The sequence below is a fragment of the Burkholderia sp. SIMBA_051 genome, from assembly GCF_046534915.1.
GTDB classification, from domain to species: Bacteria; Pseudomonadota; Gammaproteobacteria; order Burkholderiales; family Burkholderiaceae; genus Burkholderia; species Burkholderia ambifaria.
This window is the reverse complement of the sequence record NZ_JAWRXS010000010.1, coordinates 1-228237: the sequence shown is the minus strand read 5'-3', so window position 1 is coordinate 228237 and position 228237 is coordinate 1. Positions and strand designations below refer to the sequence as shown.

At 67.7% G+C, this 228237-nt stretch carries 214 protein-coding genes and 2 tRNA genes (1 of these 216 only partly in view); 110 read left to right on the top strand and 106 right to left on the bottom strand.

The window, feature by feature from the left end; all coding sequences use genetic code 11:
• Window positions 1–577, bottom strand: the 5' portion of a protein-coding gene (locus SB771_RS24800) for an RBBP9/YdeN family alpha/beta hydrolase (RefSeq protein WP_175662557.1). Its footprint begins 47 nt before the window's first position; 577 of the gene's 624 nt are visible here — the first part of the coding sequence; it begins with the start codon at window positions 575–577; its stop codon lies beyond the left edge, outside the window.
• 392 nt (window positions 578–969) lie between these two features.
• Here SB771_RS24800 and SB771_RS24795 point away from each other — a divergent pair, with 392 nt between their 5' ends.
• From SB771_RS24795 to SB771_RS24775, 5 genes are read left to right on the top strand one after another with little or no spacing between them, the layout of a single operon-like run.
• Window positions 970–1407, top strand: a complete 438-nt coding sequence (locus SB771_RS24795) for a VOC family protein (RefSeq protein WP_175662558.1) — start codon at window positions 970–972, stop codon at window positions 1405–1407.
• A gap of 4 nt (window positions 1408–1411) precedes the next feature.
• Window positions 1412–2353 carry a 2-hydroxyacid dehydrogenase gene (locus SB771_RS24790; RefSeq protein ID WP_175662559.1) on the top strand — a complete coding sequence of 314 codons (942 nt, stop codon included), beginning with the start codon at window positions 1412–1414 and terminating at the stop codon, window positions 2351–2353.
• Window positions 2354–2381: 28 nt separating this feature from the next.
• Window positions 2382–3314, top strand: a complete 933-nt coding sequence (locus SB771_RS24785) for a hydroxymethylglutaryl-CoA lyase (RefSeq protein ID WP_105834749.1) — start codon at window positions 2382–2384, stop codon at window positions 3312–3314.
• A 22-nt stretch (window positions 3315–3336) separates the two neighbouring features.
• The gene (locus tag SB771_RS24780) at window positions 3337–3843 is read left to right on the top strand and encodes a YbaK/EbsC family protein (protein WP_006754263.1); all 507 of its coding nucleotides are present in this window, start codon (window positions 3337–3339) and stop codon (window positions 3841–3843) included.
• Window positions 3840–4046, top strand: coding sequence for a DUF1289 domain-containing protein (locus SB771_RS24775; RefSeq protein ID WP_006754262.1), 207 nt, complete (start codon window positions 3840–3842; stop codon window positions 4044–4046). Before SB771_RS24780 ends, SB771_RS24775 begins: the two co-directional genes overlap by 4 nt.
• Before the next feature lie 231 nt (window positions 4047–4277).
• Here the strand turns inward: SB771_RS24775 and SB771_RS24770 are convergent, their stop codons facing one another.
• Window positions 4278–5180, bottom strand: coding sequence for a DMT family transporter (locus SB771_RS24770; protein WP_175662560.1), 903 nt, complete (start codon window positions 5178–5180; stop codon window positions 4278–4280).
• A 113-nt stretch (window positions 5181–5293) separates the two neighbouring features.
• On the opposite strand from SB771_RS24770, the gene SB771_RS24765 reads away from it, so the two are divergent.
• Entirely contained in the window at window positions 5294–5785 is a 492-nt protein-coding gene (locus SB771_RS24765) for an Lrp/AsnC family transcriptional regulator (RefSeq protein WP_006754260.1), read from the top strand.
• 32 nt (window positions 5786–5817) lie between these two features.
• Here SB771_RS24765 and SB771_RS24760 read toward each other — a convergent pair whose 3' ends face one another.
• Window positions 5818–6714, bottom strand: a complete 897-nt coding sequence (locus SB771_RS24760) for an alpha/beta fold hydrolase (protein ID WP_175662561.1) — start codon at window positions 6712–6714, stop codon at window positions 5818–5820.
• A gap of 279 nt (window positions 6715–6993) precedes the next feature.
• On the opposite strand from SB771_RS24760, the gene SB771_RS24755 reads away from it, so the two are divergent.
• Window positions 6994–7953, top strand: coding sequence for an NAD(P)H-dependent flavin oxidoreductase (locus SB771_RS24755; RefSeq protein WP_011658097.1), 960 nt, complete (start codon window positions 6994–6996; stop codon window positions 7951–7953).
• A 119-nt stretch (window positions 7954–8072) separates the two neighbouring features.
• On the opposite strand, the gene SB771_RS24750 is transcribed toward SB771_RS24755, so the two are convergent.
• The 3 genes from SB771_RS24750 to SB771_RS24740 form a co-directional block, all read right to left on the bottom strand.
• Window positions 8073–9035: a LysR family transcriptional regulator gene (locus tag SB771_RS24750; protein WP_175662562.1), complete on the bottom strand. Its 963-nt coding sequence runs from the start codon at window positions 9033–9035 to the stop codon at window positions 8073–8075.
• 171 nt (window positions 9036–9206) lie between these two features.
• On the bottom strand, window positions 9207–10283 hold the full coding sequence (locus tag SB771_RS24745; protein ID WP_175662563.1) for a porin: 1077 nt from the start codon (window positions 10281–10283) through the stop codon (window positions 9207–9209).
• Window positions 10284–10649: 366 nt separating this feature from the next.
• The gene (locus SB771_RS24740; RefSeq protein ID WP_175662564.1) at window positions 10650–11135 is read right to left on the bottom strand and encodes a peptide-binding protein; all 486 of its coding nucleotides are present in this window, start codon (window positions 11133–11135) and stop codon (window positions 10650–10652) included.
• A 332-nt stretch (window positions 11136–11467) separates the two neighbouring features.
• Here SB771_RS24740 and SB771_RS24735 point away from each other — a divergent pair, with 332 nt between their 5' ends.
• From SB771_RS24735 to SB771_RS24710, 6 genes are all read left to right on the top strand, one after another.
• Window positions 11468–12484 carry a bile acid:sodium symporter family protein gene (locus tag SB771_RS24735; RefSeq protein ID WP_175662565.1) on the top strand — a complete coding sequence of 339 codons (1017 nt, stop codon included), beginning with the start codon at window positions 11468–11470 and terminating at the stop codon, window positions 12482–12484.
• A 410-nt stretch (window positions 12485–12894) separates the two neighbouring features.
• Window positions 12895–14733 carry an EAL domain-containing protein gene (locus SB771_RS24730; protein WP_175662566.1) on the top strand — a complete coding sequence of 613 codons (1839 nt, stop codon included), beginning with the start codon at window positions 12895–12897 and terminating at the stop codon, window positions 14731–14733.
• A gap of 177 nt (window positions 14734–14910) precedes the next feature.
• Window positions 14911–15930, top strand: a complete 1020-nt coding sequence (locus SB771_RS24725) for a LacI family DNA-binding transcriptional regulator (protein WP_006754117.1) — start codon at window positions 14911–14913, stop codon at window positions 15928–15930.
• The gene (locus SB771_RS24720) at window positions 15927–17207 is read left to right on the top strand and encodes an AGE family epimerase/isomerase (RefSeq protein WP_126228648.1); all 1281 of its coding nucleotides are present in this window, start codon (window positions 15927–15929) and stop codon (window positions 17205–17207) included. The genes SB771_RS24725 and SB771_RS24720 overlap by 4 nt, the downstream gene beginning before the upstream one ends.
• On the top strand, window positions 17204–18112 hold the full coding sequence (locus SB771_RS24715) for a carbohydrate kinase family protein (protein ID WP_126228649.1): 909 nt from the start codon (window positions 17204–17206) through the stop codon (window positions 18110–18112). The genes SB771_RS24720 and SB771_RS24715 overlap by 4 nt, the downstream gene beginning before the upstream one ends.
• Before the next feature lie 107 nt (window positions 18113–18219).
• Window positions 18220–18441: a hypothetical protein gene (locus SB771_RS24710; RefSeq protein WP_011658106.1), complete on the top strand. Its 222-nt coding sequence runs from the start codon at window positions 18220–18222 to the stop codon at window positions 18439–18441.
• Window positions 18442–18504: 63 nt separating this feature from the next.
• On the opposite strand, the gene SB771_RS24705 is transcribed toward SB771_RS24710, so the two are convergent.
• On the bottom strand, window positions 18505–18699 hold the full coding sequence (locus SB771_RS24705) for a DUF2905 domain-containing protein (protein WP_006754113.1): 195 nt from the start codon (window positions 18697–18699) through the stop codon (window positions 18505–18507).
• A gap of 195 nt (window positions 18700–18894) precedes the next feature.
• Window positions 18895–20085, bottom strand: a complete 1191-nt coding sequence (locus tag SB771_RS24700) for a class I SAM-dependent methyltransferase (protein WP_175662567.1) — start codon at window positions 20083–20085, stop codon at window positions 18895–18897.
• A 13-nt stretch (window positions 20086–20098) separates the two neighbouring features.
• On the opposite strand from SB771_RS24700, the gene SB771_RS24695 reads away from it, so the two are divergent.
• From SB771_RS24695 to SB771_RS24655, 9 genes are all read left to right on the top strand, one after another.
• A complete protein-coding gene (locus SB771_RS24695; RefSeq protein ID WP_175662568.1) occupies window positions 20099–20842 on the top strand; it encodes an SDR family oxidoreductase in 744 nt (247 codons plus the stop codon).
• Window positions 20843–20918: 76 nt separating this feature from the next.
• Entirely contained in the window at window positions 20919–21323 is a 405-nt protein-coding gene (locus SB771_RS24690) for a dihydroneopterin aldolase (RefSeq protein ID WP_011658110.1), read from the top strand.
• Window positions 21320–22324 (top strand): tRNA 2-thiocytidine(32) synthetase TtcA, encoded by a 1005-nt coding sequence (gene ttcA, locus SB771_RS24685; protein ID WP_175662569.1) that lies wholly within the window; start codon window positions 21320–21322, stop codon window positions 22322–22324. The genes SB771_RS24690 and ttcA overlap by 4 nt, the downstream gene beginning before the upstream one ends.
• A 134-nt stretch (window positions 22325–22458) precedes the next feature.
• Window positions 22459–23820 (top strand): bifunctional UDP-N-acetylglucosamine diphosphorylase/glucosamine-1-phosphate N-acetyltransferase GlmU, encoded by a 1362-nt coding sequence (gene glmU / locus SB771_RS24680; protein WP_175662570.1) that lies wholly within the window; start codon window positions 22459–22461, stop codon window positions 23818–23820.
• A gap of 50 nt (window positions 23821–23870) precedes the next feature.
• Window positions 23871–25688 (top strand): glutamine--fructose-6-phosphate transaminase (isomerizing), encoded by a 1818-nt coding sequence (glmS, locus tag SB771_RS24675; protein ID WP_175662571.1) that lies wholly within the window; start codon window positions 23871–23873, stop codon window positions 25686–25688.
• Between the two features lie 140 nt (window positions 25689–25828).
• Window positions 25829–26194 (top strand): type II toxin-antitoxin system RelE/ParE family toxin, encoded by a 366-nt coding sequence (locus SB771_RS24670; RefSeq protein ID WP_011658114.1) that lies wholly within the window; start codon window positions 25829–25831, stop codon window positions 26192–26194.
• Entirely contained in the window at window positions 26187–26507 is a 321-nt protein-coding gene (locus SB771_RS24665; RefSeq protein WP_006760978.1) for a helix-turn-helix domain-containing protein, read from the top strand. Before SB771_RS24670 ends, SB771_RS24665 begins: the two co-directional genes overlap by 8 nt.
• A gap of 83 nt (window positions 26508–26590) precedes the next feature.
• Window positions 26591–27043 carry a hypothetical protein gene (locus tag SB771_RS24660; protein ID WP_175662572.1) on the top strand — a complete coding sequence of 151 codons (453 nt, stop codon included), beginning with the start codon at window positions 26591–26593 and terminating at the stop codon, window positions 27041–27043.
• Window positions 27043–27261 (top strand): hypothetical protein, encoded by a 219-nt coding sequence (locus SB771_RS24655; protein WP_006754617.1) that lies wholly within the window; start codon window positions 27043–27045, stop codon window positions 27259–27261. Before SB771_RS24660 ends, SB771_RS24655 begins: the two co-directional genes overlap by 1 nt.
• A 91-nt stretch (window positions 27262–27352) precedes the next feature.
• On the opposite strand, the gene SB771_RS24650 is transcribed toward SB771_RS24655, so the two are convergent.
• Window positions 27353–28189 (bottom strand): FTR1 family protein, encoded by an 837-nt coding sequence (locus SB771_RS24650; RefSeq protein WP_175662573.1) that lies wholly within the window; start codon window positions 28187–28189, stop codon window positions 27353–27355.
• 12 nt (window positions 28190–28201) lie between these two features.
• The gene (locus SB771_RS24645; RefSeq protein WP_006488047.1) at window positions 28202–28534 is read right to left on the bottom strand and encodes a cupredoxin domain-containing protein; all 333 of its coding nucleotides are present in this window, start codon (window positions 28532–28534) and stop codon (window positions 28202–28204) included.
• Window positions 28535–28865: 331 nt separating this feature from the next.
• Here SB771_RS24645 and SB771_RS24640 point away from each other — a divergent pair, with 331 nt between their 5' ends.
• The gene (locus tag SB771_RS24640; RefSeq protein WP_011658117.1) at window positions 28866–29066 is read left to right on the top strand and encodes a heavy-metal-associated domain-containing protein; all 201 of its coding nucleotides are present in this window, start codon (window positions 28866–28868) and stop codon (window positions 29064–29066) included.
• A gap of 60 nt (window positions 29067–29126) precedes the next feature.
• Here SB771_RS24640 and SB771_RS24635 read toward each other — a convergent pair whose 3' ends face one another.
• Together SB771_RS24635 and SB771_RS24630 are read right to left on the bottom strand one after the other, a co-directional pair.
• Window positions 29127–30617 carry an aldehyde dehydrogenase gene (locus SB771_RS24635; RefSeq protein WP_105834734.1) on the bottom strand — a complete coding sequence of 497 codons (1491 nt, stop codon included), beginning with the start codon at window positions 30615–30617 and terminating at the stop codon, window positions 29127–29129.
• Window positions 30618–30702: 85 nt separating this feature from the next.
• Window positions 30703–31254 (bottom strand): cupin domain-containing protein, encoded by a 552-nt coding sequence (locus SB771_RS24630; RefSeq protein WP_006754613.1) that lies wholly within the window; start codon window positions 31252–31254, stop codon window positions 30703–30705.
• A 458-nt stretch (window positions 31255–31712) separates the two neighbouring features.
• On the opposite strand from SB771_RS24630, the gene SB771_RS24625 reads away from it, so the two are divergent.
• From SB771_RS24625 to SB771_RS24575, 11 genes are all read left to right on the top strand, one after another.
• Entirely contained in the window at window positions 31713–31895 is a 183-nt protein-coding gene (locus tag SB771_RS24625) for a hypothetical protein (protein ID WP_006402789.1), read from the top strand.
• A 285-nt stretch (window positions 31896–32180) separates the two neighbouring features.
• Window positions 32181–32966: a gamma-glutamyl-gamma-aminobutyrate hydrolase family protein gene (locus SB771_RS24620; RefSeq protein ID WP_410721824.1), complete on the top strand. Its 786-nt coding sequence runs from the start codon at window positions 32181–32183 to the stop codon at window positions 32964–32966.
• A gap of 29 nt (window positions 32967–32995) precedes the next feature.
• Window positions 32996–34333, top strand: a complete 1338-nt coding sequence (locus tag SB771_RS24615) for a glutamine synthetase family protein (protein WP_012364877.1) — start codon at window positions 32996–32998, stop codon at window positions 34331–34333.
• Window positions 34334–34370: 37 nt separating this feature from the next.
• Window positions 34371–35804 carry an aspartate aminotransferase family protein gene (locus SB771_RS24610; RefSeq protein WP_175764188.1) on the top strand — a complete coding sequence of 478 codons (1434 nt, stop codon included), beginning with the start codon at window positions 34371–34373 and terminating at the stop codon, window positions 35802–35804.
• A 62-nt stretch (window positions 35805–35866) separates the two neighbouring features.
• On the top strand, window positions 35867–36982 hold the full coding sequence (locus SB771_RS24605) for a polyamine ABC transporter substrate-binding protein (RefSeq protein ID WP_105834731.1): 1116 nt from the start codon (window positions 35867–35869) through the stop codon (window positions 36980–36982).
• Between the two features lie 190 nt (window positions 36983–37172).
• A complete protein-coding gene (locus SB771_RS24600; RefSeq protein WP_011658123.1) occupies window positions 37173–38327 on the top strand; it encodes an ABC transporter ATP-binding protein in 1155 nt (384 codons plus the stop codon).
• A gap of 10 nt (window positions 38328–38337) precedes the next feature.
• Window positions 38338–39324: an ABC transporter permease subunit gene (locus tag SB771_RS24595; protein WP_175662043.1), complete on the top strand. Its 987-nt coding sequence runs from the start codon at window positions 38338–38340 to the stop codon at window positions 39322–39324.
• The gene (locus tag SB771_RS24590) at window positions 39321–40160 is read left to right on the top strand and encodes an ABC transporter permease subunit (protein ID WP_105786537.1); all 840 of its coding nucleotides are present in this window, start codon (window positions 39321–39323) and stop codon (window positions 40158–40160) included. The genes SB771_RS24595 and SB771_RS24590 overlap by 4 nt, the downstream gene beginning before the upstream one ends.
• Before the next feature lie 101 nt (window positions 40161–40261).
• Entirely contained in the window at window positions 40262–41836 is a 1575-nt protein-coding gene (locus SB771_RS24585; protein ID WP_175662040.1) for a DUF3138 family protein, read from the top strand.
• A 112-nt stretch (window positions 41837–41948) separates the two neighbouring features.
• A complete protein-coding gene (locus tag SB771_RS24580; RefSeq protein ID WP_175662039.1) occupies window positions 41949–43253 on the top strand; it encodes an NAD(P)/FAD-dependent oxidoreductase in 1305 nt (434 codons plus the stop codon).
• A 25-nt stretch (window positions 43254–43278) separates the two neighbouring features.
• On the top strand, window positions 43279–44580 hold the full coding sequence (locus tag SB771_RS24575; protein ID WP_175662038.1) for an NAD(P)/FAD-dependent oxidoreductase: 1302 nt from the start codon (window positions 43279–43281) through the stop codon (window positions 44578–44580).
• Window positions 44581–44845: 265 nt separating this feature from the next.
• Here the strand turns inward: SB771_RS24575 and gor are convergent, their stop codons facing one another.
• The 4 genes from gor to SB771_RS24555 all read right to left on the bottom strand — a co-directional run bounded on the left by gor (window position 44846) and on the right by SB771_RS24555 (window position 49272).
• Entirely contained in the window at window positions 44846–46201 is a 1356-nt protein-coding gene (gene gor, locus SB771_RS24570) for a glutathione-disulfide reductase (RefSeq protein ID WP_175662037.1), read from the bottom strand.
• 253 nt (window positions 46202–46454) lie between these two features.
• Complete coding sequence (locus SB771_RS24565; RefSeq protein WP_006753937.1) at window positions 46455–46679, bottom strand: hypothetical protein; 225 nt, start codon at window positions 46677–46679, stop codon at window positions 46455–46457.
• Window positions 46680–47055: 376 nt separating this feature from the next.
• Entirely contained in the window at window positions 47056–48177 is a 1122-nt protein-coding gene (locus tag SB771_RS24560) for a porin (protein WP_126228667.1), read from the bottom strand.
• A gap of 174 nt (window positions 48178–48351) precedes the next feature.
• Window positions 48352–49272, bottom strand: coding sequence for a YoaK family protein (locus SB771_RS24555; protein ID WP_175705130.1), 921 nt, complete (start codon window positions 49270–49272; stop codon window positions 48352–48354).
• 267 nt (window positions 49273–49539) lie between these two features.
• On the opposite strand from SB771_RS24555, the gene SB771_RS24550 reads away from it, so the two are divergent.
• Window positions 49540–49881 (top strand): hypothetical protein, encoded by a 342-nt coding sequence (locus SB771_RS24550; RefSeq protein WP_175662035.1) that lies wholly within the window; start codon window positions 49540–49542, stop codon window positions 49879–49881.
• A 48-nt stretch (window positions 49882–49929) separates the two neighbouring features.
• Here SB771_RS24550 and SB771_RS24545 read toward each other — a convergent pair whose 3' ends face one another.
• Both SB771_RS24545 and SB771_RS24540 read right to left on the bottom strand, forming a co-directional pair.
• On the bottom strand, window positions 49930–50457 hold the full coding sequence (locus tag SB771_RS24545; RefSeq protein WP_175662034.1) for a chromate transporter: 528 nt from the start codon (window positions 50455–50457) through the stop codon (window positions 49930–49932).
• A complete protein-coding gene (locus SB771_RS24540; RefSeq protein ID WP_105831950.1) occupies window positions 50454–51068 on the bottom strand; it encodes a chromate transporter in 615 nt (204 codons plus the stop codon). Before SB771_RS24540 ends, SB771_RS24545 begins: the two co-directional genes overlap by 4 nt.
• Window positions 51069–51163: 95 nt before the next feature.
• On the opposite strand from SB771_RS24540, the gene SB771_RS24535 reads away from it, so the two are divergent.
• Window positions 51164–52048, top strand: coding sequence for a transcriptional regulator GcvA (locus tag SB771_RS24535; RefSeq protein ID WP_011658134.1), 885 nt, complete (start codon window positions 51164–51166; stop codon window positions 52046–52048).
• A gap of 45 nt (window positions 52049–52093) precedes the next feature.
• Here the strand turns inward: SB771_RS24535 and SB771_RS24530 are convergent, their stop codons facing one another.
• From SB771_RS24530 to flgB, 13 genes are all read right to left on the bottom strand, one after another.
• Entirely contained in the window at window positions 52094–53398 is a 1305-nt protein-coding gene (locus SB771_RS24530; protein ID WP_175662033.1) for a solute carrier family 23 protein, read from the bottom strand.
• A 367-nt stretch (window positions 53399–53765) separates the two neighbouring features.
• Window positions 53766–55007: a flagellar hook-associated protein FlgL gene (flgL, locus tag SB771_RS24525; protein WP_011658135.1), complete on the bottom strand. Its 1242-nt coding sequence runs from the start codon at window positions 55005–55007 to the stop codon at window positions 53766–53768.
• Window positions 55008–55029: 22 nt separating this feature from the next.
• Window positions 55030–57027 carry a flagellar hook-associated protein FlgK gene (flgK, locus tag SB771_RS24520; protein ID WP_175662032.1) on the bottom strand — a complete coding sequence of 666 codons (1998 nt, stop codon included), beginning with the start codon at window positions 57025–57027 and terminating at the stop codon, window positions 55030–55032.
• 192 nt (window positions 57028–57219) lie between these two features.
• Window positions 57220–57975 carry a flagellar brake protein gene (locus SB771_RS24515; RefSeq protein ID WP_105831955.1) on the bottom strand — a complete coding sequence of 252 codons (756 nt, stop codon included), beginning with the start codon at window positions 57973–57975 and terminating at the stop codon, window positions 57220–57222.
• 212 nt (window positions 57976–58187) lie between these two features.
• On the bottom strand, window positions 58188–59180 hold the full coding sequence (flgJ, locus tag SB771_RS24510) for a flagellar assembly peptidoglycan hydrolase FlgJ (protein WP_175662031.1): 993 nt from the start codon (window positions 59178–59180) through the stop codon (window positions 58188–58190).
• Window positions 59181–60359 carry a flagellar basal body P-ring protein FlgI gene (locus SB771_RS24505; protein WP_244096806.1) on the bottom strand — a complete coding sequence of 393 codons (1179 nt, stop codon included), beginning with the start codon at window positions 60357–60359 and terminating at the stop codon, window positions 59181–59183.
• 5 nt (window positions 60360–60364) lie between these two features.
• Window positions 60365–61054 (bottom strand): flagellar basal body L-ring protein FlgH, encoded by a 690-nt coding sequence (gene flgH, locus SB771_RS24500; protein WP_105831957.1) that lies wholly within the window; start codon window positions 61052–61054, stop codon window positions 60365–60367.
• A 21-nt stretch (window positions 61055–61075) separates the two neighbouring features.
• Entirely contained in the window at window positions 61076–61864 is a 789-nt protein-coding gene (flgG, locus tag SB771_RS24495) for a flagellar basal-body rod protein FlgG (protein ID WP_006755141.1), read from the bottom strand.
• Between the two features lie 35 nt (window positions 61865–61899).
• A complete protein-coding gene (gene flgF, locus SB771_RS24490) occupies window positions 61900–62658 on the bottom strand; it encodes a flagellar basal-body rod protein FlgF (RefSeq protein ID WP_006755140.1) in 759 nt (252 codons plus the stop codon).
• 20 nt (window positions 62659–62678) lie between these two features.
• Window positions 62679–63920, bottom strand: a complete 1242-nt coding sequence (flgE, locus tag SB771_RS24485) for a flagellar hook protein FlgE (RefSeq protein WP_126228677.1) — start codon at window positions 63918–63920, stop codon at window positions 62679–62681.
• A gap of 28 nt (window positions 63921–63948) precedes the next feature.
• Complete coding sequence (locus SB771_RS24480) at window positions 63949–64695, bottom strand: flagellar hook assembly protein FlgD (protein ID WP_011658142.1); 747 nt, start codon at window positions 64693–64695, stop codon at window positions 63949–63951.
• Window positions 64696–64760: 65 nt separating this feature from the next.
• Entirely contained in the window at window positions 64761–65186 is a 426-nt protein-coding gene (gene flgC, locus SB771_RS24475; protein ID WP_006755137.1) for a flagellar basal body rod protein FlgC, read from the bottom strand.
• Between the two features lie 36 nt (window positions 65187–65222).
• Window positions 65223–65711 carry a flagellar basal body rod protein FlgB gene (gene flgB, locus SB771_RS24470; RefSeq protein ID WP_006755136.1) on the bottom strand — a complete coding sequence of 163 codons (489 nt, stop codon included), beginning with the start codon at window positions 65709–65711 and terminating at the stop codon, window positions 65223–65225.
• 205 nt (window positions 65712–65916) lie between these two features.
• Between flgB and flgA the strand changes: the two genes are divergently transcribed.
• From flgA to SB771_RS24455, 3 genes are all read left to right on the top strand, one after another.
• Window positions 65917–67227, top strand: a complete 1311-nt coding sequence (flgA, locus tag SB771_RS24465) for a flagellar basal body P-ring formation chaperone FlgA (RefSeq protein ID WP_175662030.1) — start codon at window positions 65917–65919, stop codon at window positions 67225–67227.
• A gap of 118 nt (window positions 67228–67345) precedes the next feature.
• On the top strand, window positions 67346–67675 hold the full coding sequence (gene flgM, locus SB771_RS24460; RefSeq protein WP_175662029.1) for a flagellar biosynthesis anti-sigma factor FlgM: 330 nt from the start codon (window positions 67346–67348) through the stop codon (window positions 67673–67675).
• 85 nt (window positions 67676–67760) lie between these two features.
• Window positions 67761–68201: a flagella synthesis protein FlgN gene (locus SB771_RS24455; RefSeq protein ID WP_006755733.1), complete on the top strand. Its 441-nt coding sequence runs from the start codon at window positions 67761–67763 to the stop codon at window positions 68199–68201.
• 109 nt (window positions 68202–68310) lie between these two features.
• On the opposite strand, the gene SB771_RS24450 is transcribed toward SB771_RS24455, so the two are convergent.
• Window positions 68311–70161 (bottom strand): M24 family metallopeptidase, encoded by a 1851-nt coding sequence (locus SB771_RS24450; RefSeq protein ID WP_175662028.1) that lies wholly within the window; start codon window positions 70159–70161, stop codon window positions 68311–68313.
• A 434-nt stretch (window positions 70162–70595) separates the two neighbouring features.
• Between SB771_RS24450 and SB771_RS24445 the strand changes: the two genes are divergently transcribed.
• A complete protein-coding gene (locus tag SB771_RS24445; RefSeq protein WP_175662027.1) occupies window positions 70596–71426 on the top strand; it encodes a helix-turn-helix domain-containing protein in 831 nt (276 codons plus the stop codon).
• 45 nt (window positions 71427–71471) lie between these two features.
• Here SB771_RS24445 and SB771_RS24440 read toward each other — a convergent pair whose 3' ends face one another.
• From SB771_RS24440 to SB771_RS24425, 4 genes are all read right to left on the bottom strand, one after another.
• Window positions 71472–72713 carry a multifunctional CCA addition/repair protein gene (locus SB771_RS24440; protein ID WP_175662026.1) on the bottom strand — a complete coding sequence of 414 codons (1242 nt, stop codon included), beginning with the start codon at window positions 72711–72713 and terminating at the stop codon, window positions 71472–71474.
• A complete protein-coding gene (locus tag SB771_RS24435; protein WP_175662025.1) occupies window positions 72710–73357 on the bottom strand; it encodes a glutathione S-transferase family protein in 648 nt (215 codons plus the stop codon). The genes SB771_RS24440 and SB771_RS24435 overlap by 4 nt, the downstream gene beginning before the upstream one ends.
• 55 nt (window positions 73358–73412) lie before the next feature.
• Entirely contained in the window at window positions 73413–74372 is a 960-nt protein-coding gene (locus tag SB771_RS24430) for a complex I NDUFA9 subunit family protein (protein ID WP_175662024.1), read from the bottom strand.
• A gap of 269 nt (window positions 74373–74641) precedes the next feature.
• Window positions 74642–76594, bottom strand: coding sequence for a lytic transglycosylase domain-containing protein (locus SB771_RS24425; RefSeq protein ID WP_175662023.1), 1953 nt, complete (start codon window positions 76592–76594; stop codon window positions 74642–74644).
• Window positions 76595–76602: 8 nt separating this feature from the next.
• Between SB771_RS24425 and SB771_RS24420 the strand changes: the two genes are divergently transcribed.
• Complete coding sequence (locus SB771_RS24420; protein WP_105831967.1) at window positions 76603–77211, top strand: 5-formyltetrahydrofolate cyclo-ligase; 609 nt, start codon at window positions 76603–76605, stop codon at window positions 77209–77211.
• Between the two features lie 80 nt (window positions 77212–77291).
• Here SB771_RS24420 and SB771_RS24415 read toward each other — a convergent pair whose 3' ends face one another.
• On the bottom strand, window positions 77292–77804 hold the full coding sequence (locus SB771_RS24415; RefSeq protein ID WP_006751934.1) for a winged helix DNA-binding protein: 513 nt from the start codon (window positions 77802–77804) through the stop codon (window positions 77292–77294).
• Between the two features lie 148 nt (window positions 77805–77952).
• Here SB771_RS24415 and pxpB point away from each other — a divergent pair, with 148 nt between their 5' ends.
• The 3 genes from pxpB to pxpA are packed head-to-tail and all read left to right on the top strand — an operon-like array spanning window position 77953 to window position 80496.
• On the top strand, window positions 77953–78609 hold the full coding sequence (pxpB, locus tag SB771_RS24410) for a 5-oxoprolinase subunit PxpB (RefSeq protein WP_175662022.1): 657 nt from the start codon (window positions 77953–77955) through the stop codon (window positions 78607–78609).
• The gene (locus tag SB771_RS24405; protein ID WP_175662021.1) at window positions 78606–79676 is read left to right on the top strand and encodes a biotin-dependent carboxyltransferase family protein; all 1071 of its coding nucleotides are present in this window, start codon (window positions 78606–78608) and stop codon (window positions 79674–79676) included. The genes pxpB and SB771_RS24405 overlap by 4 nt, the downstream gene beginning before the upstream one ends.
• A 55-nt stretch (window positions 79677–79731) precedes the next feature.
• On the top strand, window positions 79732–80496 hold the full coding sequence (pxpA, locus tag SB771_RS24400) for a 5-oxoprolinase subunit PxpA (RefSeq protein WP_011658155.1): 765 nt from the start codon (window positions 79732–79734) through the stop codon (window positions 80494–80496).
• A 557-nt stretch (window positions 80497–81053) separates the two neighbouring features.
• Here pxpA and SB771_RS24395 read toward each other — a convergent pair.
• The 10 genes from SB771_RS24395 to SB771_RS24350 all read right to left on the bottom strand — a co-directional run bounded on the left by SB771_RS24395 (window position 81054) and on the right by SB771_RS24350 (window position 92375).
• Window positions 81054–82199, bottom strand: coding sequence for a TraB/GumN family protein (locus SB771_RS24395; RefSeq protein ID WP_011658156.1), 1146 nt, complete (start codon window positions 82197–82199; stop codon window positions 81054–81056).
• Window positions 82192–83208, bottom strand: coding sequence for a peptide ABC transporter ATP-binding protein (locus tag SB771_RS24390; protein ID WP_175662020.1), 1017 nt, complete (start codon window positions 83206–83208; stop codon window positions 82192–82194). Before SB771_RS24390 ends, SB771_RS24395 begins: the two co-directional genes overlap by 8 nt.
• Entirely contained in the window at window positions 83205–84203 is a 999-nt protein-coding gene (locus SB771_RS24385) for an ABC transporter ATP-binding protein (RefSeq protein WP_105831971.1), read from the bottom strand. The genes SB771_RS24390 and SB771_RS24385 overlap by 4 nt, the downstream gene beginning before the upstream one ends.
• A gap of 2 nt (window positions 84204–84205) precedes the next feature.
• On the bottom strand, window positions 84206–85123 hold the full coding sequence (locus SB771_RS24380; protein ID WP_105831972.1) for an ABC transporter permease subunit: 918 nt from the start codon (window positions 85121–85123) through the stop codon (window positions 84206–84208).
• Between the two features lie 4 nt (window positions 85124–85127).
• Window positions 85128–86138 carry an ABC transporter permease subunit gene (locus tag SB771_RS24375; protein WP_011658160.1) on the bottom strand — a complete coding sequence of 337 codons (1011 nt, stop codon included), beginning with the start codon at window positions 86136–86138 and terminating at the stop codon, window positions 85128–85130.
• A 117-nt stretch (window positions 86139–86255) separates the two neighbouring features.
• Entirely contained in the window at window positions 86256–87884 is a 1629-nt protein-coding gene (locus SB771_RS24370) for an ABC transporter substrate-binding protein (RefSeq protein ID WP_175662019.1), read from the bottom strand.
• A 315-nt stretch (window positions 87885–88199) separates the two neighbouring features.
• Window positions 88200–89507 (bottom strand): MFS transporter, encoded by a 1308-nt coding sequence (locus SB771_RS24365; RefSeq protein WP_105831975.1) that lies wholly within the window; start codon window positions 89505–89507, stop codon window positions 88200–88202.
• A 191-nt stretch (window positions 89508–89698) separates the two neighbouring features.
• Window positions 89699–90010, bottom strand: a complete 312-nt coding sequence (locus SB771_RS24360; protein ID WP_006751923.1) for a high-potential iron-sulfur protein — start codon at window positions 90008–90010, stop codon at window positions 89699–89701.
• A gap of 150 nt (window positions 90011–90160) precedes the next feature.
• Window positions 90161–91270, bottom strand: a complete 1110-nt coding sequence (locus SB771_RS24355) for an NAD(P)/FAD-dependent oxidoreductase (RefSeq protein ID WP_175662018.1) — start codon at window positions 91268–91270, stop codon at window positions 90161–90163.
• A 124-nt stretch (window positions 91271–91394) separates the two neighbouring features.
• Complete coding sequence (locus SB771_RS24350) at window positions 91395–92375, bottom strand: AAA family ATPase (protein ID WP_105831977.1); 981 nt, start codon at window positions 92373–92375, stop codon at window positions 91395–91397.
• Window positions 92376–92792: 417 nt separating this feature from the next.
• Between SB771_RS24350 and SB771_RS24345 the strand changes: the two genes are divergently transcribed.
• From SB771_RS24345 to SB771_RS24310, 8 genes are all read left to right on the top strand, one after another.
• Complete coding sequence (locus SB771_RS24345; RefSeq protein ID WP_175662017.1) at window positions 92793–93281, top strand: hypothetical protein; 489 nt, start codon at window positions 92793–92795, stop codon at window positions 93279–93281.
• Between the two features lie 5 nt (window positions 93282–93286).
• On the top strand, window positions 93287–94102 hold the full coding sequence (locus SB771_RS24340; protein ID WP_011658166.1) for an endonuclease/exonuclease/phosphatase family protein: 816 nt from the start codon (window positions 93287–93289) through the stop codon (window positions 94100–94102).
• Window positions 94103–94209: 107 nt separating this feature from the next.
• Window positions 94210–94857 carry a LysE family translocator gene (locus SB771_RS24335; RefSeq protein WP_175662016.1) on the top strand — a complete coding sequence of 216 codons (648 nt, stop codon included), beginning with the start codon at window positions 94210–94212 and terminating at the stop codon, window positions 94855–94857.
• A gap of 227 nt (window positions 94858–95084) precedes the next feature.
• Entirely contained in the window at window positions 95085–95855 is a 771-nt protein-coding gene (locus SB771_RS24330; protein WP_175662015.1) for a ferredoxin--NADP reductase, read from the top strand.
• Window positions 95856–96271: 416 nt separating this feature from the next.
• The gene (gene rqpS, locus SB771_RS24325; protein WP_175662014.1) at window positions 96272–97087 is read left to right on the top strand and encodes a quorum system sensor histidine kinase RqpS; all 816 of its coding nucleotides are present in this window, start codon (window positions 96272–96274) and stop codon (window positions 97085–97087) included.
• A gap of 7 nt (window positions 97088–97094) precedes the next feature.
• Window positions 97095–97751 carry a response regulator transcription factor RqpR gene (gene rqpR / locus SB771_RS24320; protein ID WP_006751915.1) on the top strand — a complete coding sequence of 219 codons (657 nt, stop codon included), beginning with the start codon at window positions 97095–97097 and terminating at the stop codon, window positions 97749–97751.
• 220 nt (window positions 97752–97971) lie between these two features.
• Window positions 97972–99372 carry an amino acid permease gene (locus SB771_RS24315; protein WP_175662013.1) on the top strand — a complete coding sequence of 467 codons (1401 nt, stop codon included), beginning with the start codon at window positions 97972–97974 and terminating at the stop codon, window positions 99370–99372.
• Between the two features lie 274 nt (window positions 99373–99646).
• Window positions 99647–100672 carry an XdhC family protein gene (locus SB771_RS24310; RefSeq protein WP_006751913.1) on the top strand — a complete coding sequence of 342 codons (1026 nt, stop codon included), beginning with the start codon at window positions 99647–99649 and terminating at the stop codon, window positions 100670–100672.
• 104 nt (window positions 100673–100776) lie between these two features.
• Here the strand turns inward: SB771_RS24310 and SB771_RS24305 are convergent, their stop codons facing one another.
• From SB771_RS24305 to fliE, 6 genes are all read right to left on the bottom strand, one after another.
• Window positions 100777–101511, bottom strand: a complete 735-nt coding sequence (locus SB771_RS24305) for a PepSY-associated TM helix domain-containing protein (protein ID WP_175662012.1) — start codon at window positions 101509–101511, stop codon at window positions 100777–100779.
• 265 nt (window positions 101512–101776) lie between these two features.
• Entirely contained in the window at window positions 101777–102097 is a 321-nt protein-coding gene (locus SB771_RS24300; RefSeq protein WP_165752180.1) for an EscU/YscU/HrcU family type III secretion system export apparatus switch protein, read from the bottom strand.
• Window positions 102094–103455, bottom strand: a complete 1362-nt coding sequence (locus SB771_RS24295; protein ID WP_175662011.1) for a flagellar hook-length control protein FliK — start codon at window positions 103453–103455, stop codon at window positions 102094–102096. Before SB771_RS24295 ends, SB771_RS24300 begins: the two co-directional genes overlap by 4 nt.
• A gap of 73 nt (window positions 103456–103528) precedes the next feature.
• The gene (locus tag SB771_RS24290) at window positions 103529–103861 is read right to left on the bottom strand and encodes a flagellar protein FliT (RefSeq protein WP_175662010.1); all 333 of its coding nucleotides are present in this window, start codon (window positions 103859–103861) and stop codon (window positions 103529–103531) included.
• Window positions 103858–104292 (bottom strand): flagellar export chaperone FliS, encoded by a 435-nt coding sequence (gene fliS / locus SB771_RS24285; protein ID WP_105831985.1) that lies wholly within the window; start codon window positions 104290–104292, stop codon window positions 103858–103860. The genes SB771_RS24290 and fliS overlap by 4 nt, the downstream gene beginning before the upstream one ends.
• Before the next feature lie 148 nt (window positions 104293–104440).
• A complete protein-coding gene (gene fliE / locus SB771_RS24280; RefSeq protein WP_006761724.1) occupies window positions 104441–104785 on the bottom strand; it encodes a flagellar hook-basal body complex protein FliE in 345 nt (114 codons plus the stop codon).
• Window positions 104786–105034: 249 nt separating this feature from the next.
• Here fliE and fliF point away from each other — a divergent pair, with 249 nt between their 5' ends.
• Genes fliF through SB771_RS24250 form a run of 6 tightly spaced genes read left to right on the top strand, consistent with a single transcriptional unit; the run spans window position 105035 to window position 111857 of the window.
• Window positions 105035–106798: a flagellar basal-body MS-ring/collar protein FliF gene (gene fliF, locus SB771_RS24275; protein ID WP_175662009.1), complete on the top strand. Its 1764-nt coding sequence runs from the start codon at window positions 105035–105037 to the stop codon at window positions 106796–106798.
• On the top strand, window positions 106788–107783 hold the full coding sequence (gene fliG / locus SB771_RS24270) for a flagellar motor switch protein FliG (RefSeq protein ID WP_006753019.1): 996 nt from the start codon (window positions 106788–106790) through the stop codon (window positions 107781–107783). The genes fliF and fliG overlap by 11 nt, the downstream gene beginning before the upstream one ends.
• Window positions 107776–108459, top strand: a complete 684-nt coding sequence (fliH, locus tag SB771_RS24265; RefSeq protein WP_006761727.1) for a flagellar assembly protein FliH — start codon at window positions 107776–107778, stop codon at window positions 108457–108459. The genes fliG and fliH overlap by 8 nt, the downstream gene beginning before the upstream one ends.
• Window positions 108453–109994 carry a flagellar protein export ATPase FliI gene (gene fliI, locus SB771_RS24260; protein WP_175662008.1) on the top strand — a complete coding sequence of 514 codons (1542 nt, stop codon included), beginning with the start codon at window positions 108453–108455 and terminating at the stop codon, window positions 109992–109994. The genes fliH and fliI overlap by 7 nt, the downstream gene beginning before the upstream one ends.
• A 5-nt stretch (window positions 109995–109999) precedes the next feature.
• Window positions 110000–110458, top strand: a complete 459-nt coding sequence (fliJ, locus tag SB771_RS24255; RefSeq protein WP_011658179.1) for a flagellar export protein FliJ — start codon at window positions 110000–110002, stop codon at window positions 110456–110458.
• Window positions 110459–110489: 31 nt separating this feature from the next.
• Entirely contained in the window at window positions 110490–111857 is a 1368-nt protein-coding gene (locus SB771_RS24250) for a flagellar hook-length control protein FliK (RefSeq protein ID WP_175662007.1), read from the top strand.
• 33 nt (window positions 111858–111890) lie between these two features.
• Here the strand turns inward: SB771_RS24250 and SB771_RS24245 are convergent, their stop codons facing one another.
• A complete protein-coding gene (locus SB771_RS24245) occupies window positions 111891–113531 on the bottom strand; it encodes a GMC family oxidoreductase (protein ID WP_175662006.1) in 1641 nt (546 codons plus the stop codon).
• Between the two features lie 720 nt (window positions 113532–114251).
• Between SB771_RS24245 and SB771_RS24240 the strand changes: the two genes are divergently transcribed.
• Entirely contained in the window at window positions 114252–115694 is a 1443-nt protein-coding gene (locus SB771_RS24240; protein WP_011658182.1) for a coniferyl aldehyde dehydrogenase, read from the top strand.
• Between the two features lie 73 nt (window positions 115695–115767).
• Here SB771_RS24240 and SB771_RS24235 read toward each other — a convergent pair whose 3' ends face one another.
• Both SB771_RS24235 and SB771_RS24230 read right to left on the bottom strand, forming a co-directional pair.
• Entirely contained in the window at window positions 115768–116790 is a 1023-nt protein-coding gene (locus SB771_RS24235) for a serine/threonine protein kinase (RefSeq protein WP_175662005.1), read from the bottom strand.
• A 58-nt stretch (window positions 116791–116848) separates the two neighbouring features.
• Complete coding sequence (locus SB771_RS24230; protein ID WP_006753011.1) at window positions 116849–117061, bottom strand: hypothetical protein; 213 nt, start codon at window positions 117059–117061, stop codon at window positions 116849–116851.
• Between the two features lie 331 nt (window positions 117062–117392).
• Between SB771_RS24230 and SB771_RS24225 the strand changes: the two genes are divergently transcribed.
• The 3 genes from SB771_RS24225 (at window position 117393) to SB771_RS24215 (ending at window position 119430) form a co-directional block, all read left to right on the top strand.
• On the top strand, window positions 117393–117605 hold the full coding sequence (locus SB771_RS24225) for a hypothetical protein (protein WP_410721232.1): 213 nt from the start codon (window positions 117393–117395) through the stop codon (window positions 117603–117605).
• 459 nt (window positions 117606–118064) lie between these two features.
• Window positions 118065–118946 (top strand): DMT family transporter, encoded by an 882-nt coding sequence (locus tag SB771_RS24220; protein ID WP_175662004.1) that lies wholly within the window; start codon window positions 118065–118067, stop codon window positions 118944–118946.
• Between the two features lie 298 nt (window positions 118947–119244).
• Window positions 119245–119430: a hypothetical protein gene (locus tag SB771_RS24215; protein ID WP_011658187.1), complete on the top strand. Its 186-nt coding sequence runs from the start codon at window positions 119245–119247 to the stop codon at window positions 119428–119430.
• A gap of 117 nt (window positions 119431–119547) precedes the next feature.
• Here the strand turns inward: SB771_RS24215 and mgrA are convergent, their stop codons facing one another.
• Window positions 119548–120591 carry an L-glyceraldehyde 3-phosphate reductase gene (gene mgrA, locus SB771_RS24210; protein ID WP_011658188.1) on the bottom strand — a complete coding sequence of 348 codons (1044 nt, stop codon included), beginning with the start codon at window positions 120589–120591 and terminating at the stop codon, window positions 119548–119550.
• A gap of 184 nt (window positions 120592–120775) precedes the next feature.
• On the opposite strand from mgrA, the gene SB771_RS24205 reads away from it, so the two are divergent.
• A complete protein-coding gene (locus SB771_RS24205) occupies window positions 120776–120982 on the top strand; it encodes a DUF3185 family protein (RefSeq protein WP_006753007.1) in 207 nt (68 codons plus the stop codon).
• 174 nt (window positions 120983–121156) lie between these two features.
• Here SB771_RS24205 and SB771_RS24200 read toward each other — a convergent pair whose 3' ends face one another.
• Window positions 121157–121930, bottom strand: coding sequence for a phytanoyl-CoA dioxygenase family protein (locus SB771_RS24200; protein ID WP_105834783.1), 774 nt, complete (start codon window positions 121928–121930; stop codon window positions 121157–121159).
• A 353-nt stretch (window positions 121931–122283) separates the two neighbouring features.
• On the opposite strand from SB771_RS24200, the gene SB771_RS24195 reads away from it, so the two are divergent.
• On the top strand, window positions 122284–122625 hold the full coding sequence (locus SB771_RS24195; protein ID WP_006753005.1) for a hypothetical protein: 342 nt from the start codon (window positions 122284–122286) through the stop codon (window positions 122623–122625).
• Between the two features lie 110 nt (window positions 122626–122735).
• Here the strand turns inward: SB771_RS24195 and metK are convergent, their stop codons facing one another.
• Complete coding sequence (gene metK, locus SB771_RS24190) at window positions 122736–123923, bottom strand: methionine adenosyltransferase (protein ID WP_006753004.1); 1188 nt, start codon at window positions 123921–123923, stop codon at window positions 122736–122738.
• A gap of 265 nt (window positions 123924–124188) precedes the next feature.
• Here metK and SB771_RS24185 point away from each other — a divergent pair, with 265 nt between their 5' ends.
• The 9 genes from SB771_RS24185 (at window position 124189) to hslU (ending at window position 133465) form a co-directional block, all read left to right on the top strand.
• The gene (locus SB771_RS24185; protein WP_175662003.1) at window positions 124189–125073 is read left to right on the top strand and encodes a lipid A biosynthesis lauroyl acyltransferase; all 885 of its coding nucleotides are present in this window, start codon (window positions 124189–124191) and stop codon (window positions 125071–125073) included.
• Between the two features lie 232 nt (window positions 125074–125305).
• Window positions 125306–126175, top strand: a complete 870-nt coding sequence (dapF, locus tag SB771_RS24180) for a diaminopimelate epimerase (RefSeq protein ID WP_175662002.1) — start codon at window positions 125306–125308, stop codon at window positions 126173–126175.
• 37 nt (window positions 126176–126212) lie between these two features.
• The gene (locus SB771_RS24175) at window positions 126213–126938 is read left to right on the top strand and encodes a DUF484 family protein (protein ID WP_012364946.1); all 726 of its coding nucleotides are present in this window, start codon (window positions 126213–126215) and stop codon (window positions 126936–126938) included.
• Window positions 126939–126951: 13 nt separating this feature from the next.
• Window positions 126952–127872, top strand: a complete 921-nt coding sequence (gene xerC, locus SB771_RS24170; protein WP_175662001.1) for a tyrosine recombinase XerC — start codon at window positions 126952–126954, stop codon at window positions 127870–127872.
• 76 nt (window positions 127873–127948) lie between these two features.
• A complete protein-coding gene (locus SB771_RS24165) occupies window positions 127949–129163 on the top strand; it encodes a class I SAM-dependent rRNA methyltransferase (protein ID WP_175662000.1) in 1215 nt (404 codons plus the stop codon).
• Between the two features lie 192 nt (window positions 129164–129355).
• The gene (locus SB771_RS24160; protein ID WP_410721823.1) at window positions 129356–130432 is read left to right on the top strand and encodes a CobW family GTP-binding protein; all 1077 of its coding nucleotides are present in this window, start codon (window positions 129356–129358) and stop codon (window positions 130430–130432) included.
• A 490-nt stretch (window positions 130433–130922) separates the two neighbouring features.
• Complete coding sequence (gene dksA, locus SB771_RS24155) at window positions 130923–131339, top strand: RNA polymerase-binding protein DksA (RefSeq protein WP_006477498.1); 417 nt, start codon at window positions 130923–130925, stop codon at window positions 131337–131339.
• Window positions 131340–131574: 235 nt separating this feature from the next.
• Entirely contained in the window at window positions 131575–132111 is a 537-nt protein-coding gene (hslV, locus tag SB771_RS24150; protein ID WP_006760749.1) for an ATP-dependent protease subunit HslV, read from the top strand.
• Between the two features lie 10 nt (window positions 132112–132121).
• A complete protein-coding gene (gene hslU, locus SB771_RS24145) occupies window positions 132122–133465 on the top strand; it encodes an ATP-dependent protease ATPase subunit HslU (protein ID WP_175661998.1) in 1344 nt (447 codons plus the stop codon).
• A gap of 79 nt (window positions 133466–133544) precedes the next feature.
• On the opposite strand, the gene SB771_RS24140 is transcribed toward hslU, so the two are convergent.
• The 3 genes from SB771_RS24140 to SB771_RS24130 all read right to left on the bottom strand — a co-directional run bounded on the left by SB771_RS24140 (window position 133545) and on the right by SB771_RS24130 (window position 135880).
• On the bottom strand, window positions 133545–134087 hold the full coding sequence (locus SB771_RS24140) for a response regulator transcription factor (RefSeq protein ID WP_011658200.1): 543 nt from the start codon (window positions 134085–134087) through the stop codon (window positions 133545–133547).
• A gap of 13 nt (window positions 134088–134100) precedes the next feature.
• On the bottom strand, window positions 134101–135507 hold the full coding sequence (locus SB771_RS24135) for an ATP-binding protein (protein ID WP_175661997.1): 1407 nt from the start codon (window positions 135505–135507) through the stop codon (window positions 134101–134103).
• A gap of 148 nt (window positions 135508–135655) precedes the next feature.
• Window positions 135656–135880: a cysteine-rich CWC family protein gene (locus SB771_RS24130; RefSeq protein WP_175661996.1), complete on the bottom strand. Its 225-nt coding sequence runs from the start codon at window positions 135878–135880 to the stop codon at window positions 135656–135658.
• A gap of 296 nt (window positions 135881–136176) precedes the next feature.
• Between SB771_RS24130 and argB the strand changes: the two genes are divergently transcribed.
• From argB to slmA, 3 genes are read left to right on the top strand one after another with little or no spacing between them, the layout of a single operon-like run.
• Window positions 136177–137076: an acetylglutamate kinase gene (argB, locus tag SB771_RS24125; protein ID WP_006754950.1), complete on the top strand. Its 900-nt coding sequence runs from the start codon at window positions 136177–136179 to the stop codon at window positions 137074–137076.
• Window positions 137073–137864, top strand: coding sequence for an HAD-IA family hydrolase (locus tag SB771_RS24120; RefSeq protein WP_175661995.1), 792 nt, complete (start codon window positions 137073–137075; stop codon window positions 137862–137864). The genes argB and SB771_RS24120 overlap by 4 nt, the downstream gene beginning before the upstream one ends.
• A complete protein-coding gene (slmA, locus tag SB771_RS24115) occupies window positions 137831–138496 on the top strand; it encodes a nucleoid occlusion factor SlmA (protein ID WP_105834793.1) in 666 nt (221 codons plus the stop codon). Before SB771_RS24120 ends, slmA begins: the two co-directional genes overlap by 34 nt.
• 30 nt (window positions 138497–138526) lie before the next feature.
• Here slmA and SB771_RS24110 read toward each other — a convergent pair whose 3' ends face one another.
• From SB771_RS24110 to SB771_RS24095, 4 genes are all read right to left on the bottom strand, one after another.
• Window positions 138527–139660: a fimbrial protein gene (locus SB771_RS24110; protein WP_175705129.1), complete on the bottom strand. Its 1134-nt coding sequence runs from the start codon at window positions 139658–139660 to the stop codon at window positions 138527–138529.
• Window positions 139641–142304, bottom strand: coding sequence for a fimbria/pilus outer membrane usher protein (locus SB771_RS24105; RefSeq protein ID WP_175661993.1), 2664 nt, complete (start codon window positions 142302–142304; stop codon window positions 139641–139643). Before SB771_RS24105 ends, SB771_RS24110 begins: the two co-directional genes overlap by 20 nt.
• A 156-nt stretch (window positions 142305–142460) precedes the next feature.
• Complete coding sequence (locus tag SB771_RS24100; protein ID WP_175661992.1) at window positions 142461–143222, bottom strand: molecular chaperone; 762 nt, start codon at window positions 143220–143222, stop codon at window positions 142461–142463.
• 124 nt (window positions 143223–143346) lie between these two features.
• The gene (locus tag SB771_RS24095; RefSeq protein ID WP_410721822.1) at window positions 143347–143880 is read right to left on the bottom strand and encodes a fimbrial protein; all 534 of its coding nucleotides are present in this window, start codon (window positions 143878–143880) and stop codon (window positions 143347–143349) included.
• A gap of 469 nt (window positions 143881–144349) precedes the next feature.
• Between SB771_RS24095 and SB771_RS24090 the strand changes: the two genes are divergently transcribed.
• The 5 genes from SB771_RS24090 to SB771_RS24070 all read left to right on the top strand — a co-directional run bounded on the left by SB771_RS24090 (window position 144350) and on the right by SB771_RS24070 (window position 151836).
• Window positions 144350–147223 carry an autotransporter outer membrane beta-barrel domain-containing protein gene (locus SB771_RS24090; RefSeq protein WP_244096805.1) on the top strand — a complete coding sequence of 958 codons (2874 nt, stop codon included), beginning with the start codon at window positions 144350–144352 and terminating at the stop codon, window positions 147221–147223.
• A 299-nt stretch (window positions 147224–147522) separates the two neighbouring features.
• Entirely contained in the window at window positions 147523–148668 is a 1146-nt protein-coding gene (locus tag SB771_RS24085; protein WP_012364984.1) for a homoserine O-succinyltransferase MetX, read from the top strand.
• Complete coding sequence (gene metW / locus SB771_RS24080; RefSeq protein ID WP_011658215.1) at window positions 148665–149273, top strand: methionine biosynthesis protein MetW; 609 nt, start codon at window positions 148665–148667, stop codon at window positions 149271–149273. The genes SB771_RS24085 and metW overlap by 4 nt, the downstream gene beginning before the upstream one ends.
• Window positions 149274–149390: 117 nt before the next feature.
• Window positions 149391–150812, top strand: coding sequence for an AmpG family muropeptide MFS transporter (locus SB771_RS24075; RefSeq protein WP_011658216.1), 1422 nt, complete (start codon window positions 149391–149393; stop codon window positions 150810–150812).
• The gene (locus SB771_RS24070; protein WP_410721821.1) at window positions 150802–151836 is read left to right on the top strand and encodes a M48 family metallopeptidase; all 1035 of its coding nucleotides are present in this window, start codon (window positions 150802–150804) and stop codon (window positions 151834–151836) included. The genes SB771_RS24075 and SB771_RS24070 overlap by 11 nt, the downstream gene beginning before the upstream one ends.
• A gap of 54 nt (window positions 151837–151890) precedes the next feature.
• On the opposite strand, the gene SB771_RS24065 is transcribed toward SB771_RS24070, so the two are convergent.
• Window positions 151891–152835: an AraC family transcriptional regulator gene (locus tag SB771_RS24065; protein WP_105834799.1), complete on the bottom strand. Its 945-nt coding sequence runs from the start codon at window positions 152833–152835 to the stop codon at window positions 151891–151893.
• Window positions 152836–153063: 228 nt separating this feature from the next.
• Here SB771_RS24065 and SB771_RS24060 point away from each other — a divergent pair, with 228 nt between their 5' ends.
• Window positions 153064–154116 (top strand): NAD(P)-dependent alcohol dehydrogenase, encoded by a 1053-nt coding sequence (locus tag SB771_RS24060; RefSeq protein ID WP_006755229.1) that lies wholly within the window; start codon window positions 153064–153066, stop codon window positions 154114–154116.
• Between the two features lie 111 nt (window positions 154117–154227).
• On the opposite strand, the gene SB771_RS24055 is transcribed toward SB771_RS24060, so the two are convergent.
• The 5 genes from SB771_RS24055 to gatC form a co-directional block, all read right to left on the bottom strand.
• Complete coding sequence (locus SB771_RS24055) at window positions 154228–155001, bottom strand: exodeoxyribonuclease III (protein WP_105784799.1); 774 nt, start codon at window positions 154999–155001, stop codon at window positions 154228–154230.
• Between the two features lie 50 nt (window positions 155002–155051).
• Window positions 155052–155891, bottom strand: a complete 840-nt coding sequence (locus tag SB771_RS24050; protein ID WP_175661989.1) for a polyphosphate kinase 2 family protein — start codon at window positions 155889–155891, stop codon at window positions 155052–155054.
• A 126-nt stretch (window positions 155892–156017) separates the two neighbouring features.
• A complete protein-coding gene (gene gatB / locus SB771_RS24045; protein ID WP_175661988.1) occupies window positions 156018–157493 on the bottom strand; it encodes an Asp-tRNA(Asn)/Glu-tRNA(Gln) amidotransferase subunit GatB in 1476 nt (491 codons plus the stop codon).
• Between the two features lie 4 nt (window positions 157494–157497).
• Window positions 157498–158988, bottom strand: a complete 1491-nt coding sequence (gatA, locus tag SB771_RS24040) for an Asp-tRNA(Asn)/Glu-tRNA(Gln) amidotransferase subunit GatA (protein WP_126228731.1) — start codon at window positions 158986–158988, stop codon at window positions 157498–157500.
• A 66-nt stretch (window positions 158989–159054) separates the two neighbouring features.
• Complete coding sequence (gatC, locus tag SB771_RS24035) at window positions 159055–159354, bottom strand: Asp-tRNA(Asn)/Glu-tRNA(Gln) amidotransferase subunit GatC (RefSeq protein WP_006477478.1); 300 nt, start codon at window positions 159352–159354, stop codon at window positions 159055–159057.
• A 368-nt stretch (window positions 159355–159722) separates the two neighbouring features.
• Between gatC and SB771_RS24030 the strand changes: the two genes are divergently transcribed.
• The 5 genes from SB771_RS24030 to rodA all read left to right on the top strand — a co-directional run bounded on the left by SB771_RS24030 (window position 159723) and on the right by rodA (window position 166025).
• The gene (locus SB771_RS24030; protein ID WP_004189550.1) at window positions 159723–160766 is read left to right on the top strand and encodes a rod shape-determining protein; all 1044 of its coding nucleotides are present in this window, start codon (window positions 159723–159725) and stop codon (window positions 160764–160766) included.
• 139 nt (window positions 160767–160905) lie between these two features.
• The gene (mreC, locus tag SB771_RS24025) at window positions 160906–161967 is read left to right on the top strand and encodes a rod shape-determining protein MreC (RefSeq protein ID WP_175661987.1); all 1062 of its coding nucleotides are present in this window, start codon (window positions 160906–160908) and stop codon (window positions 161965–161967) included.
• Window positions 161964–162476: a rod shape-determining protein MreD gene (gene mreD / locus SB771_RS24020; RefSeq protein ID WP_011658224.1), complete on the top strand. Its 513-nt coding sequence runs from the start codon at window positions 161964–161966 to the stop codon at window positions 162474–162476. Before mreC ends, mreD begins: the two co-directional genes overlap by 4 nt.
• Before the next feature lie 118 nt (window positions 162477–162594).
• Complete coding sequence (gene mrdA / locus SB771_RS24015; protein WP_175661986.1) at window positions 162595–164865, top strand: penicillin-binding protein 2; 2271 nt, start codon at window positions 162595–162597, stop codon at window positions 164863–164865.
• 11 nt (window positions 164866–164876) lie between these two features.
• Window positions 164877–166025, top strand: a complete 1149-nt coding sequence (gene rodA, locus SB771_RS24010) for a rod shape-determining protein RodA (RefSeq protein ID WP_165752228.1) — start codon at window positions 164877–164879, stop codon at window positions 166023–166025.
• A gap of 100 nt (window positions 166026–166125) precedes the next feature.
• Here the strand turns inward: rodA and SB771_RS24005 are convergent, their stop codons facing one another.
• From SB771_RS24005 to def, 14 genes are all read right to left on the bottom strand, one after another.
• A complete protein-coding gene (locus tag SB771_RS24005; protein WP_175661985.1) occupies window positions 166126–166896 on the bottom strand; it encodes a tetratricopeptide repeat protein in 771 nt (256 codons plus the stop codon).
• Window positions 166893–167678 carry an HpcH/HpaI aldolase family protein gene (locus SB771_RS24000; RefSeq protein WP_126228736.1) on the bottom strand — a complete coding sequence of 262 codons (786 nt, stop codon included), beginning with the start codon at window positions 167676–167678 and terminating at the stop codon, window positions 166893–166895. Before SB771_RS24000 ends, SB771_RS24005 begins: the two co-directional genes overlap by 4 nt.
• Before the next feature lie 322 nt (window positions 167679–168000).
• Complete coding sequence (queD, locus tag SB771_RS23995) at window positions 168001–168453, bottom strand: 6-carboxytetrahydropterin synthase QueD (protein ID WP_006755431.1); 453 nt, start codon at window positions 168451–168453, stop codon at window positions 168001–168003.
• Window positions 168454–168471: 18 nt separating this feature from the next.
• A complete protein-coding gene (queE, locus tag SB771_RS23990) occupies window positions 168472–169104 on the bottom strand; it encodes a 7-carboxy-7-deazaguanine synthase (RefSeq protein WP_175661984.1) in 633 nt (210 codons plus the stop codon).
• 74 nt (window positions 169105–169178) lie between these two features.
• Window positions 169179–169913: a 7-cyano-7-deazaguanine synthase QueC gene (queC, locus tag SB771_RS23985; protein WP_011658229.1), complete on the bottom strand. Its 735-nt coding sequence runs from the start codon at window positions 169911–169913 to the stop codon at window positions 169179–169181.
• 350 nt (window positions 169914–170263) lie between these two features.
• Window positions 170264–170339: transfer RNA gene (locus SB771_RS23980), tRNA-Phe, on the bottom strand.
• Window positions 170340–170401: 62 nt separating this feature from the next.
• The gene (gene esaR, locus SB771_RS23975; protein ID WP_011658230.1) at window positions 170402–171103 is read right to left on the bottom strand and encodes a response regulator transcription factor EsaR; all 702 of its coding nucleotides are present in this window, start codon (window positions 171101–171103) and stop codon (window positions 170402–170404) included.
• Window positions 171104–173518 (bottom strand): sensor histidine kinase EsaS, encoded by a 2415-nt coding sequence (gene esaS / locus SB771_RS23970; protein ID WP_041489875.1) that lies wholly within the window; start codon window positions 173516–173518, stop codon window positions 171104–171106.
• Window positions 173508–174101 (bottom strand): DUF4390 domain-containing protein, encoded by a 594-nt coding sequence (locus tag SB771_RS23965; protein ID WP_175661983.1) that lies wholly within the window; start codon window positions 174099–174101, stop codon window positions 173508–173510. The genes esaS and SB771_RS23965 overlap by 11 nt, the downstream gene beginning before the upstream one ends.
• The gene (gene rsmB, locus SB771_RS23960; protein WP_175661982.1) at window positions 174098–175486 is read right to left on the bottom strand and encodes a 16S rRNA (cytosine(967)-C(5))-methyltransferase RsmB; all 1389 of its coding nucleotides are present in this window, start codon (window positions 175484–175486) and stop codon (window positions 174098–174100) included. Before rsmB ends, SB771_RS23965 begins: the two co-directional genes overlap by 4 nt.
• Window positions 175487–175662: 176 nt before the next feature.
• The gene (gene htpX, locus SB771_RS23955) at window positions 175663–176520 is read right to left on the bottom strand and encodes a zinc metalloprotease HtpX (RefSeq protein ID WP_006750073.1); all 858 of its coding nucleotides are present in this window, start codon (window positions 176518–176520) and stop codon (window positions 175663–175665) included.
• A 100-nt stretch (window positions 176521–176620) separates the two neighbouring features.
• The gene (locus SB771_RS23950) at window positions 176621–177262 is read right to left on the bottom strand and encodes a LysE family translocator (RefSeq protein WP_175661981.1); all 642 of its coding nucleotides are present in this window, start codon (window positions 177260–177262) and stop codon (window positions 176621–176623) included.
• A gap of 110 nt (window positions 177263–177372) precedes the next feature.
• Complete coding sequence (fmt, locus tag SB771_RS23945; protein WP_175661980.1) at window positions 177373–178356, bottom strand: methionyl-tRNA formyltransferase; 984 nt, start codon at window positions 178354–178356, stop codon at window positions 177373–177375.
• 34 nt (window positions 178357–178390) lie between these two features.
• Window positions 178391–178894, bottom strand: coding sequence for a peptide deformylase (gene def / locus SB771_RS23940; RefSeq protein ID WP_011658236.1), 504 nt, complete (start codon window positions 178892–178894; stop codon window positions 178391–178393).
• 186 nt (window positions 178895–179080) lie between these two features.
• On the opposite strand from def, the gene dprA reads away from it, so the two are divergent.
• The 3 genes from dprA (at window position 179081) to SB771_RS23925 (ending at window position 183600) form a co-directional block, all read left to right on the top strand.
• Window positions 179081–180394, top strand: a complete 1314-nt coding sequence (gene dprA, locus SB771_RS23935; RefSeq protein WP_175661979.1) for a DNA-processing protein DprA — start codon at window positions 179081–179083, stop codon at window positions 180392–180394.
• A 36-nt stretch (window positions 180395–180430) separates the two neighbouring features.
• On the top strand, window positions 180431–180811 hold the full coding sequence (locus SB771_RS23930) for a thioredoxin family protein (protein WP_138846961.1): 381 nt from the start codon (window positions 180431–180433) through the stop codon (window positions 180809–180811).
• Between the two features lie 191 nt (window positions 180812–181002).
• A complete protein-coding gene (locus SB771_RS23925; protein ID WP_410721820.1) occupies window positions 181003–183600 on the top strand; it encodes a DNA topoisomerase III in 2598 nt (865 codons plus the stop codon).
• Window positions 183601–183729: 129 nt separating this feature from the next.
• On the opposite strand, the gene SB771_RS23920 is transcribed toward SB771_RS23925, so the two are convergent.
• Complete coding sequence (locus SB771_RS23920; RefSeq protein ID WP_011658239.1) at window positions 183730–184779, bottom strand: LysR family transcriptional regulator; 1050 nt, start codon at window positions 184777–184779, stop codon at window positions 183730–183732.
• A 430-nt stretch (window positions 184780–185209) separates the two neighbouring features.
• Here SB771_RS23920 and SB771_RS23915 point away from each other — a divergent pair, with 430 nt between their 5' ends.
• Window positions 185210–186223: a D-2-hydroxyacid dehydrogenase family protein gene (locus SB771_RS23915; RefSeq protein ID WP_175661977.1), complete on the top strand. Its 1014-nt coding sequence runs from the start codon at window positions 185210–185212 to the stop codon at window positions 186221–186223.
• Between the two features lie 48 nt (window positions 186224–186271).
• Here the strand turns inward: SB771_RS23915 and SB771_RS23910 are convergent, their stop codons facing one another.
• On the bottom strand, window positions 186272–187138 hold the full coding sequence (locus SB771_RS23910) for a patatin-like phospholipase family protein (RefSeq protein ID WP_175661976.1): 867 nt from the start codon (window positions 187136–187138) through the stop codon (window positions 186272–186274).
• Between the two features lie 8 nt (window positions 187139–187146).
• A complete protein-coding gene (locus tag SB771_RS23905; RefSeq protein WP_011658242.1) occupies window positions 187147–187551 on the bottom strand; it encodes a PaaI family thioesterase in 405 nt (134 codons plus the stop codon).
• Between the two features lie 191 nt (window positions 187552–187742).
• Between SB771_RS23905 and SB771_RS23900 the strand changes: the two genes are divergently transcribed.
• Window positions 187743–187818: transfer RNA gene (locus SB771_RS23900), tRNA-Lys, on the top strand.
• A 187-nt stretch (window positions 187819–188005) separates the two neighbouring features.
• Complete coding sequence (locus SB771_RS23895; RefSeq protein ID WP_175661975.1) at window positions 188006–189055, top strand: DUF3592 domain-containing protein; 1050 nt, start codon at window positions 188006–188008, stop codon at window positions 189053–189055.
• Window positions 189056–189094: 39 nt separating this feature from the next.
• Here the strand turns inward: SB771_RS23895 and SB771_RS23890 are convergent, their stop codons facing one another.
• Window positions 189095–189709, bottom strand: a complete 615-nt coding sequence (locus tag SB771_RS23890; RefSeq protein ID WP_175661974.1) for a CGNR zinc finger domain-containing protein — start codon at window positions 189707–189709, stop codon at window positions 189095–189097.
• An 81-nt stretch (window positions 189710–189790) separates the two neighbouring features.
• Between SB771_RS23890 and SB771_RS23885 the strand changes: the two genes are divergently transcribed.
• Entirely contained in the window at window positions 189791–190594 is an 804-nt protein-coding gene (locus SB771_RS23885; protein ID WP_175661973.1) for an alpha/beta fold hydrolase, read from the top strand.
• A gap of 33 nt (window positions 190595–190627) precedes the next feature.
• Here the strand turns inward: SB771_RS23885 and phnY are convergent, their stop codons facing one another.
• Entirely contained in the window at window positions 190628–192082 is a 1455-nt protein-coding gene (phnY, locus tag SB771_RS23880) for a phosphonoacetaldehyde dehydrogenase (protein WP_175661972.1), read from the bottom strand.
• A gap of 28 nt (window positions 192083–192110) precedes the next feature.
• Window positions 192111–193349: a phosphonoacetate hydrolase gene (gene phnA, locus SB771_RS23875; RefSeq protein ID WP_175661971.1), complete on the bottom strand. Its 1239-nt coding sequence runs from the start codon at window positions 193347–193349 to the stop codon at window positions 192111–192113.
• Window positions 193350–193578: 229 nt separating this feature from the next.
• On the opposite strand from phnA, the gene SB771_RS23870 reads away from it, so the two are divergent.
• From SB771_RS23870 to SB771_RS23850, 5 genes are all read left to right on the top strand, one after another.
• Window positions 193579–194634, top strand: coding sequence for a putative 2-aminoethylphosphonate ABC transporter substrate-binding protein (locus SB771_RS23870; protein WP_175661970.1), 1056 nt, complete (start codon window positions 193579–193581; stop codon window positions 194632–194634).
• Window positions 194635–194745: 111 nt separating this feature from the next.
• A complete protein-coding gene (locus tag SB771_RS23865; protein WP_175661969.1) occupies window positions 194746–195837 on the top strand; it encodes a putative 2-aminoethylphosphonate ABC transporter ATP-binding protein in 1092 nt (363 codons plus the stop codon).
• Complete coding sequence (locus SB771_RS23860) at window positions 195834–197561, top strand: putative 2-aminoethylphosphonate ABC transporter permease subunit (protein ID WP_175661968.1); 1728 nt, start codon at window positions 195834–195836, stop codon at window positions 197559–197561. The genes SB771_RS23865 and SB771_RS23860 overlap by 4 nt, the downstream gene beginning before the upstream one ends.
• 48 nt (window positions 197562–197609) lie before the next feature.
• Window positions 197610–198740, top strand: a complete 1131-nt coding sequence (locus tag SB771_RS23855) for a 2-aminoethylphosphonate--pyruvate transaminase (RefSeq protein ID WP_175661967.1) — start codon at window positions 197610–197612, stop codon at window positions 198738–198740.
• Between the two features lie 122 nt (window positions 198741–198862).
• Window positions 198863–200251 carry an FAD-dependent oxidoreductase gene (locus SB771_RS23850; RefSeq protein WP_175661966.1) on the top strand — a complete coding sequence of 463 codons (1389 nt, stop codon included), beginning with the start codon at window positions 198863–198865 and terminating at the stop codon, window positions 200249–200251.
• Between the two features lie 107 nt (window positions 200252–200358).
• On the opposite strand, the gene SB771_RS23845 is transcribed toward SB771_RS23850, so the two are convergent.
• Together SB771_RS23845 and SB771_RS23840 are read right to left on the bottom strand one after the other, a co-directional pair.
• A complete protein-coding gene (locus tag SB771_RS23845; RefSeq protein WP_175661965.1) occupies window positions 200359–201087 on the bottom strand; it encodes a phosphonate utilization associated transcriptional regulator in 729 nt (242 codons plus the stop codon).
• A 161-nt stretch (window positions 201088–201248) separates the two neighbouring features.
• Window positions 201249–203420, bottom strand: a complete 2172-nt coding sequence (locus tag SB771_RS23840) for a phosphocholine-specific phospholipase C (protein WP_175661964.1) — start codon at window positions 203418–203420, stop codon at window positions 201249–201251.
• A gap of 228 nt (window positions 203421–203648) precedes the next feature.
• On the opposite strand from SB771_RS23840, the gene SB771_RS23835 reads away from it, so the two are divergent.
• Window positions 203649–204557: a LysR family transcriptional regulator gene (locus tag SB771_RS23835; RefSeq protein WP_175661963.1), complete on the top strand. Its 909-nt coding sequence runs from the start codon at window positions 203649–203651 to the stop codon at window positions 204555–204557.
• Between the two features lie 108 nt (window positions 204558–204665).
• Here the strand turns inward: SB771_RS23835 and SB771_RS23830 are convergent, their stop codons facing one another.
• Entirely contained in the window at window positions 204666–206306 is a 1641-nt protein-coding gene (locus SB771_RS23830) for an L-lactate permease (protein WP_175661962.1), read from the bottom strand.
• Between the two features lie 484 nt (window positions 206307–206790).
• Between SB771_RS23830 and SB771_RS23825 the strand changes: the two genes are divergently transcribed.
• The gene (locus SB771_RS23825; protein WP_175661961.1) at window positions 206791–207108 is read left to right on the top strand and encodes a DUF4148 domain-containing protein; all 318 of its coding nucleotides are present in this window, start codon (window positions 206791–206793) and stop codon (window positions 207106–207108) included.
• A gap of 87 nt (window positions 207109–207195) precedes the next feature.
• Here SB771_RS23825 and gshA read toward each other — a convergent pair whose 3' ends face one another.
• The 3 genes from gshA to ada all read right to left on the bottom strand — a co-directional run bounded on the left by gshA (window position 207196) and on the right by ada (window position 211378).
• On the bottom strand, window positions 207196–208809 hold the full coding sequence (gene gshA, locus SB771_RS23820; RefSeq protein WP_175661960.1) for a glutamate--cysteine ligase: 1614 nt from the start codon (window positions 208807–208809) through the stop codon (window positions 207196–207198).
• Window positions 208810–209315: 506 nt separating this feature from the next.
• A complete protein-coding gene (locus tag SB771_RS23815; RefSeq protein WP_175661959.1) occupies window positions 209316–210290 on the bottom strand; it encodes a DNA-3-methyladenine glycosylase family protein in 975 nt (324 codons plus the stop codon).
• The gene (gene ada, locus SB771_RS23810; RefSeq protein ID WP_041491298.1) at window positions 210287–211378 is read right to left on the bottom strand and encodes a bifunctional DNA-binding transcriptional regulator/O6-methylguanine-DNA methyltransferase Ada; all 1092 of its coding nucleotides are present in this window, start codon (window positions 211376–211378) and stop codon (window positions 210287–210289) included. Before ada ends, SB771_RS23815 begins: the two co-directional genes overlap by 4 nt.
• A gap of 427 nt (window positions 211379–211805) precedes the next feature.
• Here ada and SB771_RS23805 point away from each other — a divergent pair, with 427 nt between their 5' ends.
• Window positions 211806–212219: a VOC family protein gene (locus tag SB771_RS23805; RefSeq protein ID WP_175661958.1), complete on the top strand. Its 414-nt coding sequence runs from the start codon at window positions 211806–211808 to the stop codon at window positions 212217–212219.
• 10 nt (window positions 212220–212229) lie between these two features.
• On the opposite strand, the gene SB771_RS23800 is transcribed toward SB771_RS23805, so the two are convergent.
• The 3 genes from SB771_RS23800 to speG form a co-directional block, all read right to left on the bottom strand.
• Window positions 212230–212784: a YaeQ family protein gene (locus SB771_RS23800; RefSeq protein ID WP_006750100.1), complete on the bottom strand. Its 555-nt coding sequence runs from the start codon at window positions 212782–212784 to the stop codon at window positions 212230–212232.
• A 178-nt stretch (window positions 212785–212962) separates the two neighbouring features.
• Window positions 212963–213310: a surface attachment protein Sap1 gene (gene sap1, locus SB771_RS23795; protein ID WP_175661957.1), complete on the bottom strand. Its 348-nt coding sequence runs from the start codon at window positions 213308–213310 to the stop codon at window positions 212963–212965.
• A gap of 503 nt (window positions 213311–213813) precedes the next feature.
• Window positions 213814–214356: a spermidine N1-acetyltransferase gene (gene speG, locus SB771_RS23790; protein ID WP_006750102.1), complete on the bottom strand. Its 543-nt coding sequence runs from the start codon at window positions 214354–214356 to the stop codon at window positions 213814–213816.
• Between the two features lie 152 nt (window positions 214357–214508).
• Between speG and SB771_RS23785 the strand changes: the two genes are divergently transcribed.
• From SB771_RS23785 to SB771_RS23770, 4 genes are all read left to right on the top strand, one after another.
• Window positions 214509–214679, top strand: a complete 171-nt coding sequence (locus SB771_RS23785; protein WP_006489933.1) for a hypothetical protein — start codon at window positions 214509–214511, stop codon at window positions 214677–214679.
• 101 nt (window positions 214680–214780) lie between these two features.
• Window positions 214781–215029, top strand: coding sequence for a DUF2795 domain-containing protein (locus SB771_RS23780; RefSeq protein ID WP_041491299.1), 249 nt, complete (start codon window positions 214781–214783; stop codon window positions 215027–215029).
• A gap of 110 nt (window positions 215030–215139) precedes the next feature.
• Window positions 215140–216498 carry a sensor domain-containing diguanylate cyclase gene (locus SB771_RS23775; RefSeq protein WP_105834829.1) on the top strand — a complete coding sequence of 453 codons (1359 nt, stop codon included), beginning with the start codon at window positions 215140–215142 and terminating at the stop codon, window positions 216496–216498.
• Between the two features lie 149 nt (window positions 216499–216647).
• Complete coding sequence (locus SB771_RS23770; protein ID WP_006750105.1) at window positions 216648–216773, top strand: hypothetical protein; 126 nt, start codon at window positions 216648–216650, stop codon at window positions 216771–216773.
• A gap of 242 nt (window positions 216774–217015) precedes the next feature.
• Here the strand turns inward: SB771_RS23770 and mnmE are convergent, their stop codons facing one another.
• Window positions 217016–218410: a tRNA uridine-5-carboxymethylaminomethyl(34) synthesis GTPase MnmE gene (gene mnmE, locus SB771_RS23765; RefSeq protein ID WP_175661956.1), complete on the bottom strand. Its 1395-nt coding sequence runs from the start codon at window positions 218408–218410 to the stop codon at window positions 217016–217018.
• 337 nt (window positions 218411–218747) lie between these two features.
• On the opposite strand from mnmE, the gene SB771_RS23760 reads away from it, so the two are divergent.
• A complete protein-coding gene (locus SB771_RS23760) occupies window positions 218748–219185 on the top strand; it encodes a helix-turn-helix domain-containing protein (protein WP_006750108.1) in 438 nt (145 codons plus the stop codon).
• A 144-nt stretch (window positions 219186–219329) separates the two neighbouring features.
• Here the strand turns inward: SB771_RS23760 and yidC are convergent, their stop codons facing one another.
• The 4 genes from yidC to rpmH form a co-directional block, all read right to left on the bottom strand.
• The gene (gene yidC / locus SB771_RS23755; protein WP_175661955.1) at window positions 219330–220994 is read right to left on the bottom strand and encodes a membrane protein insertase YidC; all 1665 of its coding nucleotides are present in this window, start codon (window positions 220992–220994) and stop codon (window positions 219330–219332) included.
• An 8-nt stretch (window positions 220995–221002) separates the two neighbouring features.
• Window positions 221003–221269: a membrane protein insertion efficiency factor YidD gene (gene yidD / locus SB771_RS23750; RefSeq protein ID WP_006750110.1), complete on the bottom strand. Its 267-nt coding sequence runs from the start codon at window positions 221267–221269 to the stop codon at window positions 221003–221005.
• Between the two features lie 75 nt (window positions 221270–221344).
• On the bottom strand, window positions 221345–221806 hold the full coding sequence (gene rnpA / locus SB771_RS23745) for a ribonuclease P protein component (RefSeq protein WP_175661954.1): 462 nt from the start codon (window positions 221804–221806) through the stop codon (window positions 221345–221347).
• Window positions 221807–221821: 15 nt separating this feature from the next.
• A complete protein-coding gene (gene rpmH / locus SB771_RS23740) occupies window positions 221822–221956 on the bottom strand; it encodes a 50S ribosomal protein L34 (RefSeq protein ID WP_004198824.1) in 135 nt (44 codons plus the stop codon).
• A gap of 420 nt (window positions 221957–222376) precedes the next feature.
• On the opposite strand from rpmH, the gene dnaA reads away from it, so the two are divergent.
• From dnaA to gyrB, 3 genes are all read left to right on the top strand, one after another.
• Window positions 222377–223954: a chromosomal replication initiator protein DnaA gene (gene dnaA, locus SB771_RS23735; RefSeq protein WP_011655544.1), complete on the top strand. Its 1578-nt coding sequence runs from the start codon at window positions 222377–222379 to the stop codon at window positions 223952–223954.
• 168 nt (window positions 223955–224122) lie between these two features.
• Window positions 224123–225229 (top strand): DNA polymerase III subunit beta, encoded by a 1107-nt coding sequence (gene dnaN, locus SB771_RS23730; RefSeq protein ID WP_006750113.1) that lies wholly within the window; start codon window positions 224123–224125, stop codon window positions 225227–225229.
• A 205-nt stretch (window positions 225230–225434) separates the two neighbouring features.
• Window positions 225435–227909, top strand: coding sequence for a DNA topoisomerase (ATP-hydrolyzing) subunit B (gene gyrB / locus SB771_RS23725; RefSeq protein ID WP_175661953.1), 2475 nt, complete (start codon window positions 225435–225437; stop codon window positions 227907–227909).
• The last annotated feature ends 328 nt before the right edge of the window (window positions 227910–228237 follow it).

The following is a 228237-nucleotide window of genomic DNA, read 5'->3' as shown; positions in this document are numbered from 1 at the left end:
CGTCGTCCGCGTCGCGAAAGCGCAGCGGCGCCGCGCAATGCACCAGCGTGTCGACGAAATATTTCGCGCGCGGCCATGGGCCGAAGCCGGCCGCGGTGTTGATGTGCCCCGCGTCGCCGAGGTTCACGAATGCGCTGCCGAGCCGCTGTGCGAGCGTGCGCGCATCGGCGAGCGGCATCCACGGATCGGTCTCGCTGCCGATCACGATCGACGGCGCCGCGAGCCGGCGCGCGTCGAACGGCCCGGCGAACGTGAACTTCTTAGGACTGGCCGGTGCGACGAGCAGCACGCCCGCGACGTCGGCCGTCTGCGGCCATTGCGCGAGCGCATGCGCGGCCGCGAGGCAGCCGAAGCTGTGCGCGGCGAGCACGAACGGGCCGCGCTCACGTTCGAGCAGCGCGCGCACCGACTGCGCCCAGCGCCCGAGATCGGGGGCGTCCCAGTCGGCCTGTTCGACCCGCAGCGAACGCGGGAACTGCCGCTCCAGCCAGGTCTGCCAGTGGGCGCCTTCGCTGCCGTGCAGGCCCGGAACGGTCACGAGCCGCGGCGGCCACGCCGATTTGCTGCATGCGCGCATGATTGCCCTCGCTTGCTTTGCTTGGAGACGAGGTTCGATTGTGGCGCGCCGCGCGCGGCGGCCGAACCAATATTTTGTGCTTTGCTTCTGCGCGCGAGGGGCACCCGGGGGCGGCCACCGGCGACGGGCGCCCGGGAACGGCCGCCAGCGATGGGCACCCGGGGACGGCCTCCGGCGACGGGCAACCCGGCGAAGGCCACCGCGGATGGCCACCGGCGACGGGCACCCAAGGACGGCCGCCGTCGGCCACCCATGCGAGCCGCGCCGCGCGCACTGGCGCCCCCTCGGCGGCGCAACCCGCCGCGAAACCGTAGAATGTGGGCTTCCCGCTTGCCATGCATCGGCTCGACCCGCGCGCCGCCGCGCCGGTGCCGATCGACAGGAGACGCCCGATGTCCGCTACGCCCGCCGGCGCGCTGCGCCCGTTCCATCTTGCCTTTCCCGTATCGAGCCTCGCCGACGCCCGCGCGTTCTACGGCGGCCTGCTCGGCTGCCCCGAGGGCCGCAGCTCGGATCACTGGGTCGACTTCGACTTTTTCGGCCACCAGGTCGTCGCGCATCTCGCGCCGGACGAAACCGGCGCGAGCGCGGTGAATCCGGTCGACGGCGACAACGTGCCCGTGCGCCATTTCGGCGTCGTGCTGTCGATGGACGAATGGCATGCGCTCGCCGATAAACTCAAGGCCGCGCACACGCGCTTCGTGATCGAGCCGCACATCCGTTTCAAGGGCGAGGTCGGCGAGCAAGCGACGATGTTCTTCCTCGATCCGTGCGGCAACGCGCTGGAATTCAAGGCGTTCGCCGACATCGGCCAGCTGTTCGCGAAGTAAGCGCATGAAGATCCTGTTCTACTCGCCGCACCAGGAAGCCGACGCATGGCGCGACGCGATCGCGCAGGCGCTGCCCGACGCCGAGCTGCGCGCATGGCAGCCGGGCGACACGGCCGCCGCCGACTACGCGCTCGTGTGGCGCGCGCCGCGCGAGCTGTTCGCGCCGCGCGACGGCCTGCGCGCGATCTTCAATCTCGGCGCGGGCGTCGACGCGCTGCTCGCGCTCGAGCGCGCGCATCCCGGCACGCTACCGCGCGACGTGCCGCTGGTGCGCCTCGAGGATTCGGGCATGGCGCAGCAGATGATCGAATATGTGACACACGCGGTGCTGCGCTACCTGCGCCGCTTCGACGAATACGAAGCGCTACAGCGCGAGCGCCGCTGGCAGGTGCTCGAACCGCATCCGCGCGCGCGCTTCACCGTCGCGGTGCTCGGCCTCGGCGTGCTCGGGGCGCAGGTCGCGCACGCGCTCGCCGCGCTCGGCCTGCCGGTGCGCGGCTACAGCCGCAGCCCGAAGCAGCTCGACGGTATCGACACCTTCGCGGGCGACGACGCGCTCGACGCATGCATCGACGGTGCGAAGGTACTCGTGAACCTGCTGCCGAGCACGCGCGATACCGACGGAATCCTGTCGGCGCGCACCTTCGCCCGGCTCGCGCCCGGTGCGTACCTGGTGAACGTCGCACGCGGCGCGCATCTCGTCGAAGCCGACCTGCTCGACGCGCTCGCGAGCGGCCAGCTCGCCGCGGCGACGCTCGACGTGTTCCAGCACGAGCCGCTGCCGGCCGATCATCCGTTCTGGCACGCGCCGCGCATCACGATCACGCCGCACTGTTCGGCCGAGACGCTGCGCGACGAAGCGGTCGAGCAGATCGCGGGCAAGATCCGCGCGCTCGAGCGCGGCGAGCGCGTCGGCGGCATCGTCGACTACGCGCGCGGCTACTGAATTCCGCCTACACAAACTGGAGACAACCATGACGTTCCCCACCGCCGTCAAGATCGTCGAAGTCGGCCCGCGCGACGGGCTGCAGAACGAAAAGACCTTCGTGCCGACCGACGTGAAGATCGCGCTCGTCGACCGGCTGTCGCGCGCCGGTTTCCGCAACATCGAGGCCGCGTCGTTCGTGTCGCCGAAATGGGTGCCGCAGATGGCCGACGGCGCCGACGTGATGGCCGGCATCGAGCGTCGCGCGGGCACCGTGTACTCGGTGCTCACGCCGAACCTGAAGGGCTTCGAGAACGCGCTCGCCGCACGCGCGGACGAAGTGGTGATCTTCGGCGCGGCGAGCGAGGCGTTCTCGCAGCGGAACATCAACTGCAGCATCGCGGAAAGCATCGCGCGCTTCGAGCCGGTCGCGAAGGCCGCGAAGGATGCCGGCGTGCGGCTGCGCGGCAGCGTGTCGTGCACGCTCGGCTGCCCGTACCAGGGCGAGGTGCCGGTCGCGTCGGTCGTCGACGTCGTCGAGCGCTTCGCCGCGCTCGGCTGCGACGAGATCGACATCGCCGACACGATCGGCGTCGGCACGCCGAAGCGCACGCGCGAAGTGCTGTCGGCCGTCACGCGCGTGTTTCCGCGCGAACGGCTGTCGGGCCACTTCCACGACACCTACGGCCAGGCGCTCGCGAACATCTACGCGGCGCTCTTCGAAGGGATCGAGATCTTCCACGCGTCGGTCGCCGGCCTCGGCGGCTGTCCGTACGCGAAGGGCGCGACCGGCAACGTCGCGACCGAGGACGTGCTGTACCTGATGCAGGGCCTCGGCATCGACACCGGCATCGACCTCGCGCAGGTGGTCGCCGCCGGCGACTTCATCTCGAACGCGATCGGCCGCGCGAACGTGTCGCGCGCCGGCCGCGCGCTGCTCGCCAAGGCGCAGAGCGCGACCGACGCGCCGAGCTGCGCCTGACCCCGCCACTCACGGATTCTCCATGACGACACCCACTTCATTCGACTCCCTCCCCGATTCCGCGCGACGCGTCGCGCTGCTCCTGCGCGAGCGCGGGCATTCGAAAGGCATCGTGATGCTCGCCGAAACCGGCAAGACCTCCGCCGAGGCCGCGGCCGGGCTCGGCTGCTCGGTCGCGCAGATCGCGAAGTCGATCCTGTTTCGGCGCGAATCGGACGGGCTGCCGGTGCTCGTCGTCGCGAGCGGCGTGAACCGCGTCGACGAGAAGAAGGTCGCCGCCCAGGTCGGCCCGGTCGGCCGTGCCGATGCGAAGTTCGTGCGCGACCACACCGGCTACGCGATCGGCGGCGTCTGCCCGATCGGCCATCTCGTCGAGCCGGTCACGCTGATCGACGCCGACCTGCTCGAACTCGACAGCCTGTGGGCGGCCGCCGGCCATCCGCACGCGGTGTTCAACCTGTCGCCGCAGGAGCTCGTCTCGCTGACGGGCGCGCCGGTCGCCGACGTCGCGTTGAGGAACGACGCATGAGCGACGTGCCGGTGGTGGTCGGCACGGTCGCGTCGCCGTGCACCGACGTATGCAGGATCGACCCGCGTACCGACTGGTGCGCGGGGTGCCTGCGCACGCGCGACGAGATCAAGGGATGGCGCGCGTCGGACGACGACGCGAGGCGTGCGCTGCTCGCGCGGCTCGATGCGCGGCGGCGCCTACTCGCGCGGAGCGGCGCATAAAAAAATGCCGTTCGGCCTGTCTGGCGAACGGCATGAGATCGGAATCCTGTGAACGTGATCAACGTCACAGCCGCATCATACGAGCGACGCTGCGGCGTCGCATCGGGTGTTTCCCTACAACTTCCTGCGGCCTTGTTCGCGGGCAATCGGCGTTCCCGGACGCGGCGCCAACAGGCGCGGCAGACAGCCCCGGCGACGAGCCGAAACAGCCCGCCGAAGCGCACGAATATTTCAGTTGCCGAGCGGCGCGCGACGCGCGGGCACGATGCGCCAGCCGAGGTTCACGCCGGCCGCCGCGAGCAGGATCAGCAGCGCGCCGAGCACCTGCGTCCACGCGAGCGTCTGTCCGAACGCGACGCGATCGACGATGATCGCGACGACCGGATAAACGAACGACAGCGCGCCCGTCATCGCGACCGGCAGCTTCTGGATCGCGCCGTACAGCAGCACGTACATCACGCCGGTGTTCACGACGCCGAGCACGACGAGATCGAGCCACTGCGCGGGCGTCGCCGGCAACGTGCCGAAGTGGGCGAACGGCGCGAGCAGCACGATGCCGAGGCCGGCCTGCAGCAGCGCGAGCAGATGCGGCGGCGTGCCCTTCAGGTGCTTCGTGACGATCGACGACACCGCGTACAGGAACGCCGCGCCGAGCGACAACGCGACGCCTTCGAGATATTCGCCGGGTACCGCGAGCACCGCCGGCTCGACCCGCACCACGCACACGAGCCCGACGAAGGCGAGCGCGAGCCACGTGATCGTCGATGCGCTGATCCGCTCGCGGAACACGATCGCGCCGAGCGCGACGAGCATGAACGGCTGCGTGTTGTAGACGGCGGTCGCCATCGAGATCGACGCGCGCGAATACGCGGCGAACAGCAGCAGCCAGTTCGCGACGATCGCGACGCTGCCGAGCGTCGCGAGCGCGAGCATGCGCGGCGAGAACAGCGCGCGGCGCAGGAAGCCGAGCGCCGCGCAGACGATCGCGAGCGTCGCCGCGCCAAACAGGCAGCGGAAGAACACGACGTTGGTGAGCGGTTGCTGCGACGACATCACGAGCCAGCCGATCGTGCCGGACATCATCATCGCGACGACCATCTCGGCGGCGCCGCGGCGGGTTTCGTTCGAGGCCATCAGGGACTCCATTCGACGAGAGAAGATGACTTCGATTCTAGGAACTTGCTTTCCGCGCATCCACGACTAAACTGAAGCGAAACCACCGATTCACCTTCGAAAGCAAAGCGATCATGTCGAAACGCCTTTCCCCGCCCGCCGTCGCGTCACTGGACGCGACCGACCGCGCGATCCTCGCGGCGCTTGCCGAGGATGCGCGCATCGCCACCAGCGAACTGGCGCGGCAGATCGGGCTGTCGGCGCCCGCGACCGCCGACCGCGTGCGGCGGCTCGAAGCGCAGGGCGTGATCGCGGGCTTCACCGTCGAGCTCGACCCACGCGCGCTCGGCTACACGCTGCAGGCGATCGTCCGCGTGAAGCCGCTGCCGGGGCAGCTGCATCTGGTCGAGGAGGTGTTGCGGCGGATTCCCGAATTCGTCGAATGCGACAAGGTGACCGGCGAGGACTGCTTCATCTGCCGGCTCTACCTGCGCACGATCGGGCACCTCGACGACATCCTGTCGAAGGTGACGGAGCGCGCGGAAACGAGCACGGCGATCGTGAAATCGACGCCCGTGCCGCGCCGCCTGCCGCCGCTCGTCGAAGACGACGCCGCACGCCGCTGACCGTCGGCGCGACCCGCCGCGGCCGGCGCCGCTCACGCGGCCGCGTCGCGCGCGTCGAAGAACGCGAGCAGCTCGTCGATCAGCGCGACGGGCGCCTCTTCCGGAATGTAGTGTCCGCAATCAAGCGCGCGGCCGCTGACGTCGCGCGCGACGCGCCGCCATTCGTCGAGCGGATCGAAGCAGCGGCCGACGATCCCGTGCTCGCCCCACAGCACGCGCAGCGGGCACGCGACCTTGTTGCCGCGCTCGAGATCCGCGCGGTCGTGTTCGAGGTCGATCGTCGCCGACGCGCGGTAGTCCTCGCACATCGCATGCACGGCGCCCGGCTGCGCGAGCGCGGCGCGATACGCGGCGAGCGCCTCCGGCGCGAACGGCGCGAGCCCGGCCGAACGGTTGCCCATCACGCGCTCGATATACGCATCGGTGCGGCCTTCGATCAGTGTTTCGGGCAGCGGCGCCGGCTGGATCAGGAAGAACCAGTGGAAATACGCGGTCGCGAACGCACGATCCGTTTTCTCGTACATCGCGAGCGTCGGCGCGATGTCGAGCAGCATCATCCGTTCGACGGCCGCCGGATGATCGAGCGCGAGCCGGTGCGCGACGCGCGCGCCGCGATCGTGCGCGCACACGTGGAATTGCTCGAAGCCGAAATGCCGCATCACGGCGACCTGGTCGGCCGCCATCGCGCGTTTCGAATACGGCGCGTGCCGCGCGTCGCTCGGCGGCCTGCCCGACGCGCCGTAGCCGCGCAGGTCGGTCGCGATCACCGTGAAGTGATTCGCCAGCGTCGCGGCGACGCGATGCCAGATCATGTGGGTCTGCGGATGGCCGTGCAGCAGCAGAAGCGGCGGCCCCGCGCCTCCTTTGACACCGAAGATGTCGGTGTCCTGCATCGTCACGCGAAACGATGCAAACGCGTCAAACGACATGGTTTGTTTCTCGTCGGTTTGTTATGGCGGGTATTGTAGGAGCGCGCGGCAGGCTGCTGCGCGCGGCAGCGGCCCGAATGCGTAGAAAGAGAACACTCACTCGATTGTCGCCACGCCGCGCCGTTTGCTAAGCTCGCGTAGAATCGCACGACCGTTCGTATTAATATGGGCGCAGCGCTACGCCGCTACACTCGAAGCATCGTTCGACCGCCAAGCATGCATGCCGAAGCCGGCGCGATCGCGCCGGGGCCGGCCGCCCCTCGAGACTGGAGACATCACATGGCATTGCCCGCTGTCCTGCAGAACCTGACGCTGCCCGTCATCGCGTCGCCGATGTTCATCGTCAGCTACCCCGAACTCGTGCTCGCGCAATGCAAGGCGGGTATCGTCGGATCCTTCCCCGCGCTCAACGCCCGTCCGGCCGAACTGCTCGACGAATGGCTCACGCAGATCCAGTCCGAGCTCGCCGACCACAAGGCGAAGCACCCGGACGCGGTGATCGGCCCGATCGCGGTCAACCAGATCGTCCATCAGTCGAATGTGCGCCTCGAGCATGACGTGCGCGTGTGCGTCGAGCACAAGGTGCCGATCTTCATCACGAGCCTGCGCGCGCCGGCGCGCGAGATCGTCGACGCGGTGCACAGCTACGGCGGCATCGTGCTGCATGACGTGATCAACCTGCGTCACGCGCAGAAGGCGCTCGAAGCCGGCGTCGACGGGCTGATCCTCGTCGCGGCCGGCGCCGGCGGCCACGCGGGCACGACGTCGCCGTTCGCGCTCGTCGGCGAAGTGCGCCGGATGTTCGACGGCCCGATCGTGCTGTCCGGTTCGATCGCGAACGGCGGCTCGATCCTCGCCGCGCAGGCGATGGGCGCCGACTTCGCGTACATGGGCACGCGCTTCATCGCGACGCAGGAAGCGCACGCGGTCGAGGACTACAAGCATGCGATCCTCAACGCGAAATCGTCCGACATCATCTATACGAACCTCTTCACCGGCGTGCACGGCAACTACATCCGCGAGAGCATCGAGAAGGCCGGCCTCGATCCGGACGCGCTGCCGGAATCGGACAAGACGAAGATGAATTTCGGCGGCGACAAGACGAAGGCGTGGAAGGACATCTGGGGTGCCGGCCAGGGCGTCGGCCTGATGGACGACCTGCCGAGCGTCGGCGAGCTCGTCGAGCGGATGAAGCGCGAGTACGACGACGCGAAGGCACGGCTCGGCATCGCACGCTGACGCACGCGGCGGGTGGCGCCACCGCCGCGCATCCGCGCATCACGTCGGACCAAACGAAAAAGCGCGAACCGCAACGGCTCGCGCTTTTTTCATGTCCGCTCGTGGGCGGGCGGCGCCGGTCAGCCCGCGCGCTTGATCCCCGTGATCGGCAGCACGCGCAGGTGCGATTCGATCGACGGGCACAGCGACTGCCCTTCGAAACGCGCGGCGAGGAAGTCGACGAACGAGCGCACCTTCGCGGACACGTGGCGGCGGCTCGCATACACCGCATAGATCGGCGCCTCGTGCGGCGGCACCGAGTCGAGCAGCACCGGCACGAGCCGGCCGGATTCGATGTCGTCGCCGACCACCTCGGTGCCGAGCAGCGCGATGCCCGCGCCCGCGAGCACGGCCGCGCGCAGCCCTTCGAGATGGTTCACGATCAGGTTGCCGTTCAGGTTCACGCGCGACGCGGCGGCCGCGTCGATCACCAGCGAATCGAGCATCGTCGAATTCGAATCGCGCCGCAGGTAGTTGTGGTGCGCGAGATCGGCGATCGTCTGCGGCGTGCCGTGCTTCTCGAGATACTCGGGCGACGCGACCAGCAGGATGTGCGCGGTCGCGATCTGCCGCGCGACCAGCGACGAGGATTTCAGTCCGTTGGGCGCCGCGCGCACCGCGACGTCATAGCCTTCCTCGATCAGGTCGACCACACGATCGGACAGCGTCATGTCGACGACCACGTCCGGGAACCGGCCCGCATAATCGGTGACGGCCTGCATCACGTGCCGCAATCCGAACGCGGACAGCGACGTCACGCGCAGGCGGCCCTGCGGCACGACGCTCGCGGCGCCGACCGCCTGTCCGGCTTCGTCGAGTTCCGACAGCGCCTGCACGAGGCGCTCATAGTATTCGCGTCCCGCCTCGGTCGGCGCGACGCGTCGTGTCGTGCGATGCAGCAGCCGCGCGCCGAGCTGCTGCTCGAGATGCATCACGTGCTTGCTCGCCATCGCGGCCGACATCTGCATGCGCTCCGCCGCGCCGACGAAGCTGCCCACTTCGACGACGTAGCGAAACACATTCATGCTGACGAGGGTATCCATCGAACTAGCTCGCAATTCCTGGGAATCATGCAATTACGAGATAGGGTAACAAAGGCAAGGAAACCAAAAGGTCAACAATGGCAAAACGGCGCAACAGTAAGCGGCGCCGTTGCGGGGCGGGAAACGGGCGGGCGGCACGCGCGGTGCGGATTCGCGCCCGCCATCGTCTCGTCAGAACTTTGCGCGGATACCTGCGCCGAACGTGTTGCCGTTCGACAGGCCGCTGATGTGGTCGTTCATGTACGCGGCATAGACGTCGGTGCGCTTGGACAGCGGATAGTCGTAGCCGACGGCCCAGGTCTGGCGCGTCTGGTCGAGGCCGCCGCCGTCGCGCGAGTACGCATACGACGCCATCGCGTTGCCGACGCCGAGCGGCACCGACACGCCGCCCTGCGCGGTATTCACGTGCCAGCTGCCGGCGACCTGGTCGTTCTTCGTATACATATACTGGCCGAACAGCTTCACGTACTTCAGGTCGTAGGTCGCGCCGAGCAGCCCGATCCCCTGGCTCTTCATGCCGGTCACGAGCGAGCTCAGGTCCTGCGGGCCGTTGTTGAAGTTCACGTACTGGTAGACGGCGGTCGCGGCGAACGGGCCGTTCGCGTAGTTGAACTGCGCGCTCCACTTCTTCGAGCGGTTGTCGCCGGCCGTGTTGCCGAGCGCGTACATCGCGCCGAAATTCAGGCCGCCGAACGAAGGCGACGTGTACGACAGCGCATTGTTCCAGCCCGAATCCCCCACCGCGCCCTGGTCGCTCGGATAGGTCGGGAACGTGCCGAGGCCGAGGAACACGTGGTACACCATCGGCGAGAAGGTGTACGAGTCGTAGAACGGGTTGAACAGGATCGTCGACAGGAACAGGTGCGTCGTCAGGCGGCCTGCCGTCACCGTGCCGTACGGCGAGCTGACGCCGACGTACGCGTTGCGCGCGAAGAACGTATCGCCCTGGAAGCGCCCGAACTGGCCGTTCTGCGCGCGGAAGAAGCTCTCCAGCGTGAAGATCGCCTTGTAGCCGTTGCCGAGATCCTCCGCACCGTGCAGGCCCCAGTACGAGGTCGACATCCCGCCGCCCGACACGTTCCACGCGCGATCGCCGCCCGGGAACTTGGTTGCGCCGATCCATTCGTCCACCTGACCGTAGAGCGAAACGCTCGACTGCGCGTGGACGGGTGCGGCGGCCGCCACGCAGGTGGCCGCGGCGATCAGCTTGACGGACGTGCGCGACGCACGGCGAGCGAATGCTTTCATGGGATCTCCAGGTTTTGTCGAAGTCGATAAGTGGCGCGAGCGTTGTTTTTTGGAGCCGATTGCTTGCGTCGTATGGGGCGCAGCCATCTTTACGGATCATTTGTCCGGTCAAAATTGCGCGCACTTATTGCGGGTATAGCGGCGGCATTAACTTCGCGGCATCGACACATGGCCGCACGCGTCGCGGCGGGCCCGCGCGGGGCAGGCACGCGACGGGACGGCCGCGGGACGGCGCCCGTGCCGGGCGCGAAAGATAGCGCAATGCGGGGGGAAAATCAGCGGAAATCTGCGCGCGACTGTGGCGAATTCGCATCACAGCCGGCGAGGGACGAGCGCGCGGCGGCGCTCAGCGAACGCGCGGGGCGCTCAGTTTCGGTAGAACGGGGAGAAATACGGCGAGTGGGCGGCGGGTTCTTCCTGCGCGCGCGGCGGCGGCATCGGACGGCCACCGCGCTCCTCGTTGTAGCGCGCGACGTCGGCGCGGATCGAGCCGGCACGCATCGGCACGTTGCCGCCGCCCGGCGGGCGCGGCATCTGGCGGGAGTCGGCGCTGATCGGGCGATACGGGCTTTGCGCGGCGTAATGGCCGTAAGACGGCGTCGGCCGCAGGCCCCAGCGGAAGCCGTTGCCGCTCACGCCGCCGGCACGCGCGCCGCCCGGCGGCAGCGCCCGGCGCCAGACCTGCCCGCTGGCGGCCGACTGGCCGTACGCGCGCATGTCGCCGCCGCCGAAACCGTGGCCGCCGAACGCATGACCGCCGTGCGGCGGTTGCGCGAGCGCGAACGGCATCAGCAGCGTGCCAAGCACGCCTGCCACCCATCGTCCGACCTTCAGTTTCACCCGTTCCGTCATCATTCGTTGCCTGTTACCGCTCGCCGCCGGTGTTTTTCGGCTGACGCAAGCCTTTCAGCAGTAATTTATGAGCGGCCTGAAACGGTGTCGAGCCAAAAAGTGTTAGGTCGCCGGCATCGGTGTAACACCATGTTACTGCTAGGTTTTTTCACTTCCGCGGCCAATCGTGGAAGAACATTCTTCTGCTCATTCGCGCGCCGTCCGGTGGCCCTGTCGCATTCAATGGATTCATCAATCGATTCTCACAATGAATTTGTCTCTTGAATGAGCAGCCGGGACAATATCGGCTTCGCGCGCGCGATGCGCGCCGCCGTTTCCGAATCGAGCTCCCGATGGCCCGTCCCCGTTTCCTTCCCGACAACTTCACGCTCGCGCTCGTCGGCACCGTCGTGCTCGCGAGCCTGTTGCCGTGCCGCGGCCCGGCCGCCCACGCATTCAACTGGGCGACCAACATCGCGGTCGGCCTGCTGTTCTTCCTGCATGGCGCGAAGCTGTCGCGCGAAGCCGTCGTCGCGGGGGCGACCCACTGGCGGCTGCATGCGGTCGTGCTGCTCAGCACGTTCGCGCTGTTCCCGCTGCTCGGCCTCGCGCTGAAACCCGTGCTGCAACCGCTCGTCACGCCGACGCTCTATGCCGGCGTGCTCTTTCTGTGCACGCTGCCGTCGACGGTCCAGTCGTCGATCGCGTTCACATCCATCGCGAAGGGCAACGTGCCGGCCGCCGTGTGCGCGGCGTCCGCATCGAGCCTGCTCGGGATCTTCGTGACGCCGGCGCTCGTCGGGCTGATGATCACGTCGCAGTCGGCCGCGGCCGCGTCGCCGTGGAGTACGGTCGGCAGCATCGTGATGCAGCTGCTCGTGCCGTTCGTCGCCGGCCAACTGCTGCGGCCCGTGATCGGCGGCTGGATCGAGCGCAATCGCGGCGTGCTGCGCTTCGTCGACCAGGGCTCGATCCTGCTCGTCGTGTACGTCGCGTTCAGCGAGGCCGTGAACCAGGGGCTGTGGCACCAGATTCCGGCGCGCGCGCTCGGCGGCCTGCTGGTGGTCAATGTCGTGCTGCTCGTGATCGCGCTGGTGCTGACCACGATCGTCAGCAAGCGGCTCGGCTTCAACCGCGCCGACCAGATCACGATCATCTTCTGCGGGTCGAAGAAGAGCCTCGCGGCCGGCGTGCCGATGGCGAAGGTGATCTTCTCCGCGCAGGCGGTCGGCGCGATCGTGCTGCCGCTGATGCTGTTCCACCAGATCCAGCTGATGGCGTGCGCGGCGCTCGCGCAGCGCTGGGGCGCGCGCGACCTGAGCGGCGAGCGCGATGGCGAGGAGGGCGCGGCCCGCGCGGCGCGCACATAGAGCACGCTGAACGCGGGCAAGCGCTGACGCGGAGGCGGCGCGCGCGGCATGGCGGGCCCAGGATGCCGCGGCGGGCACGGCGGGCACGGCGCGCACGCGGGGCACCCCGAACGCGGGCAAGCGCTGACGCGGAGGCGGCGCGGTCGGCATCGCGGGCCCAGGATGCTGCGGCGGGCACGGCGCGCACGCAGGGCACCCCGAACGCGGGCAAGCGCTTGATGTGGAGGCATCGCCGGCCACGCCCGCGGCACGCACGTTGGCGCTCCCGCGCCGGCCTCCCCCGTCGCGCCCTTTCGGCCCCACGCAACGCATGCACCATCGACGTGCATCGCGTCACGAAATCTTCATTCAATTCTTCGCGCGCGCTGCCGTTAAAGTCGGGCGTCCCGTCGCCTCGGCCGCCCTCCTCCATGCCCGCGCCCCATCCTGACTCGTCCGTTGCTCCCACCACGCGCCTGATCGCGGAGCGCGCGCTCGCCGCCGTGTTCCAGCCTATCGTCGATCTCGGATCGGGCACGGTCGTCGGCTACGAAGGCCTGATCCGCGGCCCGAGCGGCACCGACCTCGAGCCGCCGGCCGCGTTGTTCGCGCAGGCCGCCCGCGACGGCACGACCATCGCGCTCGAGCAGGCGGCCGCGCTCACCTGCCTCGACGCGTTCGCGGCGCTCGGCTGCGACGGCAAGCTGTTCCTCAACTTCAGCGCGGGCACGATCGTGCAACTCGTCCGCGAACGAGAGCGCGTGCGGCAACTGCTCGGCCGGGCGGGCGTCGGCGCCGAGCGCATCGTGATCGAGCTGACCGAGCAGACCGCGATGCCGGACGTCGCGCGCATCGAGCCGGCGGTCGCGTCGCTGCGCGACGCCGGCATCCAGTTCGCGCTCGACGACTACGGCACGGCGAACGCGAGCATGAACCTGTGGTTGCGCCTGCACCCGGATGTCGTGAAGATCGACCGCTTCTTCATCCACGACATCGCGCGCGACCCGCTCAAGTTCGAGGCGGTCAGGGCGATGCAGCACTTCGCGCACGCGAGCGGCGCGCAGCTGATCGCGGAAGGCATCGAGAACGCGAGCGACCTGATCGTCGTGCGCGACATGGGCATCTGCTGCGTGCAGGGCTTCCTGCTCGGCCGGCCGAACGCGCGGCCGTCGCCGGTCGTCGCGCCGGCCGCGCGCGACGCGATCCGCACCCCGCACATCGCGGTGTTCCCCGGCGCGACGCGCACCGCGCGGCCGGCCGGCACGATCGCGGCGAAGATGCTCGTCCCCGCGCCGGCGCTGCCGCGCGAGGCGACCAGCAACGACGTGCTCGACCTGTTCAACCGGATGCCCGGCCTGCACGCGGTCGCGCTCGTCGAACGCGGGCGGCCGGTCGCGCTCGTGAACCGGCGCGGCTTCATCGACCGCTTCACGCTGCCGTACCACCGCGAGGTGTTCGGGAAGAAGCCGTGCCTGCAGTTCGCAAACGACGCGCCGCTGATGATCGACAACGCAACGTCGGTCGAGCAGCTCGCGATGCTGCTCGCGAGCCACGACCAGCGCTATCTCGCGGACGGCTTCGTGATCACCGAGCACGGCCGCTACCTCGGGCTCGGCACCGGCGAAAGCCTCGTGCGCGCGGTGACCGAGATGCGCATCGAGGCCGCGCGTTATGCGAATCCGCTGACCTTCCTGCCCGGCAACATCCCGATCAGCGCGCATATCGACCGCCTGCTGGAGCGCGACGCCGGCTTCCATGCGTGCTACGTCGACCTGAACCAGTTCAAGCCGTTCAACGATCAGTACGGCTACTGGCAAGGCGACGAAGTGCTGAAGTTCGCGGCGACGGTGCTGGCCGGCGTGTGCGATCCGCAGCGGGATTTTCTCGGGCACGTCGGCGGCGACGATTTCCTCGTGCTGTTCCAGCGCGACGACTGGCGCGCGCGGGCAACCGACGCGATCGCGCGCTTCAACGACGGCGCGCAGCGCTTCTACACGCAGGCCGACCGGCTCGCAGGCGGGCTGCGCGGCGAGGACCGCCACGGCAACCCCGCGTTCTTCGGCTTCGTGACGATGGCGATCGGCGCGGTCGGTGTGCCGGCAGGCGCGCACGGCGCGATGCGCTACGGCAGCGACGAGATCGCATCGGTCGCGGCGCTCGCGAAGCGGCGGGCGAAACAGCAGCCGGGCGGGCTCGCGGTCGTCGATCTCGATGCGGGGCGCGCGGCGCTGCGCGAGCGCGGCGAGCCGCCGCTCGCGGCGGCGGGTTGAATGGGAGGCTCACCTTGCCTTTTCCGCGTTTTGTTTAGTATTTTTAGTAACGGCGTTTTCGCAGATTAGCACGTAAAAACCCGCTATTTCCGGGTATTCCCCGGTTATCCGGCCCGAATTTGGCGCCGAGTTTTACTATACAATCGCCGTCACCCTAAACAAACCGGATCCCGAACGATGGGCACCACCATTCGCGACGTAGCGCGGGCGGCAGAGGTCTCGATCGGCACCGTCTCCCGCGCGCTGAAAAACCAGCCGGGCCTGTCCGAAGCCACGCGCGCGCGCATCGTCGAGATCGCGCAGCGGCTCGGTTACGACCCGGCCCAGTTGCGCCCGCGCATCCGCCGGCTCACCTTCCTGCTGCACCGCCAGCACAACCGCTTTCCCGCCAGTCCGTTCTTCTCGCACGTGCTGCACGGCGTCGAGGACGCGTGCCGCGAGCGCGGCATCGTGCCGACGCTGCTCACGGTCGGCCCGAACGACGACGTGCTGCGCCAGATGCGCCCGCACGCGCCGGACGCGATCGCGGTGGCCGGCTTCATCGAGCCCGAGACGATCGAGGCGCTCGCCGCGACCGGCCGCCCGCTCGTGCTGATCGACCTGTGGGCGCCCGGCCTGCGTTCGGTGAACATCGACAACGCGACGGGCGCGGCGCTCGCGATGCGCCACCTGCTCGCCACCGGCCGCTCGCGGATCGCGTTCATCGGCGGCTCCGCCGCGCACTACAGCATCGCGCAGCGCGCGATCGGCTACCGGCGCGCGTTCTTCGAGGCCGGGCGGCTGTTCGATCCCGCGTACGAAGTGACGATCGACGCCGGGCTCGACCCCGACACCGGCGCCGCGCGCGCGATGCAGCAGCTGCTCGACGCGCCGGGCCCGCGCCCCGACGCCGTGTTCGCGTACAACGACGCCGCCGCGCTGGCCGCGCAGCGCGTGTGCATCGCGCGCGGCGTGCGGATTCCGGAAGACATCGCGATCGTCGGCTTCGACGACATCCCCGCCGCCGCGCACGCGAACCCGCCGCTCACGACGCTCGCCGTCGACAAGGAAGCGCTCGGCCGCCGCGGCGTCGAACTGCTGCTTGCCGAAGCGCCCGAGCGCACCGAGATCTCCCTGCCCGTCGAGCTGATCGTGCGGGCCAGCAGCCAGCCCGCCGGCTCACCGGCACTCGATACCGCCACGGTCACCGAATCATGAACATGCCCCCGGTCCAATCCCGCACGGCCACGCCGGCCAACCACGCGCAAGCGGCGCCGTTCGTCGCGAGCTTCCGCGATCCGTCGTTCCTGCTGTCCCACATCGAGGACACGCTGCGCTTCTACGCGACGAACGCGTTCGACCCGACGGGCGGCTTCTACCACTACTTCCGCGACGACGGCAGCGTCTACAACCGCACGTCGCGGCATCTGGTCAGCAGCTGCCGGTTCGTCTTCAACTACGCGATGGCGTACCGGCATTTCGGCGATCCGCGCCATCTCGAGTACGCGCGCCACGGGCTGCGCTTCCTGCGCGACGCGCACTGGGACGACGAACTGCAAGGCTACGACTGGGAACTCGACTGGCGCGACGGCGCGAAGCGCGAGACGCTCGACGCCACGCGCCACTGCTACGGGCTCGCGTTCGTGCTGCTGGCGGCCGCGCACGCGACGATGGCCGGCATCGACGAAGCGCGCGCGCTGATCGCGTCGACCTTCGAGCTCGCCGAGCACCGCTTCTGGGATGCGGCCGCGGGCCTCTATGCGGACGACGCGACGCCGAACTGGAACGTGTCGTCGTACCGCGGCCAGAACGCGAACATGCACATGACGGAGGCGCTGCTCGCGGCCTACGAGGCGACCGGCCACGTCACCTACCTCGACCGCGCGGAGAAGCTCGCGACCCATATCACGCAGCGCCAGGCCGCGCTGTCGGGCGGCCTCGTGTGGGAGCACTACCATGCGGACTGGTCGGTCGACTGGGACTACAACAAGGAAGACAGCTCGAACATCTTCCGTCCGTGGGGCTTCCAGCCCGGGCACCAGACCGAATGGGCGAAGCTGCTGCTGATCCTGGAGCGGCACCGCCCGCTCGACTGGCTCGTGCCGCGCGCCGCCGAGCTGTTCGACGCGGCGCTCACGCACGCGTGGGACGCCGATCACGGCGGCCTCTGCTACGGCTTCGGCCCCGACTTCACGATCTGCGACCACAACAAGTATTTCTGGGTGCAGGCGGAAACCTTCGCGGCGGCCGCGATGCTCGGCGCGCGCACCGGCAGCGAGCGCTTCTGGGACTGGTACGACGAAATCTGGCGCTACAGCTGGGCGCATTTCGTCGACCACCGCTACGGCGCGTGGTACCGGATCCTCACCTGCGACAACCGCAAGTACAGCGACGAGAAGAGCCCGGCCGGCAAGACCGACTATCACACGATGGGCGCGTGCTACGACGTGCTCGCGACCCTCGCGCGCGCGGCGCGCAGCGAGCCGACGCAATGAGCGGCGGCACGTTTCCGGCATTCGTGTCGGCGGGCGACATCCTGACCGACATGGTGCGCGCGGGCGACGCGCAGTGGACCTCGGTGCCGGGCGGCGCCGGCTGGAACGTCGCACGCGCGGTCGCGCGGCTCGGCGTGCCGAGCGCGCTCGCGGGCGCGATCGGCGAGGACTGCTTCTCCGACGTGCTGTGGCGCACCAGCGACGCGGCCGGGCTCGACCTGCGCTTCCTGCAGCGCGTGCCGCGCGCGCCGCTGCTGGCGATCGTTCACGAGACGCGGCCGCCCGCGTACTTCTTCATCGGCGATGCCAGCGCGGATCTCGCATTCGACCCGGCGCGGCTGCCGGCCGGCTGGACCGAACACGTGCAATGGGCGCACTTCGGCTGCATCAGCCTGGTGCGCGAGCCGCTCGCCAGCACGCTCGTCGCGCTCGCGGCCGACCTGCACGCGCGCGGCGTGAAGATCAGCTTCGATCCGAACTACCGGAACCTGATGACGGCCGCGTACCGGCCGACGCTGGAGAAGATGGCTGGCCTGGCCGACCTGATCAAGGTGTCCGACGAGGACCTGCGCCACCTGTTCGGCGGCGACGGCCCCGACGCGGTCGACGCGGTGCGCGCGCTGAATCCGCGCGCGGCCGTGCTCGTCACGCGCGGCGCGCAGGCGGCGACCCTTTACGCGGATGGCGACGTGCTGGAGGCCAGCCCGCCGCGCGTCGAGGTGGTCGACACCGTCGGCGCGGGCGACGCGTCGATCGGCGGCCTGCTGTTCAGCCTGATGGCCGCGCCGCAACGGCCGTGGCGCGAGCATCTCGCGTTCGCGCTCGCGGCGGGCGCGGCCGCGTGCCGGCATACGGGCGCGCACGCGCCGACGCTCGACGAGGTCGTCGCGCTGCTCGAACGGTGACGGCATGGGGTGGCACGGGGCGGCGCGCTGATCGGTCGCCGATTAGCGGCGCTGTACATGCTGCGCCGCAGTGCTACGATGAAGTGTCCTATTGCGGGAGAGGCACGATGGACACGAACACGTTCACCAAAGGCATCTACACGGCCAAGGCGCATACGCAGCACACCGCCAACGGGCAATACCAGGGCTACGTGATCCTCGCGCGGGACGACGGCGACGAGACGGAGAACATGCGCTACGACGTCCACACGACGAGCCCGAGCGAGGAAGAGGCGTTCGACGAAGCGAAGGCGCTCGCGCACCGGATCCTCGGCGAGATTGAACTGTAATGCGCAGGACCATCACGCGCGCGCCGCGGCCGGACCGCGACGCGCCGCCGCATGCGGCGCGGCTCAGAGCAGCCGCGCGACCATCGACACCAGCATCGTCACCACCAGCGTCGACATGAACGGGAACGGGTAGCGCCGCCCGCCGAGCGTCAGCGTGACGTCGCCCGGCATCCGCCCGATGCCGAGCTTGCCGAGCCACGGCCAGCAACGCGTCAGGATCATCACCGCGAAGAACGACGCCATCAGCCAGCGCAGCATGCTAGGGCCTGTTTCCATATGGAACGCGCATGCGTTGCCACGAGAACGGCCGCTCGCGAGGCGCGCGACGCCGCGAATACTGGACGTATTCGCAAGGAGCGCAACACGGCGAGCGGCCGTTCTCGTGGCAACCCCAAATTAAAAAAAACATGTCGCAGGAATGTGCGTTCCATATGGAAACAGGCCCTCGCCCCGTCAGAGCGCGTGCGAGCGGTCGCCGCGCGCGAACGCGTCGAGCGTGCCGTCGATTCCGCGCGAGAAGGCGATCACCTTGAACAGCTCGCCCATCTCGGCTTCCGAGATCAGCTTCTGCACCGCGTTCGCGGCCGGCAGGAACTGGTGGACGTCGGACGGATCGATCGCGGCCAGTGCGTCGGTGATGCCCGCGTTCAACAGGAAGCGCGCCTGCGACGTGTAGCCGAGCAGGTCGGCGCCGGTGCCGACGCCCGCGTCGTAGATGCCGGTGAATTCGACGTGCGCGGTGATGTCCTGCAGCCCCGGGTACAGGAACGCGTCGTCGTGCGCGTGGTGGCGGTAGTGGCACATGAGCGTGCCGCGGTCGCGCTGCGGATGGTAGTACTCGTGCGCCGGAAAGCCGTAGTCGACCAGCAGCACCGCGCCGCGCGCGAGCATCGTGCACACGGTGCGCGTGAACGCGAGCGCGGCTTCGTGCGTCTCGGTCACATAGCCGTCGTCGACGTCGAGCGTCGCCAGCACCGCGGGCAGGCCGGCAGCGCCGGCGGGTCGGTCGTCGAACACGAACGCGTGCTGCGCATCCAGCGCGACGCCGCGCTCGAGCCATGCGCCGCCCGACTTCGCGAACAGCCGCACCGGCATCGCATCGAGCACCTCGTTGCCGACCACGACGCCGTCGAAACGCTCGGGCAGCGCGTCGAGCCAGCGCACCTTGCCGGCAAGCGCCGGCGCGGCGGCCGCGATCGTGTCGCGTTGCCGTTCGCGCAGCTCGCCCGACAGATCGACGATCAGGTATTCGTCGAGCTCGACGTCGAGCGCATCGAGTGCCGCGAGCAGCCCGGCCGCGAGCTTGCCCGTGCCCGCGCCGAACTCCATCACGCGACGCGTGCCGCTCGCCGCGAGCGCGTCCGCGACGGGATTCGCGAGCGTCTGCGCGAACAGCGGCGACAGCTCGGGGGCCGTCACGAAGTCGCTGCCGTCGTCGGCGCGGCGTCCGAACTTGCGCGCGCCGCCGCTGTAATAGCCGAGGCCGGGCGCGTACAGCGCGCGCTCCATGAAGCGGTCGAACGGCAGCCAGCCGCCGGCCGCCGCGATCTCGTCGCGCAGTTGCGCGGCGAGCGTTTCGGACTGCGCGAGCGCGTCAGGGCCGGGAGCAGGTAAACTAGCGGATTCGTGAGCTTTCGGGTTCATCCCGGCATTGTAAATGACCGTTTCAGCCGATACGTCGACCCCGCGCATCGCGCTCGTCGCAGGCGCGCTGGACAGCGCGGCCGACGCCGCGTCGCTCGGTCGTGCGCTCGCGACCGCCTTCGCGCAGCGCGGCTGGGACGTCGCGCTGCAACGCAGCGCCGGCGCGCCGCGCGCGGCCGGCGACGCGCTCGTCGCCGAAGTCGCCGCCCGAGGCCGCCGCGCGGCCGTGCTCGACGCCGATCTGGCCCTGGAAGCCGACGCGGGCGCGCTGGTGGCCGCCTGCGGCACGGCGCTCGGCCGGCCCACGTGTGTGGTGTTCGTGAGCGCGTGCGCCGGCACCGACGACGCGCAGACGGTAGACGCCGCATCGCTCGCCGGCGCGCTTGCCCGCAATGTGACGGCGCCGCTCGCGCTGGCCCGGGCGCTCGCCGATGCGACGCCCGACGCCGCGCGCGACGATGAAACGCTGCGCGCGTGCGTGATCCACGTGCTGGACCAGGCGCTGTTTCACCCGGCGCCGGCCCGGCTGTCGCACGCGCTGATGCAGGCCGCGCTGAACCGCGCGACCGCCGCGCTGGCGCTGGCCCTCGCGCCGAAGGTGCGCGTCGCGGCGCTCGTGCGCGGCCACGCGCCGCACGCGGACGACATCGCGGCGGCGGCCTGCTATCTCGCGACCGCGCCCGGCGTCACGGGCGCGACGCTTACCGTCGACGGCGGCGAGCACCTGGTGCCGCCCGCCGCCGGCCCGAATGAATGAATTGCGCGGACCGCGGCCTGATCGCCGCCGTCCGCGCCGCTTTGCGTGCGCGCACGCCAATTTGACTGGGACGACCATGTTTTCCGCTCTCCTGCACCCCCGCCTCGCGGACTGCCGCAGGCTCTACCTGCGCGACTACGAGGTGCACATGAAGATCGGGGCCTTCGAACACGAGAAGCGCGGCGAGCAGCGCGTCGTCATCAACATCGACCTGTTCGTGCCGCTCGCGCTGTCCACCCCCGTCGACGACCGGCTGCATGAAGTCGTCGACTACGATCTGATGAAACAGAGCGTCGCGCAGTGTCTCGCGCGCGGCCACATCCACCTGCAGGAAACGCTGTGCGACGCGATCGCCGCGAACCTGCTGGCGCACGACATCGTGCGCGCGGTACGTGTCCGTACCGAGAAACCGGACGCCTATCCGGACTGCGACGCCGTCGGCGTCGAAGTCTTTCGCATCAAGGACGAGGAGCGCGCATGAACGCCCCCCACATGCATGACACGGCGGCCGATGGCGCCGCCATCGAAGCCACCGTCGCCGACATCGCCGACACCGGCCGCCGCGCGCTGACGCGCCGCGAGCAGAAGGAAGCGTACGAGAACAACAAGCTGTTCAAGCGGATCGTGCGCCAGGTCGGCCAGGCGATCGGCGACTACAACATGATCGAGCAGGGCGACAAGGTGATGGTGTGCCTGTCGGGCGGCAAGGACAGCTACGCGATGCTCGACGTGCTGCTGCGCCTGCGCGAGCGCGCGCCGATCGACTTCGACATCGTCGCGGTCAACCTCGACCAGAAGCAGCCGGGCTTCCCCGAGCACGTGCTGCCCGAATACCTGACGCAGATCGGCGTGCCGTTCCACATCGAGAACCAGGACACCTACAGCATCGTCAAGCGGCTCGTGCCCGAGGGCAAGACGACCTGCTCGCTGTGCTCGCGGCTGCGCCGCGGGATCCTGTACCGCGTGGCCGGCGAGCTCGGCGCGACCAAGATCGCGCTCGGCCACCACCGCGACGACATCCTGCAAACCCTGCTGCTCAACATGTTCTACGGCGGCAAGCTGAAGGGGATGCCGCCGAAGCTGCAGTCGGACGACGGCAGGAACGTCGTGATCCGCCCGCTCGCGTACGTGAAGGAGACCGATCTCGAGAAATTCGCGGAGCTGCGCGAATTCCCGATCATCCCGTGCAACCTGTGCGGCAGCCAGCCGAACCTGAAGCGCGCGGAAATGAAGGCGCTGATCCGCGACTGGGACAAGCGCTTCCCGGGCCGCGTCGACAACATGTTCAGCGCGCTCGCGAACGTCGTGCCGTCGCACCTGATGGATACGACCCAGTTCCCGTTCGGGTCGCTGCGCGCGACCGGCCAGGCCGACCCGCAGGGCGACATCGCGTTCGACGAGGAGCCGTGCGCGTCCGGTGAGGACACCGCCGCGCGCGACGGCGCCCGACCGATCTCGATCGTGCAGTTCGACGACCTGTAAGCAGGGCCCGAACACCCGCCGGAACCACGGCCCACGGCCGTGTTCCGGCGCTGTCGCCCCGCCGCGACAAGCCCGGAACGCCAGGGGCCGCATGCTAAAATGGTCGGCTTCGAACTCCTCTGACAGCTGGCGCCATGAATATCGTGATTTTGGCGGCAGGCACCGGCAAGCGCATGCGTTCCGCGCTGCCGAAAGTGCTTCATCCCCTGGCCGGCAGGCCGCTCCTCTCCCACGTCATCGCCACCGCGCGCACGCTGCAGCCGTCGCGGCTCGTCGTCGTCGTCGGGCATGGCGCCGAGCAGGTCCAGGCCGCCGTCGCCGCGCCCGACGTCCAGTTCGCGGTGCAGGCCGAGCAGCTCGGCACCGGCCATGCGGTGCGCCAGGCGCTGCCGCTGCTCGATCCCGCGCAACCGACGCTGGTGCTGTACGGCGACGTGCCGCTCACCCGCGCGTCGACGCTGCGGCGTCTGGTCGACGCCGCGCGCGACGGCAGCTACGGGATTCTGACCGTCACGCTCGACGATCCCACCGGCTACGGCCGCATCGTGCGCGACGCGGCCGGCTTCGTCACGCGCATCGTCGAGCAGAAGGATGCGTCGCCCGAACAGCTGAAGATCGCCGAGATCAACACCGGCATCATCATCACGCCCACCGGCCAGCTGGCGATGTGGCTCGGCGCGCTGAAGAACGAGAACGCGCAGGGCGAGTACTACCTGACCGACGTCGTCGAACTCGCGATCGAGGCAGGCTTCGACGTCGTCACGTCGCAGCCCGACGACGAATGGGAAACGCTCGGCGTGAACAGCAAGGCGCAGCTCGCGGAGCTCGAGCGCATCCATCAGCGCAACGTCGCCGATGCGCTGCTCGTCGACGGCGTCACGCTCGCCGATCCGGCGCGCGTCGACGTGCGCGGCACGCTGCGCTGCGGCCGCGACGTGTCGATCGACGTGAACTGCGTGTTCGAAGGCAACGTGATGCTCGCCGACAACGTGACGATCGGCCCGAACTGCGTGATCCGCAACGCGTCGGTCGGCGCCGGCACGCGCATCGACGCCTTCACGCACATCGACGGCGCCGAGCTCGGCGCGAACACCGTGATCGGCCCGTACGCGCGGCTGCGCCCGGGCGCGCAGCTCGCGGACGAAGCGCACGTCGGCAACTTCGTCGAGGTGAAGAACGCGGTGATCGGCCACGGCTCGAAGGCGAACCACCTGACGTACATCGGCGACGCCGACATCGGCGCGCGCGTGAACATCGGCGCGGGCACGATCACCTGCAACTACGACGGTGCGAACAAGTTCCGCACCGTGATCGAGGACGACGTGTTCGTCGGCTCGGACACTCAACTGGTCGCGCCGGTGCGCGTCGGCCGCGGCGTGACGATCGCGGCCGGCACGACGATCTGGAAGGACGTCGCCGAGGGCGTCCTCGCATTGAACGAGAAGACGCAGACCGCGAAGAGCGGCTACGTCCGCCCGGTCAAGAAGAAAAGTTGACATCACGCGGGCGCCCGACGGCGCCCGTTTCCACATAGAGGGTAAGTTTCATGTGCGGCATTGTCGGCGCAGTTGCGCAGCGTAATATCGTTCCGGTGCTGATCGAAGGATTGCGGCGCCTCGAATACCGTGGCTACGATTCGTGCGGTGTCGCCGTGCTCGAGCCGGGCGCACCGAAGCGCGCGCGCAGCGTCGCGCGCGTCGCCGATCTCGACGCGCAGGTCCACGAATCGCACCTCGAAGGCACGACCGGCGTCGCGCACACGCGCTGGGCCACGCACGGCGCGCCCGTCACGCACAATGCGCACCCGATCTTCTCGTCGAACGCGCTCGCACTGGTGCACAACGGCATCATCGAGAACTTCGAGACGCTGCGCGACGCGCTGCGCGCAAAGGGCTACGAATTCGTGTCGCAGACCGACACCGAAGTGATCGCGCACCTCGTGCACAGCCTGTATCGCGGCAACCTGTTCGACGCCGTGCGCGAAGCCGTGCAGCAGCTGCACGGCGCGTATGCGATCGCGGTCACCCACAAGGACGAGCCGCACACGGTCGTCGGTGCGCGCCAGGGTTCGCCGCTCGTCGTCGGTCACGGCGACGGCGAGAACTTCCTCGCGTCCGACGCGCTGGCGCTGGCCGGCAGCACCGACCGCTTCACGTTCCTCGAGGAAGGCGACGTGTGCGAACTGTCGCTCGACGGCGTGAAGATCGTCGACCGCCACGGCGCGCTCGCGCAGCGCGAGATCCGCGTCGTCAGCGCGTACGGCGGCGCGGTCGAGCTCGGCCCGTATCGCCACTTCATGCAGAAGGAAATCTTCGAGCAGCCGCGCGCGATCGGCGACACGGTGCCGCAAACCGACGCGTTCGACGCGACGCTGTTCGGCGACGCGGCCCCCGCCGCGTTCGCTAACGTTGACAGCCTGCTGATCCTCGCGTGCGGCACGAGCTACTACTCGGGCCTCACCGCGAAGTACTGGCTCGAATCGATCGCGAAGATCCCGACCCAGGTCGAGATCGCGAGCGAATACCGCTACCGCGAGTCGGTGCCGAACCCGCGCCAGCTCGTGCTGGTGATCTCGCAATCGGGCGAGACGGCCGACACGCTCGCCGCGCTCAAGCACGCGCAGTCGCTCGGCCACACGCATACGCTCGCGGTGTGCAACGTCGCGACGAGCGCGATGGTGCGCCTCACCGAGATGCAGTTCCTGACGCACGCGGGCACCGAGATCGGCGTCGCGTCGACGAAGGCGTTCACGACCCAGCTCGTCGCGCTGTTCGTGCTGGCCGCGACGCTCGGCAAGCTGCGCGGGCACGTCGACGCCGCGCAGGAAGCGGAATTCCTGAAGCAGCTGCGCCACCTGCCGGCCGCGCTGAACAGCGTGCTCGCGCTCGAGCCGCAGATCATCGCGTGGTCGGAGGAATTCGCACGCAAGGAAAACGCGCTGTTCCTCGGCCGCGGGCTGCACTACCCGATCGCGCTCGAAGGCGCGCTGAAGCTGAAGGAAATCTCGTACATCCACGCGGAGGCCTATCCGGCCGGCGAACTGAAGCACGGGCCGCTCGCGCTCGTCACGGAAGCGATGCCGGTCGTCACGGTCGCGCCGAACGACACGCTGCTCGAGAAGCTGAAGTCGAACATGCAGGAAGTGCGGGCGCGCGGCGGCGAGCTGTACGTGTTCGCGGATGCCGACACGCAGATCGTCAACGACGACGGCCTGCACGTGATCCGGATGCCGGAACACTACGGGCAGCTGTCGCCGATCCTGCACGTCGTGCCGCTGCAGCTGCTCGCGTATCACACCGCGTGCGCGCGCGGCACCGATGTGGACAAGCCGCGCAACCTCGCGAAGTCGGTGACGGTGGAGTAATGCAGGTTCCCCGGACGGGCCGTCGTCGGCCGTCCGGACGCGTATCGGCAGGAAGCAACGCACGAAGCAGGCCGTTCGGCCAGGTCGAAATATGTACCACGTAGTGGTATATAATCCTGTGCTAACTCGACTGGCTCGACATGTCTGCTTCCGTACGACGCGTGTTCAAGACGAAGTGGTTTCACAAGGCAGCAGGAAAAGCGGGAATCGCCGATCGCGACCTGTGCCGAGCGGTTCGGGAGCTGGCGCGGGGCCAGGGCATCGACCTCGGCGGCAACGTCTGGAAGAAGCGCCTGGACGACAATCGCCAGCGAGGCATCGTGCTGGGCAAGGTCGGGCATACGTGGGTGTTCGTGTTCCTGTTCGCGAAACGTGATCGCGACAACATCGATGCACGCGAGTTGCGCGCCTTCAGGAAGCTCGCCGCGGATGTCGGTCGACACACCGACGTCGACATCGCGACGCTGGTCGCACTGAATGAGTGGGTGGAGATTTGCAATGGCTAAGAGTCGATTCAAGAGCGACGCGACGGAGGCGGTCCACAGCGCCGCGTCGGGCCTTTATCGCGCGCAATTGATCGACAAGAAGACGATGCGCGAATACGACGCGCTCTGCATCGAAGCTGCACCGCAGTTCGATCCGGAGGCGATCGCCCGTATCCGCAAGTCGGTCAACGTCAGCCAGAGCGTGTTCGCGCTCTATCTGAACACGACCACATCGACGATCCGCCAGTGGGAACAGGGCGACAAGCGTCCGAGCGGCATCGCCGCGCGTATGCTGCAGATCGTCGAGAAGCACGGGCTCGAGGTGTTCTCCTGAACCGCCTTCCCCGAATGCGCACGGGCGGCCGATCCCGCACCGGATACCGCGACGCGAGCCGCAAGCAAGATGACGGAGAGACCATGGTAAGACTGTTTGGATGCGGATTGCTGGCGCTGACTTTCGCGTCGACGGGCTGGGCGGCCGAGCACTACGTCGAAGTCTGGAACCCGCCCGAGGCGCGGCATCCGGCAGCACGCACATCGGATGCCCGCATGCCGACCGCGCACGCCGGCGGCAAGGCCGTCGAAAAACATGCGAGCGTGCAGCCGAAGGCCGCGGTCAAGCCGCACAATCGCCGCGTCGCGCAAGCCGTGAAGGCCGCCCCGCATCGTCCGCCCGCCGCGACGGTCGAGGCGCCGGTCGCACCGCGCCCGGTCGCGCAGCCCGCGCCGGGCCGGCTCACGGTGATGCAGCCGGCGGCGCCCGACACGCCGCACGCGCTCAATTTCTCCCACATCCCGCGGCAATACACGCCGGACGGCAACGTGCTGCGCGTCGGCACGAACGCCCGTTCCGCGAAGGTGACGCGATAATGGAAGCGCAGAGCTATCACGGCTACCAGATCTGGGGCCACGCCATCCTGCAGCAGGACGAGATCCTGCAGCCCGAACGCTTCGCGGCGAGCGGCACGATCACGCAGAACAATCGGCTCGTCGAAGCGTCGGGCGTGCTCGGCGTGTTCGATACCGAGGACGAAGCGCGCGAAGCGGGGCTCGAATGGGCCCGCGCGTGGATCGACGGACATCGCTGAACGGGCCACGCGCGAACTGCGCGCGAACCGTCAACGCAAAGAACAAGGGGCGTCCACGACGCCCCTTGTTGCATTCAGACCTGCCGCCGGCTCAGGCGACCGGACGCGGCGGCCTCATGGCCGTACGCGGGCGGCCGACGAGCCGCGTGAGCACGACGATCGCGACCAGCGTGACGATGTACGCGACGATCTGGATCCCGGCCGGACGCGCGGTATAGCCAACCAGCGTATGCAGCGCCTTGCCGACGATGCTCGATTCCTTGAGCAGCCACGACGTGTCCCACACCGTATCGCCCCACGACGGCACGAGGCCCGCCGCGAGCAGGAAGCCGGCGCACTGGCTCGCCATCCCGGCCGCGAGCAGCACGATCAGCGCGTTGGTGACGGAGAACAGGCGCTTCAGCGGAATCTGCAGCAGCCCCGCATACATCGCGTAGCCGAGCCCGGCTCCGCCGAGCACGCCGAGCAGCCCGCCGACGATCATCTGCGGCGTCTGTCCCGGATCGCCCGCCGCGATGCCGTACAGGAACAGCACGGCCTCGGAGCCTTCGCGCAACACCGCGACGCCGACCACGATCGCCAGCCCCGTCAGCGGCCGGCTGCCGGCCGCGACGGCCCGCCCCACTTCGCCCATGTGCAGCGCCATCTCGCGGCCGTGGCTACTCATCCAGATGCAGTGCCACGCCAGCATCAGCGTCGCGACGAACATCACGCCCGCGTTGAAGACTTCCTGCCCCATGCCGGACGCCCATTGCGAGATCACGTCGGCAAACGCGGCGATCAGGCCCGCGCCAATCACGCCGCCGACGAGCCCGCCGCCGACCCACCAGCCGCGCTGCGGCACGCCCTTCGTGGCGGCCATCACGATCGAGACCACCAGCGCGGCCTCGAGCACTTCACGAAAGACGATCAGGGCGGTCGACAGCATGGTGATATCCGCTTACTTGACGGTCAGGTGCGTCTTCGACTGCGCTTCGTGATACTCGTCGTGGAACTCGTAGGTGCCGGCCTTCAGCGGCCCGACGAGAATCTCGACCGACTTGCCGGCCGGCACGACCTTCTCCGCCTTGAAATCGTCGCTTTCGAATTCCGCGGGCGTCGCGTCGAGGTTCTTGACGACGAACTTCACCTTCTTGCCGGCCGGGATCGTCACGCCGTCGGGCGAGAACTTGTGGTCCTTGAGCGTCAGGTTGACGACGTCGTCGGCCGCGAAGGCGGACGTTGCCGATGCGCCCAGGAGGGCCAGTGCGAAGCCGATGGCGAAACGAGTCATGGTGGTAATGAAAAGAAATATCGAGGGGAATCGATACTAAGATCGATTCGCATTTTCAACTCGGAGTACCCTTACTCAGATCATGGAGATCGTGCGGCGTCGATTCCGGCATGCGCCTTGCCGCGCAAGGCTTCGCCAGATTTCGCCAACAATGCGCAGTCGTCAATCGGGAGAAGTTCGGGATGACGCGCGCAGCCAAGCCGCCCATTCGTCAGACTTCATGTTTACAAATAGCTGTTGCGTGACCGCGCGTCATGAACGCGCTTGACCTTCCCACCATGGCAAGCTTCATGCTGGACCTACTCGTCAATCGTCAACTCAGGAGAACACGATGGAATTCGAAGTCCAGGACATGACCTGCGGCGGCTGCGCCAATGCGATCACGCGCGCCGTGACGGCGGCGGACCCGGCCGCGAAGCTCGACATCGACGTGGCCGCGAAGCTCGTCAAGGTCGAATCGGCGCAAGGCGCCGAACGTGTGCAGTCGATCATCGAGGCCGCGGGCTTCCACCCGGCACTGCGCTCGGCCTGACGCGGGTGCATCGCACGCGGGCGCAGTGCCGCTCGGCACCGCGCCCGCCTACCGGCCGCGTCAGCGCAGCCGGATCAGCGTCGACTTCAGTTCGGTGTACTTCTCGAGCGCGTGCAGCGACTTGTCGCGGCCATTGCCCGACTGCTTGTAGCCGCCGAACGGAAAGTTCATGTCGCCACCCTCGTCATAGCAGTTCACCCACACCGTGCCCGCGCGCAGCCGGCGCGACACGTCGTGCGCGGTCGTCAGATCCGACGTCCACACGGCCGCCGCGAGCCCGTACTCGGTATCGTTAGCGATCCTGACCGCCTCGTCGACATCGTCGAACACGATCACCGACAGCACGGGACCGAAGATCTCCTCGCGCGCGATCCTCGCATCGGGCTTCACCTCGAACACCGTCGGCTCCACGTAGAAGCCGCCCGATGCCTCGTTCACGCGTGCGCCGCCCGTGACGAGCGTGCCTTCCTTGCGCCCCGCGTCGATGTAGCCGAGCACGCGCTCGAGCTGGACGCCGTCGACGATCGCGCCCATCGATACCGACGGATCGAGCGGGTTGCCCGGCACGTACGCACGCGCGGCCGCGACCAGCTTCTCGATGAACGCATCCTTGATGTCGCGATGCACGAGCAGGCGTGAGCCGGCCGTGCACATCTCGCCCATGTTGTAGAAGATCGCGCCGGCCGCGGCCTGCGCGGCGCGGTCGAGATCCGGACAATCGGGCAGCACGATGTTCGGCGACTTGCCGCCGAGTTCGAGCCACGCACGCTTGAGGTTCGACTGCGCGGCGTACTGCATGATCAGCTTGCCGACCGCGGTGGAGCCGGTGAACGCGATGCAGTCGACGTCGCGATGCAGCGCGAGCAGCTTGCCCGGTTCACCCGCGCCCGGCACGACGTTGAACACGCCGGCCGGGATGCCGGCCTCGAACGCGAGCTGCGCGACGCGGATCGCGGTCAGCGGCGACTTCTCCGACGGTTTCAGCACGACGCTGTTGCCGGCCGCGAGCGCCGGGCCGAACTTCCATGCGGCCATCAGGATCGGGAAGTTCCACGGCACGACGGCCGCCACCACGCCGACCGGCTCGCGCGTGACGAGACCGACGAGATGATGGTCGGCCGGCGCGACTTCGCCGCCGACCTTGTCGATCGCTTCGGCGAACCACTCGACGCAATACGCGGCGCCCGGCACGTCGACCGTCGTCGTATCGCCGATCGGCTTGCCCGCGTCGAGCGTCTCGAGCAGCGACAGTTCGTCGAGATGCTCGCGCATCAGCGCGGCCCAGCGCAACAGCACGGCCTTGCGTGCGCGCGGGTTCAGTCCGGCCCACACGCCGGCGTCGAACGCGCGGCGCGCGGCCGCCACCGCGGCGTTCACGTCGGCTTCGCCGCAATCGGCCACCTTCGCGAGCACGCGGCCGTCGATCGGGCTCACGCAGTCGAACGTCTTGCCGCCGTGCGCGTCGCGCGACGCGCCGTCGATGAATGCGCGCCCTTCGATCTCGAGCGACGCCGCCTTGTCCTGCCAGTCAGCCAAAGTCAACTTGTTCATCAGGATGCCTCAATTGTCGTGGCATTCGCGCAGCAGCGCGCCGCGCAATGGCAACACTGCCGGCGGCGAATGCGGTGATGCGCGGTCAGAAGGTGGCCGGCGAATTGGCCGACACGACCTCGCAGAGCTGTTCCGCGCTGGGATTGCGAAAACGGTGCGGCAAACGGCTTTCGAAGTAGTAGCCGTCTCCGGGGTCGAGCAGCCAGGTCGCGCTGTCGACGGTGAGCTCCAGCCGGCCCGACACGACCACGCCGCCCTCGTGGCCCGCATGCACGAGCATCTCGGGCCCGGTATCGGCCAGCGGCTGGTAGATCTCGCGCATGATGCACATGTTGCGGTCCTTCACGCCCGCACCGACCAGGTGAAACGCGAGCGTGTCGTTGCCGAGGTTCGGCATCTCGTCACGGCGCGACACGACCGAGCGCGACTCGACCAGCTCGAACGTGAAGAATTCCGCGAGACTCATCGGGATGCATTCGAGCAGTTTCTTCAGCGAGCCGACCGACGGGCTCACGCGGCCTTGTTCGATCAGCGAGATCGTGCCGTTGGTCACGCCGGCCCGCTTCGCGAGTTCGCGCTGCGACAGGCCATGCTTGTTGCGCACGAAACGCAGGCGCTCGGCGACTTCGGTAGACATCGATTCGGTTTCGGACACGATAGTAGTGCGGTGAAAAGGTGAAGCGACGCGTGGGGCAGCCGTTGAATATTCTAATCACTTTATGCCGCGCATCAGCGGGGAAAACCCTGAAAGGCGTTCGAAATAATGAACACCCGACACCGCATTCCATTTCCGAATATTTTGTTCGGAGTGCCCCGGGAAAGCCCTGACACGGGACCGTCAAAAAACATTTGACGCCGTTTTTGACTCGTATATGCTGGCTCTCAGGTCAGCGTCATTGACCATTCATCGGCACCGAAACACGTTATCGCAACGTAAAAAACGATGCCGACCGATGCAAATGACGCAGGCCCGACACCTCGATTATTTTAAACGCCCCGCGCGCCGAAACGATCAGGTGTTCAATACTTTCAACAAACCAGTCGAGTGTAATCGTGAGAGTCCGTGGCCCTCTGGTGAGGTGGGATCGAGGCGATGTGCGAAGTTTGCGCAGCGCTGCTCCCGCTTCCGATGGCAGTTGCGGCTGGCATAGTCCTCGCCTGCTGCACCTGTCGATCTACACCATCCTGTCCCGTCGTTCCGTTCGGCGTCACAACGCCGTATCCGCACGTGCATTCGTGGCCGTCGATACCGACGAAGTCGCGTCGCTGCTGCCATAGCGCCTCTCCCCCTTTTCTCGTCGTCCGTTTCAGCTGCCTGTTCGTCTGCCGCCTCTTTCGCGCGGTGACGGAACGCGTTCGCGCATCGATTGCCGCGTCACGCCTCGCAACGAAACGAACGACGGCCTGACCGTCGCGCACAGCGCGGGCCGCCACGCGACCCCGTCGTGCCCATTCATCAGCGGCCTTCGCGCTCTGCGCCAGGCTGCGGGGCTTTGTCGCGCCCGCGTTTTGCCATCTTCGGCGCAACGCACGTGCAAGCCTTATGGACAACTGATTGACGTCATGGAAAGGAAACCCCTCGTCGGCATCACCGCCGACTTCACGCAGCTCGGCGCACACGCGTCGCACACGGTCGGCGACAAGTACGTCGCGGCGATCGTCGACGGCGCGAACGCGTTAGCGATGGTGCTGCCCGCGCTCGGCGATCGCCAGTCGATCGACGACGTGCTCGACACGGTCGACGGCCTGCTGTTTACCGGCAGCTATTCGAACGTCGAGCCGCATCGGTACGGCGGCGAGCCGAGCACACCGGGCACGAGGCACGACCCCGCACGCGATGCGACGACGCTGCCGCTGCTGCGCGCGGCGATCGCGGCGGGCGTGCCGGTGCTCGCCGTATGCCGCGGCTTCCAGGAGCTGAACGTCGTCTGCGGCGGCACGCTGCATCAGCACGTACACGACGTGCCTGGCCTCGCGGATCACCGCGAGGACGACGCCGCGCCGATGGAATCGCAATACGGCCCCGCGCACGTCGTGCACCTGACGCCCGGCGGCAAGCTGCATGCGCTCGCCGGCGGACGCGACGAAGTGCACGTGAACTCGCTGCACAAGCAGGGCATCGCGCAGCTCGGCTCCGGCCTCGCCGTCGAAGCCGTCGCACCGGACGGCCTGATCGAAGCCGTGAGCGTCGTCGACGCACCGGCTTTCGCACTCGCCGTGCAATGGCATCCGGAATGGCGGCATGCGCAGGACCCGCTGTCGAGCGCGATCTTTCGCGCGTTCGGCGACGCCTGCCGCGCCCGCCGCGCCGCCCGCACGCACACCACGGCCGCTGCCGCGCTCGCCTGAGCGCGCCGACCCACACAACGAGAACGGACATGCAAGACATGGAAGACTTTCTGAGACAGCACCGGATCACCGAAGTCGAGGCGATCATCCCCGACATGGCCGGCATCGCACGCGGCAAGATCACGCCGCGCAACAAGTTCACGTCCGGCGAATCGATGCGCCTGCCGCAGGCCGTGATGGTGCAGACCGTCACCGGCGAATATCCGGAAGATGGGTCGCTGACCGGCGTGACCGACCCCGACATGGTGTGCGTGCCCGACACGTCGACGATCCGCCTGATCCCGTGGGCCGTCGATCCGACCGCGCAGGTGATCCACGACTGCGTGCACTTCGACGGCTCGCCGGTCGAGATCTCGCCGCGCTATGTGCTGCGCCGCGTACTCGCGCTGTACAAGGCGAAGGGCTGGAAGCCGGTGGTCGCGCCGGAGCTCGAGTTCTATCTCGTCGACATGAACAAGGATCCCGACCTGCCGCTGCGTCCGCCGGTCGGCCGCACGGGGCGCCCCGAAACGGGCCGCCAGTCGTATTCGATCGAGGCCGTCAACGAGTTTGATCCGCTGTTCGAGGATATCTACGAGTACTGCGAAACGCAGGGTCTCGACATCGACACGCTGATCCACGAAGTCGGCGCCGCGCAGATGGAGATCAACTTCATGCACGGCGACGCGCTGTCGCTGGCCGACCAGGTGTTCCTGTTCAAGCGCACGGTGCGCGAGGCGGCGCTGCGCCACAACATGTACGCGACGTTCATGGCCAAGCCGATGGAAGGCGAGCCGGGCTCCGCGATGCACGTGCACCAGAGCATCGTCGACGAGGAAACGGGCCGCAACCTGTTCACGTCGCCGGAGACGGGCGGTGCGACGTCGCTCTTCTACAACTACCTCGCCGGGCTGCAGAAGTACACGCCGGCGCTGATGCCGATCTTCGCGCCGTACATCAACTCGTATCGCCGGCTGTCGCGCTTCATGGCCGCGCCGATCAACGTGCAGTGGGGCTACGACAACCGCACGGTCGGCTTCCGCATCCCGCACTCGGGCCCGGCCGCGCGCCGCATCGAGAACCGGATCCCGGGCGTCGACTGCAACCCGTACCTCGCGCTCGCGGCGACGCTCGCGGCCGGCTATCTCGGCATGACGCAGCGCCTCGAGCCGACCGAGCCGCTCGTCAGCGACGGCTACGACTTGCCATACCAGCTGCCGCGCAACCTCGAGGAAGGGCTCACGCTGATGGCCGCGTGCGAGCCACTCGGCGAGATTCTCGGCCACAAGTTCCTGAAGGCGTATTTCGCGCTGAAGGAGACCGAATACGAAGCGTTCTTCCGCGTGATCAGCTCGTGGGAACGCCGTCATCTGCTGCTGCACGTGTAAGCGCGCGCACGAACGTACCAACGAATACGGAGGAAACATGACGTACCGCAACGAATCAGCGTGGATCCAGCCGGCCGCACCGGCCGTCGCACCGCGCACGACGCAGGCCCGCTCGACCGCCGAATACCGCGCGCTCGACGCCGCACACCACATTCACCCGTTCTCGGACATGGGCGCGCTCAATCGTGCGGGCAGCCGCGTGATCGTGAAGGCCGACGGCGTCTACCTGTGGGACTCCGACGGCAACAAGGTGATCGACGGGATGGCCGGCCTCTGGTGCGTGAACGTCGGCTACGGCCGCAAGGAGCTCGCCGACGCCGCGTATCGCCAGTTGCAGGAACTGCCGTTCTACAACACGTTCTTCAAGACGACGCACCCGCCGGTGATCGAACTGTCGGCGCTGCTTGCCGAAGTCACGCCCGCGGGCTTCAACCATTTCTTCTATTGCAACAGCGGCTCGGAAGGCAACGACACCGTGCTGCGCGTCGTGCACCAGTACTGGCGCGTGCAGGGCAAGCCGCAGAAGAAGTTCGTGATCTCGCGCAAGAACGGTTACCACGGCTCGACGATCGCGGGCGGCACGCTCGGCGGGATGAGCTACATGCACGAGCAGATGCCGTCGAAGGTCGAGCACATCGTGCACATCGACCAGCCGTATTTCTTCGGCGAAGCGCAAGCCGGCGAGACGCCCGAAGCGTTCGGCCTCGCACGCGCGCAGCAGCTCGAGGCGAAGATTCTCGAACTCGGCGCGGAGAACGTCGCGGCGTTCATCGGCGAGCCGTTCCAGGGCGCCGGCGGCGTGATCTTCCCGCCGTCGACGTACTGGCCGGAAATCCAGCGGATCTGCCGCAAGTACGACATCCTGCTCGTCGCCGACGAAGTGATCGGCGGCTTCGGCCGCACCGGCGAATGGTTCGCGCACCAGCACTTCGGCTTCGAGCCGGACCTGATCACGATGGCCAAGGGCCTGACGTCGGGTTACGTGCCGATGGGCGCGGTGGGCATTCACGAGCGCATCGCGCGCCCAATCATCGACAACGGCGAATTCAATCACGGCCTCACGTACTCGGGCCACCCGGTGGCGGCGGCCGTCGCGGTTGCGAACCTGAAGCTGCTGCGCGACGAAGGAATCGTCGAGCGCGTGAAGAACGACACGGGCCCGTACTTCCAGGCGCTGATGCGCGAGACCTTCGCGCGTCATCCGATCGTCGGCGAGGTGCACGGCCACGGCCTCGTCGCGAGCCTGCAGCTCGCCGAAGCGCCGGCCGAACGTCGGCGCTTCGCGAACGGCGGCGACGTCGGCACGATCTGCCGCGACTTCTGCTTCAACGGCAACCTGATCATGCGCGCGACGGGCGACCGGATGCTGCTGTCGCCGCCGCTCGTGATCTCGCGTCAGGAAATCGATGAACTCGTATCGAAGGCGAAGAAGGCCGTCGATGCGACCGCCCAGCAACTGGGCCTTTCGTAACGACCTTGCCTCCGGGTGTGCGGCGGGCGCCGCACGCCACCATCATCCAGGGGAATTCCACCATGCGTTCCAGCTTTCTTCGTCAAGCCTGTTCCGTTGCCGCCCTCGCCGCCGCGGCCGCGTTCACGTCGGTCGCCAGCCCGTCGGCGCATGCCGACGAGCTGAACATCTACAACTGGTCCGACTACATCGCCCCCGACACGGTCCCGAACTTCCAGAAACAGACGGGCATTCACGTCAAGTACGACAACTACGACAGCGACGACACGCTGCAGGCGAAGCTGCTGGCGGGCAGCTCCGGCTACGACATCGTCGTGCCGACGTCGAACTACATGGCCAAGCAAATTCAGGCCGGCGTGTACCAGAAGCTCGACAAGTCGAAGCTGCCGAACCTCGCGAACCTCGACCCGCTGCTGATGAAGATGATCGCCGATGCCGACCCGGGCAACCAGTACGGCGTGCCCTGGGCCTACGGCACGGACGGCATCGGCTACAACGCACAGGCGGTGAAGAAGGCGCTCGGCGACAAGGCGCCGGTCGACAGCTGGGCGCTGGTGTTCGATCCGGCCAACATGGAAAAGCTGAAGAGTTGCGGCGTGTCGTTCCTCGACCAGGCCGTCGACGTGTTCGCCGCCACGCTGCAATACATGGGCAAGGATCCGAACAGCAAGAATCCCGGCGATTACCAGGCAGCATTCGAAGTCCTGAAGAAAGTCCGCCCGTACATCACCCAGTTCAACTCGTCCGGCTACATCAACGACCTCGCGAACAACGACGTGTGCGTCGCGCTCGGCTGGTCGGGCGACATCGGCATCGCGCACCGCCGCTCGGCGGAGGCGAAGCGCGCGTACGACATCAAGTTCGCGAATCCGAAGGAAGGCGGCCTGCTGTGGTTCGACGTGATGGTGATCCCGAAGGATGCACCGCACCCCGAGGCCGCGATGAAGTGGATCAACTACGTGTCCGACCCGAAGGTCAACGCGGCGATCACCAACACGGTGTTCTACCCGACCGCGAACAAGGCCGCGCATCAGTTCGTCACGCCGGCCGTCGCGCAGGACCCGACCGTCTATCCGCCGGAAGACGTGCTCAAGAAGATGGTGCTGATGAAGCCGATGCCGTCCGACATCCTGCGCCTCGAGAACCGTCTCTGGGCGCAGCTGAAGACGGGCCACTGACCGCGTCCCGTCACGGCGGCGCAGGCATCGGCTGAACGCCTGCCCGCCCGGGATCCGCGAACTCTCCGTCTGCCCGCGCGCACCGCGCGCCCTGTTCCATCCGGCACGAGCCGTTGTCCGCGAGTCGCGTTGCGCGCCTCGCGCGGGGACGCTCGCGCCAGCAATCCGTGAAGAACGAATGGTGACTCCCATGCAATCGATACCCTCTTCCGCTGCCGTACGCCAGACCCAACCGGCCGCCGCGGCCCGTTCGAAGAACGACGCGTTCGTGCGCATCGAAAACGTCGTGAAGAAGTTCGGCGACAGCACCGCCGTCGACAACGTGAACCTGACGATCGCGAAGAACGAGCTGTTCGCGCTGCTCGGCAGCTCGGGCTGCGGCAAGTCCACGCTGTTGCGCATGCTCGCCGGGCTCGAGACGGCCACGTCCGGCAAGATTCTCGTCGACGGTGAAGACCTCGCGTCGCTGCCGCCGTACCGCCGCCCGGTGAACATGATGTTCCAGTCGTACGCGCTGTTCCCGCACATGTCGGTCGAGTCGAACGTCGCGTTCGGGCTGAAGCAGGAAGGCACGCCGAAGAACGAGATCAAGGAACGCGTGGCGGACGCGCTCGCGCTCGTGCAGATGAGCAAGTACGCGAAGCGCAAGCCGCACCAGCTGTCCGGCGGTCAGCAGCAGCGCGTCGCGCTGGCCCGCTCGCTCGTCAAGCGCCCGAAGCTGCTGCTGCTCGACGAGCCGATGTCCGCGCTCGACAAGAAGATCCGCCAGAAAACCCAGCTCGAACTCGTGAACATCATCGAGAAGGTCGACGTGACCTGCGTGATGGTCACGCACGACCAGGAAGAGGCGATGACGATGGCAAGCCGCCTCGCGGTGATGAGCGAAGGCAAGATCGTGCAGATCGGCACGCCCGGCGAAGTGTACGAATACCCGAACAGCCGCTTCTCGGCCGAATTCATCGGCTCGACGAACCTGTTCGAAGGACGCGTGGTCGAGGACGAGCCCGATCACATCTTCGTCGAGAGCGACGACCTCGAGGCGCGCATGTACGTGAGCCACGGTGTGACCGGCCCGCTGGGGATGCCCGTCGGCATCTCGGTGCGGCCCGAGCGCGTGCACGTGTCGCGCGACAAGCCCGGCTCGCATCACAACTGGGCGCGCGGCGTCGTGACCGACATCGCGTACATGGGCAGCTACTCGCTGTATCACGTGCGGCTGCCGAGCGGCAAGACGGTCGTGTCGAACCTGTCGAGCTCGCACCTGCTGCACGACGGTGCGCCATCGTGGAACGACGACGTGTTCGTGTCGTGGTCGCCGGCCAGCGGCGTCGTGCTGACGCAGTGAGGACGACATGATCAGAACTTCCGCTTCCACTCCGTCCGCGCCGGTGTCGACCGCTGCGGCAAGCGCCGGCGCCGGCCGCGCGCGCCGCAGCCGCTTCGCCGTGCTGTCGCGCTTCCTGCCGTCGGGCCGCAACGTCGCGATCGGCGTGCCGTTCCTGTGGCTCACGATCTTCTTCGCGCTGCCGTTCGTGCTGGTGTTCAAGATCAGCTTCGCCGACCAGGTGATGGGGATCCCGCCGTACACGTCCCTCGTGGCGTTCAAGGACGGCGTCGTGCACTTCGCGCTGCAGCTGTCGCACTACGCGTTCCTGCTGCAGGACGACCTGTACATCGCGACCTACCTCAGCTCGCTGAAGATGGCCGCCGTGTCGACGGTGCTGTGCCTGCTGATCGGCTACCCGATGGCGTACTACATCGCCCGTGCCGAACCGGCCCGGCGCAACGTGCTGATGATGGCCGTGATGCTGCCGTTCTGGACGTCGTTCCTGATCCGCGTGTACGCATGGATCGGCATCCTGAAGGACGACGGCCTGCTGAATCACACGCTGATCGCGCTGGGCGTCATCCACTCGCCGCTGCGCCTTTATCACAGCGATGCGGGCGTCTACATCGGGATGGTCTATTCGTACCTGCCGTTCATGATCATGCCGCTCTATGCGCACCTCGTGAAGATGGACCTCACGCTGCTCGAGGCCGCGTACGACCTCGGCGCGAAGCCGTGGGTCGCATTCACGCGCATCACGCTGCCGCTGTCGAAGAACGGGATCATCGCCGGCAGCCTGCTGGTGTTCATTCCGGCGGTGGGCGAGTACGTGATTCCGGAACTGCTCGGCGGCGCCGACACGCTGATGATCGGCCGCGTGATGTGGGATGAGTTCTTCAACAACATGGACTGGCCGATGGCGTCCGCGGTGACGGTCGCGATGGTGCTGCTGTTGCTGGTGCCGATGGCGCTGTTCCAGTACTACCAGGTCAAGGAACTGGAGGACGCGAAATGATCAAGCCGAACAAACCGCTGTCGACGGGCGTTCTCGCCTTCGGCTTCCTGTTTCTGTACATCCCGATCATCAGCCTGGTCGTGTACTCGTTCAACGAGTCGAAGCTCGTGACGGTGTGGTCGGGCTTCTCGCTGAAGTGGTACGCGGCGCTTCTGGAAGACGACGAGCTGCTCACCGCCGCGTGGCTGTCGCTGAAGATCGGCCTGCTGACGGCCACCGCGTCGGTCGTGATCGGCACGTGGGCGGGCTTCGTGCTCGCGCGCTTCGGCCGTTTCAAGGGCTTCACGCTGTACACGGGGATGATCAACGCGCCGCTGGTGATTCCGGAGGTGATCCAGGGAATCTCGCTGCTGTTGCTGTTCGTTGCGCTGGAGCAGATGTTCGGCTGGCCGAAGGGGCGCGGGATGGTGACGATCTGGATCGGTCACGTGATGCTGTGCGTGTCGTACGTGGCGATCATCGTGCAGTCGCGCGTGAAGGAGATGAACAAGTCGCTGGAAGAGGCGGCGCTGGATCTGGGCGCGACGCCGCTGAAGGTGTTCTTCGTGGTGACGCTGCCGCTGATCTCGCAGGCGCTGCTGTCGGGCTGGCTGCTGTCGTTCACGCTGTCGATCGACGATCTGGTGCTGTCGGCGTTCCTGTCGGGGCCGGGCTCGACGACGCTGCCGCTGGTGGTGTTCTCGCGCGTGCGGCTCGGCCTGAATCCCGAGATGAACGCGCTGGCGACGCTGTTCATCACCGCGGTGACGATCGGCGTGATCGTCGTGAACCAGATGATGATCGCGCGCGAACGGCGTCGGGTGGCCGACCTGAAGGCGGCGTTCGCGGCGGCCTGACGCCCCTCCTCCCCATCCATCGATAACAAGACCTGCGCGCCGCGCGTTTGGGGCGCGCACCGAAACGCAGATTGACAGGCACACGACAAGGAGAATCCGCAATGAAGAAGAAACTGATCTGCCTGCTGGTGGCCGGCGCGTTGCCGGGCATCGCGCTGGCCGACTCGACCTCCGCCGAAATCAAGGCATTGCAGGCGCAGGTGGCCGCGTTGCAGAAGCAGATGAAGGCCATGCAGGCGCAGCTCGCCGGGAAGCCGGGCGGCGCACCCGTCGCGCAGGCGGGTGCAACGGGCGCGGCAAGGCCGGTGATCGTGGCCGCCGATCCGGCATCGCCGGACTATGGCCGTGCGCAGGCCGCGCTGACCAACGACGAAGTCAGCGAAATGAAGCAGCAGATCGCCAACCAGCAGCTGAAGGTCGACTCGCTGACGGACGCGGCCAGCACCGGGCCGCTCGCGGGGCTGTCGGTGACGGGCTACATCGATCCGACCTACATCTACAACCGCGCGGCCGGCACGTCGTCGTTCCTGTTCGCGAACCACGAGAACGCGTACAACTATTTCAACAGCACGTTCGGCGACCTGTACCTCGACATCAAGAAGACCTTCGGCGTCGGCCCGATGGCGCCGTCGGCCGAGATCACGCTGATGCCGAACCGCGGCAACGGCATCACGCTGCTGCAGAACTCGCGCGGCTCGATCACCGACAACCTGCTGAACACCGCGGTCATCAACGTGCCGATCACCGCGTCGACCACGCTCGTCGCCGGGCTGATCCCGAGCTTCGGCGGCTACGAGGTGCAGCAGTCGAACCAGATGCTCACGCTCACGCACAACCTGCTGTACGACTTCTCCGATCCGGGCAGCTACGTCGGTGCGGGCGCGAACTACACGAAGGGCAACTGGGCGTGGAAGTTCTTCGTCGGCAACGAGCAGTACCGCACCTACGGCTCGGTAACGCAGACGGGCACCAATGCACTCGGCGATCCGATCACGACCAGCAACAAGGTGCCGACCTTCACCGCGCGCGCCGACTACACGTGGTCGAGCGCGCTCGACATCGGCGGGTCGATCAACATCGGCCGGCAGACGCTGGCGAGCGCGATCGATGCGGACGGCAACGTTCACTACGGCCCGGGCGGCGCCGCGCCGAGCGCATACGGCACGTTCTTCTTCGGCGAAGTCGACGCGACCTACACGCTGGCCGACATCCAGTACAACGCCGAGCTCGACTACGGCCAGCAGCAGCATGCGGCGTACAACGGCGGGCTCGCGCAGTGGTACGGCCTGTCGCTGCTCGCGCACCGCAAGTTCAACGCACCGGTGGTCGGCCGCATGGGCGTGACGCTGCGCTACGATGCGCTCGTGAACCGCAAGAACGGTGGCGGCGGTGGCGGCATCGCGCTGAACGGCCAAGGAATGGATACGTCCAACGGTTTCGGTATCGATGCGGACTGCCTCGCGACGTCGAAGGCGAACGGCGGCCTCGGCTTCGACTGCAAGGGCGCCATCCGCCAGGACGTCGCGCTCGACCTGCTGTTCTATCCGACCCAGCAGATCACCGTGAAGGTCGAATACCGGCACGACTGGGCGAACAACAAGGTGTTCCTGCGCAACGACGGCTCGTACGGCAAGTCCAACGACCTGCTCGCGACGCAGTTCATCTATTCGTTCTGACGCTGGTCGCGCGGAGCGCCGTGCCGCACGCATGGCATCCCGCGCCGTTTCATCCGGCCGGATCGCGGTGCGTCGCGCACCGGCGCCGGCCGTCTTCGAGGGAGTCGGTTTGATGACGCAGTCTTTCACCCGCCGCGCCGATGCGCTCGCGCGCGACTCGTACTACGAAGCAACCGCCACGCGGCCGGTGGTCGACGACCCGGCGCTGGAAGACGCGATCGACGTCGACGTGTGCGTGATCGGCGCGGGCTTCGCGGGCCTGTCGACGGCGCTCGATTGCCGCGCGCGCGGGCTGTCGGTCGCCGTGCTCGACGCGCACCGGCCCGGCTGGGGCGCGTCGGGTCGCAACGGCGGCCAGGCGATCACGGGTTTCGCGAAAGACGAGGTGATCGAGCGGCAGCTCGGCGCGGCCGGCGCACGCGCCGCATGGTCGCTGTCGCTCGACGGCGTCGCGCTGATCGCCGAGCGAATCGCACGCTATGGCATCGACTGCGACTTCACGCGCGGCTACCTGACAGTCGCGACGAAGCCGCGCCGCATCGACGACCTGCGTGCATGGATGAACGCCGCGCGCTCGCGCTGGGGCCATCCGTCGCTGTCGTGGCTCGACACCGGCGAGATCCGCGCGCGCATCGCGTCGTCCCGCTATCTGGCGGGCGTCTACGATCCGCTGTCGGGTCACCTGCATCCGCTCAAGTATTGCCTCGGCCTCGCCGATGCCGCACGACGCGAAGGCGTCGCGCTCCATGCGCACACGCCCACGCTCGAGGTCGTGCGCGGCGCGCGGCCGGTCGTGCGCACGCCGTCGGGCGCGGTGCGCTGCCGCTTCGTCGTGTCGTGCTGCAACGCGGGCCCCGGCGGCATCCTGCCGGCCGCGACCGCCGCGCGCATCGCGCCGATCGCGTCATACATCATCGCGACCGAACCGCTCGGCCGCGCGCGTGCCGACGCGCTGATCGCGCAACGCGAAGCCGTGTGCGACAACAACTTCTTCCTCGACTACTTCCGGCTGTCGGCCGACCACCGGATGCTGTTCGGCGGCCGCGCGAACTCCGCGGGCGCATCGCCCGACACGCTCGCCGAAACGATCCGGCGGCGCATGGTCGGCGTGTTCCCGCAGCTCGCCGACGTGCGCATCGATCACGCGTGGGGCGGCTTCGTCGACGTCACGCGCAACCGCGCGCCGGACTTCGGCGCGCTCGATCCGAACTTCTTCTACGTGCAGGGCTTCAGCGGACACGGCGTCGCGCTGACCGGCATCGCGGGGCGCGCGATCGCCGGCGCGATCGCGGGCGACACGCGCGCGTTCGACCTGTTCGCCCAGCTGCGCCACCGGCGCTTTCCCGGCGGCGACGCGTGGCGGCAGCCCGCGCTCGAACTCGGGATGCTGTACCACCGCGTGCGCGAGCTGTTCTGAGCCCTCTTTCTCCGTTCTCCTGACCATGCAGACATTCGCCAACCAGCCGCACGTCGCGTCGTACTACGCGGCGAGCGCCAACGATACGACCCGCCATGCGCCGCTCGCCGGCGCGACCGACGCCGACGTGTGCGTGATCGGCGCGGGCCTCACCGGTTTGTCCGCCGCGCTCAACCTCGCCGAGCGCGGCCATTCGGTGACCGTGCTCGAGGCGTCGCGGGTCGGATGGGCGGCGAGCGGACGCAACGGCGGCCAGCTGATCGGCGGCTTCGCGTGCGACATCGACACGTTCGGCAACTTCATGCCGGAAGGCGACGTGAAGCGGATCTGGGACATGGGGCTCGAAACGCTGTCGCTCGTGAAGTCGCGCATCGCGCAACACGACATCGACTGCGCGCTCGTGCCCGGCTACCTGACCGCCGCGAACACCGAGCGCGACGCCGATGCGCTGAAGCGCTGGCGCGACGAGGCCGCGAAGCGCTTCGGCTACGATCGCTTCCATTTCGTCGAAGCGGACGAACTCGGCGACTACGTGCAGTCGGCGCGCTATCGCGGCGGCCTGTACGACCCCGACAGCGGCCACCTGCATCCGCTGAACTACACGCTCGGGCTCGCGCGCGCGGCGACCGACGCCGGCGTGCGGATCCACGAGGACAGCTGCGTGACGCACGTGCGCGACGTCGCGGGTGGGCATGTCGTCGAAACGGACCACGGGCACGTGCGTGCACGCTTCGTCGTGCTCGCGTGCAACACCTACGTCGGCACGCTCGCGCCCGCGCTGTCGAAAAAGATCATGCCGGTCGGCACCTACGTGATCGCGACCGAGCCGCTCGGCGAAGCGCGCGCCGCCGCGCTGATGCCCGCGCGCGCGGCGATCTGCGACAGCCGCTTCGTGCTCGACTATTTCCGGCCGGCGCCCGACACGCGGCTCGTGTGGGGCGGCAAGGTCAGCTATTCGACGCGGCCGCCGCGCAATCTAGCCGCCGCGATGCGCGCGGACATGCTGAAGACGTTCCCGCAGCTCGCGGACGTGAAGATCGACTACGCATGGGGCGGCTTCGTCGACATCACGATGAACCGCGCGCCGCACTTCGGGCGCGTCGCGCCGACGATGTATTTCGCCCAGGGCTTCTCGGGGCACGGCGTGAACACGACCGCGCTCGCGGGCAAGCTGATCGCCGAGGCGATCGACGGCCAGGCGAGCCGCTTCGATTTGTTCGGCAGGATCCGGCATCGCGACTTCCCCGGCGGCGCGACGCTGCGCACGCCGGCGCTGGTGCTCGCGATGAGCTGGTATCGGCTGCTCGATGCGCTCGGCGTGCATTGAGCGTCGTTCCGCGGCGATGCGGCGCACGCGTTGAACGCACGCCACACGCCGATGCAAAACGAAAACGGCCGCGCAACGAGCGCGGCCGTTCGATCGGATCGCATCACGTCGGCATGACGGCGGCGCGGCGGGGGAATACGGTGCCCGTGCGCTGCGCGCCGACTTGCTCGGTCCGTCGCGTACTTCAGCGCATGCGGACCGCACGGCAGCGCGTGATACGCGACGCGCAACCGAAGCCGGCGCTGACAACACGCCCCGGTTACCGCTAATCGGCCACCTTCTGCCGCAGCGTCACGAACTCCTCGGCCGCGGTCGGGTGAATGCCGATCGTGTCGTCGAACTGCGCCTTCGTCGCGCCCGCGCGAATCGCGATCGCGATGCCCTGGATGATCTCGCCCGCGTCGCGCCCGACCATGTGCGCGCCGACTACGCGCTGGCTGTCGCGCGCGACCACCAGCTTCATCAGCGTGCGTTCGTCGCGGCCCGACAGCGTGTGGCGCAGCGCCTTGAACGACGTGCGGTAGATGTCGAGCTCGCCGTACACACCGCGCGCGTGCGCCTCGGTAAGGCCAACCGTCGCGACCTCGGGCTGGCTGAACACCGCGGACGGCACCCATTCATGATCGGTCGCCGCGCGGCGCCCGCCGAACAGCGTCGCCGCGAGCAGCGCGCCGTCGCGCGTCGCGACCGGCGTGAGCTGCGGCCGCGACGTCACGTCGCCGATCGCATGGATCGATTCGACCGACGTCGCCGAATATGCATCGACCGCGATCGCGCCGCGCGCGTCGAGCAGCACGCCCGCGCGCTCGAGCCCGAGCCCTTCGACGTTCGGCACGCGGCCGGTTGCATAGAGCACCGCGTCGTACGGCCCGTGCTGCGCATCGCCGACGCGCACGCTCAGCGTGCCGTCGTCCGCGCGCACGATCGATTCGACCACCGCGCGCGCGTGGATCGCGACGCCCTGCTTGGTCATCTCGTCGGTCAGGAAGTGACGCACATCGTCGTCGAAGCCGCGCAGGATCTTCTCGCCGCGATAGAACAGGTCGACATGGCTGCCGAAGCCGTTGAAGATGCCCGCGAACTCGACGGCGATGTAACCGCCGCCGACCACCGCGATGCGCTCGGGCAGCTTCGCGAGCGACAGCGCCTCGCGCGACGTGATCGCATGCTCGATGCCGGGCCGCGGCGGCAGCGACGGGCGCGAGCCGGTCGCGATCGCGATGTGGCGCGCGCGGATCGTGCGATCGCCTATCGCGACGGTATGCGCGTCGACGAGCGTCGCGCGCCCCGCGTGCATCTCGACGCCGGACTGTCGCAGCAGGTTGATGTAGATGTCGCTGAGCCGGTTGATCTCGCGGTCCTTTGCGGCGATCAGCGCGGGCCAGTCGAGCGTGCCGGCGTCGAAGGTCCAGCCGAAGCCCTTCGCGTCCTCGACCTCGTGCGGATAATGCGATGCGTAGACGAGCAGCTTCTTCGGGATGCAGCCGCGCAGCACGCAGGTGCCGCCGATCTGCTCCTCTTCCGCTATCCCGACGCGCGCGCCGTATGACGCCGACATCCGGGCGAGCCTCACGCCACCGGAGCCGGCCCCGATGACGAACAGGTCGTAGTCGAATTCCATCGCAAGCCCTCATCGTTGTTCAGCAGTTCGGATGACGGCACGATAGCAAGATTCGGGCATATTCGTGCGGGACGTGGCGCCGTGGCGCGCGCGCCCCATAAAAAACGGCGAGAGACATCGCCTCTCGCCGGTCAAACCAGCTGCCGGGTGTGCCATGCGTCACCGATCGACCACATGCCCGACCTGCCGGCCGCGCGGCGCCGGTCCGCCCGGGCGCGCGAACGGCGCACCCGCGGCGGCCCCGCCGCCATGCTCAGGCCTGCGACGTGTCGCTGCCGTCCGTCGCCTGCGTATCGTCTGCCTGCTGGGGCTGCTCTTCCTTCTTCTCGAGCATGCCTTCGATCGCCTCGGCGCCCTTGAAGCCGGCGATGGCCGCTGCCGCCTTGGTCAGCAGGCCCGCATCCGGATCGAGCTTCTCCGCTGCCTCGACGGCCGCCACGGCGCCAGCAATTTCGCCCACGGTATTCAGGATACCCATCGTCATCCCCTTTCAAGAAAAAGCGTGAGCGCATCGTCCCACGAAAAAAACCGGCAGACCGTGTTTGTCATCACCGGATACACAAATTACGCACCAGGCCGGCCGCACGCGAAAACGCGCGCCGGAACGACGCCCGCGCGTGCGGCACGGCGCACGGCGGACCCTGCACGCAGCGTAGCGGAAACGCTTCGCGCGCACTGTCAAAGTATGTTCCGGATTCCCGACGGAACCCTTACGGACGAGTCGTTTCCGATGGAGCGATCGCTGAATGATCGTGCGCGCGCGGCGAGTTCGTGTGACGAAAAAAAGAGGCTCCCGCGGGAGCCTCTTCGATGCGCGCCGAGCCGAGGCCCGTGCGTGTGTTTTCCGATTTTCGTCAGAAGATATTGCGCAGGCCGATCGCGATGCCGGTCTGGTTGCTGCGACCCGGCAGCTCGACGTTCGCCGCGCCGTTCGTCTTGTTGAAGTCGACGGTGCCGTAGACTTCCGTGCGCTTGCTCAGCGCGTATTCGGCGATGCCGACGATCGCGTAGCGGTTGCCGCTCGCGAGCGTGCCGTTCGTGGTCATCGCGTTGCGCATGTGGTCGTAGTAGAACGCGCCCGTCAGCGTCAGCGGCGTGCTGACCTGCCAGCTCACGCCCGCGAACGGACCGTCGTCGATCCGGCCCGTGCCCTTCGCGACCGGGATCGACTGCTGCGCGAGCAGGCTGTCGACGAAACCGGTGTCGTCCTTCGAGCGCAGGTAGCCCGCATAGATCTTCGCCTTGCTGAACGCGTACACGACGTTCGCGTGGTAGATCGTCTGCTTGCGCGCGGAGTTGTCGCTGTTCTGCTGCGCGCCGGCCGCGATGCTCAGCGGCCCCGCCACGTACGACAGCGACACGCCCCATGCATTGCCCTTGCCGAGCGAGCCCGGGATCTGGCCGGAGAAACCGCCGGCGCCGGTCGATTCGTAGTTCGTGCCCGTCGAGTACATCGCCTTCGCGGTCAGGCCCGCGAACTTGCCCGTGTACTTGATCTGGTTGTCCGCATACAGGCCGCCACCCAGCGCGACCGGCAGCCACGCGTTTTCGAGGTAGTTGCCGACCGTCAGCGGATCGTAGGTGTCCGCCAGCAGGTCGAACAGCGGGGTCTTCTGGCGGCCGAGGGTCACCGTGCCGTACGGGCTCTGCAGGCCGACGTACGCTGCGCGGTTGAACAGGCGGCCGCTGTCGGCGAATCCGCCATTCTGCAGGTTGACGCCGCTTTCGAGGTTGAACACGGCCTTCAGGCCGCCGCCGAGGTCTTCCGTGCCGTAGATGCCGAAGCGGCTGTTCGTGATCGCGCCGTTGGCCATCGACAGCAGGCCGTCGTTCTTCGCGTTTGCGTTGGTCAGGTAACGGATGCTGGCGTCGGCGACGCCCCACAGCGTGACCGAGCTTTGTGCTGCTGCGTACTGGCTGGCGAAGGCCAGCGCCGCGCCCCCTGCGATGACTGCGAGTCGGGTGGTCTGCTTCATGAGCTTGCCCTTTTTGTAGGTGTCTCCATTCATGGCCGGCCGCGTGCGCGGCCGGGTGGCGATCGCGGAACGCTCATGGCGTGCGCGATGTGGGCTGAATCATAAGACGAGTGCGCGCGCTGAAAGAAATTGAAAAGCGTGGCAGCGCGCGATTTTGTCGCCCGGGCGCAACGTTTAACGCGTGGGGTTTGCGTCGTGTGGTGTGCGGCCGTCGGGATTGCTGCCGGTGCTGCCGGTGCTGCTGTTGCTGCTGTTGCTGCGGGCGCTGCCGTTGCTGCCGTTGCTGCCGTTGCTGCCGTTGCTGCCGTTGCTGCCGTTGCTGCCGTTGCTGCCGTTGCTGCCGTTGCTGTTGCTGTTGCTGCCGTCGCTGTTGCTGTTGCTGCCGTCGCTGTTGCCCTTGCTGCTGGCGCCGCTCTCACCACCGCCCGCGCGCCGCCGCGCCCGCCGTACGATCTCCGCGAACGCGCCGACGAGCAGCAGCACCGCGCCCCACAGCGCGACGTCCGGCACGAGCCGTGTCACGAGGCCGCCGATCACCGCGCCGGCCAGGAAACAGAAGCTGATCGTCGCGAGCAGCGCCGAGTCGTGCAGCGCGAGCACGTCGTAGCGCGGAATCAGCCCGACGAACAGCTTCTGCGCGGCACGCCGCAGGTTGCCGGTCGTCATCACCGACGTGTACGACAGTTCCTCGAGATGGGTGAACGACAGCGTCTGCAGCGTCGCGACGAACGAGATGCCGGGAATCAGCCACGCGCTCGACGCGCCCACGAGCCCGCTCGCGGCGAGGCCGAGAAACGCGATCTCGACGATCAGGCTCACGAACGCGGTGTGGCGCATCCAGCCGCGCTGCGCGGCGAGGCCGAACAGGTGCGCGACGAACACCGCGACCACGAAGCCGCCGAGCGGCGGCACGTGATGCAGCGCCTCCGCCCATTCGCCGGCCGAGACGTTGATGCCGAGCAGCGCGACGTTGCCGGTCATCGTGTTCGCGAACACGTGGCCGTGACCGACGTACGTGTACGCGTCGAGGTAGCCGCCGGACAGCGTGAGCAGCGCGGCGACGGTGAGGTTGCGGCTGGCGCCGTCGAGATCCATCGATCCTCCCGTGTGACGCGCCGCCCGGCCGCACGAGGCGAGGCGGGGCGGCGCCTGATTCATCGGTTCCGGCCGGTGCCGGACGTCGCGGCTCCCACCCGGCCGCGCCAATATAATGGTCGGCGTCGGGCGCGCGCATACCGCCATCGCGAATGTCGGTGCCGGAAAACCGGCCGAGTATACCGGCCGCCTTCGCCGGCTACCTTGCCGCCTCCCGCGCGCCGCTTCACCCCGATCCGCTGCCCTCTCGACACGCCGCCGCATGCCATGACACCCGCGAAGTTCTTCCTGCGCTACACCGTGATCCCGTTCTTCGCGATCGTGCTGGTGGCCGTCTGGGCGTTGAACCGCGAATCGGGCGAAGTCGATGCGCGCCAATATGCGGCGCTGGTGGCGGCCTATCCGTCGTTCACGCCGAAGTTGAAGCGCGAGGTGGCCGATGCGATGCGCGGCCGCGGCAGGCTCGGCAAGGCCGACTACGACGCGATCATGCGCGACGCGCTCGACGCCGGTTACGTGATGGACTGGCCGGCCGCGACGGACGACGTCGGCGGCGAGCGCGGCCGGCTGCTCGGCCTCGTGAACAGTGACCGGCCGGCATCGCCGTAGCGTGCGGTCACGCCCGGCATCGCTCGGCCGCCGCCGATCGGCTCCCGCTCACTGACCGATGCCAGTAAGCCCGATCAGCGCGCCGGCCGCGAGCAGCCACAGCGGATGAATGCGCGTGCGCCACGCGAGCACCGCGCATGCGGCGGTGATGCCCCACTGGATCGCGGTGCGGTTCGACGCTTCCGAGATCAGCACCGCGCTGGCCGCGACGAGCCCGGCCGTGACCGGCATCAGCCCCTGCTGCACGTAGCGGCGCCACGGCCGGTCGCGAAAGCGCTCCCACGCATGCAGCGCGAGCACCGTGACGATCGAGGACGGCCCGAACTTCGCGATCGACGCGACCAGCAGCCCGGCCCAGCCGGCCACGTGCCAGCCGACCAGCGACACGATCATCATGTTCGGCCCCGGAGCGGCCTGCGCGAGCGCGAACAGCGCGGTGAACTCGTGCGCGCTCATCCAGTGACGGACGTCGACCACCTGCCGCTGCATCTCCGGCAGGATCGTGTTGCCGCCGCCGAACGCGAGCAGCGACAGCTGGCTGAAGATCGTCGCGATCGCGATCAGCGTGTCGTTCATGAGCGGCCTCCGTCGCGGGCGGCGCTGCGTTGCGATGCCGGTGTATCGCGGCGCCGCGACGCGAGCCAGATGCTGACGGGCGTCAGCACCAGCATCGTGGTCAGCAGCGGAACGCGCAGCACCGCGATCGCGACGAACGCGAGCGCCGCGATGCCTGCCGCCGTGCGCGGTGCGTGCCGCAGCGGTTTCGCGACCTTCACGGCCATCGCGACGAGCAGGCCCGCGGCCGCGGCGGCGAGCCCGCCGAATAGATGCTGCACGCGCGGATCGCCCTGCGTCTTCGCATACAGCACGCCGAGCGCGACGACGACGAGCGTCGGGCCCGCGATCAGCCCGAGAATGCCGGCGAACGCGCCCGCGACGCCGCGAAAGCGCATGCCGACGGCGACCGACAGGTTGATCACGTTGCCGCCCGGCAGGAACTGGCACAGGCCGAGCAGATCGGTGAATTCGTCGGCGGACAGCCATTTGCGCTCGTCGACGATCGTGCGCCGCGCGAACGGCAACGCGCCGCCGAACGACATCAGGCCGAGCGACAGGAAGCCGGTGAACAGCTCGGCGAGGCCGATGCGGCGCGCGGGCGCCGCGGGCGGCGGGGAAACGGATTGCATGGGGCTCCTCATCAAACGTGCCCCGAGATTACCGCCGTTCGGAATGCCGGCAAAACGATTTTATCGACGCGCCCTTGTGATCTAGAATCACAAGCATGGCACGCGATCTCCCGCCCTTTTCCGCGCTTCGGGCCTTTGAAGCAGCGGCCCGACACGAAAGCTTCAGCGCCGCCGGCGACGAGCTGCATGTGACTCACGGTGCCATCAGCCGGCAGATCGCCGGGTTCGAGGCGTGGCTCGGCAAGCCGGTGTTCCACCGCTACGGCAAGCGCGTGAGGCTCACCGACGAAGGCCGCCGTTATCTGGACACCGTGCGCGCCGCGTTCGACAGCATCGCGCTCGCCACCGAGCAGTTGCGCAACACCGGTGCCGCGCGCGTGCTGCGCATCAATGCGCTGCCGACCTTCGCGATGAAATGGCTGCTGCCGCGCCTGTCGCGGTTCCAGCGCGACGTGCCGAACGTCGAGCTGAAGCTGTCCACGTCGAACGCGCCGCTCGACGCGCTCGATGGCTTCGACGTCGCGATCCGCCGCGGCCCCGGCCACTGGCCGAACTGCACGAGCGGCCACTTCCTCGACGAAAGCGTGATTCCGGTCTGCAGCCCCGCGCTGCTCAAGCGCGCGCCGATTACCCGCGCGGACGATCTCGCCCGGCACGTGCTGCTGCATTCGGATACGCGGCCGGAAGGCTGGCGCGACTGGTTCGCGGCGGCCGGCGTGACGCCGAAGGGGCGCAAGCGGCAGTCGTTCGACCACTTCTACCTCGCGCTGCAGGCGGCCGTCGACGGGCTGGGCGTCGCGCTCGGCCCGCTGCCGCTGATCGATGATGAACTCGCGAGCGGGCGCCTGGTGATGCCGCTCGACGGGCCGCGCATCGCGACGCGCAGCTATTGGTGGATCGCGCCGCGCGCGCCGGCCGACGATCCGCTCGTCGCGCAGTTCTGTGCGTGGCTGCAGGCGCAGTCGAACACCGGCGCGTGAGGACGCACCAGCGGGCGGCATTGCACCGCCCGCACCCAAATCAGATCAAACCACCGGCCCCGGTTCCTTTTCCTTGCGCAAGATCGCGTACAGGATGATCGCGCCGAACGTCGCGGTGCCGATCCCGCCGAGCCCGAAGCCGCCGATCTTCAGCGAGAAGTCGCCGGCGCCGAGCACCAGCGTGACGGCCGCGACGATCAGGTTGCGGTTGTCGGAGAAGTCGACCTTGTTGACGACCCAGATCCGCGCGCCCGTCACCGCGATCAGCCCGAACACGACGATCGACACGCCGCCGAGCACCGGGCCCGGAATCGTCTGGATCACCGCGCCGAACTTCGGCGAGAAGCCCAGTCCGATCGCGATCAGCGCGGCGACCGCGAACACCAGCGTCGAATAGATTCGCGTGACGGCCATCACGCCGATGTTCTCCGCGTAGGTGGTCACGCCCGTGCCGCCGACGCTGCCCGACACGATCGTCGCGAGCCCGTCGCCGATGAACGCGCGGCCGACGTAGCGGTCGAGGTTGTGCCCCGTCATCGCGCTGACGGCCTTGATGTGCCCGAGGTTCTCGGCGACGAGGATCACCGCGACCGGCGCGAGCATCAGCATCGCGTGCGGATCGAACACGGGCGCCCGGAAAGCCGGCACGCCGAACCACGCGGCATGCGCGACGATCGAGAAATCGATCGGCTTGCCGAGGCCCATCGCGTTGGTCGCGATCGCGTACAGCGCGTACGCGATCGCGAGCCCGACGAGGATCAGCAGGCGCTGCATCATCCCGCGCGCGAACACCGCGACGCCGCCCACGCACAGCACCGTGACGAGCGCCATCACCGAGTCGAACGTCGAAGCCGACACGCCCTTGACCGCGATCGGCGCGAGGTTCAGCCCGATCACCGCGACCACCGCGCCGGTGACGACGGGCGGCATCAGCGTCTCGATCCAGCGCGTGCCGATCGCCTGCACCAGCGCGCCGAGCGCGACGTACACGACGCCGCACGCGACGATCCCGCCGAGCGCGACCGCGATGTTCGGGTTGGGGCCGCTGCCGCCGTAGCCCGTCACCGCGATCACGAGGCCGATGAACGCGAAGCTCGAGCCGAGGTAGCTCGGCACGCGGCCGCCGACCAGCACGAAGAACAGCAGCGTACCGATGCCCGACATGAAGATGCACAGGTTCGGGTCGAATCCCATCAGCAGCGGCGCGAGCACGGTCGAGCCGAACATCGCGACGACGTGCTGCACGCCCATCGCGACCATCTGCGGCCACGCGAGGCGTTCGTCGGGGCCGACCACGCGCGCCGCGCCGGGCGATTGCACCCGCCAGCGCGGGAAGTAGGAATCGGACATGGGGAAAAAGGGCTCCTGTCGAACGCCGGCTGCGGACGGTGCGCCGGTCTGGAATCTGGCGCGAGTTTACGGAGCGGAGATGGGGCTGGCAAGCGCGAACCGCCGGAGCGACGGCCGCGCCGGGAGAAGCGGCCAACGGGCCTGGCGCGATCGCACGCGCCGGCCGGCCGCAGCCGTGGGCCGTGGGCCGTGGGCCGTGGGTCGTGGGTCGTGGGTCGTGGGTCGTGAGCCGTGGGCCGTGAGCCGTGAGCCGTGAGCCGTGAGCCGTGAGCCGTGAGCCGTGAGCCGTAAGCCGTGGCCAGCAGCGACCGCCCAGCCCGCCGCACAACGTAAGCGGGCGCTCACATCGCAGCGGGCGCCGCGGACATCACGGATTGATGTACTGGAACAGCGACAGGTTCTGCAGCTGCACGTAGGCCTTCTGCGCGCCGGTCAGCGCATTCTGCACCTGCAGATACTGGCTGATCGTCGTCGTCATGTTGGTGCTGGTCAAGTCGGTCAGGTTGCTGGTGGTCTGCAGCGACGCGGTCTGGTTGACGGCCTGCATCGCCTTGACCTCCTGCTCGCGGCCGCCAACCGACGCCTGGATCGTCGTCACGTTGCGCATCGTGTTGCCGACCTTGATCGAGCCCGTCATCAGCGCGTTCGACAACGCCGCGGCGGCAACGGGGTTGCCGGTCACGGGCGTCTTCAGCGCCGAGATCATCGAGTCGAGCGTCGAGAATATGTCCGCGCCGCCGCTCGCCTGCGGGCCGGGCGTCACGGCGAACGTGTCGCCGGCGGCCGGCGTGCCCGACACCGCCACCGTCATCCCGCCGCCGAGCGCGATCGACGCGCCCGCCGTGTACGCCTGCGCGGGCGTGGTGGTCGGCGGCTTGGCCGAGTTGTCGGTCACCGTGTAGGTCGGCGCGGCGGGCGTGCCGCCGAACGCGATCGAGAACTGATGGCCGTTGGTCGCGGCCGACGGGGTCGTGACCGTCACCGCGGTGATCGTGCCGGTGCCCGTGTTGGCGGCGCCGGCCGACGGCACCGGTGCGCTGCCGAGCGACGGCACCGACATGAACACCGCCGAACCGGTGTCGCCCTGCGCCACGCTGCTCGAATCGCCGATCTGCACCTGGCGCGTGCCCGAGTCGCCGACGTAGCTGACGCTGCCGTTCGGGCTGCTGGTAAACGGCGCCGACGAATTGTTCAGGCCGGCGAACAGGTAGTTGCCGGCCCCGTCGTTCGAGTTCGCGAGCGTCATCAGCTGGTCGCGATAGCCTTGCAGCTGCGTCGCGAGCGCCGAGCGGTCGCTGTCGGCGAGCGAGCCGTCGCCGGCACGCACGACGAGCGTCTGCACGCCGGTCAGCACGCCGCTCACGCTTTGCAGCGCCTGGTCCTCGGCCTGCAGCGACGCGAGCGCCGCGGTCTGGTTGGTCGCGTACTGCGACAGCGTCGCCGACGTCATCGACAGCTGCACGGCCTGCGCCGCGCCGACCGGGTTGTCGGCCGGCGTCTGCAGGCTCACGCCGCTCGCGATCTGCTGGTACAGCTGCGCGAGCTGCGCCTGCTGATCGTTCATCTGGGAAACGTTCAGCTGAAAGAACTGGGCGCTGGAAATTCGCATCGCTTCTATTCCTCGAATCCGGTCAGTTGAACAGGCCGAGCACGGTCTGGAACAGCGTCGCCGCCGTCTGGATCACCTTCGCGTTCGCCTGGTAAAGCTGCTGGTACTGCATCAGGTTCGCCGCTTCCTCGTTCTGGTTCACGCCCGACACCGACTGCTGCGCGGTCGTGATCTGGCCAACCAGCGAGGTCTGCGCGGCGCTCGACGACTTCAGCTGGCTCGCCGTGTTGCCGATCGCGTTCACGTACTTCGCATATGCGCCGGTCAGCGTCGTCGTGCCGCCGCCGAGCGACTTCGCGGTGACGAGCTGCGACAGCGCGAGCGCGTTGGAGCCGTCGCTCGTGCCGCCCGCGTAAGGTCCGATCGTGAAGGAGTCGCCATCCGACGGCGCGCCGGACAGCGTGACGGTCACGCCGTTCATCACGCCCGCCGGCGCCGGCTGCGTGGTGCTCGAGATCGTCAGCTTCGCGCCGGCCGTCGCGTCGTACGGCACGCTGTCGGTCGGGCTCGTGATCGTCACCGAGGTGGGCGGCGTGCCCGCGATCGTCACCGTGGTGCCGGCCTGGAAGCCCGACAGCGACTTCGACGCCGCGTCGTAGGTGAGCTTGGTCGGCGTGGTCGGGACCTGGTAGCCGGCGCTCACCGCGCCCTGCGCGATCTTGCCCGTGCCGAGGTTGGTGCTCGACGCCGCCGCGACCACCGGCGACGCGGCCGCGATCGCCGAACCGCTCGTCGTCGCGAGGCCGAAGCCGTTCAGCGCGCCGCGCGTCGGCAGCACGGTGAACTGGTCGCCGGCATTCATCGAGCCGGACGCGAACGAGAAGGCCAGCCCGCCGATCGACGCCGGCATCGACGTCGACTGGCCGACCACCGACCCGCTCGCGCGGTCGGTCAGCGTGTAGTTGGTGCCGTCGAACGACAGCGTGTAGTCGCTCGTCGTCGGCTGCGCTGCGTTGGCGAACGAGACGGAAAGCGACGCGGTGCCGGTATTGCCCTGGTTCGAATAGACGGCCGGGTTCGCCACCGTGAACAGGTTGCCGCCCGGCTTGCCCGACAGGTCGATGCCGAGCGCGTTCTGCCCGTTGACCTGCGCGGCGAAGCTGGTCGCGAGCGCGCCGAGCTGCGCCTGCGCGGGGTCGAGCGTCTGGCTGCGGAACGCGAGCAGGCCGCCGAGCGTGCCGCCCGACAGCGACGTATCCGGCAGCGCCTGGTTCGGGCCCGGCGGGTTCGCGCCGGCGATGCCCTGCGACACGACGGTCAGCTCGCTCGGATCGGACGGCGACGTGACCGTCGCGAGCTGGTAGCTCTTGTCGGCGACGACGAGCGGCTGGCCGCCCGCGAGGAACACGCTGTAGCCGCTGTCGTTGCGCACGACCTGCACGCCGGCGAGACTCGACAGATTCGACACCGCGAGGTCGCGCTGGTCCATCAGCTGGTTGGGCGGCTGCCCCTGGCTGCTCGCCGCCGCGATCTGCTGGTTCAGTTGCGCGATCTGCGACGTGTACGTGTTGATCTGCGACACGGTGCTGGTGAGCTGCGTGTTCACGCTCTGGCGCAGCGCGTCGTACTGCTGGCCGGCCGCCTTCAGTTGGTCGGCGAGCACCTGCGCGTTGCTGATCGCGGTCTGCCGCACCGACGGATCGGACGCATTGTTCGCGACGTTCTGCAGCCCGGTGAAATAGCCGGTGATCGCGGTCGAGATGCCGGCCGTCGGGCTGCCGACGTAGTTGTTCAGCTGCGCGACGAGCGAATACCACGTCGACAGCGCGCCGCCCTGCGACTGCGCGCTGTTCAGCTGGTCGCTCAGGTACTGGCTGTACTGCCGCTGCACGGTGACGGTGTTCACGCCCTGCGGCATGTAGCCGCTCGACGTGTACTGGCCGCTCGCCTCGGCATAGACGGGGCGCTCGACCGAATAGCCGGGCGTCGCGGCATTGCTGATGTTCTGACCGGTCGTCGTGAGGCCCCAGAGCGCGGCATTGAGGCCGCTGACGCCGAGGTTCATGAGTGTGTTGGACATGCGCGATCCTGATGAGCCGGCCGCGCTGCGGCCGCCGGGTTGCGTGACTCCCGGTATAACGGCCGCGGATCGAAAAAATTGAGGAAAAAATGCACGCGCGGCGCGCACTGGCGCGTCGCCGGTCGGGGGCTGCGGCGCGCGCTGCCGGCGCCGCTGCGAAGGCGGCCCCGAGCGGGGCCGCGAGGCGGTGCGTCAGGCCCGCGCGAGCGAGCGGCGCTTCATCTCGAGCTGCGTGATCAGGCGCTGCAGCGTGTTCTCCGCGCTGCCCGGCAGCGACATGAAGCGAAAGCCGAGCTGATAGCGCCGCGAACCGTTCGGCATCTGCGTCGAACGCTGCGACACGAGGCGCAGTTCCAGCGACAGCTTGCCGTGGCCGGTCAGCTCGAGCTCGACGTCCGGCAGCAGCGTGCCGACCTCGAGCGCCTCGACGCGCTCGTCGGCCGTGCGCAACCCGACGCCGCCGAGCGACAGGTTATGCACCTCGAACACGAAGCTCTCGCCGTCCGGCAGCGTGCCGCGGCAGAGGAACGGATCGACGATCGGCGCATCGACGCGGAAGTACTCGCGGCGCTGGATGCACATCAGCACGTCGGGGAAATCGGCGACGAACGCGGGCAGCCCCTCGTAGCGCGTCTCGCGCGGCGTGTTCGTGGTGAATTCGACGCGCACGCCCTCCGGCGCGGCCGAGAACGTGCAGTGCGACGCGGCGAGGATGCTGGCGTTCTGCTCGGACAGCGCGCCCCAGTCGAACGTGAACGTGCGCGCGCCGACGTCGACCTCGAGCAGGCGCGTGACGAGCTGGCCGCCCGGGTACTGGACGGTCAGGAAGTCGCCGCGATTCACGAGATTGCGCAGCTGCACGCCGATCTCCAGCGGATTGCGGCGGGCGTAGTCAGGCCCGGAATGGCCCGCATCCAGGCTCGGATCGGTCGACGTTTCGATATTCATGGCTAGCCGGTTTTCTTGTCAGGGCGCCCGGACGAACGGTGCGCAGTAAAACCGGGCCAGAACAGGGCCCGGTAGCAGGTCTCACACACTTAGCGGCAGTGCTCCCCGAAAGTTTAGATCGAATTGCCGATATTTTTCGCGCAAACGTTGAAAACCGCGCGCGGCGGGGTGCCGGGCGCGGTCCGAGAGGCGGCGGAACGGGGGCTGCCCCGTCAGCCGATCTGCTGCATGATGGAGATCAGCTTCTTCGCGTAATTCGGGTCGGTCGCGTAGCCGGCCTTCTGCATCCCGTGCGCGAAACCCTCGACGCTGCGGCTCGCGCTCAGCACGCCCGCGTAGCGCGGGTTGTTCTTCAGAAGGTTCGCATAGTCGGTCATCGCATGCTCGTACGAATCGTACGCGCGGAACTTCGCGACGACGCGCCGCGGCGTGCCGTTCACGTACTCCGTCGTCAGCGCCGACACCGTGCGGCCCGTCCAGCCCTTGTTCGCCTTGATGCCGAATACGTTGTAGCTCGTCGAGCCGTCGCTCGCGCGGATCTCGCGCTTGCCCCAGCCCGATTCGAGCGCGGCCTGGCCGACGATGAAGCGCGCCGGAATGCCGGTGCTCGCGCTCGCCGCCTGCGCCGGCGCGGCGAGCCGGTCGACGAACGCGTCGGCGTCCTGCACGCCGCTCGCGCCCTTCAGCGGCGGCGTGAGCGCGCTGCCGGCCGAGTAGCCGCGCGCGCCGGCGAGGCCGCCGTTGTTCGCCGCGTTCGCATACGCCCGCGCCATCGCATTCATCGCGGCGAGGCTGCCTTCGTTGCCCGACGTGCCGGCGCCGGCCGCGCCCAAGCCAGCCGCGCCGAGCCCAGCGGCGCCGGCGTCGGCCGCCGTGCCGCTGCCCTGCCCCGCGTTGCGCATCAGCTGCTTCATCAGCGCGTCGGCGACGCCGATCCCGCGCTTCGACATCTGCTGCGCGAGCTGCTGGTCGAGCATCGACGTGTACATCTTCGACGTGTGCGAATCGAGCAGCCCGCCGTCGGGCGTCGCGTCGCGCATGCTCTTGAGCATCATCTGCGTGAACATCGCGTCGAACTGGCCCGCGACCGCCTTCGCGCCGGCCTGCGGCGACTGCCTCGCCTGCGCGCGCAGCGCATCGAAGCCCTGCACGTCGAGTGCAAAGCGCTGGGTGAGATCGTTCGCGTCGGGAAGGTTGGCTGCCATTTAGATCACCTCCAGGTCGGCGCGCAGCGCGCCCGCCGCCTTCATCGCCTGCAGGATCGACATCAGGTCCGCCGGCGTCGCGCCGAGCGTGTTCAGCGCCTTCACGACGTCGGCGAGGTTCGCGCCGGCCGTCACCATCTTGAGTGCCCCGTTGTCCTGCTTCAACTGGATCTGCGACTGCTGCGCGACCACCGTCTGCCCGTTCGAGAACGGCCCGGGCTGCGACACCACCGGCTGCGTGTTGACGACCACCGACAGGTTGCCGTGCGCGACCGCGCAGCTTTGCAGCGTCACCATCTGGTTCATCACGATCGAGCCGGTGCGCGCGTTCAGGATGACCTTCGCGGCGGCCTTGTCCGGGCTCACGTCGAGGTTCTGCAGGCGCGCCATGAACGCGACCTGCTGCGCGGAATCGGCCGGCGCGGCGAGCTGGATCGTGCGGCCGTCGAGCGCCGTCGCGGTGCCCGGGCCGAAGCTCGAATTGACCGCGGACACGATCCGCTGCGCGGTGCCGTAGTCCATGTCGTTCAGTTGCAGCTGCAGCACGCCGTTCATCTGCGCGATCGCGTTCGGCACCGCGCGCTCGACGATCGCACCGCCGACGATCCGGCCGGCCGCGAGCTGGTTCACCTGGACGCGGCTGCCGTTCGCACTCGCGCCCGCGCCGCCGACCGCCATGTTGCCCTGCGCGAGCGCGTACACCTGCCCGTCCGCGCCTTTGAGCGGCGTGAGCAGCAGCGTGCCGCCGCGCAGGCTCTTCGCGTTGCCGAGCGACGACACGGTCACGTCGAGCGCCTCGCCCGGCCGCGCGAACGGCGGCAGCGTGGCGGTCACCATCACGGCCGCGACGTTCTTCAGCTGCATGTTGCTCAGCGACGACGGGCCACCGTTGGCCGACCCGTTGTTGATCGAGATGCCGAGGTTCGCGAGCATGTTCGCGAGCGTCTGCGTCGTGAACGGCGTCTGCATCGTCTGGTCGCCCGTGCCGTCGAGGCCGACGACGAGGCCATAGCCGATCAGCGGGTTGTCGCGCACGCCCTGGATCTGCGCGAGATCCTTCAGGCGTTCCGCGTGCGCGCCCGGCGCGCCGAACGCGCATGCGGCCAGCACGAGCGCGGCGGCGATCCGCGCGACGGTCTGCGCGCGGGACGACAGTCGATGGAAAAGAGGCTGCGGCATCGTCATCACCACGGTGCGATGTTGAGGAAGAAGCGCTGCAGCCAGCCCATCGTCTCGGCTTCGTTGATATAGCCCTTCGACGAGTATTCGATCTTCGCGTCGGCGACCTGCGTCGAGTAGACCGAGTTCGCGCCCGAGATCGTGTTCGGGTTGACGACCCCCGAGAAGCGCACGAACTCGTTGCCCTGATTGATCAGCATCTGCTTCTCGCCGCTGACGACGAGGTTGCCGTTCGGCAGCACGTTGGTGACGGTCACGGTGATCGTGCCGTTGAACGTGTTCGCAGCACTCGCGCCGCCCGTCGCCGCGAACTTGTTGGCGCCGGCCGCCGACATGTTCGCCTTCGCGAACAGCCCGCCGAGGAAGCCGGCCGTCGGCACGCTGAAGTCGGTGTTGCCCTGCCGGTTGGTGTTCGCCCCCGACGACTTGGTCGCGTTGATGTTCTCCGCGATCATGATCGTCAGGATGTCGCCGATGTTGCGCGGCCGCTGGTCTTCGAACAGCGGCCGGCCCGCGTAGCCCGGGTTGTAGATCGAGCCGGGCGCCTGCATCGACATCGGCATCGGCGGCTGTGCCGTCATCGGCTGCTGGATGATCGGATCGCGCGGAATCTGCGCGCAGCCGGCGAGCGCGGCCACCGCGAGCGCGCACACGGCGCGCACGGGGGCTGACGGGAGGAGGCGAACCTGCTTCATGGCGACGACTGGACTTTCCGGTTAGCTCTTCATCTGCGTGACGGTCTGCAGCATCTGGTCGGACGTCGTCACGGCCTTGCTGTTGATCTCGTACGCACGCTGCGTCTGAATCATGTTGACGAGCTCCTGCACGACGTTCACGTTCGACGCCTCGACGTAGCCCTGGTTGAGCACGCCGGCGCCGTTCAGGCCCGGTTGCGCCACGTTCGGCGCGCCCGACGACGTGGTTTCGGCGAACAGGTTCTCGCCCTTCGCCTCGAGGCCGGCCGGGTTGATGAAGGTCGCGATCTGCAGCGAGCCGATCTGCACCGCGTTGCTCGAGCCCGGCTGCGTGACCGACACGACGCCGTCCTTGCCGATCGTCAGCGACTGCGCGTTCTGCGGCACGGTGATCGCCGGCAGGATCTGGTAGCCGCTCGACGTGACGAGCTGGCCCTGCGCGTTGGTCTGGAACGAGCCGTCGCGCGTGTACGCATTCGTGCCGTCCGGCATCAGCACCTGGAAGAAGCCCGCGCCGTTGATCGCGACGTCCTTCGAGTTGCCGGTCTGCGTGAGGCCGCCCTGCGTGTACAGGCGCTCGGTCGCGACCTGCTGCACGCCGGTGCCGAGCTGCAGGCCCGACGGCAGTTCGGTCTGCTGCGTCGAGTTCGCGCCCGGCTGGCGGATGGTCTGGTACAGCAGATCCTCGAACACCGCGCGCGACGCCTTGAAGCCGTTCGTGCTGGTGTTCGCGAGGTTGTTCGAGATCACGTCCATCTGCGCCTGCTGCGCATTCATGCCGGTGGCGGCAATGTAGAGCGAACGGTTCATGTTGAATCTTCTCCTGGTAGCGAGGGCCGTGCCGCTCAGCTGAAGTTGAGCAGCTGGTTCGCCGACTGCTCGTTCTGGTCGGCCGTCTGGATCAGCTTCGACTGCAGCTGGAACGCCCGTGCGTTGTCGATCATCGCGACCATCGCGGTCACCGGATTCACGTTGCTGCCTTCGAGCGAATTCGGCGTGACGACCACGCTCGGGTCGCTGTCGGCCGGATTGCCGTCGGCGGTGCGGAACAGCCCGTCGTTGCCGCGCGCGAGCGTGGCCGGATCGGGGTTCACGAGCTTCATCTGGTCGACGATCGCGACCGCCGTCGGCGGGTCGCCCGGCATCAGCGCGGACACCGTGCCGTCCTTGCCGATCGTCACTTCCGCGTTCGGCGGCACCGAGATCGGGCCGCCGTTGCCGATCACCGGCAGGTTGCTCGCGTTGACGAGCTGGCCGTTTTCATCGACGTGCAGGTTGCCGGCGCGCGTGTACGCCTCGCTGCCGTCGGCCGTCTGCACCGCCAGCCAGCCGGCGCCCTGCACGGCGACGTCGAGCGGGTTGCCGGTGCGCGTGATCGGACCCGGCGCGTAGTCCGCGCCGGGCGTCGACGCGAGCACGTAGGTGCGCGTCGTCGTCGGGTCGCTCGTGCTGCCGTCGCCGAAATTCATCGGCACCGCGCGGTAGGTCGCGAGCTGCGCGCGAAAACCCGTCGTCGACGCGTTCGCGAGGTTGTTCGCGACGATCGCCTGCTGGTCGAGCGACTGCGACGCGCCCGTCATCGCCGTGTAGATCAGTCGGTCCATGGCTGCCGGTTATCCGCGCGTTACAGGTTGATGAGCGTCTGGTCGACGGTCTGCTGCGTCTTGATCGTCTGCGCGTTCGCCTGGTAGTTGCGCTGCGCGGTGATCAGGTTGACGAGCTGCGACGTCAGGTCGACGTTCGAGTTCTCGAGCGCGCTGCCCTGCAGCGTGCCGTGGTTCGTGCTGCCCGGCGCCGATATCTGCGGCACGCCCGACGCGGCCGTTTCCGCGTACTGGTTGCCGCCGAGGTTGACGAGGCCGTTCGGGTTGTTGAAGTTCGCGATGGCGATCTGCCCGAGCACCGCCGTCTGGCCGTTCGAGTAGTTGCCGGTCAGCTTGCCGTCCGCGCCGATCGAGAAGGTCGTCAGCGTGCCGCTCGCGTAGCCGTTCTGCGCGAGGTTGTTCACGCCGTCCTTGCCGCCGAATTGCGTCGTGCCGGTCAGGTCGAGCGTGAGCGGCTGCGGCGTGGTCGAGCCGTCGGTGGTCGGCACGGTGAACTGGAACTGGCCGACCGACGCGGTCGGCACGGCCGGCGTGCCCGTCGTCGTGCTCTTGATCGCGCCCGACGAATCGAACGTGACCGTGCCGAGGTCGGTCGTGGCGCCGCCCTGCACGCCCGCATACGCTTCCCACGTGCCCGCCGCCGACTTCACGAAGTACATGTTGACCGCCTGCGAGCCGCCGAGCGAGTCGTACACCTGCACCGACGTCGAATAGTTGTACGTCGAGGTGTCGGTCGCGTCGAACGGCGTCTTGGTCGGCACCTTGTCCTGCGAGTTCAGGTTGAACTGGCCGGTGATCTTGGTCGTGGCGGTCGGCGAGATGTTGGTCGTCGGCGCCTGCAGCGGCACGGTCTGCGCGGTGTTCACCACGCCGTTCTTGTCGGCCAGGTAGCCCATCAGGTTCAGGCCCTGCGCGTTGACGATGTAGCCGTTCTTGTCGCGCTGGAACGTGCCGTCGCGCGAATACGTCGTCACGCCGTTGTTCGACATCTGGAAGAAGCCGTTGCCGTTGATCGCGACGTCGAGCGACGAGTTCGTCGTGTTGATCGTGCCCTGGCCGAACTGCTGCTGCACCGACGAGAGCGCCGTGCCGATGCCGATCTGCGTGTTGACCGACGTCGCGATCGAGTTCGCGTACATGTCGGAGAACTGCGCGGTGCTCGACTTGAAGCCGACCGTGTTCGCGTTCGCGATGTTGTTGCCGATCACGTCGAGCGCGTTCGATGCGCCGGCGAGGCCGCTCAGACCCTGTTGATAACCCATTTCGGTCTCCGTTTTCGAGAAAGCTGGATCAGTTGGTGGTGGTGGCGTCGGAGGTCGACGACGATGCGGTGTTCGGGAAGATCGACGCGACCTGGGTGAGCCCCACGGTCGTGCCGTTCGACAGCACGAGCCCCGCCGTGCCGTCCGCCTGCTTGATCACGCTCTGTACCTGCGCGGCCGCGAGCACGGTCGGCGCATACGTCTTGCCGTCGCTGCCCGTGTACTGCGCGCTCACGGTGTACTTGCCGTCCGGCAGCGCGTTGCCCGCTGCATCGGTCGGCGTCCAGTTGAACGGCACCGTGCCGGCCGACTGCTTGCCCGCGTTGATCGTGTTGACGACGGCTCCCGAGCTGTTCTTCACGGTGATCGTCAAGTTCGACACGTCGTTCGCGAGCGACACGCCGAACGGCGACGCCGCGCCACCCTTCACCGCGACGCCGTTGCCCGGCGCGAGCACGTTCGTGCCGATCAGGAGCGCGGCCTGCGTCTGCTGGCCGGCCGCGAGCTGGCTCGACAGCGACGTGAGCGACGTGTTCAGCTGCGCGATGCCGCTCACCGTGTTGATCTGCGCGAGCTGCGAGGTCATCTGCGAACTGTCGACGGGGCTCGTCGGATCCTGGTTCTGCAACTGCGTGACGAGCAGCTTCAGGAACGTCGCCTGCAGGTCGCTCGCCGACGTGCCGGTCGTCGACACGTTGCTGGTGTTCATCGTGTCGGTCGGCAGGTTCGACACGTTGGTGCCGTTGCCGCCGATCGTCGTGCTGGTGGATGTCATCCTGAATGGCCTTGTGTCGGAACTGTCGGGTCTGGGGTCTCGATGTGTCGGTATCGCTGCGCGGCTTACGAGCCGATCGTCAGCGTCTTGAGCATCAGCGTCTTCGCGGTGTTCAGCGTCTCGACGTTGGCCTGGTACGAGCGCGACGCCGAGATCATGTTCACCATCTCCTGCACCGGATCGACGTTCGGCATCTGCACGTAGCCGTTCGCGTCGGCGGACGGGTTCGCCGGGTCGTAGGTCGACTTCATCGGCGACGGATCGTCCATCACCTTCGTCACGCGCACGCCGCCCACGCCCTGGCCGGACGCGGTGCGCGCGCCGCCCATCGGGTCGGTCGCGAACACGACCTGCTTGGCCTTGTACGGCTTGCCGTCGGGGCCGGTCGCGCTGTCGGCGTTCGCGAGGTTCGACGCGGTGACGTTCAGGCGCTGCGATTGCGCGGACAGCGCCGAACCGGCGACGCCGAAGATGTTCATCAACGAGGGCATGAGGGCTCCTTGTTCGGGTACGGAAGCGGCGCGCGCTTACGAGTTCGTCGAGATCGCGGCGATCATCGCCTTGATCTGCTGGGTCATCACGGTCATCCCGGTTTCGTAGTGCAGCGCGTTGTTCGCGAACTGCACGCGCTCGACGTCGAGATCGACCGTGTTGCCGTCGAGCGACGGCTGCAGCGGCATCCGGTACTGCGAGCGACCGTAGTCGTCGGCCGGGCCGCCCGTCGGAATCAGCTTCGCGGCGCCGGCCATGTGGCCCGGCGCCGTCGACACCATCGTCATCCCGCTCGCCACGCCGGCCGGCTGCGCCATCGGCAGCTGCGCGGCGTTGCTCGGCGCGAGGCCGCCGTGGGTCTGCTTCAGCGAGCGCGCGAGGGTCGACGCGAAATCGACGTCGCGGGCCTGGTAGCCCGGCGTGTCGGCGTTCGCGATGTTCGACGACAGCAGTTCCTGCCGATAGGCGCGCACGTCGAGCGCCTGGCGCCCGAACGCGAATTCGGCATCGAGTTTGTCCAGCATGTGTGCGTCTCTCCGTATGAAGCGCTGCACGCCCGTTGCGCCGGATGGCGACCCAAGGGGCTTTTTTCCATGACAGCGATGGTAGGCGTCGCGCGCAACCGGCAATCGGGCGAATAACGCGGCAAAGGCCCCCTCTATTCATCGTTTGCGCGACGGCCCCGCTGCCTAGAATGCGAATCGGATCAACGGTTTCGAGGACACGGCGATGACAGGCAGCGCACTTCGCGGGAACGACGGACGCCGGACGCGCGTGCCGCGTGCGTTCGCGCTCGCCGCGGCGCTGTGGCTCGCGGTGCCGGCGGCGCATGCGGACGACGGGATGATCGTGATCCCCGGACGCGGCGAGACGGCCGAGACGGCGCTCGCGCATGCGAATGCGGCGAGCGGCGGGCAGTTTGGGGGGAATGCGGGGATGGCGTCGGGCGCGGCGATGGGTGCGGCGTCGGGAACGGTGCCGGGAGCGGGAACGGCGTCTGGCGCGGGCATAGCGCCGGGAGCGGGCATGGCGATGGCGACCGGTGCGGGCGGCACTGCCGCGGCTGCCTACGCGGCGCAGCCGGCCGGCTCGATGGTCGTGACGAGCGTTCCTCCGCCGGCTGCCGTGCCGGCGCCCGCACCGCGGCCCGTCTACGCGGCCGCACGCATGAACACCGCCGCACGCATGAACACCGGTTACGGCGCGCCGCGCGCCGCCGATCCGGGCGCCGTCGCGACCGTCGTCGCCGGTACGGCCGAATCCGCGTCGAATCCCGCATCGAATCCGGCGCGAGCGGCGATTGCCCCGCGCGTCGCGGCAGCGCGCCCCCTCCCGGCCGCACCGGCCCCGCGCGCGCCGACGGCGTCAACCACCGCGGCCCAGGCTTCCGCCGCGCCCCAGCCGGCGACGCCGCCCGGCCAGCAGGACCCCGACGCGATCCGGCGCACGGCCCTCGCGTTCCTCCAGCAGCAGATCGCCGGCCTGCCGGGCAAGACCACCGCGACCGTCGCGACGGCGTTTCCGCGCGGGCTCGCCGCGTGCACGACGCTCGAGCCGTTCCTGCCGACCGGCGCGCGCCTGTGGGGCCGCACGACGGTCGGCGTGCGCTGCGCGGGCGAACGGCCGTGGACCGTCTACCTGCAGGCGAAGGTCGCCGTGCAGGCCACCTATTACGTCGCCGCGCGGCAGATCGCGCCCGGCGAGCCGCTCACCGCAGCCGACCTCGTCGCGCGCGACGGCGACCTGACGGTGCTGCCGCTCGCGGTGATCACCGATCCCGCGCAGGCGGTCGGCGCGACCGCGCTGGCCCGGATCTCGGCCGGGCTGCCGCTGCGCCAGGACATGCTGAAGAGCGCCGCGTCGGTGTCGGCCGGCCAGACGGTGCGGGTCGTCGCGGCCGGGCCCGGCTTCACGATCTCGGCCGAGGGCAGCGCGCTAGCGAACGCGGCGCCGGGCCAGTCGATACGGGTCAGGATGGCCGCGGGGCAAATCGTGACGGCGATCGTCAAGGACGCCGGGACCGTGGAAATTCCGCTGTAGGGGCGGATCCCGCCGCAAGATTGCAAAGAATTGTTTATTCGGAGCCTGTCGGGCTCACGATGCTAAAGTTCGGGCCGACCCGGCCGTTATCTGGGTCATACCGTACAGGAAACCCATCGTGAAGATCGATTCCACTCCGAAACCGAGCCCCCTCGCGTCGACCGGCAACGGCGCGACCCGCGCGCAATCCGGCGCGGCTTCGTCGTCCGCGCAGGCGGCCGACGCAGGATCGACCGGCGGCGACACGACCGTGAACCTGTCGGGTCTGTCGGGCCAGCTGCGTTCGCAGTCGGCCTCGGGCAGCGCCGACATCGACACGGCCCTCGTCCAGTCGATCAAGGATGCGCTGAACGACGGCACGCTGACGATCGACGTGAACAAGATCGCCGACGGCGTATTGAATACCGCCCGCGACCTGCTGCAACAGCAGCGCTCGCAGGGCAACTGAGCCGGCCAGGGGCCCGTCACGCCCTGACCGGTCCCCTGGTTTGCCGGCATGCGCCACCGCGTGCCGGCGCGACGAGCATGACGCGATGAGAGAAGAGCTGCTGGCCACGGTCAACGACGAACACGCGACGGTCGAAGCGTTCGCGTCCCTGCTCGCCTACGAGGAAAAGGCGCTCACGACGCCGGAGCCGCTCGACATGCTGCCCGGCATCGTCGAGAAGAAGAGCGTGCTGATCGACCGGCTCGCGCAGCTCGAGCGCACGCGCGACACGCAGCTGTCCGCGCTCGGCTTTCCGGCCGGCAAGAAAGGCATGGACCAGGCCGCCGAGCGCGATGCACGCCTCGCCGGCCGCTGGCAACTGCTGCTGCAGGCCGCCGAACGTGCGCGCCAGGCCAATGCGACCAACGGGATGCTGATCCGGATCCGGATGGACTACAACGAGCGCGCGCTCGCGGTGCTGCGCTCGGCCCCCGCGCCGGCCGGCGTCTACGGGCCCGACGGGCGCGTGTCGGCGTTGATGCGCTGAAGCAGCGACGTACCGATCACGCCGACACTCTGATGTACTGATCAGGTCGACGCTCCGACGTACCGATCATGCCGGCGCTCCGACGCGCCGGCAGCGCGCCCTCCCCGCCTTACAGCAACGGACACGCAGTGACCTGCGTGCCGCGTTCCACGCAAAGCCGTTCGTAGTCGCGCAGGTACGTGCGCTCGTCCTCGTCCAGCAGCTCGACGTCGATCAGATCCCAGTCGTAGCCGACGGTGACGATGTTCTCGAACGAGACGGTGTCCGATGCGTCGTCGTCCGCGCGCACGATCACGATGTTCTCGATCCGCACGCCGCCCTTGCCCGGCACGTAGATGCCCGGCTCGACCGAAATCACCGCATTCGGCACCAGCCCGTACTTCGCGCCCGGCGCGAATCGCACGCCGCCCTCGTGGACGTGGATCCCGACGCCATGCCCGGTGCCGTGGCCGAAATCGTAGCCGTGGTCGCGGCACACCTGCCGTACCGCCGCATCGACGTCGCCGCCCGTGGCCGTCTTCGGGAAATGCGTGACGAGCCCCTTGATGCAGGCCTTCAGCGCGACCGTATAGATCTCGCGCTGCCACGGCTGCGCGACCGTTTCCGGCCGCGTGCGGCGCAGCACCACCCGCGTGCAGTCCGTCGCGAAACCGGCGTCGTAATACGCGCCGCTGTCGAGCAGCACGAGTTCGCCTTCCGTCAACTCGACCTCGGCGCTCGCCGTCGTGTAATGCGCGAACGCGCTGTTCGCGCCGTTCGCCGCGATCGACGGGAACGTCAGCGCGACCGCCGAGCGGGCGCCGTACGCGTCGTTGATCGTGCGGGCCAGATCGTATTCCGTATGGCGCCGCCCCGGCTCGCCGGCCTTCGCCCAGCGCATCGTTTCGGCGATCGCCGCCGAACTGCGCGCGAACGCGTCGCGGAAGCGGTCGAGCACCGCCGGCGTCTTGCTCGCCCGCATCGCCTCGACCGGGTTGAAATCGGCGTGGCGCGCCTGCGGCCACACGCGACGCACCGATTCGACCAGCGCGCAGTTGACCGATTCGAAGCCGTAGCACACGTGGTCGACCGCGCATGACGCGAGGAAGCGCTCGAGTTCGGCGAAGTCGCGCCGGATCACGCGCAGCGCCGGATACGACGTCAGCTCGACCGGGCACCGGTCGCAGCCTTCCGGCAGGAACAGCACGACCTGCGCGCCGACCGCGAACAGGAAGCCCAGGTGCGACGACACGTTCGGGATGTGATAGCCGCGGCTGTTCAGCAGGTACGCGAGATCGTCCGACGCACACGTGAAGAACGCGGTCTTGCCGGGCGCCGCGCCGGTGTGCTCGGCGAGCCGGCGGTTCAGCGCGTCGAGGTTCTGCGCGACGCTCGCGCCGGTCATCGTGTCCGGCAGCTCGAAGATCGGCCGCTCGACCACCCAGCCCGGCAGCGCGATTGCGCGGTCGATCTCGCGCTCGACGAGACTCGTCCAGTCGAGCGACGCGGGCTGCGTCTGCTCGATCAGCCGGTCGCGCTGCGCGACGCTGATCCGCAGCGCGTCGTAGCCGACCCGCGCAAGCCGGCTCGCGTGCACGACGAGCCAGTCGCCCAGCGCCTGCCAGATCGTCACGTTCATCCCGAGCTTCTCGATCCGCACGTGGGCCGGGTCGCACTGCCGTTCGGCCTGCAGGTGATAGCGGCCGTCGACGAACAGCACGAACGGCGGCACGCCGAGCGCCTGCGCGGTCGCCGCGCTCAGGAAGATCCCGCAGCCGGCCGAGCCGTCGAAGCCCGACAGCGCGTAGCGCGGGTTGTTGCTGCGCGGCAGATATTCGGTGATGTATTCGTCCTGCGACGTGACGACCACGGCGTCGAGCCGCAGCGCGTCGAGCACGCGCGACAGGCCGCGCTGCGTATCGGCGACGCACGCGTCATACGGAGGAAGGCCGGAGAAGCTGTATTTCAGTCGATCGATCATCGGATACCCGCTAATGATTGTGGTCGGCAGCCGGCGGTGTCACGCGGCCTCGCGCACGCGTGACGCGGCGCGCCGCCCGGGCGCGGACGACGCAAGGCCCCGCGGGCAGCCGGGCCGCGGCGCCGCAGCGCCGTTTCCGGCGGCCGGTCTCGAGAAAAATTTTTGTCCCACTTAACTTTGTTTGATGCGTCGACAGAATCTAGAGCACGCTCAAATTGAGGTCAAGCCAAAATTTTCGTAGGGCTAAAATTACCGGCACGGCGCGAGGGTGGCCCGGCCAGGCGCGGTGGCGCCGTGCGGGCGCCACCGCGCGGTACAATGCGCCGGCATCGCCGTCCCGACGGCCGTGCGTCGTGCGCTTCGCGGAACGCAACGTCCCGGCGGCTGCACCGCCCTTCCGCTCGCCTCCCGACTCGTTGTCACGAAAGAGATTCATGGATTCAGACCTCATGCGTATCGGCCAGCGCATCCGGCGGCTGCGCCGGGAAGCGAAGAAGACGCTGCTGGAAGTCGCGACCGAGGCGAACCTGTCGATCGGATTCCTGTCGCAGGTCGAGCGCAATCTCACCGGGATCTCGCTGTCGTCGCTCGTCAACGTCGCGACGGCGCTGAACGTGCCGCTCGGCACGCTGATCGAGCAGCCGCGCCAGGCGCAGCCCGACTCGCGCGCGGGCCGCCGCGAACCGTACGCGGTCGATGCCACGTCGCAATGGTACGAGCGGCTGTCGACCACCTTCGACGGCAGCCAGATCCACGCGCTCAAGGTCCGGATGATGGAGGGCTACCGTTCGGAATGGGTCGCGCACGGCGGCGACGAGTTCGTGTACGTGCTGACCGGCCGCGTCTGCTACACGATCGGCAAGAAGGATTACCCGCTGTCGCCCGGCGACTCGCTGCACTTCGACGCGCGCAAGCGCCATCGCGTCGCGAATGTCGGGGACGGGCCGGCCGAACTGATCGCGGTCGGCACGCTGCCGCTCTTCGACGACAGTTGCGCCGAATTCGGATCCGCGACAATGGAAATCAGGCCGCCCGCGCGCGATGCCGGCCCGACGCCGGGCGAGCCGCGCGTGAGCCGCCGCGAACCGGCGCAGAAACGCGAACAAGAGCACGCCGCGAACGCGGCCGCGCCTGCCGACCTGCCGGCCCGCGTGGCGGCCAAGTCGGCGGCCAAGCCCGCTGCCGGCAAGCCGCGCGCGACCACGGGCAAACGCCCGGCCGCCGCCACCCCGGCCCGCCGCGCCACCACCCGCACGAAGCAATGACGGCGGGCGGCCGGACGACGCCCCGCGCCACCCGTTTCTCCCGCGCTATTCGCCGATCGCCAGCGCCTGCTTGACGGCCTCGACCCGTGCGCGATGCACGGCGTCCTTGATCTGCGTCACATCGTCGCCGACACCGCGCGCGATCGCGCCCGCGTCGACGCTGCGCGCCGCCACCAGCGCCACGCGCAGCCGCTCGGCCTGCGGATACGGCTGCGTGTCGAGCCCGAGCCGGCCGCGGGCATCCGATTCGCACGCCTGCAGCATCTCCGCGAAGCGCGCCGGCTTGCGCAACGCGTCGCTGCGCTCGAAGAACCGCACCAGCGCGGCCGCGCCCATTTCCATCACGCGATGCAGGTTGCCGTGCTCGCGCGCGACCACCAGCGCCAGATCGCGGCATTCGTTCGGCACGCGCAGCCGCTCGCACAACGGCTTGATGAGCTCGACGCTGCGGCCTTCGTGGCCGACATGGCGCGGCAGCACGTCGGCAGGCGTCGTCGCCTTGCCGAGATCGTGCGTGAGCGCCGCGAAGCGCACCGGCAGCGAGTAGCCCTGCTTCGCCGCGTAGTCGACGACCATCATCACGTGCACGCCCGTGTCGACTTCCGGGTGGTAGTCGGCGCGCTGCGGCACGCCCCACAGCGCGTCGACCTCGGGCAGGACGCGCGCGAGCGCGCCGCATTCGCGCAGCACCGCGAACATCCGCGACGGCTTCGCCTCCATCAGCCCGCGCGCGATTTCCTGCCACACGCGTTCGGCCACCAGCGCGTCCGCTTCGCCGGCGTCGACCATGCGGCGCATCAGCGCGAGCGTGTCGTCCGCGACCGTGAAATCCGCGAAGCGCGCGGCAAAACGCGCGAGCCGCAGGATCCGCACCGGATCCTCGACGAACGCGTCGCCCACGTGCCGGAACACGCGTGCACGCAGGTCGGCCTGTCCGTCGAACGGATCGATCACCGGCCCGACCAGCGCGCCCTCCGGGCTCACTTCGCGCGCCATCGCGTTGATCGTCAGGTCGCGCCGCGCGAGATCCTCGTCGAGCGTCACGTCCGGCGCGAAGTAGAACTGGAAGCCGTGATAGCCGGCCGCCGTCTTGCGCTCGGTGCGCGCGAGCGCGTATTCCTCCTGCGTGTCCGGATGCAGGAACACCGGGAAATCCTTGCCGACCGGCCGGAAGCCCTGGGCGACCATCTGCTCGGGCGTCGCGCCCACCACCACGTAGTCGCGGTCCTGCACCGGCACGCCGAGCAGTTCGTCGCGGATCGCTCCGCCTACTGCGTAGATGTTCATGGGTTCGGTTCGTATTCGGCAATCACGTTGGTTTCGCGGCGCGCGGCGTCGATCCAGCGCTGCACCGCCGGCAGCGCGGTCACGCGCGCGGCATACCCGGCCGCTTCCGGCGACAGCGCCGGCGCATACGTATTGAAGCGCATCACGACCGGCGCATACATCGCATCCGCGATCCCGAATTCACCGAACAGGAACGGCCCGCCCGATGCCTCGATGCACGCGCTCCACAGCGCGTCGATACGCGCGACGTCGGCCAGCGCATCGGGCGTCGCGCCGCGTCCCGGCATCGACGCGCGCACGTTCATCCCCATCTGCGTGCGCAGCGCGGGGAAGCCCGAGTGCATCTCGGCCGAGATGCAGCGCGCGTGGACGCGCTCCAGCGGATCGGCCGGCCACATCGGGAATTGCGGATAGCGCTCGGCGAGCGTCTCGGCGATTGCGAGCGAATCCCAGATCGCGGTGCCGTGATCGTCGATCAGGCACGGCACCTTGCCGGTCGGCGAATACTCGCGGATACGCGCGGCCGTGTCGTCACGGCGCAGCTCGATCGCGATCTCGTCGAACGGGATCCCGAAATGCGCGAGCAGCAGCCACGGCCGCATCGACCACGACGAGTAATTCTTGTCTCCAATGACGAGTTTCATGGCGGTGTTCCGAAAGGCGCGAAAATGAATGACGGAAAGCGGTTGCCCGCGACGCCTAGCGGCGCGAGCGAAACCAGTCGAAGCGGGAGCGCTGCGCGCCGTCGCCGAGATACGCGGGCGCGATGCTCTCGAGACTCGCGGGCGACAGCCCGAGTTCCGGCGCGAGCGGCCCTGACAGCACATTGGGCACCGACATCGACGCGAGATTGTCGCGCGTGATCATCGGCTCGCCGGGCAGGCATTCGAACACGCGCGCCTGCAGCTGCGCAAGCGCGTCGGGCAGCCGCAGGATGCGTGCCTGCCGGCCGACCAGCGTGCCGCAATAGCGCACCAGCTGCTCGAGCGTATAGACGGTCGGACCGCCGAGCTCGTAGGTTTTGCCGTGCGCGGCCGTGAGATCGAGCGTGTTGACGAACGCGGTTACGACGTCACCGACGAACACCGGCTGGAAGCGCGCGTCGGGCATCGCGAGCGGCAGCACCGGCAGCGTACGCTGCAGGTTCGCGAATGTGTTGAGGAATGTGTCGCCGGGACCGAACACGACCGACGGGCGGAAGATCGTCAGCGCGAGCGAATCGGTCGCCGCGACCGCGTGCAGCGCGGCCTCGCCGTCGCCTTTCGAGCGCTGGTACATGCTCGCGCCGTGCGAGTCGGCGCCGAGCGCGCTCATGTGCAGCACGCGCCGCACGCCGACTTCGACGCATGCGGCGGCCAGCGCGGCCGGCAGCGCGACGTGCGCGCGCTCGAAGCCGGGCCCGTATGGCGTGCCGCGGCCGTCGTGCAGCACGCCGACGAGATTGATGGCCGCGTGCGCGCCGGCGACGAACCGGGCCAGCGTGCGCGTGTCGAGCGCGTCGAGCTCGACGATCTCGACCGGCAGCATCTGCAGGTGGCGAGCATGGTCGCGCCGCCGCGTGCCGATCCTCACGTGCTTGCCGGCGTCGATCAGCGCATTGACGAGCCGGCTGCCGATGAAGCCGGTGCCGCCCAGCAGCGCGACGGTCTGGCGATCCATGGTCGAGTCCTCCAACGGGCGGTTCACGCTGATGACGGGCTTGCGAACGAGCCGTGCCGGCTGTCCGCAGCGGGGCTTCCTTCGGGCGCATGCAAGAAGCGGGGCGCGCCGTCCGGCCGAGCCTGACAAGCGACGCGCGACGCCGCAGTGCGGCCGGCCACGCTTGCGCCCCTGACCAGGAGAATCATAGACGGGGCTGGCCCGTCATGAGCGTGGACAGCCCCTCGAGCATACTGCCGCGTGTCGCGCGGCAGTATGAAGATTGCGGATCAGGGCGAGATCATGCCCAGGCGTTTCTTCAACGACTGCGGTTTGCCCTCGAAGAGCGCCGCGTAGTAGACGGTGTTCGACAGCACGTTCTTCACGTAGTCGCGCGTCTCGTTGAACGGAATCGTCTCCGCGAAAATCGCGCCTTCGACCGGCTGCGTCAGCACCTGGCGCCACTGGCGCGGCCGGCCCGGGCCCGCGTTGTAGCCGGCGGTGGCCAGCACCGGCGAGCTGTCGAAGTTGTTGTAGATGTCCGCCAGATACCAGGTGCCGAGCTGGATGTTGGTGTTGATGTCGTGCATCTGCGCACGCGTGATCGTGCCCATCCCGAGCTTCTTCGCGACGAGCTGCGCGGTGGCCGGCATCAGCTGCATCAGCCCGCCCGCGCCGACCGAAGAACGCGCGTTCGTGATGAAGCGCGACTCCTGGCGGATCAGCCCGTACGCCCATTCGATGTCGAGGCCCGACGACTGCGCGTAGCGCTCGACGATGTCGCGGTACGGCGACGGGTAGCGCAGCGTGAAGTCGTGCTCGGCTTTCGTGCGGTCGGCCGTGTTGACCGTGCGGTCGAGCAGGTCGACGCGCTTGCCGTATTCGGCGGCCGCGAGCAGTTGGCGATCGGTCATCCCGCGCAGCGGCCAGTTCCATTCGCGGTTGCCTTCGAGGCGCAGGTTCAGCCCATAGAAGCGCTGCGCGAGCGCGAAGCCCGGGATCTTGCTCATCGCGCCGATGTCGGCGTCGCTCACCTTCGTGCGCGGCGGAACGCTCGTCCGCTGGCCGAGCTCTTCGCCGGCGAGCTGCCCGTAGAAGTTGTACTGGCCCGCGACCTGCTCGAATTCCTGGTTCGCCTGCAGCGTGTCGCCGCTCTGCTTGAGCGCGCGCGCATGCCAGTAGATCCAGGCCGGATCCTCGCGCAGCGACGGCGGCATCTGCTCGATCGACCAGCGCACCATCGGCCAGTTGCCGGCGAGCAGCGCGGCGCGCGTGCGCCATTCGTAGCCGGGGTTCGACAGCTGCGCGTTCGCGGATTTCGCATACCAGACCGACGCGAGCGGCGAGCGCTTGATCGCGCCCTGGTAGCCGATCGCGCCCCACGCGATCGCCTGCTCCGGCTTAGTGAGCGAGCCGGCGACGGACGTCAGCATCCCCGCCGCCGCGTCCGGATCGTTGCGCGCCATGCGGCCGAGCGCGATCAGCGCGAGCTGGTGCGACGCCGCGTCGGGGCCGACGCCGCGCGCGAGGTACAGCGGCGGCGCGCTGGTCGCCTGGTCGAAGTCGACCGGGCGCGGGCCGAGCGCGTCGACGATCTTGCCGCCGAGCGTCGTGTAGTTCTGCTCGTACGCGAGGCGCGCCTGCTGCCACACGTCGTCGCTCGTGAACTGCTGGTTGACCGTCAGCGCCGTAATCAGGTCGACACAGGCGTCGCCGTAGTATTTCGGCTCGACGAGCAGCGCACGTGCCGCGTCGGCGACGTTCTCGCCGCGCGCCGCGCGCGATTCGAGCGCGTAGCACTTGACCTGCGTGTCGTCGTCGAGCACGAAGCGCTTGTACTGGTCGTCGAAGCTGCGCCAGTCGTGGCGCGCGCCGAGCACGAGCAGGTAGTCGTTGCGCATGCGGTCGGCGATCGCCTGTCCGTCGTAGCGCTGCAGGAACGACTGCACGGGTGCGTCGGGCGCATCGACACGTGCGCGGCCCGTCGAATCGAACAGCTGCGGCTTGATCTGGAAATACTCGACGTAGGACGGGACCGGATAGTTCGGGATCATCGACGCGAGCTGCGCGGCCTTCGCGGCGTCGTTGCGGCGTGCGGCTTCGCGAAGCTGCACGAAGATCTGGTCATCCCCGGCGAGCGTGTCGTCGCCCGGTGCGGCGCACGCGGCCGTGCCCGCGACGAGCGCGGCGGCGGAAAGCGTGAGCGCGACCGCGCGATATACTCGGAAAAGGCTGTTCGACATCGTTTTGAATGGAGCACGAATTGAGCGAAAGCATAGCATGCAACCCTGTGCCGAACCCGAAGGTTGCACTGCGTAAAACGCTGGCCGGCGCGCGTCGCGACGCCGCGTCGCAGCCCGCCGCGAACGCCGCGCTCGACGCGCGGCTGCGCGCGTTGCTCGAGCGCCTCGCGCCGCGCACGGTCGGCTTCTACTGGCCGCTGCCGGGCGAATTCGACGCGCGCGACGCGGTGCTCGCGTGGTCCGCGGCCGGCACCGGCCGCCGTGCCGCGCTGCCGGTGATCGGCGAGCGTCACACGCCGCTCGCGTTCCATGCGTGGGATGCGCACACGCCGATGCGCGAAGGGCATCACCGGATTCCGGAGCCGGCGTCGGGGGTCGTCGTCGTGCCCGACCTGTTGCTGATTCCGTGTGTGGGATTCGATCTGGAGCGCTACCGGCTCGGCTATGGCGGCGGCTACTACGACCGCACGCTCGCGGTGTGGCCGGGCGACACGCTGCCGGTGACGGTCGGCATCGCCTATGAAGCGTGCCGCGTCGATGCGCTGCCGGCCGAGGCGCACGATCTCGCGATGCGCTGGATCGTCACCGACGCCGCGCTTTACCCGGCCGCCGGATGACGCGGCGCGCGACACCGCGCCAGCCGCATGCCGCGCGTCACCGCGTTCCCCGTCCCGTTCGCAATCGTTTACAGCGAGGTTTACAGCGAGGCCGCCGCCCGCGCGGCCGTATCGTAGAGGCCCGATGCGTGGCGCAGCAGCTGCGCCGCGTCGCCGATCTGCGCGTTGGTGAGGCCGCTGTCCTTCAGCGTCTCGATCAGGCAATGTTCGCGCACCTCGCGATACTTCAGGCACAGCTCGCGGCCCGCGTCGGTCGCGAAGAAGAACACCTCCTTGCCGCTCTTCTCGCTCTTCACATAGCCGCGCGCGATCAGTTTTTTCAGCGCATAGGTCGCGACGTGCGTATCCTCGATATTGAGCACGAAGCAGATGTCGGCGAGCTTTTTCTTGCGTTCGCGATGGCTCACGTGATGCAGCAGCGACACCTCGACCGCCGTCATGTCCTTCGCGCCCGCGGCCGACATGCAGCGCACCATCCATCGGTTGAATGCGTTGCCGGCCATGATCAGGCCGTATTCGAGCTCCGACAGCTCGGCGCTCGACTCGGAAACGAGGTGTTCGGATGACACGATCTTGGTCGCAGGACGCTTCATGGAAAGGCGGCGCAAGCCGGATGACAGGGTGTGCCGAGTGTACGACAGAAGCCCCGGCATACGAGCTAGGCGAAAACGCTTATTGGGAAGTTGTCGATATTTTATCGACAATGTGCGCTAACATTGCCGTCCGAACCGTGCCAGTCCGATGACGCAACCCCGCATTTATCCGCTCGGCGATGCCGCCCTCGTCTGCGAGGTGCCGCCGCCCGCCACGCTCGATTGCCAGCGCCGCGTCTGGGCCGTCGCCGAGGTCGCGCGCGCGTGGCCCGACGTGATCGACGTCGTGCCGGGCATGAACAATCTGACGATCGTGTTCGACGCGCTCGCCGCGACGGCCGAGTCGCTCACGCCGGCGCTGCGCGACGCGTGGGAAACCGCCGACGTCGAGCACGCGGAGGGCCGCGAAGTCGAGATTCCCGTTGAATACGGCGGCACCGCCGGCCCCGACCTGCCGGCTGTCGCCGCGCATACGGGGCTGTCGGCCGACGAAGTCGTCGCGCGCCACGCGGCCGGCGCATACGTCGTGTTCTTCGTCGGCTTCCAGCCGGGCTTCGCGTATCTCGGCGGCCTCGATGCGTCGCTGCACACGCCACGGCGCGCGGCGCCGCGCCTCGAAGTGCCGGCCGGCTCGGTCGGCATCGGCGGTGCGCAGACGGGCATCTATCCGGCCACGTCGCCCGGCGGCTGGCAACTGATCGGCCGCACGTCGCACGTGCTGTTCGATCCCACGCGGGCGCAGCCGACGCTGCTGCTGCCCGGCGACCGCGTACGCTTCACCATTGCCGGAGTCGACGCGACATGAGCCAGAACACCGCACCGGGCACGATCGAGGTCGTCCGCGCCGGCCCGCTGTCGACCGTGCAGGATCTCGGCCGCCGCGGCACGCGCCATCTCGGCGTCGCGCAGGGCGGCGCGCTCGACGGCCTCGCGCTCGAGGTCGGCAACCGGCTGGTCGGCAATCGCCCCGACGCGGCGGCCGTCGAAATCACGATCGGCCCGGCCGCGTTCCGCTTCACGCGCGCGACGCGCATCGCGATCACCGGCACCGAATTCGGCGCGACGCTCGACGGCAAGCCCGTGTATTCATGGTGGAGCCTGCCGGTCGAGGCCGGGCAGACGCTCGTGCTGCCGGCCGCGAAGCGCGGGATGCGCGGCTACCTGTGCATCGCGGGCGGCGTCGACGTGCTGCCGATGCTCGGCTCGCGCAGCACCGATCTCGCGTCGCGCTTCGGCGGCCTCGGCGGCCGCGCGCTGCGCGACGGCGATCGGCTCCCGGTCGGCGTGCCGCCGGCCGGCGCCGGCTGCCTCGCGGCCGATGCGCCCGAATTCGGCGTGAAGGCGCCCACGTGGTGCGCGTTCGTGCGCGTCGACGAACCCCCGCGCCGCCACCACCGTCCCGCGCACGCGCCGTGGGCGATGCCCGTGCGCGTGCTGCCGGGCCCCGACTACGCGTCGTTCGCGGCCGATTCGCAGCAGGCGTTCTGGGACGAGGAATGGCTCGTCACCGCGAACAGCAACCGAATGGGCTACCGCCTCGCCGGCGCCGAGCTGGTGCGCGAGCGGCCGGTCGAGCTGCTGTCGCACGCGGTGCTGCCCGGCACGATCCAGGTGCCGCCGAACGGCCAGCCGATCGTGCTGATGCACGATGCGCAGACCACCGGCGGCTATCCGAAGATCGGCACGGTGATCCACGCGGATCTCTGGAAACTCGCGCAGGCGCGCCTGAACCTGCCGATCCGCTTCGTGCGCACGACACGCGAGGCCGCGCGCACCGCCCTGACCGCGGAACGTGCGTATCTGCGGCAGATCGACGTCGCGATCGAGATGCGCGAGGAAACGCGCCGCCGCGAGCAATCGCGCGCGGCGTGACAATGTCGTAAGCAACAAGGAGGACGCGCCACGCCATCCGTGGACGACGAACATCATGGAAATCGATCTGAATGCCGATCTCGGCGAAGGATGCGGATCGGACGAGGCGCTGCTCGACCTCGTCACGTCGGCGAACATCGCGTGCGGCTGGCATGCAGGCGGCGCCAATGCGATGCGCGACTGCGTGCGCTGGGCCGTGCAGAAAGGCGTGTCGATCGGCGCACACCCGAGTTTTCACGACCCGGAGAATTTCGGGCGCAAGGAAATGCAGCTGCCGGCCGGCGACATCTATGCGGGCGTGCTGTACCAGCTCGGCGCGCTGTCGGCGATCGCACAGGCCGAAGGCGGCCGCATCGCGCACGTGAAGCCGCACGGCGCGCTGTACAACCAGGCCGCGCGCGACCCGCTGATCGCCGACGCGGTGGTGTCCGCGATCCACGACTTCGATCCGTCGCTCGCCGTGTTCGGGCTCGCCAACAGCGTGTTCGTCGCGGCCGCGCGCCACGCGGGGCTCGCCGCGGTGGAGGAAGTGTTCGCCGATCGCGGCTACCGTGCGGACGGCTCGCTCGTGCCGCGCAGCCAGCCCGGCGCGCTGATCGACGATGAAAATGCCGTGCTCGCGCGCACGCTCGACATGGTGCGCGAGCGGAAGGTGCGCGCGGTGAGCGGCGAGTGGGTGCCGCTCAATGCGCAGACGGTTTGCCTGCATGGCGACGGCCCGCATGCGCTCGCGTTCGCGAAGCGGATCCGCACGGCGCTCGAAGCGGCCGGTGTCGACGTCGTCGCGCCCGGCGCGCTGCAGGCCGACGAAGACGCTTGAAAAGCGCGCAAGCCCCGCTGCCCTCCGACCAAAACCGCCGCACAAAAGAAAAAAGCGCCCTGGTGGCGCTTTTCTGTTGGCACGATCGCCGCGGACTTCGCCGTCTGTCGATTCGCCCCCCGAAACCGTCTGTCGACGGTGACCGGAAACCTGCTCCGGATTAAAAAACGTCCGCCGCCGCCCGAATACTGCTTCCCCCGGTCGGACGACGGAACGTCGCTTATCCGCAAGTCTGCCGCATGCATTTGTTGTACCGACGATGTTTGGCCCCGCCGTGCATGCAGACACTCCGTGGCCGGCACGCGCATCACGTGCCGGCTACGCTAACCCCGCGCTTTGTTTTCTGCTACCCCGTAGAACTTATCTATTCTTTTCATTTTTTCAACTTGTGGGATGAAGAATAGAGATTCGCAGAACGGGATGTCAATGGTCTTAAACGCTATTTCCTGAGGATTCGAGGGTTTTCCTTATCGGCTCGCGCGGCCGCGCACGCGCTTCGCACCGCGCGCGCGACGTCGATCAAACAGGGGAGGATCGATGCGCGGCACCCGGCGCGATCAGTTCGCGTCGACCCGGTATCCTTGCCGGCGCAACAATTCGAGCACGCCGCGCGGGCCGCCCAGATGCAGCGCGCCGATCGCGACGAATACCGGCCGGTCCGGCGCGGCGATTGCCGTCATTCGTGCAACGAAGCGCCGGTTGCGCTCGTACAGGATCTTGTTGTCGATCGACGCCGACAGCGCCTTCGAACGTGCCAGCCGCTCGCTCTTCGCGACCGCCCACGCGGCGATCGCATCGGCGTCGCCAATTTGCCACAGCCGGTGCAGCGCCTTGATGTCGGCCGCGTTCTGCGCCGGCGTCTGCACCATGTCCTGCGCGAGCATCTCGCGCTGCTCGGCGAGTGTCAGCCCGGTGAACGCACGCATCTGCTCGGCCAGCGTCTCGAGCCCGATCACGCGGCCGCCCTTCTTCTTCAGGAACACGTTCTGCAGCTGCGCCTCGGTGCCGTATTCGGTCTGCAGGCCGGCCGACAGCGAGTCGTAGGTCTCGACGACCAGCGCCGCGAGCCACGGCCGCATCCGGCGGATCTCCACGAGCGCGGCCGGATTGCCGCGCAGGCGCGCGGCGAGCCGCTGCCACAGCGGCTCGGGCAGCAGGCGTTGCAGGCACGGGTAGCGGCACACGCCGTACTTCGACACGTCGTCCTGCGATTCGAGCAGATCGTCCGGCGACAGCTCGAGCGCGAGCGTCGGCGACGCGGCCAGCGCCCCGAGGATGCGCGGCCGGAACGGCTGGGCACTCGGGTAGTCGGACGGGTCGCCCGTATGCAGCGTGCCGAGCACGTACAGCGTGACCCGGCCGCGGGTGGCGACATAGAACGGCATGCGCGCGGGCTGCACGCGCACCGTGCCGCGCGCGACCGTGCCGTTCGACACGGACGGCGCGTGGAAGCCCGGCAGGCTCAGGCCGGGCGGCGGAACCTGCGATGGATGGATCGGCGAGCTCGACGGCGCGCGCCCTTCGGCACGCGCGGCGTCGGCCGGGACCAGCACGCTGGCGGCCACGCACGCGCCGGCCAGCGCCGCGCCCGTGACCGTGCGCACGCTCCAACGCCGTGCGTTGCGGCACGCGCGCATCACGCGCGCGCTGCCAGTCCCCGAACGGCGCACGTCTGACGCGCGCGCCGCCAAACCATCAGGCATTCGCCTCCCCCACCTCCTCGGCGCGATGGCAGGCCACACGGCGTCCGTCGACGTCGCGCAACTGCGGTTCCTCGACACGGCACCGCTCGATCGCGTACGGGCAGCGCTGGTGAAACGCGCAGCCCGACGGCGGATTGAGCGGCGACGGCAGCTCGCCTTGCAGCTTGATCTGCACGCGGCGGTCTTCCTCGAAGATCGCCGGCGTCGCCGACATCAGCGCGCGCGTGTACGGATGCCGCGGCCGCGCGTAGATCGTCGCCTTGTCGCCGAGCTCGGCGACGCTGCCGAAGTACATCACCATCACGTCGTCCGCGACGTGCTCGACCACCGCCAGGTTGTGCGAGATGAACACGTAGCTGGTTTTGAACTGCTCCTGCAGATCCATGAACAGGTTCAGGATCTGCGCCTGGATCGACACGTCGAGCGCGGACACCGGCTCGTCGGCGACGACGATGCGCGGATCGAGGATCATCGCACGCGCGATCGCGACGCGCTGGCGCTGGCCGCCCGAGAACATGTGCGGATAGCGCTTCGCGTGCTCGGGCCGCAGGCCGACCGTGCGCATGATCTGCGCGATGCGCGCCGCGCGTTCGGCGGCCGTCAGGTTCGCGTTGATCTCGAGCGGCTCGCCGAGCGTCTGCTCGACGGTCTTGCGCGGGTTCAGCGACGCGAACGGATTCTGGAACACCATCTGCACGCGCCGGCGCAGGTCGGCGACCGTCTCGCGGTTCGCGCCGGCCACGTTCTTGCCGTCGATCACCAGGCTGCCCGCGGTGGGCGTCTCGATCATCGTGAGCTGGCGCGCGAGCGTCGATTTCCCGCAGCCAGACTCGCCGACGACCGCGAGCGTCTTGCCGCGCTTGAGCGTGAACGACACGCCGTTCAGCGCCTTCACGGTGCCCTGCCCGAACATCCCGCGCTTCACCGAGTAGTGCTTCGCGAGGCCATCCGCGATCAGCACCGCTTCCTCGTCGCCGTGCGACGCACGCGTTTCGTGGACTGCATTCATCGTGCGCCTCCCGTCAGGTCGAGGTTGGAAATATTGAGCGGCTTGATGCAGCGCGCACGCATCGCATCGTTGGCCGGCACCAGCGTGTCGAGCGCCGGACGCGCCTTGCGGCAATCGTCGACGACGTACTTGCAGCGCGGCGCGAACAGACAGCCGGACGGGCGATCATCGCGGCCCGGCACCATGCCCGGCAATGCGGCAAGGCGACGCGCCCCCTTATTGTGCTCGGGAATCGCCGCGAGAAGCGCTTCGGTGTACGGATGATGCGGCGCACGGAAGATGTCCGGCACGCGATTGGTCTCGATCACCTCGCCCGCATACATCACCGCGACGCGCTGCGCGACCTCCGACACCACGGCCAGATCGTGCGAGATCAGCACGAGCGCCATCCCGCGCTCCTTCTGCAGCTTCACGAGAAGATCCATGATCTGCGCCTGGATCGTCACGTCGAGCGCGGTGGTCGGCTCGTCGGCGATCAGCAGCTTCGGGTTGCACGCGACCGCCATCGCGATCATCACGCGCTGGTTCATCCCGCCCGACATCTGGTGCGGGAACGCCGTGATGCGGTTCTTCGCATCGGGAATGCCGACCTGGTCGAGCAGTTCGAGCGCGCGCCGGTGCAGCGCGTCGCCGCGCAGTCCTTCGTGCAGCTTCAGCACCTCCTTGATCTGGTAGCCGACCGTGTAGCTCGGATTCAGGCTCGACAGCGCGTCCTGGAACACCATCGCGATGTCCTTGCCGACGATCTTGCGGCGCGCCTTCGGCGACGCCTTCAGCAGGTCCACGCCGTTGAACGTGACCTCGTCGGCCGTCACCTTGCCCGGCGCGTCGATCAGGCCCATCAGCGCCATCATCGTCACGCTCTTGCCCGAGCCCGATTCGCCGACGACGCCCACCACCTCGCCCGGCGCAACCGACAGGTTGATCCGGTCGACAGCGGGCAGGCCGTTGAAGTTCACCGCGAGATTGCGGATAGTCAAAAGATCTTGGCTCATGGTCAGGCCATCCGCTTCAGTTTGGGATCGAGCGCGTCGCGCAGCCCGTCGCCGAGCAGGTTGATCGCGAGCACCGAAATCAGGATCGACAGGCCGGGCATCGTCACGATCCACCATGCGTTGTCGATGTAGTCGCGCGCGGACGCGAGCATCGCGCCCCACTCGGCGGTCGGCGGCTGCACGCCGAGGCCGAGGAAGCCGAGCGCGGCCGCGTCGAGAATGGCCGACGAGAAGCCGAGCGTCGCCTGCACGATCAGCGGCGCCGTGCAGTTCGGCAGCACCTGCGAGAACATCAGGCGCACCGTGCCGGCACCGGCCACGCGCGACGCCGTCACGTACTCCTTCTGCAGTTCGCCGAGCGCGGACGCGCGCGTGAGACGCACATAGGCCGGCAGCGCGACGATCGCGATCGCGAACATCGTGTTGGTGAGGCCCGGGCCGATGATCGCGACGACCGCGACCGCGAGCAGCAGCGACGGCAGCGCGAGCAGCACGTCCATGATGCGCATCACGGGCGTGTCGGCCCACTTCTGGAAGAACGCGGCGACCAGCCCGAGCACGATGCCGGGGATCAGTGCGAGCACGACCGACACGAAGCCGATCCAGAACGACATCCGCGCGCCGAACATCAGGCGCGAAAGAATGTCGCGGCCCGCTTCGTCGGTGCCGAGGATGAAGTGCCAGTTGCCGCCTTCGAGCCACGCGGGCGGGATCTTCACGTAGTCGCGGTATTGCTCGACCGGGCTGTGCGGCGCGATCAGCGGGGCGAGCAGCGCGACCAGGATCAGCACCAGCACGACGATGCCGGCGCCGACGGCGCCGCGGTTGCGCGAGAAGTTGGCCCAGAACTCGCGCAGCGCGAGCGCACGGCCGCCGGCCGGCGCGGATTCGCTCGGCAGGGTGTTTTGCAGATTGCTCATGGAATTACCTCGTGTGGCGGATGCGCGGATTCAGCACGCCGTACAGCAGGTCGACGACCAGGTTCACGACGATCACGAGCGTCGCGATCAGCAGGATGCCGCCCTGGACGACCGGATAGTCGCGACGGCCGATCGCATCGATCAGCCACTTGCCGACACCGGGCCACGAAAAGAGCGTCTCGGTCAGCACGGCGCCCGCGAGCAGCGTGCCGATCTGCAGGCCGATCACGGTGACGACCGGGATCAGCGCGTTGCGCAGCGCATGCACGACGACCACGCGCGCGGGCGACAGCCCCTTCGCGCGGGCGGTGCGGATGTAGTCCTCGCGCAGCACTTCGAGCATCGACGAGCGCGTCATCCGCGCGATCACCGCGAGCGGGATCGTGCCGAGCACGATCGCGGGCAGGATCAGGTGGCTGACCGCCGACTTGAACGCACCTTCGTCCGGCGCGAACAACGCGTCGATCAGCATGAAGCCCGTCGGGTGCGGGAAGTCGTATTCGACCGCGATGCGCCCCGACACGGGCGTCCAGCCGAGATACGAGGAAAACACCATGATGAGGATCAGCCCCCACCAGAAGATCGGCATCGAGTAGCCGGTGAGCGCGGTTCCCATCACGCCGTGATCGATGGCCGAGCCGCGTCGCAGCGCGGCGATCACGCCGGCCGGCAGGCCGACCGCGAGCGCGAACACGAGCGCGCACAGCGACAGCTCGACGGTCGCCGGGAAGCGTGCGAAGAATTCGCCCGCGACGCTGGTGTTGGTGATGATCGACGTGCCGAGGTCGCCGTGCAGCGCACGGCCGATGTAGTGGATGTACTGCAGCGGCAGCGGCTGGTCGAGGCCGAGCCGTTTCATTGCCTCCGCATGCATCGCGGGATCGACGCCGCGCTCGCCCATCATCACTTCGATGGGGTCGCCCGGTATCAGGTGAATCAGCGCAAACGCCAGGATGGTGATGCCGATGAAGGTCGGGATCACCATGCCCACGCGGCGCAACACGAAAGTGAACATGATGCGTCTCGTATTTTCTTGTGGGAAATGTGCGACCGGCGACGGGAAGCTTTTGGCCTCCCGCCGCCGGATGAATAGTGCCTTCTCGATCGTTGCAGACAGCTTACACGGGTCGTGTTACTTCACGCCGACACCGTCGAAGCGGGCATAGCCGAGCGGCTCGATGCGCATGTCGACCACGTTCTTGCGTACCGGCTGGTAGACCGTCGAGTTCGCGATCGGCGAGAACGGCAGCTGCTGCGCGAAGATCTGCTGAGCCTGCGTGTAGATCTTCGTGCGCGCGTCCTGGCCCGTCGTCGTGCGGCCCTTCTGGACCAGCTCGTCGAACGGCTTGTAGCACCAGTGCGAGAAGTTGTTGCCCTTGATCGCCTCGCAGCCGAGCAGCGTGCCGAGCCAGTTGTCCGGGTCGCCGTTGTCGCCCGTCCAGCCGATCAGCATCGTGTCCTGCTCGCCCGTGTGCGCACGCTTGATGTACTCACCCCACTCGTACGTGACGATCTTCGCCTTCACGCCGATCTTCGCCCAGTCGGCCTGGATCATCTCGGCCATCAGGCGGGCGTTCGGGTTGTACGCGCGCTGCACCGGCATGGCCCACAGCGTGATGTCGAAACCGTTCGGGAAGCCGGCCTTCGCGAGCAGCGCCTTCGCCTTCGCGGTGTCGTACGCGGGCATCTTCAGGTTCTTGTCGTACGACCATTGGGTCGGCGGCACCGGCGCGGTGGCGGCCTGGCCCGCGCCCTGATAGACGGATTCGAGGATCGCCTTCTTGTTGATCGCCATGTCGAGTGCCTGACGCACCTCGAGCTTGTCGACCGGCTTGTGCTCGACGTTGTACGCGAGGTAGCCGAGGTTGAAGCCCGGCTGCGACGGCATGTCGATGCCCGAGTCGGCCTTCAGCGTCGCGATGTCGGCCGGACGCGGATAGCTCATCACCTGGCATTCGTTGCGCTTGATCTTCTGCACGCGCACGCCCGGGTCGGGCGTGATCGAGAAGATCAGCTTCGACAGCTTCACGGCACCCTTCTTCCAATAGTCAGGATTGCCGTCGAAACGGATCGTCGCGTCCTTCGTGTAGCTGCGGAAGATGAACGGGCCCGTGCCGACCGGCTTCTGGTTGATGTCGGCGGCCTTGCCGGCCTTCATCAGCTGGTCGCCGTATTCGGCCGACAGGATCGACGCGAATTCCATCGCCATGTTCTGGATGAACGGTGCGTTCGGTTCGGCCAGCGTGAACTTCACGGTGTACGGATCGACCTTCTCGACCTTCGTGATCAGCTTGTCGAGGCCCATGTCGGTGAAGTACGGGAACGACACGGGGTAGGCCTTGCGGAACGCCTGGTTCGGATCGAGCATGCGCTCGAACGAGAACACGACGTCGTCCGCGTTGAATTCGCGCGTCGGCTTGAAGAAGTCGGTCGTGTGGAACTTCACGCCATGACGCAGGTGGAACGTGTACACCTTGCCGTCGGACGAGACGTCCCACTTCTCCGCGAGGCCCGGCTCGACCTTCGTGCCGCCGCGCTCGAATTCGACGAGCCGGTTGTAGACGGTGAACGTGGCGGCCGTGAAATCGACGCCGGTCGTGAATTGCGCGGAATCAAAACCCGCCGGGCTGCCTTCTGAGCAGTAGACGAGCGTTTTGTTCGGGATCTGTGCGAATGCAGAGCCCGCGACGCCGAGCGATGCCGCTGCCACGCCTGCAATGGCGGTAACACGCAGGGTGTGCAACAGACGGTTGTATTCCATGTTTCCTCCAGGTTTCCAGATCGGAACCGGTCCCCCAGGGGCCGGGTACGCGGATATTACTTGAGCTAGCGATTCTGCAACAAGCTGGAGAAAAAACTCTTCTACACGCATCTCCGCGGGTTTTTGCGGATGTCTGGCACGCGCGAAAAGTGCCTCTGCACGCGCGGACGGCCATTTCGCCGATCCGGCGCGTGTTTCCTTCGTCAACTAAACAATTTGTACGCGCCGATAGCGGCACGTCAGCCCGTTTTCGGGCCAAACCGCGCGCATTGTTGCAGCCTTGGAACCGATGCGGTGCCCGCGCTGCACGCGGGATCAGTCCGGCGCGTCGAGATCCGCGTTGCGCGCGGGCACGAACGCGACCGCGACGATCGACAGCGCGAGCCCCGCCATCACGTAATAGGTGGGCGCGAGCGGCGTGCCCGTCGTCTTGATCAGCCACGTGACGATGAACTGCCCGAACCCGCCGAACAGCATCACCGCGACGTTGTACGCGATCGACAGCCCGGTCGAGCGCACGTTGGCCGGGAACAGCTCGGCGATCATCGCGCCGAACGGCCCGTAGTAGCCTGCGAGCGTCACCGACAGCACGGCCTGCACCGCGATCAGCCGCCCGATGCTCGGCGCCGCGTCGAGCCACGCGAACAGCGGGTACATCAGCGCGAGCGTCAGCACGAGCGACCACAGCGACAGCCCCTTGCGGCCGATGCGGTCCGACCATGCGCCCGCGATCGGCGACAGCACCATCAGCAACAGATTGCCGACGATCACCGCGTAGAACGACTCCGCATACGGCAGCTTCAGCTGCTTCACCGCGAAGGTCGGCAGATAGCTGATCAGCACGTAGATCGTCACCGTCAGCGCGATCACCGAGCCGAGCCCGCACAGCACCTCGCGCGGATAGCGCGTGAACACTTCGCCGAGCGTCGCGCGGCGCGCGCTTTGCTGTGCATGCAGGAATGCTTCGGAATCCGCGAGATGGCGGCGAATATAGAAGCCGATCGGACCGATCACGAGCCCGAGGATGAACGGCACGCGCCAGCCCCAGCTGCGCAGCGCGTCGTGCGACAGCCCGCGCGTGATCGCCGCGCCGACCAGTGCGCCGATCAGCAGCGCGGCCGCCTGGCTCGCCATCTGCCAACTGCCGTAGAAACCGCGTTTCGAGAATGGCGCGGCTTCGATCAGCAGCGCGGTCGCGCTGCCGAATTCGCCGCCGGCCGAGAAACCCTGCAGCAGGCGGCCGAGCACGATCAGCAATGGGCCGCCGATGCCGATCGCCGCATAGGGCGGTGCGATCGCGAGCAGGAAGATGCCGGCCGTCATCAGCAGGATCACGAGCGACAGCGCGGCCTTGCGGCCCGCGCGGTCCGCATAGAGCCCGAACACGATGCCGCCGATCGGGCGCATGAAGAATGCGACGCCGAACGTCGCGGTGGTCAGCAGCAGCGAAGAATATTCACTGGAAGTCGGGAAGAACAGCTCGGCGATCACGACCGTCATGAAGCCGAACACCGTGAAGTCGTACCACTCGAGCGCATTGCCGATCACGGCCGCCACGACCGCGCGCCGGTTCAGCGCACGCTCGGGCCGGGCCGTTTTCGTTGAATTCGCAATCGTCGCCATGCGTGCCTCGTCCTCGTGAATTCGCCGTGTCGGGCGGTGCGGCGCGCGGAGGGCCCGCGGCGCGCTGGTGTGCAGCGAGTGTAGAAAGCGACGGAACCGTTTTCAAGCATAAAAAACGCCCGCCATCTTCCGATGGCGGGCGTTTCGCGGTTTTCGCCACATTGCGGCACCGCACGATGCCGCTGCGCACGTCAACCCATCTTCGAGAATGCGCTGCACCAGCCCTTCGCCGACACCTGCTTGCCGGGGAATGCGCCGCACGGGCCCGAAGCCGAGCCCTTCTTGCCCTGGTACAGCATGCAGGCCGCGCAATCCTGGCCCGCTGCGTATTTCGGATACTTCGTCTTGTCGACCTTCGTGGCATCGGCCTTGTAGCCGAGCGCCACGGCGGTCGGATCGGTTTCCGACAGCATCGGCGCATCGGCCAGCGCTTCGCGCGACAGCGCCAGCGCGGACACGGCGCCAATGCTCGTGATCAGGAAACTCCGACGGGTTGTTTTCATGGGGGACTCGCTCCAACGTTATTGGTTTGAAAGCCGTTCTGTCGACAGCCGTCCGACAGAATACCCGCCATGCGCACAAATGTGCGCGCCGAAATGCTGGAGATAAGGGATTTCACACGGGGGCTCGCACACGGCGCCGCCCCGTGCGCGTCACGCGTTCGACGTCATGTCGCCCACGCGCTGCGCGAGCGCGAGCGACGCGGTCAGCCCCGGCGACTCGATGCCGAACAGGTTCACGAGCCCGCGCACGCCGTGCTGCGCGCCGCCTTGCACGATGAAATCGGCCGGCGGCTCGCCCGGCCCCGCGAGCTTCGGACGAATCCCGGAGTAAGCCGGCTGCAGCGCGTCGTCGGGCAGTTCCGGCCAGTATGCGCGGATCGACGCGTAGAACGCCTGCGCGCGCGCCGGATCGACTTCATAGCGCAGCGCATCGACCCATTCGACGTCCGGGCCGAAGCGCGCCTGCCCGGCCAGGTCGAGCGTCAGGTGAATACCGAGCCCGCCCCGGTCGGGCATCGGATACACGAGGTGCGAGAACGGCGCGCGCCCGGACAGGCTGAAGTAGTTGCCGCGCGCGAGATAGAGCGGCGGCACCCAGTGCGGGTCGAGGCCGCGCGTGCGGCGCGCGAGCGCCTGCGCGCCGAGGCCCGCGCTGTTGATCACGCACGCCGCCTCGATTTCGGTCGGCACGTCGCCACCGGTGCGCACGACGAAGCGGCCGCCGCGCAGCACGTCGATCGATTCGACCGGGGATTTCAGCACGCACGTCGCACCGTTGCGCTGCGCGTCGCCGAGCAGCGCGAGCATCAGCTGGTGGCTGTCGACGATGCCGGTGGATGGCGAGAACACCGCTTCCACGCAGTCGAGCGCGGGCTCGAGCGTCTGCGCCTCGGCGCGCGTGAGCGGCAGCAGGTCGAGCACGCCGTTTTCCGCCGCGCGCGCGGCGAGCGCCTTCAACTGCTTCACCTGCGCGACGCTCGTCGCGACGATCAGCTTGCCGATGCGCCGGTGCGGCACATGATGCGTTTCGCAGAATTCGTACAGCAGTTCGCGCCCGCGCACGCACGACATCGCCTTCAGCGTGCCGCGCGGGTAGTAGAGCCCCGCGTGAATCACCTCGCTGTTGCGCGAACTCGTGCCCGTGCCGATCGCGTCGGCCGCCTCGAGCACGATCGTTTCGCGCCCGCGCGCGGCCAGCTCACGCGCAATCGCAAGACCGACCACACCTGCGCCGATCACCACACAATCCGTCTGCTCCATGGCGTTTCGCGTCGCTCACGCGTCGAGGGGAGAGATAGGAATTGTACGTCCCGGTTCGCCCGCCTGCCGAACCCATCTGTATCGGCATGTGCGCGCGGGCCGCGGCGAACCGCGCGCCGCCGCCTCAGAATCCGATCGGTCGGCGCTTCGCGGCCCCCTCGTCGGCGCGAATGTCGGACGGCGCGATCACGTCGCGGCCGTCGAGCCGTGCGGCGCCGAACGCATGCAGCAGCGCGCGGCGCATCGTGCGCGGCGGCGTCGCGGCGAGCACGTCGAGCGCGTCGTCGTCGAGCGTGTCGGGGAAGCGCTGCCCCCACGCGTGCGACGTGCGGATCTCGTCGTAGATCGTCTGCGCGATCCGCCGCGCGCCGGCCGCATCGGGCGGCGCGATCTCGTACACGTTCATCCGGTTCAGCAGCGGCTCCGGAATCGCCTGCGCTTCGTTCGCGGTCGCGATCCAGATCACGTTGCCCGCATCGATCGGCACTTCGGCGAATTCGTCGACGAACGCGCGCGCCGTGTCGTGCTCGAGCAACGCATACAGCGCGCCGAGCGGATCGTATTGCGCGTCGCTGCCGGCCTTGTCGATCTCGTCGACCGCGATCACCGGGTTCGCGTAGCTACCGTTGACGAGCGCCTCGAACACCTTGCCGGGCTTCGCGTTCTTCCATTGCGACGACGCGCCCGACAGGATCCAGCCGGCCGTCAGCGAACTCATCGGCACGTAGTGGTACGCGGTGCCGAGCAGCTTCGCGAGCGCCTTCGCGAAATGCGTCTTGCCGATGCCGGGCGGCCCGAGCAGCAGGATCGGCATCAGTTCGAGCCGGTCGTCGGTCTCGAGACACAACGCGACCTGCTTGCGCACGTCGTCGAGCGGCTCGGTGAAATTGGGCAGCGCGTCGCCGAGTTCGTCGAACGACGGCATCCGGTTCGGCTTCACGCAAAAGCGCAGATTGCCCGTCTTGAGCATCCGCTCGTAGGTGGCGCGCAGTGCGTCGCTCGCGCTCTCGTTCAAGTCGTTGAGCGCGGTCTCGACCTGCTCGAGGTCGTACACCGTGCTGAAGGATGCCACCGCCAGTTCCTGTTTCACCATCGCCGTCGTCATACCAACCTCGCTCCTGCTGCGATCACACGACCATCAGACACGACCATCAGACCCTTACGATTTCAGTGTAGCGATCCCGCATCGGCGCGCAAGCAAGCAGCCGTCCGACACTGCTGCTAACACCACGCGCGCACTGCAGCGTCGCGCCGCGCGGCGTATCATCGATGATTCACCGGCCATCGCGCCGGTCTGGCTACGATCCGGACACGAGCGAAAACGCCTCGTCATCGAGCCCACGAGCGTCGCCAAGTTCGCGCGCCTTTTCGCTTGAAAACGCGTGACGCGCACCTACCTTTCTATCAGGACCGGATCGTGCTGCGAACCCGCGGCGACGCGTCCTGTCACACGACCGTCCAAATCGATCGGGCGTAAGATGTGCGTCCATTCCCCGCTACCCCGCGTTTCCGGAGAAGTTTCATGCTGAAACACGGCCTGGCCGTCCTGCTCGCGAGCCTCGCGCTCGCGGCCCATGCGCAGAGCCCCGCACCGGCCGCCGTCGCATGGGAGATCCAGGTGGTGCGCGACGGTCAGACGATCGACACGTTCCAGCAGCGCACCACCGTCGGTCAAACCCGCACCGACACCCATCGCTATCCGTCCGCCGTGCCCGTCGGCTGCGGCAATGCCGCGCGCGTCGTGCCGACCGAGCGCTCGCGCTCGGTGACGGTCGCGCCGCTCGCCGTCGACGACGCCGCGCACACGGTGTCGCTCGCGCTCGACGTGCAGGAAACCCTCGACGACGAAAACGCGACGCGCAGCGATCCGTGCGTGCCCGCGTCGCCGCGGCAGATCGTCGCGAGCCATCCGGGGTTGTCGGTCGGCGGCGAGGCCTGGACCGACTGGACGCTCGTCGAGCAGCATCCGCATCTCGTCTATCGCGTGCGCGCGCACGTCGCAAAGGACTGAGCGCCATGTCCGCCGACGCCCTGTCCCTGCCGTTCGCCGAACCGCACGCCGCGCCCGACGAAATCACCGCGGTCAGCTGGAACCTGCACAAGGGCCGCTCGCCGCTCGGCTTCACCGCGTGGAATGCGATGCGCAACTGGATGCAATCGACGCACGCCGACGTGTATTTTCTGCAGGAAGCGATGGCGCGCCGCATGCCGCGCCCGATGCTTGCAACGGGCTTCGGCGCACCGATCGACGACGCGGTCGACGACGTGTGGCACTGCCAGGCCACCGAGATCGCACAGGCGCTCGACTGGCAGATCGCGCTCGGGCCGAACGTGTTCAAGCCGTCGTGGCGGCACGGCAACGCGATCCTGTCGCCGCATCCGCTCGACCTTGGCGGCCGCTGGGACATCTCCGCGCACCGCTTCGAGCGGCGCGGGCTGCTGGTCGCGCGCGCGACGCTCGCCGGCGCGCGACCCGTCACGCTGCTGTGCGCGCACCTCGCGCTCACGCGCGCGGCGCGGCTGCGCCAGATGCACTGGATCGCGCACTGGATCGTGCGCAACGCGGGCGACGACCCGCTCGTGCTCGCCGGCGACTTCAACGACTGGCGCAACGATTCGGTCGCGTTGTTCGGCGAGATCGGAATGTCCGAGGTCGCGACGCTGCTCGGCCAGTCGGGCCGCACGTTCCCCGCGTTCTCGCCGGCGCTCGCGCTCGACAAGATGTTCGTGCGCGGGCTGACGCCGCTCGAATGGCAGGCGCCGTCCGGCGAAACCGCGTGGTTGTCCGACCACCTGCCGTATATCGCGCGGCTGCGGCTCGATCCGCGGTGATGCACTGACGCCCTTGAAGCGCTGACTCCCTTGAAGCCCTGACACCGCAAGCGCGGTTGCACGGCGCGCGCTACAGTAGCGCTTTGCCCGCCTGCCGCCGCGCCACCATGAATTACCTCCCGATCCTGCTGCAAATCGCCGTCGTCTACCTCGTCGCGGCGATCACGCCCGGCCCGAATTTCTTCATGATTTCGCAGCTGTCGCTCGCAGGGCGGCGCAGTCTTGGCGCCGCGTCGGCACTGGGCGTCGGCACCGCATCGATGGCCTGGGCGACGCTCGCGATGCTCGGCCTCGCGGCCGTGCTGCACCAGGTCGAATGGCTGTACGAGACGATCCGGATCGGCGGCGCCGTCTATCTCGTGTATTTCGGCATCAAGCTGCTGCGCTCGGGCGTGCGCCGCGACGCGGCGCCGGCCGACACCGCGGATGTGAGCACACCGCTGGCCGCGCCGCACCTGCGCGACTATCTGCGCGCGTATCGCAGCGGCCTGCTCACTTGCCTGACCAACCCGAAATCGTGCGCGTTCTGGACCAGCGTGTTCGCGGCGATGCTGCCCGCGCACGTGCCGCTGTGGTTCAACGGCGCGGTGCTGGTGACGATCGGCGTGCTGTCGGCCGGCTGGTATTCGTGCGTCGCGTTCCTGTTCGCGAGCCCGCGCGCGCAGCGCGGCTACCGGCGCGTGCGGCGCCCGCTCGACGCGCTGTGCGGCGTCGCGCTCGTCGGTCTCGGCGCGAAGCTCGCGGCCGATCGTTGAAAGCTCGCTGAAATGATTCGTTGCGCCAAATCCGCGCAGCCGGGCGGGTCAAGCCCGCATCTGCCCCAAGCAGGGTAAAATAACCAGTTCCTCAAACGTCTGTCATCGAGAAGGCGCGTGTCCGACGCGCCGGCCGGCCGATCCGCGATCGGGCCGACGCACTCGGTTTTTTTGCCCGTTTTTGGGCCCGTTACACGCGTTCGCTACGCGCGTCCGTTTTCAAAGCCATGAGCAAATACGACACCGCCACCGTCCAATCCGTCCATCACTGGACCGACACGCTGTTCAGCTTCACCTGCACCCGTGAGCCGAGCCTGCGCTTCAACAACGGCGAATTCACGATGGTCGGCCTCGAAGTCGACGGCAAGCCGCTCGCGCGCGCCTACTCGATCGTCAGCCCGAACTACGAAGAGCACCTCGAATTCTTCAGCATCAAGGTCCAGAACGGCCCGCTGACGTCGCGCCTGCAGCACCTGAAGGTGGGCGACTCGGTGCTGATCGGCAAGAAGCCGACCGGCACGCTCGTCGCCGACAACCTGCTGCCCGGCAAGACGCTGTGGATGCTGTCGACCGGCACGGGCCTCGCGCCGTTCATGTCGATCATCCGCGATCCGGACATCTACGACCGCTTCGACAAGGTCATCCTGACGCACACCTGCCGCCTGAAGGGCGAGCTGGCGTACATGGACTACATCAAGCACGACCTGCCCGGCCACGAGTACCTCGGCGACATCATCAAGGAAAAGCTCGTGTACTACCCGACGGTCACGCGCGAAGCGTTCGCCAACGAGGGCCGGATCACCGACCTGATCGCGACGGGCAAGCTGTTCACGGATCTCGGCGTGCCGGCGTTCTCGCCGGAAAACGACCGCGTGATGCTGTGCGGCAGCACCGCGATGCTGAAGGACACGACCGACCTGCTGAAGCAGGCCGGCCTGGTCGAAGGCAAGAACAGCGCACCGGGTCACTACGTGATCGAGCGCGCATTCGTGGACTGATCGATCCCCGAATTTGTGCAGCATCAAGAAACCGGAGCAAAAGCTCCGGTTTTTTTTCGTCCCCACTTGGCGAATTCGTAACAAACTGCGACCATCTAATCTCAAATAGTTACATTTTGATACGGGCGGGCCCGGTGCTTTCGTGTCGGTGTTTTTCCTACAACAGGTTCGTTCCGATTATTCACATTTACCCTTAAATGTCCGCCCGGCATGACTTTTCCAGATTTTTTGAGATATGATTCGGCCGGCGCGGTTGCGGTTCGGATGGTCGTTGAAGGGTCGGAATCAAACGTTACAAGATGTAACTTTTGTTACCTCGGCCCGGGGCGACGCTCTGGCGGCGGCCGCGATCGAAACGGCAGCCAATCCACGCAGCCAGCCGGTGTGTGAATCGCTTTCTGACAGCAGGGAGAGTCATGGATACGTCGCTCAACGCGCCCCCCGGCGCCCACGCCCCGTTCCCGTCGCGGCCGCTCGTGCACAGCCGCGCCGCGGCCGCACCCGTGGCCGAAACCCTCCCCAAGCGCGACGCATCCGCCAGCCGGATCGCGACGCTGTCCACCCAATTGATGGCAGCCGACGAAGCCGCCCGCCGCCATCTGGCCGGCGAGTTGCATGACGGGCTCGGCGCCGAACTCACCGCCGCCCGATTCGCACTCGCAAACGTTCAAACGTGGCTGCCGGCCGATGCGCCCGAAGGCTGCCTGCGCGCGCTCGAACTGGCGCAGCAGGCACTCGACGCCGCGACCGATGCCAACCGCCGCCTGATCGACGAGCGCGACACGCCGGCGCTCGACGGCGGGCTCGTCGGCGCGCTGTCGGCGTGGGTCGACAGCCACGCGGCGCGCACCGGCCTGCGCACGAGCTTCGTCTGCGCAGCCGACGCACGGCTCACGCAGCTGGCCGGCGCGAGTGCGCTCGCGATCTTCCGCGTCGCGCAGGAAGCGCTGTCGAACGTCGCGAAGCATGCGCGCGCGGCGTCCGTCGACGTGCGGATCGACACGGACGGCGCGCATCTGTCCCTGATCGTCACCGATGATGGGACCGGTTTCTCGCGCCGCCGGCGTGTCGGCTACGGCCTCGCCGGCATGCGCGCCCGCTGCGAAGCGTTCGGCGGCAGCTTCGACACGCGCGCGCCGGAATCGGGCCGCGGCACGCGCATCACCGCGCGCTTCGCATGGAACTCGCTGTTCGCGGTGCCGGCCGCCGCGCGCCGCGCGTCGCTTTCGTGAGGTCGCGATGAGCCTGAACATCCTCCTCGTGGACGACCACGCGATCGTCCGGCAAGGGGTCCGCCACCTGCTGATCGACCGCGGCGTCGCGCGCGAAGTGACCGAAGCCGAGACCGGCAGCGATGCGGTGGCCGCCGTCGACCGTCAGACCTTCGACGTAATCCTGCTCGATATCTCGCTGCCGGACACCAACGGCATCGAGTTGCTCAAGCGCATCAAGCGCAAGCTGCCGGGCACGCCGGTGCTGATGTTCTCGATGTACCGCGAGGATCAGTACGCGGTGCGCGCGCTGAAGGCCGGCGCATCCGGCTATCTGTCGAAGACGGTGAATGCCGCGCAGATGATCGGCGCGATCCAGCAGGTCGCGGCCGGCCGCAAGTACGTGAGCCCGGCGATGGCCGAGGCGCTCGCCGAATACGTGTCGTTCGAGAACGAACCGCTGCCGCACGAGAAGCTGTCCGATCGCGAATACCAGACGCTCTGCATGCTGGCATCGGGCAAGCGCCTCACCGATATCGCGAACACGCTGTCGCTGTCGGTGAAGACGGTCAGCGTGTACCGGTCGCGGCTGCTCGAGAAGATGCGGCTGTCGAACAACGCGGAACTGACGTTCTACGTGATGAGCAACCGGCTCGTCGACATGGCGCCCGCGTCGGGCGCCTGATCCCCCGCATTCACCGAAATCGTACGACGCGCGCCGCGCCGGCCTGCCACGGGCCGGCCCCGATCGCCGCACGCTGCGTGCAAGCGCTTGTTTTCTCGGACGATTCCGCCGCGCGCCGCTGCACCGCAGCAGGTCTTGCGCGCCAAATCGGCTAAAATTGCGGGTTTTCCTTCTCTCACTCGGCGCCGCCGCGTTCGCGCGCGCTGGAGACTCATCCGCAATGTCCCTCTTCCGCAAGAAAAACGTCGATCGCATGATCGCCGGCGCGCATGGCGCCGGGCTCAAGAAAGCGCTCGGCGCAATCGACCTCACCTTCCTCGGCATCGGCGCGATCATCGGCACCGGGATCTTCGTGCTGACCGGCACCGGCGCCGTTCAGGCCGGCCCCGCGCTGATGCTGTCGTTCGTGATCGCGGCGATCGCGTGCGGCCTCGCGGCGCTGTCGTACGCCGAATTCGCGTCGACGATTCCGGTCGCGGGCTCGATCTACACGTACTCGTACGCGACGCTCGGCGAGCTCGTCGCATGGATCATCGGCTGGGACCTGATGCTCGAATACGGGCTCGCGGCGTCGGCCGTGTCGGTCGGCTGGTCGGGCTACCTGCAGTCGCTGCTGCAGGGCTTCGGGCTCGCGCTGCCGACCGTGCTGACCGCCGCGCCCGGCGCGATTCCCGACGTCGTCACGTGGTTCAACCTGCCCGCGTTCCTCGTGATGCTGGTGATCACGACGCTGCTGTCGATCGGCATCCGCGAGTCGACCCGCATCAACAACATCATGGTGTTCATCAAGGTGTCGGTGGTGCTGCTCGTGATCGCGGTCGGCCTGTTCCACGTGACGCCCGCGAACTGGAAACCGTTCATGCCGCACGGCTGGAACGGCGTGTTCGGCGCGGCCGCGGTGATGTTCTTCGCGTTCATCGGCTTCGACGCGGTGTCGTCGGCGGCTGAGGAAGTGAAGAATCCGAAGCGCGACCTGCCGATCGGCATCATCGCGTCGCTCGCCGTGTGCGCGGTGCTGTACGTGACGGTCGCGGCGGTCGCGACCGGCATCGTGCCGGCGGCCCAGTACGCGAACGTGTCGCACCCGATCTCGTATGCGCTGCAGATCGCCGGCGAGAAGTGGGTCGCGGGCTTCATCGATCTCGGCGCGGTGCTCGGCATGCTGACCGTGATCCTCGTGATGAGCTACGGCCAGACGCGGATCATCTTCGCGATGTCGCGCGACGGGCTGCTGCCGGCGATGCTGTCGCGCGTGCATCCGCGCTTCGCGACGCCGTTCCTGACGACCTGGCTCGTCGGCCTGTTCTTCGGGCTGATCGCCGCGCTCGTGCCGCTGAACGTGCTCGCCGAGCTGATCAACATCGGCACGCTCGCCGCGTTCTCGATGGTGTCGATCGCGGTGCTGGTGCTGCGCCGCACGCATCCGGAGCTGCCGCGCGCGTTCCGCTGCCCGGGCGTGCCGGTGGTGCCGATCCTCGCGGTCGGCGCGTGCCTGTTCCTGATGCTCAACCTGCAGCCCGTCACGTGGGCCGCGTTCGGCATCTGGCTCGTGATCGGCCTCGTGATCTACTTCCTGTATTCGCGTCACCACTCGAAGCTCGCCCGCGGCCACGCGGACTGACATCCGGCTGCGACGCGCCGCGTCGCTCCGCTGCAACGGCGCACCCGCCTCGCGGGCGCGCCGTTTGCGTTTGTGGGGCGGCGGGCGGCGTGAGCAGGCACCGAGCGCGGGCAGCCTGAGCGGGTGGTCCGCGCCGCCGCCCGAACCGGTCGTCCGAACCGCTCGTCCGAACCGTTCCTCCCCATCGCCGCCACCGCTCGGCCACGCGCCGGCGCACGGCAAGCAAGCCTGCGGCGGGCGCGTCATAATGCGCCCAATCAATGAGGGAACGACGATGGAAAGTGTGGATCTCGACGTGCTGAAGTCGAGCGCGCGCTGGCTCGACGAAGGGCGCCGCGTGCTGCTCGTGACGGTCGTGAAGACGTGGGGCTCGTCGCCCCGCCCCGAAGGCGCGATGCTCGCGGTGCGCGAGGACGGGCTCGTGGTCGGCTCCGTGTCCGGCGGGTGCATCGAGGACGACCTGATCGCCCGCGTGCATGCGAGCGGCATCGCGGCCGATGCGCGCCCGGAAGCGGTCAAGTACGGCGTGACGGCCGAGGAAGCGCACCGCTTCGGGCTGCCCTGCGGCGGCACGATCCAGCTCGTGCTGGAGCCGCTCACGCGCGACAGCGGGATTGCCGCGTTGTGCGCCGAGGTGGAGGCCGGCCGGCTCGTCACGCGCACGATGACGCTGGCGACCGGCCGCGCGTCGCTGTCGCCCGCGCAGGCGACCGACGGGCTCGCGTTCGACGGCGAACGGCTCGTGACGATCCACGGGCCGCGCTATCGGATGCTCGTGATCGGTGCCGGGCAGTTGTCGCGCTATCTGTGCCAGATCGCGGTCGGGCTCGACTACCAGGTGACGGTCTGCGATCCGCGCGAGGAGTACACGGATGCGTGGGACGTGCCGGGCACCCGCGTCGTGCACACGATGCCCGACGACACCGTGCTCGACATGAAGCTCGACGCGCGTTCGGCCGTGATCGCGCTCACCCACGATCCGAAGCTCGACGATCTCGCGCTGATGGAGGCGCTCAAGACACCCGCGTTCTACGTGGGCGCGCTCGGCTCGCGGCGCAACAACGCGGCGCGGCGCGAGCGGCTGCTCGAATTCGACCTGAACGACGCGGAACTGGCGCGGCTGCACGGGCCGGCCGGCATCTACATCGGCAGCCGCACGCCGCCGGAAATCGCGATCTCGATCCTCGCCGAGGTCACGGCCGCGAAGAACAACGTGTCGCTGCCGACGATCCTGCAGGTCGAGGGGGCGAAGGCCGCCCGCGAGATCGCGGCCAACAACGGCGCGACCTGCGGCCTCTGAGGGCGGCCGGCGCGGGCAGCGGCGCAGGGCCGTCGCGCCGGATGCGCGCCCCATGCGCCGGCACCGAGCCGGCGCGTTTCTACCGTTGCGTCAGGCAGGTTGCGTCAGGCAAGGCCGGCGGCGAGCGCCGCGGCGACCGAGCCGACCACCAGCACGACGCCGACCGTGCGGCGCTTGTTCAGCTCCGTCCACAGCAGCACGCCCGTCAGCGACAACAGGATCAGCGAACCCGCGATCGTGTCCATCAGCAGCACCCAGCCGACATTCATGCCGACGCCGCGATGCAGGTTGTTCAGCGTCGTCAGGAACGTGTTGCCGGTGCGCTTCACCGACACGTAGCCGTTGCCGACCCAGTATTCGGCCTGCAGGTTCTGGTGCGGCCCGAACAGCCCCATCTGCCAGTGCTCGGGCTGCATCACGCGCTTGTCGCCCCACGCGACCGGCTGCGCGGGTTCCTTGCGCACACGGCCCGGCCGGCCGTCGAAGTGCAGTTCGTGCTGCAGCCACTTCGTCATCGCCGCGGGCGACTTCGGCACCGGGTCCGGCAACGCGATCTGCATCTGCTCGACCTGCGGTTCGCCGGTCGAGATCTTCAGCGGCGGCGCACGGTGGTTGAGCAGCACGCCCGTCACGCCGAACAGCAGCCCGAGCACCGCGCCCCATAGCCCGACCCAGCCGTGCACCTTGCGCAGCCATTTGATGAAGGTCGCGCGGCGCGAGCGCTGGCGGCGCGCCGCCAGTTCGGCGTCGCTCAGCGGACGTGCGGCCGGATGCGGCACGGTAACGTGCGCGGGAGGCATGCCCGCCTGCGGCGGGGCGATTGTTTCGGGCGCGTTCACGCGAGAAGGTCCATTCGTTCAAAGCAACGGGCGACGCACGGAAAACGCGCGTCGCCCGGATAACATCAAAATGAGAATGGATATCATTACACAAATGACGCGGCGGCTCAATCGGAGCACGCACGGCGGGCGGGCGACAAATTCAGCCGATGAGCGATGAAGCAGGCGGATTGCGCGCCGATCCCCGGCAATGGAACAAAAATACCGACGAAATGATTGCGAAAGACCGCGACAGCCGTTCGCAAGAAACCGCGCGGCCGTGTGTTCAGCGACGCAGCGGCGGCAGCGGAAAGCGCGGCGCGGCGTCGCCCGGCTCGGGCTCGGTGCGATCGAGCGCATACAGCCACGCGAGCAGATCCGCGACGGCCTGGTAAAGCTGCGGCGGAATCCGGTCGTCGAGGTCGACCTGCATCAGCAGCGACACCATCTCCGGCGCGGTATGCACGTACAGCCCCGCATCGCGTGCCCGGGCGACGATCATTTCGGCGACCAGGCCGTATCCCTTCGCGACCACGCGCGGCGCGGCATCGCCGCCTTTCGGATCGTAGACGAGCGCGGCCGCGCGCTTGCGGGATGCCATGCTCATCGCGGCGTCTCGTCGTCGGCACCCGGCGTGCCGCCCGGCGCGCTGCGCGCATACGCGGCGGCAGCCGCGTGCGCGACGAGCGGGTCGAAGCCGTCCGGTTCGTCGCCGACCGCGCGGATCGACAGTCCGCCGAGCCGCAGCCCCGAACCCTCGAACCGCTGCCGCAGCGCGGCCTCGTGGCGCGTGAGCCGGTCGGCGCCCGCCGAATTCGCGCGCAGCCGCGCGACGAGTTGCGCGCCGTTCAACACCAGTTCCGCGTCGACCGTCCCGAGCGACGGCAGCGTCAGCGTCAGCCGCGTGCGCCACGCGATGCCGTCTCCCGCGTCGTCGCCGCCGCGCGACGCGTGGCCGCCGGAATCGTCGGGCTCGATCGTCCAGTCGAGCCGCGCGCCGGGCCACGCCTCGCCTGCCCAGCGGAACTGGTCGGTCGCCAGCGCGTCGAGCTGCTGCCGCACGATCGGCACGGCGGCCGGATGCACGGGAGCAGCCGATGCCTGCGCCTGCGGATCGGCCGACGCGGCCGCCAGTTCGGCGCGCGCGGGCGTCCAGCGTGCATCGGGATGGTCGCCGAGCGGGTCGGTCGTACCGGCCGTGTTCGACGCCATGCCCGGCCGAGCGGCCGCCGGCGCGTTCTGCGCGGGAGCGAGCGAGTGCGCAGCCGCACCGCCCGGCGCGGGCGCGCCCGGCTGCACGGCGGTTCGCGCGGCCGCCGGCAGCGGCAGACGCGGCGCGAGCAGTTCGTCGAGCACATCGGGCGCGTCTTGCTGCACGGCATCCGGGGCCGGCTGCACCGGCTCGGCCGTGAGGCGCGCCTGCGGTTCGCGCATCAGCGCGGCGAGCGGGCGCTGGCCGGCCAGCCACTGCGCGAGATGGGATTCGTAAAAGAGGCCGCTTTCGCTCACGGCCTGCGCGAGCGCCGCGCGCAGCGCGGCGACCGGCGGCGCGTCCGACGCGGCGCGCGCGGCCGCGACGTCGGACGCGGGCAATGCAGCGGAAGAAGAAGCGACAGGCGCAGCAGGACCCGCGGCCGGCTGTCCGTGCGGCGGCACGGCCGCCGCGCTCAGCAGCACGGACGGATCGGCCAGCAGCGGCGTACGCCCGGCGATCACGGGCGTCGCGGCCCCGCCCGAGCGCGAGATCGCGTCGAGCACGAGCGCGACGTCGGACAACGCGGTCTGCGCGGATGCCGGCGGCGCGACGGGCGAGCCGCCCGCCGGCGCCGCGGACGATGCGCCGGCGCCGGGCGTGCCGACCTGCGAGGCCGCCCCGCCGCCGGCCGACGGCGACACGGTGCCGCTCAGCAGGCTGTCGAGGCGGCTCGCCAGCACGGCGGCCGCAACGGAGTCGATACCGGTCATGATCGGAGCCTGCTCACCTCAGCCACATCGTTGCGAAGCCGGGCGCGGCAACCGCCGCCCCGGCAAACGGGCACTAGCCGCGCGCGCGGTAGAGATCGGTCAATACCTTGGTCGAGCGCCGCGCCTCGAACAGCGCGGACAGCCGCGCGACTTCCGGGCTCGCGAGATCGCGGATCGCGGCGTCGTCGGCGAGGATGCGGCGGATCAGCCCGAGCTTGCGGCCGAGGTCCGATTCGTCGAGCGCGACGCCCGGATCGGCCTCCTTCAACCCCTCGACGAGCCGCAGGAATTCGTCCTGCAACTCCGGCAGCGCGCTCCAGTCGGCACCGCGTGCCGCGCTCAGCATGCGGCCCGACACGGCCGCGAGCGCCTCGTAGCGGGCGAAGTATTCGGCCTTGAGATTCATCGCGCCGCGTCCGCCGCCTGTTGCGCGGTCATCCGCGCGACTTCGGGGGCGATGCCCGTCCACGCTTCCTCGAGCGTGGCGAGCAGTCCGTCGACCTCGACCAGCATCGCGTCGCTCGCATGCATGTTGGCTTCCAGCAAACGCCGGACGATATAGGCGTACAGCGCATCCAGGCGCCCGGCGATCTCGCCGCCCGCGTCGCGGTTCAGCGACGCCTGCAGCCCGCTCTCGACGATCCCGATCGCCTTGCCGATCGCTTCGCCGCGTGCGGGCACGTTGCCCTGCTGCAGGTGCATGCGCGCGAGCGCGATGGCCTGCCGCGCGCCCTGGTACAGCATCGCGATCAGCCGGTGCGGGGAGGCGCCCATCACCCCCGTCTCGACGCCGACACGCGCGTACGCACTGGCTCCAGCGTGTCCTGGGGAAAACATGCGCTTCTTCTCCTTGTGATGCGTTGGCTATGCGGAGGCCGCCGCCCTGCGTTGCACGACGCGGCCTTGTACCGGAGTTATCGGAAGGGAATTGAAAAGCTTTAGGCGCGCGGGCCGCCAGCCCGGCCGCCGCGGCGTGACCGGCTCGTCACACCGACATCTGCATGATGTCGTTGTACGCGCTCACGAGCTTGTTGCGGACCTGGAGCCCGAACTGGAAGCCGATGTTGGCCTTCTGCATGTCGACCATCACGTCGTTCAGCGACACGTTGGCCGCACCGACCTCGAACGCCTGCGCCTCGCCGAGCGCGTGCTGCTGGTCACCGCTGATCTTGTCGAGCGACGCCTTCATCGCGCTCGCGAACGTGCCGGCCGTCGCGGCGCCCGAGCCGGCGAGCGCAGCCGTCGGGCTCGCGACGCCGCCGCCCGCCTGCGCGGCCATCGCCTGCATCTGTTGCAACACCGAACCGATTCCGCTGACGTTGGCAGTCATGCTGTCCCCACACATAAGAGAAGAGACCCGGGCCCACCGGGCGTTTGCGCCGGCGCCGCACCATGCGCACCATGCCGGATCGCGAAAAAGGATAGCAGCGCGGCGCCCGCCAAAGCCGCGAAAGTACGGGGGAAACCCCGCTCTTTTCGGTCGATCGGAGTCGCCCCCGGATCCCGATAATCGCAACGTGTCATTGTCCGTCCGCTCGTCCGAGCGGCTCAGTCGTCCCGCTCCGGAGAAACTCCACGCATGGATTCGCAGGCCAACTCGCTGATCAACCCCGACGCCCGCACGGGCCTCGCCAGCCCGGTGCCAGGCGCCACCGCGGCCGCCGCGTTGCCGGGAGCAGGCGGCGCCGGCGCGGACTTCGGGTTCGGCGGTTTCGCGGAACGCATCCCCGGCATCTCGCGGATGAAGGGCAACCCGAAGCTGCCGTTCGTGATCGCCGTCGCGTTCGCGATCGCCGCGATCACCGCGCTCGTGCTGTGGAGCCGCGCGCCCGACTATCGCGTGCTGTACAGCAACCTGTCGGACCGCGACGGCGGCGCGATCATCGCCGCGCTCCAGCAGGCCAACGTTCCGTACAAGTTCGCCGACGCCGGCGGCGCGATCCTCGTGCCGTCGAACCAGGTGCATGAAACGCGCCTGAAGCTCGCCGCACTGGGCCTGCCCAAGGGCGGCTCGGTCGGCTTCGAGCTGATGGACAACCAGAAATTCGGCATCAGCCAGTTCGCCGAGCAGGTGAATTACCAGCGCGCGCTCGAAGGCGAGCTGCAGCGCACGATCGAATCGATCAACGCGGTGCGCGGCGCGCGCGTGCATCTCGCGATCCCGAAGCCGTCGGTGTTCGTGCGCGACAAGGAAGCGCCGAGCGCGTCGGTATTCGTCGACCTCTACCCGGGCCGCGTGCTCGACGAGGGCCAGGTGCAGGCGATCACGCGGATGGTGTCGTCCGGCGTGCCCGACATGCCGGCGAAGAACGTGACGATCGTCGACCAGGACGGCAACCTGCTGACGCAGACCGCGTCGGCCTCCGGCCTCGACGCGAGCCAGCTCAAGTACGTGCAGCAGGTCGAGCGCAATACGCAGAAGCGCATCGATTCGATCCTCGCGCCGATCTTCGGCACCGGCAACGCGCGCTCGCAGGTCAGCGCCGACATCGATTTCTCGAAGCTCGAGCAGACCTCGGAAAGCTACGGCCCGAACGGCACGCCGCAGCAGGCCGCGATCCGCAGCCAGCAAACCAGCAGCGCGACCGAGCTCGCGCAGGGCGGCGCATCGGGCGTGCCGGGCGCGCTGTCGAACACGCCGCCGCAGCCGGCCTCCGCGCCGATCGTCGCCGGCAACGGCCAGAATGGCGCGCAGTCGACGCCCGTCAGCGATCGCAAGGACCAGACCACCAACTACGAGCTCGACAAGACGATCCGCCACGTCGAGCAGCCGATGGGCAACGTGAAGCGGCTGTCGGTCGCCGTCGTCGTCAACTACCAGCCGGTCGCCGACGCGAAGGGCCACGTGACGATGCAGCCGCTGCCGCCCGCGAAGCTCGCGCAGATCGAGCAGCTCGTGAAGGACGCGATGGGCTACGACGAGAAGCGCGGCGATTCGGTGAACGTCGTGAACAGCGCGTTCTCGAGCGTCGGCGATCCGTACGCCGACCTGCCGTGGTGGCGCCAGCCGGACATGATCGCGATGGCGAAGGAAGCCGCGAAGTGGCTCGGCATCGCGGCAGCCGCGGCGGCGCTCTATTTCATGTTCGTGCGCCCGGCGATGCGCCGCGCGTTCCCGCCGCCCGAGCCGGTCGCCCCGGCGCTCGCGGCGCCGGACGATCCGGTCGCGCTCGACGGCCTGCCCGCCCCGGACAGGGCCGACGAGCCCGATCCGCTGCTGCTGGGCTTCGAGAACGAAAAGAACCGCTACGAACGCAACCTCGACTACGCGCGCACGATCGCCCGCCAGGATCCGAAGATCGTCGCCACCGTCGTGAAGAACTGGGTGTCCGATGAACGCTGAAGGCCTGACCAAGAGCGCACTGCTGCTGATGTCGATCGGCGAGGAAGAGGCCGCTGAAGTATTCAAGTTCCTCGCGCCGCGCGAGGTGCAGAAGATCGGCGCCGCGATGGCCGCGCTGAAGAACGTCACGCGCGAGCAGGTCGAGGGCGTGCTGCAGGAATTCGCGAAGGAAGCCGAGCAGCACACCGCGCTGTCGCTCGATTCCAGCGAGTACATCCGCTCGGTGCTGACCAAGGCGCTCGGCGAGGACAAGGCCGGCGTGCTGATCGACCGGATCCTGCAGGGCAGCGACACGAGCGGCATCGAGGGCCTGAAGTGGATGGACTCGGGCGCGGTGGCCGAACTGATCAAGAACGAGCATCCGCAGATCATCGCGACGATCCTCGTGCACCTCGACCGCGACCAGGCGTCCGAGATCGCGTCGTGCTTCACCGAGCGGCTGCGCAACGACGTGCTGCTGCGGATCGCGACGCTCGACGGCATCCAGCCGGCCGCGCTGCGCGAGCTCGACGACGTGCTCACCGGCCTGCTGTCCGGCAGCGACAACCTGAAGCGCAGCCCGATGGGCGGCATCCGCACCGCGGCCGAGATCCTCAACTTCATGACGAGCAATCATGAAGAAGGTGTGCTCGAAAGCGTGCGCCAGTACGACGCCGACCTCGCGCAGAAGATCGTCGACCAGATGTTCGTGTTCGAGAACCTGCTCGACCTCGAGGATCGCGCAATCCAGATGGTGCTGAAGGAAGTCGAGTCGGAAACGCTGATCATCGCGCTGAAGGGCGCGCCGCCCGCGCTGCGCCAGAAGTTCCTCGCGAACATGTCGCAACGCGCGGCCGAACTGCTCGCGGAGGATCTCGACGCACGCGGCCCGGTGCGCGTGTCGGAAGTCGAGACGCAGCAGCGCCGCATCCTGCAGATCGTGCGCAACCTCGCCGAGAGCGGTCAGATCGTGATCGGCGGCAAGGCGGAAGACGCATATGTCTGATTCCGTGCGCGATCGGGCCGCCACCCTCACCGCGTACCAGCGGTGGGAGATGGCGTCGTTCGATCCGCCGCCGCCCCCGCCGCCGCCCGACGACGCGGCCGCGGCCGCCGCCGCGCTCGCCGAGGAACTGCAGCGCGTGCGCGACGCCGCGCATGCCGAAGGCCATGCGGCCGGTCACGTCGAAGGCCAGGCGCTGGGTTACCAGGCCGGTTTCGACCAGGGCCGCGAGCAGGGTTTCGAGGCCGGCCAGGCCGAAGCCCGCGAACAGGCCGCGCAGCTCGCGGCGCTCGCCGCGTCGTTCCGCGAAGCCGTGTCGAGCGTCGAGCACGATCTCGCGTCCGATCTCGCGCAGCTCGCGCTCGACATCGCGCAGCAGGTCGTGCGCCAGCACGTGAAGCACGATCCCGCGGCGCTCGTCGCGGCCGTGCGCGACGTGCTCGCCGCCGAACCGGCGTTGTCCGGCGCGCCGCATCTCGCGGTGAATCCGGCCGACCTGCCCGTCGTCGAAGCCTATCTGCAGGACGATCTCGATACGCTCGGCTGGACCGTGCGCACCGACACGTCGATCGAGCGCGGCGGCTGCCGCGCGCACGCCGCGACGGGCGAGGTCGACGCGACGCTGCCCACCCGCTGGCAGCGCGTCGCCGCCGCGATCGGCAAGGTGAGCGCATGGTGACACCCACGCCCGAATCGATCCTGTACGACGGCATGACGCCGCTCGAGCGCGAACTCGCGCTCGCGTCGTTCGGCCCCGACGGCGCGCACGACTCCGCCCACGGCGCCGATCCGCACGCGGCACCCGCTGCGGACGACGCACCGCGCGCCCCGCACAATCCGCATCTCGCGCACTGGCGCACGCACCTGAACGGGCTCGCGACGCGCAGCCACCGCGCGCTGCCGCTGCGGCCGTGCGGGCGTCTCACGCGCGCTGCGGGCCTCGTGCTCGAGGCGATCGGGCTGCGCCTGTCGGTCGGCGCCGAATGCACGATCGAACTGCCGCCCGGCAGCACGCTGCCGCACGCGGAAGCGGAAGTCGTCGGGTTCTCCGGCGATCGCCTGTTCCTGATGCCGACCACCGATGTCGCCGGCGTGCTGCCCGGCGCGCGCGTGTGGCCGCGGGAAAGCGCCCCCGTCGCCGATCCGCTCGCGGGCGCCAAACGGCTGCCGGTCGGCTGGGAAATGCTCGGGCGTGTGGTCGACGCGTCGGGCCGCCCGCTCGACGGCCTCGGCCCGCTCGCGTCGAAGGTCGACGCAGCGCTGTCGGCGCCGTCGATCAACCCGCTCGATCGCGAGCCGATCCACAGCGTGCTCGACGTCGGCGTGCGCGCGATCAACGCGCTGCTCACCGTCGGCCGCGGGCAGCGGATGGGCCTGTTCGCGGGGTCCGGCGTCGGCAAGTCGGTGCTGCTCGGCACGATGGCGCGCTACACCAGCGCGGAAGTGATCGTGATCGGGCTGATCGGCGAACGCGGCCGCGAAGTGAAGGAATTCATCGAACAGATCCTCGGCGAGGACGGGCTCGCGCGCTCGGTCGTCGTCGCGGCGCCGGCCGACGTGTCGCCGCTGCTGCGGATGCAGGGCGCCGCCTACGCGACGTCGCTCGCCGAGTATTTCCGCGACCAGGGCAAGCACGTGCTGCTGCTGATGGATTCGCTGACGCGCTACGCGATGGCGCAGCGCGAGATCGCACTCGCGATCGGCGAGCCGCCCGCGACCAAGGGCTATCCGCCGTCGGTGTTCGCGAAGCTGCCCGCGCTCGTCGAGCGCACCGGCAACGGGCCCGAAGGCGGCGGCTCGATCACTGCGTTCTACACGGTGCTGACCGAAGGCGACGACCAGCAGGACCCGATCGCCGACTCGGCGCGCGCGATCCTCGACGGCCACATCGTGCTGTCGCGCGCGCTCGCCGAGGCCGGCCACTATCCGGCGATCGACATCGAGGCGTCGATCAGCCGCGCAATGACCGCGCTGATCGACGAAACGCATCTCGACCGCGTGCGGCAGTTCAAGCAGATGCTGTCGCGCTACCAGCGCAATCGCGACCTGATCGCGGTCGGCGCCTATGCACCGGGCCGCGACGCGCAGCTCGACCGCGCGATCGCGCTCTATCCGCGCATCGAATCGTTCCTGCAGCAGGGCTTTCGCGAATGCGCGCCGTTCGCGTCGAGCCTCGCCGGGCTCGATGCGCTGTTCGACGTACACGGAGGCTGATTCCGATGGCACACGGCTTTCCCCTTCAACTGCTGCTCGACCGCGCGCAGGAAGATCTCGACACGGCCACGAAGCAGCTCGGCACCGCGCAGCGCGACCGCACCGCGGCCGCCGAACAGCTCGACGCGCTGCTGCGCTATCGCGACGAATACCACGCGCGCTTTTCGCAGTCCGCGCAGCACGGGATGCCGGCCGGCAACTGGCGCAATTTCCAGGCGTTCATCGATACGCTCGACGCGGCGATCGCGCAGCAGCGCACCGTGCTGGCCGCGGCCGAACTGCGCATCGACGAGGCGCGCCCGAACTGGCAACAGAAGAAACGCACCGTCGGTTCATACGAAACCCTGCAGGCGCGCGGCGTCGCGCAGGAAACGCAGCGTGCCGCGAAGCGCGAACAGCGCGACGCCGACGAACACGCCGCGAAGATTCTGCGCATGCGGGCCGATGCGGCCCGCTCGGCGTAACCGCTCACCGCTTTCGAACGAGAGAATCGCCATGCCTCCCCTGCCCCTGCTCGGCGCGCTGCTCGACACCGCCGGCACCGCCATCAAGGCCGCGCGCGGCGCGGGTTCGTCCGCCGCCGCGACGTCCGCCGGCAACGATGCCGCAACCAGCCCGGCCGCCGTGCCGTTCGCGCAGACGCTGAAGCAAAGCGTCGGCACACGGCACGACGCGGCGAACGCCGGCAAGCCGGATACCGCGACGCAACAGGCGTCGTCGACGTCGCCCGCCGGCGCGAAGCCCGCCGACCGCGTCGACGACAAGTCGACCGACGACGCGAACGCGACGCCCAGCGCCGACGCCGCCGCGCTCGCCGCGGCCGCCGCCGTTCAGGCGCAACTGCAGGCGCGCGTGAACGACGGGGCGCCGGCCGGTGCCGCAGCCGATACCGCCGCCACGGCCGCGCAAACGACGGCCGTGTCCGGCCAACCCGACGCTACGGCCGCGCTGACGAATCATGCAAGCAAGGATGCGGCCGCCGAGCCGGCGTTGCCGGCGTCGGGTCGCGACGCGCTGCAAGCTGCGCTGGCGAAACTGACGGGCGGCGCGGGTGCGATCGCGATGCCCGCGACGGGCACGGCAGCAGCAACGGCCGCGACAGCGCCGGCATCGACGACGTCCGCATCGGCCGCCGCCGCGCCGCTGACGCCGAAAGTCCCGACCTTCGACCGCACGCTCGCCGACGCGAAAGGCGCGCTCGCGACGCAGCCGACGCCCACGCAAGCCACCGCCCAGGCGCTGCAGGCGGGCGCCGCCGGCCAGCCGACCGCGCATGCGCTCGCCGCCACCGAGGAAGCCGCCAGCCCGGCCGCCGACGCATCGGTCGCTGCCGCCGCAACGGCTGCGGCAGCCGCGCAGGCGAATCTGCAGGCATCGCCGGCCGCCAGCTCGGTCGCCGCGGCCAACGCCCACGTGCTGGCCCCGCATGTCGGCACCGCCGACTGGACCGACGCGCTGAGCCAGAAGGTCGTGTTCCTGTCGAATGCGCATCAGCAGAGCGCCGAGCTCACGCTGAACCCGCCGGACCTCGGCCCGCTGCAGGTCGTGCTGCGTGTCGCGGACAATCACGCGCATGCGCTGTTCGTCTCGCAGCACGCGCAGGTGCGCGACGCGGTCGAAGCCGCGCTGCCGAAGCTGCGCGAAGCGATGGAAGCGGGCGGGCTCGGCCTGGGCAGCGCGACCGTCAGCGACGGCGGCTTCGCGCAGCAGCAGCAGAACCCGCAACAGAGCTTCGCCGGCGGCCGGCCGTCGCCGCGCGCACGCGCCGGATCGTCAGCCGTCGATGCACCGGTCGACGCTGCGCAATCCGCAGCGGCCGGCGCGACCGTGAGCCGCGCGGGCCTCGTCGATACGTTCGCCTGAGCATCGCGCCGCTCGCGTGCCGGTGCGCGCCGCTCAGCGGCCGTGCACCGCCGCGGCCGCCTCGCCGCGCGGCACCGCGCCCTTGCGCGTCGCGACGATGAAGTCCGCCGCGCGTTCGCCGATCATCACCGACGGCGCATTCGTGTTCCCGCCGATCAGCGTCGGCATCACCGCCGCGTCCACCACCCGCAGCCCGTCGACACCCCGCACGCGCAGTTGCGGATCCACGACCGCGCGCACATCCGAACCCATCCGGCAGGTGCCGACCGGGTGATAGATCGTGTCGGCGTGCGCGACGATCGTCGCGCGCAGCTCGGCTTCGCTCTGGTCCGCCCGCGTGTACAGCTCGCGCCCGCCCTGCGACGCGAGCGGCGCCTGCGACAAGATCCGGCGCATCGCCTGCGCACCGCGCACGAGCAGGTCGAGATCGCGCGTATCGCTGAAGAAGCGCGGATCGATCAGCGGCGCGTCGCGCGCATCGCCGCTCGCGAGGGCGACCGTGCCACGGCTGAACGGGCGCAGCGCGCACACGTGCAGCGAATAGCCGAAGCCCCAGTGCATCTTGCGGTTGTGGTCATCGACGAGCGCCGTGCAGAAATGCAGTTGCAGGTCCGGTCGGTCGAGCGACGGATCGCTCTTGATGAAGCCGCCGGCCTCCGCGACGTTGCTCGTCATCATCCCCGTGCGGCTCGAGACATAGCGCGCGAGCGCCGGCGTCATCTTCGCGATGCCGCGCAGGCAGATGCCGACCAGCTCCGACGAATTCACGCGCGTGTTGATGATGAAGTCGATATGGTCGATCAGGTTGGCGCCGACGTCCGGCGCGTCCTGCACGATCGCGATCCCGTGCCGCCGGAGCTGCTCCGCCGGACCGATCCCCGAGCACATCAGCAGTTGCGGCGAATTGAACGCGCCGGCCGACAGAATCACCTCCGCCCGCGCGCCGAGCGTCTCGACGCGCCCGTCGCGCGACACCACGACGCCGACCGCGCGCTTGCCGTCGAAGCCGACGCGCAGCACCGTCGCATCGGTGATCACGTGCAGGTTCGGCCGGTTGCGGCCATAGATATACGCACGCGCGACGCTGCAGCGCGAGCCGTCGCGATGCGTGACCTGATAGAAGCCGACGCCTTCCTGCGTCGCGCCGTTGAAATCGTTGTTCAGCGGATAGCCGGCCGCGTGCGCGGCCTGGATGAATCGTTCGGAGAACGGATTGCGAAAGCGCAGATCGGACACCGTCAACGGGCCGTCCGCGCCGTGCCATGCATCGGCGCCGCGCGCGTTGCCTTCCGCGCGGCGGAAATACGGCAACACGTCCTGCCAGCCCCAGCCCGTCGCGCCGAGCTGGGCCCACTCGTCGTAGTCGCCCGGGTGGCCGCGCGTGTAGATCATCGCGTTGATCGCGCTCGAGCCGCCCATCCCGCGTCCGCGCGGTTGGTAGCCGCGCCGGCCGCCGAGGCCCGGCTGCGGCACCGTCTCGTAACCGTAGTTCGTGCCGAGCTTGAACGGCACGAGCGCCGCGATCCCCACCGGCATGTTGACGAGCAGGTTGCGCTCCGTGTGCGGGCCGGCCTCGATCAGCGCGATCGTCGCGTCGGGGCATGCATCGGCGAGGCGGCTGGCGACGCTCGAGCCGCCCGACCCGCCGCCCACGATGATGTAGTCGTATTGCATGTCACGTCTCCTTCGTGTCATGAACGGCGCCCGGCGCGGCCGGCTCCCGCTTGTAATGTTCGGGCATTGTAGGAATGGCCGTCGCGCGCGCGGCACGCCGATTCAAGAGCGATTCCTCTAAACGCCCGCGTGAACTAAATTTAAGATGTATCGATCGATGCGACGCGAGGCAGCGGCCGCCAGAAGCCGCGCCGCCGTGAAAAAAGGGAGACGATGATGCAGCGCGACGTTCTGCAGGCCGCGTGCCGACCGGGTGGTCCGGACGCACCGCGTGCGGCCCGCATTTCATTTCAAACGGACGCCCGAATGGTTGCGACCGGCACCGTGCGCGCGGCCGGTCGAAATCGAACAATGCAACGTATGGCCGACCGTTTGGATGGCTCGTCGAATGAGCGATCCGACCTGCCGGTGCGCGGGTCGCGACGCGCATCGCGCGGCCCCGCTTCGGTGTGCGCGCAAGCACCCGCAGCGTGCGATCGCGCGGCAGCCGGCAATCGCATCGGGCCGCACGCGCGCACCGTACAGCCCCGTTTTCGGACGCGAACACCGTCGCGCGGATACGACGCTTGCCGCACGCCGCACCCTGTTTTCACCCGCGCATCGCATCCGGCCCCGCGCCGCGCGACGCGCGCCACCCTGATCCGCCCCGCCACGCGCGCCGAGCGCTCACGTGCGGCCTGACTGCTGGCCGACGTGCCACGCCCCACTGGAGGAGACGACATGAAGAACGACCTGCCCGAACTGGCCCCGCAAGCGCTGCCGTCGGTCGATGCGCTGACGGCGCTGCTGCGCGACCAGCGCGCGGCCTACCTGCGCGCGCCCTATCCGGAGTGGGACACCCGCGCGCAGCACCTGCGCGCGCTGCGCACCATGCTGCTCGATCACGCGGATGCACTCGCCGACGCGATCAGCGCCGACTTCGGCCACCGCGCGAAGCAGGAAGTGCTGCTGTCGGAAATCTGGATGGCGAAGGAAGAGATCGACGACGCGCTCAAGCACGGCAAGCGCTGGATGAAGCCGATCAGCAAGCCGATGAACAAGTGGCTGCGGCCGGCGCGCGCGAAGGTGCTGCCGCAACCGCTCGGCGTGGTCGGCATCGTCGTGCCGTGGAACTATCCGATCCTGCTCGCGGCCGGGCCGCTGATCTGCGCGCTCGCGGCCGGCAACCGCGCGATCATCAAGATGTCCGAACTGACGCCGCGCACGTCGGCGTTGTTCGAGCAACTGATCGCGAAGACCTTCTCGCGCGACCACGTCGCGGTTGTGAACGGCGATGCCGAGATCGGCGCCGCGTTCAGCGCGCTGCCGTTCGATCATCTGCTGTTCACCGGCTCGACGCATGTCGGCCGCCACGTGATGCGCGCCGCGGCCGACAATCTCACGCCCGTCACGCTCGAACTCGGCGGCAAGTCGCCGGCGATCATCGGCCCGAATGCGCGCTTCGATGCCGCGGTCGACGCGATCATCGGCGGCAAGACGCTGAACGCGGGCCAGACCTGCATCGCGCCCGACTACGTGCTGCTGCCGCGCGGGATGGAAGCCGCGTTCATCGAGCGCGCGCGGGCGCGCTTCGCCAAGCTGTATCCGGACCTGTCGACCAACGGCGACTACACGACGATCGTGTCGCCGCGCCACTACGCGCGGCTGCAGCAGCTTGCGACCGACGCGCAGGCGGCCGGCGCGCAACTGCATCCGCTGTCGGACGCGCAGTCCGATCCCGCGTCGCGCCGCTTCGTGCCGTGCGCGGTCACGCACGTGCCGGCCGCGTCGCAGCTGATGCAGGAGGAAATCTTCGGGCCCTTGCTGCCGCTCGTGCCGTACGAGCGGCTCGACGAGGCGATCGCGTACGTGAATGCGCGCCCGCGCCCGCTTGCGCTGTATCTGTTCGACGAGGATGGCGGCACGGTCGATCGCGTGATGCGCGAAACGATCTCGGGCGGCGTGACCGTCAACGACGCGCTGCTGCACATCGCGTGCGGCAGCTTGCCGTTCGGCGGCGTCGGCGCGAGCGGGATGGGTGCGTATCACGGCTACGACGGCTTCGTGACGTTCTCGAAGATGAAGCCCGTGCTCACGCAGGCGCGCCTGAATACTCGCGGGCTGATCGCACCGCCTTACGGCAGGCGCTTCGCCGCGGTGATCCGGATGATGCTGAAGTTCTGAGCGATGCGGGCCGCGCGCAATGCGTGGCGGCCCGCGCTGAACACGCCGCGCGGCGACGCTGCCGCGCGCGCCGTCACACGGGCCAGAGCGGCCCTTCCTGCATCGCGCCGATCTGCTCGCGCAGCTCGAGTACGCGTGCTTCCCAGTAGCGATGCGTGTTGAACCACGGGAACGCGGCCGGAAACGCCGGATCGTCCCAGCGGCGCGCAAGCCAGGCCGCGTAGTGGATCAACCGCAGCGTGCGCAGCGCTTCGACCAGATGCAGTTCGCGCGGCTCGAATTCGCAGAAGTCCTCATAACCGGCGAGCAGGTCCGCTAGCGCGCGCGATGCGCCTTCGCGATCGCCCGGCAGCAGCAGCCACAGGTCCTGAACCGCCGGCGCCATCCGGCTGTCGTCGAAGTCGACGAAATGCGGCCCCGCGTCGGTCCACAGCACGTTGCTCGGATGGCAATCGCCGTGCGTGCGCAGCAGGCGGATTTCGCCCGCACGCTCGAACGCGGCCTCGACGCCTTCCAGCGCGAGCGTGACCGCCGTCTCGTACGCAGGACGTACATCGTCGGGAATGAAATCGTGCGCGAGCAGGTAGTCGCGCGGCTCGTAGCCGAACGTGCGGATGTCGAGCACCGGACGCGCGACGTAAGGCTGCGTCGCGCCCACCGCGTGAATGCGGCCGATGAAGCGGCCGAGCCATTCGAGCGTGTCGCTGCGGTCGAGATCGGGCGCGCGGCCGCCGCGCCGCTCGAAGATCGAGAAGCGGAAGCCGTCGAACGCGTGCAGCGTGCGGCCGTCGAAGGCGGTCGCGGGCACCACCGGAATCTCGCGCGCGGCAAGTTCGGCGACGAATGCGTGTTCTTCGAGGATCGCGTCGTCCGACCATCGCTCGGGCCGGTAGAACTTCGCGACGACGGGCGGGCCGTCTTCGATGCCGACCTGATAGACGCGGTTCTCGTAGCTGTTGAGGGCGAGCATGCGCCCGTCGGTGCGCAGCCCGGCCGGCATCAGCACGCTGTCGAGCGCGTCGAGCACGCACTCGGGCGTGAGGCCGGCGAACGGCGGGCCGGCGGGAGCAGCGGGGGCGGAAGTGGCGTCTGTCATGCCCCGCATTGTGCCGTCAGCCGCGCCGAAACACGAGCGTCCGATGCGGCGCGCGTGCTCAGTGGATCGCGGCGCCGGCCGGCAGCACGGATTCGCCGGTGTCGATCAGATCCTCGAGAAAGAACGGCTCGGTGTTGAGTTCTTTCGACTCGCCCGGCACGCCCGCGTACCAGGTCACCATGGCCATGTCGCCCAGAAGGCGCTGGACGATGCCGCGCGCGCCCTTGGGCACCGCGATATGGGTAGTGCAGACAATCGACCCGACATGCATGATGGTTCCCCACTCTTGAATCTTGAAACCCGGCCCGCTGACGAGCCGGCAAATGCACGATCCGCGCCGCCCTCGGCGGGGTGTTGCGCATGATCCCATTGTTCACGGTTTATCGAAGCGCGAAAAGAAGAAGAAGCGGGCGAAGTGCCGCGAATTCGTCGAATGTCTCCAATCAACCACTGCGTCGCGCGTGCGCTTGCACGGGCGGATACCCCCATCATACCCTGTCGAATGTGACTGTCCGCCGAATCGCGCCGGGCATGCGATCCACACGCGAATTGCGCGATGCACGTATCGTCTGGCCTTTGCTCCGGCCGTCGTGATATCGCGCGTGACCGCATCCGACGGAACCACGCTCCCGGCCGCGCAGAGCAATGCCTCCCCGCCCTATCTCGAACGCGGCTCGCGCAACGACTCGCGCGCGAGCGTCGCGGTACTGTTTGCGGGCTTCGTGTCGAAAGGTGCGAGCCGCCACTGGTTGATGACGATGTCGCTGGTGCTGTCGTCGCTGCGCACGCTCGTCGCCGCCTTCACGCCGCACTAATGTCAGATGCTCATGCTGCGTGCGCGCGCCGGCGTGCTCGCGGTCGGCATGGCCGCGCCTACGCGAACGCGGCGGCATCACATGACGTTCCCGCACGCAACCGAGTCTTTGCGCAGACAGTTGCGCCGGATGGCCGCGTTGCGGTACCGTTGACGCTCATCCGCGTTCAAGCGCATTTCGACACGATGCATCCGTTCACGTCCGCACTCGCTCAATCCCGGCCGCAGTTCGACTCGCGGCCGCAGGCGTGCGCGCATCCGTCGGTCCTTCCTCCTCCTGTCGCACCGCCGCTCGTCGGCGCCGCGCCGCCCCCGCCGGCGGCACGCGTCGGCTGACCAGCCGGCTTTCGCTTTTTCGTTTTCCATTCGCCCGTGTGCAGCCGTTCGTGCGTCGTCACGCACGGCGCGTTGCCGCGCGCGCGACATGGAACGTATCGATCCGTTCGACAGGTGGATTCACATGGTTTCGTTCAAACGCGCGCTCGCCGCGCATGGCGTGACGTCGCTCTTCGTGCTGCTGTGGAGCAGCGGCGCGATCTTCGCTGAACTCGGTCTGCGTCACGCATCCGCGTTCGTCTTTCTCACCGCACGTTTCGCGCTCGCGTCACTCGTGCTGCTCGTCCTGGCCGTCATGCGCGGCCGCTGGCTGCCGCCGCGCGGCGAGCGGCGCATGGCCGCGCTGACCGGCCTGCTGATGATGGGCGGCTATTCGATCTTCTACCTGCTCGCGCTCGATCAGGGGATCGCACCGGGCGTGCTCGCGACGATCCTCGGCGTGCAGCCGATCGTCACGCTCGCGATGGTCGAGCGACGCTGGCAACCGATGCGCGTCGCGGGGCTCGCGCTGTCGCTCGCCGGCCTCGCGCTCGTCGTGTGCCGCGGCGTGGGCGGCGCCGGCCTGCCGATCATCGGCATCGCCTGCGCGCTCACGGCGCTCGCCGCGCTGACCGTCGGCTCACTGCTGCAAAAGCGCGTGCGCGCCGCGCCCGGCGACGTGCTGCCGCTGCAGAACGCGATCGGCCTCGCGTTGTGCGTGGCGATCCTGCCGTTCCGGCCTATCTCGCTCGATGCGAGCTGGGCGTTCGTCGTGCCGCTGCTGTGGCTGGGCATCGTGATCTCGGTGATCGCGCAGTTGCTGTTCTACCGGTTGATGCAGCGCGGCGATCTCGTCAACGTGACGAGCCTGTTCTATCTCGTGCCCGTCGTCACCACGCTGATGGATGCCGTCTGGCTCGGTAACCGGCCGGCGCCGCTCGCGCTCGCCGGCATGGCGGCGATCGTCGCGGGGCTCGTGCTCGTGTTTCGCACACCGGCCGCTCGCGCGCAACCCGAGCGCGCGTAAGCGGACGGCCGCCGCACCCGCGGGTGCGGCGGCCCGCCTCGAACATGTACGACGTTCGCGCGCAAACGGAAAGGAGCCGGAAAGCCATGCGCAAGGCATTCGTCTGATTCCCCGGGGAAATGCAGAATTCCCGGGGTTTCCGCATACTTTTAATGGTTCGGATAGCGAAAAACGCTGCGCGGTTGCCTATACTCGAACTGCCGGCCCCACTCGCAATCGGTCCGGCACATATTAGAAATGCCCGGCATGGGGCGGGTACAGGCGCGTGCGCCTGCGCCGGCCGACTATGGAGACACGCATGACGACCTATTTCACGATCGGCGACTTCATCCTGTTGATTCCGATGGCGCTGGCCGGCGCGCTATTTCTCGGCGCGGTGCCCTGCGCGACCCAATTCCGCCACAACCTGCTGCGCGTGCTCGGCGTGATGCTCGGCGTCGGCGTTGCGGTGTTGCTCGTCGAAGGCCTTCCCGCACTGCTGTAGCGACGCGTTCGCGCGCCGGTCACATCGCTGCACCGCAGCGACGTGACGGCTTGCTTGCGTGCGCCGCGATAAGGGATGCGATCGTTCGCATTCCGTATCGACTGTCCTCGCTACCGGTCAGATCGCCTGATCGGTGGACGGCTTTTCCCACAGATTGATGCCGCCTTCGGTCGCATGACGGTCGATCTCCGCGAGTTCGTCGGCCGAGAACTCGAGGTTCTTCAGCGCGCCGACGTTTTCACGCACCTGCTCCGCGCGGCTCGCACCGATCAGCGCCGACGTCACGCGACCATTGCGCAGCACCCACGCGAGCGCCATCTGCGCGAGGCTTTGCCCGCGCCGCTGCGCGATGCCGTTGAGCTTGCGCACGTGCTCGAGGTTGTCCGCGCTCAGATGGTCCTGTTTCAGCGAACCGCCGCCCGGCTTGTTCACCCGCGCATCGGCCGGCACGCCGTTCAGGTATTTCGACGTCAGCAACCCCTGCGCGAGCGGCGTGAACGCGATGCTGCCCGTGCCGATCTCGTCGAGCGTCCCGAGCAGATCCTGCTCGATCCAGCGGTTCAGCATGTTGTACGAAGGCTGGTGGATCAGCAGCGGCACCTGGTATTGCGCGAGCAGTTCGGCCATCTCGCGCGTCTTCGCGGCCGAATACGACGAGATGCCGATGTACAGCGCCTTGCCCTGCCGCACGGCCGACGCGAGCGCGCCGGCCGTTTCCTCGAGCGGCGTGTGCGCGTCGAAACGATGCGAATAGAAGATGTCGACGTAGTCGAGGCCCATTCGCTGCAGGCTCTGGTCGAGGCTCGCGAGCACGTACTTGCGCGATCCGCCGCCGCTGCCGTACGGCCCCGGCCACATGTCCCAGCCGGCCTTCGTCGAGATCAGCAGCTCGTCGCGGTACGGCCGGAAATCTTCCTTCAGCAGCCGGCCGAAATTGGTTTCGGCGCTGCCGTACGGCGGCCCGTAGTTGTTCGCCAGGTCGAAGTGATTGATGCCGAGATCGAACGCGGTGCGCAGGATGTCGCGCTGCGTGTCGATCGGCGTCGAGTCGCCGAAGTTGTGCCACAGACCGAGCGACAGCGCGGGCAGTTTGAGCCCGGATTTGCCGCAGGTGCGGTATTGCATGTCGGCATAACGTTCGGAAGCTGCTTCATAGGCCATGGGTCGGTTCCGTCAGGACGTCGGGGGAAGGGACGCGCGCCGCACGCGAGCATCGCGCGCCGGCGGCGAAGGAAACAACGACGGCTATGGTAGCGAACGCGGCGCGAGCCTGCACGGCAATGGACGCGACCGCGCGCGTCGCCTACACTGCGCCGTCTCGAATCACCGTTACAGCGAGGTTGGTATGTCCCGGGTCATCTCGGTTGCACTGCTCGTCGGCGGCGTCGTGCTGCTGTATTTCGGCGGCCAGTCGTTCCATTCGATCAACGACAACATGTCGCGCTTCTTCACCGGCTCGCCCGCCACGAAGACGATCCTGCTGATCGCGGGCGGCGCCGTCGCGTCGCTGATAGGCCTGATCGGCCTCGCGATGCCGGGCAACAAGCGCTGATCTAGCAGCCGCGCGGCGCGCGACGACTCGCGGTGCGCGGCGCGCGAGCGAGCGGTTCAAAACGCAACGGGCGGCCCAGGCCGCCCGTTTCTTCATCCGCCCACGCGGCCCAGCGCCGCAGCGGGCGACCGGCTGCGGGCGACCGGCACGGCTGCATCGCCGTCCGGACCGCTGCTAGAACTGCACTTCCGGCTTCGTTGCCGAACGCGTGCCCGGCACCGGCCGGTTGCTCACCCCGTGATACGTGTAGACGAGCGAGAACTTCACCTGGTCGGAGCGGTTCTGCCCCGCCGAATGCAGCGTGTTGCAGTGAAAGAACACGACGTCGCCCGTCTGGAGCGGCGGGCAGGTTGCCGCATCGATCATCTTGCGGTTCTCCGGCAGGTCGCTGCGGAAGAACTTCGCGTCGTCGAACGCTTCCGGCCCGAATTCGGCCGTGTGCGACCCGGGCACCAGCCAGAGCGCGCCGTTTTCATTCGTTTCCGGCCCGAGCGCGAGCCACACCGACACCATGTCCGCGCGTTCGAACGACCAGTAGCGGAAGTCGCGATGCCAGCCCGTCAGGCTCCCGTACGCGGGGTGCTTCGTCATCATGCAGTTGTGATGCGTGCGCGACAGCACCGGCTGCTCGCCGAAGTACTCGCGCATCCACGCGCCGATTTCGGGCGCGATCGCGCGCTCGGCGAACGCCGGATCGCGCCCATAGGCGTCCAGCAGCCGCCGCACCGTATGACCGCCCGGCGCATGCTTCGACTCGGGCGCGCCCGGGTAGCGCAAATCCGCCTCGAACTCGATCGGCTCCGCCGCTTCCTGCAACTGGCGCTCCGCGATGCGCTTGAGCGCCGCGCACTGCGCTTCGCCGACGAGGCCGCGCGCGACGACGAAACCACGTTCGCGCAATTCCGCGACTTGCGCGCGGATCGATTCCGACTGCAATGAAGACGACATGGGATGCCAGACGTTTATTGTGTGAATTTGACGATTGTAAATCGGCGCCGGATACCGCGAACAGCGCCATTGTCGTGCGCAGGGGCATGCCAATCGCGGATTTGATCGCGATCAAGGGAACTGTACGGCGCGGCGGGAGCCTCAGCGACAGGCGGTATGCGGCGACTCGCTTGCGGCACAAGGGTTTATCGCGACTTTTGCGCGTCACGAAACCCTTGTAGCCTGTCGCGGCCTGTCAATTCTGGCGGGCGCGGCGCGCAACGACTTTCGGTAAGATCCGTTGCGTCATCCGAGGCCGTTCATACCAGTGCGCTCTTCAAGGGCGCCATCCATACAAGCGAAGCATCGTTCACATGCCATTCCGTCTGACTTCCCGTTTCAACCGCGCTGCGAAGCGCGTCGTGCCGTCCGCTCCCGCCCGCTCGCTGCGCCATCACCGCGCCCGCACGCAGGCACTCGCCAGGCACACGCACGCGCACAGCCGGCTGGACGGCATCCGTGCGTGGTTCCACGCATTCTTCTCGATGATGAGCGCGCAGGCGTTCGCACGCCGCGCCGGCCTGCGTTCGCTGCTGCAGAAGCCGTCGTCGCTGCGCGCGCTCGCGCTGCGCCGCACGCTCGGCCCGCAGCGCCGCATCAACCGCCCGCGCCGCCTCGCGGCCAGCAATGGGTGGTTCGGGTTCAGCGCGCGCTGAAACCGCGCCGGCGGGCAATGTCCGCCGCGATCGCCGTCATTTCGCCGGCGCTCGACACGCATAAAAAAACCCCGGCATGCCGGGGTTTTTCGTTTCAGGCGGGACGCCGCTTACGCGACGCGTGCCGTCGGCTCCACGCCGGCCGCTTCGGCCAGCACGAGTGCCTTGTCGGTTGCTTCCCACGAGAATTCCGGCTCTTCGCGGCCGAAGTGGCCGTAAGCTGCCGTCTTCTCGTAGATCGGGCGCAGCAGGTCGAGCATCTTGATGATGCCCTTCGGACGCAGGTCGAAATGCTCGCGCACGAGCTTCGTGATCACCGCATCCGACACGCGGCCCGTGCCGAACGTGTTGACCATCACCGAGGTCGGCTCGGCGACGCCGATCGCGTACGACACCTGGATCAGCGCGCGCGACGCGAGGCCTGCCGCGACGATGTTCTTCGCGACGTAGCGGCCGGCATACGCTGCCGAGCGGTCGACCTTCGACGGATCCTTGCCCGAGAACGCGCCGCCGCCGTGCGGTGCGGCACCGCCGTACGTGTCGACGATGATCTTGCGGCCCGTCAGGCCGCAGTCGCCCTGCGGGCCGCCGATCACGAACCGGCCGGTCGGGTTCACCAGGAACTTGATGTCGCCCTTGATCAGGTCGGCCGGCAGCGTCGGCTTGATGATTTCCTCGATCACGGCTTCGCGCAGCGCCGGCAGTTCGATGTCCGGTGCGTGCTGCGTCGACAGCACGACGGTGTCGATCGAATCCGGGCGGCCGTCGACGTAGCGAACCGTCACCTGCGACTTCGCGTCCGGACGCAGCCACGGCAGGCGGCCGTCGCGGCGCAGGCTGGCCTGGCGCTCGACGAGGCGGTGCGACAGGTAGATCGGCAGCGGCATCAGTTCCGGCGTTTCGTCGCATGCGTAACCGAACATCAGGCCCTGATCGCCCGCGCCTTGATCGAGGTTGTCGTCATGGGCGCGATCGACGCCTTGCGCGATGTCGGGCGACTGCTTGTCGTACGCGACGAGCACCGCGCAACCCTTGTAGTCGATGCCGTAGTCGGTGTTGTCGTAGCCGATGCGCTTGATCGTGTCGCGCGCGATCTGGATGTAATCGATGTTGGCCGTCGTGGTGATTTCACCGGCGAGAACGACGAGACCCGTGTTGCACAGCGTTTCGGCCGCAACGCGGGAATATTTGTCCTGCTCGAGGATGGCGTCGAGAATCGCGTCCGAGATCTGGTCCGCGACTTTGTCCGGATGGCCTTCGGAGACGGATTCGGACGTGAAGAGATAATCGTTTGCCACTTTTTCAGGCTCCTGTGTGGTTACGGTTGGTTTCACGTAGCCAGCTTCGTTGGGCCTGAAGCGGCGACGCTTTAGCGGATTACCAGGACCGGGCAGCGCGCTTCGCGCCAGCCGGCTTCGCCCCGCAAGTTGTCAGTTAACTCGGCGAAGCCCGTATTATAGCGACTTTCGTGAATTGTCACAGAGCGCCGCCCGTGCTGTATCGCCCGCTGTCCTACCCCCCTGTTCGCAACGTGCCGGCCAGCCGGCCCCACGGAGATTCCGCATGCTAGGCCGCCTCGGCACGCATCTCGCCATCGGCTTTCTGAAGCTGCTCGCCCTGCTGCCGTACGGTGTGACCGCGCGCTTCGGCGATGGCCTCGGCTGGCTGCTGTATCAGATTCCCAGCCGGCGAAAGCGCATCGTACATACCAATCTGAAACTCTGCTTCCCCGACTGGAGCGACGAACGGCGCGAGGAAGTGGCCGGCCAGCATTTCCGCCATGCGATCCGCAGCTACGTCGAGCGCAGCTATCAGTGGTTCGCGTCGGAACAGGCCTACCGCAAGCTGTTCACGATCGACAGCGAGATCGACCTGAGCGATCCGGACATGCCGCCCACCCTGCTGCTCGGTCTCCATTTCGTCGGCATCGAGGCCGGCTCGATGGCGCTCAATCTCGCACTCGGCCGTATGTGCGGCTCGCTCTATACGCCGATGAAGAATCCGGAAATCGACGCCGCGGCCAAAGCCGGCCGCAGCCGCTTCGGCGCGGAACTGGCGGGCCGCGCGGACAGCGCGCGCATCGTGCTGCGCTGGCTGCGCGACCGCAAGCCCGTGATGCTCGGTGCCGACATGGACTACGGGCTGCGCAACTCGACGTTCGTGCCCTTCTTCGGCGTGCCCGCCTGCACGCTGACGGCCGTCGGCCGGCTCGCGAAGGCGGGCCACGCGCAGGTCGTGCCGTTCATCGGCGAGGTGCTGCCGAACTACAAGGGCTACCGGCTGAAGGTGTTCAAGCCGTGGGATCACTACCCGACCGGCGACGACGATCTCGACGCGCGGCGGATGAACGAATTCCTCGAGCAACAGATCCCGCTGATGCCGGAGCAGTACTACTGGGTTCACAAGCGCTTCAAGACGCGCCCGCCCGGCGAGCCGAGCCTGTACTGACCCTGCCGGGCGACCGCGAGCGAGCCGTCATGCGCTCGCCGGCCTCGCCAAGCCCCGCTCCGAGACGCAGCGCCATTTCGGGCGCGATGCCGGCATGGCCGTGCAGGACGCCCCTGTCCGCTGCATGTATCATTTGCGGCTGAGATCAGCACGACGAACGACGCCGCCCGGCACACGGCCGCCGGCCTCGCGTCGTGCTGGCCGCCTTGTTCGTCATGGAATTCCGGACCCAGTGAAACTCTCGTTCACCAAGATGCACGGCGCGGGCAACGACTTCGTCGTGCTCGACGGCTATTCGCGTGCGTTGCCGCCGCTCACCGAAGCGCAGGTGCGCGCGCTCGCCAACCGGCACTTCGGCATCGGCGCCGACCAGTTGCTGCTCGTCGAAAAGCCGACTGTCGACGGCGCGGATTTCAAGTACCGGATCTTCAATTGCGACGGCGGCGAAGTCGAACACTGCGGCAACGGCGCACGCTGCTTCGTGAAGTTCGTCAGCGACCGCGGCCTGACCGACAAGCGCAGCGTGCGCGTGCAGGTCATGAAGGGCCTGATCACGCTGACGCTGCAGGACAACGGCGAAGTCGTCGTCGACATGGGGGCGCCCGTGTTCGCGCCGGCGCAGGTGCCGTTTGAAGCGTCGGGCCTCGACGGCCGCACCGAAGGCCGCGACACGCTGTGGCCGCTCGACGTCGGCGGCGCGCCGCGCTGGATTTCGGCGGTGTCGATGGGCAATCCGCATGCGGTGCAGATCGTCGACGACGTCGAAGCGTATCCGGTGCTCGAAGAAGGCCCGCTGATCGAGCGCCATGCGCGCTTCCCGCAGCGCGTGAACGCCGGCTTCATGCAGATCGTGTCGCGCCACGAAGTGAAGCTGCGCGTGTACGAACGCGGCGCGGGCGAGACGCTCGCGTGCGGCACGGGTGCGTGCGCGGCGGTCGCGGCCGGCATCCGGCGCGGCCTGCTCGATTCGCCGGTGACCGTCCATACGCACGGCGGCACGCTGACGATCGGCTGGGACGGCGCGCGCGACGAAGCCGCCGCGCTGATGATGGCCGGGCCTGCCGCGACCGTGTTCGAAGGCGAGATCGACCTCACCGCCTGACCCTGCAACGTCCTTGATAACTGAACGCTCCAGCCACATGAACGATCGCGAAGTCGCCGACTACCTGCTCGCCAATCCCGAATTCTTCGCGCAGCACGCCGAACTGCTCGCGACGATCCGCCTCGCGAACCCGCACGGCAAGGCCGCGATCTCGCTGCAGGAGCGGCAGATGGAGATGCTGCGCGACAAGAACAAGCATCTCGAGCGCCGGCTCGCCGAGCTCGTGCGCTACGGCCACGAGAACGACAGCCTGTCCGCGAAGTTCAGCCGCTGGACCGCGCGCGTGATCGCGGAACGCGACCCGTACGCGCTGCCGCGCACGATCGCCGAAGGCATCGCCGACGTGTTCGACGTGCCGCAGACCGCGCTGCGCGTGTGGGACGTCGCCGACACCTACGCGCAGGCCGATTTCGCGCGCCAGGTCGGCGAGGAAGTGCGCCTGTTCACGAACGGGCTGTCGACGCCGTACTGCGGCGCGAACACCGGTTTCGAGGCTGCCCAGTGGCTCGCGCCCGCGCTCGCGGCACCGGCCGCGAACGCGGCGGAAGGCGCCGAAGCCGCGCCGGCCGGCGACGGCGCGGCCACGTCGGTCGCGCTGCTCGCGCTGCGCGCGCCGCTCGCCGGCACCGATGCGCCCGCGTTCGGCCTGCTCGTGCTCGGCTCGCCCGATCCGCGCCGCTTCCACGACGGGATGGCGACCGACTTCCTCGCGCAGATCGCGACGCTTGCGAGCGCCGCGCTCACGCGCCTGCTGCCGCACTGATGTCGCGCCCGCGATGACCGACGATCCGATCGCCGCCTACCTGTCGAACCTGAAGCACGTCAGGCAGCTGTCGGAACACACGCTGCGCGCGTACACGCACGAACTCGACGAACTGAAGAAGCTCGCCGCCGGTCGCCCGCTCGACACGCTGACGGCCGTCGACATGCGCGGCGCGGTCGCGCGCGCGCATGCGGGCGGGCTGTCGGCGCGCTCGATCTCGCACCGGCTGTCCGCCTGGCGCGCGTTCTACCGCTGGCTCGCGCAGCACATCGAGATGCCCGCGAACCCGGTCGCCGCGGTGCGTGCGCCGAAACGCCCGAAAACCTTGCCGAAAGCGCTGTCGGTCGACGACGCCTCGGCGCTGATGGACGCGCCGCTCGCCGGCACGACCGAAGGCATCCGCGATCACGCGATCCTCGAGCTGTTCTATTCATCGGGGCTGCGCCTCGCCGAATTGGTCGGGCTCGACGTCAGGTACACGCAGGCCGACGGCTACCGCTCGGCCGGCTGGCTCGATCTCGCCGAAGCCGAAGTCACCGTGCGCGGCAAGGGCAACAAGGAACGCAAGGTGCCGGTCGGCCGCAAGGCGATCGATGCGCTGAACGCGTGGCTCTCCGTGCGCGGCGAATTCGTGAAGCACGACCCGCATCCGCTGTTCGTGTCCGTGCGCGGCAACCGGATGGCGCCGGGCGTCGTGCGCGAGCGCGTGAAGCGCGCGGCGCTCGCCGCGGGCATCCCCGCCAATGTCCACCCGCACGTGCTGCGCCATTCGTTCGCGACGCACGTGCTGCAGTCGAGCGGCGACCTGCGCGCGGTGCAGGAACTGCTTGGCCACGCGAGCATCTCCGCGACGCAGGTCTACACGTCGCTCGACTTCCAGCACCTCGCGAAGATTTACGACAGCGCGCATCCGCGCGCGAAGAAGCGCGACTGACGCGCGTCCCGTGTTACCCGCCGCGCGCGGCGGCCGGCCACGGCCGGCGTCGCGCACGGCCCATTTCGATCTCATCATGCAAACCGTCACCCTCAAGCCGTCCAAGGAAAAATCGCTGCTGCGCCGCCATCCGTGGATCTACGCCAATGCGATCGACCGCGTCGACGGCAAGCCTGCGCCCGGCGCGACCGTCATCGTGCGTGCGCACGACGGCCGCTTCCTCGCGCGCGGCGCGTACAGCCCGCAGTCGCAGATCCGCGTGCGCGTGTGGAGCTTCGACGAGAACGAGCCGATCGATCACGCATTCTTCAAGCGCCGCGTGCAGCGCGCGGTCGCGCACCGTACGACGATGGTGTCGGGCACGGGCGCGGTGCGGCTCGTGTTCGGCGAGGCCGACGGGCTGCCGGGGCTGATCGTCGACTACTACGTCGCGGACACGGCCGAAGCCGGCGCCACGCCGCGCGGCCAGCTCGTCTGCCAGTTCATGGCCGCGGGCGTCGAAGCGTGGAAGGACGCGATCGTCGCGGCGCTCACCGGCGCGACCGGCTGCCCGAACGTGTACGAGCGCTCGGACGTGTCGATCCGCGACAAGGAAGGGCTCGAACAGACGACCGGCGTGCTGGCCGGCGATGCGCCGCCCGCGACGCTGATCGCGAACGAAAACGGCGTCCGCTATCACGTCGACGTGCCGAACGGCCACAAGACGGGCTTCTACGTCGACCAGCGCGACAACCGCGCGCTGGTCGCGCAGTACGCGGCCGATCGCGACGTGCTGAACTGCTTCTGCTACACGGGCGGCTTCTCGCTCGCGGCGCTCAAGGGCGGCGCGAAACGCGTCGTGTCGATCGACTCGTCGGGCGATGCGCTCGCGCTCGCGCAGCAGAACGTCGTGGCCAACGGCTTCGACGCCGAACGCGCGACCTGGCTCGACGCCGATGCATTCAAGACGCTGCGCCGCCTCGTCGACGAAGGCGAGCGTTTCGACCTGATCGTGCTCGATCCGCCGAAGTTCGCGCCGACCCGCGACAGCGTCGATCGCGCGGCGCGCGCCTACAAGGACATCAACCTGAGCGGCTTCAAGCTGCTGCGCCCGGGCGGCCTGCTGTTCACGTACTCGTGCTCGGGCGCGATCGACATGGACCTGTTCCAGAAGATCGTCGCGGGCGCGGCGGCCGACGCGAAGGTCGACGCGCGCATCCTGAAGCGGCTCGGCGCGGGCGTCGACCACCCGCTGCTCGCCGCGTTCCCGGAAGGCGAATATCTGAAGGGCCTGCTGTTGCAAATCGTCTGATCGCCCCGATCTTGGCGGACAACCCGGCGCGCCAGCCCGATCTGGCGGGCCAGCGCTTTCGCCTGTCGTCCGGACGACGGGCGGGGGCTTGACAGGTATGTTTCAATGGATGGTTGTGCGCCTCCGCTCGGAGCGGGAGGCGCGACGCACATCCTGGTTTTGACCCCGATTCACGAACCACAGGCGACCGACATGGCCACTCCCGTCACCATCCTCACCGGCTTCCTCGGCAGCGGCAAGACGACGCTGCTCAAGCGCATCCTGAACGAACAGCACGGCATGAAGATCGCCGTGATCGAGAACGAGTTCGGCGAAGAGAACATCGACAACGAGATCCTCGTGCAGGACTCGAACGAGCAGATCATCCAGATGAGCAACGGCTGCATCTGCTGCACGATCCGCGGCGACCTCGCCCGCGCGCTCGGCGATCTGGCCGCGAAGAAGCGCGAAGGCAAGCTCGACTTCGACCGCATCGTGATCGAAACCACCGGCCTCGCGAACCCGGGCCCCGTCGCGCAAACCTTCTTCATCGACAGCGAAATCGCCGACGACTTCCTGCTGGATGCGGTCATCACGCTCGTCGACGCGAAGCACGCGAACGCGCAGCTCGACGAACACGAAGTCGTGCAGCGCCAGGTCGGCTTCGCCGATCGCCTGTTCATCACGAAGTCGGATCTCGTCGACGACCAGACCGTCGCCGGCCTGAAGCACCGCCTGATGCACATGAACCCGAAGGCGACGATCAAGATCGTCAACTTCGGCGAAGCCGACATCAAGGAAATCTTCGACCTGCGCGGCTTCAACCTGAACGCGAAGCTCGAGATCGACCCGGATTTCCTCGCCGAGGACGACCATGCGCACGATCACCACGATCACGGCCATGATCACGATCACGCCGATTGCGACCACGATCACGGCCAATGCGCGCACGATCACGACCACGGCCATCACCACCACTACGCGCACCACGACGACAAGATCAAGTCGTTCGTGTATCGCAACGACCGCCCGTTCGACCCGAACAAGCTGGAAGACTTCCTCGGGGGCATTCTGCAGATCTACGGCGAACGGATGCTGCGCTACAAGGGCGTGCTGTACATGAAGGGCGTCGATCGCAAGGTCGTGTTCCAGGGCGTGCACCAGATGATGGGCAGCGACCTCGCCGCGAAGTGGCTGCCGGTCGAGAAGAAGACCAACAAGATGGTGTTCATCGGCGTCGATCTGCCGCAGGACCTGATCACCGACGGCCTCGACGCCTGCCTCGCCTGAGCGTTCAGGCCCCGGCATCGGGTGCCTTTCACGCGGCCGCCTTCACGGGCGGCCGCGGTGCTTGGCGGGTGCCTTGCGCGGCAAGGGTTTCACCGTCATCGCTTTTTCGCGATTTGCGCGTTATATTTTCTAGATATTGGCGCAGCCGACGGGGATCGACCCGATACGGCGCCCGCTTGCGATTCAGTTACAATACGTGCCCGCTGGAGTACGGCAATAACAGGCCCGGTTCTTGCTGAACCAATACCGGGCGTCGCAACCGCGCCGGATCGCCCATCCGCCACCCGGCCGCGGCCGATGCGATTTGCCGCGCAGCACCGGTTCGCCGCGCGCAAATCAGCGCCAGGCCTGTCCTGGTATTTGAGAACCGGTTTTCCAGAGGCTTTCGGCCCCGCGGCGGCAGATCGCAAATGATTGCAAGCGCGGTTGCGGGTAATCCCAAAGTGCAGGCAATATCTCCTGATTTGCCGCACATTGAAGAAGCAAGCAGATGACGAAGAAACTCTTGACCGAAGCCGAAATCCTGAAGATGAGCGACAAGGATTACATGAATGAGGATCAGCTCGCCTTCTTCAAAAATCGGCTCGAACAGTTGCAGGCGGACATCCTCAAGAATGCCGGCCAGACGACCGAGAATCTGCGCGAGACGGTGATCGTGCCCGACCCCGCCGATCGCGCGACGATCGAGGAAGAGCACGCGCTCGAGCTGCGTACGCGCGACCGCGAACGCAAGCTCCTCAAGAAGGTTCAGCAGTCGCTCGCCCGCATCGATTCCGGCGATTACGGCTGGTGCGAGGAAACCGGCGAACCGATCGGCATCCCGCGCCTGCTCGCGCGTCCGACGGCGACGCTGTCGCTCGAGGCGCAAGAGCGCCGCGAGCTGCGCCAGAAGCTGTTCGGCGACTGATCGAGCGGCGTTCCGCTCTGACACGCTGCTTCCCGGAAGCGCGCGGCCTGCCGCGCGCTTTTTGTTTTTCCGGCACGGTTCCCGGCCGGCCGATTTGCCCCCTCCGCCTCTTGATATCCCGGCGCCCGCCCTAAAATGAATCGGACGCGCGCCGGGCCGCTCCCCGGCGCACTGCGATTCACGCGGCGGCGCCTCGCGCCGCCCGACTCTTCCCCGTTTTTCTCAAGGAACGCAGATGGAGCAATTTCACGGCACGACCATCGTTTCGGTCCGGCGCGGCGACAAGGTCGCGCTCGGCGGCGACGGCCAGGTAACCCTCGGCAACATCGTCATGAAGGGTGGCGCGCGGAAAGTGCGGCGGATCTACAACAACCAGGTTCTGGTCGGATTCGCGGGCGGCACCGCCGATGCGTTCTCGCTGCTCGATCGCTTCGAGGCGAAACTCGAGAAGCATCAGGGCAATCTGACCCGCGCGGCCGTCGAGCTCGCGAAGGACTGGCGCACCGACCGGATGCTGCGCCGCCTCGAGGCGATGCTGATCACGGCCGATGCCACCACCACGCTCGTGATCACCGGCAACGGCGACGTGCTCGACCCGGAAGGCGGCATCTGCGCGATCGGCTCGGGCGGTGCGTACGCGCAGGCCGCGGCTCGCGCGCTCGCGGAGAACACCGAGCTGTCCCCGCGCGAAATCGTCGAGAAGTCGCTCGAGATCGCCGGCGACATGTGCATCTACACGAACCACAACCGCATCATCGAAACGATCGAGTAAGGACCGCACCATGAGCACCATGACCCCTGCCGAGATCGTCTCGGAACTCGACAAGCACATCATCGGTCAGGCCAAGGCGAAGAAGGCCGTCGCGGTCGCGCTGCGCAACCGCTGGCGCCGCCAGCAGGTCGGCGAGCCGCTGCGCCAGGAAATCACGCCGAAGAACATCCTGATGATCGGGCCGACGGGCGTCGGCAAGACCGAAATCGCGCGCCGCCTCGCGAAGCTCGCCGATGCGCCGTTCGTCAAGATCGAAGCCACCAAGTTCACCGAAGTCGGCTACGTCGGCCGTGACGTCGACAGCATCGTGCGCGACCTGATCGAGATCTCGGTCAAGCAGACGCGTGAAGCCGAGATGCGCAAGGTGCGCAGCAAGGCGACCGACCAGGCGGAAGACCGCATCCTCGACGTCCTGCTGCCGCAACCGCGCGCGGTCGGCTTCGGCGGCAACGCCGATCACGCGAACGACGACAACAACGCGACGCGCCAGACCTTCCGCAAGCGCCTGCGCGAAGGCCAGCTCGACGACAAGGAAGTCGAGCTCGACCTCGAGCAGCCGTCGGCGGGCATGGACATCATGGCGCCGCCGGGGATGGAAGAAATGACCGAGCAGATCCGCTCGATGTTCTCGAACCTCGGCAGCGGCAAGAAGCAGCGTCGCAAGGTCAAGATCAAGGAAGCGCTGAAGCTGCTGACCGACGAGGAAGCGGCGAAGATGCTCAACGACGAGGAAGTGAAGACGAAGGCCGTGCAGAACGTTGAGCAGAACGGCATCGTGTTCCTCGACGAAATCGACAAGATCACGTCGCGCAACAACGAAGGCAGCGGCGGCGAAGTGTCGCGCCAGGGCGTGCAGCGCGACCTGCTGCCGCTCGTCGAGGGCACGACCGTCAACACGAAGTACGGGATGGTGAAGACCGATCACATCCTGTTCATCGCGAGCGGCGCGTTCCACCTCGCGAAGCCGAGCGACCTGATCCCCGAACTGCAGGGGCGCTTTCCGATCCGCGTCGAGCTCGACTCGCTGTCGGTGGAGGATTTCGAGGCGATCCTCGACGCGACCGACGCGAGCCTCGTCAAGCAGTACCAGGCGCTGCTCGCCACGGAAGACGTGCAACTCGAGTTCGCTGCGGACGGCATCCGCCGCCTCGCCGAGATCGCGTATGCGGTCAACGAGAAGACCGAGAACATCGGTGCGCGCCGGCTGTACACGGTGATCGAGAAGCTGCTCGAGGAAGTGTCATTCTCGGCCGGCAACCACGCCGGCGAGCGCGTGACGATCGACGCGAAATATGTCGAGAATGCGCTCGGCGAAGTGTCGCAGGACGAAGACCTGTCGCGCTACGTGCTGTAACGCGCGCGGCGTCGAATGCGAAACGGGCGGCCCGGCGGGCCGCCCGTTTTCGTTGGTGCCGTTGGTGCTGCGGCGCCGCTTACTGGCGCACCGGCTTCTTCGCGAGCTTGCGCTGCAGCGTGCGGCGGTGCATGTTCAGCGCGCGCGCGGTGGCCGAGATGTTGTTGTTGTTCTCCGCGAGCACGCGCTGGATGTGCTCCCATTCGAGCCGGTCGACCGACAGCACGACCGGATTCTCGAGCGCCTCGTCGGCCTGCACTTCGCTGGCGTTGGTCTGCAGCGCGGCCAGGATCGACTCGATGTTCGCCGGCTTCGCGAGATAGTTGTCGGCGCCTTCCTTCACGGCCTGCACGGCGGTCGCGATGCTCGCATAGCCGGTCAGCACGAGGATCCGCGCGTCGGGTTGCAGGTCGCACAGCGGCGCGATCAGGCTCAGGCCCGAATCCTCGCCGAGATGCAGGTCGACGGTGATGAACTGGAACTTGCCGCCGGCCGCGAGCCGGAGCGCCGCCTCCTTGTCGTGCGCCTGCTGGACCGCATAGCCGCGGCGCTCGAGGCCGCGCGCGAGCGTGCCCGCGAACACCTCGTTGTCGTCGATCACCAGGAAATTGTTCTCGCTCATGTGGTTTCTCCGTCTACGTGTTGGTTAAGGCGGCCGGCGCCGCGATGCGCGCCACCGGCAGGCGCAGCACCGCGCGCGTGCCGCGGCCCGGCGAGCCGGCCGCGCGGCTGTCCGGCGCGGCTGCCGCCCGTTCGGTCGTGCGCTGGCCTGACGCCGCAGCGGCGTGACCATTCGCGCCGCCGGCGGCGCGCCCGTTGCCGCCCGCCGCGCGCGGCGTGACGTCGGACAGCTCGATCTCGCCGCCCAGGCGCACGGCCGCGCTGAACGCGAGGTACAGGCCGACTCCGTGTCCGCCCTGCGTGCTGTCGACCGGCATCGCGCCGAGCGATTCGCGCAACGCGGCCGGAATGCCCGGGCCGTCGTCGCGTACTTCGAATTCGATCTGGTCGGCCGCCCGCTCGTTGTGCGCGAGCTTCGCGGCCAGCGTCACGCGATGCGGGCTCGCCCGCGCGGCGTTGTCGAGCAGGATCGTCAGGATCTGGCCGGCCGCGACCGTGTCGTCGAGCGCGACACCCGACGGGCGCGCGCCCAGCAGTTCGAACTGCACGTGCGGATGCCGCAGGCGCCAGTGCTCGACGAAGGTATCGAGCCAGTCGTCCACCGGCTGGCGGCTCGCCGGCGCGCTCGCGCGGCTGCGCAGGCGCGCGAGCGCCGACGTGCAGAGCGTCATCTGCTCTTCCAGCACCTTCAGGTCAGCCTCGTAGCGCGCCAGCCCCGGATCGGCGCGCGCCGCGTCGCGCAGTTCCTCCGCGAGCATCGCGATCGTCGACAGCGGCGTGCCCATCTCATGTGCGACGGTGGCGGCCTGCACGCCGAGCGCGACCGCGCGCTCGTCGCGCAGCAGGTGCGCCTGCGCTTCGCCGAGCGCCGAATCGCGCTGGCGCAGCGCGTTCGACATGCGCGCGACGAACCACGCGATCAGCCCGACGCTGACCATGAAGTTCACCCACATCCCGGTGCGGTAGTAGTCGAACAGGTTCGCCGGGTTATCCATGTTGAGCGGCACCGAATCGAAGCCGAGCGCCGCGTAGCACGCGACCGCGAACGCCGCGAGCCAGATCATCAGGTGCCACGGCAGCACGGCCGCCGCGATCGCGAGCGACGGCAGATACAGCGACACAAACGGGTTGGTCGTGCCGCCCGACAGGAACAGCAGCGCCGACAGCGCACCGAGGTCGACCCACAGCTGGCCGAGCAGCTCGAAATCGGTCTCGGGCCGCGCGCGCAGCACGCGCACCCAGGTCAGCGCGTTGAAAACGATTTCGAGCGCGATGACCATCAGCATCGCCGGCAACGGCAGGTGCACGCCGAAATAGGTCTGCACGACGCCGATCGTCACGAGCTGGCCGATGATCGCGAGATTGCGCAGCCAGAACAGGTGACTGAGGTTGACGCGCCCGGTGGTGGTGATTCGTTGCATCCGAGCAGTTTACCCGTTTAGCGCGCGGCGCCTCTACCGGGGGCCGGATCGTGGCGGACGAACGCACGCACGAACGCACGAACGCACGAACGCACGAAGGAACGGCCGGACAAGCCGGCGCCTCGGCCGGTCGCACGAGGCTGCGCCGTCAGCCGGCCGCACTGGCCATGCGCTGGGCGATCTCGTCGGCGAGGCACTCGGGGCACCGGCAGCGCGTGCCGGCCGCCGGCGGCGCGCCGCCGGGCACGACCGGCATCGACGCGCACCAGCAGTCGAACGGCTGGGTACCGGCGCCGCAGTCGAAGCCGCGCCCGCAGTGCGGGCAGCGCGCGCGGCGTGGGGTCGAACGAGTGTCGACGGCGGAATCGGTCATGGCGAAGGCGCGGTAACGGGCATGAACGTCACCCTACGCGACAAGCATAGCGCGGCGGACGGATTTTGCACGTCGGCCGATCGGCCGATGCGTCCCGCAAAACACGTCCGGGCACACGCGCCGCCCGCCCGGCCCGCGGCGCCGTCGCGAGGCCCCGCGCCACGGCCGGCGGGCCGCCGCGTATGGGCCGCGGCCCGCGGCACCCACCGTCCGGCCAGCCCAAAAACCCGATGCTGCGCTGCGCCACTCCTGTACAATTCGCCCTGTTTCAACCGTTCCCAGCCAGAGCTGCCGCCATGTCCGAGCCCATCGACCTCTCGCAGATCGCCCCCACGCTGAAAGCAGAAATCCTCGCGGAAGCGCTGCCGTACATCCGTCGCTACCACGGCAAGACCGTGGTCATCAAATACGGCGGCAATGCGATGACGGAAGAGCGGCTCAAGCAAGGCTTCGCACGCGACGTGATCCTGCTGAAACTGGTCGGCATCAACCCGGTGATCGTCCACGGCGGCGGTCCGCAGATCGATCAGGCACTGAAGAAGATCGGCAAGGCCGGCACCTTCATCCAGGGCATGCGCGTCACCGACGAAGAGACGATGGAAGTCGTCGAATGGGTGCTGGGCGGCGAAGTGCAGCAGGACATCGTGACGCTGATCAACCACTTCGGCGGCCATGCGGTGGGCCTGACGGGCAAGGACGGCGGCCTGATCCACGCGCGCAAGCTGCTGATGCCGGACCGCGACAACCCGGGCCAGTACATCGACATCGGCCAGGTCGGCGAAGTCGAGGCGATCAATCCGGCCGTCGTGAAGGCGCTGCAGGACGACGCGTTCATCCCGGTGATCTCGCCGATCGGCTTCGGTGAGGACGGCCTGTCGTACAACATCAATGCCGACCTCGTCGCCGGCAAGCTCGCGACCGTGCTGAACGCCGAGAAGCTGTTGATGATGACCAACATCCCCGGCGTGATGGACAAGGACGGCAACCTGCTGACCGACCTGTCGGCACGCGAGATCGACGCGCTGTTCGAGGACGGCACGATCTCGGGCGGCATGCTGCCGAAGATCTCGTCGGCGCTCGACGCCGCGAAGAGCGGCGTGAAGTCGGTGCACATCGTCGACGGCCGGATCGAGCACTCGGTCCTGCTGGAAATCCTGACCGAGCAGCCTTTCGGCACGATGATCCGCTCGCATTGAGCGCACGCCGCCTGCCCAAGCGTTCCGACCTGCCGGCGTCGCTGCGACGCCGGCGCATCTCCCGCAGCCGGCCGCGTGCCGGCGCGCCCGTCTGGCTGTTCGATCTCGACAACACGCTGCACCACGCATCGCACGCGATCTTTCCGGAGATCAACCGCGCGATGACGCAGTACATCATCGACACGCTCCACGTCGGGCGTGCCGAGGCCGACCGCCTGCGCACCGGCTACACGCAGCGCTACGGCGCCGCGCTCCTCGGCCTCACGCGCCATCATCCGATCGATCCGAACGACTTCCTGCGGGTCGTCCACACGTTTGCCGACCTGCCCGCGATGCTGCGCGCCGAGCGCGGCCTCGCGCGCATCGTCGCCGCGCTGCCGGGCCGCAAGTTCGTGCTGACCAACGCGCCGGAGAACTACGCACGGGCGGTACTGCGCGAACTGCGCATCGAGCGGCTGTTCGAGCGCGTGATCGCGATCGAGCACATGCGCGACCGGCGCACCTGGCGCGCGAAGCCCGACCACACGATGCTGCGCCGGACCTTGCGTGCCGCGCATGCGCGGCTGGCCGACGCGATCCTCGTCGAAGATACCCGCAGTCATCTGAAACGCTACAAGCGGCTCGGCATCGGTACCGTATGGATCACCGGCCACCTGCCGGGCCATCTGCCGAGCATCGGCCGTCCACATTATGTCGACCAGCGCATTCGTTCGTTAAAATCGCTCCGACTGGGCACACGATCGGGGCGACAGAAATGCAGCCGACTTACCCGCAGGACCAAGCCGTAAAGGAAGACCAGGCCACGCCGTCCCGCCCGCGCCCGAAGCCGGGCGAGCGGCGCGTGATGATCCTGCAGACGCTCGCCGCGATGCTCGAGGTGCCGAAGCCCGAGAAAATCACGACCGCCGCGCTCGCGGCCCGGCTCGACGTGTCGGAAGCCGCGCTCTACCGGCATTTCGCCAGCAAGGCGAAGATGTACGAAGGGCTGATCGAGTTCATCGAGCAGGCGCTGTTCGGACTCGTCAACCAGATCGTTGCCAAGGAGCCGAACGGCGTGCTGCAGGCACGCACGATCGCGCTGACGATGCTCAATTTCACCGCGAAGAACCCGGGGATGACGCGCGTGCTGACCGGCGAGGCCCTGATCGGCGAGGACGAGCGGCTCACCGAACGCGTGAATCAGTTGCTCGACCGGATCGAGGCGACCGTCAAGCAATGCCTGAGGGTCGCGCGCACAGAGGCCAACGCGCCGCAGGACGGCGCCGCACCGTTCACGTTGCCGGCCGACTACGATCCCGCCGCCCGCGCGAGCCTGCTCGTCAGCTACGTGATCGGGCGCTGGCACCGTTTCGCGAAGAGCGGATTCAAGCAGGCGCCGGGTGAACAGGCCGATGCGCATCTGCTGCTGATTCTGCAGTAACGCACGACCCGCCGGATTCGCCGCGAGCCATCATTGATAGCTGATCGTGAATGTCATCCGCCCCTTCGCCGGGCCAGGCGTGACGGTTTGCGATGTCTGCACGTACCGGGCCTGTAGCGGAATCGAAAAGAAGCCGTTGCCGGTGGTACCCGCGTACCACTGATTCTTGTTCCCGACCGCCGCCGAATCCGGGCCGAAGCCGAGTTGCGTCGAATCCTTGAACACCTGAATGCCGACGCCCTTCGCCTCCGAATCCGTCGTCAGCGACAGCGTGTTGGACGTGTTGCTCTGGTTCGTGTTGTCGGTCAACGTGACGTACAGCTTCGCGTCGACATTTTCGTCGCCGCCGGAGCAGATCAGGTTGATGGCGAACGGCTTCAGCTCGGATACTGTCCCGATGCCCGTGAATTTCTTCGCCGGGATGGTGCCGAGGTCGACGTTTTGCGTCTGCGCAGCTGCCGCACACGTCGGCGCCTTGATTTGAAGATCACCGGAAAACAGGTACCGGGCTGCTCTTAAAGAACCGCCCCCGCCTGAGAAGGTCACGGAGCCATACTCCCCTGCCAATCTCCCTCGTCCGGTGATCGGGCCCGTCTTCACGAACTCCAATTTGATGTCCATTGTCGGGTGCGGCATATTGAACCCTGTAATCTGGGTGGGCCCGTAATTGAATTCCATCGGCCACATTTCATACCACGCGCCGCTACCATTTCCGTGCCTTATCTTAACCCCGACACCCTCCACTGGTGTCTGATATATCTTGTTGCCCAAATACGGATAGCTGCCGGTAAATGTCGATCTGGTGATGTAGTAGTTGCATTTGTAATTCAGCGGCGGCCCGGCACTAGGCTGCCCACCGGCAGGGATGACGACCACAGTCGCCAGCGTGGCCCCGATTTCCGCATTCGGATTGATTGGGGGAAGGCTGGTGAGGTTGGCATAGTTCGCAATCGGAAAAACCACGTTAGGGTTGAGCGAACTCTTGCATATCATTTCTGCATGCGACAGCCCGGGGACCAGTGACAACACTGTGATGCCGGCCAGTACTAAATTTCTTTTGAACATGAAGGAATCCTGGAAAAACGAGTCTGGTGTGTGACGCCGGCGGCCCCACGCGACGATGAAGTTGCCGACTGGATCACGATCAACGGACGGCCGCATCATTGGGCGCATCCGGCCCGATACGCGGCGCATAGGAATGCTTGACGGTCGGTGCCGGGGCCGCTGCGGCATCGGGAAGACACTGCGCATCGACACGCTGGTAACCATCCGAATCCGCACGCCCTTCGCGTACCGGCAAGTCGTAGGTGATGCGGCAATGCGCGTCGGGGCCGTCCCCCCAGCCGACCGACAGCACGCCGCTACGCTGCAGGCCGCGGACGAACGTCTTGCTGGCCTGACCGACGATCCCCACGTGGTTCCCCTGCTCGTCGAGTACGTTTGCACCGAACGGGATGGGCTCGCCATTCGCGCGCTTCGCGTAGATCACCGCGGAACGACCCGTCTCGGTTTCATACTTCAGCAGCGGAATCGCACCCGCATGCGGCGCGACCTGCTGGCTCGTCACCTTCAGCTCGACATCGGTCGACAGCCCCTTCGGATCGATATCGACGGAGTTCAGGCTATACGGCGTGAGGTACGGCACGATCGCATAGCCTCGGCCGTCGAGCTTCACACCGGACGAGTTGAGCACGCGAGCGCCGGCGGCCCCCTTCGCCTCGACAATGCCGAACGTATCCGATAGCGGCTGCGACAGCGTGATGCCGCCCGGGTGTGCGACGAGCGCGCCACGAATACCCGCCGAGCCCTGCGAATAACCGCTGCCCGAGCCCACGGTGGCCGAGAGGTCGGCGAGCCTGGAGTGGTACAGCACGTTTGCGCCGCCGGACGTGCTGCTCGCCCCGTTGCCGGACCCGTGGTTCACGTTCACGCCATACGACAGGTTTCGGTCGACGCCCAGCGAGCCGGTCAGCATCGACTGGACTTGCGTGCGGCCGCTCGTGTCGTACGACACGCTCGAGTTGACGGTAATCGGGTAATTGCGGCCGAGCGGAATCGTCACGCTCGCGTAGTACATCGTACTGTTCGTGCCGAACGCGGACTGCTGCCGCGTGGCCTGCACGCTGAAGTTGATATTGCGGATCGAATTGCTGTATCCGACCGAATAATTGACGTCGGAGCCGCTGCGGTTCCAGTAGTTGACCGTGGACGTGGTCAGCGACAGATAGCCGCCGCGACTGCCGAGTGTCTGGCCCAGCGTGATCTGTGCCCGATTGCGCGGGCGCATGACCGTCGAGATACCCGTCTGCAGTCGCTCGACGGCGTCCCGCGCCTGCATCGCCGCGTTGAGATCGAAATAGCCGCCCGTCGAATAGCGATACGCGGCGATCGACACGTTCGTGCCCGTCTCCGGAACGTTCTTCGAATAGCTGACTCGCGCGCTACCGCCGGTCGACGCTCCATACCCGTGCAGCCAGGTGCGCGCTTGCGTATAGTCCGCGCCGATCGCGCCGATTCTCGTATTGAGCACGCCGCCCGCCATCATCGATGCATAGCCTTGCGCGATGGTCGTGCCGACATAACCCGTCAGCGCGTTCGTGAAGCCGCGCTGCCACGTGCCTTGCATGAAAAACGGGTTGCCCGCTGTTTGCGTATCACGGAGCGTGCCCGCCGCGACGCTGAAGCGGCTGATGCCGGGGCGCAGCGACAACGGCACCGCGGCGTACGGCACCTTGAACGAATGCACGCTGCCATCCGCCTCGGTCACCTCGACCGTCAGGTCGCCGCCATAGCCCGTCGCATACAGGTCATTGATCTCGAACGCGCCCGGCGCCACCGTCGTGTCGTAGATCACGGAGCCGCTCTGCTTGATCGTTACCTTCGCGTTGCTGTTCGCCACGCCGCGAACGATCGGCGCATAGCCGCGCAGCGAATCGGGAAGCATGCGATCGTCGGTCGCGAGCCGTACGCCGCGAAACCCGACCGAGTCGAACAGATCGCCCGACGTATACGATTCGCCGATCGTGAGCTGCGCCGACAGGCGCGGAATATCGCGCTGCAGATAGGTATTGAGGCTCTGATATTGAGCGCTGCCCTGGGTGCTCCAGCTGTACGAACCGTTGTGACGAAAATGCCACGCGCCGAGGTTCGCGCCCGCGTTGATCCCGAGATAGCCCTGTGTCTGTGCGCCCTGACCGTAGGTGTTGTACGTATAAACGTTCGCGTCGTAGCCGAGGAACGCGGCATTCACGCCGTTGCTCCAGAATTCCGGGCTCACGTATCCGCGCGGATTGCGGCGCATCGAAATCTGCGGAACGCTCAGGTCGAGCCGCTGCTCGCCGAAATCGAACGACGCCGTCGCGCCGTCGATCGCCCGCTCGATCGGCAAGCAGCCATCCGCCGCGCCGAGGGTTTCGGCCGCGGCGGGGGCGAGCTTCGACAGATCGGCCCCGACGCGCATCAGCAACGTGCGATCGAAGCACGCGCGGGCATTGCCTTCCGATGTACCGAGCGTCTTGAACGGCACGTCCTCGCGCCCCGTCCAGTTGTCGTTGACGTAGATGTCGACGTTGTACACGCCCGGCAACACGGCGTCGCCCTTCTCGAAGCGGGACAGATTGGTGGCCGCGCTGCTGCCCGGCGCAAGAAAATCCTTTTCGAATTCGACCTGCGCGACCATGAGCGGCTTTTCGTTCGCTTCGGCAGCCCATGCCGCCTGACAGGCGGATAGCACCGACAGGACGGCCGCGCACAGCGGCCTGAGGCGCGGCACCGAAGATTGCGCGCCGGGTTTTACGATTTTCGTCATGGTGTCACGCACGTTGTGGCTCGGCATTGCCCGGAAGTCCAGGCGACAAGCTCCGCCGGAAACGCGTGGCGTTTCCGGGCGATGGAGTCGGTATTGGAAAAGGGCCGCGTCGATGCGGCCTGGCAGAGCCGGCCCGGCGAAGGCCGGGCCGGTCTATCAGCGTGCGGCTGGCGCTGCGAGCGCGCGCTTGCCGGTCATGCCCGCGCCGTAGTCGTTGATGGCCAGATAATCGACCTCGGCTGCGGCATCCGGCTGCTGCGTCAGTTTTTCGATCGGGAACGTCTCGGAACCCATCGGCGGAATGAAGCCATTGCCGGCTTCATAGCTGTTGCCACGCGTCTTCACGCTGAGCTCGCCGAAATTGACGAAATAGGGCGTCGGATTCTCCCCTTTGAGCGCATACCCGTGACCGTCCTTGCCGGGCACGACACGCCACGTGACCTGTGCGGGCGCCTCGATCGATTCGCCCGCCAGCCCCTTCGGACGGAACATCACCTTGATCCGCGTACGAAACGCGAGCTGCAGCCGGTTTTCGCCGCTCTCCTCGTCGGTCGCTTTCGGCGGCACTTCGAGCACGTTCAACCAGAAGAGCGTCTCCCGGTCTTGCGCGAGCGGCTCCTTCGTATAGATCATCCGCAGGGTCTGCCCTTTCTTCGGGTCGAGACGGAACATCGTGGGCGTCAGCGTGAACGGCACGTCGATCTTGTCGGGCGATGAATCCGGGTCGCCCTTGTCGATCCACGTCTGAACCAGCGCCGATGCATTGCCCTGGTTCGTCAGCTTGATCGTCACTTCACGCTCGCCGCCGCGGAAAATCACCCGCGTGTTGTCGATGACCACGCTCGCCTGCGCCGATCCGGTCGCGGCAGTCGCGCCCAGCAGAACCGTACATAAGAGGTTCTTCCATGTTTTTTTCATCTGCACTCCTATTCTTTATTTGCCGTATATCGCACCGTTCCTGAGAAGCCGTCTCGCTAGAGACGGCTTGAGAGGCGCGTGCAATGCGGGCAGTCGCGACTTCGACGGCCGCCCGCGCCCGTGCTTACTGGTATACGATGGTGTAGTTCACGCGCGACTTCGCTGCACCGGCCGTAGCACTGCCAAGCGATTCGTACTGTGCGTAGAACTGACGATCAGCCTTGCCGGCGCTGATGTTCACCTTGTCGACGTTCTGCGAACCGATCGCGGCGGCCGCATTGATCTTGTCGTACGTGCCGTTCAGCAGCGCGATTTCGACGTTCGAAGCACCGCCCGCATCGACCTTCAGGTTGCCGGTATCCGGGCTGACCGTCGGGCCCGGCTCGAGGTAAGCGCTCACGATGCCGGTGGACGGCTGGCATTCCGTCAGCGACAGCTTGAATGCCTGGCGGCCTGCCCACGAACCCTTGGTAGCCAGCGTGCTCGTCGAGACGGTCGGCAGCGTGACGGCGAAGTTGGCGCTGCCGCCATTGATCTTGCACGTTGCCGACGTCAGTGCGCCGTTGAACTCGATCAGGCCGTCGGCCGCATGTGCAGCGGGTGCGAATGCCGCGACCGATGCGGTGGCCACGAGTGCCGAGATGAGTGCTTTTTTCATTTCGTTGAACGCCTATGAATATTAATGAGATTGATTTGAAATGTTCTGTGCCGTGGCCGGGAAAACTGCATCCCGTTGTGCGCAGTGACATCTCAGGCTCAATTTTGCTGATTATTACAAAACCGATACATACGACAATTACTAAATTTCCGCCTTTTAACCTAGTTCAAGTACTAAATCTCCTTTTCTGCAGACGATTGCCCTTTGCTTTTATCTCAAAGGTTACAAACGCTTAAAGGTCTAAACCCAATCCCGAAAAGAGGTTGCCGGACAAGCGGCCGCGCGGCATCTTAAAAAATCGAACTCGTCCGATTTCAATTCATTTCGTTTCTCCGCAAGCTAGATTTCCATCCCTCGAGCCAGCAGAGAGCAACAAATGAAGTTCAAATCCGTAGGAGTTCATGCGCGTGCCGGCATTCGGTTCGCCCGTTCCGCACTGCTTGCGGGCGCTGCGATACCGGGGCTGTCCGTGGCCCAATCGGTCGAACACGGCCCGCAACGCGCGGACGGCGTCGTGCTCGAAATCGACCGCGGCGATTATTCGACGTCCGTTCGCCGCGCTCCGGTGCTGTCGGCCGTCAATGGCGGCACGCTGATCGCGGCCGGCAAGATGCGGCTGTTCTCGTTCGGCAACGGCTCGTCCGGCGCCGAGGCCGACGGCGCCGGATCCCGCGTCGAACTGCATCAAGCCGAGATCCGAACGCGCGGCATCTTCGGTACCGGCATCAGCGCGCAGGACGGCGGCAGCGTACTCGCCGAACATGTGTCGATCGACACGGACAACGACAGCGCGCATGGCGCGTACATTGCCGGTCGCGACAGCCGCGTGGATCTGATCGACGGCCTGATCGTCACGCGCGGGCGCGAGGCGCACGGCATCGCGGTGCACTACGGGCCCCGGGCGGTCGTCAACGTCACCGATACCCGCATCCTCACCGCCGGCGACTTTTCCTACGGTGTCTTCATCAGCAACAACGACGCACACGCCACACTCGATGGCGTCAATATCCGGACCTCGGGAGACTACTCGTCGGCCGTGTTCATGCCCGACGGGTCCTCCATCGCGCTCAGCAACACCTATCTGCAAACCGAGGGCGACGCCGCGCTCGGCATCGACACGCGCGCGGCCGACGCAAGGCTCGACCACGTGCGCGTCGTGACGAGCGGCGAGAGTTCGCACGGCCTGTATGCGTCAAAGGAATACGACCCGACACCGGTCGTGCGGGCAATCGACTCCGACGTCGTCACCACCGGCAATCGCTCGGTTGGCGCAATCGCAAGGCTCGGCGGCCAGGTTTCGATGACGCGCGGCAGCATCGTGACAAGCGGTGAGCGATCGTACGGCGTCCTTGCCGGCGGTGCCGATTCGATTGCGTCGCTCACCGACGCCTCTGTCACGACGCATGGCCGGAACGCGAATGCGCTCGCGATCGGCGTGGGCGGCAGGGTCGATCTGGTACGCACCGACGCGCACACGACAGGCGACGGCGCGTCGGCCGCGAGCGTCGGCGCCGGCACGCTGACGGTCGACGGCGGTTCGCTCGTCAGCGAACGAGCCGGCGCGATCGACGCGAGCGGCGCCGATATCACGCTGCGCAACGGCGCACGCGCCAGCGGCGGCAACGGCACGCTGATGTCCGTGCACGCGCGGTCAGGCCTGCCCGTGCGTCTCGCGCTCGACACCGGCGCGCAAGCGACAGGCGATATCGTCAATTGGCCGGATGATGAGGGGAAGACGCCGCCCATGGTGACGGACGTCACGCTGTCCAATGGGGCAACCTGGACCGGCGCAACCGATGCCGTGCGCACGCTGTCGCTCGACAGCGGCAGCCTGTGGACGGCCACCGGCGATTCGATCGTCGGCTCGGTTGCGCTGAACGACTCGACCATCGCGTTCGCCGCGCCCGGCGCCGGCGCGCCGCGCACGCTCGTCGTCAACGGCGACTATGCGGCCCGCAACGGCAAGCTGCTGATCCATACGACGCTGCACGACGATGCATCGCCCACCGACAAGCTGGTCATCGACGGCGGCCATGCATCGGGCAACACGGGCGTCGTCGTGAAGCGCGCCGGCGGCGACGGTGCGCAAACCACGGTCGGCATCCCGATCGTCGAAACCCGCAACGGCGGCACGACGGACGCGTCGGCGTTCGCGCTCGACGCGGCGTCCGACGGCTACCGGCAAGGCTTCGGCACGCTGTCGGCCGGCGGCTACGACTACATGCTGGAGCGGGGCGGCAAGGGCGGCAAGGCTGAAGACTGGTACCTCGTCTCCGCCGCGAAGCCCGAGCCACCGCAGCCGCCCCAGCCGCCCGCGCCCGGCGAGCCCGAGCCGCCCGTGCACCCCGAAACCACACCCCCGCCCCCGACGCGCGCCGTCGCACCGGAGCCTGACGCCTACATGGAGAACGCCGATGCCGCCGCGATGATGGCCATCCATTCGCTGCATCAGCGCGAGGATCGCTCGCTTCGCACCGGCGGCGCCGCAGCGGGCCCGCTCGACGGCGCCGTGTGGCTGCGTACCGAAGGCCAGTTCACGTCGATATCGGGCGGGGGCCGCAGCGTGTCGGGCAACGGCCGGCTGGTGCATGCGGGCGCCGACCTGCTCCGCTTCGACGACGGTCGCGGCGGCAGCATCCGGGCCGGCGTGATGGGGATGTACGGCAGCCAGACGAACTGGTCGACCCGCCCGCTGTGGAATGCCGCCGAGCAGCGCACCGCCGATGCCACCGCGCGCGGCAGCGTCGAAGGCTACAACGCCGGGCTGTACGGCACGTGGTACGGCAATCGCGACATCCTGTCCGGCCCGTACGTCGATGCGTGGTTCATGTACGGCGCGTATGCGAACCGCGTCGGCGGCAGTCTCGCCGGGGATTCGTACCGGTCGCGCACCGTCACCGGGTCGCTCGAAGCCGGCCATTCGTTCCACGTCTACGAGCGCGGCGACACGCGCTTCTTCGTCGAACCCGAGGTACAGCTCGTCGTCTCCGACTACCACGCGGCGGCTCACCGTGCCGCGGGCGGCTACGTCGACGGGCAGGGTTCCACCGACGTGCTGACCCGTGTCGGCGTACGCGTGCATGGCGTCACCGCGATCGCGCCCGGGCGCGAACTGCGGCCGTTCATCGAAGCGAACTGGTGGCACGGCCCCGGCTCGCGATCGCTGACGCTCGACGGCAACTCGTTCTCCTTTAGCGTGCCGCGCGACCGCGCGGCGTTCAGGATCGGCGCGACCGGGCAGGTCGCGAAACGCTTCACGGTGTCGGCCAGCCTCGGCGTGGAAGCGAATATGTCCGACTACGCGGTGGTCAAGGGCGAGTTCACCGCGAAGTACCGCTGGTAGCAGAAAACGGGGCGCGGCGCCGTCGCACGCAGGCAGGCGCGCCGCACCCCGTGCGCGCCACGCGTCGAAACGCGCGTTCCGCGATTTCCGCTATACTTTGCCGACTGCCGCCAGCTGGCGGCAGGTCGGAAGCGCGCCGATTTGCTGACTCGATTGCGGGCGCGCGAACCGGCCGGGCCTTGATGCGTCTTGGTCCCGGCAGGTTCACTACAAATGCGGCTAAAGAGGTCGTCAGCCGCGCACCTTCGCCTCCGCGCATCGCCGACACCGTTTAGCCGCCCAGTCATAAGGCGGAACGAATGGAATCGATCGGCATCGTCGCTCCACAGACCATGCACTTCGCCGAACCACTGCGCTTGCAAAGCGGCAGCGTGATCGGCAACTATCAGCTCGTCGTCGAAACGTACGGCGAGCTCAACGCCGCGCGTTCGAACGCGGTGCTCGTCTGCCACGCGCTCAACGCGTCGCATCACGTCGCCGGCGTCTACGCGGACGATCCGCGCAGCACCGGCTGGTGGGACAACCTGGTCGGCCCGGGCAAGCCGCTCGACACCAACCGCTTCTTCGTGATCGGCGTGAACAACCTCGGCTCGTGCTTCGGCTCGACCGGCCCGATGAGCATCGACCCGTCGAGCGGCAAGCCGTACGGCGCGCGCTTTCCGGTCGTCACCGTCGAGGACTGGGTGCACGCGCAGGCGCGCGTCGCGGATGCCTTCGGCATCGAGCGCTTCGCCGCGGTGATGGGCGGCAGCCTCGGCGGGATGCAGGCGCTCGCGTGGAGCCTGATGTATCCGGAGCGCGTCGCACACTGCATCGACATCGCGTCGACACCGAAGCTGTCCGCGCAGAACATCGCGTTCAACGAAGTCGCGCGCTCGGCGATCCTGTCCGATCCCGACTTCCACGGCGGCGACTATTACGCGCACGGCGTGAAGCCGAAGCGCGGCCTGCGCGTCGCGCGGATGATCGGCCACATCACGTACCTGTCCGACGACGACATGGCCGAGAAATTCGGCCGTGCGCTGCGCCGCGCGGACGGCGCGCTCGACGCGTACAACTTCAGCTTCGACGTCGAGTTCGAGGTCGAGTCGTACCTGCGCTACCAGGGCGACAAGTTTGCCGACTACTTCGACGCGAACACCTACCTGCTGATCACACGCGCGCTCGACTACTTCGATCCAGCCAAGGCGTTCGACGGCAACCTCACCGCCGCGCTCGCGCACACGCAGGCGAAATACCTGATCGCGAGCTTCTCGACCGACTGGCGCTTCGCGCCGGCGCGTTCGCGCGAGATCGTGAAGGCGCTGCTCGACAACAAGCGCACGGTCAGCTACGCGGAGATCGACGCGCCGCACGGCCACGACGCGTTCCTGCTCGACGACGCGCGCTATCACAACCTGCTGCGCGCGTATTACGAACGAATCGCCAACGAGGTAGGCGCATGAACCAGCAAGCCCTGAACTCCCTGTCCGCGCGCGCAGACTTCCGCACGATCGCGCGCTGGGTCGAACCGCGCTCGACGGTGCTCGACCTCGGCTGCGGCGACGGCTCGCTGCTCGCGCTGCTGATGGAAGAACTGGACGTGACCGGCTACGGGATCGAGCTGAACGACGCGGGCGTGCTCGCGAGCGCGAAGAACGGCATCAATGTGATCCAGCAGAACCTGGAAGACGGCCTGCGCCTGTTCGAGGACCACAGCTTCGACATCGCGATCCTGTCGCAGACGCTGCAGACGATTCACCAGACGGCCGCGATCCTGCGCGAAACCGCGCGGGTCGGGCGCGAATGCATCGTGTCGTTCCCGAATTTCGGCTACTGGCCGCATCGGCTGTCGGTACTGAACGGCCGGATGCCGGTGTCGAAGGCGCTGCCTTACCAGTGGCACAACACGCCGAACGTCCGGGTGCTGACGATCGAGGATTTCGAGGCGCTCGCGCCGGAAGTCGGCGTCACGATCCTCGACCGCGTCGTGCTGCACGAAGGCCAGCCGATTCGTTGGGGAGCGAACTGGCGTGGTAGTCTTGCTGTCTATCGCGTCAAGCGCAGCTGAGCCCGGGGGCCGTTGACGGATGATCCGGCCCGCACGCGCGTGCGGCCGCCCCCTTCTGCGCCGCTCGCGCCGCCTGCGCTGCCGCCGCAATCAGTCAACGCTACCCAGTTCCATTCCATGTCGAAAACGCCACACGAGGCGCCCGCGCTCACCGCTCACGAGGATCACCCCGGCTGGCGTGCCTATCTGAACACGCACATGCTGATCTGCGTGTTCCTCGGGTTCACGTCCGGTCTGCCCCTGTTCACGCTCGTCTACCTCGTGCAGGCATGGCTGCGCTCCGAAGGCGTGAACCTGAAGGAAATCGGCCTGTTCGCGCTGATCCAGTTCCCGTATACGTGGAAATTCCTGTGGGCGCCGCTGATGGACCGCTACATCCCGCGCCTGCCCGGCTGGCGGCCGGGCCGCCGGCGCGGCTGGCTGCTGCTCACGCAGCTGCTGGTCGCGGGCGCGATCGCCACGCTCGGCTTCGTGTCGCCGCGCGACTCGATCTGGACGGTCGCCGCGCTCACCACGCTCGTCGCGTTCTTCGGCGCGAGCGCCGACATCGTGATCGACGCGTACCGCCGCGAACTGCTGCGCGACACCGAGCAGGGCCTCGGCAACGCGGTGCACGTGAACGCCTACAAGCTCGCCGCGCTGATTCCCGGCTCGCTGGCGCTGATCCTGTCCGACCACATGCCGTGGGACGCCGTGTTCGCGATCACCGGCGCATTCATGCTGCCGGGCATCCTGATGACGCTCGTCGTGCGCGAGCCCGAAGTGGTCGGCACGCCGCCGCGCAACCTGCGCGACGCGATCGTGCTGCCGTTCCGCGAATTCATCCAGCGTGACGGCTGGGCCGGCGCGCTGCTGGTCATCGCGTTCATCTTCCTGTTCAAGATCGGCGACACGATGGCGACCACGCTGTCGACGTCGTTCTTCCTCGACATCGGTTTCACGCGCACCGAGATCGGCATCGTCGCCAAAACCACCGCGCTGGTCGCGAGCGTCGCCGGCGGCATCATCGGCGGCGTGTGGCTCGTGAAGATCGGGATCGGCCGCGGGCTGTGGATCTTCGGCGCGCTGCAGATGGTGTCGACCCTCGGCTTCGCGTGGCTCGCGCAGCTCGGCCCCGGCTCGCCGGTGCTGGCCGTGCTGTACGACTTCACGGTATCGACGAGCCACGCGATCGCGTCGGCGCTGTCGGTGTTCGGCGTCGTCGTCACGCCGCAGTTCAGCCCGATGACGGTCGCGCTCGCGATCGTCTACGGCGTCGAAACCTTCACCACCGGCCTGACGATGGCCGCGTTCGTCGCGTATATCGCGAGCACGACCGACCCGCGCTACACGGCCACGCAGTTCGCGCTGTTCACGAGCCTCGCGTCCGTGCCGCGCACGCTCGCGTCGGCCGCGAGCGGCTTCATCGTCGCGAAGATCGGCTGGTTCGACTACTTCATCGTGTGCACCGCGCTCGCGATCCCCGGCATGCTGCTGCTGTTCAAGATCGCGCCGTGGAACGGTGTCGCGCGCAACGGCGAGGCAAGCCGTGCGCAATGACCGCCTGCTTCGCGCCGCACGCGTCGCCGCCGCGCTGAGCGTCGGCGTCGCGGCGCTCGGCGCGGCGGCAAGCACGCATCCGACCGACGCCGGGGCAGCCGCGGCCGGCTCCGCGGCGGCTGCGCCGTCCACGCCGGCGACCACCGTCGCGCCGTCCGCCGCCGAAGCCGCGCAGCCGAGCGGCGCGGCCGTGCCGTCGAAAGCCTATGCGCCGACGTCGCAGCAGGTCCGCTACGGCGACGCGATCGCGTTCCGCACGCTGATCCCGTCGCCGCTGCTCGAACAGCTCACCGCGAGCGAATACGCGCAGATCGTGCAAACGGCCGCCGACAGCGACCGCCTGCTGCCGGCGAACCAACCGCGCGTGAAACGCCTGCGCGCCATCGTCATGAAGCTGGCGCCGTATTCGGTGAAGTGGAACGACCGCGTGAAGAGCTGGGCGTGGGACGTCAATGCGATCCGCTCGCGCGATATCCGCATCACGTGCCTGCCGGGCGGCAAGGTGCTCGTGTACGGCGGGATGCTCGATCGCGTCCGCCTGAACGACGACGAGTTCGGCGTGCTGCTCGCGCACGGCATCGCCCATGCGCTGCGCGAACATGCACGCAGCAATCTCAGTACGGCGTCGCAAACGTCGCTGCGCGCGGCCGCGCTGCCGCCGCTGTTCGGCGTCGGCGATCCGCTGCCGCAGGCGCTGAACCTCGGCGCACGTCTGCAGACGCTGCGCTACGACCCGACCGACGAGACGGAAGCCGACGTGATCGGCGGCGACATCGCCGCCCGCGCGGGCTTCGATCCGCGCGCGGCGATCACGCTGTGGGACAAGCTCGCGGCGGCCACCGGCGCGAACAAGACGTCGGGCTTCATCTACACGCATCCGTACGGCGCGACGCGACGGCAGGATCTGCTGAACCGGCTGCAGGACCTGATGCCGCTGTACGCGAAGGCGACGGGCAAGCGCGTCGACACACTGCCCGACTACGCGGGCATCAGCGCGCAGCGGCGCAAGGTCGCGCGGCGCTGAGCCTCGCCGCAGGCCGCGGCTTTCCGTCGGGCATCGCCGGCGCGTGACGCGGCGCTACGCGCCGACGTCCGATTCGACCGGCCGGCTGCCGCTCTCGCGCATCCAGCGCACTTCGTCACCGGGGCTGCGGCCGAACAGCCGCTTGAACTCGCGGCTGAACTGCGACGCGCTCGCATAGCCGACCCGCGCGGCCGCGGCACCCGCGCCGACGCCGTCCTGCACCATCATCAAGCGCGCCTGGTGCAGGCGCGCGGCCTTCACATACTGCATCGGCGACGTCGCCGTCACGTGCTTGAACTGCGCGTGGAACACCGCGAGGCTCATCCCGGCCTCGCGCGCGAGCGTCTCGACATCGAGATCGGCCTTCAGGTCCGCATGGATGCGCCGCAGCGCCTTCGCGACGCGGCCGAAATGATGCTGCTGGGCGAGCGCCGCGCGAATCGCGTCGCCCTGTGCGCCCGTCAGCACGCGGTATGCAATCTCGCGCATGATCGCCGGCCCGAGCACGCACGTGTCGTGCGGCGATGCGAGCGCTTCGAGGAGCCGCACCACCGCGTCGGCGAGCGGCGCATCGAGCGGCGTCGAATAGACGCCGTGCGGCTCGCTGACCGCCGCGCCGAGCGTCTCGTCGAGCAGGATCGCGAGTTCGGCGATCACCGCGAGATCGACGCGGATCGAGATCGCGAGAAACGGCTCGTCCGGGCTCGCGAAGGTTTCGCATTCGAACGGCAGCGGCACCGACAGCACGAGATACTGCTGCGCGTCGTAGACGAACGAGCGGTCGCCGAGATAGCCGAGCTTGCGGCCCTGGCACACGACGATGATGCTCGGCTCGTACAGCACCGGCATGCGTGGCACGGGGCGGCTCACGCGGAAGAAGCGCACGCCGTCGAGCGCCGCGAGCGTATCGCCCTCGTTCGGCGCGAGGCTCGAATGCAGCTCGATCATGCGGCGCCGCACACGGTCGCCCATATCGTCGAAAAGGGGCTGGAAGCTCATCGGCGTCGTCCTGTCCGGCAAGAGAATCTGGCTTGCAATGTAGCACTTTGAAAGCGTTTTGACGGCTGTTGGCGCGCAATTCGAGAGGAATGGGCAAATCTTCCAGACCTTCGTGTATTTCGCCGCGGCCGCTCGCTCCGTACGATGGGCACCTGTCTCGCCGCGTCGCCACATGGCGCGGCGGCAGTCTGTTTCGCCGGATGTTTTCCCGGACAAGGAGCCCCCTGCATGAGCACAACCTACGCTTACGCGGCGACCGATGCGCAATCGCCGCTCGCCCCGTTCGAATTCCAGCGCCGCGCGCTGCGCGACCTCGACGTCCAGATCGAGGTGCTCTACTGCGGCGTCTGCCACTCGGACCTGCACCAGGCCCGCAACGAATGGCGCAACACGATCTACCCGGTCGTGCCGGGCCATGAAATCGTCGGCCGCGTGACCGCGACCGGCCCGCAGGTGTCGCGCTTCAAGGTAGGCGAGCTGGTCGGCGTCGGCTGTCTCGTCGATTCGTGCCGCACCTGCCCGAGCTGCGCGGAAGGTCTCGAACAGTATTGCGAGAACGGCTTCGTCGGCACCTACAACGGCCAGGACCGCGTAACGGGCGACATCACGTACGGCGGCTATTCGACCCAGCTCGTCGTCGACGAGGCGTTCGTGCTGCGCGTGCCCGAGACGCTGGACCCGGCCGGCGCCGCGCCGCTGCTGTGCGCGGGGATCACGACCTACTCGCCGCTGCGCCAGTGGAACGTCGGGCCCGGCAAGAAGGTCGGGATCGTCGGCCTCGGCGGGCTCGGCCACATGGGCGTGAAGCTCGCGCGCGCGATGGGGGCGCACGTCGTGCTGTTCACGACCTCGCCGTCGAAGATCGAGGACGGCAAGCGGCTCGGCGCGCATGAAGTGGTGATCTCGAAGGACGAAGCGCAGATGAACGCGCACCTGAACAGCTTCGACTTCATCCTGAATACGGTGGCCGCGCAGCACGACCTGAACCCGTTCCTGCACCTGCTGAAGCGCGACGGCACGATGACGCTCGTCGGCGCGCCGGAGCACGACCATCCGTCGCCGCAGGTGTTCAACCTGATCTTCAAGCGCCGCCGTCTCGCGGGCTCGCTGATCGGCGGGATCGCGGAAACGCAGGAAATGCTCGATTTCTGCGCGGAGCACGGCATCACGTCGGACATCGAAACGATTCCGATGCAGCAGATCAATGCTGCTTACGAGCGCATGCTCAAGAGCGACGTGAAGTATCGGTTCGTGGTGGACATGGCGTCGCTCAAGCAGTAACGCAGCAAGCGCCGCCCCCAAGCGAAACGGGCCGCATGTTCGACATGCGGCCCGTTTTGCATTCTGCAACCGGTTGGCCCGGCAGCTACGCGCATCGCGTAGCGCCGACGATCACTTCTTGTAGTCGTAATCGACCGTCAGCGGCGCGTGATCGCTGAACTTGATGTCCTTGAAGATCGACGTGCGCTTCGCGGTGCCGGCCACGCCCGGCGTCGCGATCTGGTAATCGATCCGCCACCCGACGTTCTTCGCGTAAGCCTGGCCGCGGTTGCTCCACCACGTGTACTGCTCGGGGCGGGGGTCGAGCGTGCGGAATACGTCGACATAGCCGACATCGTCGAACAGCTGCGTGAGCCACGCGCGCTCTTCCGGCAGGCAGCCCGAGTTCTTCTGGTTGCTCTTCCAGTTCTTGATGTCGATTTCCTTGTGGACGATGTTCACGTCGCCGCACAGGATCACCTCGCGCTTGCTCTTCAGCTCGGCGAGATGCGGCATGAACTCGTCCATGAAGCGGTACTTCGCCTGCTGACGCTCTTCGCCGCTCGAGCCGGACGGCACGTACACCGACACGACCGACAGCTTGCCGTAGCGCGCCTCGACGTAGCGCCCCTCGGGATCGAATTCGCTGCTGCCGAAGCCGATGATCACGTCATCGGGCTCGTGGCGGCTGTACATGCCCGCGCCGCTGTAGCCCTTCTTCTCGGCGTGGTGGAAATAGCTCCTGAAGCCATGCGGCTCGACGAAGTCGGCCGGCAGGTCGTCGGCCGATACCTTGATTTCCTGCACGCATACGCAGTCGGCGTTCTGTTCGCCGAGCCATTCGAAAAAGCCCTTCTTCGCGGCGGAGCGGATGCCGTTCAGGTTGGCGGTAATCACTCGCATCATGTCGGGTTCCGTTGTTCAGTTCAGTTCGATGTGTTTGACAGGATCGCAGCCTAGCGGATCTTCACGCCTTCGAGCTCCGGCTTCGGCGGCGGGAATTCGAGCTTCATGTCGGTCATCGTGCGCAGCAGCAGCTCGGCGATCATCACGTTGCGATGGGTTTTCGAGTTCGCCGGGATCACGTACCACGGCGCATGCTCGGCCGACGTCGCGACGAGCGCGTCGCGGTACGCCGACTGGTATGCATCCCAGTGCTTGCGCGCGTCGAGATCGGAGATGTCGAACTTCCAGTGCTTGGTCGGATCGTCGATGCGCGCCTGCAGCCGCTCGCGCTGCTCGTCCTTCGAGATGTGCAGGAAGCACTTGACGATCGTCGTGCCGTTCTCCGCGAGCATCGTCTCGAAATCGCGGATCTGCCGGTAGCGGCGCTCGCATTCCTTGTCGCTGATGAGCTCCAGCACGCGCGGCACGAGGACGTCCTCGTAGTGGCTGCGGTTGAAGATCGCGAGTTCGCCCGCGGCCGGCACCTGCGCGTGCACGCGCCACAGGAAGTCGTGCGCGGCCTCGATCGGCGTCGGCGCCTTGAACGGCACGATGCGCAGGCCGAGAGGATCGACGTCGCGAAACACCGCGCGCACGGTACCGTCCTTGCCGCTGGTGTCCATCCCCTGCAGCACGAGCAGCACGCGCTTCTTCTGCTGCGTGTGCAGGCGCTCCTGCTGCACGTCGAGCTCCGTCGACACGGCGGTGAGCCGTTCGCGGTCGGCATCCTTCGAGCCCGACGAGAACGGCTTCGCGGCCGGATCGAACGCATCGAGCTTGAATGCGGCAGCTTCCTTGTCACGCGTGCTGTACGGCACGCGGAAATCGTCGAGCGACGGTTGTTTCGCCATTCGTTCCTCCGTTGGACGGTGCGATGCACACGCGCACACGATAACGCATGCACCAAAGCGACGGGCCGCCCCGAACAGGTTCGGCGGCGGCCCGTCGTCAGGCGCGGTTCAGGCGCGCGGCCATGTTCAGCCGAGCTTCTTCTTCAGCAGTTCGTTGACCTGCTGCGGATTGGCCTTGCCCTTGGTCGCCTTCATCGCCTGGCCGATCAGCGCGTTGAACGCCTTTTCCTTGCCCGCGCGGAATTCCTCGACCGACTTCGCGTTCGCGGCGAGCACCTCGTCGATGATCGCTTCCAGCGCGCCGGTGTCGGAGATCTGCTTCAGGCCCTTCGCGTCGATGATGCGGTCGGCCGCGGCTTCGTCGGTCGCCTTCTCGTCCCAGATCGCCGAGAAGATTTCCTTCGCGATCTTGTTCGAGATCGTGCCATCGGCGATGCGCTGCAGCACCAGCGCAAGCTGCGCCGCCGACACCGGAATCGCGTCGATCTCGATGCCGTCGCGGTTCAGTTGCGACGACACGTCGCCCATCAGCCAGTTCGCGGCGATCTTCGCGTTCGCGGCGCCGGCCTTCGCGACCACGGCCTCGAAGTACGCGGCCATCGCCTTGCTCGACGTCAGCACGCCGGCGTCGTACGCGGACACGCCATATTGCTCGACGAAGCGCTGCTGCATCGCGGCCGGCAGTTCGGGCATCCCGGCCTGCACGCGCTCGATCCAGTCCTGGCCGATCACGAGCGGCATCAGGTCGGGGTCGGGGAAGTAACGGTAGTCGTGCGCGTCTTCCTTGCTGCGCATCGAACGCGTCTCGCGCTTGTCCGGATCGTAGAGGCGCGTTTCCTGGACGACTTCGCCGCCGTCCTCGATCAGCTCGATCTGGCGACGCACTTCGTAGTTGATCGCTTCTTCAAGGAACCGGAACGAGTTCAGGTTCTTGATTTCCGCGCGCGTGCCGAACTTTTCCTGGCCGACGGGCCGCACCGACACGTTCGCGTCGCAGCGGAACGAGCCTTCCTGCATGTTGCCGTCGCAGATGCCGAGCCACACGACGAGCGCGTGCAGCGACTTCGCATAGGCCACGGCCTCGGCCGCGCTGCGCATTTCCGGCTCGGTGACGATCTCGAGCAGCGGCGTGCCCGCGCGGTTCAGGTCGATCCCGGTCATGCCGGCGAAGTCTTCATGCAGCGACTTGCCCGCATCTTCCTCGAGGTGCGCGCGGGTCAGGTTGACCGTCTTTTCGTACGCCGGCTTGCCGGCCTTTTCGTTGGCGGGCACCTGGATCGTGATCTGGCCGCCCTGCACGACCGGAATCTCGTACTGGCTGATCTGATAGCCCTTCGGCAGATCGGGGTAGAAATAATTCTTGCGCGCGAAGATGCTGCGCGGCGCGATGGTCGAGCCGATCGCGAGGCCGAAGCGGATCGCCCGCTCGACCGCGCCGCGGTTCAGCACCGGCAACACGCCCGGCAGCGCCAGGTCCACCGGGCATGCCTGCGTGTTCGGCTCGGCGCCGAACTGCGTCGGTGCGCCCGAGAAAATCTTCGAGACGGTCGACAGTTGCGCGTGCGTCTCGAGACCAATAACGACTTCCCATTGAGTAGCCATATGCTTACACCCCTGCCGGAACTTGCTTGTGCCAGTCGGTCGCGCGCTGGAACGCGTCGGCGACCTGCAGCATCCGGGCTTCGTTGAAATAGTTGCCGATGATCTGCAGACCGACCGGGCGCTTCGCGTTCGCGCCCGCGCCGAAGCCGCACGGCACGCTCATGCCGGGCAGGCCCGCGAGGCTCACCGACAGCGTGTAGATATCGGCGAGATACATCTGCACCGGATCGTCGCCCTTCGCGCCGAGATCCCATGCGACCGTCGGCGAGGCCGGGCCCATGATCACGTCGCAGGACTTGAACGCTTCCTGGAAATCCTGCGCGATGATGCGGCGAATCTTCTGCGCCTGCAGGTAGTACGCGTCGTAGTAGCCGTGCGACAGCACGTAAGCGCCGACGAGAATCCGGCGCTTCACCTCGGGGCCGAAGCCTTCGGCGCGCGACTTCTTGTACATGTCGAGCAGGTCGCCGTACTGCGCTGCGCGGTGGCCGAAGCGCACGCCGTCGAAACGCGACAGGTTCGACGACGCCTCGGCCGGCGCGATCACGTAGTACACGGGGATCGACAGTTCGGTTTTCGGCAGCGACACGGGCACGAGCGTCGCGCCGAGCGCCTCGTACTGCTTGAGCGCCGCGTCGATCGACGCACGCACGTCGTCGGCGAGGCCGTCACCGAAATACTCGTTCGGCAGACCGATGCGCAGCCCGGCAAGCGGCTTGCCCGCATCGTTGCCGGCCGCCCACGGCTGGCCGAGGTGGCGCGTGAAATCCTCGTCTTCACGCTCGAGGCTCGTCGAGTCGCGCTCGTCGAAGCCGGACATCGCGTTCAGCAGCAGCGCGCAGTCGGACGCGCTCTGCGCCATCGGGCCGCCCTGGTCGAGCGACGACGCGAACGCGATCATCCCGTAGCGCGACACGCGGCCGTAGGTCGGCTTGATGCCCGTCACGCCCGCGAACGACGCGGGCTGGCGGATCGAGCCGCCGGTGTCGGTGCCGGTCGCGGCCGGCGCGAGGCGCGCGGCGACGGCGGCCGAGCTGCCGCCCGAGCTGCCGCCCGGCACCGCGTTGGTGTCCCACGGGTTCTTCACCGCGCCGAACGCGGAGTTCTCGTTCGACGAGCCCATCGCGAACTCGTCCATGTTGGTCTTGCCGAGCGTGACCATGCCGGCCGCCTGCAGGCGGGCGACGACGGTCGCGTCGAACGGGCTCTCGTAGTTCGCGAGCATCTTCGAGCCGGCGGTCGAGCGCCAGCCGCGCGTGACGAACACGTCCTTGTGCGCGATCGGCAGGCCGGTCAGCGCGCCGCCCGCGCCGCGCGCGAGTTCGGCATCGGCGGCCTTCGCCTGCGCAAGGGTGAGGTCGGCGTCGACGTGGACGAACGCGTTCAGGTCGCGTGCCGCGTCGATCCGTTTCAGGTAGAGCTGCGCGAGCTCGACGGCCGAGCATTCCTTGGCGGCGAGCGCGGCGCGCAGTTCGGTCAGGCTTTTTGCGTGCATTGAGTGGTTTTCCTGGGAATTCTGGGTGGCGCGCGGCGCGGCGCCGGCGCGCTTGTCATCGAATGCTTACTCGATCACCTTCGGCACGAGGTAGAGGCCGTCCTGGACGGCCGGCGCCGGACGCTGGTTGTCGTCGCGATTGACGACCTCCGTCACGGCGTCGTCGCGCAGGCGCTGCGCGACTTCCTGGATCTGTTCGATCGGGTGGGCGAGCGGCGCGATGCCGGCGGTGTCGACCGCCTGCATCTGCTCGACGAGGCCGAAGAATTCATTGAGCTGGCCGAGCATGTGCTCGGCGTCGGCGTCGGCCATTTCGAGTCGCGCCAGGTGCGCGATGCGTTTCACATCGGTCAGGGTCAGGGCCATGCGATCACCGGAAAAAACAAGGCTGCGCGGCGCATCGAAAGCAGCGCTGCGGCGGGGGGTTGGAGGGTGCGATCCCACCCTCAAAAATCGGGGCCGAAGCGGCAAAAATACCGCCCGTTTCGATTCAAATACCGTGAAATTATAAGGTATCATTACGCGTTCGACCCAAACCCGGCAGCCTTTTCCCGCACCGTTTCGCCTCGTTTCGGCAAGCCGTGCGTGCTTCGTGCGATCCCCGGTAGACATCACTCGCAGCTTCGTGCGCCGCGGCGGCCGCTTCCGCCACGCTTCCCGAGGCTGTTATTTTTTCCGCTGCCGCCCTCAGCGCTCGCTATGCAGGGCCGGCCCAGAGCGAAACAGGATTCTGAATGTTCGGTTTTTTGCGCAGCTACTTCTCCAACGATCTCGCGATCGACCTCGGCACCGCAAACACCCTGATCTACATGCGCGGCAAGGGCATCGTGCTCGATGAGCCCTCCGTCGTGTCGATTCGCCAGGAAGGCGGCCCCAACGGCAAGAAGACGATCCAGGCGGTCGGCAAGGAAGCCAAGCAGATGCTCGGCAAGGTGCCGGGCAACATCGAGGCGATCCGCCCGATGAAGGACGGCGTGATCGCCGACTTCACCGTCACCGAGCAGATGATCAAGCAGTTCATCAAGACGGCGCACGAGTCGCGCATGTTCTCGCCTTCGCCGCGCATCATCATCTGCGTGCCGTGCGGCTCGACCCAGGTCGAGCGCCGCGCGATCAAGGAAGCGGCGCACGGCGCCGGCGCATCGCAGGTCTACCTGATCGAGGAGCCGATGGCCGCCGCGATCGGCGCGGGCCTGCCGGTGTCGGAAGCCACCGGCTCGATGGTCGTCGACATCGGCGGCGGCACGACCGAAGTCGGCGTGATCTCGCTCGGCGGCATCGTGTACAAGGGCTCGGTGCGCGTCGGCGGCGACAAGTTCGACGAAGCGATCGTCAACTACATCCGCCGCAATTACGGGATGCTGATCGGCGAGCAAACCGCCGAGGCGATCAAGAAGGAAATCGGCTCCGCGTTCCCGGGCTCCGAAGTCAAGGAAATGGAAGTGAAGGGCCGCAACCTGTCGGAAGGCATTCCGCGCAGCTTCACGATCTCGAGCAACGAAATCCTCGAAGCGCTGACCGATCCGCTGAACCAGATCGTGTCGTCGGTGAAGATCGCCCTCGAGCAGACGCCGCCGGAACTCGGCGCCGACATCGCCGAGCGCGGGATGATGCTGACGGGCGGCGGCGCGCTGCTGCGCGACCTCGATCGCCTGCTCGCGGAAGAAACCGGCCTGCCGGTGCTCGTCGCCGAAGACCCGCTCACCTGCGTCGTGCGCGGCTCGGGCATGGCGCTCGAGCGCATGGACAAGCTGGGCAGCATCTTCTCGTACGAGTGATCGCCGAGTGATCGCCTAAGCAGTCCCGTTTGATATGACGCACCCGCGGCGTGGCCGGATCGCTCGTTCAGAACGAACCGCCACGCCGTTTGCGCGTCTGAGCATTATTTAACCGATCACCACGCGCCCGGCGCCGACCATGGAATACAGTCCGCCGCCCCTCTTCAAGCAAGGTCCGCCCGCGCTCGCGCGGCTCATCTTCTTCGTCGCCCTCGCCATCGCGCTCCTCGTGTCGGACGCGCGCTTCAGCACGCTCGAAATCGTCCGCGGCGTGCTCGGCACCGTGCTGTACCCGCTGCAGCGCGCGGCGCTCGTGCCGCGCGACCTGTTCATGGGCGCGGCCGACATCGCCGTCACGGGCGCATCGCTGCGCCACGACAACGACGCGCTGCGCAAGCGCAACCTGCAACTGTCCACGCAGGCCAACCAGGCCGCCGTGCTCGCGCAGGAAAACATGCATCTGCGCGCGGTGCTCGAACTGCGCCAGCACATCGCGACGCAGTCGACCCCGGTCGAGATCCAGTACGACACGAGCGACCCGTTCACGCAGAAGATCGTGATCGGCCAGGGTTCGCAGCAAGGCATCCAGGACGGCTCGCCGGTCGTCAGTGAAGACGGCGTGGTCGGCCAGGTCACGCGCGTGTTCCCGCTGCAGGCCGAAGTCACGCTGATCACCGACCGCGATCTCGCGATTCCCGTGCAGGTGCTGCGCACCGGCCTGCGCAGCGTGATCTACGGCACGCCGAAGGGCGATTCGCTCGATCTGCGCTTCGTGCCGACCAGCTCGGACCTCGTCGCGGGCGACGAGCTCGTCACGAGCGGCCTCGACGGCGTCTATCCGCCGGGCCTGCCGGTCGCGAAGGTCGTGCACGTCGACAAGCTCGCCGATACCGCGTTCGCCCGCGTGACCTGCGCACCGGTCGCCGCCGTGCGCGGCGCGCGCCAGATGCTCGTGCTGCATTACCAGAACGACGTCCCGCCGCGTCCGGCCGAGCCGGAGCCGGCCGCCGACAAGAAGGGAAAGAAAGGCGCGAAGGCCGCCGCGAAGGGCGAGAAAGCCGAGAAGGCCGACGCGAACGCGAAGCCGGCCGCCGCGGCCGCACCCGGCGCGAAACCCGCGCCGGCGGCGCCCGCCGCGCCGGCCCAGCCCGCTGCCGCGCCCGCGAAGCCCGCGGCCGGGCAACCAGGAGCCCAGCGATGAACCGTCCGCAATACATCCTGCAGCCGGTCAACCCGTACTTCATCGTCTTCAGCCTCGCCGCCGCGTTCCTGCTGAACCTGATGCCGTGGGGCCGCCTGCCCGGCGTGCCCGATTTCGTCGCGCTCGTGCTGCTGTTCTGGAACATCCACCAGCCGCGCAAGGTCGGGATGGGCGTCGCGTTCGTGCTCGGCATCCTGATGGACGTGCACGACGCGGGGCTGCTCGGCGAGCACGCGCTCGCCTATACGCTGCTGTCGTACGGCGCGATCACGATCCACCGCCGCGTGCTGTGGATGCCGATCGGCGTGCAGGTGCTGTATGTCACGCCGCTGCTCGTCGCCGCGCAGCTGGTGCCGTTCGTGATCCGCCTGATGATGGGCGCCGCGTTTCCCGGCTGGCGCTATCTGGTGGACGGCTTCGTCGAGGCCGCGCTGTGGCCGATCGCGAGCCACCTGCTGCTGATGCCGCAACGCCGCCCGGTCGACCCGGACGATACGCGCCCCATCTGAGCCGCACCGGAACCGACCTTGAACACCCGCCGCCCCCACGCCCGCCGCGCGCCGCGCTCCGGGGCGGCCCCTCGCCCGCGCGCGCTCGCCGCGCATGGGCCGGATCAAATGTAACCGCATGACCGAATTCAACGACACCCAACAGCAGCTCTCGAAGTTCCGCCTGCGCGTCGCGGCGGCGGGCGTGTTCGTGTTCGTCTGCTTCGGGCTGCTCGCGAGCCGCTTCTTCTACCTGCAGCTGATGCAGCACGGCAAATATGCGCTGCAGGCCGAGGAAAACCGCATCTCGGTCGCGCCGATCGTGCCGAACCGCGGGATCATCACCGACCGCAACGGCGTGGTCCTCGCGAAGAACTATTCGGCGTACACGCTCGAGATCACGCCGTCGAAGCTCGACGACACGCTCGACAACACGATCGACAAGCTGTCCGAGATCATCCCGATCGACGCGCGCGACCGCCGCCGCTTCAAGAAGCTGCAGGAAGACTCGAAGAACTTCGAGAGCCTGCCGATCCGCACGCGCCTCACCGACGCGGAAGTCGCGCGCTTCACCGCGCAGCGCTTCCGCTTCCCCGGCGTCGACGTGCGCGCGCGGCTGTTCCGCCAGTACCCGCTCGGCATGACGGCCGCGCACGTGATCGGCTACATCGGCCGGATCTCGAAGCGCGACCAGGATCGCATCGATGCGATGAGCGACGAGAACGACAGCGACCAGGAACATTACGATCCGCGTCGCGACGCGAACAACTACAAGGGCACCGACTACATCGGCAAGATCGGCGTCGAGCAGAGCTACGAAGCCGACCTGCATGGCCTCACGGGCTTCGAGGAAGTCGAGGTGACGGCCGGCGGCCGGCCCGTGCGCACGCTGTCGCGCACGCAGGCGACGCCCGGCAACAACCTGGTGCTGTCGCTCGACATCGGGCTGCAGCAGGTCGCCGAGCAGGCGTTCGCCGGCAAGCGCGGCGCGCTCGTCGCGATCGAGCCGAAGACGGGCGACGTGCTCGCGTTCGTGTCGTCGCCGAGCTTCGACCCGAACTCGTTCGTCGACGGCATCGACCAGCAGACCTGGGACGAGCTGAACAACTCGCCCGACAAGCCGCTGCTGAACCGGCCGCTGCACGGCACCTACCCGCCCGGCTCGACGTACAAGCCGTTCATGGCGCTGGCCGGCCTGACGCTCGGCAAGCGCACGCCGGGCTGGGGCTTCCAGGATCCCGGCTACTTCACGTTCGGCGGCCACACGTTCCGCAACGACGTGCGCTCGGGCCAGGGCTGGGTCGACATGAACAAGGCGATCATGGTGTCGAACGACACCTACTTCTACATGCTCGCGCGCGACCTCGGCGTGAACGCGATCGCGAACTTCATGAAGCCGTTCGGCTTCGGCCAGATCACCGGCATCGACATCCAGGGCGAGGCGCGCGGGATCCTGCCGTCGACCGACTGGAAGAAGAAGGCGTTCAAGAAGGCCGCGCAGCAGAAGTGGTTCGACGGCGAAACGATCAGCCTCGGGATCGGCCAGGGCTACAACTCGTACACGATCCTGCAGCTCGCGCATGCCACCGCGACGCTCGCGAACAACGGCGTCGTGATGAAGCCTCACCTCGTGAAGGAAGTCGAGGATCCGATCTCGCGCGCGCGCCACCTGACCGTGCCGAAGGAAAGCGAAGTGATTCCGCTCAAGCAGGGCGACATCGACGTCGTGAAGCGCGGGATGGAAAACGTGATCGAGAATCCGTCCGGCACCGCGTACAAGGTGTTCCGCGGCGCCTCGTACCTCGCGGCCGGCAAGACCGGTACCGCGCAGGTGTTCTCGCTGCAGGGCTCGAACTACAAGGGCCACCTGCTCGCCGAGCACCTGCGCGACCACGCGCTGTTCATCGCGTACGCGCCGGTCGACCATCCGCAGATCGCCGTCGCGCTGGTCGTCGAAAACGGCGGCTGGGGCGCGCAGGCCGCGGGCCCGATCGCGCGCCGCGTGCTCGACTACTACCTCGTCGAACGTCAGAACCCGAACAACGAAGCCGCGGCCGTGGCCGCCGCCGCGTCGGCGACCGAGCCGGTGAGCGCGCCCGTGGTCGGCGACGCATCGAAGCCCGCCGCCGTCGCGGCCGGCTTCACCGCGCTGCCGCAGCCGGTCGTGCCGAGTGCGGCAAGTGCGGCGAGTGCGGCGGACGCCGCGTCGGCGCCCGGCGCGTCGAGCGCGGCGCAGCCGTCCGACGCGAGCGCCGCGGCGCCGATGGCCGCAAGCCTGCCGCCGATCCGGCGCCCGCACCGGCCGCACCGGCCCGCGAGCGGCACACAGCCGGTCGCCACCGCGCCGCGCGACGACAACTTCCGTGCCTCGGCCACCGCGAAAGCGGTGAATGCCGGCACCGCTCATTAACGGAGAAAGGCATGCAATTCGACAAGCGCGCCTGGCTCGACAAGATCAAGCAAATGTTCGCGGGTTTCGACCGCCCGCTCGCCCTCATCGTGTTCCTGCTGCTGTGCGTCGGCATCGTCACGCTGTACAGCGCGGCGATCGACATGCCGGGCCGCGTCGAGGACCAATTGCGCAACATCCTGCTGACGTTCGTGCTGATGTGGGTGATCGCCAACATCCCGCCGACGACGCTGATGCGCTTCGCGGTCCCGCTATACACATTCGGGGTCGCGCTGCTGGTCGCGGTCGCGCTGTTCGGGATGACCAAGAAAGGCGCGAAGCGCTGGCTGAACGTCGGCGTCGTGATCCAGCCGTCCGAAATCCTCAAGATCGCGACACCGCTGATGCTCGCGTGGTACTACCAGCGCCGCGAAGGCGGGCTGCGCTGGTACGACTTCGTCGTCGCGTTCGGGATCCTGCTCGTGCCGGTCGGCCTGATCGCGAAGCAGCCCGACCTCGGCACCGGCCTGCTCGTGTTCGCGGCCGGCCTCTTCGTGATCTACCTCGCCGGCCTGTCGTTCAAGCTGATCGTGCCGGTGCTGGTCGCGGGCGTGATCGCGGTCGGCTCGATCGCCGTGTTCGAGGATCGCATCTGCCAGCCCGAAGTGCAGTGGCCACTGATGCACGACTACCAGAAGCACCGCGTGTGCACGCTGCTCGACCCGACCTCCGACCCGCTCGGCAAGGGCTTCCACACGATCCAGGCCGTGATCGCGATCGGCTCGGGCGGCGCGCTCGGCAAGGGCTACCTGAAGGGCACGCAGGCCCACCTCGAATTCATTCCGGAGAAGCACACCGACTTCATCTTCGCGGTGTTCTCGGAAGAATGGGGGCTCGCCGGCGGCCTCGTGCTGCTGACGCTGTACATGGCGCTGATCGCGCGCGGGCTCTACATCGCCGCGCAGGGCGCGACGCTGTTCGGCCGGCTGCTCGCGGGCTCGCTGACGCTCGCGTTCTTCGTCTACGCGTTCGTCAACATCGGGATGGTGAGCGGCGTGCTGCCCGTCGTCGGCGTGCCGTTGCCGTTCATGAGCTATGGCGGCACCGCGCTGGCGACGCTCGGCGTCGCGATCGGGATGATCATGAGCGTCGGGCGACAGCGGCGGTTGATGAAGAGCTGACGCTGCGGCGTGGCACGCGGCTGGCGAGCAGTCGCAGCAAAGGAAAACGGCGCCGCGGGCGCCGTTTTTCATTGGGCAGGCCGAATCCGGCCGGCCGCCGTCACTGCGGCGTCGCGCGCGGGCTCGCGTGGTCCGCACCGGCGCCTGATGCCGGCTCCTGCGTCTTCAGTCGCGCGCTCAGCTCCTTGAATTTCAGCTCGGCCGTCTCGTCGCCCTGCGCGGCCGCGGCCGCATAGTACGCGCGCGCGATGTTCAGGTTCTGCGTGACGCCGTCGCCGCCGCGCTCGTAGAACGACGCGGTCACGTACTGCGCGGTCGGCTCGCCCGCGTCGGCCGCCTGCTTGTACCACGCGAACGCCTGCCGGTTGTCGCGCGGTGTGCCGCGCCCGTCGAGGAACTGGTTCGCGAGCGACAGCGCGGCCTGCACGTGCCCCTGCTTCGCCGCGCGCAGGAACCAGCGGTGCGCTTCGGCCGGATTGCGCGCGACGAATTCGCCGTCGTCGAACATCCGTCCGTACACGTACTGCGCATGCGACATGTTCGCGTCGGCCGCCCGCTTCAGCCAGCGCAGCCCTTCGTCGACCTTCGCGGTCACGCCGACGCCGGTGAGCAGCATCATCGCGTAGTTGAACTGCGCGAGCCGGTCGCCGCGTTCGGCTGCGTCGTGGAACTGCACCAGCGCCGCGCGATAGTCGCCGGCGTTGTAGGCGGCCACCGCCGCTTGCGTCTCGTGTGCCGGGTCCGGTTTCGCGTGCGGCGCATTCTGCGCCGACGCCGCGACGCACACGCCCCACAGCCCGAGCATCGCGCCGATCCGCCCGCACGCACCGGTCGTGCGCCGCGCGCGGCCCGCCCCCTCGCCGTCATTCATGACCGCACCTCCTGCAGCGCCTGGCGCGTCGCGCGCAGCAGCCAGGTCACGTCGGCCGACAGCGTGATCATCCGATAGCCGGCCTCGCGATACTGGCGCGCGATGGCCGTATCGCTCGCGAAGATGCCGACCGCGACGCCGGCCTGCTTGCCGGCCGCGAGCACGCGCGCCATCGCGGTCTCGACATCCGGGTGGCGGCTGTCGCCGAGATGCCCGAGGCTCGCCGCCAGATCGGCCGGGCCGACGAACAGGCAGTCGACGCCCGGCGTCGCGGCGATCCGCTCGACTTCGTCGATGCCGCGCGCCGATTCGATCTGCACGATCACCGCGATCTGGGCGTTCGCCGTCTGCAGGTAATCGCGGCGCATGCCGAACGCCGCCGCGCGCACCATGCCTGCCACGCCGCGCAGCCCGTCCGGGGAATCCGGCGACGGGAAGCGCGTGAGCCGCACCGCGTGCGCGGCCTCGTCGGCCGTCTCGATGCACGGGAACATCAGCGTGCGCGCGCCGGCGTCGAGCGCGCGCTTCACGAGCCACGGCTCACGCCCCGGCACGCGCACGACAGGCTCGCTCGGCAGGTGCGCGGCGGCCAGCGCGCGCAGTTGCGACGCGACGTCCCGGCTGTCGTTCGGCGCATGCTCCATGTCGATGCAGAGCCAGTCGTAGCCGGCGTGCGCGAGCGCTTCCGCGGCCGAATCGCAGCCGAGCGACAGCCACAGGCCGTACAGCGGCTCGTCGCCGTCGTGCAGACGTTGTTTGAGGGAATTGGTGAGCGTGCTCATCGATACGGCCTCCTGGCGGACAGGCAATCGAACGGAACAGGCAACGGGGGACGGCCGGACGGCAGCAGCCCGATCGCGGGCGCGCAGGCTGCGCCACGCAACGATCATAGCGCGCCATCGGGCGAAATGTGGGGAGACAGGCGAAGCGGGCCCGGTCGGGCACCGCGTGGCGGGCGACCGGCTGCGGGCGACCGGCTGCGGGAGACCGGCTGTGGGGGGGGCCGGCTGCAAGCGACCGGCTGCAAGCGACCGGATTCAGGCGACCGGCTGCGAGCGACCGGCGGCCGGCCGCCGAGCGCACGCTCGGGCCGGCAATGACGCGTCAGCGGGCGGGATCGCGCTCGACGTCGGCCCAGCAGTTCGGCGTTTCGTACAGGCGCACGCGCTCCAGCCGCAGGTTCACGCCGTAGTGCGCGTCGTACACGTTCGCGAGGATGTCGAACGCGATCGCCGCGAGGTTCTCGACCGTCGGGATCCGGTCGAGCACGACCGTCTTGTGGTCGGCCATCTGCTCGAGGAACGAGCGCACGACTTCGTCGCGCGCGTAGACCAGGAACGCGTGGTCCCACTTGTTGACGAGATGCTCGACCGCGAGCGCCTTCACGTCGGCGAAATCCATCACCATGCCGCGGTCCGGCGCCCCCTCGGTATCGACGAGATCGCCGCGCAGCGTGACTTCGAGCACGTAGCGATGGCCGTGCAGATTCCGGCACTGGCTGCGGTGATCGGGAATGCGGTGGCCCGCGTCGAATTCGAGTTTTCGGGTAATCAGCACGATGTCAAAGGCCGTGGCTCAGGGAATGTTCAGGTATTTGTGGGTCTGCATCGACAGCCGCCACTGCGGATGCCGCTTGCACCAGTCGATCGCAAGCTTCGTGTTGAGATCGCGCGACGGGCCGTCCATCGGCTGCACGAGAAAATACTCGAAATCGAGCTTCGCGTAGTCGGCAAGCCGCTGGTTGTCCTGCGGGATCACGACCTTCAGCTCGTTGCCCTTCGTGACGACGAGCGGCGCGTCGGCCTTCGGGCTCACGCAGACCCAGTCGATCGTCTCGAGCACCGGCAGCGAGCCGTTGGTCTCGATCGCGATTTCGAAGCCCGCCGCGTGCAGCGCCTCGACGAGCGGCTGGTCGAGCTGCAGCATCGGCTCGCCGCCCGTGCAGACGACGAAGCGATGCGCTTCGCCGTCGGGCCACAGGCCGGCGATCGTCGCGACGAGGGCTCCGGCGTCCTTGAACTTGCCGCCGTTCTCGCCATCGGTGCCGACGAAGTCCGTATCGCAGAAGCGGCACACGGCCTCCGCACGATCCTCTTCGCGGCCCGACCACAGATTGCAGCCGGCGAACCGGCAGAACACGGCCGGACGGCCCGCGTTCGCGCCCTCGCCCTGCAACGTGTAGAAAATTTCCTTGACCGCGTAAGTCATCGTGCTTCGTCCGGCTCGCGCCGCTCGTTGTCGATCAGAATCCGTTATTCATCAAGCGCCGCCGGCGCACCGCGTCACAGCGGCGCTTCGGTCACGCGCTCGCCCTTCAGGTAGGCCTCGTAGCCGCGCTTGCGCAGCTTGCAGGCCGGGCATTCGCCGCAGCCGAAGCCCCAGTCGTGCAGTTCCGCGCGCTCGCCCACGTAGCACGTGTGCGTCTCGACACGGATCAGCTCGACGAGCGCGTCGCCGCCGAGCTGTTCGGCGAGTTGCCAGGTCTGCGCCTTGTCGAGCCACATCAGCGGCGTCTCGAGCACGATGCGCGTGTCCATCCCGAGATTCAGCGCGACTTGCAGCGCCTTCATCGTGTCGTCGCGGCAGTCGGGGTAGCCCGAGAAATCGGTCTCGCACATCCCGCCGACCAGCACGCGCAGCCCGCGGCGATAGGCGATCGCGGCCGCGATCGTCATGAACAGCAGGTTGCGGCCCGGCACGAACGTGTTCGGCAAGCCATTCGCCGTGGTCTCGATCTCGATCGTGCGCGTCATCGCGGTATCGCTGATCGCGCCGAGCACCGACAGGTCGATCATGTGATCGTCGCCGAGGCGGCCGGCCCAGGCGGGAAACCGATGCTTCAGCGCGTCGCGCACGCCTTCGCGACATTCGAGTTCGACGCGGTGGCGCTGGCCGTAATCGAAGCCGAGGGTCTCGACCGTCTGATAGCGTTCCAGGGCCCAGGCCACGCACGTGGCCGAGTCCTGCCCGCCGGAAAACAGCACGAGCGCGCCGTCTTTAGCGTCTGTCCGAATCACCGTGATACTCCGTGAATGTATAGGCTCGCGTCGCGCTGCGCCCCGGGGCCGGCTGCCGCCGGGCGGCCCGACACGTGCCGGCCTGCGCCGGCTCGACCAGTATAGGCAGCGCGGTTATGCGCGAACGCGGCGGAGCGCTTATACCGCCCATCGCGCGGCATCGGTGCCGCGCGTCACGGCGGCGCCTGCGGGCAGCCCTGCCGTGCGCATGAAGCGATGCGCTAAGTCATTGAGCGGGCACGGATTTTATCACGCCCCGGCGAATGCTGCCGGACACACCACCGATGCCGCGCAAACCCACCACAAACGAAAAACCCCAAGAACCTTCCGATTCTTGGGGTTGGAACTGCTGGTGGCCTGGGACGGAATCGAACCATCGACACGCGGATTTTCAATCCGCTGCTCTACCAACTGAGCTACCGGGCCAACGAAGAAGAGAAAGTATATCCAGCCCTGTTACTTTGCGCAAGTACTTTTCGCAAAATATTTTACGCGGCGCCTTCCGACGGCTTCTTGCCGAGCTCGACGCCCAGCTGCTTGAGCTTGCGATACAGGTGCGTGCGCTCGAGGCCCGTCTTCTCCGCGACGCGCGTCATGCTGCCGTTCTCGCGCGCGAGGTGATATTCGAAGTACGCGCGCTCGAACGCGTCGCGCGCTTCGCGCAACGGAATGTCGAACGGAATCGCGGCCGTCTGGCCCGCGAGGCCCAAGGCCGCGGCCATGTCGTCGCCAAGCGTCGGCAGCGCGGCCGCGGACGCGACCGCCGCCGGGCCCGAAGCCTGCCCGACGCCGGCCTTCGCCGCCGCGTTGACGGACACCGGTGCCGCGCCGCGCACGAGACCGTGCTCGACCGACTTCAGCAGCTTCTGCAGCGCGATCGGCTTCTCGAGGAAATCGAGCGCGCCGATCTTCGTTGCCTCGACGGCCGTGTCGATCGTCGCGTGCCCGGACATCATGATCACGGGCATCGTCAACAGGCCCTGCGCCGCCCATTCCTTGAGCAACGTGACGCCGTCGGTATCGGGCATCCAGATATCGAGCAGCACGAGATCGGGCGCCTGATTCAGACGGTATTCCCGCGCGGCCTGCGCGTTCTCCGCCGCCTCGACGACATGTCCTTCATCGCTGAGGATTTCCGAGAGCAATTCCCGGATGCCCATTTCATCATCTACCACCAGGATGGTTGCCATTTACGCTGCCTTTGTCTGCACACTTGCTTTTGTCTTAGCGGGGGCCGTCCCGACCTGCGCGCCAGGTTCGGCGCCTGGCGTATCGCTCGCCATCTGCAGGAACAGGATCGACACCTGCGCACCCTCGACGGTCTCGCCGTGCATGCGATTGCGCAGATCGATCCGCGCGCCGTGCTCGTCGACGATTTTCTTGACCATGGCCAATCCGAGCCCCGTGCCCTTCGCCTTCGTCGTCACGTAAGGCTCGAACGCACGCGTCAGGATGCGTGCCGGAAAACCGGGCCCGTTGTCGGACACGGTAAGACGTACCGCGACGCGCGTTTTGCCCTCGGCGTCGGGATCGCCATATTCTACTGTCTTGGTTTCGATCAACACACGCGGATGCGCGACTTCCGCCACCGAATCCTGCGCATTCTGCAGCAGGTTGTGAATCACCTGGCGCAGTTGCGTCGCGTCGCCGCGAATCACCGGCAGCGACGGCGCGAGTTCGGCGACGATCGGGCTCTTGCCTTCGCCGACACCATACAGCCCGAGCACCTCGCTCGCCAGTTCGTTCAACTGCAGGTTGCCGAGCACCGCCGGCGGCGTGCGCGCATATTCGCGGAAGTCGTCGACCATCCGCTTCATCGCGGCCACCTGATTGACGATCATCGTCGCGCCGCGCTTGAGCACGTCCGCATCGGGCGGCGCGAGCTTGTCGGACAGCTTCATCTGCAGCCGCTCGGCCGACAGCTGGATCGGCGTCAGCGGGTTCTTGATCTCGTGCGCGAGCCGCCGCGCGACCTCGCCCCATGCGACCGAACGCTGCGCGGAAATCACGTCGGAGATGTCGTCGAACACGACGACGTAGCCGGACGTCTGCGGATCGTCGGCCTCTCCCTCGACCGTCGACACGAGGCGCGTGCCGCGCACGAGCAAGGTCAGCGGATCGGCTTCGCCCGGCACCTCGACCGCGAACTGCTGCTGCCAGTGGCCGCGATCGCCGCTGGCGCCGTCGGAAGCCGCCTCGCGATCGGCGAATGCCTTGCGCACCATCGCGCCGAATTCCGCCACGACGTCGATCCGGTCGAGCGCCGTGCCGATCATCGCGCCGAACGGCTGCCTGAAGATCCGCTCGGCGCCGCGGTTGGCCGTCGTCAGCCGGAACTGGCGGTCGAGCACGAACACGCCGGCGGTGAGGTTCGCGAGGATGCTTTCGAGATATGTTTTCGAGTGCTCGAGCGCGATCCGGTTCTTCTCGACCGCGAGCCGCGCCTCGGACAGCTGGCGCGTCATCGCGTTGAACGACTGCGTGAGGAAGCCGAGCTCGTCGCGCGACTTGATCTCGCGCTTCGGCGTGTAGTCGCCTTCGGTGATCTCCTTCGTGCCCTGCGCGAGCAGGAACAGCGGCCGCGCGAGCTGCTGGCCGAGCGCGAGCGCGAGCATCATCGCGATGAAGGTCGCGAGGAACAGCGCGAGCGTCAGCGTGCCGATGTACATCTTGCGCAGCCCGGTGCGGCCCAGCGCTTTTTCCTGGTACTCGCGATACGCGCGCTGCACCGCGTCGGCGTTGTGCGCGAGCGTGGGCGGCACCGGCTGCGTGAGCTGCAGGAAGCGCTCCGCCGGCTGCAGCAGCGACGTCGTCGCGTCGGGAATCGGCCGCACGACACGCAGCCGCAAGGCGCCCTTCGCGCCGTGCGCGCGCGGGTCGCCGTCGACTTCGCCCTCGATCGCCGCGTAGGCGCCATGCTCGCGCGCCTGGCTCAGCATCAGCGGCGTCGGCAGGTCGTCCGGAATCAGGACGGCGAAATTGCCCGATGCCTGCGCAACGATGTGCAGGTCGGGCGCCGCACCCGAGCCGCCGCGGCTCGGCTCGACGATCGTCGCGTCCTGCACGCCGAACTGATCGCGCAGGCGCAAGAGCGTGAGCGTCGTGCCGTTGGTATTCGCATCGACGCTCGCGAGCTGGTCGGACATCAGGCGCGCCTTCGTCTGCAGGTCGGACAGCGACGCGTCGAGCATTCCGCGGCCGAGGTTCAGGCCGGCCGTCAGCGCGGTCTCGACGTTCACGTCGAACCACGACTCGATGCTGCGCGACACGAACTGGTACGACACGATGTAGATGATCCCGCCCGGCACCACGCCGACGAGCGCGAAGAACACCGCGAGCTTCGCGAGCAGCCGCGTGCCGAACTTGCCCTTCCTCAGGCGCACGACGATCATCCCGATCAGCCCGAGCACCACCAGCAGGAACACGAGCGCGACGATGATGTTCATCGCGTACAGCCACGAGTAGTAGCGATCGAAGAACTCGGTGTTCGCGCTCGCGGCCGCGAGCAGCACGAGCAGCAGCAGCGCGGTGAGCGCGACGGTCGCTACGATGACGCGAACGAGGAGGCTCTTCCCGCTGGCCGCACGGCGCACTTTATTTAGCACGTTCGGTCACCGTGAAGTTGAAGCGCTTCCAGTCCGAACCGAGCGTCCAGTCGCGGTTGTTCACCGCGTCGACCTGGAACGGCTTCGGCATCAGCGCCGTATCGAGCTGCATGCGCACCGAGGCCATGTAGGTTTCGCCACCCCGCACCTGGTTGCGATCGATCACGTGCCACGACGTGATGTGCCGGACGACCGCGAGCGCGTCCTTCAGCGACGGGAAGCCGAGTTGCAGCCCGCCCGTCGACACGCGGTACTCGCGCGTGAGCGGCTGGAACGACAGGCGGATCGTCTGCGACACCGACACCGGCTGCTCGTCGAACCAGTACCAGCGCGCGCGGCTCAGTTCGAAGTCCGTCGTGAAGTACAGCGGGATGCCCTTGTTGACGGCATCCTCGAGGTTCGGGTTCAGCTCGAATTCGAAGCGGGCATCGAGGCTCCAGCCGCTTCCGTCAGCCTGCAGCGATGCGCGCTGCACGGCGATCGACTCGGCGGCGCGCGCCGGCCGAACGACAGTCAGGCACAGCGCCAATGCGACCAGCAGGACGGCCGCAAGCCGAAGTGGAAAAAGGTGTTTGATCGTCACCGTTTCTGAAACCGCGCGTAGAAAAATCCGTCGTGATCGGTGGTCTGGTCGAGTGCGCCGGCCGCTCCGGCGGGCACGCCGCCGGGCAGCAGTTGGCCGGGCGCGTCCAATCGTACCGCATCTTCACAGGCCGCTTCAAACCAGCGGGCCTGCAATTCGCCCTCCTCGGGGAAGATCGAACAGGTCACGTAGAGCAGTTCGCCCCCCGGCTTCACGAGCGGCCACAACGCCGTCAGGATGCGGCGCTGTTCCGCGACGAGTGCCGCGATGTCGGCTTCGCGGCGCAGCCAGCGGATGTCGGGATGACGGCGCACGATGCCCGACGCCGAGCACGGCACGTCGGCGAGGATGCGGTCGAACGGCCGGCCGTCGTACCACGCCTGCGGTGCGCCGGCATCGCCGACGCGCACGTCCGCCGCGAGCGACAGGCGCGCGAGGTTCTCGCCGATGCGCGCCGCGCGGGTCGCGTCGCTTTCGAGCGCGACGACCTCCGCGCCGGCCAGCTCGAGGATATGGCCGGTCTTGCCGCCCGGCGCCGCGCATGCGTCGAGCACGCGCATGCCGTCACGCGCGCCGAGCCATTCGGCGGCGAGCTGCGCGCCGGCATCCTGCACCGACACGACGCCGTCGGCAAAGCCCGGAATGCGATCGACCGGCAGCGCCGATGCGAGCCGCACCGCATGGCGGCCGATCGCGGTCGCGTCGATCCCGTTCGCGCGCAGCGTGTCGAGATATGCGTCGACGCTCGCGCGGCGCGCGTTCACGCGCAGCGTCAGCGGCCCCTGGCGCTCGCCGGCCGCGAGGATCGCCTGCCATGCGTCCGGCCACGCGCGCTTCACCGCATCGATCCACCACGGACGGTAGTTCCAGCGGGCGACCGGATCGTCCCGCAGCGCCGCGACGAGCGCGTCGCGCTCACGCTGGAAACGGCGCAGCACCGCGTTCACCAGCCCCTTCGCAAACGCGAATTCGCGCCGCGCGCCGATCACGGTCACGGCCTGGTCGACGATCGTGAACGCCGGATACGCGGCCGTCTCCTCCGGATCGAGCAGCAGCGCGAGCGCGCCGGCGAGTACTGCCTGCACGTGCGCGGGCGGCGCCTTGCTGACGAGCCGGCCGATCAGCCAGTCCGCGCTGCCGAGGCGCCGCATCGTCCGGTAAGCGACGTCCTGCGTCGCGCCGCGCGCCAGCGCCTGCGCGTCGGCCGGCATCTGCGCGAACACCGCGGCCAGTGCCGCCGGCAGCGCGGTGCCGCGCCGCACCGCATCGACTGCCTGCGCGGCCGCGTCGAGCGCGAAGCCCAGCGAATCGGGCGCGAGACGCAGCGCGGACAGGCGCGCGGGGCGGCCGGAGGAAGACGGAGCGGAGGAACGGGTTCGTGTCATCGGAGCAAAATCGGCAAACGGGCGCCGCGAGCGGCGGGAACCCTGCGGCCGTGCGCGGCCGCCGCGATTCCAAACCGCGCATTGTAGCGTGAGGCCATGCGGCCCCTTTACGGGACACACAAATGAAACGCCCCGCAGCGCGAGGCGTGCGGGGCGAGGTGCGAGTGCGACGCGAGTTAGTCGAAGCGGCCGGTGCGCGCCATCTCCATCAGGCGCGCGATGCGCTCCTCGGTCGCCGGGTGCGTGGAGAACAGATTCTGCAGGCCGCCGCCGTGCAGCGGGTTCATGATCATCATCTGCGCGGTGGCCGGATGCGCTTCGGCCGCCTGGAACGGGATGCCCGCCGCATAGCGATGGATCTTGTCGAGCGCGGTGGCGAGCGACTGCGGATCGCCGGAGATCTGCGCGCCGCCGCGATCGGCCTCGAATTCGCGCGCCCGCGAGATCGCCATCTGGATCAGCGCGCCGGCGATCGGCGCGAGCAGCGCGACCGCAATCCCCGCGATCGGGTTGGCAGGACGGCCGTTTTCGTCGCGGCCGCCGAAGAACATCGCGAAGTTGGCCAGTGCCGAGATCGCGCCCGCCATCGTCGCGGTGATCGTCGAGATCAGGATGTCGCGGTGCTTCACGTGCGCGAGCTCGTGCGCCATCACGCCGCGCATCTCGCGCTCGGACAGCACGCGCAAGATGCCTGTGGTCGCGGCGACCGCCGCGTGCTCCGGGTTGCGGCCCGTGGCGAACGCGTTCGGCGCGTCCTCGTTGATCAGGTAGACGCGCGGCATCGGCAGGTTCGCGCGCGTGGCGAGCTCGCGCACCATCCGGTAGAACTGCGGTGCCGTGTTCTCGTCGACTTCCTGCGCGTTGTACATGCGCAGCACCATCTTGTCGGAGAACCAGTACGAGAAGAAATTCATGGCGAGCGCGAACAGCAGCGCGATCGTCATGCCGCGGGTGCCGCCGATCATGCCGCCGATCACGATGAACAGGGCCGTGATCCCGGCCATCAGCATCGCCGTTTTGACCCAATTGAACATACCCACTCCTTATCCGTCAGGGGACCCGTCGCGCATCAAAGGGCGCGGCGGAAAATTGTAAGCGATTTGTTAGATAAGGTCTTGCGCGAAAAATTCAATCTCAGCGTTGCGATGTTGCAAGACGAAGGCCCAGGCCGACGAAAGCGCTGCCGACCGTACGGTCGAGCCACTTCTGGACGCCCGGCTTGCCGGAAAAGCGCTGCGTGACGCTGCCCGCGACCCACGCGACGAGGCTGGTCCACACCGTGCTCATCGCGACGAATACCGCGCCGAGGGTCAGGAAGGCCCAAGCCTTGTGCGGACTGTCGGCCGACACGAACTGCGGGAAGAACGATACGAAGAACAGCACGACCTTCGGATTCAGCACGTTGGTCCAGAAGCCCTGCATGAACAGCTGGCGCAGCGGCTTTGCGGCCGTGCCCTGCGCGGCTGCGGCGCCCGACGGCTCGGCGGCCTGCCGCGCGACGATCATCCGCACGCCGAGGTAGATCAGGTAGGCGGCGCCGACCAGCTTGATCACCGTGAACGCGGTGGCCGATGCCGCCAGCAGCGCGGTGAGGCCGAATGCGCATGCGAGCGCGTGAACGCAGCAGCCGGCCGAAATGCCGAACGCCGACATCAGCCCCGCGCCACGCCCCTGGGCGACGCTGCGGCCGACGATGTAGGCCGTGTCGGGGCCGGGTGTGATGTTCAGCAGGAACACCGCGAACACGAAGAAGCCGAAATGGGTGATGCCAAACATGAAGACCTCGAAACCGAACTGCGCAGGGAAATTCTACGCGCGCCTGCCGCGCCGTGCGACTCGGCCATTCGGCCGATTGCGCGCGGCCGGCAGGTCGGGTCGAATGACGCTCAGGCCCCGTCGGGCAACGCGAAACGCTGGCCTACGGCGAGCGGCGAGCCGGCCAGGAATTCACGCGCGGGCAACCGCTTGCCGCCCGGCTTCTGCAGTTGCGTGACGCGTAGCGCGCCGCTGCCGCACGCGACGATCACGCCTTCGGGCGCCGCGTCGACGATCGTGCCGGGCGCCGCGTCGCCGCGCCCCGCCACGGGCTCGGCCGCCCACAGCTTGATGGCCGCGCCGTCGAGCGTCGCGACGCCGCCCGGGAACGGGTCGAACGCGCGCACCTGGCGCGCGAGCACGTCGGCCGGCTTGCGCCAGTCGAGCGCCGCCTCGTGCTTGCCGATCTTTTCCGCATAGGTCACGCCGTCGGCCGGCTGCGGGGTGGCGGGCAATGCGCCGTCGCGCTCGAGCCGCACCAGCGCATCGACGATCAGCCGCGCGCCGTCGGCGGCCAGCCGGTCGTGCAGGGTGGCGGTCGTATCGTCGGGCGCGATCGCGACGCGCGCTTCGTCGATCATCGCGCCGGTGTCGAGGCCGACGTCCATCTGCATCAGCGTGACGCCCGTCTCGGCGTCACCGGCCTCGATCGCGCGGTGGATCGGCGCGGCGCCGCGCCAGCGCGGCAGCAGCGACGCATGGATGTTGATGCAGCCGGCGCGCGGAATGTCGAGCACCTCCTGCGGCAGCAGCAGGCCGTATGCGGCGACCACCATCACGTCGTGCGGGGTCGTGCGCAGCAGCTCGATCGCGTCGGCTGCCTCCGCCGGGTACTTGCCCGCGCGGCGCAGCGACGGCGGCTGCGCGACGGGCATCCCGTGCTCGACGGCATAGCGCTTCACGGCGCTCGCCTGCAGTTTCATCCCGCGTCCGGCAGGGCGATCGGGCTGGGTCAACACGAGCGGCACCGGAAAACCGGCCTCGTGGATCGCGGCGAGTGCGGCCGCGGCGAATTCCGGCGTGCCGGCAAAAATCACGCGCAACGTATGGGTCATGAAAGCGTTCGGGAGCGGGCTTGGCGAATACGCGTCACATCGCGCGTTCGAGTTTCTTCATCTTCGTCTTGATGCGCGTCTGCTTCAGCGGCGACAGGTATTCGACGAACACGCGCCCCATCAGGTGATCCATCTCGTGCTGCACGCACACGGCCAGCAGGCCCTCGCAGTCGAGCTCGAAGGTCTCGCCCTGCTCGTTGAGCGCCCGCACGCGCACGTGGTCCGGGCGCTCGACCTCGTCGTAGATGCCGGGCACCGACAGGCAGCCCTCCTCGTAGATCTGCTTCTCGTCGCTCGACCAGATGATCTCGGGATTGATGAACGCGCGCAGCTCGTTCTTCTCCTCGGAGATGTCGATCACGATCACGCGCTCGTGCACGTCGACCTGCGTCGCCGCGAGGCCGATGCCCGGCGCTGCGTACATGGTTTCGGCCATGTCGGCGACAAGCTTGCGGATCCGGTCGTCGACCTTGTCGACGGGCTTGGCGACCTTGTGCAGCCGCTTGTCGGGGTAATGAAGAATGTTCAGCAATGCCATGGTGTTCGGTATTCGGTGGAGCGGCGGGCCGCATCGGCCATCCGGCCGGCTGGCGCCACTGCCGGGATGCAATGAAGATGAGGCGGACGCGCGGCATATCAATGCCGCAGGTCATGCCTCCTGCAAATGGCCGGACGCCGGTGGCGCGCGGCCCTGTCGAGTATTTCGGATGATGAAAATTTTATCATGGCGCCACGCTGTCCGCTGGCCGTCGCATTCGAGGGGAACCTCATGTCGCCGCAAGCGCTGACCCCTTCCGCGCTGCGCGCGTGGCTGCAGCTCGCGCATGCGCCGGGCCTCCCGCCTGCCGTGCTGCACGCGCTGCTCGACGCATTCGGCTCGCCGGCGGCGCTGCTGCGCGCATCCGACGAGGCCATCTGCGCGGCGAGCAGCGCGGCCGCCGCGCGGGCGGTGCGCGCCAGCGAGCGGCACGACCTCGACGCGCGCACCGACGCCGCGCTCGCGTGGCTCGATGCACCGGGCAACGCGATCGTCACGCTCAACGATCCCGCCTATCCGCCGCGGCTGCGCGACCTGCACGATCCGCCGCCGCTGCTATATGTAAAGGGCCGGCTCGACCTGCTGCACGCACGGGGGCTCGCCGTCGTCGGCAGCCGCCACGCGACGCCGCAAGGGCTCGCCGACGCAACGCGCTTCGCGCATGCGCTGTCCGATGCGGGGCTCGCGATCGTCTCGGGCCTCGCGCTCGGCATCGACGGCGCCGCGCATCGCGGCGGGCTCGCCGGCCGCGCCAGCACGATCGCGGTGATCGCGACGGGCGCCGACCTCGTCTATCCGGCGCGGCACCGCACGCTCGCACACGAGATCGCCGCGCGTGGCGCGATCCTGTCCGAATGGCCGCTCGGCACGCCCGCGCGAGCGTCGCATTTCCCGCAGCGCAATCGGCTGATCGCCGCACTCGCGCTTGGCGCGCTCGTCGTCGAAGCCGCGCCGCGCTCCGGCTCGCTGATCACCGCGCGACTCGCAAACGAGCTCGGCCGCGACGTGTTCGCGATGCCGGGCTCGATCCACGCGCCGCTCGCGCAGGGCTGCCACGCGCTGATCCGCGACGGCGCGAAGCTCACCGCTGCGCCGCTCGACGTGCTGGAGGAATACGGGCTGGGCGAAGCGACTGCTCACATCGCGCAGCATTCTGGACCGAGCCCCGATAACGCCGACGCAGCCGGCACCGCGGGGCAACGCATCGGCGAGCCTGCCGCGAAGGCCGGCTCCGCCATTGCGGCCGCCGCGTCCGCCGTAAGCGAAGGCGCACCGCCCGATACCCCCGCCGAACGATCCGTGCTGGCCGCACTGGGATACGGCCCCGTGACCTACGAGTGGCTCGCCGAGCACAGCGGCCTGTCCGACGACGTGCTGCACAGCGCGTTGCTCGCGCTCGAACTGGCCGGCCGCGTCGCCAGCGTGCCCGGCGGACGCTTCGCACGGCTCGACGCGGCGCCCACCCCGCCCCGGTCCGGCGTGCTACATTCCCCCGAATAGGGGCGGCCATGCCGTCGACGTTACCCAAGGAATTCCATGCCCGCGCTGAATCTCGACACCGATGCCGATCGGATCGCCGAGCGCCTCGCCGATCCCGACACGCTGCTGGTCGCCTGCCTGTGCGCCGAATGGTGCGGCACCTGCCGCGACTACCAGACGGCCTTCGACCAGCTCGCCGACGCCCATCCCGACGCCTGCTTCGCGTGGATCGACATCGAAACCCATGCCGACCGGCTCGACGATCTCGACGTCGAGAATTTCCCCACGATCCTGATCGAGGATGCGAACACCGCGCGCTTCTTCGGCACGGTGCTGCCGCACGCGGCGATCGTCGAACGGATGCTGTCCGACCTGAGCGCGGTACCCGGCGCGCCGCACGCACCGAAATTGCGCAATATCCTGAACGTCGAGGCGTAAACCGCGCCCCGGCCAGGCGGCTTCGCGCGACGTTGCGCGTGCCGCCGGGCCGGGCGCTTGCCGCCATTGCGGGCCCCCTCTATGATGAGCCGCTTTTTACACGCCGCGCCGCCGTCGTCGCCGCGTGTGCTATAAAGCCGTCGTAAAAGGGACCCACGCCGGCGAACCCGGTCTACCAACACACACCTGTCATGTCCAAAGCTCTGATCATTGCGGAAAAGCCTTCTGTCGCGAACGACATCGCGCGCGCTTTGGGCGGCTTTACCAAGCATGACGAATACTTCGAAAGCGACGAATTCGTCCTTTCGTCCGCGGTCGGCCACCTGCTGGAAATCGCCGCCCCGGAAGAGTACGAGGTCAAGCGCGGCAAATGGAGCTTCGCTCATCTGCCCGTCATCCCCCCGCATTTTGACCTCAACCCGATCGCAAAAAGCGAATCGCGCCTGAAGGTCCTTACCAAGCTGATGAAGCGCAAGGACGTCGCCCGCCTGATCAACGCATGTGACGCGGGGCGCGAGGGCGAACTGATTTTCCGCCTGATCGTGCAGCACGCGAAGGCGAAGCAGCCGGTCCAGCGCCTCTGGCTGCAGTCAATGACGCCGCAGGCGATTCGCGACGGTTTCGCGCACCTGCGCAGCGACACCGACATGCAGCCGCTCGCCGACGCCGCCCGTTGCCGCTCCGAAGCCGACTGGCTCGTCGGGATCAACGGCACCCGCGCAATGACGGCGTTCAACAGCAAGGGCGGCGGCTTCTTCCTGACGACCGTCGGTCGCGTTCAGACCCCAACGCTGTCGATCGTCGTCGAACGTGAAGAGAAAATCCGCCGCTTCGTCCCGCGCGACTACTGGGAAGTGAAGGCCGCGTTCGCATGCGCGAATGGCTTCTACGAAGGCAAGTGGTACGACCCGAAATTCAAGCGGGACGAGTTCGATCCGGAAAGGCGCGACTCCCGCCTGTGGAGCCTGCCGGCCGCCGAAACCATCGTCGCCGCATGCCGCGACCAGGTCGGTACGGTCTCCGAGGAATCGAAGCCGTCGACCCAGCTGTCGCCGCTGCTGTTCGACCTGACGAGCCTGCAGCGCGAGGCGAACAGCCGCTTCGGCTTCTCCGCGAAGAACACGCTCGGCCTCGCGCAGGCGCTGTATGAAAAGCACAAGGTGCTGACGTACCCGCGTACCGACGCGCGCGCGCTGCCGGAAGACTACATTTCGACGGTGCAGTCCACGCTCGAAATGCTCAAGGAGAGCCACAACTACCTGCCGCATGCGAAGCGGGTGCTCGACCAGGGCTGGGTGAAGCCGAACAAGCGGATCTTCGACAACTCGAAGATCAGCGACCACTTCGCCATCATCCCGACGCTGCAGGCGCCGAAGTCGCTGTCCGAGCCGGAGCAGAAGCTGTACGACATGGTCGTGAAGCGCTTCCTCGCAGTGTTCTTCCCGGCGGCCGAATTCCGTGTCACGACGCGGATCACCGAAGTCGCCGGCCATCACTTCAAGACCGAAGGCAAGGTGCTCGTCGAGCCGGGCTGGCTGCAGGTGTACGGCCGCGACGCCGAAGGTGCGGACGCGAACCTCGTGCCGGTGCAGAAGGACGAGAAGGTGAAGACGGACGAGATCGCCGCCGTCGCGCTCGTGACCAAGCCGCCCGCACGCTACTCGGAAGCGACGCTGCTGTCGGCAATGGAAGGCGCCGGCAAGCTCGTCGAGGACGACGAACTGCGCGAGGCGATGGCCGCGAAGGGCCTCGGCACGCCGGCAACGCGTGCGGCGATCATCGAAGGCCTGCTGGGCGAGAAGTATCTCGTCCGCGAAGGCCGCGAGCTGATCCCGACCGCGAAGGCATTCCAGCTGATGACGCTGCTGCGCGGGCTCGGCGTGAAGGAACTGACCGCGCCCGAGCTCACCGGCGAATGGGAATACAAGCTGTCGCAGATGGAGCGCGGCAACCTCGGGCGCGACGCGTTCATGCAGGAAATCGCCCGCATGACGCAGCAGATCGTCAAGCGCGCGAAGGAATACGATTCCGACACGATCCCCGGCGATTACGCGACGCTCCAGACGCCGTGCCCGAACTGCGGCGGCCAGGTGAAGGAAAACTACCGCCGCTTCGCGTGCACGAAGTGCGAGTTCTCGATCTCGAAGATTCCGGGCAGCCGGCAGTTCGAGATCGCGGAAGTCGAGGAACTGCTGCAGCAGAAGACCATCGGCCCGCTGTCCGGTTTCCGCAGCAAGATGGGCCGTCCGTTCTCGGCGATCCTGAAGCTCTCGTTCGACGACGAAACGAAGAACTACAAGCTCGAGTTCGACTTCGGCCAGGACCAGGGCGGCGAGGAAGGCGAGGCGCCCGACTTCTCCGAGCAGGAACCGGTCGGCGCGTGCCCGAAATGCAACGGCCGCGTGTTCGAGCACGGGATGAGCTATGTGTGCGAGCACTCGGTCGCGAATCCGAAGACCTGCGACTTCCGTTCGGGCAAGGTGATCCTGCAGCAGGAAATCACGCGCGAGCAGATGGCCAAGCTGCTCGCCGACGGTCGGACGGATCTGATGCCGAACTTCAAGTCGTCGCGCACGGGTCGCAACTTCAAGGCGTTCCTCGTGAAGCAGCCGGACGGCAAGATCGGTTTCGAGTTCGAAAAGAAGGAGCCGAAGGCGGCTGCCGCGAAGAAGACGGCAAAATCGGCGACGAAGGATGCCGAAACCGTGACGGAAGGCGCCGACGAAAAACCGGCACCGGCCCGCAAGACCGCCGCCCGCAAGACGACGGCGCGCAAAACGGGCTCGTAACGACCCGGCCGCCGGGGGCTCCCCCGGCGCATTGCACGCCGGTCAAACGGCGATAAAAAACGCGGATCGATCACTCGATCCGCGTTTTTTCTTTGGTGCCGGCCGCGTCAGTGCGCGGCCGCCGCACCGTTACAGCGGCGACGGCACCGCGACGCGCGGGCGCGCCGAGCGCGCGACGCGCGGCTGCAGGTTCGGGTCGGTCGATTCGGGCTGCTCGGCACGCATCTCGACGCCGATCGGCGCCGGCATCGCACTCTGTGCGGCCCATTGTTCGCCAATCACCGCGTCGGTCGCGTGGCTGAAATATTCGACGAGGTGGTCGATGAACGTGCGCACCTTCGCGGGCAGATGGCGCCGGCTCGGGTATGCGATGTTGATCTCGACCTGCGGCAGCCGGAAATCCGGTAGCAACCGCACCAGCGCGCCGCGCGCGATGTCGCCGCCGATCAGGTAGCTCGGCAGGATCGCGACGCCCATCCCGAGCAGCGCGAACTGGCGCAGCATCGCGGTGTTGTTCGCGACGATCACGTTGGTCGGGCGCACGCGCACCTCGCCGTCGGGCCCCGTGAACACACGCTCGTCGCCCCAGTATTCGGTCGGCAGGCTCAGCGCCGGGTGCTCGGCGAGTTGTTCCGGATGAGTCGGCACGCCATGCTTTTCCAGATAGCTCGGCGTCGCGCACACGGTCATGCAGCCCGTGGTCAGGCGCCGCGTGACGATGCTCGCGCTGCGCATCTGGCGCGTGACGACGATGCCGACGTCGAAACCTTCCTCGACGAGATCGACCTGGCGGTCGACCAGCGTCAGATCCGGCACGACTTTCGGGAAATTCTCCGTGTACGACTGCAGGACGGGGGCAAGGTTATGCAGGCCGAACACGACCGGCGCGACGATGCGCAACGTGCCGACCGGCTCGTGATTGCGCGCGACGACCATCTGTTCGACATCCTCGAGCTCATCGAGAATCTGGCGCGCCCGCTCCAGATAGACCTGGCCCGACTCCGTCAGCGAAAGGCTGCGGGTGGTGCGGTTCAGCAACCGTGTGCCGAGGCGGCCCTCCAGATCGGCGACGTGACGCGTCGCGACCGCGTTGGAGATATCCATAGCACTCGCGGCCCGCGCGAAACTGCCGAGATCCGCAACCTTGACGAACACGCGCATCGACTGCAAATGATCCATAAACGACTCCTGCCGCTGTTACAACTTCAAAAAGTTGAAGCCTATGCGTAATTCTCCTACGACAACGGAAATGATGCAGAGTTGCTCAACAAGGTGGCCGTTGACGATAAAAATAGTCAAAAATCCTCACTCATCGCGAACGGATGATCCAATTATTCTGATCGAAGCAACAATTGGGTGAACCTCGGCGGGTAAACGGTCGAATCAGAAAGGACGTATTTGGTGCGACACAACAGCGCACCCCGGCTCCTGGTACGGGAACGGCGCCGCGTCAGCCGGGCGCGATTGCGGCGGAGCGTAACAACCTGTTAAAAAGACACCACGACGGACACCGACGTAGCATCATGTCGGCCCCGGCCGGGCGGGACGGGTGCGCCACACGTGCGCCGCCGCCACCGCCGCCGCTTCCAACGCGCGACTCCCGCTGATCATGAAAATTGCCATTCTCGACGACTACCAGGACGCCGTCCGCAAGCTGAACTGCTTCGAGATGCTCGCCGAGCACGACGTGAAGGTCTTCAACAACACGGTGCGCGGCCTGGGGCAGCTCGCGAGCCGTCTCGCGGAAGTCGAGGCGCTCGTGCTGATTCGCGAGCGCACGCCGATTTCGTCGCAACTGCTCGCCAAGCTGCCGAACCTGCGCATGATCAGCCAGACCGGCCGTATCTCGACCCACATCGACCTCGAAGCGTGTACCGACCGCGGCATCGCGGTGCTCGAGGGGACGGGTTCGCCGGTCGCGCCGGCCGAACTGACCTGGGCGCTCGTGATGGCCGCCCAGCGCCGCATTCCGCAATACGTCGCGAACCTGAAGCAGGGTGCGTGGCAGCAGTCGGGCCTGAAGACGTCGGCCATGCCGCCGAACTTCGGCCTGGGCCAGGTGCTGCGCGGCCAGACGCTCGGCATCTGGGGCTACGGCAAGATCGGCCGGCTGGTCGCCGGCTATGGCAAGGCGTTCGGGATGAACGTGCTGATCTGGGGCCGCGAGCATTCACTCGAGGCCGCGCGCGCCGACGGCTACACGGCCGCCGACAGCCGCGAAGCGCTGTTCGAGCAGAGCGACGTGCTGTCGCTGCACTTGCGCATGCACGACGACACGCGCGGGATCGTCAAGCAGGAAGACCTGATGCGGATGAAGCCGACGTCGCTGCTCGTCAACACGAGCCGCGCGGAGCTGCTCGAGGAAAACGCGCTCGTGAACGCGCTGTCGCACAACCGTCCGGGGATGGTCGCGATCGACGTGTTCGAAAGCGAGCCGATCCTGCAGGGCTACAGCCTGCTGCGGATGGAAAACGTGATCTGCACGCCGCACATCGGCTACGTCGAACGCGAAAGCTACGAGCTCTATTTCAGCGCGGCGTTCCGGAACATCCTCGCGTTCGACCAGGGCGACATGTCGAGCGTGGTCAACCCGGAAGCGCTGACGCCGCGCCGCGTGCGCTGACCGGCGCGGGCCGCGCCCGTCGCGCGGCCCGGTTCTCCCTTCCCGCCTTCAGGCGGCCACACGGCCGCCTGTCATCGCGTCGACGCGCGTGAGGAAATGCTCGCCGTCGCGCCGCCCGAGGTCGTACGCATGCCGCATCTGCGACGGACTCGTGTAATCCCAGCTCGAAATCGGCACCTTGCTCGACGGTTGTACATAGAGCCGCCGCTGGTCGCCGTGCGCGACCGTGAACATCTGCGGGCGCGGATACAGCCGCGTGACGAGCACCAGCACGTCGCCCGGCGACGGGTCGAGCGCGCCGACCGGCACGTTGTCGACCATGCCGCCATCGAGCACCGGGCGGCCGCCGCGACGCAGCACCGGCGTGAACGGCGGTGTGCACGACGACTGCAGGATCAGGTCGGCGAGTTCGTCGACGCTCGTGCACGCCTGCGCGCGCACGAACTCGGCCCGGAAGCCGAGCGTGCGCCCGAGCGTCGGATGCAGCGTCTTGCGCACGTACTTTTCGATGTTGTACGCGACGAGGCCCGCGGCAACCGCGCCGCGCGCGCCGAGCCAGCGCGGCACGTGCGACACGCCGATGCGGATTTCCGGCGCGTCGGCGAGTTGCGCGAACGGCTCGCCGTAGATGTCGAGCAGCGCCTGGCGGTAGATCCGGTAATGCGGAAACACGGGCTCGCGCCCGAACAGGTTGCCCCAGTACGCATTCTTGCGGTTGTGGCGCAGCGCTTCCTCGTAATAGCGCATCACCCACGCGGCGTCGCGCGTATACAGCATGCAGGCGGTCGCCGCGCCGGCCGAGATGCCGGCGATCACGCGCGGGCGCACGCCGAGCGCCGGCTGCGCGACATCCCAGAAGCCGGCCTGCCACCAGCAGCGATTGCCACCTCCCGCGAAGACGATCTGGTCGAACATCGCGCCGCTCAGCTGACGAGCGCGTAGGTCGACGTCGCGTGAACGGCCATCTTGCCGTCCTCGTCGAACAGTTCGACTTCGCCGAATACCAGGTTGCGGCCCATCCGCAGCACGCGCGCGGTGACGAGCACGTCGCCCTTGCGCACCGGACGCATGAAGTTCGTGTTCAGCGATACGGTCGTCATCGGCCGGAATTCACCGAGCGAGACCGAGATCGCGACCACCATCGCGGTGTCGGCGGCGGCCGTGAACACCTGGCCGCAGATGATGCCGCCCGAATGACGGAATTCGCCGGAAAACGGCAGACGCATCGTCACGCTGTCGTCGCCGATCGATACGGGGACCAGACCGAGCGAGCGGACCCACGGGGCCAGCAGGCGATCCAGCAATTCGCGGACTGCGTTTTCGTCCATCTTCGAATGTCCAGAAAACGTTGCGCGACCGCCGCGCAACAGGTGTGGACGTCATCATACCGGGAGCGCGCCAACTGCGATCGCTCGCCGCCGCACGGACGGCCGCCGTCGGGGTGACGAAATATTTTCAGGAAATTCGCAGAAAGGTGTTGCAAAGACCGAAATACCCGTGCATAATCTTTCTTCTGTTGGGGGCGTTAGCTCAGTTGGTAGAGCAGCGGACTCTTAATCCGTAGGTCGAGTGTTCGAGTCACTCACGCCCCACCAGGAATTTCGAAGCCCGGTTAGCGAAAGCTAACCGGGCTTTTTCCATTTCCGGCGCCCGCCCGGCTCTCCCGCATCACGGCATGCGCATACATACATGCCCCGCTCCCGCGCTTTCCCGCTAGAATCGTCCGACAAATATCACACAACCGGACGGTGATCGCCGTATCGCCGCCGGCACTGAGAGAGCATGGGACGTCGAACATGGAATCATGTGAGCGAGACGCGACCATTCAGAGGCCATGGTCACGCCGATATCGGTGCGCACGTCGAGTCGCACCCTCAACCCGATCGCATCCGGATGCATCACACGACGCACGAAGCGAAGCCGGTCATGCTGCGTAAGGACGCACTCGTCGCGTTCGCGCTCGGTATTGCGCTGCTCGTGGCCGCGGCCGCGCTCGCCGTCACCGCGGGCGGCGCGGCCGGCCATCTGGTCCGCGCGCCGGGCACGGTCGTGCGCATCGTGCAGGACAGCGACGCGATGCGTGCATATCGCCCGATCGTCGCCTATCTCGCGAACGACGGCCGGCGCCGCGAAGTCGCCGGCAATACCGCGTCGATGGTGCCGGCTTACGACATCGGCGAAAGCGTCGACGTCCTGGTCGACCCCGACCATCCGAACCGTCCCGCGCTGATCGACGATTTCGCGCAACGCTGGTTTCCCGTCGCGGTGCCTGCCCTGCTCGCGCTCGCGTCGCTTGCGATCGGCAGCCTGTTGTACGTGAACGAGCGCCGCAACCGGCAAGCCGACGCGTTTTCCGCACCGGCCGACCGCAAGACGATCCGGCGCCGCTGGAACATCGCGATCGTGCTGATCCCGATCGCGATCGGCACCGGTTTCCTCGCCGGCGCCGGCGCTGTCGGGCTGCGCCAGTGGCAGATCGACCGCCATTACGCGCGTTCGACCGGCCATGTCGTCGAGATCGCCGAAACGGCCCACTCGCCCCCCGCCCGCACGTCGCTCTACTCGGTGAGCATCGCGTTCAAGACCGACAGCGGCCGCCAGGTCACGTTCGCGCAAGGCTCGGCGTCATCGAATCCCGGGCTGTACGAAGGCGAGATCGTCGACGTGCTGTACGACCCCGTCACGCCCGAGCGCGCGGTCGTCGACCGGTTCTGGGACCGGTGGGCGCTCACGGCGATCCTGTTCGCGATCGGCGCGCCGTTCCTGGCGGCAGGGTTGTTCATTGCCGGCACCCTGTGGCCCGACCATCGGCCGCACGAAATCGCCGAATGACGCACGGCGAACCGGGCCGGCGACGCCGCTGCCCCCGCCTCACCGCTCCCTGAACGCCTCCACCTTCGCGCGGTTTCCGCACGTACGCATGTCGCACCAGCGTCGCCCGACGCCGCGGCCGCGATCGATGAAGAACCACGTACAGCGGCCGCACTGCCGCACGCGCGCGAAATCGTCACCGCGCAGCAGATGCTCGAACCCGAGCGCGGCCGCGTCGATCCAGCGCGACGCGGCGCGCGCATCGGGGCGCCACGCGAAGCGGCCGTCGACGGCCTCGAACGTGCTGCGCCCGATCGCATCGCGAATCGCCACGGCGAGCCGGTCCGCCGCTCGCGCGCCGGCGCTGCCGCCGTCGCCGGCCGTCAGGTACGCGAGCGCCGCATACGCATCCTCGCGAAAGCCGTGCAGCGCAGCCAGCTCGTCGGCGCCGTCCTGCCGGGGATGACGCAGAAACCGCGTCAGATCGGCCGCCGCCAGCAACCCGGATTTCGCGGCCCACGCACGGACGGCCGGCCAGTCGGCGAGCTTGTCCTCGTCGCGCGTCTTGCCCGTGTCGGCCACCGTATTCAGGAAGTCGAGCGCCGGATGGCCACCGACGAAATCGGCCGCGCTCCACGCATTCGCCTGTCGCACAGGCTCGTATCGAGTAACCATTTATTTGCACCTATCGGTTTCATATCCGGACGAACCGGCGTAACCTGTTAACCACCAATATAGGTTAGCACGGAGGTACCGATGCTCGATCTCGCCAATCGCTTCAATTTCGAAGGTCACCGGATCGCCTGGGGCACGCTCGGCGAAGGGCCGCCGCTCGTGCTCGTGCACGGCACGCCGTTCTCATCGCAGGTGTGGCGCCGGATCGCGCCGTGGCTCGCGCGGCGCCATCGCGTGTTCTTCTACGACCTGCTCGGCTACGGCCAGTCGGACATGCCCGACGCGGACGTATCGCTCGGCCGGCAGAACGTGCTGTTCGGCGCGCTGCTCGACGAATGGAAGATTTCGCGCCCGCGCGTGCTGGCGCACGACTACGGCGGCGCGACGGTGCTGCGCGCGCATTTCCTCGACGGCATCGCCTATTCGGACCTGACGCTCGTGAACCCGGTCGCGATCGCGCCGCAGGGCTCGCCGTTCGTGCGGCATGTCGCGCAGCACGAAGCAGCGTTGACCGGGTTGCCGGCCTATGCGCATCACGCGCTCGTGTCGGCCTATATCGGCCAAGGGGTCGCGCAGCCGTTGAGCGACGACGTGCTGTCGATCTACCGCGCGCCATGGCTCACGCCCGCCGGCCAGGCTGCGTTCTATCGGCAAATCGCGCAGATGCGCCAGCGCTACATCGAGGAAGCAGAGGCCCGCTACGCGCCGCCGGACTTTCCGGTGCGCATCGTCTGGGGCGAGGACGACCGGTGGATTCCGCTCGAACAGGGGCAGGCGCTTGCCGATCGCATCGCGAACGGCAAGCTGATCAGGGTGCCGCGCGCGGGTCACCTGGTCCAGGAAGATGCGCCGGAGGCGATCGTCGCCGCCGTGCTCGACCGGTAGGCGCACCGGCGCGGGTGCAACGTGCAGTGCCGCTTACCAGGGCAGCGAATAGGTCTTCGTATTCGTGAAGCTCTTCATCGCTTCCTGCACGCCCTCCTTGTAGCCGAGACCCGAATCCTTCACGCCGCCGAACGGCGTGAGTTCGAGCCGGTAGCCCGGCACCTCGCGCACGTTCACGCTGCCGACTTCGAGCTCCGTGATGAAGCGCGTGATGCTGTCGAAGCGGTTCGTGCAGACCGATGACGACAACGCATAGTCGGTGCTGTTCGACATCCGGATTGCCTCGTCGATGTCGCGAAAGCGCATGATCGGCGACACGGGGCCGAACGTCTCGTACTTCACGAGCGGCATGTCGGGCGTCACGCGATCGACGACGGTCGGCGAATACAGCGCACCGTCGCGCACGTTGCCGACCAGCAGGCGCGCCCCGCGCGCAATCGCATCGTTCACCTGCTGCTCGCAGAACTTCGCGGCCGCCTCGTCGATCACCGTGCCCATGTCGACCGACGGATCGGCCGGGTTCCCGTACGCCCACGCGCGGGTTTTCTCGACGACCAGCTCGGTGAAGCGATCGGCCACCGCCTCGTGCACGAGCATTCGCTTGATCGCGGTGCAGCGCTGCCCGGAGTTCTTGTACGAACCCGACACGGCGAGCGTGCTCGCCTCGTCGAGATCGGCGTCCTCCATCACGATGATCGGATCGTTGCCGCCGAGCTCGAGCACCGCGCGCCGGTAGCCCATCCGCGACGCGATCGACTTGCCGATCGACACGCCGCCGGTAAACGTGATCAGGTCGATCGCCGGGTTCGTGATCAGCTCGTCCGCGATTTCCTTCGGGTCGCCGGTCAGCACCTGCAGCATCTGCGGCGGCAGGCCAGCTTCATACAGGATGTCCGCGAACAGGTAGCACGACAGCGGCACCTTCTCCGACGGCTTCACGACGATCCGGTTGTTGGTCGCGACCGACGGCACGACCTTGTGCGCGACCTGGTTCATCGGATGGTTGAACGGCGTGATCGCGGAAATCACGCCGAGCAGCGGCTCGCGCTGCGTGTACACGCGGCGCTTCTTGCCGTGCGGCGTCAGATCGCACGAGAAGATCTGCCCGTCGTCCTTCAGCACTTCGCCCGCGCCGAACGTGAGCACGTCGGCGACGCGCCCCGCTTCATACGTCGAATCCTTGAGACACAACCCGGCCTCGGCCGTGATCAGCGCCGCGATCTCGGCGGTGCGCGAGCGCACGATGTCGGCCGCGCGGCGGAGGATCGCCGCGCGCTCGTGGCGCGTGAGCGACGGCCGGTAGGCACGCGCGACCGCAAACGCGCGCCGCACGTCGTCGAGCGTCGCCTTCGGCACGGTGCCGACGAGCGCGCCGTCGTACGGGTTGCGCACCTCGATCACCGCGTCGCGATAGATCCTTTCACCATCGATTCGCAGTGCTTCACGATGAAGCGCGCTGACCTCCGTCGATGCTGCAATGGCGTTCATGAGTATCTCCCTGGCGGATGCGTCCGCGTCATTGCAGATGGTTGAGCGCGATGTCGATGATGTCGAAGTTGCGCAGCCGCGCGCGGCCCGTGACCGCGGTCGCGACCGGTTTGCTGAAGATCAGCGGCACGATCTGCTCGGAGATCCCGCCGTGCGAGCGCAGCGGCACGTCGAGCCCCGACAGATCGTGCTTGATGCGGCGCGTACCGAGCACGACGTCCTGCTTCGAGATCACGATCAGGTCGCCCATCCGGTCGGGCGGCAGCTCGAAGCGCGCGCAGCCTTCGGCGCCCGTCAGCACGACCTCGATGCCGTCCACCGCGGCGAGCCGCGCGCGCAGCGCGTCGACCCGGGTGGAATCCGGCACGTAGACGGTCGCGAACGAGCCGAGCGCACCGTGATGCACGACGTACGGGTCGGTGATCGGCAGGATCACGCGCGCCGCGTCGTGGCCGAGCCACGCGTCGAACAGCTCCTGCAGGTAGATCACGTTCGGCTCGCCGGTCTCGCCGTCGTGCTTCGCGTTCATCCCGTGATCGGCCGTGATCGCGACGATCGCGCCGAGTTCGTCGAGCCGCTTCAGATACGTGTCCATCATCTGGTAGAACGCGTTCGCGCCGTCGGTGCCGGGCGCGCACTTGTGCTGCACGTAGTCGGTCGTCGACAGGTACATCAGGTCGATCGGCCGCGTCTCGAGCAGGCGCACGCCGGCCGCGAACACGAATTCCGACAGGTCGGCGCTGTACACGCTCGGCACCGGCTTGCCGACCAGCTCGAGCACGTTGTCGATGCCGTTTTCCGAGAGGCTCGCCTCGTCGGCCTTCTCCGACGAGAAGCAGATGCCCTTGAGCCCCTTGCCGAGCAGGCGGCGCAGCTTGTCCTTCGCGGTGACGACCGCGACGCGCGCGCCCCGCTCGGCGAAAGTGGCGAGCACGGTGGGCGCGACGAGATACTTCGGATCGTTCATCAGCACCTCGGCGCCGGTGTCGCGATCGTAGAAGTAGTTGCCGCTTATCCCGTGGATCGCCGGCGGCACGCCGGTAACAATCGACAGGTTGTTCGGGTTCGTGAAGCTCGGCACCACGCACTCGCCCTTGAGCGCCGTGCCCGGCTTCAGCAGCGTGCGCAGGAACGGCGCGACGCCGGCCTCGGCCGCCATCTCGAGATATTCATACGCACAGCCGTCGACGCAGACCACCACCACGGGGCGGCTCATCCAGTTGTAGCGGCGGCCGTTCACTTCCACGGATACAGGCGTTTCAGTCATGACGTTCATTCCTTTCGGTTCGAAGAGGGGTTGAGTCGTCGGCGCCCGCGCCGCGCCGATGGGGGTGTTTTCCATGCTTGACATTAAAATTGATGATTTGTAGATTGTCAACAACATGCAGAGAACAGAAAGCAAAATACGAAAGCACGAGGAAGCACGAGAAGCACGAAGAGGGCTGGTCTCCACTCATCCGCCGCGTGCCGCGGCGCCACAGTCAAGGGGTCTGAAGATGAACGAAGTGCCGGTACACAAGCGTTTGAATGGATGGGCGACGGGCGCGGCCCGCGTCGCGCTCGCCGCCGCGGTGGCGCTCGGCGCCGCGCAGGCAGCGCACGCGAAGACGTCGCTGCTCGTCTATACCGCGCTGGAAGACGAGGCGATGAAGCCCTACAAGGACGCGTTCGAGAAGGCGAACCCGGACATCGAGATCCGCTGGGTGCGCGACTCGACCGGCTCGGTCACCGCGAAGCTGCTCGCGGAGAAGAACAACCCGCGCGCGGACGTCGTGCTCGGCCTCGCCGCATCGAGCCTGACGCTGCTCGACCTGCAGGGAATGCTGATGCCGTATTCGCCGAAGGGCTTCGACCAGCTCACGCGCAAGTACAGCGATGCGAACACGCCGCCGCACTGGGTCGGCATGGACGTGTGGGGCGCGACCATCTGCTACAACCGCGTCGCCGCGCAGGCGAGGAACATCCCGAAGCCGACGTCGTGGGAAGACCTGACGAAGCCGGTCTACAAGGGCGCAATCGTGATGCCGAGCCCGGTGTCGTCGGGCACCGGCTACCTCGACGTGACCGCGTGGCTGCAGACCTTCGGCGACGACAAGGGGTGGAAGTTCATGGATGCGCTCGACAAGAACGTCGCGCAGTACGTGCACTCGGGCTCGAAGCCGTGCACGCTCGCCGGCACCGGCGAATTCCCGATCGGCATCTCGTTCGAGTTCCGCGGCCACGAACTGCAGGCGCAGGGCGCGCCGATCGACCTCGTGTTCCCGAAGGAAGGGCTCGGCTGGGACATGGAAGGCACGGCGATCATGAAGACGACCCGGCAGCCGGACGCCGCGAAGAAGCTCGCGGACTTCATGGCGAGCAAGGAGGCGAACCAGATCACCGCACGCTGGTGGGCGATCGTCGCGTACCCGGGCGTTGCGCGCAAGCTGGCCGGCATCCCCGACAACTATGCGGACCTGCTCGTGAAGAACGACTTCGTGTGGTCCGCGAAGAACCGCCAGTCGATCCTCGAGACCTGGCAGAAGCGCTACGGGGCGAAAGCACAGCAATGACGCAGCACTAACGCCGCAACCGGCAGCGGGGCTGCGCGACGCGCCGCCCCGCCGCCCTTCCCATCGTCGTATCCGGCCCGCGTGCGGGCCGCCCGCAGCGTGGAGGCGTGCATGGCACCCTATCTGAGCGTAGAACGCATCGAAAAGCGGTACAACGACACACAGGTCCTCACCGACATCAACCTGAGCGTGATGAAGGGCGAGATGATCTGCTTCCTCGGGCCGTCCGGCTGCGGGAAAACCACGCTGCTGCGGATCATCGCGGGGCTCGAGGCGCAAAGCGCCGGCCACATCACGCAGGACGGCCGCGACATCTCGCGGCTGCCGCCGCAATTGCGCGACTACGGCATCGTGTTCCAGTCGTACGCGCTGTTCCCGAACCTCACCGTCTACGACAACGTCGCCTACGGGCTCGTGAACCGCCGGATGAAGCGCGACGAGATCCACGCGCGCGTGCATACGCTGCTCGCGCTGGTCGGCCTGCCCGACAGCCACCGCAAGCATCCGGGGCAGTTGTCCGGCGGTCAGCAGCAGCGCATCGCGCTGGCGCGCGCACTCGCGACGTCGCCCGGCCTGCTGCTGCTCGACGAGCCGCTGTCCGCGCTCGACGCACGCGTGCGCGTGCGGCTGCGCCAGGAAATCCGCGCGCTGCAGCAGCGGCTCGGCGTGACGACGATCATGGTCACGCACGACCAGGAAGAAGCCTTGTCGATGGCCGACCGGATCGTCGTGATGAACCACGGCGTGATCGAGCAGATCGGCACGCCGCTCGAAATCTACCGGCAGCCCGCGTCGCCGTTCGTGGCCGACTTCATCGGCCGCGTCAACACGATCCCCGCCGAAGTCGCCCAGGACGGCACGCTGCGTGCGGGCGGCGTCGGCTTCGACTGCCGCCACGGCACCACCCGGCCGGCCCAGGGCGCGGCCGTGTCGGTCTACGTGCGGCCCGAGGACCTGCGCATCCGCATTCCGGGCGAATCGGCCGACAACGTGCTGGCCGGCCGCGTCGAGAAGCTCGAGTTCCTCGGCGCGTTCTGCCGCGTGAGCTTCCGGATCGACGGGCTCGACGGCCAGGAGATCGTCGCCGACCTGTCGTATCACGACGTCGACCGCACCGGCGTGCAGGCCGGCGCGCGCATCGACCTCGCGCTCGATCGCGAGCATGTCCGCGTGTTCCCGAGCGCGAAGGAGCGACTGCAATGAGCACCGTCCTCACCGAACGCCGCCGCGGCGCGGCCGCCCCCGCCGACGTGCGGCAGATCACGCACTGGCACGACCGACTCGCGCAGCTCGCGCTCGTCGCGATGGCCGCGCTGATGTCGCTGTTCCTGCTGCTGCCGCTCGCGCTCGTCGTGCAGAAGTGCTTCGTCGATGCGGACGGCCATTTCGTCGGCGCGCACAACTTCGTCGACTATCTCGAGGACACCGGCGTGCTGCGCTCGATGCTCCATTCGCTGACGGTCGGCGCGCTCGTCACGTCGATCGTGGTGCCGATGGCGTTCACGTTCGCGTATGGGCTGACGCGCTCGTGCATGCCGCTGAAGAACGCCGCGCGCACGATCGCGTTGCTGCCGCTGCTCGCGCCGACGCTGCTGTCCGCCGTGTCGTTCATCTACTGGTTCGGCAACGCGGGGCTGCTCAAGCCGCTGCTGCACGGCCATTCGATCTACGGGCTGCCGGGGATCGTCGCGAGCATGGTGTACGCCTCGTTCCCGCACGTGCTGATGATCCTCGTCACCGCGCTGTCGCTCGCGGACGGCCGGCTCTACGAGGCCGCCGACGCGATGGGCACGAGCCGCACGCGCAAGTTCTTCACGATCACGCTGCCCGGCGCGAAGTACGGGCTGATCAGCGCGACGATGGTGGCGTTCACGATGTGCATCAACGACTTCGGCGTGCCGGTGGTGATCGGCGGCTCGTACAACGTGCTGTCGACCGACATCTACAAGCTGATCATCGGGCTGCAGGATTTCAACCGCAGCGCGGTCGTGAGCCTGATGCTGCTGTGCCCCGCCCTCGTCGCGTTCGGCGTCGACTTCTTCATCCGCCGCCGCCAGCAGTCGCAGCTCGGCGCGCGCTCGACGCCGTACCAGCCGAAACCGTCGCGGGGTTTCGACGCCGCGATGCTCGCGTACTGCGCGCTCGTGTGCACGTTCTTCATCGCGGTGGTCGGCATCTCGGTGTTCGCGTCGTTCGTGAAGTTCTGGCCGTACCAGATGAGTGTCGGGCTGCAGCACTACAAGATGGGGCTGATCGGCGCCGGCATCTTCGACGCATACAAGAACAGCCTGCGGATGGCCGCGACCGTCGCGCTCGGCGGCACGATCGTCGTGTTCGGCGGCGCCTACCTGATCGAGAAGACCCGCGGCGCGCGCTGGCTGCGCGGCTTCATCGCGCTGTGCGCGATCCTGCCGATGGGCGTGCCGGGTCTCGTGCTCGGCATCAGCTACATCTTCCTGTTCAACGCGCCCGGCAATCCGCTGAACGGGCTGTACGGGTCGCTGTGGCTGCTCGCGATCGTGACCGTGGTCCACTACTACGCGTCGAGCCACCTCACCGCCGTCACCGCGCTGCGGCAGATCGACAGCGAATTCGAGGCCGTGTCGGCGTCGCTGAAGGTGCCGTTCTACAAGACCTTCATGCGCGTCACCGTGCCCGTGTGCCTGCCCGCGATCCTGCTGATCGCGCGCTACCTGTTCGTCAACGGGATGACGACGGTTTCCGCCGTCGCGTTCCTGTACTCGCCGGACACGCAGCCCGCCTCCGTCGCGATCCTGAACCTCGACGACGCGGGCCAGATGGGCCCGGCCGCCGCGATGGCGACGCTCGTGCTCGCGACCTCGTCGTTCGCCTGCGTGCTGTTCGCCTGCATCTCGCACCGCCTGTTGCGCCGCACGCAAGCGTGGCGCACCCCGCACCGCCGTTGATCCCCTAGCCGCATTCACGTGACGTCCCGACCTCACCCAGGAGACACCATGACGCTCGCCCCCCAGCCGATCCTGCTCACCCCCGGCCCGCTGACCACCTCCGACCGCACGCGCGACGCGATGCTGCGCGACTGGGGTTCGTGGGACAGCGACTTCAACGCGATCACCGCGCGACTGCGCGAACGCCTGCTGCAGATCGTGCACGCCGAAGGCACGCACGAATGCGTGCCGCTGCAGGGCAGCGGCACGTTCTCGGTCGAGGCGGCGATCGGCACGCTCGTGCCGCGCGACGGCCACGTGCTCGTGCCGAACAACGGCGCGTACTGCGCGCGGCTCGCGAAGATCTGCCGCGTCCTCGGCCGCACGCTCACGACGATCGACTACAGCGAGGACCGCCGCGTCGATCCGGCCGACGTCGAACGGGCACTCGTCAGCGATCCGGCCATCACGCATGTCGCGCTCGTGCACTGCGAAACGGGCGCCGGCGTGCTGAACCCGCTGCACGACATCGCACAGGTCGTCGCGAAGCATGGCCGCGGGCTGATCGTCGACGCGATGAGCTCGTTCGGCGCGATCGACATCGACGCGCGCACGACGCCGTTCGACGCGGTGATCGCGGCGTCCGGCAAGTGTCTCGAAGGCGTGCCGGGGCTCGGCTTCGTGATCGCGAAGCGCACCGCGCTCGAACGCTGCGAAGGCAACAGCCACTCGCTCGCGATGGATCTGTACGACCAGTGGGTGTACATGCAGCGCACGACGCAATGGCGCTTCACGCCGCCGACGCACGTGGTCGCGGCGCTCGACGCGGCCGTCGCGCAATACGTCGACGAAGGCGGGGTCGCCGCGCGCGGCGGCCGCTACCAGCGCAACTATCGCGCGCTGATCGACGGGATGCTCGCGCTCGGCTTCCGGCCGTTCCTCGATCCGGCGATCCAGGCGCCGATCATCGTCACGTTCCACGCGCCGGACGATCCGAACTACGACTTCAAGCGGTTTTATCAGGAGGTCAAAAAGCGCGGCTACATTCTGTATCCGGGCAAGCTGACCGAAGTCGACACGTTCCGCGTCGGCTGCATCGGCCACTTCGGCGAAGCCGGCATTCCGGGCGCGGTCGCCGCGATCGCCGACACGCTGAAGGCGATGGGCGTGCGCCGCGTGTCCGCCGAAGCGGCGGCCTGACGCGACGCACCCGGCCGCATCGCGGCGCGCGCCTCATCGCCGCGCGCCGCCGTGCGGCGGTTTCGCTTTCGTTTTCCCGCCGTGCGCGGCACGGCAACCCGACTCTTACCGGCACGACACCGATGCGACCCTTCTGGATCGAACAAGCACTGTTCAACGACGGCGACCTCGCCCCCGCGCTGCAGGGCGCGACGCAGGCCGACGTCTGTATCGTCGGCGGCGGCTTCACCGGGCTCTGGACCGCGATCCAGGCGAAGCAGCAGAACCCGGCGCTCGACATCGTGATACTCGAGGCCGACCTGTGCGGCGCCGGCGCGAGCGGACGCAACGGCGGGTGCCTGCTCACGTGGGCCGCGAAATTCCTGACGCTGCGCCGGCTGTTCGGCGAAGCGGAAGCGATCCGGCTCGTGAAGGCGTCGGAGGCGGCCGTCCAGCACATCGCCGACTTCTGCCGTGCGCATCGCATCGATGCCGAACTGCGGCTCGACGGCACGCTGTACACGGCGACGTCGCGCGCGCAGATCGGCACGCTCGCGCCGGTGCTCGACGCGCTCGCCGCGTGCGGCATCCACAGCTACGAACCGCTGCCGGCCGCCGACGTCGCGCGCCGCTCGGGCTCCGCCCGCAATCTCGACGGCGTGTACTCGCCGATCGCCGCGACCGTGCATCCGGGCAAGCTCGTGCGCGGGCTGCGCCGCGTCGCGCTCGACATGGGGATCCGGATCCACGAGCGCACGCCGCTCGTCGACTTCACGCGGGGGCAGCCGGCCGTCGTGCGCACGCCGTCGGGCAGCGTGCGCGCGGGCAAGCTGGTGTTTGCGATCAACGCGTGGATGGCGAGCCGCTTCCCGCAGTTCGAACGCACGATCGCCGTCGTATCGAGCGACATGGTCATCACCGAAAAATGCCCGGAACTGCTCGAGAAAACCGGGCTCGTGGACGGCGTATCGGTGCTCGATTCGCGGATCTTCGTGTACTACTACCGCACGACGGCCGACGGTCGGCTGATGCTCGGCAAGGGCGGCAATACATTCTCCTGGCGCAGCCGCATCGCGCCGGTGTTCGACCGGCGCTCGCCGTACGAGGCGCAGCTCACGCAGAGCCTGCGCGACTTCTTCCCGTCGCTCGCGGGCGTGCCGGTCACCGCGAGCTGGAACGGTCCGTCGGACCGCTCGGTGACGGGCTTCCCGTTCTTCGGCCGCCTCGACGACGCGCCGAACGTGTTCTACGGCTTCGGCTATTCGGGCAACGGCGTCGGGCCGACCTACATGGGCGGGCAGATCCTGTCGTCGCTGGTGCTCGGCCTCGACAACGCGTGGACGCGCAGCCCGATCGTGCGCGGTCCGCTCGGCCATTTCCCGCCGGAGCCGATCCGCTATGTCGGCGCGCACGTCGTGCGCAATGCGATCCGCCGCAAGGAGCGTGCGGAAGACGAGAGCCGGCGGCCGGCGGCCGTCGACACGTGGCTCGCGAAGTTTGCGAGCGCGGCGGGGAAGGCGGACAAGGGGTGACGAGGCGTCGACGTCACGACGCACCGATGCGATGACGCGGCGCGCAAGAAAAAAGGGACGCTGCGAAGCGTCCCTTGGCTTTGGGTACGGCGGGCCGTGCGGCGGCGTTACACGCGCTCGGCTTTCTCGCGCGCCGCCTTGCCCGTCGCGGGCAGCCCCTGCTCGTGCGTGCGGCGCATCCGTGCGAGACCGTGCGCGACGTGCTCGCGCACGAGCGCGACCGCCTTCTCCTCGTCGCCGCTCGCGAGCGCCTGCACGATCTTGTCATGCTCGGCCGCGGACACCGCGATGGCATCCTCTTCCGCCTCGATCGCAGCCTGGCGCAGCAGCCCGAGCTGGCGCACGAGCCGGCGATAGGTATCGGTGAGGTGCGTATTGCCGACGCCGACCACCATCGCGTCGTGGAACTGCACGTTCAGCTCGGTGTAGCGCGTGACGTCGTGCGTCTTCGCGGCGTCCTTCATTGACTGGATGATGCCCTTCAGCACCTTCAGCGTGTCGGGCGAAATGCGCTTCGCGAGCGCACGCGCGACCGACTCGTCGAGCATCGCGCGCACTTCGTAGATTTCCTCGGCCTCGCGCAGCGGCACGACCCGCACCGTCACGCCGCGGTTCTTCTCGTTGCGCAGCAGCCCGGCCTGCTCGAGCGCGCGGAACGCTTCGCGCACGGGACCGCGCGACACGTTCAGCCTGGTCGCGATATCGACTTCGTTGAGCTTCTCGCCGGGTGCGTATTCGCCGGACACGATCGCGCGCTCGAGCATGTCCTGCACGATCATCGCGAGCGACTGGCTTTGCAGGAGTTCGATGGCGTTGAGTGCGGTCGGGGCGGTCATGGTCGGGCAGGCAGCGACGCTGCGGGTGAGAACGAAGGCGCCATATCGGCGAATGATCCCTGTATACCCTCGGCCCTAAATATTGTCAACAGTTTTCAGTTTCCAAAAACCAATCGCGCGGCCGGCGTGAATATGCCGAACCGCGCAATGTTAGCCCGCCGTCAGGCGGTCTGCTTCACCGGCCCCGGGTCGCTCTGGCTCGGCCGGCCCGTCTCGACGTGGCCCGCGAAGCGGCGCACGACCTTGTCGTCGCCGCCGCGCAGCGTCGTCGCGGTCATCGTCAGATCGTACCAGCCGTGGCTCGACGACAGCTCGACGTGATCCTCGATGCGCGCGCCCGGCTCCAGCGTGTAGGTGCGCGCATGCGCGTGGCTGTACGCATTGTCGACGACCACCCGGCACGCCGCGCGGCCGCTGTTGCGCAACTGCAGGTACACGTGGCGGTTGCGCACGTCGTAGCCGATCTTCGCTTCCGGGTTCGCATGACTACCGTCCGCGGCCAGCCGCGTGTTGCCCTGGAACTCGCACAGATAGCCATTCGGGCCATACGCGGCGAGATGGTAGTCGCCGCGCGCGGCCGACGTGCTCCAGGTATCGGCGAAGCGGTCGTGCGACGACACCGCGTAGCGGCGCGGCGGCGTCGCCGGATTGCGGCGGTCGTACACGTAGAACGCGGCGCCCGCGTCACCCGAGTTCGCGAAATCGAGCGACACGCTGTCGTCGCGGCCGTTCACGCGCGCATGCACGAACAGCTCGTACGGCAGCGCGCGCGCCGGACGCGTGCCGGGCTCCTGCGCCGGCATCGACTGCTGCGCGGGCACTTGATACGCGTGGCCGGCGGTGGCGATGTGCTGCGGTACCGTGAAGCTCACCGTGCGCGTATCGGGGCGCGCGGAGAAATCGAACGCCGACGTGAGGTCGCCGCAGACCGACCGGCGCCACGCGCTGATGTTCGGCTCCTTCACGCCGAAACGCGCTTCGAGGAAACGCAGCACCGACGTGTGATCGAACGTCTCCGAGCAGACCCAGCCACCCTTCGTCCACGGCGAGATGATGATCAGCGGCACGCGCGGCCCGAGGCCGATCGGCTGGAGGCCGCCCGGGTCCGCGCCGGGCACCAGCGGGCTCATCTCGCCCGGGTACTTGTTCAGGTCGAGCAGTTCGTCGCCGAGGTTCGACAGCAGGTTCGACGACACGATGCCCTGGCCGCCCACGCCGCTCGTGACCGGCGGCACCGGCGGCACGACGTGGTCGAACAGCCCGTCGTTCTCGTCGTAGTTGAGGATGAACACCGTCTTCGCCCACACCTCGGGGTTCGACGTCAGCGCCTCGAGCACCATGTTGATGTAGAACGCGCCGTCGGTCGGCGACGCCTGCGGATGCTCGCTGTACTTGTACGGCGACACGATCCACGACACCTGCGGCAGCCGGTTCGCCTGCACGTCGGCCTTCAGCTCGGCGAGCGTGTGGTCCGACGCGCCCTTGTCGACCAGCGCGCCGCTCGCGCCTTCCTTCACCTGGAAGCGCTTGAAGAACATCAGCGAATTGTCGGTGTAGTTGTCGGTCGGATCGCCCGGAATGCCGGTGCCGCCCTGGTAGACCTTCCAGCTGATCTTCGCGTCCTCGAGGCGCTCGGCGTAGGTCGTCCACGTGTAGCCGTTCACGTCGTTGCGCTCGCCGATGCCCGGGCCGTTCGGCTGGGTGCCGTAGACGTTGCGCGGGTCGACCGTGCCGGTCCACAGGTAGATGCGGTTCGGTGCCGTGTCCGCGTGCGCGGAGCAGAAGTACGAGTCGCAGATCGTGAACGCGTCGGCGAGCGCGTAGTGATACGTGAGGTCCTGACGCTTCAGGTAGCCCATCGTCAGCACGTCCTGCTTCTGGTTCACCCACTGGTCCCACTGGCCGTTGTTCCAGGACAGGTGGCCGCTGCTCCAGCCGTGGTTGGTGCCCGGCTGGAATTCGGTCGTCTGCTTCGGGTCAAGGTAGAACGGCAGCACGTACGGCGCGGCCGGGTCGAGCCCGCGCGAATGGTAGTTCTTCGTGAACACCGACGCCGGCGGCTGCTGCCACACCGGCGCACCGTTCGGCAGCAGATGCGGACGCGGGTCGTTGAAGCCGCGCACGCCGCGCAGCCCGCCGAAGTAGTGATCGAACGAGCGGTTTTCCTGCATGAAGATCACGACGTGTTCGACGTCGCGAATCGTGCCGGTGCGATACGCGGCCGGCATGGCCAGTGCGTTGCGGATCGCGGGCGGGAAGCCGGCGTAGGCGGCCATCGCGCCGGCCGACTGGGCGGCGAGGCGCAGGAAATCGCGTCGATTGTTGGCGGACATGAAGAGGATCCTGTGGGTCGGTAGAGGTGGCGCCGGTCGAGCGGGGCCGGCGGTCGTGCGTTGCCGCTATTAGTCCGCACCGGCATGTCCCGGCCGTGACCGGATCCAGCAGGTTTCTTGCGCTCACCCCCAGCTTTTTTTCGAAGCGGCGCACGACGCGTCTTTCATCCGGCCGACACATGCATACGGTACGCTGACGCGCGATGAAGACGGGGGAGAAGCCGAGTCGTGTTCGATCAGCTGAAGGCGTTCCACGCGACCGTCCGGCAGGGCAGCATCACGCGCGCCGCGCGCCATCTGGGCGTGAGCCAGCCGACGATCGCCGCGCAGATCCGGCAGGTCGAGCAGTTGTACGGCGTCGAGCTGTTCTACCGCAGCGGCCGCAAGCTCGAGGTCACCGAGACCGGGATCGAGCTGCTGCCGCTCGTCGAGAAGATGATCGCGCTCGAGGCGCAGGCCGACATCATGCTGCGCAACGTCGGCGGCCTGTTCGAAGGCCATCTGCGGATCGGCGCCACGGGGCCGTACTACATCATGGATGCGGTCGGCCGCTTCTCGCACGCGCATCCGTCGATCGCGCTCACGTGCCGGATCGGCAATTCGGAGGAAATCCTGCAGGCGCTGCAGGATTTCCGCATCGACCTCGCGGTGTCGTCGCAGCGCAATGACGCGGACGGCCTCGAACGCAAGGTGATCTCCACCGATCCGCTCGTGCTCGTCGTGCATCGCGACCATCCGCTCGCGCGCTTCGACGCGATCGACGCCGCGCAGCTCGCCGACGTCCGGCTGCTGATCCGCGAGGAAGGGTCGGTCACGCGCCGCTGCACGGAGACGATCCTCGCGGCGGCCGGCGTCGCGGCCACGTCGGTCGCCGAGATCGGCAGCCGCGAAGCGATCCGCGAGGCGATCCTGCATGGCGTGGGCGGGAGCCTGTTTCCGCGCGGCGAGGCCGAGCGCCATCCGGACCTGCGCGTCGTCGCGCTGCGGGGCGTCGACACGACGATCGACGAATACGTGTACTACCTGAAGGCGCGCCGCCAGAGCCCCGCGATCGATGCGTTCCTCGCGTGCATCCTGCGGGCGCAGCCGGCCACGCACGATGCGGCACGCGCGGCGCGGGAGGTGAACGCGCGCTGAGCCGGCGCGCGTTCACCGGTTTCGCGGACTTCCCGTCGCACTTCCCTGCACTTTCCGGCGCTTTCCCTCGTTGTTGTCCTCGTGCCTTCCTTGTGGCTTCGCCGCGCGTTATTTAGGCAGCGCGGGGATCATCCACGTCAGCACGTGCTGCTGCAGGAACACCAGCACGCCGAGCAGCAGCGTGAGGATCACGCTGTGCCAGAAGGTGCGCGCGAACACGACGCCTTCCTGCCCTTTCAAGTCGGTCGTCGACACGCCCGTCGCGATGTTCTGCGGCGAGATCATCTTGCCCATCACGCCGCCCGACGAGTTGGTCGCGGCCATCAGCACCGGATCGAAGCCTAGCTGGCGGGCGGCGACGACCTGCAGGTTGCCGAACAGTGCATTGCCGGACGTGTCGCTGCCGGACAGGAACACCGCGATCCAGCCGAGCGACGCCGACACGAGCGGGAACAACGCGCCGGTCGACGCGACGCCGGTGCCGAGCGTGTAGCTGATCCCCGAGTAGTTCAGCAGGTACGCGAGCCCGACGATCATCATCACCGTGACGATCGCGATCCACGTTTGCCGCCACGTCTTGACCACGCATTCGAAGAACGCGCCGACGCCGGTGCGCGTCAGCGCGGCCGTGATGATCGCCGACAGCAGGATCGCGGTGCCGGTGCCGAGCGGCTGGAAGTCCCAGATCGCCGCATACGGCTTGTGGTACAGCGACACGAATACCGCGTTGTGCAGGCCCGGCCACTTGATCTTCACGTCGCCGATCGCCGCGATGTTCGCGTGCACCCAGACGATCACGACCACTGACACGACGAGCCACGGCAGCCAGCCGCCGAAGCCCGCGCGTGCGGCGCCGGCCGTGGCCGGCACGCTGCGCGCAAGCGCGTACTGCGGATCGGGCTGCGGCTTCCACACCTGCAGGAAGCCGATCGTGACGATCAGCGACGTGAGCGACGACAGCACGTCGGTGAGCTGGTAGCCGAGGAAGTTCGACGTGACGAACTGCGCGATCGCGAAACTGGCGCCCGACACGAGCAGTGCGGGCCACAGCTTCGCGATCGAGCGCATGCCGCCGTATGCGCCGACCACGTAGAACGGCAGCAGCAGCGCGAAGAACGGCAGTTGCCGGCCGACCATCGCGCCGAGCGTCGCGGGCGGCAGCGACGTGACCGCGCCGAGCACGGTGATCGGCACGCCGAGCGCGCCGAACGCGACCGGGGCCGTGTTGAACAGCAGCGTGTAGGTGAGCGCTTCGAGCGCGGGGAAGCCGAGCGCGATCAGCAGCGCGCTGGTGATCGCGACCGGCGTGCCGAAGCCGGAGATCCCTTCGAGCAGACAGCCGAACGAGAACGCGACGACGAGCAGCACGAGGCGGCGGTCGTCGGGCAGGTTGTCGAGCATCCACTGCCGGAACTGGTCGAAGCGGCCCGACTTCACCGCGATGTTGTACAGCAGCAAGGCGTTGAACACGATCCACATCACGGGCACGAGCGCGAGCGCCATGCCGGCGCCGACCGCGTTGAACGCGAGGCCGACCGGCATGCCCCACGCACCGATCGCGACCGCGAGGCCGGCGACGAGCCCGGCCAGCGACGCCTGCCACGCCGGCCGGCGCAGCACGCCGAGCGCGATCAGCGCGACCGCGATCGGGATCACCGCGACGAGGAACGACAGGAGCAGCGAGTTGGCGACGGGCGTCAACGGCTGCGCGAACAGGATGCCGGGCGGCAGGGCTGCGGTGGGATTCATCGTGTCTCGTGTCTCCGTGTCGGCAGGAGTTAGCGCTTTAGCGCTTACTCCTGTCCCATGCTTCGCGGTCGGCAGGAGTTAGCGCTTTAGCGCTTACTGCTGCCCCATGCTTCGCGGTCGATAGGAGTTAGCGCTTCAGTACATTCCACGGCGGCGAAGGCGCCCGACGCTTGCGCATGCAACCATGCCGCGGCGCCGACCGATCAGTCGCTTAAAAGAGGTTAGGAGGCGCATCGCCCTTGTACAAGGAGGGCAAGCCCGATACGCGCGGCGCCGATACACGGCGTCCCCCGCACGCTGACTTGCGGCCGGCAGCCCGCTGACACGTGCGCCAGCAAGCCACCGGGGCGCAATGTTGCTCAACCGGCAAAGGTGACTGATGGCGGGCGGGGTGTTTCGTTTGGCGTCCGAAGCCTAGACTCGCTGCATCGATTCCGCCCGTGCCCACGACGGCGCGGCTCCGGAGACTCACGGAGCAAACACGATGAAAACCATGAAGCTTGCGGCCTGCACGTTACTGCTGATCGGCTCGGCTGTCGCCGCCCAGGCCCAAGCCCACGCCGCGTCCACATTGACGCGCGCGGACGTTCGCCAGGAACTCGTTGAATTGCAGGCCGCCGGCTACCGGGCAAGTCTCGCCAGCAGTCCCGACTTTCCGCAAAACATGCAGGCGATCATGCGGCGTGCCGCACAGGCGCGCGGCGACGCGGCCGGCTACGGCAGCGACGGCCATGCGAACGTGGAATCGGGGAAGCCAGCACTGCCGCACGTGGTCGATCGCGACACGTACGCGCATCACTGAAGCGGATAAACCGGGCCGCTCGTCAACACGCGACCAGCCGGCCCGCAGCCGGCTACCCGCCGCGCGACGCGCAGCGGGTTGCTGCCATCAAACGCTGAAGCGGTTCAGCGTATACGCACGATAGGCCGCGACGAACGCGTCGAATGATCCGGCCTCCTTCGCTTCCAGCTCGGCCTGCTCGGCCAGCGACTTCGCCGCGAGCGCCTGCTCGGCGCGCATCGTCTCCGCCGACGGCGGGTTCGCACGGAAATGCGCGGCATGCGCTTCGCTGCGCGCGAGCGCGAACGCGAGGAACGACTGCCCGTTCTCGCGCATCTCGCGCAGCACGCGCGCCGACGGCGTGCGCTCCGGATCGGCCAGCTTCTCGCGCTGCGCGGCGATCGCACGCGCATGCTCGTCGCCGCCGCGGATCTCGTCGAGACGGCGCCCGACGGTTTCGATATCGGTCATCAGGTCGTCGGCCCATGCCTGCAGCGTGACCGGCTGGCCGTCGCGCATCAGCGTGAGCCCCGGCTTGCGCCCGTCCATCGTCACGCTGGCGAAGTTCGCATTCGCTTCCTTGTACGCGTCGCAGTCGAGCGCGGGGCTCTCGTCGAGCGCGCACGCGAGCAGGAACGCGTCGATGAAGCGGGCGGTCTCGAGCGCGATGCCGGTCGGCTCGAACGGATCGATGTCGAGGCAGCGCACTTCGATGTACTGCACGCCGCGCGACGCGAGCGCATGCAGCGGACGCTCGCCCGAATACGTGATGCGCTTCGGACGGATCGTCGAATAGAACTCGTTCTCGATCTGCAACACGTTCGTGTTGATCTGGATCCATTCGCCGTCGCGATGCGTGCCGATCGCCTCGTACGGCGGATACGGCTCGCTCACGGCCGTCGACAGCGCGTCGAGATAGCCGGACAGCGTGTTGTAGTCGACATGCAGCGCGGCCTGCGCGGTCGTGTTCGAGTAACCGAGGTCGCTCATCCGCAGGCTCGTCGCATACGGCCGGTACAGCGTGTCGGCATCGAACGCGTCGAGCTTGTGCGGCTTGCCACGCAGGAATTTCGTGTCGAGCGCGGGCGATGCGCCGAACAGGTACATCAGCAGCCAGCTGCGACGGCGGAAGTTGCGGATCTGCGCGAGATAGCGCTCCGATTGATAGTCGACGAGCGTGGCCGTCGAGCCTTCGTCCGCATGCAGGCGCCGCCACACCTCCTCGTGCAGCGAGTAGTTGTAGTGGATGCCGGCGATGCACTGCATCGTGCGGCCGTAGCGATGCGCGAGGCCGCGGCGGTACACCGTCTTCAGGCGGCCGATGTTCGACGTGCCGTAGTCGGCGATCGGGATTTCATCGTCGGCCGGCAACAGGCCCGGCATCGATTCGTTCCACAGCATCTCGTCGCCGAGCGACGCATACACGTAGCGGTGCAGATCGTCGAGACGTTCGAGCGTGAGCGACGCGTCGGGTTCCGCCGGCGTGATCAGTTCGATCAGCGCTTCGGAATAGTCGGTCGTCAAGGACGGATGCGTGAGGGCCGAGCCCAGCGCGCGCGGATGCGGCGTAAACGCGATCATCCCGTCGCGCGTCACGCGCAGGCTTTCCTTTTCGATGCCGCGCAGGCCGTCGGGCAGATGCTGCCGCGTCGGGCCCGAGCTCAGCGCTTCGAGACGATTCAGCAGCAGTTCGGACTGGCGGTGAGTCATGGTGTTCGACATGGAGGCGCAAGGGCGTGACGGACGCGCGCGGAACGCCGCGCGCGGCCGGCTGGATTATTGGTCGCTTCGTTGGTAGCGGGCACTTTAACATCTCGCCGAAACACGCGCTTGAGGTGGCTCCGGGCGGTGCGCGCCTCCCGCAGCGGGCCGCCGGGCGGGCCGGTGGCGACGATTGCCGCATGCGCATGCGACGGCCGTCGGCACCGCCGGACGCGGCGATCACGTGAAATTCGTCGGATGGAATGCGAACGGCTTGAATGACTCGGACGGTGCGCGCAGCGGCGCCGACAGGTGCAACCCGTGCCGCCGAATGCGCCGGGCGATATCGTCGACGCCCGGTCGACCGTACGCCGGCGGCGACAGGCAGACAGGCGGCAGAGCGGCTTGATCGCCGTCAGCCGGCGCAACCGTGAGGACGACCGACCGATCGCTGCCGGACCCGGGCCCGCCCCGGCTTGCATCGCGGCGTTGCCCGCTCGCCGCCGGCGGGCAGGCCTACGCGAGCATCATCCGCCCCGCGCGCCGCTAGCCCGGTCCGCCACGTCGTTCCACAGATGAAGCGCCGCATACGCGCGCCACGGCCGCCAGCCTTCGGTACGGTGCTTCTGGCTCGCGAGCCGGTCGAGCGACGGATCGCGCGCCGCGATCGACTGCATCAGCACGAGATCCGACGCCGGCCACGCGTCGGGGTCGCGCCACGCACGCATCGCGATGTATTCGACGGTCCACGGGCCGATGCCGGGCAGATCGAGCCACGCGCGGCGCAAGGTTCCGAGGTCGGCCTGCGCGGGATCGAGCGGCACGTGGCCGGCCGCCACCGCGCGCGCCATGCCCGTCAGCGCCGCGGCTCGCTTGCCGGGCATGCCGATCTTCTCCAGATCGCACGAGGCGAGCGCGTCCGGCGTCGGGAAACGCCAGGCCGGCGCGCCATCCGGCGCCGGCATGTCGTCGTCGTGCACGACGCGCTCGCCGGCCCGCTGGACGAGCCGGCCGACGATCGTCGTCGCCGCCTTCACGCTCACCTGCTGGCCGACGATCGCGCGCACCGCGAGCTCGAACCCCGACCAGGCGCCCGGCACGCGCAGCCCCGGCGCGGCCTCGACGAGCGGCGCGAACCACGGGTCGCGGGCGAGCCCTCCGCCGATCGCGGCCGGATCGGCGCCGAGATCGAACATCGATGCGACGCGGCGCGCGAATGCGTCGTCGACATGGCGCGCGGCCGCCCCTTCGACCGTCGCGATCAGGCAATGCCGGCGCGGATGCTTCGTCACCGTGAGGCGGCCCGCGTCGCCGTTCAGATCGACGATGCGGCGATACACGCCGTCGACGACCTGTTCGACACCCGGAATCGCACGTCCGCTGAAGAAGCGCAGCACGCGCGCCCAGTCGTACGGCGCCTTGAAGCGCAGTTCCATCTGCGCGGACGGCGGCACCTGGCCGCCGTTCGCGATCGACGTAATCGTGGTTGTTTCGATGCTCAAACTACGTTGCCCTCCGCAACGGCTTCGGTTTCATCGTCGCGCACGTGGCGCGCCTCGGACGCGAGCAGCGTCGCCTTGCGGCGCACGCCCCAGCGATATCCGGCAAGCGCGCCGCCCTTCTGCACGACACGATGGCACGGAATCGCGAGCGCGACCGGGTTCGACGCGCAGGCCGATGCGACGGCGCGCACCGCACGCGGCGAACCGAGCGCCTCGGCGATCTCCGAGTAGCTGCGCGTTTCGCCGTACGGGATATGCGTCAGTGCTTCCCAGACGCGCTGCTGGAACGCGGTCGGCGCAATGTCGAGCGGCAGGTCGAACGCGTGCCGCGTGCCGTCGAGGTACGCGCGGATCTGCGCGACGAACGGCGCGAGCCGCGATGGCGCTTCGACCAGCTCGGCGCGCGCGAACGCGTCCTTCAGTTCATCGACGAGCGGCGCCGGTTCGTCGCCGAACGCGATCCGGCAGATGCCCTGTTCGGTCGCGGCGACGAGCACCGTGCCGAGCGGCGTCGACGCGGTCGCATAGTCGATCCGCAGGCCGGCGCCCTGGCGACGGAACGCGGACGGCGCCATCCCCAGCTCGCGCGGCACCGATGCGTAGAGCCGCGACGGTGAATTGAAACCCGCGTCGACGGCCGCCTGCGTCACCGGCTGCCCGCTTTGCAGCGCCTCGCGCAGCGCGGCGCCGCGCTGCGCGGCCTGGTACTGCCGCGGCGACACGCCGACCACGCGCTTGAACAGCCGCTGCAGGTGGAACGGGCTCACGTGCACGGCATCGCTCAGCTGCTGCAGCGTGAGCCGCTCCGGATGCGCGTCCAGCACCGCGCATGCTCGATTGACGATGTCGAGCTCGCGCGGCAGCCCTTCCGGCTGGCAGCGCTTGCACGGGCGAAAGCCTGCCGCGCGCGCCGCGGCCGGATCGGCGAAGAAGGACACATGCTCGCGCCGCGGCAGCCGCGACGCGCAGCTCGGGCGGCAGAACACGCCGGTCGTGCGCACGCCATAGAAGAACGCGCCGTCCGCATGCGGATCGCGGGCGGTCACGGCGCCCCAGCGGGCATCGTCGGTCGGATAGGCGGTTTTCATCTGAACCTCGCACTCTCTAGTGTAGATGGTGCCTACTCTAGACATCGGCATGGGCCGTCGCGCCCTGAATCTTGCTCTGTGATTCGCATTGACAAAACCGGGGACGCATCCAAATCGATCAATCGGACGAAAAGCCGCGCGGATGCTGCCCGAACGCCGCTTTCGTCATCTTCCCGTCACCCTTTTGCTGCAGTGCGGATGCGACAAATCGCCGTCCTGACCATTTTTTACACTCGGAATATTGCAACGCACCATCGCCGTGTGTATAGTTGGAACTGTCTCCTCCATGTCTCCTCCTGATATGGATTAAGCCCGTTCCGCTCTGCGTGAACGGGCTTTTTTTCGTCCGTCGATCGGTGACGCGCTCCGGCATCCCGCGCCGGCGGTCTACACTCGGGGCACGCCATCCATGAAGGAGTGCCTGCTCATGAAACCGACCATCCGCGCGATCGATCACGTCGTGCTGCGCGTGATCGACATGGCTGCGATGACGCGCTTTTACTGCGACGCCGTCGGCTGCCACGTGGAGAAGGAGCAACCCGACCTGGGCCTCGTGCAGCTGCGCGCCGGCGACGCGCTGATCGACCTGCTGTCGGTCGGCGGCCCGATCGACCGTCCCGACAGCGGCCCGCCCGGCACCGGCCGCAATCTCGACCATCTATGCCTGCGCGTCGAGCCGTTCGACCCCGACGCGCTGATCGAGCATTTCGCCGCGCACGGCGCGCGCCCCGGCGCCCCCGCCGAACGCTACGGCGCCGGCGGTTACGGGCCGTCGATCTATCTGTTCGATCCCGAAGGGAACATGCTGGAATTCAAGGGGCCGCCCGCCGCGATCGGCTGAGCGCCGGCCGTCACGCGCCGGCGCGCGCCTTCAGCACGGTCCATTCGACTGCAACCGGATCGTGGTCGGCGCTCGAGATCCATGCGGCGCCGTCCTGCACCGTGCATTGCAGACGCATCGTGCGCTCGGCGAGGCGCCCGAGCGCGGCCGCGACGCCGTCGGCCAGCGACAGCACCTGCACGTTGCGCAGCCGCTCCACCTTGCTGCGCACGCCCTGCCACCAGATGTCCGACGCCTTGCCGCCATATGCGATGACGGTGACCTGCCCGGCGCGGCCGGCCGCCTTCGAGATGCGCCGTTCGTCGGGCTGGCCGGCCTCGATCCAGACGTCGATCGCGCCCGTCAGGTCCTTTTGCCACAGATCGGGCTCGTCGACGTCCGACAGCCCCTTGGAGAATTCGAGACGCTCGTGCGCGAACAGCGCGAACGCGACGATGCGCACCATCATTCGTTCGTCGGTTTCCGACGGGTGACGGGCGACCGTCAGTGCGTGATCGGCGTAGTAGTGCCGATCCATGTCGGCGATTTGCAGCTCGGCTTTGTAGATCGTGGATTTCAGCGCCATGCGGATACGGCCCGGGCGGGCATTCGGTTCGGTGGGTCGTGATGATACCGAATGCACGCGGCCCGGCACGCGACGGGCGCTCCACAGCACGACGGCCCGGCATCGGCCGGGCCGCGTTTTGGCCGCGCCGCCGGCGCATCAGGCCGGCGCGCGGGGGGCGCGAGAGGCGCGCGTGCGGTTACTGCTTGACGAAGCGCGAATCGGTCCAGAGACCTTGCTGATCGCTGTTGTCGGCGCTGACGAACTGAACGTCGCCCTGGTCGACCGACACCACGCGGAAGCGCTGGCCTTCCGGCACCGACAGGCAACGGAAGTCGTCGAAGTACTGCTGCTTCGCCTGCGACTTGCCGTCACGCTCGTGGTTCAGTACGGAGTCCAGATTGTCTTTCGACAGACAACCCCATGCATTCTTCGTCAGCTGGATTTCCTGCTTCGGCTGGACAGCCGCATCGCCGCCTGCCTGGGCGATCGACACCATGGAAAATGCGCCGACAAGGGCAACAAGGACACCGGTTCGCTTCATCATGTTTTTTGTCTCCAGGCTTGCGGGCACCAGGCTGGGTTAGCTATGTGTTTAAAGGTGATCGTGAACCCGCGTTTTTCACTTTAGAAGACCGGTGAGCGATAGCAAGCACATTTGTTGTGCGGTCGCAATAGCGGCGAATTGTCGCACCCTGCGCGCAGCCACTTTTTCACATGTCGCGCATGGACGGCGATGTCCCCCGCCTCGCGGAATGGTGCGCATCCCCGAGCGCAAAGCGTTGCGGAACAAGGCTTTCAGCAAAGTTACAACGAGCCGATTGAACGGTTTGGATAATTCATTTCGATATCCGGATTATTTTGGTGCGCCGCACACAAAGTCATCCGAAACGATATGAATTTACCGCAGTGCGGGATCGCATTTACCTGATACAAGAAAAATGCCAGGTATAAGCGCCTTCGTATTAACCCGTATTTTCCCGAGCGGTTCGGGCGCCCGCGGCAGCGGGGGCCGCGGGGTTTTCACCATGTTTTTTTACCCGGCGTTATTCAGTCTGATTGCGGGCGCTCGAAATAATCGCGCTGGAAAATACACATGCGATATGCGTTGTGATACGCGCCATTGCCGAAAAATTCTTCCTTCAATTCGGCCTCGTGCTGGAATCCGCATTTCTCGTACACGTGGATGGCCGCCGCATTCGACGTATCGACAATCAGGTACAGCTTGCGCATGTTCAGCACCTTGAACGCGTATTCGATCGCAAGGCGCGTCGCCTGCCCGGCATAGCCGCGCCCCTGGCGTTGGGGCGCGATGATGATCTGAAACTCGCCGCGACGATGGATGTAGTCGAGCTCGATCAGCTCGACGAGGCCGACCATTTCGTCCTGCGGATCGACCGCGACGAAGCGGCGCTCGCGCTGGTCGTGCACGTGACGGTCATATAGTTGCGACAGCTCGGAGAAGGTTTCGTATGGTTCCTCGAACCAGTAGCGCATGATCTTCGCGTCGTTGTTCAGTTCGTGAACGAAGCGCAGGTCCTGGCGCTCCAGCGGCCGCAGTGCAAGCGTGTGCTTGTCGTTCTGGAGTTGCATGTTGGTGTCCTTTTTGATGCCCGCGCGTGCGTGAAAACACCCGTGAGGCGCTCCCTCGAACAGGGGTATTCCACGCTGCAAGAAGTTGACCGCGGGCGAAGTTCAGAGCCTAGAATGGGAGCAAGGGTTCCTGCCACCGCAAGGAGGCTATCGTGATCGAGCAAGTCATACTCGGCATCTTCCTCGTGCTGCCACTCGTGATCGTGGCTGCGCTGTTCTCCGACGAACTGTGGCAGGAACATCGGCGCCAGCATCCGCGCGACGAAAACGCACCGCATATCGACTGGAAGCATCCGTGGCGCCGCGTGCGGCGCGGGCACTGAGTCGATCGCCGTCCCCGCAGTGCAGCCGTCCGGGCGGGTCGCCCCGAACGGCGCAGCCTTCCGCTACGAACCGATTCCCGCTCAACCAGCGAGACGCCGACGTGAACGACAAACCCGCTCTCCCCCCGCACGATATCCCCGGCGAAGCGATCGACCTGCAGATCGCCGACGTGCTGGCCGCCGTCCGCTACCCCGCGAACAAGGATGCGATCGTCGACGCCGCGCGCGATGCGGGCGCGAGCAACGAAGTGCTGTCGATGCTCGACGGCCTGCCCGAACAGGACTACGCGGACGTCAATGCCGTCACGCGCTGGGTCGCCGGCAACTTCGGCCCCGGCCTCGGTGTTTGAGCGCACGCCAATAACGAGATAGGATCGGGCCGCACCGATCGCATCGCGGCCGGATGCACGCCGCCCGGCGCCAAGACCGGGCGTTTCCGCACGAGCGCCCGGGGGAGTCCATGGAAGGTATCCTGATCCAGCATACGACGCGTCGTCAGCTGTGGTTCGGCGCGCTCACGGCACTCGTGATCGTGCTCGCGCTCGGGATCGCCGCGCCACACGCGAACGTCGCGCTGCCGGCCGTCGAGCCGTTCATGCCGATGTGCGCGCTGACCGTGTTCACCACCGCGAGCATCGCCGCATTCTTCCTTGGCGCGCAGTTCACCGTGACGCGCCAGCCCGTGCTCGGCGCGCTCGGCGGCGCCTATGCATTCACCGCGCTCGCCGTCGCGCTGCAGCTGCTGACCTTCCCCGGCGTGTTCGCGCCGCATGGGCTGTTCGGCGCACAACCGCAAAGCGCCGCGTGGATGTGGATCTTCTGGCACGCGGGCTTCCCTGGTTTCGTCATGGTCGCGCTGCTCGCGCGTGCTCGGCTGGCGCGCGCGCCGATCGGCGCCCGGCAGACGCGCTGGTGGACGCTCGCGCTGGTCGGCGGGCCCGCTGTCGCCGCCGGCGTGCTGTGCCTATTCGCGCTGAACGTGTCGCTGCCGCCTGCGTTTCGTCCGCCGGGCAACGCGGCCGTGCTGCCCGTCAACGGTGTCGCGCTCGTCGTGTGGATGCTCAATGCGCTGGCGCTCGTCGCGGTGCTGGTCTCCGGCCGGCTACGTACGACCCTCGACCTCTGGCTCGCGATCGCGGTGCTCGCGTGCCTGACCGATACGACGCTGAACCTGTTGAGTACCCATCGGTTCACGATCGGCTGGTATCTCGCGCGCGTGTTCAGCATGTTCACGCCGGGCATACTCGTGTGCGTGCTCGCCTGGGAAGTGACGATGCTGTATCAGCGCCTGTTCGAGGCGCACACGATGCTCATCCGTTCGTCCGCACGCGACGGCCTGACGGGCGCGTTCAACCGCAGCCACTTCAACGATCACTTTCACACGCTGTTCCTGCAGGCGCGGCGACAGGGCGAACCGCTGTCGCTGCTGATGGTCGATGTCGATCACTTCAAGGCATACAACGACGCATTCGGTCACGTGAAGGGCGATGCGTGCCTGATCGCGGTCGCGAATGCGCTGGCCGGCGCCGTGCGGCGGCCGGCGGATATCGTCGCGCGCTACGGCGGCGAGGAGTTTGCGATCGTGCTGCCGAACACCGGCGCGCGCGGTGCGCGGCTCGTCGCCGAGGAAGCGCGCGAAGCCGTGCTGCGGCTCGATCTCGCGATGCCTTCGTCGCCGGCGGGACGCGTGAGCGTCAGCGTCGGCTGCGCGACCGTGTCGGCCGACGAGCTGTCGACGCCCGATGCGTTGATCGAAGCGGCCGATGCCGCGCTGTACCGCGCGAAGGATGGGGGGAGAAACCGCGTCGTCGCGGCGTGAAATCGTCTGCGGATTCGGGATTTGTTACGGTCATTGTGACCGGAATAATCCGCCGTTACCGAATCCGGCACGGGGATACGATCGCTTACACGCCGTGTTGAGCGCGCTCGCTATGCTCGGTTCATCTCGAATCCGAGCAGGTGACCGCGATGAAAAAAACCCTTTTACTGATTGCCGGTGTGGCCGTGCTGTTGAGCGGCTGCATCGTGGTGCCGGATGGCGGCGGGTATTACGGTGGTGGCGGGTATTACCATCATCATCGGCATTGGGATTGATGACGGGTGCGGGTTCGGATGCGTCGGCATGCAGCTGTAGCGAGCAGCGTCGACGGTCCGGGCTGCAACCCGATCAAGCCGACTTGATCGGCTCCGCATGCATCAGAAATACCTGTACCTATAGCGCAGCAAGCGTTTCGCCATGAAGACGTTCGAGCCGCGCATCCTTGCTCCCGTCCTTGACGGGATTACAGGTCGAACAGGGAATGTCCGCACTCTCGGGCTGACATGAGAGCATGCGCTCACTTCCCGATACAGAACCGGCTAAAGATAACCCCCAGTAGATCATCGGAAGTGAATTCCCCGGTAATCGCATTGAGCTGTTCCTGCGCGAGCCGCAGCTCCTCCGCGAACAGATCGAGCGACTGCGCCCGTTGCTCCGCATGATCCGCCGCCTGCGCAAGATGCTCCTGCGCGGCCCGCAGCGCGATCAGATGCCGCTCGCGCGCGAGATACACCCCTTCGGCCCCTGCCTGCCACCCGGCGATCCGCAGCAGCTCCGTGCGCAACATGTCGATCCCGTCGCCGCGCTTCGCCGACAGATGGACCTCGGTCAGATCGCCTTCCGCCGCCGGATGCTCGACGCACGCCGGCACGCCGGTCAGGTCCGTCTTGTTCAGCACGCGCACCACCGGCACGCCGCCCGGAAACCGCGCGGCGATCACCTCGTCGTCCGCCGTCATCCCCGTGCGCGAATCGAGCAGATGCAGCACGACGTCCGCGCGCTCGATCTCGCTCCAGGTGCGCGCGATCCCGATCCGCTCGACTTCGTCCTCCGTCTCGCGCAGCCCGGCCGTATCGATGATGTGCAGCGGAATTCCCTCGACCTGGATCGTCTGCGCGACCTTGTCGCGCGTCGTGCCCGCGATCGGCGTGACGATCGCCAGCTCCGCGCCGGCGAGCGCATTCAGCAGCGACGACTTGCCGACGTTAGGCTGCCCCGCCAGCACGACCGACAGCCCCTCCCGCAGCAGCGCACCCTGCCGCGCGTCGCCGAGCACGTGCGCGAGCTGCTCGCGGATCTTCGCGAGCTTGCCGCGCGCATCGGCCGCTTCCAGGAAGTCGATTTCCTCTTCCGGGAAATCGAGCGTCGCCTCGACCAGCATCCGCAGCGTGATCACGTCCTCGACCAACGCATGAATCTGCCGCGAGAACGCGCCATCGAGCGAGCGCCCGGCCGAGCGCGCCGCCGCTTCGGTGCTCGCCTCGATCAGGTCGGCGACTGCCTCGGCCTGCGCGAGATCGAGCTTGTCGTTCAGGAACGCGCGCCGCGTGAACTCGCCCGGCTGCGCGAGCCGCAGCCCGAAGCCGCGCCCTGCATCCAGGCAGCGCTGCAGCAGCAACTGCATCACGATCGGCCCGCCATGCCCCTGCAGTTCCAGCACGTGCTCGCCGGTGTACGAATGCGGCGCGGGGAAATACAGCGCGATCCCGCGGTCCAGCGGCGCGCCGTGCTCGTCGACGAACGGCACGTAGCTCGCATGGCGCGGCGCGAGCCGCTGCCCGCACAACGCGTCGATCAGCGGCAGCGCGGCCGCCTCGCCGCCGCGCCCGAACGACACGCGGACGACGCCAATGCCGCCCCGGCCGGCAGCAGTGGCAATGGCGACGATCGGATCGGAGTCGGTAGCGAGCATGGGAATCGGACGAATCGGGTAAGCAGACAATGAATGGTGCGCCCGCACAACAGTCGGGCATCGGGACGCCGGCATTGTAGCGCGCCGGCCCGCACGCCACCGGACACCACGCCGGCTTCGAACTCGGCCGAATTTATCCCGACAGAGCTAAGTCGAGTATCAATTCCGGCCCGCCCCATACTGTCCGTTTCGGACGAATATGCCTGTCGGAGTGGCTCGACGCTGGGGCCCTCAAATCCGCCGCACATGCCGTCGCAGGTTGGGATTCATCCGAACAGGCTATGTTTATCTTATACAGTTGTCTGAAACGCGTCGGCGGAATTGCACAATCACCCCCATGCCGACACCCGAAGAAAAAGCAGCGTTCTCGGAACGCCTGAAATTCGCCTTGCGGCGCAGCCCGGAGAAGATCACCGGTGCGACGGAACTGGCGAACCGGTTCAATCTGCGTCACCGCGGTGCGCAGCCGGTTTCGCCGCAAACCGCGCACAAATGGCTGACGGGCCGCACGATTCCAACGCCGGACAAACTCGAAACGCTCGCCAGCTGGTTGCGCGTGGAATTGCACTGGTTGCACTACGGCCCGTCGCCGAGCGTGATCGAGCACACGACGCCGCAACCGCTGCCGCGCGACGAGCGCTATCCGCCGACGCCCGAGACGATCGAACTCGCGTCGAAGATCGAGGCGCTCCCGCCGCATCAGCGTTACCTCGTTCAGGAACTGATCGAGCAGTTCTACGGCGGCGAACCGAAAATCGAAGCGAAGAAGGCCTGAACGGCAGCTACCGACGTACGCGCACGCCAACGCGCCATCGCGCCGCCACGCCACCTGCCGGAAACGAAAAAGCCGCACGGATCGCTCCATGCGGCTTTTTTACGTGCATCGCGGGCGGCTGGCCGCCCGCGTGTGCCACGAGCGTCAGGCCGGCTTCTTCTTGACTCCGCCGAGCTTGCGCGTGATGTAGTACTGCTGCGCGATCGACAGCACGTTGTTCACGACGTAGTACAGCACCAGGCCGGCCGGGAAGAAGAAGAACATCACCGAGAACGCGATCGGCATGAACTTCATCATCTTCGCCTGGACCGGGTCCGGCGGCGTCGGGTTCAGGCTCGTCTGCACGAACATCGAGACGGCCATCAGCACCGGCAGGATGAAGAACGGATCGCGCTGCGACAGGTCGTGAATCCACAGAATCCACGGCGCGCCGCGCATTTCGACCGATGCGAGCAGCACCCAGTACAGCGAGATGAACACCGGGATCTGGATCACGACCGGCAGGCAGCCGCCGAACGGATTGACCTTCTCGGTCTTGTACAGCTCCATCAGCGCGGCGTTCATCTTCTGCGGGTCGCTCTTGAAGCGTTCGCGCAGCGCCTGCATGCGCGGCGTGATTTCCTTCATGCGCGCCATCGACTTGTAGCTCGCGGCCGACAGCGGGAAGAACACGGCCTTGATCAGCACCGTCAGCAGCACGATCGCCCAGCCCCAGTTGCCGACGAAGCCGTGGATCTTCTCGAGCAGCCAGAACAGCGGCTTCGCGATGATCGTCACCCAGCCGTAGTCCTTCACGAGTTCCAGGCCCGGCGCGATGCCTTCGAGCATGCGCTCTTCTTCCGGACCGGCGAACAGGCGTGCCTGCACGTCGACCGACTGGCCCGGAGCAATCGCGGCGACCGGCTGCTTCACGCCGACGCGATACAGCGCCGGATCGATCTTTTCAGCGTAGATGTCGCGCTTCGCGCCCTGCTGCGGAATCCAGGCCGACGCGAAGTAGTGCTGCACCATCGCGACCCAGCCGTTGTCGGCCGCCTTCTCGAAGTTCGCCTTGTTCTTGTCGAGATCGCTGAAATCGATCTTCTGGAAGTGCTTCGCGTCCGTGTAGACCGCCGGCCCGAGGAACGTATGCGAGAACATCGGCGTTTCGACGGCCGTGTTGTCGCGCACCAGTTCCATGTAGACCGTCGGCGTGACCGGTGCCGTGCCGACGTTGTCGATCTTGGTGTCGACGCCGATCACGTAGCTGCCGCGCGTGAACGTGTAGGTCTTCACGACCTTCACGCCGCCCTTCACCGGCGATTCGAACGACAGCTTCAGCGCGTTCTGGTCGCCCGTCAGCGACGTCGGGCCCGCATTGACCTGCGTGTAGACGTCGTTGTGGTTCGGGAAGTCGCCGCCGAGCAGGCCCGTGCGCGCGAGGTACGTGTGGCCGGCCGTGTGGTCGAACAGCGTGATGTAGAGGTCGGGCTGCTTGCCGTCGCCCTGCTTCTTCAGCGTCAGCTTCGCGAGCGTGCCGCCGCGTGTGTCGATTTCGCCGTCATAGACGTCGGTCGAGAACTTCACGAGCTGCGCCTGCGCGGCCGGTGCCGTCGTCGACGGTGCGGTGCCCGCCGCGGCGGCAGGCACTTCACCTGCGGTCGTCGTCGTCGCGCCCGTGCCCGATGCGCCGCCGGCAGCGGCGGGGGCCGTCTGCGTGGCGCTCGGGAAGAACATCGACGGGCGTCCATGGGAGCGCTGCCAGTTGTCGTACAGCATGACAGCTGACATGAAGAAGATCACCCATAGGACGGTGCGTTTGATATCCATGCGTTGTCTCAGAGTCGATGGGACCGCGCGTCGGCTTCGCCGCGAGCGCGAGTGTCGGAGTTGGGCGGCGGGACGAGGTCGATGCCGCCCGCGGAAAACGGATGGCATCGGCACACGCGCCTGACGGCGAGATACGTGCCGCGCGCGGCGCCATGATACTGGATTGCCTCGCGCGCGTAATCCGAACAGGAAGGATAAAAACGGCAACGGTTGCCGAGCATAGGGCTCACGGCAACCTTGTAGAAGCGCAGCAAGGCGATCAATACCGTTTCCATACCTTGGGCGGCGCCGTTCGACGCCGCGTCAAAACCGGCCGGGCAGGCGCGAACGCCGCACCGGGCACGGATGCGTCACTCGGACGCGGGCTTCGACGCCCGGCGCGCGATTTCCCGGACTGCCCTGTCGAGCAGTTCGCGGATTTCGGCCGCGCACATCGCCTCGAGCGGGGCGGAAGCCGCGCTCGGCAGCGCTTTCTTGTCGAAGCGCGTGTGCTGCCGCAGCAGCAGGTCGTAACCGGCGAATTCGGCCCGGCGCAAGCGAAACGCATCGCGCGCCAGCCGCTTCACGAGGTTACGTGTTACTGCACGCGGCGCATACTTCTTGCCGACGACGAGCCCCAGACGGGCAGGCTGACCGGTCGGCTTGCCGTAGATCACGAAGTGCGCGGAACGCCGCCAGGGGCGCAAACGAAAAACGGATGAAAATTCATCCGTTTTCAGAAGTCGCGCAGCTTTCGGGAAGGCGGCTTTCGTCTGCGACGGATTCGCACCCGGCTCGACGGCACCTTCCGCAGGACTGCGGACGGCGGACACAGCGCGCAACCTGCCTTAGATGGCGAGGCGCTTGCGGCCCTTCGCGCGGCGAGCGTTGATGACCTTGCGGCCACCTGCCGTCTTCATGCGGACACGGAAGCCATGGGTGCGCTTGCGGCGCGTCACGGACGGTTGGTAAGTACGTTTCATGATGTTCTCACTTGTTCGAGAATGTCGAAATTCAGGGGACCGCGTGCCCTTAACCGGAGGCATTCGGGCGAACGCAATCGCCGGGAATACAGGATTGGTTTTCGCGGAACCCGCTATTTAAACCGTTTTTCTCTTGGCGGTCAATACTTTACGAGTCGTCCGCCTGTGCCGCCCCCGGCCGATCCGGCCCTGAGGCCCACAACCCCAGCCTGTGGATAAGTCCCGCTGTGGCCGCGTTTGGCGTTAGAATCTCGCCTTATCTCCAAGAATCCCGCACGCCGCTTCGGCCCGCGCCTGCCCCTCCACACTGTGACGCAGGCGTCCGACGCACGCTCGCACGACCGCTTCGGGCCTTGTTGCGCTACCGCGACAAGGGCGCCGGCGAGCCGCGCTGTGCATGCAAAAAACGACAGCTACTTGATGAACGATTTCTGGCAACACTGTTCCGCACTGCTGGAGCGCGAGCTGACGCCCCAGCAGTACGTGACGTGGATCAAACCCTTGGCCCCGGTGGCCTTCGATGCGTCGGCGAACACGCTGTCCATCGCCGCGCCGAACCGCTTCAAGCTGGACTGGGTCAAGAGCCAGTTTTCGGGCCGGATCTCCGATCTGGCCCGGGATTTCTGGAATGCGCCGATCGAAGTCCAGTTCGTCCTCGATCCGAAAGCCGGCATGCGCAGCGCCGCCGCGCACGCCGCGCCGGCCGCCCAACGCGCGCCGCTGACGCCGAACGGCCCCGCCGCGACGGTCGCCGCGATCGCCGCCAATCTGGCCGCGAATGCCGGTGCAGCGCCCAGCGCGCCGGCCGACGTGCCGATGACGGCGTCGGCAGCCGCCGCGCACCACCTGAACGCCGACGACGCCGACATCGACCTGCCGAGCCTGCCCGCGCACGAAGCGGCCGCCGGGCGCCGCACCTGGCGCCCGGGCCCCGGCGCCGCGCCCGCGAACGGCGGTGAAGCCGATTCGATGTACGAACGTTCGAAGCTGAACCCGGTGCTCACGTTCGACAACTTCGTGACCGGTAAAGCGAACCAGCTCGCACGCGCCGCCGCGATCCAGGTCGCGGACAACCCCGGCATCTCGTACAACCCGCTGTTCCTGTACGGCGGCGTCGGCCTCGGCAAGACCCACCTGATCCACGCGATCGGCAACCAGCTGCTGCTCGACAAGGCCGGCGCGCGGATCCGCTACATCCACGCCGAGCAATACGTGTCCGACGTGGTGAAGGCATACCAGCGCAAGGCGTTCGACGACTTCAAGCGCTACTACCACTCGCTCGACCTGCTGCTGATCGACGATATCCAGTTCTTCTCCGGCAAGTCGCGCACGCAAGAGGAATTCTTCTACGCGTTCGAGGCGCTCGTCGCGAACAAGGCGCAGGTGATCATCACCAGCGACACGTATCCGAAGGAGATCTCGGGCATCGACGATCGCCTGATCTCGCGCTTCGACTCCGGCCTCACCGTCGCGATCGAGCCGCCCGAGCTCGAGATGCGCGTCGCGATCCTGATGCGCAAGGCGCAGTCGGAAGGCGTGAACCTGTCGGAAGACGTCGCGTTCTTCGTCGCGAAGCACCTGCGCTCGAACGTGCGCGAACTCGAAGGCGCGCTGCGCAAGATCCTCGCGTATTCGAAGTTCCACGGCCGCGAGATCTCGATCGAGCTGACCAAGGAAGCGCTGAAGGACCTGCTGACCGTGCAGAACCGGCAGATTTCGGTCGAGAACATCCAGAAGACCGTCGCCGACTTCTACAACATCAAGGTCGCCGACATGTATTCGAAGAAGCGCCCCGCGAACATCGCGCGGCCGCGGCAGATCGCGATGTACCTGGCGAAGGAACTCACGCAGAAGAGCCTGCCCGAGATCGGCGAGCTGTTCGGCGGGCGCGACCACACCACCGTGCTGCACGCCGTGCGCAAGATCGCCGACGAGCGCAGCAAGGACGCGCAGCTCAACCACGAGCTGCACGTGCTGGAACAGACGCTGAAGGGCTGAGCGCGCGGCGCGCTTGATAATTCGGCATCCGCCCCAAATTAAGGGGGGCGGTTCGGTTTTGAGGCACAATACAGGTTTGACCGCCCCGGCGGCGGCCGGCCAAGAGCCCGGCTGGCGGGGCGCTGCGTGGCTGCTGCGCTGCAGGCCGTTACTCAACGAAGGAACTCTATGCAACTGGTCAAGACCGAACGAGACACACTCCTCAGGCCGCTGCAAACGGTCAGCGGCATCGTCGAACGCCGCCATACGTTGCCGATCCTCGCCAACCTGCTGATCACCAAGAACGGCCCGGACGTTTCTTTCCTGTCGACCGACCTGGAGCTGCAGATCACCACGCGCGCCGATTTCGGCGTCGGCGGCGACCAGGTGGCCACCACCGTCGCGGCCCGCAAGCTGCTCGACATCCTGCGCGCGATGCCTGACGGCCAGGTCACGCTGTCGCTCGCCGACAAGCGCCTCACCGTTCAATCGGGCAAGAGCCGCTTCGCACTGCAGACGCTCGCGGCCGACGAGTTCCCGACCGTCGCGCAGGCGAAGGATTTCGGCGCGACGCTGACCGTCCCGCAGAAGTCGTTCCGCCAGCTGCTCGGCATGGTGCACTTCGCGATGGCGCAGCAGGACATCCGCTACTACCTGAACGGCATGCTGCTCGTCGTCGACGGCGACCAGCTGATGGCCGTGGCCACCGACGGCCACCGCCTCGCGTTCTCGTCGATGAAGCTCGAAGGCGGCACGTTCGGCCGTCAGGAAGTGATCGTGCCGCGCAAGACGATTCTCGAGCTGCAGCGCCTGCTCGAAGATATCGACGACACCGTCACCATCGACATCGCGCAAACCCAGGCCAAGTTCACGTTCGGCCAGGTCGAGCTCGTGTCGAAGCTGGTCGAGGGCAAGTTCCCCGACTTCCAGCGCGTGATCCCGAAGGCGCACAAGAACACGTTCGAGATTGGCCGTGAAGAGCTGCAGCGTTCGCTGCAACGCGCGGCGATCCTGACGTCCGACAAATTCAAGGGCGTGCGCTGCATCATCGCGCCGGGCCAGCTGAAGATCATGTCGACCAACGCCGATCAGGAAGAGGCGCAGGAAGAACTGGAAATCGCGTACCAGGGCGATACCGTCGACATCGGCTTCAACGTCACGTATCTGCTCGACGTGCTCGCGAACCTGAAGGTCGACACCGTGCAGGTGAGCCTCGGCGACGCCAGCTCGAGCGCGCTGATCACCGTGCCCGAGAACGAAGAGTTCAAGTATGTCGTGATGCCGATGCGCATCTGACGCGCTCGACATCGCAACACACACCAGGGGGCGGCAAGCCCCTTTGGCGTTTTTATGGCGAACCGACAACCCGTCCCTTTGGTGCCTTTTCGGCACCTCGGACGGGCCAGGAAACTGGAGCGGCCCGGCCTGGGCGGCCCCGCGCTTTCTCGCTGAAACGCACCGCGCCGCCACGAGAGTGGCCTCGCAGAACCGGAAGATATCCATGAGTGAACAGCACAATTCGCAACCCGATAACAGCAGCTACGGCGCCTCGTCGATCCAGATCCTCGAAGGTCTGGAAGCGGTGCGCAAGCGCCCCGGGATGTACATCGGCGACACGTCGGATGGCACCGGTCTGCACCACCTCGTGTTCGAGGTGCTCGACAACTCGATCGACGAAGCGCTGGCCGGGTACTGCAACGACATCCACGTGACGATTCACGCCGACAACTCGATTTCCGTGACCGACAACGGCCGCGGGATTCCGACCGACGTGAAGATGAACGACAAGCACGAGCCGAAGCGCAGCGCCGCCGAGATCGTGATGACCGAGCTGCACGCCGGCGGCAAGTTCGACCAGAACAGCTACAAGGTGTCCGGCGGCCTGCACGGCGTGGGCGTGTCGTGCGTGAACGCGCTCTCGAGCTGGCTGCGCCTCACCGTGCGTCGCAACGGCAAGAAGCATTTCATGGAGTTCCATCGCGGCGTCGCGCAGGAGCGCGTGCTCGAGCAGGTGGACGGCGTGGAAGTGTCGCCGATGCTGGTGACCGGCGACACCGAGAACCGCGGCACCGAAGTGCATTTCATGGCCGATCCGACGATCTTCGGCACCGTTGAATACCACTACGACATCCTCGCAAAGCGGATGCGCGAGCTTTCGTTCCTGAACAACGGCGTGCGGATTCGTCTCACCGACCTGCGTTCGGGCAAGGAAGACGATTTCGCGTTCGCCGGCGGTGTGAAGGGTTTCGTCGAGTACATCAACAAGACGAAGACCAACCTGCACCCGACTATTTTCCACGCCAACGGCGAGAAGGATGGCGTGGGCGTCGAAGTCGCGATGCAGTGGAACGACAGCTACAACGAGAACGTGCTGTGCTTCACGAACAACATTCCGCAGCGCGACGGCGGCACGCACCTGACCGGCCTGCGGGCCGCGATGACGCGCGTCATCAACAAGTACATCACCGATAACGAAATCGCGAAGAAGGCGAAGGTCGAGACGACCGGCGACGACATGCGCGAAGGGTTGTCGTGCGTGCTTTCCGTGAAGGTGCCGGAGCCGAAGTTCAGCTCGCAGACGAAGGACAAGCTGGTGTCGTCCGAAGTGCGGGCGCCGGTTGAAGAAGTCGTCGCGAAGGCGCTGGAAGAGTTCCTGCTCGAAACGCCGCTCGATGCGAAGATCATCTGCGGGAAGATCGTCGAAGCCGCGCGTGCGCGCGATGCGGCACGCAAGGCGCGTGAGATGACGCGCCGCAAGGGCGTGCTCGACGGCGTCGGCCTGCCGGGCAAGCTCGCGGACTGCCAGGAGAAAGACCCGGCGAAGTGCGAAATCTACATCGTCGAGGGCGACTCGGCAGGCGGCTCGGCCAAGCAAGGGCGCGACCGTAAGTTCCAGGCAATCCTGCCGCTGCGCGGCAAGGTGCTGAACGTCGAGAAGGCGCGCTACGACAAGCTGCTGTCGTCGGAACAGATCGTCACGCTCGTGACCGCGCTTGGGTGCGGGATCGGCAAGGACGATTACAACCTCGACAAGCTGCGCTATCACCGCATCATCATCATGACCGACGCGGACGTCGACGGTGCGCACATCCGCACGCTGCTGCTCACGTTCCTCTATCGCCAGATGCCGGACATGATCGAGCGCGGGTATGTGTATATCGCGCAGCCGCCGCTTTACAAGATCAAGGCAGGCAAGGACGAGCGGTATCTGAAGGACGATACGGAGCTGAACGCGCATATGCTGCGGTTGGCGCTGCAGGGGTCGGAGCTGGTGCCTGGCGAGAATGCGGCGGCGATTTCCGGCGATGCGCTCGGGGAGTTGGCGCGGTCGTACCTGCTGTCGAAGAGCGTGATCGAGCGGTTGAGCCGGTTGTATGACCCGGCCGCGCTCGAGGCGGTCATGGATGGGGTTGCGATCGACCTCTCCAATGAGGCTTCGACGGAGGCTTCCGCGAAGGCGCTGCATGCGGCGTTGCATGATGACGCGCTCAAGAACGACGTGCGTGTTGTGCCTTCGTATGACCCGGTTCGTGAGCAACGGTCGCTGCATGTCGAGCGGACGCATCACGGGAATGTGCGGGTTTCGGTCATCGACCAGGAATTCCAGCACACGGCGGATTATCAGCAACTTGTGACTACTGCGGATACGTTCAAGGGGCTCATTGGGGAAGGTGCGGTCATCAAGCGCGGTGAGCGCAGTATGGCTGTGAGCGACTTCAAGAGTGCGATGAAGTGGTTGCTGGCGGATGCAGAGCGGAACGTGTCGAAGCAGCGGTATAAGGGGCTGGGGGAGATGAACCCCGGGCAGCTGTGGGAAACGACGATGGATCCGGCGGTGCGAAGACTGCTGCGGGTGCAGATCGAGGATGCGATTGCGGCGGACGGGATCTTTACTACCCTCATGGGGGATGAGGTCGAGCCGCGGCGAGCGTTTATTGAGAGCAATGCGTTGCGGGCGGGGAATATTGATGTTTGATTCCCTTTCGTAAATAGGACGGGAAAGTGCCATAGGCCGCACAATTCTCCAATTGTGCAGCTAATAAGTTATCGCGCCCTCGTATGGGCTCGGTGACCACATATCTATCTCATCTGCGAACTCTTGATCCGTAGGTCGGGCGTTCGGACCAATCCCGCCGCGCCAAATAAATCAAGAACTTAGTCCACCCTCGCGGTGGACTTTTTGCTTTCTGGTCGTTGACCGTTGCAACTCTGTTGCCCCAAATTTCACGAGCCTATCCGAACCTTTGTGTGTGAGGCATAAACTGATGGCCAAGGAGCCACTTTATGCCACGCAAACGCAAGGA

Coding starts and splice junctions, on each gene's coding strand:
- SB771_RS23855 (WP_175661967.1), top strand. CDS start 197,610: ATGACGCTCGCCCCCCAGCCGATCCTGCTCACCCCCGGCCCGCTGACC.
- SB771_RS24130 (WP_175661996.1), bottom strand. CDS start 135,880: ATGACCGATTCCGCCGTCGACACTCGTTCGACCCCACGCCGCGCGCGC.
- rodA (WP_165752228.1), top strand. CDS start 164,877: ATGCAATTCGACAAGCGCGCCTGGCTCGACAAGATCAAGCAAATGTTC.
- hslU (WP_175661998.1), top strand. CDS start 132,122: ATGAGCACCATGACCCCTGCCGAGATCGTCTCGGAACTCGACAAGCAC.
- hslV (WP_006760749.1), top strand. CDS start 131,575: ATGGAGCAATTTCACGGCACGACCATCGTTTCGGTCCGGCGCGGCGAC.
- SB771_RS24585 (WP_175662040.1), top strand. CDS start 40,262: ATGAAGAAGAAACTGATCTGCCTGCTGGTGGCCGGCGCGTTGCCGGGC.
- SB771_RS24060 (WP_006755229.1), top strand. CDS start 153,064: ATGAGCACAACCTACGCTTACGCGGCGACCGATGCGCAATCGCCGCTC.
- SB771_RS24065 (WP_105834799.1), bottom strand. CDS start 152,835: ATGAGCTTCCAGCCCCTTTTCGACGATATGGGCGACCGTGTGCGGCGC.
- SB771_RS24165 (WP_175662000.1), top strand. CDS start 127,949: ATGCAAACCGTCACCCTCAAGCCGTCCAAGGAAAAATCGCTGCTGCGC.
- SB771_RS24710 (WP_011658106.1), top strand. CDS start 18,220: ATGGACACGAACACGTTCACCAAAGGCATCTACACGGCCAAGGCGCAT.
- SB771_RS23885 (WP_175661973.1), top strand. CDS start 189,791: ATGCTCGATCTCGCCAATCGCTTCAATTTCGAAGGTCACCGGATCGCC.
- SB771_RS24605 (WP_105834731.1), top strand. CDS start 35,867: ATGCGTTCCAGCTTTCTTCGTCAAGCCTGTTCCGTTGCCGCCCTCGCC.
- SB771_RS24360 (WP_006751923.1), bottom strand. CDS start 90,010: ATGAAAACAACCCGTCGGAGTTTCCTGATCACGAGCATTGGCGCCGTG.
- SB771_RS24245 (WP_175662006.1), bottom strand. CDS start 113,531: ATGCAATACGACTACATCATCGTGGGCGGCGGGTCGGGCGGCTCGAGC.
- SB771_RS24160 (WP_410721823.1), top strand. CDS start 129,356: ATGGCCACTCCCGTCACCATCCTCACCGGCTTCCTCGGCAGCGGCAAG.
- SB771_RS24095 (WP_410721822.1), bottom strand. CDS start 143,880: ATGAAAAAAGCACTCATCTCGGCACTCGTGGCCACCGCATCGGTCGCG.
- gatC (WP_006477478.1), bottom strand. CDS start 159,354: ATGGCCCTGACCCTGACCGATGTGAAACGCATCGCGCACCTGGCGCGA.
- SB771_RS24455 (WP_006755733.1), top strand. CDS start 67,761: ATGAGAGAAGAGCTGCTGGCCACGGTCAACGACGAACACGCGACGGTC.
- SB771_RS24075 (WP_011658216.1), top strand. CDS start 149,391: ATGTCGAAAACGCCACACGAGGCGCCCGCGCTCACCGCTCACGAGGAT.
- SB771_RS24140 (WP_011658200.1), bottom strand. CDS start 134,087: ATGAGCGAGAACAATTTCCTGGTGATCGACGACAACGAGGTGTTCGCG.
- SB771_RS23770 (WP_006750105.1), top strand. CDS start 216,648: ATGAAAAAAACCCTTTTACTGATTGCCGGTGTGGCCGTGCTGTTGAGC.
- phnY (WP_175661972.1), bottom strand. CDS start 192,082: ATGAACGCCATTGCAGCATCGACGGAGGTCAGCGCGCTTCATCGTGAA.
- fliE (WP_006761724.1), bottom strand. CDS start 104,785: ATGACTGCCAACGTCAGCGGAATCGGTTCGGTGTTGCAACAGATGCAG.
- SB771_RS24370 (WP_175662019.1), bottom strand. CDS start 87,884: ATGGAATACAACCGTCTGTTGCACACCCTGCGTGTTACCGCCATTGCA.
- SB771_RS23915 (WP_175661977.1), top strand. CDS start 185,210: ATGAAAATTGCCATTCTCGACGACTACCAGGACGCCGTCCGCAAGCTG.
- SB771_RS24725 (WP_006754117.1), top strand. CDS start 14,911: ATGGGCACCACCATTCGCGACGTAGCGCGGGCGGCAGAGGTCTCGATC.
- mrdA (WP_175661986.1), top strand. CDS start 162,595: ATGACCGAATTCAACGACACCCAACAGCAGCTCTCGAAGTTCCGCCTG.
- SB771_RS24085 (WP_012364984.1), top strand. CDS start 147,523: ATGGAATCGATCGGCATCGTCGCTCCACAGACCATGCACTTCGCCGAA.
- SB771_RS23850 (WP_175661966.1), top strand. CDS start 198,863: ATGCGACCCTTCTGGATCGAACAAGCACTGTTCAACGACGGCGACCTC.
- SB771_RS24650 (WP_175662573.1), bottom strand. CDS start 28,189: ATGCTGTCGACCGCCCTGATCGTCTTTCGTGAAGTGCTCGAGGCCGCG.
- SB771_RS24750 (WP_175662562.1), bottom strand. CDS start 9,035: ATGGATACCCTCGTCAGCATGAATGTGTTTCGCTACGTCGTCGAAGTG.
- flgK (WP_175662032.1), bottom strand. CDS start 57,027: ATGTCCAACACACTCATGAACCTCGGCGTCAGCGGCCTCAATGCCGCG.
- SB771_RS23760 (WP_006750108.1), top strand. CDS start 218,748: ATGCCGACACCCGAAGAAAAAGCAGCGTTCTCGGAACGCCTGAAATTC.
- SB771_RS24005 (WP_175661985.1), bottom strand. CDS start 166,896: ATGAATGACGGCGAGGGGGCGGGCCGCGCGCGGCGCACGACCGGTGCG.
- SB771_RS24590 (WP_105786537.1), top strand. CDS start 39,321: ATGATCAAGCCGAACAAACCGCTGTCGACGGGCGTTCTCGCCTTCGGC.
- SB771_RS24560 (WP_126228667.1), bottom strand. CDS start 48,177: ATGAAGCAGACCACCCGACTCGCAGTCATCGCAGGGGGCGCGGCGCTG.
- flgB (WP_006755136.1), bottom strand. CDS start 65,711: ATGCTGGACAAACTCGATGCCGAATTCGCGTTCGGGCGCCAGGCGCTC.
- SB771_RS24705 (WP_006754113.1), bottom strand. CDS start 18,699: ATGCTGCGCTGGCTGATGGCGTCGTTCTTCGCGGTGATGATCCTGACG.
- SB771_RS24700 (WP_175662567.1), bottom strand. CDS start 20,085: ATGAACCCGAAAGCTCACGAATCCGCTAGTTTACCTGCTCCCGGCCCT.
- SB771_RS24480 (WP_011658142.1), bottom strand. CDS start 64,695: ATGACATCCACCAGCACGACGATCGGCGGCAACGGCACCAACGTGTCG.
- SB771_RS24230 (WP_006753011.1), bottom strand. CDS start 117,061: ATGCATGTCGGGTCGATTGTCTGCACTACCCATATCGCGGTGCCCAAG.
- glmS (WP_175662571.1), top strand. CDS start 23,871: ATGTGCGGCATTGTCGGCGCAGTTGCGCAGCGTAATATCGTTCCGGTG.
- SB771_RS24295 (WP_175662011.1), bottom strand. CDS start 103,455: ATGACCGGTATCGACTCCGTTGCGGCCGCCGTGCTGGCGAGCCGCCTC.
- SB771_RS24535 (WP_011658134.1), top strand. CDS start 51,164: ATGGCACGCGATCTCCCGCCCTTTTCCGCGCTTCGGGCCTTTGAAGCA.
- SB771_RS24100 (WP_175661992.1), bottom strand. CDS start 143,222: ATGAAAAAAACATGGAAGAACCTCTTATGTACGGTTCTGCTGGGCGCG.
- SB771_RS24340 (WP_011658166.1), top strand. CDS start 93,287: ATGTCCGCCGACGCCCTGTCCCTGCCGTTCGCCGAACCGCACGCCGCG.
- SB771_RS23930 (WP_138846961.1), top strand. CDS start 180,431: ATGCCCGCGCTGAATCTCGACACCGATGCCGATCGGATCGCCGAGCGC.
- ada (WP_041491298.1), bottom strand. CDS start 211,378: ATGAAAACCGCCTATCCGACCGACGATGCCCGCTGGGGCGCCGTGACC.
- SB771_RS23925 (WP_410721820.1), top strand. CDS start 181,003: ATGTCCAAAGCTCTGATCATTGCGGAAAAGCCTTCTGTCGCGAACGAC.
- SB771_RS24215 (WP_011658187.1), top strand. CDS start 119,245: ATGACGACCTATTTCACGATCGGCGACTTCATCCTGTTGATTCCGATG.
- SB771_RS24415 (WP_006751934.1), bottom strand. CDS start 77,804: ATGAAGCGTCCTGCGACCAAGATCGTGTCATCCGAACACCTCGTTTCC.
- SB771_RS24445 (WP_175662027.1), top strand. CDS start 70,596: ATGGATTCAGACCTCATGCGTATCGGCCAGCGCATCCGGCGGCTGCGC.
- SB771_RS24770 (WP_175662560.1), bottom strand. CDS start 5,180: ATGGCCTCGAACGAAACCCGCCGCGGCGCCGCCGAGATGGTCGTCGCG.
- SB771_RS24430 (WP_175662024.1), bottom strand. CDS start 74,372: ATGGATCGCCAGACCGTCGCGCTGCTGGGCGGCACCGGCTTCATCGGC.
- SB771_RS24335 (WP_175662016.1), top strand. CDS start 94,210: ATGAATTACCTCCCGATCCTGCTGCAAATCGCCGTCGTCTACCTCGTC.
- SB771_RS24395 (WP_011658156.1), bottom strand. CDS start 82,199: ATGCCTGATGGTTTGGCGGCGCGCGCGTCAGACGTGCGCCGTTCGGGG.
- SB771_RS24310 (WP_006751913.1), top strand. CDS start 99,647: ATGGAAAGTGTGGATCTCGACGTGCTGAAGTCGAGCGCGCGCTGGCTC.
- SB771_RS24205 (WP_006753007.1), top strand. CDS start 120,776: ATGTCCCGGGTCATCTCGGTTGCACTGCTCGTCGGCGGCGTCGTGCTG.
- SB771_RS24780 (WP_006754263.1), top strand. CDS start 3,337: ATGACGACACCCACTTCATTCGACTCCCTCCCCGATTCCGCGCGACGC.
- SB771_RS24660 (WP_175662572.1), top strand. CDS start 26,591: ATGGTAAGACTGTTTGGATGCGGATTGCTGGCGCTGACTTTCGCGTCG.
- SB771_RS24390 (WP_175662020.1), bottom strand. CDS start 83,208: ATGAATGCAGTCCACGAAACGCGTGCGTCGCACGGCGACGAGGAAGCG.
- speG (WP_006750102.1), bottom strand. CDS start 214,356: ATGCAACTCCAGAACGACAAGCACACGCTTGCACTGCGGCCGCTGGAG.
- SB771_RS24110 (WP_175705129.1), bottom strand. CDS start 139,660: ATGATGCGGCCGTCCGTTGATCGTGATCCAGTCGGCAACTTCATCGTC.
- SB771_RS24235 (WP_175662005.1), bottom strand. CDS start 116,790: ATGACAGACGCCACTTCCGCCCCCGCTGCTCCCGCCGGCCCGCCGTTC.
- SB771_RS24755 (WP_011658097.1), top strand. CDS start 6,994: ATGGCATTGCCCGCTGTCCTGCAGAACCTGACGCTGCCCGTCATCGCG.
- dksA (WP_006477498.1), top strand. CDS start 130,923: ATGACGAAGAAACTCTTGACCGAAGCCGAAATCCTGAAGATGAGCGAC.
- flgE (WP_126228677.1), bottom strand. CDS start 63,920: ATGGGTTATCAACAGGGTCTGAGCGGCCTCGCCGGCGCATCGAACGCG.
- SB771_RS24695 (WP_175662568.1), top strand. CDS start 20,099: ATGACCGTTTCAGCCGATACGTCGACCCCGCGCATCGCGCTCGTCGCA.
- SB771_RS24530 (WP_175662033.1), bottom strand. CDS start 53,398: ATGTCCGATTCCTACTTCCCGCGCTGGCGGGTGCAATCGCCCGGCGCG.
- argB (WP_006754950.1), top strand. CDS start 136,177: ATGTCCGAGCCCATCGACCTCTCGCAGATCGCCCCCACGCTGAAAGCA.
- dprA (WP_175661979.1), top strand. CDS start 179,081: ATGGCGCCACGCTGTCCGCTGGCCGTCGCATTCGAGGGGAACCTCATG.
- dnaA (WP_011655544.1), top strand. CDS start 222,377: ATGAACGATTTCTGGCAACACTGTTCCGCACTGCTGGAGCGCGAGCTG.
- SB771_RS24735 (WP_175662565.1), top strand. CDS start 11,468: ATGGCCCGTCCCCGTTTCCTTCCCGACAACTTCACGCTCGCGCTCGTC.
- SB771_RS24775 (WP_006754262.1), top strand. CDS start 3,840: ATGAGCGACGTGCCGGTGGTGGTCGGCACGGTCGCGTCGCCGTGCACC.
- yidD (WP_006750110.1), bottom strand. CDS start 221,269: ATGGAAACGGTATTGATCGCCTTGCTGCGCTTCTACAAGGTTGCCGTG.
- rpmH (WP_004198824.1), bottom strand. CDS start 221,956: ATGAAACGTACTTACCAACCGTCCGTGACGCGCCGCAAGCGCACCCAT.
- SB771_RS24055 (WP_105784799.1), bottom strand. CDS start 155,001: ATGATGCGAGTGATTACCGCCAACCTGAACGGCATCCGCTCCGCCGCG.
- gatB (WP_175661988.1), bottom strand. CDS start 157,493: ATGGCTACTCAATGGGAAGTCGTTATTGGTCTCGAGACGCACGCGCAA.
- SB771_RS24715 (WP_126228649.1), top strand. CDS start 17,204: ATGAGCGGCGGCACGTTTCCGGCATTCGTGTCGGCGGGCGACATCCTG.
- mreD (WP_011658224.1), top strand. CDS start 161,964: ATGAACCGTCCGCAATACATCCTGCAGCCGGTCAACCCGTACTTCATC.
- SB771_RS24375 (WP_011658160.1), bottom strand. CDS start 86,138: ATGTTCACTTTCGTGTTGCGCCGCGTGGGCATGGTGATCCCGACCTTC.
- SB771_RS24550 (WP_175662035.1), top strand. CDS start 49,540: ATGACACCCGCGAAGTTCTTCCTGCGCTACACCGTGATCCCGTTCTTC.
- SB771_RS23890 (WP_175661974.1), bottom strand. CDS start 189,709: ATGGTTACTCGATACGAGCCTGTGCGACAGGCGAATGCGTGGAGCGCG.
- SB771_RS24760 (WP_175662561.1), bottom strand. CDS start 6,714: ATGTCGTTTGACGCGTTTGCATCGTTTCGCGTGACGATGCAGGACACC.
- SB771_RS24440 (WP_175662026.1), bottom strand. CDS start 72,713: ATGAACATCTACGCAGTAGGCGGAGCGATCCGCGACGAACTGCTCGGC.
- SB771_RS24105 (WP_175661993.1), bottom strand. CDS start 142,304: ATGACGAAAATCGTAAAACCCGGCGCGCAATCTTCGGTGCCGCGCCTC.
- SB771_RS24405 (WP_175662021.1), top strand. CDS start 78,606: ATGAGCCAGAACACCGCACCGGGCACGATCGAGGTCGTCCGCGCCGGC.
- flgG (WP_006755141.1), bottom strand. CDS start 61,864: ATGAACCGTTCGCTCTACATTGCCGCCACCGGCATGAATGCGCAGCAG.
- SB771_RS24790 (WP_175662559.1), top strand. CDS start 1,412: ATGAAGATCCTGTTCTACTCGCCGCACCAGGAAGCCGACGCATGGCGC.
- queE (WP_175661984.1), bottom strand. CDS start 169,104: ATGACTTACGCGGTCAAGGAAATTTTCTACACGTTGCAGGGCGAGGGC.
- SB771_RS23870 (WP_175661970.1), top strand. CDS start 193,579: ATGAACGAAGTGCCGGTACACAAGCGTTTGAATGGATGGGCGACGGGC.
- SB771_RS23845 (WP_175661965.1), bottom strand. CDS start 201,087: ATGACCGCCCCGACCGCACTCAACGCCATCGAACTCCTGCAAAGCCAG.
- flgF (WP_006755140.1), bottom strand. CDS start 62,658: ATGGACCGACTGATCTACACGGCGATGACGGGCGCGTCGCAGTCGCTC.
- phnA (WP_175661971.1), bottom strand. CDS start 193,349: ATGACTGAAACGCCTGTATCCGTGGAAGTGAACGGCCGCCGCTACAAC.
- SB771_RS23920 (WP_011658239.1), bottom strand. CDS start 184,779: ATGGATCATTTGCAGTCGATGCGCGTGTTCGTCAAGGTTGCGGATCTC.
- SB771_RS24610 (WP_175764188.1), top strand. CDS start 34,371: ATGACGTACCGCAACGAATCAGCGTGGATCCAGCCGGCCGCACCGGCC.
- fliJ (WP_011658179.1), top strand. CDS start 110,000: ATGGCACACGGCTTTCCCCTTCAACTGCTGCTCGACCGCGCGCAGGAA.
- SB771_RS24690 (WP_011658110.1), top strand. CDS start 20,919: ATGTTTTCCGCTCTCCTGCACCCCCGCCTCGCGGACTGCCGCAGGCTC.
- mreC (WP_175661987.1), top strand. CDS start 160,906: ATGGAATACAGTCCGCCGCCCCTCTTCAAGCAAGGTCCGCCCGCGCTC.
- SB771_RS24630 (WP_006754613.1), bottom strand. CDS start 31,254: ATGTCTACCGAAGTCGCCGAGCGCCTGCGTTTCGTGCGCAACAAGCAT.
- SB771_RS24620 (WP_410721824.1), top strand. CDS start 32,181: ATGGAAAGGAAACCCCTCGTCGGCATCACCGCCGACTTCACGCAGCTC.
- flgH (WP_105831957.1), bottom strand. CDS start 61,054: ATGAAGCAGGTTCGCCTCCTCCCGTCAGCCCCCGTGCGCGCCGTGTGC.
- SB771_RS24730 (WP_175662566.1), top strand. CDS start 12,895: ATGCCCGCGCCCCATCCTGACTCGTCCGTTGCTCCCACCACGCGCCTG.
- pxpB (WP_175662022.1), top strand. CDS start 77,953: ATGACGCAACCCCGCATTTATCCGCTCGGCGATGCCGCCCTCGTCTGC.
- SB771_RS24345 (WP_175662017.1), top strand. CDS start 92,793: ATGCTGAAACACGGCCTGGCCGTCCTGCTCGCGAGCCTCGCGCTCGCG.
- flgL (WP_011658135.1), bottom strand. CDS start 55,007: ATGCGAATTTCCAGCGCCCAGTTCTTTCAGCTGAACGTTTCCCAGATG.
- SB771_RS23825 (WP_175661961.1), top strand. CDS start 206,791: ATGAAAACCATGAAGCTTGCGGCCTGCACGTTACTGCTGATCGGCTCG.
- fliI (WP_175662008.1), top strand. CDS start 108,453: ATGGTGACACCCACGCCCGAATCGATCCTGTACGACGGCATGACGCCG.
- SB771_RS23860 (WP_175661968.1), top strand. CDS start 195,834: ATGAGCACCGTCCTCACCGAACGCCGCCGCGGCGCGGCCGCCCCCGCC.
- SB771_RS24220 (WP_175662004.1), top strand. CDS start 118,065: ATGGTTTCGTTCAAACGCGCGCTCGCCGCGCATGGCGTGACGTCGCTC.
- SB771_RS24300 (WP_165752180.1), bottom strand. CDS start 102,097: ATGAGCATGGCATCCCGCAAGCGCGCGGCCGCGCTCGTCTACGATCCG.
- flgJ (WP_175662031.1), bottom strand. CDS start 59,180: ATGGCAGCCAACCTTCCCGACGCGAACGATCTCACCCAGCGCTTTGCA.
- SB771_RS24635 (WP_105834734.1), bottom strand. CDS start 30,617: ATGAACAAGTTGACTTTGGCTGACTGGCAGGACAAGGCGGCGTCGCTC.
- ttcA (WP_175662569.1), top strand. CDS start 21,320: ATGAACGCCCCCCACATGCATGACACGGCGGCCGATGGCGCCGCCATC.
- fliH (WP_006761727.1), top strand. CDS start 107,776: ATGTCTGATTCCGTGCGCGATCGGGCCGCCACCCTCACCGCGTACCAG.
- SB771_RS24195 (WP_006753005.1), top strand. CDS start 122,284: ATGCCATTCCGTCTGACTTCCCGTTTCAACCGCGCTGCGAAGCGCGTC.
- SB771_RS24580 (WP_175662039.1), top strand. CDS start 41,949: ATGACGCAGTCTTTCACCCGCCGCGCCGATGCGCTCGCGCGCGACTCG.
- rsmB (WP_175661982.1), bottom strand. CDS start 175,486: ATGACACGAACCCGTTCCTCCGCTCCGTCTTCCTCCGGCCGCCCCGCG.
- slmA (WP_105834793.1), top strand. CDS start 137,831: ATGCAGCCGACTTACCCGCAGGACCAAGCCGTAAAGGAAGACCAGGCC.
- SB771_RS24365 (WP_105831975.1), bottom strand. CDS start 89,507: ATGGCGACGATTGCGAATTCAACGAAAACGGCCCGGCCCGAGCGTGCG.
- gyrB (WP_175661953.1), top strand. CDS start 225,435: ATGAGTGAACAGCACAATTCGCAACCCGATAACAGCAGCTACGGCGCC.
- SB771_RS24555 (WP_175705130.1), bottom strand. CDS start 49,272: ATGGATCTCGACGGCGCCAGCCGCAACCTCACCGTCGCCGCGCTGCTC.
- SB771_RS24050 (WP_175661989.1), bottom strand. CDS start 155,891: ATGGCGAAACAACCGTCGCTCGACGATTTCCGCGTGCCGTACAGCACG.
- flgA (WP_175662030.1), top strand. CDS start 65,917: ATGACAGGCAGCGCACTTCGCGGGAACGACGGACGCCGGACGCGCGTG.
- SB771_RS24355 (WP_175662018.1), bottom strand. CDS start 91,270: ATGGAGCAGACGGATTGTGTGGTGATCGGCGCAGGTGTGGTCGGTCTT.
- SB771_RS24135 (WP_175661997.1), bottom strand. CDS start 135,507: ATGCAACGAATCACCACCACCGGGCGCGTCAACCTCAGTCACCTGTTC.
- SB771_RS23775 (WP_105834829.1), top strand. CDS start 215,140: ATGGAAGGTATCCTGATCCAGCATACGACGCGTCGTCAGCTGTGGTTC.
- SB771_RS24385 (WP_105831971.1), bottom strand. CDS start 84,203: ATGAGCCAAGATCTTTTGACTATCCGCAATCTCGCGGTGAACTTCAAC.
- SB771_RS24000 (WP_126228736.1), bottom strand. CDS start 167,678: ATGAGCACGCTCACCAATTCCCTCAAACAACGTCTGCACGACGGCGAC.
- SB771_RS23895 (WP_175661975.1), top strand. CDS start 188,006: ATGGGACGTCGAACATGGAATCATGTGAGCGAGACGCGACCATTCAGA.
- SB771_RS24785 (WP_105834749.1), top strand. CDS start 2,382: ATGACGTTCCCCACCGCCGTCAAGATCGTCGAAGTCGGCCCGCGCGAC.
- SB771_RS24315 (WP_175662013.1), top strand. CDS start 97,972: ATGTCCCTCTTCCGCAAGAAAAACGTCGATCGCATGATCGCCGGCGCG.
- SB771_RS24665 (WP_006760978.1), top strand. CDS start 26,187: ATGGCTAAGAGTCGATTCAAGAGCGACGCGACGGAGGCGGTCCACAGC.
- SB771_RS24200 (WP_105834783.1), bottom strand. CDS start 121,930: ATGTCGTCTTCATTGCAGTCGGAATCGATCCGCGCGCAAGTCGCGGAA.
- def (WP_011658236.1), bottom strand. CDS start 178,894: ATGGCATTGCTGAACATTCTTCATTACCCCGACAAGCGGCTGCACAAG.
- gor (WP_175662037.1), bottom strand. CDS start 46,201: ATGGAATTCGACTACGACCTGTTCGTCATCGGGGCCGGCTCCGGTGGC.
- fliF (WP_175662009.1), top strand. CDS start 105,035: ATGGATTCGCAGGCCAACTCGCTGATCAACCCCGACGCCCGCACGGGC.
- SB771_RS24240 (WP_011658182.1), top strand. CDS start 114,252: ATGAAGAACGACCTGCCCGAACTGGCCCCGCAAGCGCTGCCGTCGGTC.
- SB771_RS24655 (WP_006754617.1), top strand. CDS start 27,043: ATGGAAGCGCAGAGCTATCACGGCTACCAGATCTGGGGCCACGCCATC.
- SB771_RS23905 (WP_011658242.1), bottom strand. CDS start 187,551: ATGGACGAAAACGCAGTCCGCGAATTGCTGGATCGCCTGCTGGCCCCG.
- esaR (WP_011658230.1), bottom strand. CDS start 171,103: ATGGCAACCATCCTGGTGGTAGATGATGAAATGGGCATCCGGGAATTG.
- SB771_RS23950 (WP_175661981.1), bottom strand. CDS start 177,262: ATGTTTGGCATCACCCATTTCGGCTTCTTCGTGTTCGCGGTGTTCCTG.
- gatA (WP_126228731.1), bottom strand. CDS start 158,988: ATGCACGCAAAAAGCCTGACCGAACTGCGCGCCGCGCTCGCCGCCAAG.
- rqpS (WP_175662014.1), top strand. CDS start 96,272: ATGGATACGTCGCTCAACGCGCCCCCCGGCGCCCACGCCCCGTTCCCG.
- SB771_RS24615 (WP_012364877.1), top strand. CDS start 32,996: ATGCAAGACATGGAAGACTTTCTGAGACAGCACCGGATCACCGAAGTC.
- glmU (WP_175662570.1), top strand. CDS start 22,459: ATGAATATCGTGATTTTGGCGGCAGGCACCGGCAAGCGCATGCGTTCC.
- SB771_RS23805 (WP_175661958.1), top strand. CDS start 211,806: ATGAAACCGACCATCCGCGCGATCGATCACGTCGTGCTGCGCGTGATC.
- SB771_RS24515 (WP_105831955.1), bottom strand. CDS start 57,975: ATGAATATCGAAACGTCGACCGATCCGAGCCTGGATGCGGGCCATTCC.
- dnaN (WP_006750113.1), top strand. CDS start 224,123: ATGCAACTGGTCAAGACCGAACGAGACACACTCCTCAGGCCGCTGCAA.
- SB771_RS24720 (WP_126228648.1), top strand. CDS start 15,927: ATGAACATGCCCCCGGTCCAATCCCGCACGGCCACGCCGGCCAACCAC.
- SB771_RS24565 (WP_006753937.1), bottom strand. CDS start 46,679: ATGGGTATCCTGAATACCGTGGGCGAAATTGCTGGCGCCGTGGCGGCC.
- SB771_RS24425 (WP_175662023.1), bottom strand. CDS start 76,594: ATGTCGAACAGCCTTTTCCGAGTATATCGCGCGGTCGCGCTCACGCTT.
- yidC (WP_175661955.1), bottom strand. CDS start 220,994: ATGGATATCAAACGCACCGTCCTATGGGTGATCTTCTTCATGTCAGCT.
- SB771_RS24740 (WP_175662564.1), bottom strand. CDS start 11,135: ATGACGGAACGGGTGAAACTGAAGGTCGGACGATGGGTGGCAGGCGTG.
- SB771_RS23910 (WP_175661976.1), bottom strand. CDS start 187,138: ATGTTCGACCAGATCGTCTTCGCGGGAGGTGGCAATCGCTGCTGGTGG.
- fliS (WP_105831985.1), bottom strand. CDS start 104,292: ATGTTTTCCCCAGGACACGCTGGAGCCAGTGCGTACGCGCGTGTCGGC.
- gshA (WP_175661960.1), bottom strand. CDS start 208,809: ATGTCGAACACCATGACTCACCGCCAGTCCGAACTGCTGCTGAATCGT.
- fliG (WP_006753019.1), top strand. CDS start 106,788: ATGAACGCTGAAGGCCTGACCAAGAGCGCACTGCTGCTGATGTCGATC.
- SB771_RS24350 (WP_105831977.1), bottom strand. CDS start 92,375: ATGACGACGGCGATGGTGAAACAGGAACTGGCGGTGGCATCCTTCAGC.
- SB771_RS24330 (WP_175662015.1), top strand. CDS start 95,085: ATGAGCAAATACGACACCGCCACCGTCCAATCCGTCCATCACTGGACC.
- SB771_RS24670 (WP_011658114.1), top strand. CDS start 25,829: ATGTCTGCTTCCGTACGACGCGTGTTCAAGACGAAGTGGTTTCACAAG.
- SB771_RS23840 (WP_175661964.1), bottom strand. CDS start 203,420: ATGTCCGCCAACAATCGACGCGATTTCCTGCGCCTCGCCGCCCAGTCG.
- SB771_RS24450 (WP_175662028.1), bottom strand. CDS start 70,161: ATGATCGATCGACTGAAATACAGCTTCTCCGGCCTTCCTCCGTATGAC.
- SB771_RS23865 (WP_175661969.1), top strand. CDS start 194,746: ATGGCACCCTATCTGAGCGTAGAACGCATCGAAAAGCGGTACAACGAC.
- mnmE (WP_175661956.1), bottom strand. CDS start 218,410: ATGCTCGCTACCGACTCCGATCCGATCGTCGCCATTGCCACTGCTGCC.
- SB771_RS24380 (WP_105831972.1), bottom strand. CDS start 85,123: ATGAGCAATCTGCAAAACACCCTGCCGAGCGAATCCGCGCCGGCCGGC.
- sap1 (WP_175661957.1), bottom strand. CDS start 213,310: ATGATGAAGCGAACCGGTGTCCTTGTTGCCCTTGTCGGCGCATTTTCC.
- SB771_RS24290 (WP_175662010.1), bottom strand. CDS start 103,861: ATGAATCTCAAGGCCGAATACTTCGCCCGCTACGAGGCGCTCGCGGCC.
- SB771_RS24505 (WP_244096806.1), bottom strand. CDS start 60,359: ATGCCGCAGCCTCTTTTCCATCGACTGTCGTCCCGCGCGCAGACCGTC.
- xerC (WP_175662001.1), top strand. CDS start 126,952: ATGACCGACGATCCGATCGCCGCCTACCTGTCGAACCTGAAGCACGTC.
- SB771_RS24645 (WP_006488047.1), bottom strand. CDS start 28,534: ATGACTCGTTTCGCCATCGGCTTCGCACTGGCCCTCCTGGGCGCATCG.
- SB771_RS24575 (WP_175662038.1), top strand. CDS start 43,279: ATGCAGACATTCGCCAACCAGCCGCACGTCGCGTCGTACTACGCGGCG.
- mgrA (WP_011658188.1), bottom strand. CDS start 120,591: ATGGCCTATGAAGCAGCTTCCGAACGTTATGCCGACATGCAATACCGC.
- SB771_RS24600 (WP_011658123.1), top strand. CDS start 37,173: ATGCAATCGATACCCTCTTCCGCTGCCGTACGCCAGACCCAACCGGCC.
- rqpR (WP_006751915.1), top strand. CDS start 97,095: ATGAGCCTGAACATCCTCCTCGTGGACGACCACGCGATCGTCCGGCAA.
- pxpA (WP_011658155.1), top strand. CDS start 79,732: ATGGAAATCGATCTGAATGCCGATCTCGGCGAAGGATGCGGATCGGAC.
- SB771_RS24185 (WP_175662003.1), top strand. CDS start 124,189: ATGCTAGGCCGCCTCGGCACGCATCTCGCCATCGGCTTTCTGAAGCTG.
- SB771_RS24795 (WP_175662558.1), top strand. CDS start 970: ATGTCCGCTACGCCCGCCGGCGCGCTGCGCCCGTTCCATCTTGCCTTT.
- fmt (WP_175661980.1), bottom strand. CDS start 178,356: ATGACCCATACGTTGCGCGTGATTTTTGCCGGCACGCCGGAATTCGCC.
- SB771_RS24030 (WP_004189550.1), top strand. CDS start 159,723: ATGTTCGGTTTTTTGCGCAGCTACTTCTCCAACGATCTCGCGATCGAC.
- SB771_RS23800 (WP_006750100.1), bottom strand. CDS start 212,784: ATGGCGCTGAAATCCACGATCTACAAAGCCGAGCTGCAAATCGCCGAC.
- SB771_RS24745 (WP_175662563.1), bottom strand. CDS start 10,283: ATGAAAGCATTCGCTCGCCGTGCGTCGCGCACGTCCGTCAAGCTGATC.
- SB771_RS24640 (WP_011658117.1), top strand. CDS start 28,866: ATGGAATTCGAAGTCCAGGACATGACCTGCGGCGGCTGCGCCAATGCG.
- htpX (WP_006750073.1), bottom strand. CDS start 176,520: ATGTTCAATTGGGTCAAAACGGCGATGCTGATGGCCGGGATCACGGCC.
- SB771_RS24435 (WP_175662025.1), bottom strand. CDS start 73,357: ATGAAACTCGTCATTGGAGACAAGAATTACTCGTCGTGGTCGATGCGG.
- SB771_RS24540 (WP_105831950.1), bottom strand. CDS start 51,068: ATGCAATCCGTTTCCCCGCCGCCCGCGGCGCCCGCGCGCCGCATCGGC.
- metW (WP_011658215.1), top strand. CDS start 148,665: ATGAACCAGCAAGCCCTGAACTCCCTGTCCGCGCGCGCAGACTTCCGC.
- SB771_RS23830 (WP_175661962.1), bottom strand. CDS start 206,306: ATGAATCCCACCGCAGCCCTGCCGCCCGGCATCCTGTTCGCGCAGCCG.
- SB771_RS24175 (WP_012364946.1), top strand. CDS start 126,213: ATGAACGATCGCGAAGTCGCCGACTACCTGCTCGCCAATCCCGAATTC.
- SB771_RS24250 (WP_175662007.1), top strand. CDS start 110,490: ATGCCTCCCCTGCCCCTGCTCGGCGCGCTGCTCGACACCGCCGGCACC.
- SB771_RS24545 (WP_175662034.1), bottom strand. CDS start 50,457: ATGAACGACACGCTGATCGCGATCGCGACGATCTTCAGCCAGCTGTCG.
- SB771_RS24420 (WP_105831967.1), top strand. CDS start 76,603: ATGGAGCACGAATTGAGCGAAAGCATAGCATGCAACCCTGTGCCGAAC.
- SB771_RS24765 (WP_006754260.1), top strand. CDS start 5,294: ATGTCGAAACGCCTTTCCCCGCCCGCCGTCGCGTCACTGGACGCGACC.
- flgC (WP_006755137.1), bottom strand. CDS start 65,186: ATGCCCTCGTTGATGAACATCTTCGGCGTCGCCGGTTCGGCGCTGTCC.